This window comes from Roseixanthobacter liquoris (genome assembly GCF_043195135.2).
In the GTDB taxonomy this organism is placed as follows: Bacteria; Pseudomonadota; Alphaproteobacteria; order Rhizobiales; family Xanthobacteraceae; genus NCEH01.
Window position 1 is genome coordinate 2472684 of the sequence record NZ_CM195537.1, and the last position, 224601, is coordinate 2697284.

A 224601-nucleotide genomic window follows, 5' to 3' on the forward strand; every position below is an offset into this window, starting at 1 on the left:
CAAGCCGGAAGCGCTTCACACGATCCGAGCAACGAGAGCCGCCTAGCTTATCGCAAGGGGGCTATTTGATGATGCGTAGTCCCAGCGGCCGTGTTGGTTTATCGCGCAAGACTTCTGTAAAATCATAAAAATCCGGTAGCTCAGCTTCGGTCATCGTCAATATGCGTGCAAGATCGGCTATCGAATAGCCGAGGTTCTCGATGTGGGCTCGAAGAAGACTCTTGACGATCGTCGGCTCCTCGCGCGGGAAGTCGAGCTCCGGCGGTTCAGCCATGCGAATCTTGGCGATCGAGAACTGCTGCCAGATATAGTTTTTCTGAGCTGGCGTCAGCTTGCCGGCACGGTCAGCGGCAAAGACGAGGCTGGCCATCGACACCCGCCAAACACGCTTCAGTGCGGCGAGCCTTGGGAGGTCCACACGACCAGTACCAAAGTGAGATTTGACGTCCCGTGTTGGCACCAGGAAGCAGCTGGCAAAGTCGTTTGCTTCCTTTTCCATGGTCGGCGTCGGGAACCGGTGCATCACGATGTGCCCCAGCTCGTGGCTCAGCGTGAAGCGCATCCGATCAGCCGGCTGGTCGCCGTTGAGAACGATAAGCGGCGGCAGGCCGGGTACACGGAAGGTTACGCCGGACACAGACGATCCGCCCATGAAGGAATGCACGACGACAACGCCGGCCTCTTCCAGTAGTGCGGTGAGGTTCTTCACCGGTCCAGTAGGCATCATCCAGTGCCTGCGCAACAAACCCGCTACCGTCTCCGGGTCACCATATTCCTCGATATCCAGTTGCGGGATGGTGCGGCTAGGATTGATTTCCGCGGCCTGCAGCAATCGGCGGAGATGCATGATGCGAACGTTGAGCTCGGCAATGACAGCGTCGAGCTCGCCGGCGGAGACGTCCGCTTTCTTGCGCCACATGGGATGCACCGAAACTGGCGCACCATAGACGGTATCTGTCAGTACGAAAAAGCCTTCCGGCACCCGGAAAGCCGTTGCCGCCTTTTCGATGAAAGTCTGCGACGGCTCCTTGGCGTCGTTTTCGATGCGGGACAGATCCGACGGCGAGACGCCCAGCTGCTGGGCCGCCTCGTTCTGGCGGATACCTCTCCTCTGCCGCGCAAGACGGAGCATCGCTCCTGAAAATGGCATTCTACTCGTCGTCCTTCGTGTCTGTCTTTGGCACTGGCTTCACGGTGACCAGAGGCGCCGTCCTGGCAGGTGCGGTAGGGTCGACCGGAATATCGAACGGCAGCGTGGCGATATCAGGCTCGCTACCCATCGGGTAGCCCCAGAGCCGATGCTTTCCGTCTCGGGCGGTCACCTCGACACGATCAAGCTTGGTGCGCAGCCGGTTTTCGTACCACAGCAACTCGACCTTCATCGCCTCAGGCATGCCGAGCAGATCGACCTGGGCATCAATGAAATCATCATTGGCCTGGGTATCGATGTTGCTGCCCAGTCCCCTTGCCGAGCCGTGCTTGAATCGCAGCAACACGCGATCTTTGAAAAGATAGCGCACGCTCTTATCGTGCGCGATGCGGCTCACCCCGGGCATGTCGTCCAACTCGCCTCCGGCTTCCTGGACGATGAAGTCATGCATCATGCCCGTTCCGGTCCTGGCGAAGACCAGAGAGGGCCAATCCGGGTTCGAGACCAGCCGATCCCACGCCCTGAGGTGCACGGCCATCAACGGCTCTTCGAAGTCTTTCAACACTCGGTACACTTCGTCGGCGTCTGGATAGCTCACGGTGACGACTCGCGCTGTTGGTGATGTTCAATCGATACTCCGGAATTTTCGTAAATCAAACGAAAAAATTTCAGGAATGTTGCTGCCTCGGCCTGTCGAACGGTCGTTTTAAGGCGGTGCGAGAGCTTCGCTCCCCGATAGAGTGAGAGTTCGGTCCGGATTTCCGTGACGGGTTGAGGGCTGGGAGAGAGGCTTCCGGCGCCCGTCATGGAGACAACCCATGGCCCAGGTGGAGATTCTGGACGCGGCGCCTGCAGGTGCCGACGCCTATAAGGTGGATGTGAGCCGGGGCGAGCGGAACGGCCGCGTGTCCTCGGAGTGGTTCTCCCGGCCGGCGGACGAGCGCTATCTGTCCCTGTCGGAGTTGTACGGCGCCGTGCGCGGGCGGTCCGACCGGAGCCGGACGCGCACCGTGGAGAGTGCTGCCATCCGCGTCGAGGCGAGCCGCGAGGCGCCGGATCGGCTGACGCTCACACTGCCCGGGGCGGAGGCTCCTGTGGCGCCCACCCATTGGAGCTTCGGCCAGCTTGCGAGCCTCATCGGCGCGCCTGCCGCCTATCTGCGCCAGCTCCCGGCACCGTTGGCCGGCATCAACCTGCAGCACGGCCTGCTCACGCACCGCGCCGAGCAGGTAAAGACGATGGAGGTGGAAGGCGACCGCGTCGAGCTCCGGGCAGTGACCGGCCCTGACTACGGCCGCATCTATGACCATGAGCTGGTGGACGCCGTGCGACGCATCGCCGGAAACGGCACGGGCGACACCCGCTGGAAGGTGCCCGGTGTGCTCGACTGGTCGACCGGCATCTACAATCCCAGGATCGACATCACGAGGGACACCACCACGCTCTATGCTTCGGACCGCGACGTCTTCCTGTTCCTGGTGGACGACCTCAACCCCATCGAGGCCGGTCGGCTGCCGGATGGCTCGCCCGACCTGTTCTTTCGGGGCTTTTATTGCTGGAACTCGGAGGTGGGGGCGAAGACGCTGGGGATCGCCAGCTTCTATCTGCGGGCCGTCTGTCAGAACCGCAACCTCTGGGGCGTGGAGGATTTCGAGGAGATCACAATCCGCCACTCCAAGTATGCCGCCTCCCGCTTCGCCCATCAGGCCGCGCCGGCCCTTGAGCGCTTCGCCAATTCCTCGCCCATGCCGTTCGTCAACGGCATCAGGGCGGCACGCGAGCGCATCGTGGCGCGCACCGACGAGGACCGCACCGAGTTTCTGCGCCGCAAGGGATTTTCCAAGGCCGAGACGCAGAAGGTGATCGACACCGTGCTCGCCGAGGAGGGCCGGAAACCCGAGAGCATCTTCGACTTCGTGCAGGGCATCACCGCCGTGGCGCGGGACAAGCCGCATCAGGATGCCCGTCTCGATCTGGAGGCCCGGGCAAAGAAGCTGCTCGACCGGGCCGCCTGAGATCCACAATGCCGGAGATGCGGATTGCCGTGTTTCTGGCTCCGTGTCGTTCCAGGTTTCCGGATTGTCGGGTTTACGGCGCCGCCCTCAGAGGAAGAGGGTGGCGCCGTGCTTCGTGACGGGTTCGAGGTTGAGAGAGAGGTTCTCCGGCCGCCCGTCGCGGAGAAGCATCCCATGGCCACGGCTGTTCAGAAGATCACCCTTTCGTCCTCGCGGGACATCCCCTTCAACAAGCTGGTGCTGAGCCAGTCCAACGTCCGCCGGGTGAAGGCCGGCGTCTCCATCGAGGAGCTCGCCGAGGATATCGCCCGGCGCGGCCTGCTGCAGGGCCTCAGCGTCCGCGCCGTCGTCGATGCGGACGGCGGCGAGACCGGCATGTATGAGATTCCGGCCGGCGGGCGGCGCTACCGGGCGCTGGAGCTGCTGGTGAAGCGCAAGCGCCTCGCCAGGACGGCGCCGGTGCCCTGCATCGTGCGGGAAGGCGGCATCGCCGAGGAAGATTCTCTTGCCGAGAACGTCCAGCGTGCGCCGCTGCATCCCCTCGACCAGTTCCGTGCCTTCCTCGCTCTGCGGGAGAAGGGCCAGTCCGAGGAGGAGATAGCCGCCGTCTTCTTCGTCTCGGCCGCGGTGGTGAAGCAGCGGCTGAAGCTCGCATCGCTTTCCCCGAGGCTGCTCGACACCTATGCTGAGGATGGCCTCACCCTTGACCAGCTCATGGCCTTCACCGTCTCTGGCGACCATGAGCGGCAGGAGCAGGTCCTCGAGCGTCTCGCCCAGGCTTACGACAAGCAGCCCTATGTCATCCGGCGCATGCTGACGGAGGGCGCCGTCCGAGCCAGCGACAAGCGGGCCCGGTTCATCGGCATCGAGGCCTATGTGACGGCCGGCGGCACGGTGCTGCGCGACCTGTTTCAGGGCGACGACGGCGGCTGGCTGCAGGATGTCACCCTCGTCGATCGCATGGTGGCGGAGAAGCTCGCCGCCGAGGCCAACGGGATCCGGAGCGAAGGCTGGAAGTGGACCGAAGTGGCGCCGGACTTCGCCTATGGCCACACCTACGGCCTGCGCCAGCTGCGGGGTGAGCCGACGCCCCTGACCGAGGAGGAGGAGGCAGCTCGGGCGACGGCCCAGGCCGCATATGATCGCCTCTCCGAAGAACATGCCGATGCCGACGAGCTTCCCGAGGAGGTCGATGCGCGGCTCGGTGAGTTCGAGGCGGTGCTGGAGGCCTTTGATACGCGCCCCCTCGCGTTCGATCCGGCGGAGGTCGGCCGCGCCGGCGCCTTCGTCAGCATCGCGCAGGACGGCAAGCTCCGGGTGGAACGGGGCTATGTCCGCCCGGAGGACGAGGTGCCGGTCGAAGAGGACCAAGACCGTTCCGCCGAGGGCTATGATGGGTCCGCTATGCCCTCGGCACCGCACCAGGAGGCAGCGGCGTGCGATGCACCTGCGGAGCCCGAGGAAGAAGACGGCCTCGCGCCGATCTCCGACCGACTGCTCACGGAACTGACGACCCATCGGACCCTTGGCCTGCGCCACGCGCTCGGCGAGCAGCCCGACGTAGCCTTCCTCGCGGCGGTCCACGCTCTGACGCTGAAGGCCTTCTACGTCTATGGCTCGGACAGCTGCCTTGAGCTCGATCTGAAAAGCGTGTCTTTCAACACCCAGGCACCGGGCCTCAACGACAGCGTTTCGGCCGAGGCGATCCGTGTCCGGCACGAAAGCTGGGCCAAGGCGCTTCCGAAAGAGCCGGTCGCGCTCTGGGACACCCTGAGCGGGTGGGACCGCGACAGCCGAGCCGCCCTGTTCGCCCATGTGGTGAGCCTCTCGGTCAATGCGGTGCATGAGGCATGGAACCGCCGTCCGCGGGCCTTCGCTCATGCCGACCGGCTGGCGCAGGCGGTGACGCTCGACATGGCGGTGGCCGGGTGGAAGCCCACCGTCGACACCTTCCTCGGCCGGGTCACCAAGGCCCGTATCCTGCAGGCGGTGACCGAGGCAAAGGGCGAACGAGCGGCGGAGCGGATCGCCCATCTCAAGAAGGGCGACATGGCACGGGAGGCTGAATCCCTTCTCGCCGACAGCGGCTGGCTCCCGGAGGCACTGCGGACCCAGCCCTGCGACATCGCCGGCGACGAAACGGCGGAGATCGACGGCGCAACGGCCATGGGCGAAGAGGAGGACCTCGCCGAGACTGAGGAGCCCGAGGCGGCCTCTCCCCCGATCGCCGCCGAATAATCCTCCCGGGCAACCTGGCCCGCCGCCCGAGGCTCCGCGACCCCTGTATCGCGTGGTCCGGACGGCGGGCCTTTTTCTTGGAGCGTCCTCATGGCGGATGCTGCGCATGACCTCGCCCGGCGGCTGGGGCGGCAGGCAGAGGCGGTATGCCGCCATTATCTCTACGCCGGCCGGCGGCAGGGTCACTATTGGCAGGTGGGAGATGTGCGCAACACGCCCGGCCGATCGATGTTTGTGCGGCTGCGGGACAGTGCGAAAGGCCCCGCCGGCAAATGGACCGATGCAGCGACGGGGGAGCACGGTGATCTCCTCGACGTGATCCGGGAAAGTCAGGGCCTGTCCCACTTCACCGATGTGGCTGCAGAGGCCGAGATGTTTCTGCGCATTCCCCGATCAGTGCATGAGGCGCAGGCTCCGCTGTGCAAAACGGAAAACTCCTCACGTGATCCTGTCATCTCGGCACGACGGCTGTTTGCCGCCGCACAGCCGATTCCGGGCACAATCGTGGAGACGTATCTGCGGAGCCGCGGCATCACGGCTTTGCACGAAACCGGAAGCCTGCGCTTTCACCCGCGCTGCTTCTATCGCCCGGATGCGCACGTTCCCATCCAGCCGTTGCAGGCCATGGTCGCTGCCGTCACGGATCTCCGCGGACGGATCATGGGCGTGCAACGCACTTGGCTCACACCAGACGGTGCCGGAAAGGCAGTCATCACCACGCCCCGGCGCGCCATGGGGCACCTGCTGGGACACGCCGTCCGCTTCGGCGGGACTGACGATGTTATGGCCGCCGGCGAGGGCATCGAGACCATCCTTTCTGTGCGGACCTTACTGCCCAACCTTCCGATGGCAGCGGCGCTCTCGGCCGCACACCTTGCAGTCATCGCCTTCCCACCAGGGCTTCGCCGGCACTACATCGTTCGCGACAACGATCCGGCCGGCGATAGGGCGCGGGACAGCCTCATCGCACGAGCCGGTTCTGCCGGGATCGAGGTCATCGTGCTCTCGCCGGCGCTCGGCGACTTCAACGAGGATCTGCGCGCCTTTGGGGTCGATGCCGTTCGGGCCGGAATCCGAGCTCAGATCGCAGCAGAGGACGTTTCCCGATTCATGGTGCTGCGCCTGTAGTCCCGCTCAAGGAAGAGATGGCACGGTCTCGCCTGCGCATTGATGCTTCCCGTCATCGGAGAGGACCACATCCTGGCCTTCCAGAGGGCGATCGGCCAGCAAACGTGCCGGCCCAACAATGGCTGCGGCCAACGATTTTCCGGCGCCGCTGCGCGCCGTTCCATCGCGAAGCAAAATCGCCGGCCTTCGCCATCCTCCGCTGCGCTCCGGCCCCGCGCTGCCCGCGGGGTGCAGGTCCGTCCCGTCCGCCGGCTTTGTCGCCATGAAGGCCGCAAGGCTGCGGTCCAACCGACGGAGCCTCCCATGAGCACCGAGCACGACGAGCCCCGCCACGCCTCGTCTCCCACCGATCACCTGCTGCAGGAGCTTCAGCTCTATGGCTACCGCCCCTTCGACGATGAGCCCGATCCTCGACCGCTGCCCGAAGCCGACCGCATCACCGGCGCCATCGCCGACATCTTCGACGCGATCATCGCGACGCTGCAAGACACGCGCCTCGAGCCGGACCTCCCCGACCTCCTGTGGTCGACCGTCCATCTCTTCCACCGTGCCGCCGGCCGACTCTCGGGCACCCTTGACGATAACGAGCAGGGCCAACGCCGCAGCCAGCAGGAGCAGGATGGCAGTGAGGTGCGCTCGGTGGAACTGGAACGCCTCATCGCCGAGGGGCAGAGCCTCGTGGAGCGCCGCGACGCCTTCGAGCTGATGCGCGACGAAGCCGCCGACGCCTTCGAGCGCCACACCGGCTCAGCCTGGCGCCCCCGTACCGGATCCCTGGTGAACCATCGGCACCTCACCGCAGCCCTCATCGACAGCCGCGACTTCCTCGCCGCCCGCAGGCGCTCGGAGACCGAGGTGCTGATGCCCGCAGGTCCGAAGATCGCCTTCTCCGGTGGTGACGCGGTCGATCACAAGCTCATCTGGGCCAAGCTCGACCAGGTGCACGCCAAGCACCCCGATATGGTGCTGCTCCACGGCGGCTCGCCGAAGGGCGCCGAAAGGATTGCCACCTGCTGGGCCGATGCCCGCAAGGTGCCGCAGGTGGCCTTCAAGCCCGACTGGACGAAGCACGCCAAGGCCGCGCCCTTCAAGCGCAACGACCAGATGCTCGCGGTCATGCCCATCGGGGTCATCATCTTCCCCGGCACCGGTATCCAGGACAATCTCGCCGACAAGGCCCGCAAGCTCGGCATCCCGGTCTATCGGTTTGGGTCGGGCGGCGCGTAAGCGCTGCCCCTTCCTCGACCATCGGAATCGAATTTCACGAGCCCTGATCGTTTCTCGTGAAAGTACTGGCTCCATTATCGATTTTCACCAGACTGACGAGCAGGACCTGTACTCATCAGACGTGGAGCTGAACAAAGCCTCCAGAGCCTGCTTATGCAGGGAGACGGCCGCACCTGCCGATCTTCGAGCGACGATCCTCCCCCGCTTTTCTGCGCTGATCCTTAGGTGCCGACCGAGGGCCTGACGCCATCAACCCGCAAGGGGTCGGCTACGCATAGCGTGCCGCCGCTCCGCTTCGCCTGCGCGGTGATTGCGGCCCTCGGCCGGACCCGTCGGGCGCCTGTCAGCGGGGGATGGTCCTCCGCTTCGAGCAGGAGCCGGACCCCATGTCCTCCACCGATGCACAGGCCTTCGCCCTCAGCCTCGCCAAGACCCTGATGGTCGTCATCGTGATCTTCCGCGCCGGCGACGGCAGCCTCTCGGTCGTGCCAGCCGACGAGTTCGACGGTGACGCCTCGCAGATCGTCCGTGAAATCGATCCCTTCGCCAGATAGCGGAGGTGTACGCATGAAGTGCCGGGTATCCCCTTTACTGGGATTCCGGCATGCATCTTCTCTTGCTATGCTGGTGATCGCGCCGTGGTGGTGGTGGTGGAAGGCGCGACCGTCAGAGCTGTCCTCACGGAGACACCACCATGATTTTCCTCGGCATCCTGCTTGGTCTCGCCGCCATCGTCTTATTCTGCTGGCTGCTGTTTACGCTTGCGGTCTTCGCGCTGCCGTTCTTCGCCGCTGTCGGCGCCTGCACTTGGGCATACCAAACCGGCGCGGGCTGGCTCGGTGCGATCGTCATTGGCCTGATCGCCGGGGGCATCACGCTCGGCATCGGCCAGGTTCTGTTCGCGGTCGTTCGTCCGATGTGGGCGCGCCTCCTCATTGCGCTGGCCTTCGTCGCCCCGGCCGTCTTCGCCGGCTATCACGCCACGTATGGCATCGCGAAGCTCGCCATGCCGTCCGAGACGTGGCAGATCGTTTTCTCGATCATCGGTGCTATTGCCATCGGCATCACGACGCTGTTGCGGGTCGCGGGCATGGCGGCCACCGGCCCGTCCAGCCGGGACCTTGCGCAGGTCTGAGCACGCTCCATGTCATTCGGCAGGGCCGGAGCCGAAAGAGCTTTGCCGCTCGCGCTGTCCGAGGATGGAGATCGGTGGCGCCGCCCCGCTTGCGGCAGAGGCCCAAGCGGCGGTCGATCGCGATTTCTTGAGACGAGACGACGCCTCGCGGCCAGTCGCGGACCAGCGCATGGTGGGAGCGATCTTGGCCGGTTGTAACCTTGGCTGCGGAAGCACACGGAGCCGGCCCGGAACGGGGGACGTGAAGCCGAAGAGGATCAGGCCGGTCTTCCGTGAGGTTGCGGCGGGTCGCCATCATCCCCGTTCGGCATCCGTCCGTCGACCGCTCCAAAACAGCCTCTCCAATGGGCGGATCTGGCCGAAGGGCGGCTGCGCCTCGACCGCCTCTGCCGCAACGGCGCATCATGACTTTCTTCCCCTGCCGGCTGAAGCCGTCATTCCTCGCGAGGCAAGAAAGTCCCTCTCGCGCCGTCCTCCGCTTCGCTCCGGTCGCAATCCTCACCCCATCGCGCGAGCGATACGGAGCCCCGAGGCGATGCGGCGTCGGTCGCCTCCGGCCTTCCGATCGCCATCGAGGCCGCAATGGTGCGGGCTCGGAAACGGAAGACGGAGATTTACCATGGCCACCATCGGCACCTTCAAGAAGACCGGCACGAACGAGTTCGCCGGCGAGATCGTCACCCTCAGCGTCCAGGCCAAGGGCGTGCGCATCGTCCCCGACCTGCGGACCAACGGTGAGAACGCTCCCAGCCATCGGGTCCTGGTGGGCCGGATCGAGATCGGCGCCGCCTGGTCCAAGCGCTCCGGCGAAGGCCGCGACTATCTGGGTCTCAAGCTCGACGATCCCAGCTTCAACGCCCCGATCTACGCCAACCTCTTCGACGACGAGGACGCCGACACCTTCAGCCTCATCTGGTCCCGCCCCAGCGGGCGGCGCGGCGAGTGAGCCTCGCACAAGGCCCCGGCTGATCAAGCCGGGGCCTTGATACCCAAGCGGGCCGACCAACACTGCCGCCCAATTCCCCGGCCGGGGAAATCGCGACATATTGCAAGGATCAAGGGCTTTAGCGCCATGCAGGGCTGGCTTTTCGAGCATCCAATGTGTCGCGGGACTTAGGCCGCGGTGAAGCGAAATGATCTATAAGACCACGAGCCGCCGTTGGAATGCCTCCAGGAATGCATCACGCCGTGTCCCCCGAAGGCCACATCCTCATCGTTGACGACGATGCCGAGATCCGGCGCCTCGCCGGCAAGTTCCTGCGCGAGCACGGGCACAAGGTCACCGCCGCGCAGGACGCCCGCGAGATGCGGGAGGCGATGGCCGCCGGCACGGTGGACCTCGTCATTCTCGACGTCATGCTGCCGGGGGCGAGCGGGCTCGATCTGTGCCGGGACATCCGCCGCACCTCGGACGTGCCCATCATCATGCTGACCGCTCGCGGCAGCGACGTGGACCGGATCGTAGGCCTGGAACTGGGCGCCGACGATTATCTGGCGAAGCCCTTCAACCCGCGCGAGTTGCTCGCCCGCATCCATGCGGTGCTGCGGCGGACCCGGCTGTCCGACCCCGCCGCTGTTAATGGCGGCACCTGCCTGACATTTTCCGGCTGGACGCTCGACACGCGGCGACGGGAACTGACCAACCCGGAAGGCGCCGTCGTCGACCTATCCACCGGCGAATATGACCTGCTGCTGACCTTCCTTGAGCATCCCCAGCGCGTGCTCACGCGCGACCAGCTGATGGATGCCGCGAAGAACCGCATCGCCACCGGCTTCGACCGGGCGATCGACATCCAGGTGAGCCGGTTGCGCAGGAAGCTCGACTCCCACGGCGGGCCGGAGATGGTCAAGACGGTGCGCGGGACCGGCTATTTCTTCGTCCCGGAGGTGGCGCGCTCATGATCCGCGCCATCGACAGCCTCGCTCTGCGGACCGCAGTCGTGGCCGTGCTCGGAATCGTCGTGGTCCATGTGCTGAGCCTGTGGACCTACGAACATGCCATGGAGCGCGAACGCCACGCGGCACACGCCGTCCGCCTTGCCGACCAATTGGTCGCGCTCAGCCGGTCGCTGGCCGCGGCGCCGCCGGACCGCCGCGAGGACGTGGCCCATGCCCTGTCTGGGGGCGCCATCGATGCCCATTGGGGCCGCGAGGCCATGGCCGCGGCCGGTCCGCACGCCACCGAGGCCGATCGACGCCTCGCCGCCGAGGTGCGCACACTGGCGCCGGAGCTTGCCCCCAAGGACGTGCTGGTGGGCGCCGGGCCCGATCCGCACCTCAGCCTCGTGGCCGTGCGCCTGCCCGACGGGAGCTGGCTGAATGTGCGCCTGTTCGCCTCCGTGCCACAGACCGCCGGGGGGCATGGGTCCCTGCTCTCCACCACGCTGATGGCGGTGGGGGTGCTGCTCCTGTCCCTCGCCATCGCCGCGTGGCTCACGCGACCTTTGCGGGCCATGGCGCGCACCGTCGCGGCCCTGCCGCCGGATGCGGCGCGCATTCACTTGCCCGAGACGGGGCCGAAGGAGGTCCGCGAACTGGCCCATGCTTTCAACGGCATGCAGGCGCGGATCGCCGGGTTGGTCGAGCGGCGCACCCAGGCCCTCGCCGCGGTCTCCCACGATCTGCGCACGCCCATGACACGCCTGCGCTTCCGCCTCGAAGATGTGAGCGACCCGGCGCTGCGCGACGCCATCGCCGGGGACGTCGCGGAGATGGAGCAGATGGTCGAGGCCACGCTCTCCTACCTGCGCGGCGAGGCGAGCGAGGAGCCCGTGCGGCCGCTCGATCTCGTGGCTTTGGTGGAGACCATCGTGGACGACGCGCGGGACCGGGGCCTGCGGGCCGATCTTTCGGCCCCGCCGCGCCTCATCGTGGCGGGACGGCTCGTCAGCCTGAAGCGGATGGTGGGCAATCTGGTGGACAACGCGCTCGCCTATGGCGGCTCCGCGCATGTGTCCATTATGGACGAGGAAGCGGATGCCGTCCTGACGGTGCGGGACGAGGGACCGGGGATTCCAGAGGACCAACTCGCCGCCGTGCTTGAGCCCTTCGTGCGGCTTGAGGCCTCGCGCAGCCGCGCCACCGGCGGCGTCGGGCTCGGCCTCACCATCGCCAGCGCGGTGGCCGAGGCGCATGGAGGAACGCTGGCCCTCGCCAACGCCCCCGGCGGCGGCCTCGTCGCCACGGTGCACCTGCCCAAGGTCCAGGCTGAAACAAACTGATACAGAAGCGATACGCGGCGTGACGCGCCGCACGCTATCGCTCTCCCGTACCGGAATCACCAGCGGACGGGTTGAGGCATGGGGCGCCATTTCTTGCGGAAAGCCGTCTTCGGCCTGTGCTGGCTTCTCGCCGGCGCGGCGCTGTCCGGCCCCGCTTCGGCCCACGAAGGCCACGACCACGGTGCGCCCCCGCCGCCTGAGGTGACGACGCTCGCCCCCCGCGCCGGGGCGGCCTCGGCCGATTTCGAGCTGGTGGCGGTGCTGCGCGACGGCACCCTTACCATCCACCTCGACCGCTTCGCCGACAACGCCCCGGTGGAAGGCGCCGCCATCGAGGTGGACACGCCCGAGGGCTCGCAGGCCGCGAAGCCCGCCGGGCCGGGCACCTATGTGCTGCCGGTTCCCTTCGCCGCCAGGCCGGGCGCGCACGACCTCGCCTTCACCATTACGGCCGGCGACACGGTGGACGTTCTTGCCGCCACCTTGACCATACCTGCCGGTCCAACATCGTCCGAGAAGCAAGCGCCGGCGGTGCTCGCGCAGTTCGGCGGTCCGCGAACCGATCTCGTCGCGGGCATTCTGGCGGGCCTCCTCATCGGTTTCCCGGCCGGGGCGCTGGTCATGTCCCGGCGGCGGCCGGGCGCGCTCCTCATCCTCGGATCACTCGGCGTCGCTCTGACCGGCGCCCCGAAGGGTGCATGGGCGGCGGACACGCGGCCCCCCGCCCGCGATGCCGCCCAGCGCCTTCCCGACGGCTCGGTGATCGTGCCCAAGCCGACCCAGCGCATCCTCGGCGTGCGCACCCTTGTCACTGCCGCGGGCACCTTTGCCGGCACGGTCGAGCTGCCCGGCCGCGTGGTGCCGGACGCCAATGCGAGCGGCCTCGTCCAAACCGCGGTGGGTGGACGCCTTGCGCCGCCGGAGGGTGGCTTCAAGCCGCTCGGCACGAAGGTCGCGGCCGGCGAGATCCTCGCTTATGTGCATCCGCCCATCGGCGCCTCCGACCTCAAGGACCTGGAGCAGCAGGGCTACGAGCTGGACCAGCAGATCGCCATCGTGAAGCGCCGCTATGAGCGGCTTTCGGCCATTCCCAATGCCGTCACCCGCCGCGAGGTGGAGGAAGCGGAGATCGAGCTGAAGGGACTCCAGACCCGTCGCGCCCGGCTGGAGCGGGTGCAGCGCGAGCCGGAGGCCCTGCGCGCGCCGGTGTCCGGCGTCATCGCCGCCGCCGATGCAGTCGCGGGGCAGATGGCGGACCCGAATACTGTGGTGTTCCGCATCGTGGATCCCGGCCGGCTGTGGGTGGAGGCGCTCGGCTTCTCGCCGGATGCCGGCCGGTCCGGTGCCACAGGACGCCTGCCCGACGGGCGAACCGTGGCGCTCAACTTCTTGGGCGCGGGGATATCCGACCGGGCCCAGGCGTTTCCCGTCCTGTTTTCCGTCTCCGCGGACACCGGGGAGCTGCGCCCCGGCCAGTTCCTGACGGTCTTCGCGGAGGCCGGCGCCCCGCGCACGGGCATCGCCATCCCCCGCTCGGCGGTGGTGCGCGGGGCGAACGGCCAGCCTATCGTCTATGAGCACGTCAGCGCCGAGCGCTTCATGCCGCGCGAGGTGAAGACGGAGCCCCTCGACGCGTCCCGTGTGCTGGTGCTGGCGGGCCTCGCGCCCGGGCGCCGCATCGTGACCGATGGCGCCGAACTCATCGACCAGATCCGCTGAGGCCGGCGATGTTCACGGTCCTCGTCACCCAATCGCTGCGCAACCGCCTGCTGGTGCTGGCGCTGGCTCTCGTGCTGGTGGTCTACGGCGCCTATGCGGTCACGCGTCTGCCGGTGGACGTGCTGCCGGACCTCAACCGGCCCACCGTCACCATCATGACCGAGGCGGAAGGCCTCGCCCCGGCGGAGGTGGAGCAACTCGTCACCTTCCCGCTGGAAACGGCCATGAACGGCCTGCCGGGCCTCGCCCGCCTGCGCTCGGTGTCCGGTGTCGGCCTCTGCGTGGTCTATGTGGAATTCGACTTCGGCACCGACATCTTCCGCAACCGCCAGCAGATCGCGGAGCGCCTCGCTCTGGTGCGCGACCGGCTGCCGGCGAACGTCGCGCCGCAGATGGGTCCCATCAGCTCCATCATGGGCCAGATCCTGATGTTCGCCGTCACCAGCGACACCGTATCGCCCATGGCGGTGCGGGAGGCGGCGGACTTCGTCATCCGCCCGCGCCTCCTCGCCATCCCCGGCATTGCGCAGGTCATCCCCATGGGCGGGGAGGTGCGGCAGTTCCGCGTCGCGCCCGATGTTGCCGCCATGCGCGCCTACGGCATCACGCTCGACGCGCTGGAAAAGGCGCTCTCCCAATTCGGCACCAATTCCGGCGGCGGCTTCGCCGACCAAGGCGGCCGGGAATTCCTCATCCGCAACATCGCCCGCACCCTCAGCCTCGACGATCTGAAGACCCTCGTCCTGCCGCGCCCCGCCGGTGGCACTGTCTTCCTCCACCAGATTGCGCAGGTGGATTTCGTAGCGCGGCTAAAGCGCGGCGATGCCGGCTATATGGGGCGGCCTGCCGTGATCCTCTCCGTGGAGAAGCAGCCGGAGGCGGACACCCTTGCCCTCACCAATGCGGTGGAAGAGGCGGTGGCCGACCTCAACCGCACGCTGCCCGATGGCATCCGCATCTCCCCGCCGGTGTTCCGGCAGGCGGACTTCATCGCCGCCTCCATCGGCAATGTGGAGAAGGTGCTGCTGGAAGCCATGGCGGTGGTGGCCGTGGTGCTGTTCCTGTTCCTTCTCAACTGGCGCACCACCATCATCTCGCTCGCCGCCATCCCGGTGTCGATCCTCGCCACCGCCATCGTGTTCCACGCCTTCGGCCTCTCCATCAACACCATGACGCTGGGCGGCCTCGCCATCGCCATCGGCGAGTTGGTGGACGATGCGGTGGTGGACGTGGAGAACATCTTCCGCCGGCTGCGCGAGAATGCCGCCGCAGCCGTGCCCCGTCCCGTGTTCGACGTGGTGGTGGCGGCGAGCCGGGAGGTGCGCTCCGGCATCGTCTACGCCACCCTCATCATCGTGCTGGTGTTCGTGCCGCTGTTCGCGCTGCCCGGTATCGAGGGGCGGCTGTTCGCGCCGTTGGGGCAGGCCTATATCGTCTCGATCCTCGCGAGCCTTCTGACCTCCATCACGCTCACGCCGGTGCTCGCCTTCTACCTGCTGCCGGCCCTCAGCCGCCATGCGGAGCGAGACGGCGCGCTGGTGCGCCTGCTGAAGCGCGGCTACGCGGCGTTGCTCTCCACCGCCTTCCGCCACCCGCGTCTGGTGATGGCGGGAACCGCCCTCCTGTTCGTCGCCGCGCTCGCCGCCGCCACGGGCCTGCCGCGCGCCTTCCTGCCGCCTTTCAACGAGGGCTCGCTCACCATTTCCATGTCGTTCCGCCCCGGCCTCTCGCTGGCCGAGAGCGACCGCATGGGGCTTGTCGCCGAGACGCTCATCCTGGACGTGCCGGAGGTGAAGGCGGTGGGCCGGCGCACCGGCCGGGCCGAACTGGACGAGCATGCGGAGGGCGTGCACGCCTCCGAGATCGAGGTGGACCTTTCCCCCTCCGCCCGCAGCCGGGCCGAGATCACGGACGACATCCGCGACCGCCTCGTCGTCCTGCCGGCGTCCTTCAACCTGGGCCAGCCCATCTCCCACCGGCTGGACCACATGCTCTCCGGCGTGCGGGCCGAGATCGCCCTGAAGCTGTTCGGCGACGACCTCGACACCTTGCGCGCCACGGCGGAAAGCCTGCGCCAGCGCCTCGGCGCCATTCCCGGCCTCGTCGACCTGCAGGTGGAGCGGCAGGTGCGGGTGCCGGAGGTGACGGTGCGCGTGGATTACGGCCGCGCCGCCCTCCATGGCCTCCAGCCCGCACAGGTGACGGACGCGCTGGCGCGACTCTCCAACGGGCGCGTGGTCTCGACCCTCGTGGACGGCAACCGGCGCTTCGACCTGATCGTCCGCCTGCCCGATGCAACGCGCAGCACCGAAGGGCTGGCCCGCCTGCTCATCGAGACGCCAACCGGCTGGGTGCCCCTTTCCGAAGTGGCGGACGTGAAGGAGACGGACGGGCCGAACCAGATCCTGCGCGAGGGCGGGCGGCGGCGAATCGTCGTGCTCGCCAACACCTCCGGCGGGCGCGACACGACGGCCATCATCGACGATATGCGGCGCGCAATCGCGGCCACGGACCTGCCGCCCGGAATGTCCACGAGCCTCGAAGGCACCTTCGCGGCGCAGGAGGAGTCCATGCGCACCATCGGCGCACTCGGCGCGGTCTCGCTGCTCCTGGTCTTCGCCATCCTCTACAGCCGCTACCGCTCGGCGCTGTTCGCGCTGGTCATCATGGGCAGCGTGCCGCTGGCCCTCATCGGCGCGGTGGTGGCCCTCTGGCTGGCCGGGCAGCCCCTGTCGGTGGCGAGCATGATCGGCTTCGTGACGCTCACCGGCATCGCCGCGCGCAACGGCATCCTGAAGATCAGCCACATCATCAACCTCGCCATCGCCGAAGGCCTGCCGTTCGGCCCGGCCCTCGTGGCGCACGGGAGCCTTGAGCGGCTCACCCCCGTGCTGATGACGGCCGCCTCCGCCGGCATCGCCCTGCTGCCGCTCATGAGCGGGGCCGAGGTGCCGGGCAAGGAGATCCTGCACCCGGTGGCCGTCACCATCTTCGGCGGCCTCGTCAGCGCCACGCTGCTCGATGCCGTGCTCACCCCCGTCCTCGTCCTCGCCTACGGCCGCCGCCCGCTGGAGCGGCTGGTGGCGGCGGCGGGCGAGACCGGCCCCACACCAGCCGCCGCCAGTGCGGATGCCTTTTGATCGGAGCCCGCCATGATCTTCCGCCCCCTTGCGTCGGCCCTCATCGCTCTTCCCCTTCTCGCGACGCCACTCCTCGCGCACGAGCCCGGCACCGGCCCCAACGGCGGCGTGCGCGTGGATGCCGGGCATTATCACGCCGAACTGGTGGTCGATGGGACGACTGCCGTCTCGCTCTATCTCAGCGACGGCTCCGACAAGCCGGTTCCGGCCGACGGCTTCAAGGCCAATGCCATCCTGCTGGTGGACGGCAAGGCCCAGCGCTTCTCCCTGACGCCCGTCGGCGGCAGCCGGCTTGCCGGGACCGCCCCGGTCGCCGTGCCCAAGGGCGTTAAGGGCGCCGTCCAGCTCACCGCGCCGGACGGCTCAACGACCCAGGCGAAATACTGAACTCGATCCCTGCCTCGCCTCGTCTGCCCGGCGACGCACCCAGGAGGCCGACCATGACCCGACCTAAGCACCTGTCCTCGATGTCCCGCCGCGCCGTCCTCGCGGGTGGCGCCGCTGCCGGCGCGCTCGCCCTCTCCGGCGGGTGGAGCCGCGTCCTCGCCGCCCCGCTCATCACCGTGGAGAGCATCACCCTCGACGTGAACGGCAAGGCGGCCAAGGTCTTCGCCGTCAAGGGCCCGACCAGCGAAGGCATCTTCGCGAAGGAGGGCGATCGCCTCGCCGGCGCGGTGCTCAATGCCTCGCAGGCGCCGGCGGTAATGCACTGGCACGGCCAGATCTTCGCTCCGGCGGACCAGGACCGCGCCCGCCCCGACGGCGGCGAACTCGCGCCCGGCGGGACGGACCAGGTGGACTTCCTGCTCACGCCCGGCACCCACTGGATGCATTCCCATACGCTGAGCGAGCAGCAATTGCTCGCCGCTCCCCTCGTCACCCGAGAGGCGGATGCGGGCGATGCGCAGGACGTGGTGGTGATGCTGCACGATTTCTCCTTCCGCAGCCCGGAGGAGATCCTCGCCGGGCTCGGTGGCGCGAACGCCCATGGCGGCCACGGTGCTCACGAAGCGGGCCAGTCCATGCCGGGGCCGGGCATGGCGGGGATGGCGATGCCGGGAATGGACCATGCCGGCCGCGGCATGGGCGCGATGGGTGGCATGGGCGGCGGGACGATGGGGCCTGCTCCTGCTGGCGCCGCCGCCGGCCACGCGGGGCACGGGATGGGTGCGGGAATGGCCGGCGGGATGATGGCCCACGCCAACGACGTCGACTACGACGCCTTCCTCGCCAACCGCCGCACCCTTGCCGATCCCGAGGTGGTGAAGGTGGAGAAGGGCGGACAGGTACGGCTGCGCATCATCAACGGCGGCACCGCCACCGCCTTCTTCGTCAGCGTGCCGGGCCTGAAGCCGCGCTGCGTCGCGGTCGATGGCTCGCCCTGCATCCCCATGGAGGCGGAGGACTTTCCGTTGGCACAGGGGCAGCGCATCGACCTTCTGGTGGATATTCCGGCGAGCGGAGGAGCCTTCCCAGTGCTGGCGCGGGTAGAGGCCTCGGCCCGGCGTACCGGCCTTATCCTGGCCACGGCCGGAGCATCCGTCGCGCGCATCGCCGAGACCTCCGACCGTCTGCAGGGCCTGCTCGACCTCACGTTCGAAGGGGGCCTTTCCGCCGGGAAGCCGCTCGTACGACGCAAGGCGGACAAGGCCTTCCCCATCATGCTCGGCGAGGAGGCGGGCTATCGCTGGACCATCAACGGCCGCACCTATGGCGAGGCAAGCCCCTTCGCCGTCAGCCCTGGCGAGCGGGTGGAGATGACCTTCATGAACCCCACCACCATGAGCCATCCCATGCACCTGCACGGCCACCATTTCCAGGTTGTGGGCATCGGCGGGCGCCGGATCGCAGGCGCGGTGCGCGACACGGTGATGGTGCCGCCGCACATGCCGGTCACCATCGCCTTCGACGCCGGGCCGAAGGGCGAATGGTTCCTGCACTGCCACCACCTCTACCACATGGCCACGGGCATGATGGCGGTGGTGAAGATAGCTTGATCCCGCAGAGGAGAGACCGTCATGTACTACGATCAAATGATGGGCGGCGGCATGTGGGGGATGTGGCTCTTCGGCCTCCTCGTCCTGGCGCTGGTCGTGCTCGGCATCGTGGCGCTCATCAAGTATCTCGGGCGCTGAGGGCGGAGCGCCGCCCGAACAGGATGGGAATCGCGTGATGAAGCCCGGCATCGCCTTCGGCCTGCTCTCCGCCGGACTGTTCGGCGCGAGCACGCCGCTCGCCAAGCAACTCCTGGGCGCCGTCGATCCCTGGATGATGGCCGGGCTGCTTTATCTCGGGGCCGGCGCTGGCCTCGCCGCCGCCCATCTCTTCCGGGTGGCGCTCCGGCTTCCCGCCGTGGAGGCGCCGCTGCGACGGGCGGACATGCCATGGCTCGCGCTGGTGATCCTCGCCGGCGGCGTCCTCGGCCCGCTGCTGCTCATGTTCGGGCTTGCCCGGACCGACGCTACGAGCGCTTCCCTTCTGCTCAATCTGGAAGGTGTGGCGACCATGGCCATCGCCTGGATCGCCTTCCGGGAGAATGTAGACAGGCGTCTCCTATTCGGGGCATTTGCCATCCTGCTCGGCGCGATGGTTCTGTCCTGGCAGGGGCGGGCGACGGTCGATCTCGGCGCCGTACTGATCGCGGCCGCGTGCCTGTGCTGGGGCCTCGACAACAATCTGACCCGTAAGCTGTCGTCTGCCGATCCCGTGCAGATCGCCATGCTGAAGGGCCTGATCGCCGGAACCATCAACCTGCTCATTGCCCTTGGCCACGGCGCGGCCTTCCCGTCAGCGGGAGACATGGCCGCAGCCGCGGTGGTGGGCTTCTTCGGCTACGGCGTCAGCCTCGCCTTGTTCGTGCTCGCGCTGCGCCATCTCGGCACGGCGCGGACCGGCGCCTATTTCTCGCTGGCGCCGTTCGTGGGGGCTATTCTCGCCATCGTCTTGCTCGGCGAGGCCTTCATGCTCCAACTCTTGATCGCGGGCCTCCTTATGGGGCTTGGCCTGTGGCTGCACCTCTCCGAGCGGCACGACCACGAGCATACGCACGAAGGGTTGGAGCACGAGCACAGCCACCGTCACGACGCGCACCACCAGCACGACCATCATCCCGGCGCACCGGCCGGCGAGCCGCACGCCCACTGGCACCGGCATGCGCCCATGGTGCATCGGCACCCGCACTACCCGGACATCCACCACCGCCACGGGCACGCTCCCCACGGATGACGCGCGACGCACCTGGAAATTGTTGCGGATCGACGGTTTGTCTTGCGGGTTTCATGTGGAATACCCGCAATGGTGATGACGGTGACACTTCTCGCGAATCCGATCCCGCAGCCTGCGGTTTAGTCCTTGCCATCCGGACGCACCAACTCTTCGTGGCTGACGCCCAGCGCCTGGGCCAGCTCGTAAAGGGTGATGACCGTCGGATTGCGCCGGCCACGCTCGAGGCCGCTGATGTACTGCTGGCTGAAACCGGAGCGCGCCTCGACATCCTCCTGGGTCAGGCCTTTTTCCTGACGCAGGCGAGCGAAGTTCCGGCCGACCAGCTTGCGCATATCCATGCGCAGACGGATCGCAATTTACACACTTTGAGCTTATCAACTATAATGGCTCAGTTCTCGTTAAGTGTTGCAACGGCATTTGACACGGCGCAGACTCCCATCATGGGATGGGATGAGCACCGATGGATGCAGCAGAGTTTGCAAGATTTCTGGCCCACGTCGACCTGCTCGATGAAGCGCAGCGCACCATCCTGCGCGACGTGCTTTCTCGACCCTCGACGGCGGAGCAGCGGACCGTATCACTGCTGGATGGCGCCATGCCGCGCCAATGTCCAGCCTGCGGAGGTGAACGGATCGGCAGTTGGGGACGCGCCCATGGTCTTCCGCGGTATCGCTGCCGCGATTGCCACCGGACATTCAATGCCCTGACGGGGACTCCTTTGGCGCGGCTGAGACATCGTGAGGCCTGGATGGGGTTCGGGATTGCCTTGCAGGAAGGCCAGAGTACACGGCGCTCTGCGGCCAGCTGTGGCGTCGCGCGAAGTACTGCGTTTCGCTGGCGGCACCGCTTTCTTTCAGCCCCGCGCCAAATGCAAACCCTATCCGGCATCGTCGAGGCGGACGAGACCTTCTTCCGGCGTTCCTACAAGGGCTCACGTCTGTGGCCGCCGACTTCGCAGACCCCTCCACCCCGTCCCACGCCGCGCCGGCGCGGCCTGTCTTCCAGGACAAGCGGCGCCTCCCTGAAAGAACGGATTGCCGTCCTGATCATGCGTGATCGCTCGGGAAACACGGCCCATGAGGTCTTGCCGGGCCTGACCGCGCCGGACTTCCGCGAAGCGATCGAACCGCACGTCGCGAAAGATGCCCTGCTGTGTAGTGATGGCGCACGCACCTTCTCCTTCGCAGCCAGAAAGATCGGCATTCGCCATGAGGCCCTCAACACCGGCGCCGGCGAACGTATCCGCGACGGTGTCTTCCATATTCAGAATGTCAATGCTTACGACAGCCGCCTCAAGGATTGGATGCGCCGCTTTCACGGCGTCTCGACACGCTATCTGTCCCACTACCTTACATGGAGACATATGATCGAACGCTTCGGCGAGGCTGCCACCCCCTCTGACTTCGTGCTCGATGCTGCAGCCCGTCGCCGGATTATCAACACTTAATGAGAACTAAGCCACTATAATATGTAATCAAGCGGCCCTAGCGGGTTAAGCGGCGGCAATCCCGATGCCAAGCGATCATCGAGCGGCCCCGGGGATGCTCCCAGCTCGCGGGCTCGCTTCACCATCCGCCGTCGTCTAGAAGGGACGAAGGCTGCGCCAGGCATGGAAACGTGGGGTGACATGACCGACGCGTTTGCAGACACCGTTCCGTCCGCTCCCGAGCTCACCGACTACGACCGGGCGCACATCAAGCTCTATGCGCGCCTTCTCGATGCCACGGCGGATGGCGCCGGCTGGGAGGAGATCGCCTCGGTGCTGTTCGGCATCGACGCGGCTCGGGAGTCCGAACGTGCCCGTCATGTCCATGACAGCCATCTGGCCCGGGCCCGATGGGTGGCCTCCAGCGGCTACAAGGACCTCCTCCGCCGTCCTGTCTAACGTTGCTGCCCGTTCGCAGGGGTGATGCCGCAGCCGCATCACGCGATGCTCCGTGGCCGACTTCCCCCAATACCCTCAATCCCTGATTGTCGTCACTCGACACGCATGCTTGATGCGGAGACGAGTGATGAAGCCTGATACATCGCGCTGGCGAGAAGATGCCAGCTACGGCTATTTCGACACGCTGTCGGTGGAGGGCCTCGCCTGGGAATGCCTGCGCCGGGACGAGACCTACCAGGAGCACTACCACTCCCTCGTGAAGGCCGGCTCGGACGCCGACCCGCTCCCCCGGGAGGTGGAGCAGCGCTGGGGGCTGCGATTTCGCCGCGCGGCCATCTCTCTCCGCCGTGGAACAGAACGTCCCGTGGTCGCCGGTTGTCGATCCGGCCGTCGTGCTTCTCACCCAACAGCCCGCGTTTCTTCCGGGCGCGGCCAGCGTGTCGTTCGGCGACATGGTTGCGCCGCGCGACAGCGCCGAGGGCCGATACTGGGTCCATGGTCCGGCACCCCATGCCGCGCAGGTGCTGCTGCTGACCGGGACATGCCCCGACGCGCCGCTGGCGGCATTGATCCCGCTGGACGCGGACACCATAGGACGGATGCAGGCCTTGACCCGCTTCTGGCGCGCTGTCGAGGGCCGGCCGGCGATCCCCGACACCCGCATCACCGCGCAGCAGCGTAGCCGGCTGCGCACCATGATGCTGGCGGCCGATGGTCGGGCGAACGGCGCCAGCTATCGCGACATCGCGATGGTTCTTTACAGCCACAAGCGCGTCGCGTCCGAGCCTTGGAAAACCTCGGCGCTGCGCGACAAGGTCATCGGCCTCGTCAAAGGCGGCCTCGCCATGATCGGCGGCGGCTATCTCAAGCTCCTGCGTCATCGCAGAAGACCATAGCCGTAGCGTCGGCTTGCTGAGGGTGGGGATTTTCGCCCCCCTCAACTTCCCCATCCCCCTCGACAGCTGCCCTTCGCCACCGTGATCGCCATCCGCCGCTGATGACCAGCGGCCCGAGATCGCTCACGGAGGCCCGATCCATGCGACCTGATGCTGCCACGTTCCCGCCGCGCTACCTGCGCACCAAGGAAGCCGCTGTCTTCCTCAGCCTGTCGGCCCGCACGCTCGAGAAGCACCGCACCTACGGGACCGGACCCGCCTATCGCAAGCTCGGCGGACGGGTCGTCTATGCCATCGAGGATCTGCAGGCCTGGGTCGCCCGCGGCGCAGTCACTTCTACCTCCGATCCGCGAGGCTGCGTACTGCCGGCCAAGCGCCAGGGCCTGCCCGGCATTGCCGAGCCCCACCGCTTCGCACGCTGATCGGAGCCCTTCTCCATGGTGGCGCGGCATCGCTCCCAGCCGGAGCGCGGACAGCTCGATCTGTTCCGCGCGCTTCCCGGCGCGTTCGCGCCACGAGATGCGCAGGATCTCATGGCCTATCCCTTCTTCTCCCTCTCCAAGACCCATCGTATCGCGCCCATCGATTTTGCCGCCGGCGATGTTTCCATCCGGGTCGAGGCCGTGCCTGACCATGGCATGGCGACCATCTGGGACGCCGACATCCTGATCTGGGCGGCGAGCCAGATCGTGGAGGCCCGCGACGCTGGCCTGCGCACGTCGCGCTTCATGGTCGCCACCCCCTATGAGATCCTCAGGTTCGTGGGGCGCGGCACCTCGCTCCGGGACTACCAGCGCCTGAAGGCGGCGCTCGACCGGCTGCAGTCCACCACCGTGTCCACCTCGATCCGCCAGCCGGCCGAGGGACGGCGCCATCGCTTCTCCTGGATCAACGAATGGAAGGAGCGCACCGACCGGGATGGCAGGCCCGCGGGAATCGAGCTCATTGTCCCCGACTGGTTCTATTGCGCCATCGTGGAGGACGCCCTCGTCCTCACCATCGACCGGGCGTATTTCGACTTGACGGGAGGTCTCGATCGCTGGCTCTACCGGCTGGTGCGCAAGCACGGCGGCCGCCAGCACAACGGCTGGCGCTTCGACTTCCGCCACCTCCACCTCAAGTCCGGCAGCCTCTCGCCCTTCAAGCGCTTCGCCTTCGAGCTGCGGGACATCATCCGCCGCCAGCCGCTGCCCGGCTACACCCTGTTCCTGGAGTGTGACGCGGGTGCGCGCACGCTGCTCGCCTTCGAGCCCGCCTGTGGACAACCTGTGAATCCCTTCGTGCCATCGGGAACCCGGTGCCACGTGCCATCAGGAACCGGCCCCTCGTGCTTTCGGGAACCCAAACAGGGGTTAACCCCAAGCCCGAAAACGCAAAATCGCGCTCCTAACTTAGACTCTAACGTACTGACTCTAACTTGTTGTTGTGAGTCAGCGGACTGTGGAGACAACGCCTCTCCATTTCAGTCTGCCATCGGCGGACTGATCCGTAAAGCCGCTTTTACTTGCGAAGACACGCGCGAGCGCACTCCAGAGCGCGCGAACGCCGCCGTCTGCCGCCGCTGCGGCCGTTCCCTTCGACCCTCGTCACGCTGAGGTGCGGCTCATGTCTCTCCGAGGAGCACTCGCTAACGTCCGTGGTCGGCATGGTGTCCGCCACATTCCGGGATCTGGAGACCAGGCGGTCAGGCTAACAAGCGCCGTGCGGTTTCGCCCGAAGGCTGCCGGCAATTCAAGTTTCGATCTCGCCCGTGTCCCCGTCTCCCCGGGAGACGCCGCTCCGCCGTGGCGGAACCTGGTGACGCCGATGATGGGGGTGGCCGGTTCGCTCAGCCCCTCATCATGCGCGCGCGATCCGGCCGCCTTTCAGGCCGACGCCATATCGGAAGGTCGAACCATCGACCCAGATCTTGTGCAGGAGCACGGCCAATGCCCGCGCCACGGCGGTCGCGGCCTTCTTCAGCCCCTTCTTCTTCAAGAGCTTCAGGCCCCAGAGCCGCAGCTTGAAGTTCTTCGGGATGCGCGTGAGGATGGCGATTGCCGCCTCGTAGAGCATAGCGCGCGTCATCTCGTCCCCGCATTTGGAGATGCGGCCCGACCAATCGGTCTCGCCGGATTGGTAGCGTCGCGGCGTCAGCCCGAAGTGCGCGCCGACGGTCACGGACTTTTTGAATCGGCCGGGATCGTCGACGGTGGCGCGGAAGGTCAGCGCCACGATGGCGCCGACGCCGGGCACCGTCATCATCCGCCGCACCGCCTTGTCCTCGCGCGCCGCCGCCAGCGCCAGCCGATGCATACGGGCGAACTGCAATCGCATCGCCGCGCGCGCGGCAAGCAGCGGCTCGACGATCGGTTCGAGCTCGGCGAGGCCGGCGACCAGTTCGCGCACGCGCCCGTCGAACTTGCCAATCGATATCTGCCCGACCTTCAGGCCGAACGGCCGGATCAGGCCGCGGATCATGTTCTCCATGTCGAGCACCTTGCCGAGCAGAGCCTTGCGGCCGGCGAGCAGCATCCGCAGCGCCTGCGCCTCGCGCGACTTGACGTGGACGGGCCGGAACCAGCCGGTGCGCATCAGCTGCGCGATGCCGCGCGCGTCATTCTTGTCGGTCTTGTTCAGCATGGCGTTGAGCGCCGCCTTGGTGTGGCGGGTCTCGATGCAGAACACCGGCAGGCCCTTGTCGTCGAGGGCGGAGAACAGCCAGGCGCTGAACGAGAAAGCCTCCAGTCCGACCCGCTTGAGGTGGACGCCCCATTCGGCCAGGAACAGCTCGATGGCATCCGGATCGGAGGGCAATTTCCCCTCCCGGACCACCTTGCCCTCGCCATTCACCACGCACACGCTGGTCGATTCCAGCGACACGTCCAGTCCCGCATAAAACTCCATGGTTCGCCTCCGTCGCCGATCGCGACGGAGCACCGCGCACCGCCTTCCACGATCGCTTCATGGAGGCATCATCGCCGCAGCCAAAACGCTGGCGAGGGGGCACTGGTCAGTACCCCGGCTAACATAGAGTCTAACTTTAAAAGGCGCGCGGGCGATGTGGATAACCGCGCTCATCTGGACCAAAAGCCTGCCAACCAGTGCACTTCTAAAAGTGAAGGCTTTCCGTCTTTCCGTAAAGACGGATTTCAGGCTCCAGATCCTCTCTCCGCACCCGAGATGATGCCTGCCGACACATCGGGAGATCCCCGATGATCGTCGCGCTGCTCAACCAAAAGGGCGGAGTCGGCAAGACGACGCTTGCCCTGCACCTTGCCGGTGAATGGGCAAGGCGCGGCCAGCGCATCACCGTCATCGACGCTGACCCGCAGGGCTCGGCCCTGGACTGGTCCGAACAGCGGGCCCGTGAGGGCGGCTCCCGGCTCTTCGGCGTCGTCGGCCTCGCCCGTGACACGCTGCACCGGGAAGCCCCCGAGCTGGCGCGGGATGCCGACATGATCGTGATCGACGGACCGCCCCGTGTCGCCGCCCTCATGCGCTCGGCGCTCCTCGCCGCCGACCTGGTGCTGATCCCCGTGCAGCCCTCGCCCCTCGACGGCTGGGCCTCCGCCGAGATGCTGGCCCTCCTCAGGGAGGCCCGCATCTACCGGCCGGAGCTTGCTGCCCGCTTCGTGCTGAACCGGTGCGGCGCCCGCACCGTGCTCGCCCGCGAGACCGCCGAGACGCTGGCCGATCACGATCCGCCCGTGCTCGCGACCACCATTGGCCAGCGCGTCGCCTTCGCCATGTCGGCGCAGTCCGGGCGGCTCGTCAGCGAGCTCGACGCGGACGGGCCGGCGACGCGGGAGATTGCGGCGCTCGCCGCGGAGATCCTCGCTCTTCCCGTCGGCGGGGCCACGCCATGAACGAACGCCCGAACCGACGGGGCTTCGCCGCCCGGCCGGCCGATCCCGAACAATGGGTGAAAGCCACGGAGCCACGGCCCGCGAGCGATGGAAACGCCAGCGCCTTCACCGCGCGGCTCACCATCGATGTCACGCCCGACTTGCGAGGGCGGATCAAGATCGCCGCCTTCGGCCGTGGCCAGACCGTCGCCGACATGCTCCGCGACCTCTTCGCCCGCGAGTTTCCCCCAACCCCAGGAGATGCGTCATGACCGGCACATCAGTGCCCTCTGTTGTTATCGCCTTCGTGCCGGCCGCACCGAACATCGACACGCTGACCCACGTCGAACTGACCTGGATCGAGAAGCGGATCGAGAACTGGATCCGCTTCGGCCGCCCAGCTCATGCGCAGATCCTCGACCGCAGCCGGCGCATCGTCTCATTCGCGCCGGGCAGCATCTTTGCCTTCGTGCGCTGGGCGTCGAACGACTTCGGCACCGTGGTCTCGCGCATCGACGTCGTGCGCGCCGTCGAACCGGGTGAGACTTACCAGACACTGCCCTTCGTGCGCCCCGGCGGGGAGATACTGCTGCGCGCCGACGGCTGGCCGAAGGTCGAGAAGGTACTCCAGCACATCGATGCCGTCGAGGCCATCGGCATCAACGGCGCGGATGTCGCCCCCGACCACTGGCGGCATGTCCACAATCGCCTGATCGCCGGCCACATGCCCCGCGCCTACACGCCGGAGCGCCATCACGCGTGGCTCAAACGACGGGAGTGCGAGGAATGACCCGCTTCGGCTATGTCATGGTCACCTATTTCTCGGTGATGGGGGTGGCGACCGCCGCGCTCGTTCCGACACCGCTCAAGCTGGCGTGGAACGTCTCCGCCAGCGCGCCCGTCGGGCTCTACAACATCGAGCCCGCGCGCAGGCTCGATGTCACGGACCTCCTCGCCATCACGCCGCCGGCAGTGCTCGCCCGCTTCATGGTGGAACGCGGCTATATTGGGCTCGGCGTGCCGCTGATGAAGCGCGTGGCGGCGCTTCCCGGGCAAGAGGTTTGCCGCAAGGACCGCATCATCACCGTCGATGGCGTGGCTTACGGCGAGGCGCTGGAGCGCGACCGCATCGGCCGCCCCCTGCCGGTCTGGCGCGGGTGCCGGCGCATCGCCGAGGGCGAGCTCTTCCTCATGAACTTCGACGTGCCGGACAGCCTTGACGGACGGTATTTCGGGCCGTTGCCCGCCAGCACCGTGATCGGCCGCGCCGTGCCGCTCTACACCGACGAGGCCGGCGACGGGCACTTCGTCTGGCGTGCGCCGACGCGCTGAGCGCGACCGACCACCTTCACCTTCATCACACGTCGAGAGGCCGTCATGCTGCAGGCGGATCCGTTCCCACATGTCTTCACCCCCGTGCGCGTATCGATGCGAGCGCGCGCTCGGCGTCGTGCAATCATCTTCGTCCTCCTTTCCGGAATGCCTTTCAGCTGGTCGGCAGCAGCACTCTCGGCGGAGGGTTCGGCAACACAGAAGCTGCCATCGCCGACCGACCGCTACGCCGATTTCGTCACGGAGGCCGCGGAACGCTTCGACATTCCAGCCACCTGGATCCGCGCCGTTCTGCGTGCGGAGAGCGATGGCGACGCACGCACCACCTCGCCCAAGGGAGCCATGGGGCTGATGCAGATCATGCCCGAGACCTGGGCCGAGCTGCGGATCCACTACGGGCTCGGCGACGATCCCTCCGACCCGCACGAAAACATCATGGCCGGCGCCGCCTATCTGCGGGAGCTGTTCGACCGCTATGGCAACCCCGGTTTCCTCGCCGCCTATAACGCGGGGCCGGGCCGCTACGAAGCCTCCCGGAAGGGTCGCGCTCTGCCGCCGGAGACGCGCGCTTATGTCGACAAGCTGGCGCCCGAAATTGTGCGCGGCGATGCCGAACCGGAAGCACCTGGCCGCTCTGTCACGCTTCCGGCAGAACCGCCACTCTGGGCCGGTGCTCCGATCTTCGTTCTGCAACGGATCCGCACGTTGGCGACGGATCGAACACAGACGGGCAGCGTGCCGCCCGCTCCAGATGTGCGCAACGTCTCCGCCATCGTCCCGCAGTCCAATGGTCTGTTCGTTGCTCGCGGCGGCCCTGGAGGTGCGCCGTGAGTACTGTCGGCATCGTCCGCATCCTGTCGGGCTCTCTCGCGTTCGGGCGAAGGTACGGAAGGGAGACGCAGGTACCAACCGTCCGATGGCGAGATAAAAGGGCGCAAGGTGCGCTGCGGTCGGGCGGTTGTTTTTGCAGGGGGATTTCCAGCCAAACGCACATTGCGCTGCAGATCGGCAATGTGCATCGAGCGCTCAAGCCTTTAGTTTCATTGACGTTCTCCCACATTACGGGATTGCGTCATGGCTGATGAGCGTGAATTCCGCGTCCGGCCGGGCCGTATCCGCTCGTCCCGCGCCCAGCGGGCAAGGCCCTTCATCGCCCAGGCCCTCGCGGCGGCCCAAAAGGCCGGCGGGCACGTCTCCCGATCCGGCCGCATCTCGTCAGGCGCGCGCTCGCACTTCGGGCGCGGCCGGACCGAGAGCATCATCGCCAACCGCCTGCTCACCGGCCGCTCGCGGATCGTTGTGATCAAGACCCGCGTGGTCCGGCATACGGCGCGGGCCACGCCGCTCGTCGCGCACCTGAGTTATCTGCGGCGAGAGGGCGTGACCCGGGACGGAGAGAAGGCCCGCCTGTTCGGGCCGGGCGCCGAGGAGGGGAACGGCCGCGCTTTCGCCGAGCGGTGCGCCGACGACCGCCACCATTTCCGCTTCATCGTCTCGCCCGAGGATGCAGCCGACATGGCCGATCTCAGGTCCTTCGCCCGCGACCTGACGGGGCAGATGGAGAAGGACCTCGGCACCAAGCTGGACTGGGTCGGCGTCGATCACTGGAACACGGACAATCCCCACCTCCACATTCTCGTGCGGGGCCAGACCGATGACGGCCGGGACCTCGTCATCTCCCGCGACTATATCAAGGAGGGCCTGCGCGCCCGCGCGCAGGATCTGGTCACCCAGGAACTGGGACCGCGCACCGACCTCAACATCCGCCGCACCCTGGAGCGGCAGATGGAGGCGGAGAGGTGGACGCAGCTCGACCGCCAACTGGTCCGGGACCAGCGCGAGACCGGCGTGATCGACGTCGCGCCCCACGCCGATCGCCAGCCGGACGGGTTCCACGCCCTGAAGGTCGGACGACTGCGCAAGCTCGAAACCCTCGGCCTCGCCGATCAGGTTGGCCCCGGCCAGTGGGTGATCGACGAGACGGCCGAAGCGACGCTCCGGGCTTTGGGCGAGCGCGGCGACATCATCAAGCGGGTGCACCGGGCCCTGACCGCGCAGGGCATCGAGCGCGGTACAGCAAGCTATGTGCTTTCCGGTGAGCGCCTCGATGCACCTATCATCGGCCGCCTGGTCGACCGCGGCCTCGACGACGAACTGAAGGGCACAGCCTATGCCGTGGTCGACGGCGTCGATGGGCGCACCCACCACATCAAGTTGCCCGACCTCGATGCGGCAGGCGATGGCGCTCCCGGCTCCATCGTCGAGCTCCGGAGGTTCGAGGATGCCCGGGGCCAACAGCGGGCCGCGCTGGCGGTCCGCTCGGACCTCGACATCGAGCGACAGGTCACGGCAGCCGGCGCCACCTGGCTCGACCGGCAAGCGCTCAGTCGCACACCGGTGCCTTTGTCGGAGGGCGGCTTCGGCGCCGAGGTGAGCGACGCCATGGAGCGTCGCGCCGACCATCTGGTCCGGGAGGGTCTGGCCCAGCGCCAAGGCCGGCGCGTTACCTTCTCCCGTGACCTGATCGAGACCTTACGCCGACGGGAGGTGGATGTGCTGGGTGAGAAGCTCGCCGCCGAGACCGGGCAGCCGTTCAACCGCTCAGGAACGGGAGAATATGTCTCCGGCACCTACCGCCAGCGCTTCGCCCTGGCGTCCGGCCGCTTTGCCATGATCGACGGTGGGCTCGGCTTCCAGCTCGTGCCCTGGACGCCCTCCCTCGAAAAGCAGCTCGGCAAGCACATCTCCGGCGTCGCCCGGCCCGATGGCGGCATCGACTGGGACTTCGGCCGCAAGCGCGGCCTCGGCCTCTGACCTCAAGCGCAAAAGGACCGCCGCATGTCCGCGACCAAGATCCTCTGGGGCCAGATCCTCGCCGTCTTCGCCATCGTGCTCGCCACCACCTGGGGGGCGACGGAATATGTGGCCTGGAGGCTGGGCTTCCAGCACCAGCTCGGCTCACCCTGGTTCGTGCTGGGGCATTGGCCCGTCTATTACCCGCCGGCTTTCTTCTGGTGGTGGTATTTTTACGACGCCTATGCGCCGGAGATTTTCACCCAAGGCGCCTTCATCGCCGCCTCGGGTGGGTTCCTGTCCATCGTAGCCGCCATCGGCCTCTCGGTCTGGCGGGCGCGGGAGGCAAGGCGGGTGGAAACCTATGGCTCCGCCCGCTGGGCCGAGCCGGACGAGATCCGCTCAGCCGGTCTCCTCGGCCCGGACGGCGTGGTGCTGGGCCGCCATGGCGGGGACTATCTGCGCCACGATGGACCCGAGCACGTCCTGTGCTTCGCCCCGACCCGATCCGGCAAGGGCGTGGGCCTCGTCGTCCCATCGCTCCTCACCTGGCCGGGCTCGGCCATCGTCCACGACATCAAGGGCGAGAACTGGCAGATCACCGCCGGCTTCCGCGCGCGGCACGGGCGCGTGCTGCTGTTCGACCCCACCAATGTGAAATCGGCCGCTTACAATCCGCTATTGGAGGTCCGCCGCGGCGAATGGGAGGTGCGGGACGTCCAGAACATCGCCGACATCCTGGTGGATCCCGAGGGCTCGCTGGAAAAGCGCAACCACTGGGAGAAGACCAGCCACGCTCTGCTCGTCGGCGCCATTCTTCATGTCCTTTATGCCGAAAGGGACAAGACCCTCGCCGGCGTCGCCGTCTTCCTCTCCGACCCCAGGCGCCCCATCGAGGCGACACTCGCCGCCATGATGACGACGCCGCACCTCGGCGAGGCGAGTCCCCATCCGGTGATCGCCAGCGCGGCACGGGAGCTTCTCAACAAGTCGGAGAACGAGCGCTCCGGTGTGCTCTCCACCGCCATGTCCTTCCTCGGGCTCTATCGCGATCCCGTGGTGGCCGAGGTGACCCAGCGCTGCGACTGGCGCATCACCGACCTCGTGGCGGGCAGACGCCCAACCACACTCTATCTCGTCGTGCCGCCGTCCGACATCAACCGCACCAAGCCTCTGATCCGCCTGATCCTCAACCAGGTCGGGCGCCGCCTCACCGAGGACCTGCAGGCGAAGGCCGACCGCCATCGGCTCCTCCTGATGCTGGACGAGTTCCCCGCGCTGGGGCGGCTCGACTTCTTCGAGAGCGCCCTCGCATTCATGGCGGGCTACGAGCTGAAGAGCTTCCTGATCGCGCAAAGCCTGAACCAGATCGAGAAGGCCTATGGCCCGAACAACTCCATCCTCGACAACTGCCATGTGCGGGTGAGCTTCGCCACCAATGACGAGCGCACTGCCAAGCGCGTCTCCGACGCCCTCGGCACCGCCACCGAGATGAAGGCCATGAAGAATTATGCCGGTCACCGGCTCTCGCCCTGGCTCGGCCACCTCATGGTCTCGCGCTCGGAGACGGCCCGTCCGCTCCTCACGCCGGGCGAGGTGATGCAGCTTCCGCCCGCCGATGAGATCGTCATGATCGCCGGTACGCCGCCGATCCGGGCGAAGAAGGCGCGGTATTATGAGGATGAGCGCTTCCGAGAACGGATCTTGTCGCCACCTCTGCTTGCAGAACCGACCGAGCAGCGTGCCGACGACTGGACCGTCCTGCCGCTGCCCGCACCGTCGCAGCTGAGCCTGATGGTGCAGGGAAGGGATGATGAGGACACGACCGGGTCGGAGCGCCGACAGCAGCCGGAGCTGGCTCGGGTGGTTCCGGTCGAGGAGCCGGCATTACCGCAGAACGAGTTCGAGATCGACCTCGTGGACGAGAGTGAGGACGACCTCGCCCGAAACAGCCGCATGACGCGCGTCATGCAGGGGGTGGCGCGTCAGGTCTCGCTCGACCCCCGCGACGGCATGGAGCTGTGACGGCGATGGCCCCACGCAAGAAGAAGGCGCAGATCACTGTCTATCTCGATCCGGACACCATGGCGTTGCTCGCAGATTATGCCGCGCGCCGGGACCAACCTCAGTCGCTGATCGCGGAGGCTGCCATCGCATCGTTTCTGTCTCCCGACGCTGCCGAGCGACGCGAGGCTGCGATCGCCAAGCGCCTGGATCAGCTGGACAGACGGATGACCCGGATGGAGCGCGACGTCGGCATCTCAGTCGAGACGCTGGCCGTGTTCATCCGCTTCTGGCTTACCACGACGCCGGCACTGCCCGAGCCCGCGGCCCAGGCAGCCAGGGCCAAGGCGGGGGAACGCTATGAGGCCTTCGTCGCCGCGCTCGGTCGGCGCCTTGCGAAGGGACCGAAGCTCGTTCAGGAGGTCTCGGAGGACCAAGCCGCTCCAACTCCGTGACTATCAGCACTGTGCGCAACTGTGTTCGCTCTGCTCAGCGCATCACGGCCACAGGATGCGCGCCCTCAATCCTGATCGATCCCGCCGGTTCTCCAATTCCAGCCGGGTGCCGATACGCGCGGCCGCCATGCTCGCGATTGTGAGGCCGAGGCCGCTGCCGGACAGGTTCCGGTTTCGGCCGCGGAAGAAGCGCTCGGTGACGCGTACGAGTTCATCCTGTGGAATGCCGGACCCCTCGTCCTCAATGCAGAGCCCTTCCGGCAGCCGCCTCCAAGAGATGCCCCCGCCGCCCGGCATGTGCTCAAGGGCGTTCTCATGCAGGTTCCGCAGCACGAGATGCAGCGCTTCGCGATCAGCCTTCAGCGTCAGACCGTTAAGGGCGCGATCGAGATGGACGTCGATGCCTTCCGGGGTGGGTGCCTGATGTATGATCTCGCGTAGCACCGCGCCAATGTCCACGTCGTCCTCCGACGCCTTGCCGGCCGGTGCCGCCTCCAATTTGGCCAGAGCGAGCAACTGGCGCACCAGACGCGCGGACCGGTCCACCGAGACGAGAATCTGCCGGAGCGCCTCTTCGCGCATGGCATCGTCGGTGGCAGCAAGCGCGATCTGCGCCTGCGTCTTCAGACCGGCGAGCGGCGTACGCAGTTCGTGGGCGGCAAAGGCGGTGACGTCGCGCTCATGCCGACGCGCGGCTTCGACCTTGCCGAACAGGCTATTCAGGGCGTCGAGCAGCGGGCGCACCTCGGACGGAGCGTCCCCCGACGCAACGGAGCGCATGTCCTCGCCATCGCGCGTGGCGATCTCACCGGCGATGCGCGCAAGCGGCGCCAGTCCGCGCGCGAGGCTGGCCCAGATCAACACCGCCAGCAGCGGGGCGATGAGAAGCGCCGGCCCGAGCAATCCGGCGATCAGGTCCCGTACCAGACGGGCGCGCAAGCCCACCCGGTCCCCCACCATCACGCGCACGTTCTTCTGCGTGTCGGTGATGGTGTAGACGCGCCAGTCCTCCCCATTCACGACCCGCGAGGAAAAGCCCTGCGCCGAACCCGACAAGGCCTCTTCCGGGGCGCCGGAGGAGCGGGCGAGGAGCTTTCCGTCAAGGGACCAGATCTGGCAGGACAACTGACGCTCGTAGCCGGTTTCGCTGAAGGGCGCTGGCGGCGTCGTGGCGAGGTTGCCGCCGTCCACGAGGGAATGGACCATGCGCGCTGCCTCCTGAAGGCGCGCGTCGAGCACATGCTCAAGCTCCGACCGGCTGGACAGGTAGATCCACCCTACCGCACACAGCCAGATCAGGCCGGTCGCGGCCATCAGCACGAGGAACAAGCGCCGCCGCAGGGATGTCATTCTCCCATCCTCACGCGATAACCCAGTCCGCGCACGGTCTCGATGGCTTCGCGCCCGATTTTGCCCCGAAGATTGTGCACGTGAACCTCCACGGCGTTGCTGTCCACTTCCTCCTGCCAGCCATAGAGCCGCTCCTCGATCTCACTCTTGGAGCGGATAACACCTGGGCGCTCCATCAGAGCAGCCAGCACGGCGAACTCGCGCCGGGACAATGCAACCGGCTCGCCCTTCATAACCGCGGTCAGGCTGGCCGGGTCGAGCACCAGCCCGCCGACTTGCAGGACAGGCCCGGCGCGGCCTTGGCCACGGCGCGCTATGGCCCGCACCCGCGCCGCCAGTTCATCAAGGTCGAATGGCTTGCCGAGATAGTCATCCGCGCCGGCGTCGAGCCCGCGCACCCGATCCGGTGTCTCGTCCAGGGCGGTCAGCATCAGCACCGGGGTCGGATCGCGCCGCGCGCGCAGCCGGCCAAGGACGTCAAAGCCGGACCCGTCCGGCAGCATGACGTCCAAGACGACGGCGTCGAAGCGGCCGGACAGCAGCGCAGCATCCGCGTCCGAACAGGTGGCCACCCCGTCCACGGTCGCCCCAGCGAGATTGAGCCCCACCTTGAGGCCGTTCATCAGCACGGGATCGTCCTCGACGACGAGGATGCGCATGTTTCTCTCCTGCCTGTGATCACCTTATCCGCTCACCTTAAGGCTGGCTTAAGGTGAGCGGCCGAGGGAGCGCCTCATGGTGATGAGAACGCTCCAGATCCTTCAATCAACGCTGCGCTACGCGATCTGCGCTCTGCTGCTTCCAGCGATCGCGGGGACGGCCATGGCGGCCTCCTTGCGCGACCCGCTCGCGCCCGACGACGCCTTCCGCCTGTCCGCCAGCCGCACCGCCGACGGGACGCTGACGCTGTCCTGGCGGATCGCGGCGGGGACCTATCTCTATCGCGAGAGCTTGAAGGCAGAGCGAGAGGGCCGGTCCGTTACCCTCGCGACCCTCCCCGGCGAGAGCAAAGACGATCCCAACTTCGGCGCCGTCGAGATCTATCACGGAGAGGCGGATGCCACCGTGCCCGGGCTGCCCGCCCAGGGCCAGTTGCGCGTGGCATTCCAGGGCTGCGCCGAGGCCGGCATCTGCTATCCGGAAATCGCGCGGACCGTCGATCTGGCGACATTGCGCGTGGAGGCAAGCACAACCGGCTTGCGTCTTCCCGAAGCCGGCGCCCCAACGACAGCCGCAGCGCCGCCTCCCGCCATGGCGGCCGCGATGGACCCCGCCGCTCCGGCCCCCGCAGCAGGCGGTTTCGACGCGGACACGTCAGCCCTGTTCGACCGCAGCGCCCCAATGCTGCTCGCCACCTTCCTCGGCTTCGGCCTGCTGCTGGCCTTCACGCCCTGTGTGTTTCCGATGCTGCCGATCCTGTCCGGCATCCTGGCGGGCGGCGGCGAGAGGCCGTCCCCCGTCCGGGGTTTCGTGCTGTCCGCCAGCTACGGGCTCGCCATGGCGGTGGCCTATGGCGTGCTGGGGCTGGCCGCCGGCTGGTCCGGCGCCAACCTCCAACTGGCCCTGCAAACGCCGTGGGCCCTCGGTGCCATGGCGGCCGCCTTCCTGGCCCTCTCCCTCTCCATGTTCGGCGTTTTCGAACTGGCCCTGCCGCGGGGGCTGAAAGTGCCCTTCATGGCAGGTGAGCGGCGGGCCGGCGGCTCCGTCGCCGGTGCGGCGATGCTGGGATTTTCCTCCGCTCTGGTGGTCGGCCCCTGCGTAACCCCGCCGCTTGCCGCCGCGATCCTCTATGCGGCGCAGAGCGGTGATGCGCTGCGCGGGGGCGCCGCGCTGTTCATGCTCGGCCTTGGCATGGCGCTGCCGCTGGTGCTGGTCTGCGCCTCCGGAGCGCGCATGCTGCCCCGTTCCGGCCCTTGGATGGTGGTGGTACGCCAAGCCTGCGGCGTGCTCTTTCTCGGCATCGCCGTGCTGCTGGCGAGCCGTCTCCTGAACGCCGCCGCGGGGGTCGCTCTGTGGGGGGCGCTGGCCATCGGTCTCGGCGTCTTCCTCGGCGCTTTCAACCGGCCAGGCCGCAGGCCGCTGGCTCGGCTGGCCAAGGCTCTGGGGCTGCTCGGCGTCATCTATGGTGGAACTCTCGTGGTGGGCGCCGCGGGAGGCGCCGAAGACCCCCTTCGGCCGCTTGCCTTCCTCGGCCCGGCGGCTCGCCCCCAGGCCGCGCCGAGAGAGAATGCGCGGGTATCCTCGACCGCCGCCTTCCAGCAGGCGCTGGCCAAGGCCCGCGCGGAAGAACGGCCCGTGCTGGTGTCGTTCACTGCGGACTGGTGCACGGTGTGCAAGTCCAATGAAAAGGTGATGGACGATCCCGCCCTGCGGCAGCGGATGGCCGACCTGCCACGAATCGAGGCCGATGTGACCGCCTATGGTGCCGATACCCAAGCGCTGATGCAGCGCTTCGGGGTGGTCGGTCCCCCCACGCTTTTCCTTATCGGCGCCGACGGTCGTGAACGCGACGGCTCGCGCCTGATCGGAGCCGTCTCGCGCACCGACATCGAGCAACTGATCGCCAAGGCCGGCTCATGACCTGCCACGCCACCCTCACGGAGACGATATGAGACGCAGAACCTTCGTCCACCTCGCCGGTCTGACCCTGCTTGCGCCTGCACTGGCCGCTGGCTGGCGTGGCGAGGCTCGCGCCCAGGTGCAGACCGTGGACGTGGACGGCATCCTGAAAGATCCCGATGCCCCCACCGCCGGCAATCCGAAGGGCGACGTCACCATCGTCGCCTTCCTCGACTACAATTGCCCCTTCTGCAAGAAATCGGCCCCGGATCTGGCACGCGCGGTGAAGGAGGATGGCCGCATCCGCCTCGTCTACAAGGACTGGCCGATCCTCACCGAGGCCTCCGTCTACGGCGCGCAATTGGCGTTGGCAGCCACGTATCAGGGCAAATATGGGCAGGTGCATGACGCGCTAATGGCCATTCCCGGCCGCCAGATCCTGGAGGCCGAAATGCTGAAGGCCATCCAGGCGACCAGCGTGGACATGGATCGGCTGACGGCGGACGTGAACGGCCGTATCAACGACATCGCTGCGCTGCTGAGGCGCACCAACGCGCAGGCGAACTCCCTCGGGCTTAAAGGAACTCCGACCTATCTGGTGGGGCCGCTGCTCGCCTCCACCCTCGATTATGCGAGCTTCAGGCGCGCAATTGCCGAAGCCCGCCGCCAGCAAGCCGGCGCGAAGTGAGGCAGCCACGCACATGACGGTCGCTGTATCCGGCGATCCGCGGCGCCTGTCACGCCGCGCATTGCTCTGCGTTCTCGCAACGCCCCTCGCTCTCGCCGCGTGCGTGACGAACCCGCCGCAAGCTCCTGCCGCTCCCGCTCCGGCGATCGCACCGGCGGACGCCGCGCGCTACGGCGCGGTCGAGGACGGGGGCTTCAGCATCTCCGGCGTAGATCTGAGGGAGATAAAGCCGCGCAACGTGCGCCAACTGGTCCGCGATCCCACAGGCCAGGCCCCCGGTACGCTGGTGGTCGATCCCAAACGACGGCTTCTCTATCTCGTGCAGGAAAACGGCATGGCGCTGCGATATGGCGTCGGCGTCGGCCGCGAGGGCCTCGAATTCTCTGGTACCGCCAATGTCGGCTACAAGCGCACCTGGCCGAGTTGGCGTCCCACCGACGCGATGATCGCGCGCGAGCCGGAGAAGTACCGCCCCTGGCGAAACGGCATGGCCGGCGGCGCCGATAATCCGCTGGGCGCACGCGCCCTCTACCTCTTCAAGGATGGCAAGGACACGCTTTACCGCATCCATGGCACCACCGAACCGTGGTCCATCAGCGAGGCGGTTTCCTCAGGCTGCATCCGCATGATGAACCAGGACATCATCGACCTTTATGGCCGCGTCCCGGATGCAGCGAAGGTGGTGGTGGTGCCCGGTTGACGGTTATCCCACTCCGTCCAATCGTCCCGTGACGGAAGGGATAGGTGTACGCCCGGGCTCTCCAGCCCGGGCGTACGTTTCCTATGATGTGTCAGAGATCAGTAGCGCGCATCCGCCGGCTTCTTGTCCTTCGGCCAGTCGTTCACCTTGGCTGGGAAGTCTGGACGCGGCATGTGGGTGAAATATTCCGCCACATCCACCGCATCCTGGTCCGACAATCCGCCCTGGCCGAGCGGGAAGCGGGAGTGGAAGCCGATGGGCATGTTGCGCTTAACAAAGGCCGCAGCAGTATAGGTCCGCGCCATACCGGCGCCGATGTTGAAGGACTCATCTCCCCAGAGTGGGGGATAGACGGACAACCCCCGAGCGTCCTTGAGCCCCTCGCCCTTCGCACCGTGGCAGGCGGCGCAATGATCCGCATAGACTTGGCGCCCGTTGTCGATATCTGGCTTGATGTTCGGGTCGATCTTCCCGACGCCGCGCCCCTCAATCTTGTCGTCGGGCTTCGTTTCCCGCTTCATCCAGTCGAAATAGGCGACCATCGCCTTCATCTCATCGCTGTCCTTCCCGAGCGGCTTACCGTTCATCGAGCGGAAGAAACAGCCATTGATGCGGTCCTCAAGCGCGATGACGCGGCCCGCCCGCTGGGCGTAGCTCGGGAAGAAGGCCGAGACACCAACATAGGGCGATCCGTCCGCCACCGTGCCGGCGTTGAGATGGCAGGACGAGCAGTTCAGCACATTGCCGACGTTGTTCGGCAGCAGCGTGTGCGTCTCGGTGTTCAAGCGCATCCCCATGACCAGTTGGGGTGCGTTGGGCTCATGCAGGATGTCGGCAACGCGCGGCGTCTCGAAGGGTCGCGTGTCCACTTTGGGGTCGAGGCTTGCCCGAGCGGTCTTCACCAGTGCGTTCGTCACGGCTGGGGCATTGGCCCCCCAATTGCTACGGACGAAAGAGAGGATTTCCGCAATCTCGTCATCCCCGAGGCGCGCGAAGCCTGGCATAGTGAAAACGCGCTTGTGGGTCGTCGTCTCCGCGGTGGCCCACCCTGTTAGCGTGATGTGCACCAGCGTGGACGGATCCTTTGCCTCAATCGTAGGATTGCCGACGAGCGGCGGGAAGATGCCGGCAACGCCGCCGCCATTCAGTCGGTGGCAGTCGGCGCAGAACTGCGCATATGCAAGCCCTCCGCGCGTGGTGAACATGGCGGAAGGTACTCCCTCCAGCGGTTCCTGCGGCGGGTTGCCCTCATAGGGATGCTCGGAGGGCAGCGCCTTCAGGTAGGTCGCGATGGCGACGAGGTCGGTATGCGTGAAGTGTTGTGTCGAGTTATGGATCACTTCCGTCATCGAGCCGGACACCGTGGCGTGGTGGTTCTGACCGGTCTTCAGCAGTTCCACGGTGTCCGCGACGGTCCACAGGTTGCGCAGGTTGATGGCGTTCCACCCTTCGACCTTCGAGCCGGTCAGGAAGCGCTCCCCATCGCCATCCTTGTCGGACAAAACAACTTCCTGGAAGCCGATGCCGCGCGGCGTGTGGCAGGCGCCGCAATGTCCGAGCCCCTGCACGAGATAGGCGCCGCGGTTCCAAGTTTCATCCTTGCTCGTATCGACCAGAAAGGGCTGGTCCTTGTGGAAGACGACGTTCCAGAACGCCAACGCCCAGCGCTGATTGAAGGGAAAGCCCATGCCCGAGGGCCGATTCGGATTTGCGACCGGAGCGACGCCCTTCATCATGTAGGCGTAGAGCGCATACATATCCTCCGGCGATATCTTCGCGTAGGACGGATACGGCATCGCCGGATACATGTGCGTCCCGTCCGCCTTGACACCCTGGCGCATGGCGCGATCGAAGGCGCCGAAGCTGTAGCCTCCGATGCCAGTGGCACGGTCAGGCGTGATGTTCGTCGAGTACAGAACGCCAAACGGCGTTTCGAGCGGACGCCCTCCCGCCATGGAAACCTGTCCGCTGGAGGTGTGGCAGGCGATGCAGTCGCCGAGCTCAGCTACATACCGGCCCCGTTCGATCAGGCCAGCCTCCTCGCCCGCCATTGCGGGCTGATTCAATTCCTTCACCGGCGGCGGCGTCACGATCCACCAGAACACTCCGCCGCCCGCCGCAGCGGCAACGATTGCCGCTGCGAACAAGCCTCTCCATCTCAATGTGCGCCTAACCGGCATGCCGTCATGCATCGAACGGCCTCCTCTTCGCAGAGGAAGTTCCGGGACGCGCGCAAGCGACCGCCACTCCCCTTCAGGTCGTGACGCATCATGTGGCGACAGTCCCTCGACCCCTCCGTTACTCGTCCCGTAAGTGGGACCATAGGAAGAGATCCGTCCGCCGCGTTGATGTCCCGCAAACGGCGCGCCAGTAACGCATGGAACGTGTGGTTATGCCGCATGGCCTGCGCAGCCGTCCGGCTCCTATGGCGTCGTCCACCCCCACTTCCTGAAGATCGCCGCGCCTTCGCCGCTCTTCAGGAAGGCGACGAAGGCCGCCGCTGCCGGCTTCTGCCGAGCGCGTTCCGTCAGAACGACACCGGCATCGCGCCAGATGCGGTGTGCATCGTCGATTTCAACGATGTCCGCGAGCGCCGGATTGGACACCTGCCAGATGTTCCAGATAAGCCAAGCATCATAGCCCGCATCCTCGGTCCACGTCTTACGCGCGACGGCGCTATTCGCAGCGAAGGTGCCGATGTTGGCGCGCAGGTTCCGCACTGACGCAATGTCGCCGGTACGCCCGGCAACATCCTCCCACAGGCCGGTCTGGCCAGCACCATGAACGACGAGAACCTTCATGCCCGGCTTGGCCAAATCCCCGAGTCCCTGGATCTTTTTCGGGTTGCCGGGCCGCACGAGAATGGCGGCACGCCTCAGGTAGAGCGGTTCGACATTCTCGCTGCGGATCTGTCCATTCATGGTCGACACGAAATCCGTCATCATGGATTCCGAACCGCTGAAGATGATATCCGCATCGGTGCGCGCCCGCTCGATCCACGAGGGCGTCGGTCCCGCGGTGACAGCGAGGTCGATTCCCTTCTGTCGTCCAAACGCCTCAGCGGCTTCCTTCATCGCGGGCAGAGGCCCACCAGGGCCGTAGACATTAAGGTCGGCCGCCCACCCGGCGGCTCCATATGCAAACACGAAGGCGGCGGTAAGCACCAGTTGCCTGAACATGCGCTGTTTCTCCTGCATGGCTTTTCACGCCATGTTGAGACTCCGGAACATGGCCGTTTATTCCGCCCCCTTCCCGTCATGTGCTCACGTTCCCGAGAGGTCGGCCCGCAGCGGTCGGCATTGACTGGCTTCGAAAGATTTTACGCATGCGACGGAATAAGCCGACGCACGATGGCGTCTTCATGGTGTCCTCACCCTTTCCAGAAGGACCAGGAGCCCAGCCATGCGTTGTTTCCTTGCCGCCGCCGTCCTCGTGACATCCGCCATGCCGGTGCTCGCCGGCCCCGCCAGCGACATGGCGAAGAACCGTATCGAGGCGGTCGCCAAGGGCGATCTCGCCGCCATCACCTCCACCTATGGTGACAAGACCGAACTGCACTGGATCGGCGGTCCGCTCGACGGCACCTATGCCGGTGCCGAGCCGCTAAAGACGGTATGGAGCAAGTTCGTCACCGCGCAGGGCAACCAGACCGCCGCCATCGCGAGCCTGTCGGAAGCCGCGAACCCGAAGGGCGCGACCGTGAGCGCAGATGTGACCTTCACCGGTAAGAACACAGTCAAGGTGCGCTATATCCTCGTCTATCGCGACGGCAAGCTCACCGACGAAATCTGGCAGGTGAACCCCAACGCCACCTACTGAACCTACCAAAAGCCGCTGTCGTGGACGAAGCCGCCGCCTCCTGGAACCGCCGATACCTGCGTTAAGGCGCTATGCCTACGCGCTCACGCGGAACCACGTGGCGGCGGATGACCTCGTTCAGGGCACTGGAACGGGCGCTGTCGCGATGGATGCTGCGCCGGCGCGAAGGTGACCTGCGCGTCATCGGAACTCTCCGTTGCGGTGCGGATACCGGTCTGATTCCCTCAGCGCGCCTTCTATGCCCCTCGGCCGGAGGTTCTTCGTCCCACCGTCCTCGTGCGGTTTCGAAAATATTCGTGACCGGCCGGAATAAATCGGCCGCTGTGGAGTCCACTCTCCCAAAGGCGCCATTGCACCGGGAGGGAAAGCCGTGCGTTTCCGACATCTATCTCGCGCTGGCCTGATGGCTGCCGTCTTGTGTCTTCCCGGCCCCGTTTGGGCGCAGGAGGTCCCGCCGGCAGGTGCCGTCCCGGCAGCGGCGGCCGACGAGACACCTTTCCTCGCCGAGAACGGTGCCGCCATGAACAAGATGATGGCGGACATGGACGTGAAGCCGACCGGCGACGTCGACGTCGATTTCACCGCCATGATGATCCCCCATCACCAAGGTGCGATCGACATGGCCGTGGCCTATCTGCGCTACGGGCACGACGAGCAACTGCGACGGCTGGCGCAGGAGATCATCGTCGAGCAGCAGCAGGAGATCGCCGCGATGCGCCTCGCGCTCGGCCAGCCATTGCCCCCCTCAGCCCCGGCGCCGACACAGCCCGTCATGTCGCCGGCGACCGCGCCCACCTCTGTCCCTGCCACGCATGCCCACTCGGGCATGCAGATGCCGATGAAATAGGACGCATCTCCATGACATATCGCCTCTTTTCGATCCTGCTCGCCAGCACCGTCCTGACCTGCGCGGCGCCCGCCTTCGCCGGCCAGGCGCCGTTCGCTTCATCCGCTTCGGACATCGCGGTGAGCAGCCGGGATCGCGTCTATGCCGCCGAGCAATTCTCGAACACGATCTCCGTCACCGACCCGGGAACCAATAAGCTGGTCGGCGTGATCCGCCTGGGCGATCCGCAGCCCGGCAATTTCAGCCCGCTCTACAAGGGGCAGGTGCTGGTGCATGGCATGGGCTTCTCGCCCGACCGCAAGACCATCGCCGTGGTCTCGATCGGCTCGAACTCCGTCACCTTCATCGACACTGCCACCAATGCGGTGAAGCACACCACCTATGTCGGCCGCTCGCCCCACGAGGCCTTCTTCACGCCCGACGGCAAGGAGGTGTGGGTGACGGTGCGCGGCGAGGATTACGTCGCCGTGCTCGACGGCACGACGTTCGAGGAAAAGACCCGCATCAAGGTGCCGAACGGCCCCGGCATGCAGATCTTCTCGCCCGACGGCAAATATGGCTATGTCTGCTCGTCCTTCATGCCGGAGACCGTGGTGATCTCGGTCGCCGACCACCAGATCGTCGGGCGGGTGAAGCAGGCAAGCCCGTTCTGCCCGAACATCGCGGCCACCCCGGACGGCAAGCAGGTGTGGTTCACGCTGAAGGATATCGGCAAGACCCAGGTGTTCAACGCCCAGCCGCCGTTCGACCTCATCAAGACCATCGACACCGGCCCGATCACCAATCACGTCAATTTCGCCCACAACGCCAACGGCACCTTCGCCTATGTGACGATCGGCGGGCTGAACGAGATCAAGGTGTTCCGCACCGACGACTTCTCGCAGATCGCGACCATCCCGGTGGGCAATCTGCCGCACGGCATCTGGCCCTCGGGCGATGGCTCACGGGTGTATGTGGGCCTTGAGAATGCCGATGCGCTCGCCGCCATCGACACCCTGACAAACAAGGTGATCGCCACCATTCCGATCGGGCAGGCGCCGCAGGCGGTCAATTATGTGCCGGGCGCGGTGCCGGAAGGCGACGGCACGGCCGGTCTCCAGCCGCTCGGCGTTGCCGGGCAGGCCGTACATCTCGCCCTTGCCGGCAAAGGCAAGGCGGGCGAGAAGGAGCCGACCAGCGTCTCGCTGTTCGACCAGGGCCTCATCCAGATCCTGCAGGCCTCGGTCACCGGGCTTGAGCCGAAAAAGCCCTATGTTCTGGCGCTGGCGAGCCGGCCGGACGGTGCGGGGGCGCTGGAATCGCTCTCCGCCTTCATGACCAATCCGGCCGGTTCCGCCATCGTCAACGCCGCCGGCCCGATCCGCCAGATCGTGCAGAACGACGTCAAGGACGGCCGGCGCTATCTTGTCATTGCCGAGGGCACGGCGGCGCAGCCCGGCCCCGTCGTGCAGCGTCAGACGCGCGAGTGAGAGACGAGAATCCTTGACCAGGATGCCAGCATGACCGCTGAGATGACCCGTCTCATCGAGCCTCTCATTCCCGCACTGCGGCGCTATGCGCGCGCGCTGCTGCGGGACCGGGCGGCGGCCGACGACCTGGTCCAGGATTGCCTGGAGCGGGTCATCGGCCGCTGGCACCAGCGCCGGGCCGAGGGCGAGACGCGTGCCTGGATCTTCGCCATCCTCCACAATCTCGCCATGACGCGGCTGCGCCGCGCCGCCAGCCGGCCGCAGGCGGTGCCCCTTGAGCTGACGAGCGAGGCCGATCTCGCCGGCCGCGCCTCGCAGGAGGATGCGCTGCGCTGCCGCGACGTGTTGTCGGCGCTGTCGCGCCTGCCCGACGAACAGCGCATGGTGCTGCTGCTCGTGGCCGTCGAGGATCTCAGCTATGCGGAGACGGCGAAGGTGCTGGACCTGCCGATCGGCACGGTGATGTCCCGCCTGTCGCGGGCGCGCGAGCGGCTGCATCTTGCAATAAGCGAAGAGGTGCGGCCTGAAGGCGAGCGCCCGCATCTGCGGAGAGTGAAATGAGCACACGGCCGGTCACCGAAGACGATCTCAACGGCTATGTCGACGGGAGCCTCGGCGACGAGCGCCGCGCCGAAATCGTCCTTTATCTCGATGCGCATCCCGAAGTGGCCGCGCGGATCGGCGCCTATCGCAGGGAGCGCGACAGGCTGCGCACGGCCTTCGCGCCGATCGCCGAGGAGCCCTTGCCGCCCGAGCTGGACCTCGGGCGCATGATCGCGGCGAGGCGCCGCCCGGTCGCCCGGTCGCGCTGGGCGATGGCGGCCGCCGCGGTGCTTCTGCTGGGCGTGGGCATGGCCGGCGGCTGGTCGCTGCGCAACATGAGCATGGTCCCTGCGGGAGGTCTCCAGGCGCTCGGCCGCGAGGCTGCGATAAACTACGCTGTCTATACGCCGGATCGCGTCCGGCCGGTCGAAATCCGCGCCGATGACCGCGCGCAACTCGTTGCCTGGACATCTCATCGGCTGGGGCGCCCCGTAGCGATCCCCGACCTCGCCACGGCGGGCTACCGGCTCATGGGCGGCCGCGTCGTGGCCACCGAGCACGGGCCGGCGGCGCTGTTCATGTATGACGACGATCATGGCGGCAGGCTCGTCGTGTTCTCCCGCCCCATGACAACGGAGCAGGATGCGCCGATGACGGCCCATGCCGACCGCGGCGTCAACGGCTTCAGCTGGTCGGACGGCGGGTTGGGCTACAGCCTCGTGGGTGCCGCCGCCCCCGAGACGCTGCACCCGCTTGCCGATGAGGCGCGTCGGCAGATCCGCAGCGACGCCTGAAGCGAGGAGACCCGGCATGCTTGCCGCTTGGCGCGCGCAACTCATCCGCCCTGCCTGACCGTCAGGACAAATCAACGAATTGCCTGCAAGGCCCAACTCTATGTCATCAGAGTTGTTCAAGCAGGGGGAACCAGGTGATCAGGTACGAGTGCGCGAACCTTTCTTCTCCCCATTCGCCGGCCTCGGCGGCGGAATCTGCGGTCTCCAGGGTCGCACGTTGGCTTCCGCCCACTCCCGGATCAAGGTGCCCAGGCGGCGGAACGTATCGGCGCGGGCCGACTGCTTGCGCCAAATAAGACCGATCGTGCGTGCGTTAGCGGTGTCAAGAAGCGGGCGGACCACGACTGAGCTTCCGTTCAATATTCCGCCGTTGATCGCAAGATCGGGAAGGAGCGTGGTTCCAAGCCCCTCGGCGACCATGGCGACGAGGGTGTGGAGGCTTGTCGCGGAGAAACTGGTGATCGTCTTTTCCGGCGCGCTCTGGAAAATTGGCAGGGCATGGCTGTGAAGGCACTGCTCCCGCTCCAGAAGCATCAGCGCTTCGCCTTCGATGGTGTCCATGCTGACATGATCGGCACGGGCAAGCCGGTGGTCGCCGGCGCAGGCGAAGCGGTAGGCATCATCGAACAGCATGAAGGTCTCGCAGCCCTCGGTTTCATAGGGAAATGCCATCAGCACGAGATCGAGCCGGCCGGCGTTCAGCCAGTCGAGCAGGGAAAGGGTCTTGTCCTCACGTAGGGTCAGGCGCATCTGCGGATAATGGCTGCTGATGTAGGGCACGAGGCGCGGCAGCAGGAAGGGGCTGATGGTAGGGATCACACCCACTTCAACGAGCCCCGACATGGGGTCGGCCGCGCTCGCCGCCACGTCCATCAGTGCTTCGGCCTCTCGGAGGAGCAGTCGCGCCCGTTCGACGATGCGGTGCCCCGTGGCGGTAATGATCACCGACCGCTTGGTGCGCTCCGCGACGGGTACCCGCAGGAGGACCTCAAGTTCCCGGATGCCGGCGCTCAGCGTCGATTGCGTAACCGCGCAGGCGATCGCAGCGTGGCCGAAATGGAGATGATCGGCGAGCGCCACCAGGTATCGCAATTGGCGTAAGGGAGGAATCGGCCGCATACAAATCGCCTTTCTCGATCACAATAAGAATAAATATTCGATTTTATGAATTTATAAAAGGGCATATCGATTGACGCATGCCAGATCGCGGCTTCGCATTCCGAGGATCTCCCCATGCATCCAGTTGCTATGCCGGCCCCCGCGCCACTGCGCCCCGTGGTGACGGCCTTTGTCGACGCACCGACCCATACCATCAGCTATGTGGTGAAGGATCCGCTTTCGAGCGCGTGCGCCGTCATCGATCCCGTCTTGGACATCGATTACGCGGCCGGTCGCATCGACTACGAATCCGCCAACGAAATCATCGCTTTCGTGAGAACTCACGGACTGAAGGTCGAATGGCTGATCGAGACCCACGTACATGCCGACCACCTTTCCGCCGCGCCGTACATCCAGCAGCAACTGGGCGGACGGATCTGCATCAGCGAGCGCGTCACCTTTGTGCAGGACACGTTCGGCAAGGTCTTCAACGAGGGCACCGAATTTCGGCGCGACGGCAGCCAGTTTGACCGTCTGCTGGCCGATGGGGACACCTATTCCATCGGCGGGCTTACCGCCACAGCCAACCTCACGCCGGGGCATACGCCGGCCTGCATGACGCACGTGATCGGCGACGCAGCCTTCGTGGGCGACACCCTGTTCATGCCGGACAGCGGCACGGCCCGCGCCGACTTTCCCGGTGGGGACGCCCGCCAGCTGTATCGATCAATCAAGCGGGTGCTCAGTCTGCCGGCCGAAACGCGGCTTTTCATGTGCCATGACTATGGCCCCAACGGCCGAGACATCCGCTGGGAGACAACAGTCGCAGAGGAGCGGGTCCACAACATCCATGTACGTGATGGCATCGGTGAAGATGAGTTCGTTGCCATGCGCACCACCCGCGATGCCACGCTCAGCATGCCAAAGCTGATCATTCCGTCACTGCAGGTCAACATGAAGGCAGGACGATTGCCGGATCCGGACGAGACCGGTAGGCGCTTCCTCAAAGTGCCGCTCGACAGCCTTTGATCCCCCTCCCACCTGATACAAAAAGGAACCTGAAGCCATGAGCTGCACCGATACGCCCCGCCCCGTCCCCACCGAGGCGCCGACGGCGCTCCCCGCCATCGCCGATCACACCGCGGCCGTCATGCCGCGCATCAACGAGCGGGCTCCCGACTTCGCCGCCAAGACGACCTTCGGTGATCGTTCGCTCGGCCACTATCGCGGCCGCTGGCTCGTGCTGTTTTCCCATCCGGCGGATTTCACCCCGGTATGCACCACTGAGTTCATCGCATTCGCGAAGATGGCTGATGCCTTCAAGGCCGCCAATTGCGAGCTTCTGGGACTGTCCATCGACAGCATCTATTCCCACCTCGCATGGGTGGGGAACATCAAGGAGAAATTTGGCGTTGAGATTCCGTTTCCGATCATCGAGGACCTCTCCATGGCGGTGGCGAGAGCCTACGGGATGATCCATCCTGGAGCCTCTGACACGTCCGCGGTTCGCGCCACCTTCCTTATTGATCCGGACGGCATCCTGCGGGCCATGCTCTATTACCCCATGACCAATGGCCGCAGCGTTCCGGAAATCTTGCGCCTGGTCCAGAGCCTCCAGACCAGCCTCGGCAACGGTGTCGCCACCCCTGAGGGTTGGCAACCGGGAGAAAAAGTCATCGTCGGTGCGCCGAAGACGGTGGCCGAGGTCGATATACGCATGGCGGAGGGCCTAGAGACCACGGATTGGTATTTCTCCGTAAAGTCACTGGCGTGAAAGCGAGCATCGCGCGCGATTAGAGCCGTCGTCGGAAGCATTCGGCTTACCAGATAAGCATCTCCCATCCCACAAGTGGCGGGAGATGCTTCTCGTCTTGGCTACGCATCTCGCCCTAACAGGATCAAAACGCCCTTGCTATTTCAAGCTCTCGTTGCCGTACTCTCGGGCGTGCTCGCCGGTTTTGTTCTCGGCCTCATCGGTGGCGGGGGATCGGTGCTGGCGACGCCTTTGCTGCTCTATGTGGTCGGTGCGAGCGAACCGCATGTGGCGCTCGGCACCGGTGCGCTGGCGGTTTCCATAAATGCCTATGCAAATTTCATCGGACATGCCTTGAAGGGGAATGTTGTCTGGCGCTGCGCATTCGTCTTTTCCCTCGTGGGGACAACCGGGGCACTGCTCGGATCTACCCTTGGTAAATTGATGAACGGACAGGCGCTCCTATTCCTTTTCGGCATCGTGATGGCGCTTGTCGGAGCGCTGATGCTCCGCCCGCGCATAGTGACCCTTGCGACCGCGCCGAAGATCGACCGTAAGAGCTGCATCCGCGCCGGGCTCGCCGCGTTGGCCACCGGCATGGCCTCGGGTTTCTTCGGCATCGGCGGCGGCTTTCTCATCGTCCCGGCACTGATCTTGGCTACGGGCATGCCGACCATCCGTGCGGTCGGCACTTCGCTACTGGCGGTAGGAACGTTTGGCCTCGCCACGGCCCTTAACTATGCGGCCTCGGGCCTAGTAGACTGGCAGATTGCGGGAGAGTTCCTTGCAGGCGGCCTTGCCGGCGGGATGGCAGGAATGCAGTTGTCGACTAGGCTTGGCGCCAACAAGGACACGCTCAACCGGATCTTCGCAGTCGTGATCTTTACGGTCGCAGCCTATGTGCTTTTTCGGTCTGGAAGATCCCTTGTCGGCCATTAAGGTTAGGCGAGACACCCGCTTGCTGAGACTCCGAGACGCCTCCCATGGCGCCCGATTCTTCCTCAGCAAGAAGAGCGAATGGCAGGCCCACGGTCCATTCAGTTCCGACCCTTCGCCACGGGTAGCCCCTTAGCCTTCCACGCCGTAATACCACCCCGCAGCAGATAGATCTCCCCGACACAAAGCCGCTGCAGCCGGCGGGCATGAAGGTTGGTTCGGGCACCAGAGCGGCAAAGAAAAATCGCCGCTTTCCCTCCTGCTTCTTCAAGCGACGCTCCGGCCGTGATCCGCGACAGCGGCAGCAGGACAGCTCCCGGGATTCGCTCGACGGCGATCTCCGACGGCTCGCGTATATCCACCAGGATCGCGTGCCCTTCGTCGACCTGAGCCTTGGCCGCCAGTGCATCGATCGGGATGGGGCACGTCGCGCTGCCATCTCCCGACGCGCTGAGAAACCGGCGCACGCCAACGGCGAACCGGCGAAAAAGCGGTTCATTCATTTCGCAGTCTTCCTCTTGGGAATGGAATCACGGCAGACCGGACCCATTGGGGCCGCGCAGAAAGCCGCGTGCAGAGCCTCCACCACGACGAGAACCTCCGGCCGGCTGATGCGGTAATAGTGGGTCGTGCCTTCCCGGCGGGCCTCGACCAATTCGTCCGCCCTGAGCCGCATCAATTGCTGCGACATCGGGACCTGTTCGATCCCCAGCTCCTGACGAAGCTGGGCGACTGATTTCTCTTCCTTCCCCAAAGCGCAAAGCACCAGAAGGCGTTGCGGATGCGACAAGCTGCGCATCAGCTCGGCGGCCCTTTCCGCCGCGGGGATCATTTGCATAACATTCATGATCTTGAATTTAATATCCTTTAATGTTATCTGCAAGCGAGAATGCTGACGGGCTTCATACGGGAGGCTCCGCCGACGATACGGGACAGGCGACGCGAGTGGCGAAGATGATACAAACGCCGTTGATGCAGAAGCCGTTGGTAACCGGGTTTTTCCATAAGGAGACTTGGAGCATTGCATATTTGGTGGAGGATCCGGCGACCAAGCACGCGGCGATCATCGATCCCGTGCTCGATTATGATGAGAAAGCGGGCCGTGTCGCCACCACCTTCGCCGATGCAATGCTCGAAGAGGTCGTGCGGCGTGGCCTGACCGTGAAGTGGATTCTCGACACTCATCCTCATGCCGACCACTTCTCCGCTGCGGCTTATCTGAAGGAAAGGCTCGGCGTCCCCACGGGTATCGGTGAGAAGGTGGTCGATGTGCAACGTCTGTGGAAAGAGATTTACAATCTGCCCGACTTCCCCGCAGACGGTTCGCATTGGGACCACCTCTTCGCCGACGGTGATAGCTTCTCCATCGGCGCGCTTCCGGCACGGGCGATCTTTTCGCCAGGGCATACGCTCGCCTCGGTGACCTATGTGGTGGGCGATGTGGCTTTTGTCCACGACACCATTTTCCAACCTGACTTCGGAACCGCACGCGCCGACTTTCCGGGCGGCAGTCCCGAAAGTCTCTACCGCTCGATCCAAACGATCCTGGCGCTCCCCGACGACACCCGTCTCTTCACCGGGCACGATTACATGCCTGGTGGCCGTGAGCCCCGCTGGGAAAGCAGCGTCGGCGAGCAGAAACGGGAGAACGTGCATCTTCGCGACAATCCAAGCGAAGAGGCTTTTGTCGCGCGCAGACGCCGCCGCGATGCAGAATTGCCGATGCCGCGCCTCATTCTTCATGCGCTGCAAGTGAACATGCGCGGCGGTCGCTTGCCTGAGCCGGAAGACAATGGCCGCATCTATTTGAAGATTCCGATCGGAGCGTTGTGATTGTCATTTGGATCCATTGAGCCTGATCAAACGTTCGCGCGCGAAATTCTGAGAGAATAAAAAAATATAGTCTGGCTCCAAAATAATCGCGCAAAACAGATCTGATAAAGACTCATAAAATCGGCCGAGAAACGGCCGCATCCCCTAGGAGGAAAGTCCATGTCGCATATCGTTGTGCTCGGCGCAGGTCTCGGTGGGGTCATCATGGCCTATGAAATGAAGGATCAGGCGGGTCCGGGCGACAAGGTCACCGTCGTCAATCTTGGTACGACCTATTCATTCGTGCCATCCAATCCCTGGGTCGCGGTCGGCTGGCGCGAGCGGCGGGATATCACGGTCGATCTGACCGACATCTTTGCGGCGCGTGGCATCGGCCTCAAGCCGGAAGGCGCGAAGCGCGTGCACCCAGATCAAAATCAGGTCGAGCTCAACGACGGCACGTTCCTGGCTTATGACTACCTCATCCTGGCTACCGGCCCAGATCTCGCTTTCGATGAGATTCCCGGGCTCGGGCCGGCCGGCCACACCCATTCGGTCTGCCATGTGGACCATGCGCTCGAGGCCAAGCGCGCGTTCGATGCGCTTGTGGCCGATCCGGGTCCGGTCGTCGTCGGGGCGGTGCAGGGCGCATCCTGCTTCGGGCCGGCCTACGAATTTGCCTTCATTCTCGATGCTGCCCTGCGTCAGGCCAAGAAGCGCGACCGCGTGCCCATGACCTTCGTGACGCCGGAACCCTATATCGGCCATCTCGGGCTCGACGGAGTTGGCGACACGAAGGGGTTGCTCGAGAGCGCCATGCGCGAGCGCCACATCAAATGGATCACCAACGCCCGGGTGACGAAGGTTGAGCCGGACCGCATGTTCGTCGAGGAGGTGAACGAGGACGGTTCACTCAAGACGGCGCATGAACTGCCCTTCGCCTTTTCCATGATGCTGCCGGCCTTCCGCGGCGTGCCGGCGGTGCGCGGCATCGAAAACCTCACCAATCCGCGCGGGTTTGTCATGATCGACAAGCATCAGCGCAATCCGGCCTATCCCAATATCTTTGCCATCGGCGTCGGTGTCGCCATTCCGCCTGTCGGCAAGACGCCGCTTCCCGTGGGCGTTCCCAAAACCGGCTTCATGATCGAATCCATGGCCACGGCGACGGCCAAAAATGTCGGCGCCCTTCTCCGCGGCCAGGAACCGCGCTCCGTCGCCAGTTGGAATGCCGTGTGCCTGGCCGATTTCGGCGACGGTGGCATCGCCTTCGTCGCCCAGCCTCAGATCCCGCCGCGCAACGTCAACTGGTCGGCCCAGGGCAAGTGGGTGCACGCGGCCAAGATCGGCTTCGAGCGGTATTTTTTGCACAAGATCCGGACAGGGAAGTCGGAGACATTCTACGAGAATATGGCGCTCGACTTTCTTGGCATCAAGAAATTGAAGGAAATTCATCTTGATACGTCTGAATAAAGTCAGTGCATGAATCAAATCAAAGGAGTACATCGAAATGACAGTCGATCGCGCCGTTCTCATGTTTGCCGGGCTTATGGTCCTTGTCTCTTTAGCGCTCGGATTCTACGTGTCGCCTTACTGGTATCTTTTGACCGCCTTCGTCGGGCTGAACCTGATGCAGGCGTCGGTAACCGGGTTCTGTCCGGCCGCCCTCGTCTTCAAGAAGTTGGGCTGTAAGCCTGGCGTCGCTTTCGAATAGACGAACCAGGATTCTAACGCCGCCATCCTTCGGACGGCGGGCCGCTGCGCGCCGCCCCCGCCGAAGTTCCGGCTTGTCCCTCGTTCACCGAGCGTCCCATGTCACGATCAAAAGTCATCGTCCCCGCCTTCGTCCTGTTCTTACTTCTCGTCGACAGCGGAGTGGGCATAGGCTGGGCTTCTGCGGCAGACGCGGAGCTGACCGTCAAGGCGATTTCGGTGCTGGAGCTGAAGGCGGTGTTCGGCCAGGTGGAAAGCCGCACCGTCGTCCCGGCGCGCGCCCGCATCGGCGGCACGATCCGCCAGATCGGCGTCACCGAGGGCAGCGAGGTCAAGGAGGGGCAAGCCATCGCGCTGGTGGTGGACGACAAGCTCGCCCTCGAACTCAACGCTGCCGAAGCGAAGATCAAGGAACTCAGCTCCCAGCTTACCAATGCCCGCAGCGAACTGGACCGGAACCAGCAACTCCTGGCGCGGGGCGCCGTCAGCCAGAGCCGGCTCGACCAGATGCAAACCCAGTTCGACGTGGCCGCCAACCAGGTCGCCGCCGCCGAGGCCGACAAGGCGGTCATTGCGCAAAGGGCCACCGAGGGTGCCATCGTGGCGCCGGCGACCGGACGGGTTCTGACGGTGCCGGTGACGCTCGGGTCGGTCATCCTGGCGGGCGAGGAAGTCGCCCGTATCGCAAGCGGCCAGTATTATTTGCGTCTGTCACTGCCAGAGCGCCACGCTGCTGAAATCAAGGAGGGCGACACCGTCCTCATTGGACAGCGCGGCCTCTCCCCCGCCAAAGGTGGCGACATGGCGACCGCGCGGCCGGGCCGCATCGTTAAGATCTATCCGGAGATATCGGACGGTCGTGTCATCGCCGACGTGGAGGTGGCTGGGCTGGGCGACTATTTTGTGAATGAGCGCACCCTGGTCTGGATCCCGGTCGGCAAGCGCACGGTCATCGCGGTTCCCCCCGAGGCGGTCGCGACGCGCCACGGCATCGACTATGTCCGCGTCGCCACGCCCGATGGCCCCCTCGACGTGGCGGTGATACTCGGCGAGACGTTCCCGGACAATGGCGGGACGCGGGTGGAGATATTGACGGGGCTCAAGGACGGCGACCGCGTCGTCCTGCCGGGAAGCACGAAATGAAGCTCGGTATCGCCGGCAACCTGACGCGCGCCTTCATCGGCTCGCCGCTCACGCCCCTGTTCCTGCTTGCCGCCTTTGCGTTGGGCATCGTCGCCCTCGTCACGCTGCCGCGCGAGGAGGAGCCGCAGATCTCGGTACCCATGGTCGACATTCGCGTCGAGGCCAACGGCCTCAAGGCGGAGGATGCGGTCAAGCTGGTCACCGAGCCGCTCGAGACCATCGTCAAGAGCATCGATGGCGTCGAGCACGTCTATTCCCAGACCGAGGACGACGGCGTCGTCGTCACCGTGCGGTTCCTCGTCGGCACCAGCTCCGATGCCGCGATCCTGCGGGTGCACGACAAGGTACGGGCAAATCTGGACCGCATCCCCGTCGGCATTCCCGAGCCCCTGATCGTGGGGCGCGGCGTCGATGATGTGGCCATCGTCGTCGTCACGCTCGCCCCCGCGCCGGCGGCCGCCGCGCGCTGGACAGCCAACGGATTGACCCGCCTTTCCCGCGAGCTTCAGGTGGAAGTGGCCAAGCTGCCGGATATCGGCCTGACCTATATCGTCGGCGAGCAGCCGGAGGAAATCCGGGTCGAGCCGGACCCGGAAAAGCTCTCGCTCTACGGCATCACCCTTCAGCAGCTTACGGCCAAGATCGAGGGGGCCAACCGTTCGTTCCAGCTCGGCAAGGTGCGCGAACAGGGCGAGCAGCGCACCCTTGTCGCCGGTCAAACCCTGCAGACCGCGCCCGAAATCGGCAATCTGTTCCTCACCGCCCGCGACGGCCGGCCGGTCTATGTGCGTGATGTCGCCAACATAGTGCTCGCCACCGAGCCGAATGAGGCGCGCGTGACCGATGTGCGCAGGACCTCGGCCGGACTTGAGCGCGTGCCTGCCGTGTCCCTGGCCATCGCCAAGCGACCGGGAACCAATGCGGTCGTCATCTCGGATGCTGTCGCCCACCGCCTGGAGCAGGTGCGCGGGCAGATCGTCCCGCAGGACATCGAGATGACGGTGACACGCAATTATGGCGAGAGCGCCAACGAAAAGGCGAACGAACTCCTGTTCCATCTGGGCCTTGCCACGGTTTCGATCGTGGTGCTGGTTGCTTTTGCCATCGGTCGGCGGGAGGCGATGGTGGTGGCGGTGGTCATTCCCACCACCATTCTGCTCACGCTGTTTGCCTCGCGGCTCATGGGCTACACGCTGAACCGCGTCAGCCTGTTCGCGCTCATCTTTTCCATCGGCATCCTGGTCGACGACGCCATCGTGGTGATCGAGAACATCGCCCGCCACTGGGCCATGCGGGACGGCAGGGCGCGGGAGCAGGCGGCGATCGAGGCGGTGGCGGAGGTGGGCAATCCCACCATCGTCGCCACGCTGACCGTGGTGGCGGCGCTGCTGCCCATGCTGTTCGTCTCCGGCATGATGGGGCCCTATATGAGCCCGATCCCCGCCAATGCTTCGGCGGCAATGGTGTTCTCGTTCTTCGTCGCCGTGGTGCTGACGCCCTGGCTCATGATGAAGCTGGGCCGCAAGGGGGATGCGGCGGCCCATGGGCATGAGGCCGGCCATGGCGGCTGGCTCGGGCAAGCCTATGTTCGGGTCGCCTCACCGATCCTCAAGACCAAGGCCCGCGCCTGGACTTTTCTTCTGATCGTCGGCTGCCTCACGCTGGCCTCGCTGGGTTTGATCTATACCAAGCACGTCACGGTGAAACTGCTGCCGTTCGACAACAAGACCGAACTCCAGGTGATGGTCGACCTGCCGAAGGGGGCCTCGGTCGAGGACACCAACCGGGCCCTGCAGGCCATCGTCGACCGGCTCGCGCCGATCCCGGAAGCAATCTCCTTCCAGACCTACGCCGGTACTTCGGCGCCATTCAACTTCAATGGCCTTGTTCGGCATTATTATCTGCGCTCCCAGCCGCAGCAGGGCGACGTCACCGTCAACTTGCTGCCGAAGGGCGACCGCGACCGCCCGAGCCATGCCGTCGCCCTCGACATCCGCGAGCGCCTGAGAGGGCTCGATCTGCCGGCAGGCACGGCGGTGAAGGTGGTGGAGCCGCCGCCGGGGCCGCCGGTGCTCGGGACGCTGCTCGCAGAGATCTACGGCCCCGACCCCGCCACCCGACGCGCGGTGGCGGCCAAGGTGCGGGAGACGTTCGAGAGCGTGCCCTTCATCGTCGACGTGGACGACAGCTACGGTATTCAGCCCGAGCGCGTGCGCATCGCCATCGACCAGGACAACCTCGAATATTACAAGGTCGAGCAAGGCGATGTGTACGATGCCATCCGCGCCTTCTACTCCGGCTCGACGGTGGGCTATTCGCACCGCGGCGGCGGCCGCCAGCCGATCCCGATCCGCATCGCCTTGCCCAAGAGCGCCGAAGTCGTGAACGAGCGCACGCTCACCACCCCCGTGCCTGCCAATGCGCTGCCGGGCGCGCGCGGCGTCGTGGAGCTTGGCGACGTGGTGAGCGTGACGCGCGAGCCGGCCTCATACCCGATCTTCCGCCACAACGGCCGGGCCGCCGAAATGATCACCGGCGAACTCGCCGGCCAGTTCGAGGCCCCCGTCTACGGCATGATGGCGGTGGCCGACGCCATCGAAAAGGCGGACTGGGGCGATGTGCCGAAGCCCGTGATCGCACTCCACGGCCAGCCCGACGACGAGAGCCATCCCACCTTGCTATGGGACGGTGAATGGGAGGTGACCTGGGTCACGTTCCGCGACATGGGGGCGGCCTTCGGCGTGGCGATCCTCGGCATCTACATCCTCGTGGTGGCCCAGTTCGGCTCCTTCAAGGTGCCCCTGGTCATCCTGATGCCGATCCCGCTGACCTTCATCGGCATCATGCTCGGCCACTGGATGTTCGGGGCGCCGTTCTCGGCAACCTCCATGATCGGCTTCATCGCGCTCGCAGGCATCATCGTGCGCAATTCGATCCTGCTGGTCGACTTCATCCGCCATGCGCGCACGCCCGACCGGCCCCTGGTCGACGTGCTGCTGGAGGCCGGCGCCATCCGCTTCAAGCCGATTCTCCTCACCGCGCTCGCCGCGATGATCGGAGCGGCGGTGATCCTGACGGACCCGATATTTCAGGGGCTCGCCATCTCCCTGCTCTTCGGCCTTGCCTCGTCGACGGCGCTCACGGTGCTGGTTATTCCGGCGATCTATGTGGTGCTGCGCGGCGGTAGGCGCGCGGCGAAAGAAGCGGGGGAGCGAACGCAGATTTAAGGCGATTTGTTCGGGATGGATGGCGACGTTGGTCCAATCCGAACGCGGAATTATGCGGTATTTCTGTATAGTTGCATGTTCGAGATTTGTCGCGAGAAGCTTCAACTCTGGCGATAGCGGTGACCAGGGCAGTCTATGATTTTCCCTGGCGGAATCAACGGAGAAGATTCATGAGCTATTACTTTGAAAAGACCCTCGTGTGCGACTTTGATGAGGCAGTCGATCGCACCACCGCAGCCCTCAAGACAGCCGGATTCGGCATCATCACCGAGATCAATGTGACTGATACCTTCAAGACGAAGCTCGGCGCCAATTTCCGGAATTACCGTATCCTTGGTGCCTGCAACCCGCTCTTAGCGTATGAGGCCCTCTTAACCGAATGCAAAGCGGGCACCATGCTTCCCTGTAATGTCGTCGTGCAGGAGGCCGGTGTCGGCAAGATGGAAGTGGCAGCCATTGATCCAGTCGCCTCCATGCAGGCGATCGACAACCCAAAGCTGCTGACGCTGGCCGAGAAAGTACGGGCTGCACTGAAAAATGTTATCGTGAGCCTCTGAAAGCGCAACTGCATCAATCTGATCGATGAAGCCGACGCCAGATCTAGAAATGAGACTGCAGTGCCAATCAACTCGCGATGCCAGCTAATGGGGAAATGTACACCACAATCTGCATTAACGCGGCTTGCGCGCGACGAGGTCGATCAAGGCGGACATGCCGACGTGACGGCTTCCTTCACCCAGCACCTCATCATGCTCACAAAGATCGAGGATATCCCAATCGCCGAAGCTTCGTTCGAGCATATCGCGTGTGTAGAGATTCTCGATCTGAGCAGGACCGCCGGTCTTGTACGTGAGTTGCTCTGGTCGATAACCCTGCAGGAAGAGGAGGCCGCCCGGCTTCACCGTCTGCCGGAGACCGGCAAAGATTTGCTCGCGCAGGGACGGTCCGGCGAACTGGAAGAAGATGGCCGCTGCGACGTCGAACGCATCCTGCGACCATTCCCGCACGCTGATATCGGTACATTCGAAGTTAATGCGGACGCCGCGCGCTTGTGCAAGCCGACGTGCCTTTTCGATGGCGGTCGCGGAAAAATCGACGGAGGTGACGTTGAGACCCTGCTGCGCGAGCCACACGCCGTTTCGGCCTTCGCCGTCGGCAATTGCGAGTGCTGTTTCTCCAGGGCGCAGGCGGGCAGCCTGCGCCTTCAGAAACGCATTCGGCTCGGTGCCGAAGATATATTCATTGGTGGAATACCGGCCTTCCCATTGTTCCAACCCGGACATGTTTCTCTTCCCATTCTGGCGGACAAAAGTTGAGTACCAAGCGGGCAGGCCTGAGTCCACTCAGCCTCCGAGCCTGCCCGGTAGTAAAGCAGGACCGCGTGGCATAGTGCTGCGGGGGAGGGGCACGGAAGGTGCTCGAATCTGGGGTGCGCGAGGAGGATCGCCTTCGGTATGCTCATTTGAATGCACATTCCGAACCGATCCGCTGATGGATCTGTCTGGCGCGGCCAGACAGATTTAATTGTAGTCTACCACATGCTCTCTCAAGGACGGAGATGAACGCGATAGAATAACGGCCACACATTTATCTTAAGCCGCATGTCGTTTCGTGAGGTCACCGACTGTTTGAGTACTGCGCGCTAGGTGATGGCCAATTTATGAAATTTGCTCACTTTTTTGTTTTAGAGATGTTCCAGGAAGTGAGTATCCCATCATGGACACAAAAGATCACCCAAAGCTACCACTCGCCTGCCTAGAGGAGAGAGCCGCCGAAGCCGCCGAACTTCTAACCTCGATGGCCAATTCTAAGCGCTTGATTGTCCTCTGTCATCTGTCTGAAAGTGAACGGTCGGTGGGTGAACTTGCAGTAATTACAGGACTTAGTTCGTCGGCTGTGTCGCAGCATCTCGGGAAATTACGCCTTCAGGGCTTGGTTAAAACGAGACGAGACGCACAATCAATTTTTTATAGCATTTCAAGTAATAAAGTTCGAATGCTGCTGGAAACACTTAGCTGTCTCTATCACACGGAGCCGGGGGATCGATAGGGGGCGGTGTGTCGCGGAACCGCCAATGAAGTTCATTCGCTGAATAAGTATAGAAAAAATAGTCATAAAAAATTGGTTTGATGGAAGTAAATATAGCTAGAAATCTGTGTGCAGAATATTTTCTGTAATATAGTTTGTAGGATTCCGAAATAAACAGTAGTTGTCTACTTGAATGGTGATTCAGCGTCGGATCGCCCTGAGCCTGCGGTGGGTATGCATGCTCAGCATGGAGATCGCAGCGTGCCGTCAGGGTACTTGCCAGCTTGAATGCCTCACGTATATAAGTTTCAGAAAGTTCTGAAATAACTGTCATTACGGAAAACAGATGAAGCTGCCTTCGACAATTCAGGCGTTCGTTTTGCATTTTGGCGAGATGGGTAGCCGCTGGGGCATCAATCGCACCGTGGGTCAGATTTATGCGCTCCTGTTCGTATCCTCTACGCCGCTGTGCGCCGACCAGATCGTGGAGGCCCTGGGAATTTCCCGCTCCAACGTGTCCATGAGCCTGCGCGAGCTCCAGGCGTGGAATCTCGTGCTTCTGAAGCACCTGCCCGATGACCGGCGCGATTTCTTCACCACACCAGACGACATCTGGCTCATCCTGCGCACGCTCGCCGAGGAGCGGAAGAAGCGGGAGGTGGACCCGACGCTGTCGGTGCTGCGTGAGATCCTCATGCAGGAGCCGGCCACCGAGGAGGAGCGCCATGCGCAGGCGCGCCTCGCCGAGATGCACGGCCTAATCGAGCAGCTCACCAATTGGTATGACGACGTCAAGGAGCTCGATACGGCCCGCCTTGCAACCTTGCTATCCATGGGCGCCAAGGTGACACGCCTGCTGGAGGCCAAGGCCAAGGTCGTCTCGCTCGCCCGTCCCCGTCGCCCGCGCGGAAAAGAGTGAATTATGTCGCTCCCCGTCGCCCTCATTTCCGACCCGCCGCAGACGGCGCGCGAGTCGCTGCCGGCGGCACCGCGCGCGCCTGCCGCGTGGCGCGGCAAGGCCGCGAAAAGTTCCGTGTTCCGCCGCCTGCGTCGGAGCAAGAGCGCGCGCAAGACGCAACGAGCGGCGAAGCCGAGCCGGGGTGTCGCCCTCGGCAGCCTTATGCAGAGCGCGGCGGCGCTGATCTGGCTGCCGCAGGCGGCGCTGCTGGCCTTTGCCGTTCAGGCCATCGCCGATCACGGCGGCATGCGGCCGGTGATTTTCGCGGCGGCGCTGGTGTTCGCCCTCGGGGTGCTGCGGGCCCTGCTTGATGCTGCGGGGGCGCGGCTTGCTTTCAGGTCCGCCCGGGCCATCCTGTCGGAGCAACGCGCCCGTGCGGCGATGGCGCTGTCCGCCCGTTCGCCGCTCGATGCCGAACGTCCCGCTTCGGGATCGGCCGCGAGCGCCCTGGCCGAGCAGGCGGAAGCCATCGTGCCCTATCTTGCCCGCTACCGTCCCGCCCGCCAGCGCTCGACCCTCGTCCCCCTCGCCATCCTGTGCGCGGTGTTTCCCCTGTCGTGGGTCGCGGGCCTGGTGATGCTGGTCGCAGCGCCCCTCATTCCCCTGTTCATGGCCCTGGTCGGGTGGCGGGCCAAAGCCGCCAGCGCCGCCCAGATGGTCGAGGTCGGCGGCATGAACGCCTTCCTGCTGGATCGCCTGCGCGGCCTTGCCACCATCCGCGCGCTCGATGCCGTGGACCTGACGGCCCGCCGCCTGAGGGCGAACGCCTTTTCCCTCAAGGCGCGCACCATGGCGGTGCTGCGCATCGCCTTCCTGTCCTCGGCGGTACTGGAACTGTTCTCGGCCCTCGGGGTCGCCATGGTGGCGGTCTATATCGGCTTCCATTTTCTCGGCCCGCTCGACTTCGGCGCATGGGGCGGCAGGCTCTCGCTCGGCGAGGGCCTGTTCATTCTTCTGCTCGCGCCGGCCTTCTTCCAGCCGCTGCGAGACCTCTCGGCGGTGTGGCACGACCGGGCAGCGGGTGAGGCGGCGATGGAGATGCTGGAGGGCCTCGCGCGGCCGGGATTGGCCTTGCCGGGTGCGGGCGAGGCACCCTCGCCAGCCGTCGCGCAAGTGGCCACGGCGCCACGTCCGGCGCCGCAGGTCCGCATCACCGGGCTTGATTTCCGCCACGCGGGCAGCGCGGGGGCGGTCCTCGCCGCATTCAACCTCGATGTGGCCGGCGGTGAGCGGGTGGCACTGACCGGCGCCAGCGGCGCGGGCAAGTCCACGCTGCTCGCCCTCATCGCCGGCCTGGCTCCGGCGGATGGCGGGGAGATCGCCATCGGCGGCCGGCCGCTGACCGGGGAGACCGCCACCGCGCACCGCGCCCGCATGGCCTGGATCGGGCAGAGCCCACACTTCTTCGCCGGCTCCCTGCGGGCGAACATCGCCCTCGGGCGGGCGGATATCGGCACTGACGCGGTGGCCGCCGCCCTTCGCTTCGCCGTGCTGGATCCGATCGCTGCGGATCGCCATGGCCGCGCCATCGGCGAGGGAGGCGCCGGGCTTTCCGGCGGCGAGGCGCTGCGGCTCGCCCTGGCCCGTGCGGCGGCGAACCGGCATGCCGATCTCATTCTGGCGGACGAGCCCACCGCCCATCTCGACGCCGCCACCGCCCGCGAGGTCACCGAAGCCTTGCTGACGCTCGCCGAGGGCCGCACGCTGATCGTCGCCACCCATGATCCGGTGCTGATCGCGCGCATGGACCGGCAGGTTCTGCTGGAGCCGCGGCCATGAAACACCGCAACGATCTGTGGCCGGTCCTCGACCTGTTTGTCCAGGAGCAGCGCGGCATGCTGCTGGCGGGCCTGGTGCTCGCCGCCACCACGGTGCTGGCCGGCCTTGCCCTGCTCGGGCTCTCCGGCTGGTTCATCTCGGCAACCGCGATCGCCGGTTTGTCCGCCGCCGCCTTGACCTTCGACGTGTTCGCCCCCGCCGCCGCCATCCGCTTCCTCGCTCTGGCGCGCACCGCCTCGCGCTATGGCGAGCGGCTGACGACCCATGACGCCGCCCTCTCCATTCTCGCCGGCTTGCGCGAGCGGCTGTTTCGCGGCTGGGCCGAGCCGGGCGCGGCGCGGGCTCTGCTGGCGCGGCCGGCGCGGCTGCTGTTTCGGCTCACGGCCGACATCGATGCACTCGATTCCCTTTACCTGCGGGTGCTGGTGCCGGCAGGGGCGATGCTCGCGACCGCGCTTGCCGCCGGCGTCGCGCTCGGCCTGATGCAGCTTTGGCTCGGCGCCGCGGTCGCGGCCGCATTGATCGCGGCCGGCTTCGGCCTGCCGGTGTTCGCGGCGCGCGCCGCCCGCCGTCCCGCGCGGCGTCGCGCCCATGCGCTGGAAGCCTTGCGCGCGGACGCCATCGATCTGATCGCCGGCCAGACCGAATTGGCCATGGCCGGCCGCCTGGCCGCGCAGCGCGATGCGCTGGCATCTGCGGACGCCACCCTTTCGCAGGCCGATGATGCGCTCGACGCCATCGAGACCCGCGTGACCACGGGCTTTGCGATCACCGGTACGGCGGTGCTCGCGGGCACCTTGATCGGGGTTGGCCTGCTGGCGGACCAGGGCGTCATCGACACGCCCGTGGCGGCTCTCGGGCTGCTGGTCGCGCTCGCGGCGGCGGAGCCTTTCGCGGGCCTGCGGCGTGGCGCGCTGGAACTCGGCCGGACCGTGCTGGCGGTGCGCCGCATCGGGCCGCGCCTGCGCCCGCAGGCGCCGGCGTCCCGTCCCCTCGCGCCGCCGGCCGGGCTTGCGCTGCGGATGCGCGCCGTCACCGCCCGCCATGGCGGCGCCAGCCGGCCGGCGGTGCACGACCTCACGCTCGATATCTCCATCGGTGAGCGGGTGGCCGTGATCGGCACCAGCGGCGCCGGCAAATCGACCTTGCTGGCCCTCGCCTGCGGCGAGATGGCGCCCCAATCGGGTGTGGTGGAGGCGCTTGGCTGCACCCTTTTGACCCAGCGCACCGAATTGTTTCAGGACAGCCTGCGCGACAATCTGCGCCTCGCCGCTGCCGCTGCCGACGATGACCGGCTGTGGGACGCGCTCGCGGCGGCGGGCCTCGCGGAGGATGTCCGCGCGCTGCCGCGCGGGCTCGACACCTTGCTCGGCGAGGGCGGGCTCGGCCTGTCCGGCGGCCAGGGTCGCCGGCTGGCGCTGGCCCGGCTGCTGCTGCGCGACACGCCCCTCTGGCTGCTCGACGAGCCGACCGAGGGGCTCGATGCCGCCACCGCACGGGACGTGCTCGGCCGACTGGCCGCTCATGCGACCGGGCGCTCCGTCATCGTCGCGACCCACATCAGGCGCGAGGCGGAGATCGCCGATCACCTGGTGATGATTGACCGCGGACGCATCGTCTTCCGGGCGGAACGGGGCGAGCCGGCTTTTCATGCCGCGCTCGCCGCGCTCCGCCCGGATTGACCAGGCCCCGCACCCCGCGAACGGATGGCGCCGCGGCGCCGGGAATTACGACAGGAGGCCGGGCGCACCCCGGAGTGAGCAATGGAATTCGACATCGTAAGTCTATCGCGCCTGCAATTCGCGATGACGGCGCTCTACCACTTCCTCTTCGTGCCGCTCACGCTCGGGCTCTCCGTGCTCCTGGCGATCATGGAGACCGTCTATGTGATGACCGGGCGCCCGATCTGGCGTCAGATGACGAAATTCTGGGGCACCCTGTTCGGGATCAACTTCGTTCTCGGGGTCGCCACCGGCATCGTCATGGAGTTTCAGTTCGGCATGAACTGGAGCTATTACAGCCATTATGTCGGCGACATCTTCGGAGCGCCGCTGGCCATCGAAGGGCTCATGGCCTTCTTCCTGGAAGCCACCTTCGTCGGTCTGTTCTTCTTCGGTTGGGACAAGATGTCCAAGGTGGGACATCTGGTGACCACCTGGGCGGTGGCGATCGGCTCCAACTTCTCCGCGCTCTGGATCCTGATCGCCAATGGCTGGATGCAGAACCCGGTGGGATCGGCCTTCAACCCGCAGACCATGCGCATGGAGGTGACCGACTTCTACGCGGTGCTGTTCAACCCGGTCGCCCAGGCGAAGTTCGTGCACACGGTCTCCGCCGGTTATGTGACGGCGTCCTTCTTCGTGCTCGGCGTCTCGGCCTGGTATCTGCTGAAGGGGCGCCACATCGACCTTGCCAAGCGCTCCATGACGGTGGCCGCCTCGTTCGGGCTCGCGGCCTCCCTGTCGGTGGTCGTGCTGGGCGACGAGAGCGGCTATCTCGACACCGAGCACCAGAAGATGAAGCTCGCGGCCATCGAGGCCATGTGGGAGACCGAGCCGGCGCCCGCCTCCTTCACCTTGTTCGGCTTTCCCGACCAGGAGGCGCGCGAGACCCATTATGCGGTGCGCATTCCCTGGGTGATGGGCCTGATCGGCACCCGCTCGCTGACCACCGTGATCCCCGGCATCGAGGAACTGGTCGGCCATGCCAAGGACCGGATCCAGCAGGGCATCATCGCTTATGACGCGCTCCAGAAGATCCGCGCCAACGGCACCGCCGCGGTCGCCCCCGACGTGCAGAAGGCGTTCGAGGACAACGGTCGAAACCTCGGCTACGCGCTGCTCCTCAAGCGCTATGTGGACGACCCCCGGCAGGCGACGCCGGAGCAGATCGACAAGGCCGCCTGGGACACCGTGCCCGGTGTCGCCCCCATGTTCTGGTCGTTCCGCATCATGGTGGGCCTCGGCTTCTACTTCATCGCCTTCATGACGCTGATGTTCATCCTCTCGGCGCGGCGCATGCTGGACCGCTACCCGATCCTGCTGCGGATCGCGGTGCTGTCGATCCCGCTGCCCTGGATCGCGGCGGAATTCGGCTGGGTGGTGGCGGAATACGGCCGTCAGCCCTGGATGATCGAAGGCATGCTGCCCACCGCCGCCGGCGTGTCCAACCTCGGCGTGACCACGGTGCTGTTCACCATCGTGGGCTTCGCGCTGATCTACACCATCCTGTTCATCATCGAGATGGGCCTCATGATCCGCGCCATCGGCAAGGGTCCCAAGCCCGACATCGAACCCGAGGCGGGCCTGCTCAACCCCCGTCTGGCCCCTGCGGAGTGATGCGCCATGATCCTCAGCGAACTCATCAATTACGAAATCCTGCGGCTCATCTGGTGGGTGCTCCTGGGCGTGCTGCTCATCGGCTTCGCCATTACCGACGGGTTTGATCTCGGGGTTGCCACCCTGCTGCCGTTCGTCGGCCGCACCGACGTGGAGCGGCGGATCGCCATCAACACCATCGGCCCGGTCTGGGAAGGCAACCAGGTGTGGCTGGTGCTCGGCGGCGGCGCCATCTTCGCCGCCTGGCCGCCGCTCTATGCGGTCTCGTTCTCGGGCTTCTACCTCGCCATGTTCGCGATCCTCGCCGCTCTGATCCTGCGGCCGGTGGGCTTCACCTATCGCAGCAAGCGCGAGAGCCCGGCGTGGCGCTCGGCCTGGGACTGGGCCCTGTTCATCGGCGGCTTCGTGCCGGCGCTGATCTTCGGCGTCGCGGTGGGCAACGTGCTCCAGGGCGTGCCGTTCCGCTTCGACAGCGAACTGCACATCTTCTACGACGGCACCTTCTTCGGCCTGCTGAACCCGTTCGCTCTGCTGTGCGGCTTGCTCTCCGTCGCCATGCTGGTCACGCACGGCGCCGCCTGGCTGATGGTGAAGGCGGAAGGCCCTGTGGCGGCGCGGGCGCGGGCGATCGGCAGCATCAGCGCGCTTGCGGCGCTCGTGCTGTTCGCCCTCGGCGGCATCGCCTTGTACCTGTTCGTGCAGGGCTTCCGCATCACCAGCGTGATCGACCCGTTCGGCCCGTCCAATCCGCTGCTGAAGTCGGTGGCGGTGGAAAACGGCGTGTGGTTCGCCAATTACCGGACCTATCCGGTGCTGCTGATCGCCCCGGCGCTCGGCTTCCTGGGCGTGTTCGGCGCCTTCCTCGGCCTGCGCGCCCGCCTGGAGGTGCCGACCTTCCTGGCGTCCGCATTGGGGATCTTCGGCATCATCTCGACCGTCGGGGTGTCCATGTTCCCCTTCATCCTGCCGTCCTCGATCAACCCCCAGTCGAGCCTCACCGTGTGGGATTCCTCGTCGAGCCACCTGACCTTGTTCATCATGCTGGTGGTGACGGTGATCTTCCTGCCGATGATCCTTGCCTATACCACCTGGGTGTACCGGGTGCTCTGGGGCAAGGTGGACGAAACCATGGTCACCGAAAAGGGCGGCCACGCTTACTGAGGAGAGACAGCTATGTGGTACTTCGCCTGGATGCTGGGCCTGCCTCTCGCAGCCGCCTTCGCCGTACTCAACGCCATGTGGTTCGAATTGATGGAGGACGAGGCCCAGAAGAAGAAGGCCCTCGGCCGCTAGGGTAGGGACCTGCGACGGGGCAAGGAATGGGCGGGGGATGCGGAACGCCGCATCCCCCGTGCGCCTTCGCAGCTTCCGGCGAGCGCTCGTGTTTCTTGCTTAGTGTTTCTTGCTGCTAGTGTTTCTTGCCGTCGGCGCCGAACTGCGCCAGGAACGCGGTGAGATCCTTGATCTCCTGCTCGTTCTTGATGCCCTGGAAGGCCATCTTGGTACCCGGAATCGTCGCGCGCGGATCCTTGATGTATTCGGCGAAGACCGTCTCGTCCCAGGTGATCCCCGAATGCTTGTTGGCTTCGGAGTAATTATAGCCGGGCGCCGTGCCCGCCGGGCGCCCGAATACGCCGTTCAGCGTCGGGCCGACGGCATTCTTCGCGGTCTCTCCCACCTGATGACAGGCGCGGCATTTGTTCCAGACCCGCTCACCTGCTGAAATATCCTGCGCCACGGCGGGCGCCGCGCTGAGCGTGGCGAGGGAGAGCAGAAGAACGCAAGGGGTGAAGCGCATCTTTAAGGCCTCGATCATTGTAGTGGCCGCGTGTGACGCGGGAAGGGAAGAGCGGTTGCTTCGCCTGCAAGGCAGCAGCGGCGGCGATCATCCGAAGATGTCGGCGGTGATTGCGGCGTACCAGCCGACGTTCTCGGCCTCGGTCTGCTTGCGCAGGTCGGCGCTTTCGTCGGTCTTGGAGACGAAACCCTCGATTTCCTTGATGCGGCCGTCGGCGGGGGCATAGCGCCCACCCACCTTCACCGCATCGTCGGTGTCGATGAGGCTCCAGCACGTATTGGCGTAGCGTGCGGGAAAGGCCTTGGCGCCGGTCAATTGGGCGCGCACCGCCATGGCCGCCACCTTCGCCTGGCTGTTGGCGGCGAAGGCGGATTTCGGCATGTCGCCGGGAATGGCGGCATCCCCCACGATGAAAATGGCGGCGTCCATCGCCGAGGCCATGGTCTGCGGATCGATCGGGCAATAGCCGGTGGCATTGGCGAGCCCGGCGTCGCGGGCGATGCGTCCGGCCATCTGGGCGGGAATGACATTCACCAGGGCGGCGTTCTTATAGGTTTCGAAGCCCGTGACGACTGTGCCGGTGGCGGGGTCCACGGACTTCAGCCCGTCATTGATGGCGGGAGCGATCCATTCGACCATGCCGGGATAGTGGCTTTCCCAGCCGGCCTCGAACAGGCCCATCTTGGAGAATTTCTCCTTGGGATCGACGATGATGATCTTGGCCTTGCCGCGCCCCGTGGTCTTCAGCACATGGGCCATCATGGAGGCCCGCTCATAGGGCCCCGGCGGGCAGCGATAGGGATTGGGCGGGGCGATGATGACGATCAGGCCCCCGTCGGGCACCGCATCCAGCTTCTGCTTGAGCAATCTGGTCTGCGGCCCGGCCTTCCAGGCATGGGGCATGAGTTCGGCCGCCGCCTCGCTCCAGCCGGGCACCGATTGATAGTTCAGATCGATGCCGGGGGAGAGGATGAGGCGATCGTAGGAAAGGCTTGAACCGTCGGCGAGCCGCACCTGCTTCTTCTCGCGATCGATGCCGGTTGCGGCCTGATGGTTCAGCGCCACGCCCTGCGCCGCCAGCTTGTCGTAGCTTTGCACGAGGGAATCGAAGGTGCGGTAGCCGCCGAGATACAGGTTCGAATGGAAGCAGGTGACATACTGGCGGCTCGGCTCCACCAGGATCACCTCGATCGCTCCGGCACTGTCCTTTGCCACATAGCGCGCGGCCGTCGCCCCGCCCGCGCCGCCACCCACCACCACGAGGCGGGGCTTGGCCTGGCCGAGCACGGCGGGGGCGCCGAGCGGAACGGCGAGCGCCGCCGCACCCGAGCCGATCATGAAGTCTCTGCGATTGATGGGCATGGTTTATCCCTCCCGCGCCGGCCTGGTTTGCTCAGCCGATCTTGATATAAGCGAAGCCCTTGTTCTGGAGCGCGGCGACGGTGGCGACGCCCGAGGGCACGAAGGCGATGAAATCGGCCTTGCGGACCTTGTTGCGATCGAGCTTCAAGCGTTCGAAGGTGATCGAGCACAGATAGACCTTGAGCCCGTTCTTCGCGACGCCCTCCACCTTCTCGAAGATCTGCGGCACCATGACTTCATCGCGCCAGGTGGTGTCGTCGAGGGATTCGAGGAAGAATTTCACGCCCGGTCCGTGCGCCACCAGCGCGATCTGAATGGCGAACGGGTCCGCCCCGTACGTCGAATAATGGTTGGAGATATTGGTCAGCGTCTGCACGAAGCGGGGCGGCTCGCCGAAGTCGCAATGATACAGGCAGGCACTGTCCGCCTCCTTGGCGATGTCCTTCAATTGCAGGCTCTGCGCGGCGGAGGCCGCCACCGGCGCCGCCCCGGCAAGCGCCAGGCTTCCAAGAAAGGCGCGGCGATCGAAAATGGCCATGGGCTTCTCCCGTGATGACGGGCGCCTGTTCCGGCACCTCGTTGAATCTTGCGACGGTGTTTAGGGCCCGCCAGCGGCCTTCAAATCCCCGAAATAGGCGGCGAGCGCGGCAATCTCCTCATCCGACAAGGCCGCCGCCACGGTGCGCATCACCTCGTTGTCGCGCTCCTTGTGGCGGTACGCCATCATCACCGCGGCGAACTGATCCGGCGCCCAACCGACGATCGCCGGCACGCTGCCGGCACTCTTGCCCGTCGCCTGATGGCAGGTGACGCACTGGGACGCGAGATAGGCGCCATATTCACGATCTCCCTCGGCCCGCGCCGGCCAGCCCCCGGCGCAGAGGATCGCCACCGCCAAGCCCGCGCGCCGTGCGTGCCGGGTGCGCGCTGGGCGGGTGCGTTCTTGCTCCCTCCTGGCCTGGGCCGGGCGTCGGTTCACTCAAGATTGCCTTTCGGTTCCTCGCCTTCCTTCGGCGTCACGTTGAGAATGCGGGCGTGTCCGGTCACCTTCACCTCGCCGGAGCAGTCCTTCATGCAGGGATTGGCGTTCCAGAAGGCTTTTTCGGCCGTTTCGCGGTCGTCATCATAGAAGGCGCCCACGTTGGGCAGCGTCACCTTTGGAAAATTCTCCCGGCTCAAGACGAAATCATCTTTGACCACGTCGTTCAGGTTCAAGAGATAGGCGACGATGGCATAGACTTGGTTCGGCTCCAGGGATTGGGCATTGCCGAACGGCATGGCCCGATGGATGTAATCATAGGCGGTCGAAGCATAAGGCCAGAAGGAGCCGATGGTTTTTTCCGGCCGCTCGGATTTGAGCGAGCCCTGTCCGCCCGCCAGCACGGGCCAGCGGCCGGCGCCCTCGCCGAACTCGCCGTGGCACACGGCGCAGTTCTGCAGGAAAATTTCCTCGCCTTCCTTCACCGAGCCCTTGCCGGGTGGCAGCCCCTGTCCATCGGGGCGCACGTCGATGTCCCAGGCGGCAATCTCCTCCGGCAGCGCGGGCCGGCCGACACCGGCGGAAGCTGCTGCAGCGGGAGCCGCCAAAGCGGGTGCTGCCACTGGGGGACCCGCTAATGCGGGAAACGCGGGGGCGGCGGCGAGCGCGATGGCCAGCAGGAGCGCTTCAGCCGACTTCGACATTTTCCGTCTCCCCGGTCGGCCGCACCAGCCACGTCTGGATGCCATTGTTATGATAGATGGAATTCTCGCCGCGGATCGCCCGCAGGGCGGTCTTGGTGGGCTGCACATAGCCAGTCTCGTCCATGGCCCGCGACTGGACCATGAGTTCCTGCCCGTTCCAGTCGAAATCCAGATAGAAGCGCGCCATGGACATGGGCAAAGCGGCGCCCTCCAGGCGCGCCGTGGTCCAATTGCGCCCCCCGTCGAGCGAGACGTCCACGCGCTTGATGGTGCCGCGCCCCGACCAGGCGATGCCGGAAATCACATTGGCGCCCTTGTGGCGCAGCGGCGCCTGCGGGCTCGGGCTGGTGACGACGGATTTCGCATCCATCACGAAGGTGAAGCGGCGCGAGCGGCCGTCGGCCAGCAGGTCGGTATATTTGGAGGTTTCCTCGCGCTGCTCCCAGGGCTCGTCGCCCACCTCGATCCGGCGCAGCCATTTGATCCACATATTGCCTTCCCAGCCCGGCACCACGAGGCGCACCGGATAGCCCTGCTCGGGGCGCAGCGCCTCGCCGTTCATGGCGAAGGCCACGAGGCAATCCTTCATCGCCTTTTCCATGGGAATGGAGCGGGTCATGGCGGCGGAATCCGCGCCCTCGGCGAGCAGCCATTTGCCCTTGGGCTTCACGCCCGCCGCATCGAGGAAGGCTTTGAGCGGCACGCCGGTATAGATCACATTGTGGATCATGCCGTGGGTGAACTGGCAGCCATTGAGCTGGGCCCCGCGCCATTCCATGCCGGAATTGGCGGCGCATTCCAGAAAATAGGTGCGGTTCACCCGCCCCGGCATGCGCTTGATGTCGTCGAGCGTGAAGACCAGCGGCTTGTCCACCATGCCGTGGACCATGAAGCGGTACTTGTCCGGGTCGATCTCCGCTTCGCCGCCGTGGTGGCGCACGAAGCACAGGCCGTTGGGCGTGATGATGCCATCCAGCGCATAGAGCGGCGTGAAGCTCACCGAGCTTTCGCGGCTGGCGGTGAGCCATTCCACCTCCCGGCGCACCACGTCCTTCTCGAACGGGGAGGGCTTGCCATAGGGATTTACATTGACGCCCTGGCCGAGCGTCTTGGTCCAGTCGGGCACCGGCACGATATTGGGGTCGGGCGTGGCGGCGGCGGCCTTGGCAGCGAGGGCAGTGGCACCAAGCGCCATGGCGCCGGCGCCAAGACCCGCTGCCCCAAGGCCCGCCGCCGAAAGGAAGCGGCGCCGGTTGAGGGCGGCGGGTGGGGCTTCGGCGTTGTGATCGGACATCATGTCCTCCGATACATTCTTTAATTCGCAGATTTGAATATGATTGAGGCTTCCCGGCGCCCGACGCTGCATCCCTCTCAGGCGCCGGTGACCTTCACGGAGGTGTTGGGCGCGACCCGCACGGCCTTGGTGCGTGCCACGTAGCGTTCCACGATCTCCCACACCGGTGGGCCCTCGACCCCCTGGTTCACGCTCGCCCAGCCGGCGACGGAATAGGATTTTCCAGCCTCGATCGGCGCCCCGGTCTTCAGATGCGTGAGGCCGGAAATGCGCTGCCCCGCGCCTTTCGACACATCGATGGAATAGCCCATGCCGCCGACGCGGACCATGTCGCCGCCGCCCTGGAAATAGGGATCGGGGTGAAAGATGTTGTCCGCCACATCTTCCAGCACATCCTTGATCTGCTGTCCGCTCATGTTCATGCGGTAGCACGCGGGATAGGTGATGGCGGTGGCGTTGGCGATGGCGTCGAAGGTGATGGGATCGCCCGGCAGCAGCGTTCCGCCCCAGCGGAAGCCGGGGGAGAGGGCGATCTCCACATCGCGCTCCTGAAGCATGGCGTCGCAGATCATGTCGTCCAGCGTGCCGTTGAAATTGCCCCGGCGGTAGAGAACGCTCTCCGCCCGGCCGATCTCGCGCGACAGGTCCTTTTCGAACGGCGCGCGGATCTCGGTCACCAGCTTCGCCATCTCCGGGTCGGGCGCGATGGCGTCCGAGAACACCGGGATGAGCTGGAAGCGATAGCCCGTCACCTTCTTGTCGGTCACGTCGAGGTCGAGGCGCGAGAGGAACTTGCCGTGCGAGCCGGTGGCGATCAGCACGGTCTTGCCGACGATCACCGACGCCGGCATGGCATCATGGGTATGGGCGGTGAAGATGACGTCGATGCCGGAAACGCGGGACGCCATCTTGCGGTCCACGTCGAAGCCGTTGTGGGAGAGCAGGACCACCACGTCCGCGCCCTCGGCACGGGCGGCGTCCACCTGCTTCTGCATATCCTCCTCGCGGATGCCGAACTCCCAATCCGGAATCATCCAACGCGGGTTGGAAATGGGGGTGCGCGGAAAGGCCTGGCCGATCACCGCGATCTTCGCGCCGCCCTTCTCGAACATCTTGCGCGCCTCGAACACCGGCTCCTGCCATTCGACGCTGCGGATGTTCTGGGCGAGGAAGGCGAACGGCGCCTTCTCCTTGATCTCCAGCACCCGGTCGGTGCCGTAGGTGAATTCGAAATGGCCGACCAGGGCGTCGAGCTTGAGGGCCGAGAGGACTTTGACCATGTCCTCCCCCTTGGTCTGCAGCGAGGTCCAGCTTCCCTGCAAGGCATCGCCGCCGTCCAGCAGCAGCACCTTGTCGTCGCCCCGCGCGCCGCGGATCGCCTTGATGAGGGTCGCCATGCGGTCCATGCCGCCCATGCGCCCATAGGTCTTGGCCAGCGCGGCGAAGTCCTCGCTGGTCATCGCATAGGCGTCGGCGCTTCCAGCGGGGATATTGAAGTATTTGAGGAATGCCACCTCTGTCAGATGGGGCGGCAACCCCTTCGCCTCGCCGATTCCGAGATTGACCGAGGGCTCGCGGAAATAGATCGGCATCAATTGGGCATGCAGATCGGTCATATGGAGCAAGGTCACGGTGCCGGGGGAGCCGAACCGGAGCAGGTCGTCCTGCGTCAGCTTCTGCCCCCGCACCGCCTGCGCCAAAGCGGCGGGGCCGTGGGCCGCGAGCAGGGCCGCCGTGGCCACGCCGGCGGTGAGGAAATCGCGCCTCGAAATCATGAGCGTCAACCGTCCTGCGGAACATGGCGCGGCGTTCCGCCTCCCGGTTCAGGGATGCGGGGCCGCGTCGGACAAGGGCGGGACGCCAGCGCGTCCCGGAGCGGGAACGGGCGCCGTCAGCCCACGGTCAGCTTGGCGGTGGCCTTTTGCTCGGCTCCGCCGTCGTCCTTCCAGGTGAAGGTGAATTCCCCGCTTTCGCTCGCCTTGAAGAAGAACGATTGGTAGGGATTGGCCGAGATGGCGGGAAACCAGTCCGCCTGAAAGAATTTCTTGCCGTTGAACGCAGCCGTGAATGTATTGATGATGTCGCGCGGCACGGTCTTGCCGGCGGAATCCTTGCGCTGCCCGCTCTCCATCTCGTGGGAGATGAGGGTCTTGATTTCGATGATGTCGCCGGCTTTCGCCTGCGCCGGAACGCGCACGCGAGGTGCGGATTTGATCGCCATGATGTGTCCTTCCCGATTCGTCGCCGCCGTATTGCCTGAAGGGATCAGCCGCCGCAGCCGCCGATGGTCACCTTCACCTGCGCCTTCGCCGTGTAGAGCGTGCCGTTGGACATCTCCGCCACGGCGATGACGTTCTGGGTCTGGGCGAGGCGCATGCGGGCGGAGGCGGAGGCGCGGCCGCTGGCCGGCGTGAAGTGATAGGACACCACCTGCGGCAGCGGATTGCCGTCGGCGAACACATGGACGCTCTTGACGTAATCGGCGTCGGTCATCGGGCTGTCCACGTCGAGATTGATCGGCACGACGAGGCCGTTCTCGGCGATCTCGGGCAGGTCCAGCTTGACCTTGCCCTCGCCCATCGGCTTGCCGCCGAACAACTTCTTCAGCTCGTCGGCCACCTGTGCCTCGGTCGCGAACGACAGGCGCGGCGCGAGCACGGCGGCAAAGGCCGAAAGCGCCGCGAAGTGCAGCGCCTGGCGTCGGGTGGGGGCAAATCCCCATACGGGGGCATTTCCCTTGGGCGTCATCCGTTTCCTCCTGGAAGTCCCGCGACAAGCAGCAGGACTTTGGCGTCATTTGTTTTTTGTTTCGAGCCGGGTTTTTCCCGGCCGATCAATTTCACATATTGTGATATCGAATTTTTTGAATGTAAAGTGGCTCTAAGCTGGTGATCATCGCTGCAGTGCAGCGCTGGAGCATTGGCCGCGGCGGTTCCGGTAAAGGCCTCTCAAGACGGCCGGGGATTGCTGCGCAACAAGATCGGGGAGGACCTATGCCACCAAAAGCGACAATCCTCACAGGGCTCTGCGCGCTCGCACTGATGTGCCTCGCGAGCAGCTTCGCCGCGGCCCAGGACGATGCCAGCGAAAAGGAAATCGAGCGCTACCGCAAGATGATCGAAGATCCTATGGCCAATCCCGGCTACCTCAACGTCGACCGGGGCGAGGTGCTGTGGAGCGAGAAGCGCGGCACCAAGAACGTGTCGCTGGAGACCTGCGATCTCGGTGAGGGGCCCGGCAAGCTGGAGGGGGCCTATGCGAGCCTGCCCCGCTATTTCGCCGACGCGGACAAGGTGATGGACCTGGAGCAGCGGCTCCTGTGGTGCATGGAGAAGATCCAGGGGTTCGACACCAAGGGCATCGTCGCCAAGCCCTTCTCGGGGCCGGGACGCTCCTCCGACATGGAGGATCTCGTGGCCTTCATCGCCAATAAGTCGAACGGCATGCCGATCGCGGTGCCGCTCGCCCATGCCAAGGAAAAAGAGGCCTATGCCATCGGCGAGGCGCTGTTCTTCCGCCGCTCCTCGATCATGGATTTCTCCTGCTCCACCTGCCACGGCGAGGCCGGCAAGCGCATCCGCCTGCAGGGGCTGCCGCAGCTCGACGCACCGGGCAAGGACGCCCAGGCGACCATGGCATCCTGGCCCACCTACCGGGTCTCGCAGAGTGCCCTGCGCACCATGCAGCACCGTCTGTGGGACTGCTATCGCCAGATGCGCATGCCCGCGCCCGATTACGGTTCGGAGGCGATCACCGCTTTGACCGTCTATCTCAACACCCAGGCAAAGGGGGGCGAACTCAATGTCCCCTCCATCAAGCGTTGAGGGGGAGAGGTCCATGAAGAGATATCTGATTGCCGTCGCCGCAGCGCTGCTGCTCCCCCAGCTCGCCGCCGCCCAGCAGCCCCCTGGTGTCGACACCGCGCGCGTCGATGCGGTGGTGAAGGAGAGCTTCACCAAGCTTCCCGAAGGGTGGGCCGAGCGCCTGACCCAGGATGAAACCATGCGGATCTGCTCGCAAACCCGCAACGCGCCCTCGCCCGCCCAGGCGGAAGCGATCGTCGCGCGGGAGGCGGCGCGGGTGAAATTCCCCGCCGATGGCGTGATGGGGAATTGGAAGGAGGGCGCCAAGATCGCGCAGAACGGACGCGGCGGCCAGTTTTCCGATCCGCCGGGCACCGTGAGCGGCGGCAATTGCTATGCCTGCCACCAGATGGACCCGAAGGAAGTGAGCTATGGCACGCTCGGGCCAAGCCTCACGAACTACGGACGGGACCGCAAGTTCGAACCGGCGGACGCGAAGGCGGCCTATGCCAAGGTGTTCGATCCCCAGGCGGTCTTTGCCTGCTCCAGCATGCCGCGCTTCGGCGTGCATAATGTGCTGAGCGAGCAGCAGATGAAGGACGTGATCGCTTATCTGTTCGATCCCGAATCGCCGGTCAACAAGCCGGCGAAATGAGCCCCGAGGCCCGCGGCCGATGGCGCTCGATCATCGGCCGTTGGTCCAAGCCCGCGCGGCGCTTGAGCGAAACCCGCTCGGCTTCGGTCCGAAGGACCGGGGCCGTTGGTCCAAGCCCGCGCGGCCGTCAGCTTTTCTGCGGCTTCTGGCGCGCGAGCCAGTCCGCGAACGATCCCTCGGCATAGCCGCCGGCGGCGACATAGCGGAACATGGCGGAAAACTCTTCCGGCCCCAGCAGGCCGGGCATGCGCGCGACTTCCCGCGCCGCGCCGTTCGCGATCGCGAAGAATTGGAACGTGGGCGTCGCGCGGATGCCCTCGCGGGCGCCGAAGGCCTTCTCGGTCAGGCGGGTGCCGTCGAACGCTATGACCTCGCGGGCGCCGAACAGATCCAGATGAACGATGTCGAACTGCGCCTTGATGGGCGCCTCGATGGCCGGATCGGCGAAATAGACCGTATGCAGCCGCTTGCACAGCGGGCAGCCGCGCTGGCTCCATTGCAGGGCGAAGTGCCGGTTCTTCTGGGTGGCGGCGGCGAGATCTTCCGCAAGATCGAGGAAGCTCTCCACATACCAGTCCTCGGTATAGAGGCCATCGTCGCCGATGCGCGCCGCTGCCCTCGCGGGCCGGGGCAGGGCGGCGGGGGCGGCAAGAAGGGCGGCGAGCATGACGCGCCGGCTCATTTGAACATGTCCCATGGGCCCGTCCTCCTCGGTTTGGCGCGCCTCAGCCGATGGTGCCGAGCGCGGGAACTGCATCCAGCAGAAGTTGCGAGACTTCGGGCATCAGGCCCGCCATGAAAACCACGCCGGTGGCCACCAGCAAGGCACCGGAAACCTTCTCGATCAGGCCGAGCCGCGTCTTCACGGCCCGCGCCCAGACGAGGAACGGACCGGCGAAGGCGGCGGCTGCAAGAAAGGGAATGCCGATGCCGGCGGCATAGAAAGCCAGCAGCAGCGCACCCCGCCAGAGCGAACTCTCGGCGCCGGCGACGATCAGGATCGCGGCCAGCACCGGGCCGACGCAGGGCGACCAGCCGAAGCCGAAGGCAAGGCCCACCAGATAGGCTCCGAGCAGGCCCGCCGGTTTCTGCGACACTTCCAGCTTGGCCTGTCGGTAGAGCCAGGAGAACTTCACAAGGCCCAGCAGATGCAGGCCGAATAGGATCAGCACCGCGCCCGAGACGACGCCGAGGATATCGGCATAGCGCGTCAGCCATTGGCCGATGCCGGAGGCGGTGGCGCCGAGCAGGATGAAGATGGTGGAAAAGCCCAGCACGAACGCGCCCGCGATCACGATCACCCGCCCGCGTCCCGGGCGCGCGGACCCTGGGCGCGCGGCACCCTTGGGCGTGGACGCTGCCGTGCCGGAGGCGGCAACCGGCATCGCCTCTACCGCCGCGCCTGTGAGAAAGCCGAGATAAGCCGGCACGAGCGGCAGCACGCAGGGCGATGCAAAGGAGAGGAGGCCGGCCAGGAAGGCGCCGGGCAGGCTGATATCCAAGGACATTGATCCCTCCCGCTTCCCGCATGCCGAAGCCACGGGTTTCATTCTTGCTACATTTATATTCGAATGCGATGATATGTAACAAGGAACATTGTCACCACCAGGGTTCGGCATGGCATCATTGTCCTCACGCGCTCGCCTCGGAGGCGCTCTCGGCGCTCTCGGAGGCGCCTTTGGCGCTATCGGGGCGCTTGGCGCTCGGGGCGCCCTCGGGGCGCTGTGCGTTCTGCTGCTGGCCGGCCCGTCTGGGGCGGGCGAACTGGTCATGTTCGAACGCAATGGCTGCGCATGGTGCCAGCGCTTCGATGTCGAAGTGTCGCCGATCTACGACCGGACGGACGAAGGGCGGCAGGCGCCCCTGCGGCGGGCCAACATGAGCGCCGGCGTGCCGCCTGACCTGGCGCTGGCTGCGCCGGTGCGGTTCGCGCCGACATTCGTGTTGGTGGAGGAAGGACGCGAAGTCGGCCGCATTACCGGCTATATGTCGGATAACGCGTTCTGGGGGATGCTGGGGACCCTGGTTCAGAAGCCGGCGCAAAGCCAATAGGCCCGCCGCGCGCGGCGGGCTGACGCCGCCAGAAAGAGGATACGGGAAATATGTCGGCCATCGTCTCATCGCGGATCGAGGACGAACTGCGCGACGGCCCAGAGATCTCGGCCGAGTTGGATCAATTGATGCGCAATGCGCGCAAGGCGAGCGACTTTCTAAAGGCTCTCTCCCATGAAAACCGGCTGCTGCTGTTATGCCTGCTGGCGGAACGCGAGCGCTCGGTGACGGAGCTGGAGAACATCCTGTCCTTGCGCCAGCCCACCGTGTCCCAGCAATTGGCGCGCCTGCGCCTGGATGGCCTCGTCACCACGCGGCGCGACGGCAAGACCATCTGCTACAGCCTCGCCAGCGAGGACGTGCGCCGGGTGATTTCAGTGATTTACGACATCTTCTGCGAACCCGTGGATCCGCCGAAGACTTAAGACGCGCAGCGCCGGGCCGGCGACGGGGCATCCATAAGCCCTGCTCCGGCCGTTTCAGGGAGGATCGGCGCATGGAAATCGAAAGCCCGTGGTGGAGCGCGCTCGCAGGCCTGTTGATCGGCGCGATCGTGGGCTTTGCCGTGCGGCGCGCCCGGCTGTGCACCTTCGGCGCCCTGGAAGACGCCATGGTGGGCGGCGACATGCGCCGCCTGAAGGTGTTCGGCCTCGCGCTCGGCGTGGCGCTTGCCGGCACGCAAGTGCTGATCCTGACCGGGCTGTTGTCGCCCGAGCGGACCAATTATCTGCCAGCGGCGCTGCCATGGTTCGGCGTCGCGTTCGGCGGGCTTCTGTTCGGCATTGGAATGGCCCTGGTGGGTACGTGCGCCTTCGGCTCGCTGGTTCGTCTGGGCGCCGGCGACCTGCGCAGCCTCGTGGTCCTGCTGGTGTTCGGCGCAGTGGCCTACGCGACCTTGCGCGGCATCCTCGCCAGCGTGCGCGTGGACCTGATCGAGCGGTTGATCGTGCCGTTGCCGGGCGGCGGGCAGGGCGATCTGCCCACGCTGCTCAACCGCCTTTTGGGGTTCGACACGCGGGGAGGGCTGGCGCTGGCGGGTGCTGTCCTGCTCTCCAGCTTCGCCTTTCTCGATGCAAGGTTGCGCCGCGCGCGCCGCCTGATGACGGCCGGCGTGCTGCTCGGCCTCGGCGTGGTGGCGGGATGGCTCGCCACGACCCAATTGATGGACGAGTTCGCCCGTCCCGGCGCGCCGCAGAGCCTCACCTTCGTCTCCCCCGTCGCGCGCGCCTTGTTCGGCTTGCTGTTCGATCAAGCGAGCCTTGCGGAATTCGGCGCCGCCAGCGTCGCGGGGGTGGTGCTGGGCGCGGCGGCGGCGGCGCGGACCGGCGATGAATTCCGCTGGGAAGCGTTCGACGATCCACGGGAGATGAAGCGCCACCTCCTCGGCGCCGCGTTGATGGGGATGGGCGGGATCATCTGCGGGGGATGCACCATCGGCCAGGGCATCACCGCCGGCTCGCTCATGGCCCTGTCTTGGCCGCTGGCGGTGCTGGGCATGGCGGCGGGGGCGCGGCTCGGCATCGCCTTGCTGATGGAAGGCTCGCTCACCGAGCTTGCCCGCAGCGCCGTGAGCGCGGCCCTCGGGCACCGGGCCGACCGGCACCTCTAGAGTATCCGTTATGGGCAAGGTCAGGCGGCGCGGAATGCCTTCAGATAATGCTGCTCGAACATCCGCTTGGCCATATGCAACGGGCCGAGGCGGGGCAAAGCGAGCGTGAATCGCGCATCGCGGAACACCAGCATGCCGGCATCCAGCGTATCGACGATGCAGACCAGTTCGGGCTTGAAGGCGAAGGTGGCCGGCTGCCCCTTCAACTCGGCCGCCATGTTGCGGGCGGCGGCGACAGCCTGAAGGTCCGCCTGATGGGCTTGCTTCGGCATCCAGTCCGGCCCGGGAAAGCTGCCCGCGTCGCCCGCCACATAGACCCGCTCCAGCCCCGGAACGGCGCAGGTCGTGCTGGCGGTGATGAAGCCGCCGGGCGAACGGGGCAGGTCGCTGGTTTCGAGCCATGCGGGTCCCGTCAGTCCGGGCATGAAGAGGATGAGATCGGCGGGAATTTCCCCGCCTTCGGTCACCACCCGATCGGCCTCGAAACGCACCATCTTGTGCCCGAGATGGGTGCGGATGGCGCGCTTTTCCATCTCCTTGAGCAAGCCGCTCACGGCCCGCATGCCAAGGCGCTGGCCCGGCGACTGCGAGGGATTGAAGAAGACGAGCTCGAATGCCGCGCGCCGCCCCTGCCGGCGCAGCAGGGTATCGATCCCGAACAGGAATTCGAACATCGGGCCGCCGCGCACCGCCGAGGGCTCCTGCGGATTGGCGGCGAAGCCGACGGCAATGGTGCCGCCCTCCAGGGCCGCAAGCCGGTCGCGGATGCCTTCCGCCGCCGCCACGCCCTCGCAGGGGATGGCGGCATGATCGATGCCCGGCAGCTTGCGGATGTAACGCCCGCCGCTGGCGATCAGCAGCATGTCGTTGGCAACCGGCCCGGCGCTGGTGCGCACGGTGCGCCCGCCATCGCTCACGCCTTCCACCCGCGCCCGATGGTGAATGACGCCATGCTTGGCGAAGAAGCCGCCGAGCGGTACCCGCAGGTCTGCCCCGGCCCGCAAGCCGGCGGGAATCCAGATCAGGCTCGGCAGATAGGTGAGGGCATCGTCGGGGGATATCACCGTTATCGGCGCGGTGACGCTCTGGCGCCGCAGTTCGCGAACGGCGGTAAGGGCGGCGAAGCCGGACCCGAGGATGGTGATGCGGGGGGGCTGGACCGGCGGCATCGGGTTCATTCCGCCGGCTTGAAGCGCGAGGCCGACGCATCCGCCGCGCGCTGTGCGGGGGCGAAATCCCCGTCCACGTCGGCACCGAGATCGGCCCGCCACGGGCGCCATTTTTCCAACCCGACCAAAGCCACCACCAGGAGCGCGGCGAACCCGAGCGCCAGCATCCAATAGGGCACGTCGGTGAAGCTCATCAAGGTGAGCTTGCCGGGTCCGCCCGACAGCAGCAGCGGCGCGAGGGTCGGTTCGGCATAGCTGAAGGCCATCGCCCCGAACAGGCCGCCCACGAGGGTGAAGATCGCGTCGCGATAGCCGACGCCCACCTGGGCGAGAACCGTGCCCGGGCAGGCCCCGGCCAGGGCGATGCCGGCCCCGAGGACGATCCCGCCCAGCACGTCGGCGGCGAAGAAGGTGGCCTTCGGCGCCAGCTTGATGAGGCCGAAGCCGTGCAGCGCCGCCAGGACCACGGCGCCGGTGGCGACCGCGGTGAGGAAGACCTTCAGCATGATGAAATTACGCAATTGCATCTGGCCGACGATCATCCCCGGCTCGAACACCCGGGACTTCTCCAGCGCGACGCCGAATACGATGCCCATGGCAAGGCCGATGAGAATGGCTTGAAGGAGGGACATGGCTGATCCTATCCGTGGCGCGTCAGATGCGGCGCAGGAGGAGGAAAGCGGTGGCGATGCCGCCGACGAACATGAAGGCCACCGCGATGGTGGAGGAAACCGCAAGCTGGGCCATGCCCGAAATGCCGTGCCCCGAGGTGCAGCCATCGGCGAGGCGCGCGCCGAACAGCATGAGAAAACCCGCTCCGAAAGCGACGAGATAGCGCACCGTTGGACTGGAGGTCCCCAGGGCCCGAGCCCAGACGGGCGAGATGGCTTTGCGCCGGGCGCCGGAGAGGGACATGGAGATCAGCGCTCCAAGCGCGATGCCGATGACAAGGGCGACCTGCCACCAGTTCTTTGCGGTTGGTGTGATGTGCTTGGCGACATAAGCGATCTGCGTCACGGTCGGATCGACCAGCGCGGCAAGCGAGCCGCCCACGGTCACATAGGAGGACGAGGCCCCGAGCGCCGTGTCGATCAAGAGGAAGGCCGGAACTTGAAGAAGGCCGATCAGGATGCCCGCCACATAAGGCGACCAAGCCTTATCACGAAGTGTGCATGCTCTCATGGTTCGCTCCCACACATCAAGGCTGGCCCCACTCCAAACGTCGAGCGAGCCAACGCCCATTTTTCTTAGCACCGGATCATTATACCGGAGCTAAGACATTCAATATACTAAAATTAATATATTTGAATGTATTGGCAACGGGCATTCTGTCGCAACACATGTTCCAAGGCGTCTCGTCGGGCCTGCGCCCGACCGTCCTCCCGATGAACTGCGAGTTTGCCGATGAGCATCGCAGCATCTGGCCGGTTCGGGTGATGTGCAAGGCCTGGGGCTTTCGGCCAGTGGCTATTGTGCTTGACGCACCCGGCCGCAGAGTTGACGCACTTTGGCCAACCGTGCCCTCACCGATGGTATTCGCGTGATCCACGCCGAGAGCCGAGGGCCCTGAGGTGAGTCACGGATCCATGCGGTTTTGCGAGGGCACGGGCGCCGTGTTGGTCGTTCACGGATTGAGCCGCTGATGCGCCCCTTTTTAGGCAATTGCACGCCATAATACGTTGCCTGACTTTCCATTGTTGAACCTACCCCAATTCCCCCTTCTTTAATCATCGCCGTCCGGGAAGCCCCTGCTTCGCTCCCGGCCAGGGCGGGGATGAGATGGCGGCTTCACCTCACGGTTCGGAGAGTCTGACACGTGGTGTGCGCATGCTGCGCACGGCGCTCGGCCCGGTAATCTCCCGCCTCCTCGATGACTCGGCCATCGTCGAGGTCATGCTCAACCCCGATGGTTGCCTCTGGGTCGACCGGCTGTGCGAAGGTCTCGTCAACACGGGGGAGCGGTTGGCTCCCGGTGATGGCGAGCGCATCATCCGCCTCGTCGCGCACCATATCGGCGCCGAGGTCCACGCTGGCGCACCGCGGCTCTCCGCCGAGCTTCCCGGATCGGGAGAGCGTTTCGAGGGCCTGCTCCCGCCGGTCGTGGCTGGCCCGACTTTTGCCATCCGCAAGCCCGCCGTCGCCGTGTTCACGCTCGGCGACTACGTGGCCGGCGGCATCATGTCGGCAGCGCAGGCCGTGGCCCTGCGCCAGGGCGTCGCCTCCCGCGCCAACATCCTGGTCGCCGGCGGCACCTCCACCGGCAAGACCACCCTTACCAATGCCCTCCTCGCCGAGGTGGCCAAGACGGCCGAGCGGGTCATCCTGATCGAGGATACCCGCGAGCTCCAATGCGCCGCGCCCAATCTCGTGGCCATGCGCACCAAGGACGGCGTCGCTTCTCTGTCCGATCTGGTGCGCTCGTCCCTGCGCCTGCGCCCCGACCGTATCCCCATCGGCGAGGTGCGCGGCGCGGAGGCCCTGGACCTCCTGAAGGCGTGGGGGACTGGCCATCCCGGCGGCATCGGCACCATCCATGCCGGCAGCGCCATGGGCGCCCTGCGACGGCTGGAGCAGCTCATCCAGGAAGCTGTCGTCACGGTCCCGCGCGCCCTGATCGCCGAGACCATCGACCTCATCGCCGTGCTGTCGGGCCGGGGCTCCGCGCGCCGCCTCTCCGAGCTCGCCCGTGTCGAAGGGCTCGGCCCCGATGGCGACTACCGGATCTCTCCCGCTATCCCTCCCGCAGAAGAAGGAACCTCCCCGTGACTCCGATCCCTGTTTCCCTCCATCGCCGCCTGTTGCGAACCGCTGCTGCGGCAAGCGCCTTCTCTTGCGCGGTGTCGGCCGCCCACGCCTCCGGCTCCTCCATGCCCTGGGAGACGCCCTTGCAGTCGATCCTGGACTCCATCCAGGGTCCCGTCGCCAAGATCATCGCGGTGATCATCATCATCTCGACCGGCCTCGCGCTCGCCTTCGGCGACACATCGGGCGGGTTCCGGCGGCTGATCCAGATCGTGTTCGGTCTTTCCATCGCCTTCGCCGCTTCCAGCTTCTTCCTCTCCTTCTTCTCCTTCAGCGGCGGGGCGTTGGTCTGATGCCGGGCGATGCCGGCGAGGTGCCGGGCTTCTCCGTGCCGGTCCACCGGGCCTTGAGCGAGCCGATCCTGCTCGGCGGCGCGCCGCGGGCGCTTGCCATCTTCAACGGCACGCTCGCCGGCGCCGTCGGGCTGGGGCTCCGGCTCTGGCTCGTGGGCCTTGCGCTGTGGGCGGTCGGACACCTCGCCGCCGTCTGGGCCGCCAAGCGCGACCCGCTGTTCGTCGACGTGGTGCGCCGGCATCTGCGCATCCCCTCCCACCTGACGATTTGAGCGGGGCGTGCCATGATGAATCTCGCCGAGTATCGCCGTCACGCCAGCCGGCTCACGGACTACCTGCCCTGGGCGGCTCTCGTCGGCTCGGGCATCGTCCTCAACAAGGACGGCAGCTTCCAGCGGATGGCGCGTTTCCGTGGCCCGGACCTTGATTCTGCCGTGCCGGCCGAGCTGGTGGCCGTGGCAGGCCGCCTCAACAGCGCCTTCCGCCGCCTCGGCTCCGGCTGGGCGCTGTTCGTGGAAGCCCAGCGGCATGAGGCGGGCGCCTATCCCGAGAGCGTCTTCTGCGATCCTGCCTCGGCGCTGGTGGATGCCGAGCGCAGGGCTGGCTTTGCCGAGGTCGGTAGCCATTTCGAGTCGAGCTATTTCCTGACCTTCTCCTGGCTGCCGCCGGCGGAAGATGCCGCACGGGCGGAGAGCTGGCTCTATGAGGGCCGCGCGCGCGACGGCGTTGATCCCCATGAGGCGCTTGACGCCTTCGCCGATCGCACGGACCGCGTCCTGCGGCTGGTCGAAGCCTTCATGCCGGAGTGCCGCTGGCTCGACGATGCCGAGACCCTCACATATCTCCACGATTGCGTCTCGACCCGGCGCCAGCGGGTGCGCGTCCCCGAGACGCCCATGTACCTCGACGCGCTCCTGGCCGACCAGCCGCTCACCGGCGGGCTGGAGCCCATGCTCGGGAACCAGCACCTTCGGTTGCTCACCATCGTCGGCTTCCCCACGGCGACGACACCTGGGGTTCTCGACGACCTCAACCGGCTCGCCTTTCCCTATCGCTGGTCGACCCGCGCCATCCTCCTCGACAAGACCGACGCCACCCGGCTCCTCACGAAGATCCGCCGGCAGTGGTTCGCCAAGCGCAAGTCCATCGCCGCCATCCTCAAGGAGGTGATGACCAACGAGGCCTCGGTGCTGGTGGATTCGGATGCCGCCAACAAGGCGGAGGATGCCGACCTCGCCTTGCAGGAGCTCGGCGCCGACCATGCCGGCATCGCTTTTGTTACTGCCACGGTAACGGTCTGGCACGCCGATCCCCGCATCGCCGACGAGAAGCTGCGGCTGGTGGAGAAGGTGATCCAGGGCCGGGACTTCACGGCCATGGTCGAGACGATCAATGCCGTGGACGCCTGGCTCGGGAGCCTGCCGGGACACGTCTATGCCAATGTGCGCCAGCCGCCCGTCTCCACCCTCAACCTCGCGCACATGATCCCGCTCTCCGCGGTGTGGGCCGGAGACGAGCAGGACGCGCATTTTGCGGCGCCGCCGCTGTTCTACGGCAAGACGGAGGGCTCCACCCCGTTCCGCTTCTCGCTCCATGTGGGCGATGTCGGCCACACCCTGGTGGTGGGGCCGACCGGCGCCGGCAAGTCGGTGCTGCTGGCGCTCATGGCCCTGCAGTTCCGGCGCTATGCGGGCTCCCAGGTGTTCGCCTTCGACTTCGGCGGCAGCATCCGGGCCGCCGCCCTCGCGATGGGCGGCGACTGGAACGATCTCGGCGGCGGTCTTGCCGAGGAGAGCGTCACCCTCCAGCCGCTCGCCCGCGTGGACAAACTCCCCGAGCGCACCTGGGCGGCGGACTGGATCGTGGCGATCCTCACCCGCGAGGGCGTCCCCATCATTCCGGAGGTGAAGGAGCACATCTGGTCGGCGCTCACCTCGCTCGCCTCCGCTCCCGTCGAGGAGCGCACGCTGACTGGCCTTGCGGTCCTGCTCCAGTCCAACGCGCTGAAGCAGGCGCTGCGCCCGTATTGCATTGGCGGCGCCCAGGGCCGGCTGCTCGATGCCGAGGCCGAGCATCTGGGGCAGGCGTCCGTCCAGGCCTTCGAGACGGAGGGGCTGATCGGCACCAGCGCGGCGCCGGCGGTGCTGTCCTATCTGTTCCACCGCATCGAGGACCGGCTCGACGGATCGCCCACCCTCCTCATCATCGACGAGGGATGGCTCGCCCTCGATGACCCGGGCTTCGCCGGGCAGCTCAGGGAATGGCTGAAGACCCTGCGGAAGAAGAACGCCAGCGTGGTGTTTGCCACCCAGTCCCTCTCGGACATCGACGGCTCCGCCATCGCCCCCGTCATCATCGAGAGCTGCCAGACCCGGCTGCTGCTCCCCAATGAGCGGGCCGTCGAGCCCCAGATCACCGCCATCTACCGGCGCTTCGGCCTCAACGACCGGCAGATCGAGATCCTCGCACGGGCGACACCGAAGCGGGACTATTACTGCCAGTCCCGGCGCGGCAACCGCCTGTTCGAGCTCGGGCTGTCGCAGGTGGCGCTCGCCTTGTGCGCTTCCGCGTCCAAGACTGACCAAGCCGCGCTCTCGCAGATCCTCGCCGAGCATGGGCGCGATGGTTTCCTCGCCGCCTGGCTGCGGCACCGTGGCCTCGGCTGGGCCGCAGACCTCATCCCCACGCTTGACAATCTGGAGACACGCCCATGATCCGTCGTTCGTTGCGGGTGGCGCTTCTCGCCACGCCGCTCCTCGTCTGCCCGCTGGCGCCGGCTGCCGCGCAATATGTGGTCTACGACCCCTCCAACTATGCCCAGAACGTCCTTCAGGCGGCTCGGGCCCTGCAGCAGGTGACCAACCAGATCACCTCCCTGCAGAACGAAGCGCAGATGCTGATCAATCAGGCCCACAACCTCGCTAGCCTGTCATACTCTTCCCTCAGCGCGCTCCAGCAGTCTGCCCAGCGCACCCAGCAGTTGCTCGGGCAGGCCCAGAAGATCGCCTATGACGTCACCGCCATCGACCGGGCGTTCCAGGGTCAGTACGGCTCGGTCTCTCTGAGTGCCACGGATGCAGCCCTCGTCATCCAGGCGAAGAGCCGCTGGGAGACCACGGTCGCGGGCCTTCAGGATGCGCTGCGGGTGCAGGCGGGCGTCGTCGGTAATCTCGACACCGGGCGCTCGCAGGCCTCGACGCAGGTCGGGCAGAGCCAGGCGGCGACCGGTGCGCTGCAGGCCATGCAGGCGGGCAACCAGCTCCAGGCGCTCCAGGCCCAGCAGCTCTCCGACCTCACCGCCGTGGTGGCATCCAACGGTCGGGCGCAGACCCTGTCCGAAGCCGAACGCGCCACAGCGGTGTCTGAGGGGCAGGAGCGCTACCGGCGCTTCTCCACCCGGTCGAGCTACCAGCCCGCCGCCGTCACCATGTTCCGCGGCAACTGAGGTGCGGCCATGGATCAGGGCACCGCGCTCAGAACCCTCATTGTCATTGGCCTGGTCGGGGTGGTGATCGCAGCTCTAGGTATGACCTCAGGCCCGGACACGGATCTGCTGCCCGCGACCAGCGTGCCGGCAGGAAACGTCTCCTCGGCCGATCTCAAGAGCTGCGCCAAGCTGGAGACCGCAGATCCGATCGATCCGCACTGCGCCGCGCTCTGGGAGGTGAACCGCCGCCGCTTCTTCGGCAAGCCCGTGGACGGAGCTGCGCCATGAACGATGTGGGCGTCATCGACACCTTCCTCAACACCTTCACCAGCTACATCGATTCCGGCTTCGGCCTGATCAAGGGCGAGGTGACGGGCCTCTCCTCGATCCTCATCGCTCTCGACATCACGCTCGCCGGCCTGTTCTGGGCCTGGGGCGCCGACGAGGACGTGATGCGCCGGCTGGTGCGCAAAACCCTCGCTATCGGCTTCTTCGCCTGGATCATCGGCAACCTCAACGCGCTCGCCAGAATCGTGTTCGAGAGCTTCGCCGGGCTTGGTCTCAAAGCCGGCGGGTCAACCATCAGCACGGCGGAATTCCTGCGGCCGGGGCGACTTGCGGAAGTGGGACTCACGGCCGGCCAACCGCTGCTCGACGCTGCAAGCCACCTCACGGGGCCGGTGGCGATCTTCGTCAACGCCGTGCAGATCGCCGTGCTGCTGGTCTCCTGGCTCCTGATCCTGATCGCCTTCTTCATCCTGGCGGTGCAGTTCAAGCTGACGACGCTCGCGGGCTTCGTTCTCATCCCCTTCGCCTTCTTCGGCAAGACCGCCTTTCTCGCCGAGAAGGTGCTCGGCAACATCGTCGCCGCCGGGGTGAAGGTGATGGTGCTCGCCGTGATCGTCGGCATCGGCTCGGGGCTGTTCTCTCAATTCACCACCTCTTATGGCGATGCCCAGCCGACCATCAGCCAGGCTCTGTCGGCGGTGCTGGCGGCGCTGGCGCTCCTCGGCCTCGGCATCTTCGGGCCGGGGATCGCCACAGGCCTGATCACCGGCGCGCCTCAGCTGGGCGCGGGCGCCGCCGTGGGGACCGGGCTTGCCGCAGGCGGTGTGGCGCTCGCGGGAGCCGGTGCGGCTGGGCTTGCTGTGCGTGGGGCCGGTGGCGCGCTCTCTGGTACAGCAGCCACGGCCCGTGCGGGAGGAAGCCTCGCCGGAGGTGCTGCTTCCGCCTACAGCGCAGGAGCTGCTGGCCAGTCCGGACTTTCGGGTGTGGCTGGAGGGCTTGGCGGTGTCGCGCGCGCCGGGATAGCGGCGGCCGCTTCTCCTCTGCGGCGTTCTGCCATGGCGGCCAGCGAAACAGGGTCCGCCACGGCCAGCCCAAGTTCGGCCGCGTCGAGCGCCCCGGCCTCTCCGGGTGACATGCCGGATTGGGCGCGGCGCATGCGCCGCTCCCAGCAGGTGGTCCACGGCATCCAGACCACGACCCATGCGGTGCGGTCCGGCGACAGCCATGGCGGCGGGTCGTCCATCTCCCTCTCCGAAAGCGATCGCCCATGACCCCCTTCAAGCGACCATCGGTCCATTACGGCCGCTCGCCCGAACCCGAGACACCATACCAACGCGCGGCCCAGGTCTGGGACGACCGGATCGGCTCCGCCCGCGTCCAGGCGAAGAACTGGCGCCTCATGGCCTTCGGCTGCCTCGCCCTCTCGGCCGGCCTCTCCGGTGCTCTGGCTTGGCAGGCGCTGAGCGGCTCAGTGGTCCCGTGGGTCGTTCAGGTGGACAAGCTCGGACAGGCGCAGTCAGTAGCACCCGCCGTTTCGGACTATCACCCCTCCGATCCTCAGATCGCCTTCCACCTCGCCCGCTTCATCGAAGAGGTGCGCAGCATCTCCGCCGATCCCGTCATTGTGCGCCAGAACTGGCTGAGGGCTTACGCTTACACGACGCAGGCCGGCGCGATCGCCCTCAACGATTATGCCCGCGCCAACGACCCCTTCGCCCGTGTCGGCAAGCAGCAGTTGGCGGTGGAGGTCTCGAGCGTCATTCGCGCCTCGCCGGATTCCTTCCGCATCGCCTGGACCGAGCGCCGCTACCAGGACGGGAGTCTCGCCGAGACCTCCCGCTGGAGCGCCATCCTCACCGTCGTGGTGCAGGCGCTGCGCGATGCCGAGCGGCTCCGGGCCAATCCGCTCGGAATCTACGTCAACGCGATCAACTGGTCGAAGGAACTGGGACAATGACGTTTGCCATCCGCAATTCCGGGAGGCCGGCGCGCCGTGTCCTCTCCTTTCCGGCTTTCCGTAAGTCCGGCTTGCCGCTTCTGCTGCTTTGCACATCGGCGTTGGCAGGCTGCGCTACCTTCGAGAAGCCGCCGGAGATCGAATATGACGATGCCCCGCCCGCTGTCTTCAAGGCGGAGCCGCCGGGACCGGTGCGCATCGTCGAGCTGCCGAAGCCCCTACCGTTGCCCGGCCAGTTGAAGCCAGTGGGCAAGGACGGCAAGGCGGAACCGGAAGCTAATGACCCTGCCACCCGGGTGAACCAAGCCAATGCGGCCGCGCGTGTGCAGCCCGTCCGCAACGGCTTCATCAACTCCATGCAGGTCTATCCCTTCGTGGAGGGCGCCCTCTATCAGGTCTATGCCGCGCCGGGGCAGGTCACGGACATTGCCCTGCAGCCCGGCGAGCAATTGGTGGGCACGGGGCCGGTTGCCGCCGGCGACACGGTGCGCTGGATCATCGGCGACACCGAGAGCGGGGCGGGTGCCGCGAAGCAGGTCCACATCCTGGTGAAGCCCATGCGGCCGGACCTCACCACCAATCTCGTCATCAACACCAACCTGCGCACCTATCACATGGAGCTGCGCTCCACCGAGAAGACCTACATGGCCTCGGTCTCGTGGCAGTATCCCCAGGACCAGCTCATCGCCCTCAGGCGCCAGAATGCGGAGGCCCAAGCGGTGCAGCCTGTCGCCACAGGCATCGACCTGACCCGCGTGAACTTCCGCTATGAGGTGACGGGCGACCGGGCACCGTGGCGCCCGCTGCGCGCCTTCGATGATGGCCAGCAGGTGTTCATCGATTTCCCGCGCGGCATTGGCCAGGGGGAGATGCCGCCGCTCTTTGTGGTCGGCCCGCAGGGCGACACGTCCGAGCTCGTGAACTATCGCGTGCGCGGCACCTACATGATCGTGGATCGCCTCTTTGCCGCGGCCGAGCTGCGCTTCGGTGCCGCGAAGGATCAGAAGCGCGTCCGCATCTCCCGCACTGACGGGAGGCCGGACCTATGAGTGGCAATGAAACCGGGAGGGAGAGAGGGCCGGAACGCACCAGCACTGACGGTGCCCGGCCTCTGACAGGGGAAGCTGTGGCGGCCATGCGACTGCGGCCGGAGCCGCCGAGGGTGACCCGCCTGTCCCGAAAGGTGCTGGCCGGACTGGGGCTGGTTGCCGGGCTCGGGATCGGCGGAGCCCTGATCTACGCCCTTCAGGCGCGCAAGGACCACGGGCCAGGACAGGAGCTCTATGCCACAGACGTCAAGGCGACGCCGGAGGGACTCGCCAGCCTCCCGAAGGATTACACCGGCATCCCAAAGCTCGGACCACCGCTGCCCGGCGATCTCGGCCGCCCCATTCTCCGTGCGCAAACCGCAGTGCAGCCTACGGCGCCGGCGATGGGAGGCATGCCAAATCCGGGCCTCAGCTCCGAGGAGCAGCGACAACTGCAGGAGAGCGAAGCCGCGCGGACCGGACGGTTGTTTGCCCAGACAAATACCCGACCCGCGAGCCCGGTTGTTGCTCAACAGACGGGCGCCCCCTCGGCGACGGCCTCGACGTCTGTGTCCGACCTTGCATCCCTTGGTCTCGCCCCGCAGGCTGCGACGCCGACGGCCCAGGAGCGCCAGATCGCCTTCCTCAACCAGGCGGCCGACCGGCGCATTGTGTCACCGGATCGCGTCGCGGCTCCCGCGTCAGCCAACATCCTGCAGGCAGGTGCCGTCATCCCTGCGGCTCTGATCACCGGCATTCGCTCCGACCTGCCGGGCCAGATCACCGCCCAGGTGACCGAGAATGTCCACGACAGCCCCACGGGCCGGATCCTCCTGATCCCTCAAGGCACACGGATCATCGGCCAGTATGACAATGACGTTGGCTTCGGCCAGCGCCGGGTCCTTCTCGTCTGGAACCGCCTGATCTTCCCCAATGGCCGCTCCATCGTGCTGGAGCGGCAGCCCGGTGCCGATGCCGAAGGTTATGCCGGGCTCGAGGACAGTGTCGACTACCACTGGGGCGAGTTGTTCAACGCCGCCGTCCTATCCACCATCCTGAGCTTCGGCGCGAGCGCAGGGACATCTGGCAGCGACAACGATCTTGTCAGCGCGCTGCGCGAAGGCGCGTCAGACAGTATCAGCCAGACCGGCCGGCAGATCGTCCAGCGCCAGCTCAACATCGCGCCAACCCTGACCATCCGGCAGGGCTTCCCAGTGCGTGTCATCGTCACGCGTGATCTTGTTCTCGAACCGTACGGAGGCTGACATGACGAAGCTGAAGCTTAGCGAAATCCTCGACGACAAGCCGGTGAAGGTGACGCTGGAGCTGCCGGCCAAGCTTCATCGGGACCTTGTTGCCTACACGCGGGTGCTGAGCGGAGAGACTGTTTGGTCCCAGGATGTCATGGTTTGGCTGGCGAACGAAGAGTTCGGGCTTTTGCGTGGCCATCTGCCGGATGGCTTCGAACGGGGTTTTGAAGCGCAGCGCCTTGAGCTGCTTGGCATAGTTGTAGGCCAGCAGCCAGTCGCGGACATGGCGACTCAGGTCGATCAGGGTGGCGGCGGCGAGGGTGAGCGTCGCGAACCTTGCCGGCGTGGAACCGTGGCGCACTCTGCTGAACAAGAACGCGCCGGGTCCGCTGCCATCGGATGTGCCGGTTTTCCTGGCGCAGGGCACATCGGACCCGATTGTGCGACCCGCCGTGACGCAAGAGTTCATGACCCGGCTTTGCAAGGTCGGCGTGAAGGTTCGGATGCTTCTGATGCCCGGAATCGGCCACGCCGCGGCGGCGCACGATAGCGCCGACGTGGCCGTCGGATGGATGAGCGATCGCTTTGCCGGCCTCTCGCCGGAGAACGACTGCGGCGACTGAATAGAGGCAAAAGCACGGGACGCCGGACCGGATTTCGGCCACCCGCAAACATGAGGACGTCGCGCGGTACGGGCGGTCAGCCGTGCGACAATCCCGTTCGCGAGACGACGGGCCTTGCTACGCCGTCCGACCTAGCCGGAATCGGACCCTGCCGGTGGTGGTCGTTGAAACCAAGATCGGAAAGGCAATCCCATGTTGCTACGTACACTTCTGAGTTCTGTCTGCGTCATCGCGACGTTGAATGTCTCGCTCGCCTGCACGGCGGTGGACGTGGTCGCCGGCGACGGCACCGTGGTCGCCGGCCGGACCATGGAATGGGGCTTTGACATGAAGTGGAACCTGGTCAGCAAGCCGGCCGGAACGCCGCTTGCCTTGACTGCGCCACCGGCCCTCAAGTTGCCGACTAACACCATCAAGACAAAATATGCCGTGGTGGGCGTCGCTCCTGGCATCCTGCCCGGCGCGGCGCTGCTGGAGGGGCAGAATTCAGCCGGCCTCGGCATGAGCGCCAATTTCCTGCCCGGCTTCACGCAGTACCAGACGGTGACGCCGGCTGACCGCAACTATGTGTCCGTCCTCGATTTCGGCACATGGGCGCTCGGCACTAATGCCACCGTCGCCGAGGTGAAGACGGCGCTTCAGACGACGAAAGTGTGGTTTGATGCCGCGGCGCTCGGCACCGGCGACACGCCCATGACGCTGCATCTCGTCTTCACCGACAAGACGGGCGCCAGCGTCGTGGCCGAATATGTCGGGGGCGACCTGCGGCTCTATGACAATGTCGCGCATGTGCTCACCAATGCGCCGACCTATGATTGGCACCTGCTCAACGCCCGCAATTATCTAAACCTGTCCACCGTGGGCGTGCAAAGCGTGCAGATCGGCACGGCGAACGTAACGGCGCTGGGCCAGGGCGGTGGAACGATTGGCATTCCCGGCGATTACACGCCTCCGGCCCGCTTTATTCGCGCGGCCTTCATGCGCCACAACGAGACGCCGCCAGCCACCGGTACCGAGGCGGTTCAGGCGGTCGGGCACATCCTCAACACCGTGGACATCCCGCTGGGCGTCGCCCAGAGCCGCGAGGGCAATCAACTGGTGTCAGATTATACACAGTTCGTGGCGATCAAGGATCTAAGTCACAACCGCCTGATGATTACCGACTATAATCATCGCCTGATCTTCCTGACCTTGGATCTGAACACCATCTTCGCCCAAGATCAGCCGACCTCGATCCCGATCGCCGATCTGCCCTATCCGAAGAGTATCGACGCCACATCGAGCCTGATGAAATAGGCGCTCGCCTGCGAAGCCCGGTCTACGTGAACTGATGGGTGGATGCCCCTTCCAGTGGGCTGGTTCGGTGCCCGAGCAGCGCCATGGCGGCGCCTTTAGGGGAGGAGCACACGCCAGACGTTCATGTCCTCAAGCGCCCGAACGATTCGAACGTGTGGCCTCCACCTTCGGAGGACAACGGTCGATTCAAACCCTTAAGCTGCTGCACGGAACAACAATTTGAGACGATTGCATGCCCCCGCAACCATCTCAAATTGCGATGCCAGATCGCGCAGATCAGCCGCACCCAATGGGCGGCTTTTTTGCGTTCGCAAGTTCTGATCAGAGCAGGTCCCCGCAACCAAAATTGTCAATGAAATCAAGGGGCCGAACGGAAGTTCGGTCTCTTTTTTTGTCAAAATTTGCCAAAAATGCTCTAGCACAACTCTAGCACAGAATTTGCCGGTGATTTTAGGTTGTGCTACGTTCCGAAATAACGGAATGCGAGCATGGCTAAGCGGTGAAACCTAGCGGAGAGAAGGGTTAGGGCCTTGAATGCTCTTCTCCCCTCATCATCGGAGAACCTTCTGTTTTAGAGCTTTGTGGGGGCCACATTGAGGAATATCAATGGGTTAGACCCCTCTGGAGGACCTACTATATGAGCGCCAAGTTTATAGCTTAAGGTAGGTGCGCAAAGTGACCGGCTTCTGCTATTTCCTGAGGGGAATGGTGGTGGGAGGGGAGACCGATGGTGAAGGGTCTTATCAAGTGGCTATTCGTCGGCCCTACTTATCCGGCCTATAACGTCGTCTTCGCTGCCCTGGTTGGCGCGGGCCTCGTCTGGGCACTTGAGGGTGGTGAGCGAGTTGCCGCCGAACGCGGACGGGAAGCCCAGAAGAAGGTTGCGGCTTGCCAAGCCGTCCCGACCTGCCGGGCGCTTATGGAATGGTCCTGGAGGCTCGCCCAGCGTGAGCCTGGGAGCACAGATGAGTTCCTCGCGAAGTACGGCTCGGCCTCGCCTGAGGAGTTCAACGCAGCCCTCGCCAAGCTCGCGAGTTCGGGCGCGAAGTGACCGGCTTCCTTCCGATTGAATTTAGGGTCACTCACGCGAGAGGTGAGCACGTAGGGGCGGGCGGGCAGGTTTCCCCCATGGGGGTCCTGGCGGCCACGTTCTGGGTTCGTTCACCCTCCCTGTGGCAGGACGCCGCACCCGTGGGCATCCCCTTGACGGCGCGGGGCTCGCCATGCCTGGATGGGGCTCGGCTAAGTCCTTGTTTTCGCAGCGTGTGGTATCTCTTCGAGCACTACATACCGGAGACGCCCCGTGTCGATTACTAGCCGCAAGGGCGCGGGCCCAAGGGGCACCGGCCGGCACGACCTCACCGAATTCGACCTCTGGCTGCGCGACTCATTCGCCACCCACGGGGCCTTCACCGCCCTGGTGGTTCTGGTGAAGATCGGCGGGCTGGAGGTGGCGCCGCTCGCCTCCACCTTCTTCAACATCATCGGCGACGAGATCCGCTGGCCGCAGATCGTCGCCCTGTTCGCGGGCTCCGGCAAGCAATGGGACGGCGCGGCCTTCTTCCCCGTGCTGGATTCCGGCGGCCCGCTGCTGAACGGGGAAGCGCGCAGCCGCCTGCGTGCCCTCGAAGCCCGCGTGAAGGCCGACCGCCTGGTGCTCAACGAAGGCCATTTCTTCGATGCCTGGGGCCGGCGGCTGAAGATCGAGGAAGCCACCGCCCATTGAGCCGCGATGCCGGAGCGGCACGGCTTCAGCGGATGGGAAAATCGAAATAAGTGTCGGGAAACGGCTCGTTCGCGAGCGTGAAGTGCCACCATTCCTTCTCGAACGGCACGAAGCCGTGGCGCACCATGGCGTCCGCCAGGGTCCGCCGGTTCGCCCGCTGCTGCGGGGTCACCGACATATCGCCGGGCCAGGAGCGCGGGCTGAACAGATCGAACGGCGTGCCCATGTCCAGTTCGCGCCCGCAGGTGGCATCGATCAGCGTCAGATCGAGCGTGGAGCCGCGCGAATGGCCAGACCGGGCGGCGATATAGCCCTCGGCGAACAGATCCTTCTTGTCCACGTCGGGATAATAGCGCGCCTTGGTGTGCTGGTCGGAAAGATCCGCCGCCCAACGCGCGAAATGCGCCACCGCGCGGGTCGGGCGATAGCAATCGAAGATCAGGAGTTCGAGGCCCGCCTTGCGGACGTCCGCCTCCACCCGGGCGAGCGCCTGGGCGGCGAGCCGGGTCAGATAGCAGCGCGCCGCCTCATAGCCGTCGACGCGGGTGCCGACGAAATTGTCGCTGCCGTGATAGCGCACGTCGAAACGCGCGCCCGGCACGAGCGAGGCCACATCGACGAATGCGGGCGGCGGCGCCTCCTGCGCTTCGGCGGCGGGAGCAAGGCCCACGGCAAGGGCGAGGGCGGCAGGCTTGACGATGCGGTCGATCATGGGCGTCCGAACGGCACGGGGGCGATCGGCGGCAGGATAGCCCCGCCGCGGGGGCGGGCGGAAGCGCCGCGACCATGCCCCTTGCCGTCCGTGCGAGCGGGCGCGCGCGGCCCCCTCCGCTGGCGGCCATTGCAAGGGGGGGAGGCCTCTGGCATGTGATGACGACGTTTCGCACCAATCTGATCGGCGCCGGGCATCCATGAAGACCATCATCGTCACCGGAGCCGCAGGACTTGTCGGACAAAATCTCGTCCCTCGCCTGAAAGCGCGCGGCTATCGGGTGGTCGGCATCGACAAGCATCCCGCGAACACCGCCCGGCTGCGGCAGCTTCATCCCGCCGTGGAGGTGATCGAGGCCGATCTGAGCCGCGCCGGCCCATGGATGGACGCCTTTGCCGGCGCGGACGCCGTGGTCATCAACCAGGCACAGATCGGCGGGCTGGACCATGGCGAATTCGTCGCCAACAACGTGACCGCCACGCAGCGGATCGTCGATGCGGTGCGCCGGCACGCCGTTCCCTATTTCGTCGCCATCTCGTCGTCGGTAGTGAATTCGCAGGCCAAGGACTTCTATGTGGAGACCAAGACCACGCAGGAGCGCTTCGTCGATACGGTCGAGACGCCCCATGTGGTGCTGCGCCCCACGCTGATGTTCGGCTGGTTCGACCGCAAGCATCTCGGCTGGCTGCGCCGCTTCATGGATCGCGTGCCGGTGTTCCCGATCCCCGGCTCCGGCAAGTTCCGCCGCCAACCGCTCTATGCGGGCGATTTCTCCGCCATCATCGCCTCGGCCATCGAGCGCCGCATGACCGGCACCTACGATATCTCCGGGCGCACGGAAATCGACTATATCGACATCATCCGGCTGATCAAAAGCATCACCGGGGCCAAGGCGCGCATCGTCAGGATTCCCTATGCCGCCTTCTACGTGCTGCTGAAGACCTATGCGCTGGTGGACAAGAATCCCCCGTTCACCGTCAACCAGCTCCAGGCCCTGGTGATCCCGGAAGTGTTTCCCGTCATCGACTGGCCGAAGATCTTCGACGTGCCGGAAACGCCGCTGAAGCAGGCGTTCGAGGAAACCTTCCTCGACCCGCGCTACGGCACCATCGTCCTGGACTTCTAGGAGCCGCCCGCATGACGAAGACCGTCATCATCGGCGCGGGCGCCATGGGCCTGGCGGCGGCCCATTACGCCCTCAATCTCGGCCACGACGTGGATGTGGTGGAAGCCGACGCGGTCGCCGGCGGCATGGCGGCGCATTTCGATTTCGACGGGCTTTCCCTTGAGCGCTTCTATCATTTCGTCTGCAAGCCGGACGCGCCCACCTTCGCCCTGATGGCGGAGCTGGGGATCGCCGACAAGATGCGCTGGCGGCCGACCTCCATGGCCTATTTCAAGGATGGCCGCCTGCACAAATGGGGCGATCCCATCTCGCTGCTGGCCACCTCGCTGCTGAACCCGGTGGAGAAGCTGCGCTACGGGCTCCAGATGTTCGCGACCTCGCGGCGGCGGGCCTTCGACGATCTGGAAACGATCTCGGCCCGCGACTGGATCGAGAAGGGCGCGGGCGCGAGCGTCTATGACAAGCTCTGGCGCCGCCTCATGGAGCTGAAATTCTACCAATATGCCGACGACGTCTCGGCCGCCTGGATCGCGACCCGGGTGCGGCGCATCGGCAATTCGCGCCACTCCCTGTTCCAAGAGGAACTGGGCCATATCGAGGGCGGGTCGCAGACCCTGGTGGATGCGCTGGTGCGCTCCATCGAGGGCCGCGGCGGGCGGGTGCATCTGTCCACCCCCTGCGAGCGGGTGGAGAGCGCCGCGGGCGCCGTGACCGGCGTGCAGGCGGGCGGCCACTTCTTTCCCGCCGAGGCGGTCATCTCCACGGTGCCGACGCCCCATGTCTCGCAATTGGTGCCGGACCTGCCGCAGGCATCGAAGGCGGCTTATGACGCGATCCGCAACATCGGCGTGATCTGCGTGCTGCACAAGTTGAAGCGCTCCGTGACGCCGCATTTCTGGGTCAACATTGTCGATCCCGAGATCGAAATTCCCGGCATCATCGAGTTTTCCAACCTGCGGACCCTGCCGGAACCGGTTGTGTACGTGCCCTATTACATGCCCCACGACCACCAGAAGTGGCAATGGTCCAACGAGGAGCTGATCGCCGAGAGCTTCGGCTATCTGCGGCGCGTCAATCCGGCGCTGGCGGAAGGGGATCGCCTGGTTTCGCGCGTCGGGCGGCTGCGCTATGCGCAGCCCTTGTGCGAGCCGGGGTTCGCCGCGAAAATTCCCCCGGTCCGAACGCCCATCGCCGGTCTCCAGATCGCCGACACGTGCTTTTACTATCCCGAGGATCGCGGCATTTCCGAAGGCGCACGGCTCGCCAAGGAAATGGCTGCGGCGATCGGCACCGATCATGTTCCACGCCGCGAACCGGTCTACGGCTGAACCGCGCCGCAGCGATTGAAGAGATGAGATGCAGCGCCTGATCGCCCTTTACGTGAACGGCCAGTTCGGCAAATTCCTGCTCGCGGGCGGGTTCGCGGCGGTGATCAATTTCGCCAGCCGGTTCGGCTTCGATCTTTATTTCAGTTATTGGGTCTCGGTGAGCCTTGCCTTTCTGGTCGGCGTCCTTACCGCCTTCACGCTGAACCGAATGCTCGTATTTCCGGCCTCGGGAAAACCCCTGCACACCGAAGTGTCGTGGTTCTTCCTGTTCAACGCTTTGGCGTTTCCGGTGGTGCTCGGCGCGTCGGTGGGGCTGGATCACCTGTTCTCGCATTTCATGCCCGCCGCCTTGGCGCAAGCCGGCGCGCATGCCATCGCCATCATGCTGCCGGTGTTCGTGAATTTCGCGGCGCATAAATTCATCACGTTTCGCAGCCGGGGCTGAGCGGCGCGGCGCGCGCAAAGCTGTGGCTCGCGCCCCGGCAACGGCGGACGGAGATTGCTGCGATTGCGAAGCGCGATGATAATGGTGGATGGTTCAGCTTCGCATTCACCACCGCACCACCTATTTCTACCGCCGCCGGGTCGCCCTCGGCGCGCATCGCCTGATGCTGCGCCCGCGCGAGAGCCTGGACCTGCGGCTCATCTCCATGAAGGTCGCGACCTTCCCCGCCAGCGTGCTCAGCTGGACCCAGGACGTGTTCGGCAATGCGGTCGCCACCGCATCCTTCCACGAGAGTTCGGAAACCCTGACGGTGGAAAGCGCCGCCGAGCTGGAGCATTACGCCTCCGCATGGCCGGTGTTCGAGATCGCAGGCTCGGCGATGAATTATCCGTTCCGCCATTCCGACGATGAATGGACGGACCTCGGCGCCCTCACACGCCAGCAATATGCCGATCCCGACGGGCGTCTCCAGGCCTGGGCGCGCGGCTTCGTGCGTTCGAATCCCACCGACACGCTTTCCTTGCTGAAGGACATGAATGCGGGGATTCCCGCGCGCATTCTCTACCAGAGCCGCGATGAGGAAGGCACGCAACCGCCGCTCCACACGCTGGATCGCGGTTGGGGATCGTGCCGCGATTTCGCCGTGCTGCTGGCCGAGGCGGCGCGCAGCCTCGGCTTCGGCGCGCGGATCGTCTCGGGATATCTGCACACGCCGGGCACCCTGCTGGCCGGCAGCGCGGATGCCGGCACCACCCATGCCTGGACCGAAATCTACGTGCCCGGCGCGGGGTGGATCACCTTCGATCCGACCAATGGCGGTGTCGGGGCGTCCAATCTGGTTCCGGTCTCGGTGGCGCGCACCATCGAGCAGACGGTTCCCGTCTCGGGCACCTATGCGGGCGCGCGCGACGACTGCCTCGGCATGTCGGTGGAAGTGCGCGTCACCTCCTGAGCCGCCGCGCCCCGCCCGGCCATCGCCCCGCCTGACCCTAAAGCCGCAGCACGATCTTGGCCGCAGCGGCGCCCCCGCGTCGATGTCCTGGAAGGCGGCGACGGCGCACGGACGCGCCGTTCCAGGGGCGGTGCCCCTCGTCGGCATCGACAATCTGGAGATCGCTTCCCGCGGCCCAGCTCGGCCGCACCGTCGCCACCCACCTGCTCGCCGAGCTGAAAGGCGTGCGGCAGCATAGATGGACCGAGCTGCCGATCGAACTGGCGGTGCGCCACTCGACCGCCGCCCCGGCCGATGCCGGCTGATACGGGATTGAAATCCCGACACAATCAGATCACGCCGAGGCCGCGGATAAGGGCAAGGCTGGCGCCCAGGAGGAGCAGCAGCGACAGCGTCACCACGAGCGTCGCGCGCCCGCCGACCCGGCGCAATACCCGCAGATCCACACCGAGCCCGAGCGCCGCCATGGACAGAACGGTGAAAATCGTCGTCACCAGCGCCAGGGGCGCCAGGAGCGCTTGCGGCAGCAGGCCGAGCGAGCGCAGCAGCGCGAACACCACAAAGCCGATGATAAACCAGGGAATAAGCTTATGCATCGGCAGGCGCGGCGGCCGCGCCACCACCGAAGCACCCACCGGCACGGCCCGCGTGGCAGCAAGGGATTGGCCGTGGGCGATGGCCGCGCAGAACACCACCGGTCCCAGCAGCAGAACTCGCACCAGCTTCACCACGGTGCCGATCTGCATCGCGAGCGGCCCGACCGGAGCGGTTGCGGCCAGCACCTGCGGCACCGCATAGACGGTGAGGCCCGCCAGCACGCCATATTGGGTATCTGACAAGGCCAGAAGGGGGATGAGCAGCGGCAGGCTGAGCACCACGATGACGCCGAGGATCGCGGTGAAGGAAATGGAGGAGGCCACATCGTCGCCCTCCGCCTCGATCACCGAAGCCACGGCGGCGATGGCGGAGTTGCCGCAAATGGAGTTTCCGCAGGCGATCAGGAGCGCCATCTTGTGCGGCAGGCCCAGCAACCGACCCACCCCATAGGAGGCGAACAGAGCCACCGCGACCACCGCCGCAATGCCCACCAAGAGCGTCGGCCCGGCGGCCGCCAGCGCGGCGGCGCTGAGGGAGGCTCCGAGAAACATGACGGCGATTTCCAGCAGGATCTTGCCGGAAAATGCGATTCCCGGCCGGAAGCGGGCACCCGGCGTCCAGACCGAGCGCACGACGGTGCCGATCAGGATGGCCAGCACCAGGGCTTCCACATAAGGATGCCCGCTGATGCGTTCTTCAACGATCTGAACGGCATAGGCGATCCCCGTCACGGCCGCGCACAGGCCGATTCCGGGGGTAACATCCAGCAGCCAGCGAAGGGCTTTCGGCACAGCTCAACCCACGTTCTTTTTCTTCAAAATTATTAGTGCGCGCAGGCGACCCAGAAGCGCAAATACAGTTTGCTCACTCCATCATGAAGCGCGGTTATGGCGATAAATCTCCATTTACTTCGTCTATTTACTACAGTTGCGGAACAGCACGGATTCTCGCGCGCGGCCGAGGTGCTCAATATCAGCCAGCCCGCGGTGTCCAAGGGCGTGCGGGAACTGGAAGCGCAATTGCAGTGCGTGCTGATGGAGCGCAGCCCGGGTGGGGTGCGCCTCACCGAAGCCGGCACGGTGCTGCTCGCCCACGCCACCGCGCTGTTTGCCGCCGAGCGACGGGCGGAAGAGGAGCTTCAGGCCCTGCGCGGCCTCACCCAGGGAGAATTGCACGTCGGCGCCAGCACGACGATCGCCACCTATGTCCTGCCGCGCCTGCTCGGCGCATTCCAGGAGATCCATCCGGACCTGCATCTGCGCCTGACCAGCGCCAACACCCAGGAGATCGCCGAGCGCCTCCTGGCGCGCGATATCGACGTGGCGCTGGTGGAAGGGCCGGTGGACCATCCGAACCTCATCACCCATCCCTGGCTCACGGACGAACTGGTGGTGATCGCCGCCGCCGACCATCCCCTGGCGCGGATGGAGGGACCGGTTCTCCCGGCCGATCTTGCCCAGGCGCGCCACATCGTGCGCGAGGAGGGGTCCGGCACGCGAGAGGTGGTTGGGCTGGCGCTGGAGGGGTCCGGCGTTCGCCCCGCGATCATCATGGAGGTGGGCAGCACGGAAGCCATCAAGCAGATCGTGGCGGCGGGCCTCGGCATCGCCATGGTCTCGGCCGCCGCCGCGAAGGACCAGATCGCGCTCGGCGTGCTGAAAGTGGTGCCGGTGCAGGGCCTCTCGGTTCAACGGCCGCTCTACCGGCTGACCCTCAAGGGCCACAATCTGCGGTTCGCCGCCGAGGCGTTCGAGCATTTCATCTGCCGGACGGATCTGCGACCCGCGCCCCAGGCCACGGCGTCCCGGCCGCTGTAATTTAACTAATTTATTTTGTTATTTTTTATATTCACATTGTTTGATAGGAATAACCTCGACTGAGGTCACCTGGTTTGTGCTTTATCGATCATGACAAAAATCGCCGTGCAAAATCTCTTCGCCTCTGTGCTCGACACGTTCGGCGCCCGCGCGCCTTCCGTGGCCGCGGCGCGTCACGATCGGCAGCACGGGACTCCGGGTTCCGGTCGCAAGTCGGTGCCTGAAGATTTGGCGGCGCCGTCCACCTACAAGATCACCGCCCTGTGCGCGCCCGATATGGTGGAGATCGAGGACCCGCACGCGGTGCGCCAGCGCGTCGTGCTCAGCTATGGCGCGCGCGAAATGCTCGATCTGGCCATGAAGCGCACGCGCCGGGAGAGCCCGGTGGGCCTGCGCATCAAGCGCGAAGCCTTCGAGGTGGAAGGCCTTGCCTTCTCCCGCTGGGCGCTCGCAGACTGACATCGGCGCGCCCAAGCGGCAATTACCCATCGAAATGCGGTGAATAGCGGCGGCAAAATCCCGCTGCGTTGGTCGTCAGGCGCGTCCGGCACGCCGCAGCAGATCCGCCAACGATTTCCGGGTCCACCTGAATGCCGTCGTGTTCCGCCCGTTGGCGGGCGCTTGCCCGCACGTTCGATTCCTCGGTGATTCCGGCGATGTGCGGGGTAAGGATCAGGTTCGGCGCATCGCACAGGACACTCCCGGCCCCGAGCAGCTCGGCTTCAACCACGTCGAGCATGGCGCCGGCGATCGAGCCGCGCCGGAGCGCGGTGGCAAGCGCCGCCTCGTCGACCACTCCCCCCGCGCGGCATTTCCGCTGCGAAAGCATGCGGCGCGGCAGAAGTGGACGATCACTTGGTCTGAAACGAATAAGGCTCTGTTTGGATAAACCAAACAGAGCCTTATTCGTGTACGTATTTTGGTTGGGGGGACCTGCAACAGTCGCCCCCATTTTTCCGGTCTTGGTGATCACGGTCCGTTCTCATCTTCCTCGCAGCAATCGAGGCAGTAGATGAACCGCACCGATACGATATCTCAAATTTTCGCCCGCCGCGATCGGGGGATCGCGGCGGATTTTGGCGACCAACGATCTGGGACGATCAGAGGGGTTTCACTTAAGAAAGCGAAACCACAAGATGAGCTTCAATCGCGCCCGCGCGGCCGGGATCAACTTCCGCAGCGAGAACGCCCGCAATTCGGCCCTCTTTCACCGAGCCAGCGACGGCGTCAGCCAGTACGAACACCTTCAGTCGCCAGCCGACGAGGCCCACCGTGCCCGGTTACGGCAAGGATTGCGCCTAACGATCGTAGAGATCGGTCAAGCACGTCGCAACGCAGGCCGTTATCTGCCGACGCACAAGCGCGTCCGTGGCCAGCAGCGCCGGTGACCGCCATGAGCAGCGCAACCGCCAAACTCAACGCCGTCTCGCTCTGGACGCCCGAACGGGCGCCGGAGCCGGAGATCCAGATCATCGAGCCGGGTCCGCGCTTCAGCGGACCACGCCTAGCCGACGTCATCGACGCCTATCAGATCGACGAATTGTCGTCGTTCCACAAGCAGCGCTTCCACGTCCGGAAGAACCATCGCAACCTGCTGCGCCGAATCCGCGCCAAGCATGGTCGCGTGCCACTCGCCTCCATCACCGGCCGCACGCTGGTCGAATGGCACGCCGAATGGTTGGGCGACGGCAAGGTGGCCATCGCGCACTCTTTCATCGCGCAACTCAGGACTGATCCTCCCCCGATTTGGTGGACACCCATGTTAGCTTTTGCGAGCTTCAGAGGAGTGTTCGATGTCGATCATCACGATGTCGCCGTCATAGGCTTTCGAGACCGCTTCCAACAGCCGGTCCCAGACCCCGGCGGCCCGCCAGCGCACGAAGCGGTTGTAGAGGGTTGTGCGCGGACCATAGCGTTCCGGCACATCCCGCCACGGCGCTCCGGTGCGGAAGCGCCAGAGGATGCCGTTGATCACCCGGCGGTGTTGAGTCCCAGCATGTCATGGCTTGGTTGACGGACGAACAGTTCCGGCTTTTCGGAGCTGATTTGTTTGATGGCCTCAAGCGGGGTCTTGAAGCGGAGGGCCTTGAGCTGCTTGGCGTAGTTGTAGGCCAACAGCCAGTCCCGAACGTGGCGCCTCAGATCGTTGATCGAGGCGTAGTGGAAGGCGCGGACGGTCGCGTCCTTGATGGTGCGAACCATCCGTTCGGCCTGCCCGTTGGTCCAAGGGTGATACGGCTTGGTGAGCCTGTGCTCTATATCGTGTTCGGCACAGACGCTTCCGAAGACGTGGGCGACGGAGCCGCCCTTGGCCCTCTTGTCGTGCTGGACGAACTGAACGCCGTTGTCGGTCAGCACCGTGTGGATCTTGTAGGGGACCGCCATGAGAAGAGCCTTGAGGAAGCCCGCCGCGACCAGCTTCGTCGCCTTCCGGTAGATCCTGGCGAAGACCAGCTTGGATGTGCGGTCGACGGCCACGAACAGATAGGCCTTGCCGCCCTCGTAGCGCAGTTCGGCGATGTCGAGGTGGAAGTAGCCGATCTCGTAGGCTTTGAACCGCTTGGGTTTTTCGCGATCGGCCTTAGGCAGGCGAGAGATGCCGTGCCGTTGAAGGCAGCGGTGCAGCGATGAGCGCGTCAGGCGCGGGATGACGTCCTTCAAGGCGACGAAGACATCGTCGAGCGGCAGGCGAGCCTGCACGCGCAGAGCGACGATCGCCGCCTCCTCAATGGCTGAGAGGGTCGAACTGTGCCGCTCCTTCGGGCCCATCGGCTCGTCTGCCACTGTCCGGCGGGATCGCCACTTCCTCACCGTCTTCTCGTTGATCCCGAAGCGTCGCGCGAGTTCCGCGGATGAAGCTTGCGATCGCTGTAGCTCCGCTCGAACGGCGTGCGTGGTCTTGGCGCTCCCGTGAAGAACCTGGCCCATAGCGTGTCCCTCTCCAACGGAGATAACGATACGCCATCACACTGTGGGACTGAACACCTAGAATGGCAGGATGCCGGAACTTACACGCCGCATGACCTACCCAGGCGATAAGCATGCCACCCGGGACTGGTCGATCTTCTACGGGGATATCGGCGTCGGTCGGATCATGCGCAAGCAAGGATCTCCGCATGCCGAAACGCAGTGGCGCTGGTCGTGCGGCTTTCACCCCGGCCGGCACCCGCGAGACAACCTAAGCGGCGACGCCATGACGTTCGACGACGCGCGCGAGGCATGGCTAAAGGCTTGGGCGTCTTACCTGCCCGACTGCACGGATGAGCAGTTCCAAGAGTACCGGGCGTGGCACCAGCACCGATACTGAGCTCACGCGCACCGGCCCAAAGACCATATGCCCGCGACGCGAGGGTCAGACCCCAAGAGTGGGTCGGCTGGGGTGGGTATTTGGAATGACCACAACAAGGTAGAGGGTTGAATTTGCAGGCCGCCTCAAGGTATAATCGTGGCTCCGATGACGGAGGCTGGAATGGACATGGAAAGCGGACACGTGATTTGGGAAAGACACTCGCCAGATCGATTAGCAATCGTCTTCGCTTACATTGACTTGCCTGTCGGAATTCCTGCCCACCACAATTTTCTCGCCGGGTCTGATTGTTCGCGCCTCTATCTAAACCCTGGACGAAATGACTGGTACCAGAACGGAATTCCTACGTTCTCAGATTCTTTCGACGCAACCGTAACCGCAATCTCGACCGCTGCATCAACTTATAAAGAAATCGTCTGCGTGGGGCACTCGATGGGTGCCTACGCGGCCATCTCATTTGGGTTATCAATCAAGGCCGCTCGCGTACTTGCCTTCGGCCCCGAAATAGTGCTCCGAAAACCCGGATCGTACAGTCATCACTATCTCAAGGACGGAGACGTAAAACGGGGAGATATCAGAGATTTGCTTGCGGCGAACACAACAACGTCAATCAATGTGGTTGCCGGACGCCAAGAGGCGGTCGATATGGCAGCAGCTGCAGAGATTCTTACATTCCCCCTCACGCACGTTTACCCCGTCAACTCGTCGCACGCAACAACATTGCATCTACGCGATACGGGGCAGCTGACACCACTCCTACATTGCTTCATCCGCGGTGACGATTTGACAAGCGTATTGGATTCGTAATGCCCCTCTATCTTATTAGTCTCGGTGAAACGCACGCGATGAACGTTGTGTTGATATTCAACCTGGTGGGGCTGGATACTATTAGCATGGTTTATATCAACACGAATTCGACGAGTAAATCGGCTTCTCGTCGGCTATGTGTTGGGGCCAGTCATGGCATTTTAAGCGTTTTTCGCCGCGCTGGTTACCTTTATGCCAAAGTGAATTTATTTCGAAGCCCACCTCGTTTGGCCCGATCCACTTTCTTAGCATAAAATTTTGTACCTGATGCGCCGCCAGCTCTAAGGTACATCGAACCTTTGGGTAGCAGTAACCTTCCCTTCAGGGCTCCCGTTGCCGCTAAGAATGGTTGTCGATCCAGTGATGGTGTCTGACCTGAGCCCCATTTCTCCTCCGGTTTAGGCGAGAGTCCGAGGGTTGATTTGTGGCCTCAGGCGGCCACGGTTTCCAGTGCGATTGTTGCGGCGAACTCAGTGGGGGATCGGTGGCCGAGCGCCGAATGGGGTCGGTTCAGATTGTCGTCCTCCTTCCATGATCTGATGGTGGCGCGCGCCTGCGCCAGGTTCGAGAACAGGGTCTCGTTCAGGCATTCGTCCCGGAACCGACCGTTGAAGCTCTCGACGAAGCCGTTCTGCATGGGCTTGCCGGGAGCGATGTAGTGAATAGCCCCGAGTTTCGTAGACGCCGTCGGGCTACGTATTTTGCTGCCGTTCGAACTCCACGGGTGACAGCATCCCGTTCCTGACGTGCTTGCGCTTGGGGTTGTAGAACATCTCGATGTAGTCGAACACGTCCTGCCTTGCCTCTTCGCGCGTTCGGTAGGTCTTGCGGCGGATTCGCTCCCGCTTGAGCAGATTGAAGAAGCTCTCTGCCACCGCGTTGTCGTGGCAGTTCCCGCGCCGGCTCATCGAGTGCTCAAGATTGTGGTGCTTCAGGAAGGCAGCCCAATCCATGCTGGTGAACTGGGAGCCCTGATCCGAGTGAACCAGGACCGTGGTCTTCGGCTTCCGTCGCCATACCGCCATGAGCAACGCCTGCAGCACGACGTCGGTGACCTGCCGGCTCTGCAGTGACCAACCAATGACACGGCGGGAGAACAGGTCGATCACCACGGCCAGATATGGGGCCTCGCCGCCGCCACCCTGTCCCCACCACGGCCAACGCTCGGCCAACCGCCGATTTCGTCGGCCTCCTCGAACATCTCCTTCACCAGCTCCTCAAGCCGCTCCTCCTCCCGCTTCGCGGCCATCCCTTCGGGGTCAACCCCAAGATCAGGCGCGAAGTACGCGGCGAGCATCGCCAGGGCCTCCAGCCGGTCCTCATGCGTGAGCGCATCGCGCTCCCGCGTTAGGTGGCTGTACTGGTAGAAGAGCGAGTAGCGGTGCCGCGTCTCCTCGGCGTCCATCGCCAGGACGGACCTGTAGTCCGCCTCAATGACTTCCGAGTTGATGACGAGCCGGTGGCTCTGAACATCAGCACGGAGGCGAGGGTGTTAACGCACCACGCTCCAATGCTCTGGTTGTTATCCTCCAGCTTCTCGCCGGTCTTGTGGCCCTCCGGCGGGAACACGGAGGGGATAGTCAGGGTGGCCATGTCCCGCGCCGTGGCGAGGGGGGCGGTCCTGGTGCTGGAGAGGCGGGAGTAAACGTCCTCCGCCTTCTCCCCGCCCAGGGAATACACTGCGTCCAAAAGGGTCTCCTTGGCCTACATCCGCAGGCCGGTGCCGCCCGCTGTTGAACCGGAGGTCGCAAGCGTGCGGTCAACCCGGAAGGAGGGGCCTCCGAGTCCGAAGGTGCCTTCCTCTTCCCGCTTGCGGCGGGAGCCCACTACGGTCTCCTCCGGCAGGGGCTCGGGTGCTGCGGGGGCCGGGGCGGGGGTTGCCGCTACGGTCTGTTGAATTTTGGGGGCTCGTGCCGTGCACATGCTCACATCCGAAACTGGACGCCGCTCCCGCCAGTAACAGACGGGGCAGTGGGATTGGTGGGAGTGGGGCTGGCCTCAAAGGGGTCCTTGGGGGCCACCTCGGGCTCGGCCTTGCGGCTGGAAACCTTGACCGACTTGTAGTCCTCTTCCAGAGGGTACGCGGCCGGGTTCACCGGGGCGGTGGGCTGGCTGTAGGAGCCACCTCCTCCGACACACATGATGATCTCCTAGGGCTTGTCATCGCGGAGGGCTTCAAGCTCCTCAACGCTCATGTCTTCGATGTCCCGCTCCGGCTCTTCCCATAGAAATGCCGAACGACGAACCCCGAGGGCGTGACCCAATAGATGGGCTGGTTACCCTGGGCCGCAGCCTTGGCGCACTTCTGGAGCCATTCCATGGTGAGGACGGCGCCGGCCACCTTCTCGGTGACTGCCGCCCAGAGGTGCGTGACGGCAAATCCCAGGAGCTTCCCAGCCCACGCACGGTCCCGCTTCTGCTCCGCTTCCCACTCGGTGGGCTTGTACTCGTCAAGCCATTCGCGAAGATAATCGAAGTAGGAGTCTCGGGTCCCACCGTACGGCATGATCATCACTTGCCGCTTGGTGAATGACCGGGGTATGTCGTGGTCTAGGAGGTCCAGCCACCAAGTCGCCTTGGCGCCTTCCTCCCCTCCCGCCGCAGCGACGACTTCGAGCTTGCGTTGCAGGCCGCCAGAGACCTCCTCCGCAATCTTGTCCATTTCATTGGAGTCTTCGAGGTCCGGTGAGTGGCCCCGTGCAACCTCCTTGTATATGTCCCGAGGGGTCGGCCCCGGTACGAGGTTCACGGCGGCCCCGCCCACCTCGTCGCGGACCATTGCGGAGAGGTGCTGGAGGCCATTGCAGGTCCCGTCCACGCGGATGGGGAGGGAGGAGAGCATCCCCTCGCCCTCATCCAGAAGCCGGACCCACTCCAGGGTTGCGGCGAGGGCCTGCCAGGGGTCGCCTGCTTCAGCCCATTGCCGGTTTTTGATGGGGTTCTTGGCGATTGACCTCCATGTCCGTTCCTTACCGAAGACCCACTTGATGCGGTCGTCAAAGGACACCTTGTCGTTGCCCCAGACGTTGGCAACGTGGATGGCCAGCCACCCAACCGCCTCACCCTCAACGGGCTTCGCGGCGTCGTCAGCGAAGGTGAGGAGGCCCCGTGCAAGGTCGCGACCCTGGGGCTGGAGGTCCTGCGGTATGGGGTACATGCGGCCCCGGAAGTCCAGCATGTGGGGGAAGTAAATGGCCGGCTCGTCCCGGAGCCTCTGGGCAATCTTCAGAGTCCTGTCCGTGGAGAGGACGTGAGATATCCGCCGCGCGTTCTTTCGGTGCACCAGCGAGGCATCCCGCTTCCACCGCCGCAGGGCTTCGGCTTCCGGTGGTTCCTCGTCCTTCTTTCGGGTCTTCTTCCACGCCGCCCGGACCTCAATGTCCTTGAGGACATCCTCGGTCTGGTGGGGGAGGGGTGCCTCCTCCTTGCTGGGGAGCCCAGCGATGGCGAGGTCTTTGTCCCAGACGTGGATTGCCACATCCAGGACCGCCGTGTTGATCTTCCAGCGGGTCTCCTGGAGGGCGTGGAGGGCCTCGTAGACCTTCGGCATGTCGATAGCGTCATACTCATCCGCCGCTCGGTGCCGCTGGTGCTCCTGGTGCGCCTTGAAGCGGATCAGGGTGGGGGTCCGTGCGTTGGGCGTGTGGTAGCCCCCGGAGCGGGTCCCTTCCCAGCGCTTGGGCGGGATGACGGTGGGCAGATAGACGGGGCTCATCACCTCCGCCCGATCCATCGCCCCGGCCAACCACTTGAGGAGTTCGGGCTTTGCCTCAAGGACCAACTTCGGGCTCTTCACCTTTCCGGGTTTGAAGACATGCTCGGCGTCCGACCCCACGGTGAACTGCCCCGTGTGACGGATGAGGATATTGATGAGGTCCAGGCCGATGCGGGTTCGGACGTACTCGCTCCAGTCTTGCCATTCAAGCGGCTCGCGCAGGAGCTTGTTGAAGCGGTGGATGTTCACCCGCTTGATGTGGATGGCCGTCGCCTTGTCCTTGCGGAGGTTCCGTTGGGTCTTCTGGAAGACCATCTTGTCCTTTGCGAAGGCGTCCTTATTCTCGGCGTAGAGCTGCTTATCCCGCGCCTCCCACGCCTTCATCCGGGCCTCGTGCTCCAGCGCCAAGCCAATCTGCTTCGCGGCTGTCATGAGGCCAACCTGTCCGATGGTCATGGCGTCCAGAACGTGGCGAAGGGTGAGGTATCCGCAGAGATAGGGGTCGGCGGCGCGGATGTACGGGTAAGAGACAACCTGGAGCCCAGCACCAATGCGTCGCTGGTGGTGCCCCACATCCCGCATCCATGCGCGGATGCCATCGGCCATGTCAGGGAGCCACTTCTCAATGAGGTCCCTGTAGGGCTTCAGCCCTGTCATTCGTGGCTGGCGAACCGTCCCGTCAGCCTGCGTCCCTCCGCGAGCCTTGGCGGCGGCCTCACGAAACCGCTCGGCCCCTCCGTCCCGCATCTCAAGTTCCAGCGCGACTTGCTCCTCCCACAGCGGGTGTTCTGTAGGATCATCCCCCAATGTCCACATGATGGTCCTCTCATGGGTCTAATGGTGGGGCGGGGCGGTGTGTCCCGTCCCTCCCAGCTTCGACACGGTGGTGAGGGGTTCGCTACTTCGCGGTGGTCTTCTTGGCGCGTCCCTTGGGGGCGGCCGGCGCGGGCTCGGGGGCTTTCTCTTCCGGCGCTGCGGGCCCTTCAGGCTCCACGGCCTCGGTTTCCGGCTTATCGACCCAGACGTGTACGTCGTCGCCCACCGTACGCATGACCAGCATGAGGTCCTTGCGGCTCTCGTCCTTCTCCTGCCAGTTGCGGAAGTGGCCCCGGATGCGCTCTCGGGCTTTGACGACAGTGTAGGTCTCGGGGTCGTAGCCACGCTCGTTGACCCAGAAGTCCTTCGTGACTTCGATCATCCCGTCTCCGGCCACCTCCTTCATGTCGTCCCACGGGAACGGCAGAGCGGTGGTGCCGAAGCGTGCGGTGGCGGGGATGGCTACGCCGCGCTTAATCTCGAACTTGTACGCCATGACTTCTCTCCCAAAAAGTTGGTGAACGTGCGGGTTACTGGTGGGTTTGCTTCTTTGCGGGGACCGGGAAGCGGCCCTTAAGGACCACCCCCGTGGTTTCGCACCTGCGGACTTCCACCCGGTAGAGGTTCCCCTTGGGGTCCTCCTCCAGGTAGGACTTGAGGAGGGGGTGTCCAAGGAAGCCCTGGACGGTGTTGAGAGGCGTATCCGCCATGGTGTTGGCTCTCTGGGTTTTCATCAAGCCTCTCCCTCTGTTTCAACCTCGCGGAGCATGCTGTCCCTGTGAAAGGCCAACATCCTCTCCGCGCTCTTCTTCCAGGCACGGAGTCCTCCTCTCCCCAGGAAGTGCTCCGTGTATATGACCACCCTGTCCGTTTTTGGGGTGGGCCAGATGTCCCACACCCAGCTCGCCTCCACGGTTCCAGCTTGTCCCTGCACTAGGCGGAGACTGCCATTGGGTATGAGGGGGCTGAGGATGCCCAAGGGGATGCGTCACGCCGCTGCGGCCTCCCTCACCTGGGCAACCGCTCCGCACAGGCTGGTTGCCTCCACGTAGGCACAGAAGCCCCCGCCCCGTGTCCACACGGCATAGACCCTGGAGTGTCCCCAATAGGCGCCTCCACGGTCGTAATAGCCGTCCCCCCCCCCCCCGCAGTGGCGTGCGTGGAGCTTGCTCGCTCCGTCATACATTTCGGGGCTGTGCCCGTGCCTGCCCATGTCCGCGAGTGCCTGCCGCTCCTCCTCAGTGAGGACGGGTTGCGGTTCAACCGCCGCCATCGCCTTGCTATTGAGGCCGCTACGGTTGCGCTTGGGGTGCTTCGTGGTCGTGGCCTGAGTGCTCATTGTGTATCCGTCTTTCGTATCCATCTGGCGTATCCACATTTCGTATCCTCACCAGACTCGATGGCGAGTCGCCGCGTCAAGAGCCTTTTTCGTCTTGGCGCAATTTTTTTTGAGAAATGAGCATCCATGCGGCTTTGCGGCAGGCATGGCGAGGTGCTCACGCCCCTGGAGGGGCGGGAGGAGGAGACCACACGGGCAGGGAGGGAGGGCAGGGAACCAGGGCGCGAAGTGACCGCGTATCCTGCCACTGATGGTATCAGACCCGAGAGGGACATGGTGCGCTTGCCTAGAGCGCTAGGGCGAATTCCCTAGCTAGGCCAAGCCCCTAGTAGTCCACGCGCGGCGTCTCCGGTATGTAGTGCTCGAAGAGATACCAGAACGGGCTTTCGCGGGTCTCGGCGTACCAGTTCTCGAACGCCGCCAGGGCACCGGCGGGATCGACGCCGGCAGGATCGGCACCGGCGGGGTCGGCGCTGGCGGGGTCGCTTGCCGGATCGTCCGGCGTGCCCGCGTCCGGGGCGTGCCCCGCTTCGGCGGGATGCGCGGCGGCGAACAGGGCGAGGGCGACCGGCGCGAAGCGCGTGAGCACCGCGTCGCGGGCATCGCTTGGATCGTCCCAGCCGAGACGGGCGCGCAGGTGCGCCTGCACCGCCGCGACCGCCAGTTCCGGCGTTTCGGCCCCTTCGGCGAGGGTGGCGAGGGTCGCCATCAGATTGCTGCGGCGATAGGCGTGGGCGCGGGCATTGGCGAGCGCGACCGCGCGCGCCTCGGTTTCGCGCCGAAAATCGGCCTCGGCCTGCTCCGCCGCGGCCGCGGACCTCTCCAGGCTCGCCAGGTAGGCTGAAAGCGTGGTCATCGCCGTCCTCGCGCGGTCTTGGCGGCTTCTGATCCCTGGGCTTTCGGGGCGGCCTTCGGGCTTGCGGGTTTCGGGCTCGCGGGTGTCGGGCCGGGCGTTTTCAGCCCCTGCGCTTCCCCCTCAAGGGCGTCCGCGCCGGGGCGCCTTGGGGATGCGCCGCCCGGCGCGCTCTGCGGAAGCGGGTTTGGCGGAAGAGAGTGGGAGTCGAACCCACCAAGGACCGGCTCGCGGCCCCTCCCGGATTTGAAGTCCGGACGCCCCACCAGGGACGCTTCTCTTCCAAGGGTTTGCGGCGTTCCCGCCGGTTGCTGCGCCGGCGCATCATCGCCCATGGGGCGGAACAGGTCCAGCCGATGGGGATTGATGCGCCGCAGATCGCCCCGGCGCAAGGTCACGCCGTGACGGTCGAAGAATTCAAGGATCTGGATCGCCACCTTGCGCCCGTTATCCACCTCGTCGCGGAACTGCGCGGCGGTGAAGCTGCCATGCGCGGCGCCGAGGCGGGCGAGGATCTCCACCATTTCGGCGACCGTGGCGCGCAGGAAGAAATGATCGTGCGCGATCTCGTCCACCCGGCCCATCCGCCCGAGCAGCTTGAACATGCGCCGCACGTCTGCTTCGGGCTGGGCGCGCAGATTGGCGATGTCGCGCACGCGCGGCGGGCGGAAGCGCTCCGCGCCCTGGAGCAGGGGCAGCGCCTGCGCCCACAAGGCTTCGTCGCGCGCCGTCAGCCGCACCTCGAACTGCGCCCGCCGCACCCAGGCACCGTCGAGCGCGATTTCGCCGGCGCGTGCCATCGTCTGCAAGGCGGCGAGGAAGGCGGGGGCGGGAAGGCGAGGGGACAATTGCAGGCGCAGGCGCTCGCGCCCCATGCCCGCCAGATCGGGATTTTCCGCGTGATAGGCGTCGAGCCGCTCGAGCAAGGCGTCGTGCAGGGCCTGCCAACGCCCGGCGGAAAGCGCGAGCGACGTCTCGCCCAGGGGCAAGCGCACGAGATTCAGGGCCTCGGCGATGGCATCGGCTTGCGAGGCAGCCAGGGCGCGATCGCGCACGAAGGCGGGCAGATCCAGATAGAAGGGTGCGGTCTCGCACAAGGCAAGCACCGCATCGCGCGGGTCGCGCAGGGCGTGGGCGGCGAGCTGGGCGATGCGCTCGGGGCTGCGGCGCTTGCGGCTCGGCGCGCGCAGATCGAGAAACAGCCCGCCGCCGATGGTGCGCTGGGCCGAGGTGTCGCGCACCACATAGCGATCACCCGCCGCCGCGGCGATGGGATGCTCCAGCACCAATTGCACCAGGCCGCTCTCCCCCGGTGCGAGGCTGTCGCCGAGCAGGACGACGCGGGCGCCCACCTCCCGCGACGCGGTGTGCAGGCGCACGGGAAACCACTGGCCCACCCCCTTGGCCTCGCTCGCGAGCACGCTCAAGGTGGCGTCGATATGGTCGCAGGGCGCATGCAGGCTCGGGTCGAGCACCACGTCGCCGCGCGCGATGGCGTCCTTCGTGATGCCGTCGCCGACGAGATTGAGGCCGCAGCGGTCGCCGGCCCGGCCTTCCTCGGCCGGCTTGTCCTGGGCGCGGATGGAGCGCACGCGCGCGGCAAGGCCGGAGGGGCTGACGATCACCCGGTCGCCCACGCGGACCACGCCGGAGAGCACGGTTCCCGTCACCACCGTTCCCGCGCCCGAGAGGGTGAAGGAGCGATCCACCGCGAGACGGAACCGGCCGGAGGCGGCGCGCTGCGCCAGATGCGCGGAGGCGTCCACCAAGCGCTGGCGCACCTGCGCCACGCCCTCGCCGGTGAGCGTGGAGACGGGCAGGATGTCCGCGCCTGCGAGCGCCGTTCCCGCGAGCGTGGCCGCGATCTGCGCCGTCACTTCCGCGCGGAGCGCATCGTCCACGAGGTCGGCCTTGGTGAGGGCGACCAGCCCATGGGAGACGCCGAGCAGATCGACGATGGCGAGATGCTCGCGCGTCTGCGGCATCACCCCGTCGTCGGCGGCCACCACCAGGAGCACGAAATCGATGCCGCTCGCCCCCGCCAGCATGGTGTGGACGAAGCGCTCATGGCCGGGAACGTCGATGAAGCCCAGGGTCTCGCCGTTCTCCAGCGGCAGATAGGCGAAGCCCAGATCGATGGTGATGCCGCGCGCCTTCTCCTCCTTCAGGCGGTCGGTATCGACCCCCGTCAGCGCGCGCACCAGGGAGGTCTTGCCATGATCGATATGCCCGGCGGTGCCGATGATCATGGCAAGGGCTCCGCGGCGGGCAGGGGCGGGGCAAGGGGCAAGGTGGCGCGCCGTTCGGCTTCCGCCTCCTGTTCCGGGGAGAGGGTCGCGCGCACCGCATCCAGGAACGGCGCGGCAAGGCTGCTGCCGCCCTGATAGCCGCGCAGGAGCCATTCGTAGGCGGCAAGGGGATCGCGCGGCGCACCCGAGCCGATATGATGCGCAGCGCCGAGCATGGCCTGGCCGTCCGCATCGCCGCGCTCGGCGCCGCGCCGCCACCAGCGCACCGCCTCGGCCGGGTCGCGCTCGACGCCGAGGGCATTGTGATAGAGCATGCCGAGGCGCGTCATGGCGGACGCGATGCCCTGGTCCGCCGCCAGCTCGGCGAAGCGGCGGGCCGCGACGGCGTCGAAGGGCACGACCTCGCCTTCCAGCAGCATCCAGCTCAGCATGTCCTGCGCCGGCGCATCGCCCTGGTCGGCCGCGAGGCGATAGAGTTCGGCGGCGCGCGCATAGTCCTGCGGCGCGCCTTCGCCCTTGAAATAGAGCGCCGCCAGATTGCGCTGGCCCACGGGATCACCGTTTTCCGCCGCCAGATGCAGCCAGCGGAAGGCGAGGTCGGGATTGCGCTCCACGCCGAGGCCCTCGGCGAAGCAGGCGCCGATATTGTTCTGCGCCCGCGCAACGCCGGCGCGGGCCAGCCCTTCCCACAGAAAGAGCGCGGTCTCGTAATCGCCCGCCTGCGCCGCCGCGAGCGCCTCGGCCATGCGCGCATCGGGATCGGCGGGCGCGGCCTGCGGGTTCTGAGGGGATGCGGCCGGTGCGGACTTGCGCCCGCGCAGCAGGTCAAGCCATCCCATGGGCCGGCTCGTCTTTTGGCACGCAAAGGTGGGCGATCGCGGCGCGGAAGCCCGCTTCGTCCAGCAGGCAGCGCAGATCCAGCACCAGCGCGCCATCCGCGATGCGGCCGATGACCGGGACCGGCAAGGCGCGCAGCGCGCGGGCCAGCGCATCCAGCGCCCGGCCGCTGCCGTCGGCGGGCGTGATCGCGAGGGCGACGCTCGGCAAGGTTTCGAGCGGCAGCGCGCCGGACCCGATCTGGCTCTTGCAGGGGACAATGGAGGCCGAAAACGCATCGCCCAGCCGCTCGGCGACCATCGGCAGCAGAGCCTCAGCCAGCGCCTGCATCTCCGCGAGCGGCCGTGCGAGCAGGCGCAGCGTCGGCAGGCGGGAGGCGAGCCGGTCCGGATCGCGATAGAGCCGCAAGGTGGCTTCCAGGGCCGCGAGGCGGATCTTGTCGACCCGCAGGGCCCGCTTCATTGGGTTCTTGTTGACGGCGGCGATCAGGTCGCGCCGGCCGACGATGAAGCCGGTCTGCGGGCCGCCCAGCAGCTTGTCGCCGGAGAAGGTGACGATATCCGCGCCGTCCTCGATGCTTTCCCGCACCGTCGGCTCGTGCACCAGGCCATGGCGCGCGAGGTCCGCCAGCGTCCCGGAGCCGAGATCGTGAAACAGCGGCACCTCGCGTTCATGGGCGATGTCGGCGAGCGCGCGGGGGGCCACCTCGGCCGTGAACCCCTCGATGCGGTAGTTGGAGGTGTGCACCTTCACCACCAGGCCGGTGTCCGGGCCAATAGCGCCGACATAATCCTTGGGGTGCGTGCGATTGGTGGTGCCGACCTCCACCAGCGTGGTGCCGGCGCGGGCCATGATATCCGGCATGCGGAAGGCGCCGCCGATCTCGATCAGCTCGCCGCGCGAGACGATGGACTCCTTGCCGAGCGCGAGCGTGTTGAGCACCAGCAGCACGGCGGCGGCATTGTTGTTCACCACCGTCGCGTCCTCCGCGCCGGTCAGTTCGCACAGCAGGGCGCGCACATGATCGTCGCGCTCGCCGCGCTTGCCGCTCTCCACGTCGAATTCCAGCGCCACTGCGCTGCGCATGGCGGCGGTCGCCGCCGCGATCGCCTCTTCGGCGAGAATGGCGCGGCCGAGATTGGTATGAAGCACCGTTCCGGTGAGGTTGAACACCGGGCGCAGGCTCGGCTGCGCCCGTGCCTCCAGCGCCCGCAGGGCCGCCCCGGCGATCTCCTCCACCCCGGCGGGCGGGGTGCCGGACCGGGTCGCCGCGCGCGCGGCTTCGAGCGCGGCGCGCACCGCCTCGGTTGCCGCGGCGCGGCCGTGACGGTCCAGCGCGGCGCGGGTCGTCTCCAGCTTCAGCACCTGGTCCACCGAGGGAAGCGCGCGCAGGGCCTCGCGCAGGGCGCTGGCGGGATCGCTCATGATCGCCGCCTCAATAGCCGAGCAGGAACGGGTTGAAGGTCTCGCGCCGATAGGGGCCGTCCCGCATCAGCAGATCCAGCCCGAGCCAGGCCACGTCGTCGGCCACCGGCTCCGCCGCCGGGTCCTTGCTCAGATAGAACAGCTTCGTGTAGGCGTGGCAGGAATCGCAGGTCTCGGCCTTGGCGGCGCCGGAGGCGCCTTCGACCTCCTGCAAGCCGATGCCCTTTGTCGAGCCGCACAGCACGCACCGCACCCGCACCTGGTTCCACAAGGTGCCGCACAGCGAGCAGGCGCAATAGCGCGCGCCGGGCGCGCTCGGCCATTCGACGATCAGGCTCGCCACCGGCGGGGCGCCGCAGCAGGGACACAGGCCGTCGCCGAGCGGAACCAGCGCCTTCGCATCGAGGCGCGCGGAAAGGCGGGCGAAATGCACCTGGAGCGCGGCGGCCACATAGATATGCTCGGCCATGGCCTCCACCGGAATGGAATCCGCCAGCACGTTCAGGATCATGGCTTCCCGGGCGAGCGGGGGCGCGCGCAGGACCGCATCGAGCGCGACGGCGGCCGCATCGGGCTTTTCCACGGCGCCCATGGCGTGAAGCAGCCGGTCGAAGGTGGTGCCGAAGGCATCGTCATAGGTGAATTGCGTGCGGTCCAGCGGCGGCATTGCGAACTGCGCCGAGCGCTCGCGCGTCGCCGTGTCGGGCAGGACCGGCTCGGGCAGGCCCTTCTGGATATCGTGCTGCGCCTGCACCAGATCGGCCAGGAACAGCAGGTAGGGCCGAAGCTCGCTGTGGGGCGCCAGATCGCGGAAGCGCTGGGCGCGTGTCGCGAACAGGGCGGTGGGATCGGGAAGAACGGCCAGGGGAGGCTGGGCGATGCCGCCAATGACGCTCGGATCGGGTTCGATGGCGCCCGGACCGCTGGAAAATTCTGACATGCCACTCCTCACGAACCCCACGGGCCACGTGGCGCAAACTCTGGGATAGAAGCGAAAAGAGGGGCGGAGACGCCTCGTCGGCACTCCACCCCGATGCTTTGTCTGACCTATGTGCCGGCGCCCGGGAGTCAAGGGGCGTCGGCTCGACGCCCTTGCTCACTCCGCCGGCGTGCGGCCCGGCTTGTCCTTGGAAACCAGCTCGCGCAGCCATTTGCGATGGTGGCGCCAGGCCCATCCGCCGGTGACCTGGCCCTTCGTCATGGCGCCGATGGTGCCACGAACCCAGATCGCCGCATAGACGTGCACGATCCACACGCAGATGATCGCGATCGCCGCCAGGGCATGGACGAGGATCGCCACCCGCTTCTGCGGAATGGTGGTGAACTGGTAGAAATACTGGTCCCACACGGCAAAGCCGCTGGAGATCAGCACGATGATGAGGAAGGACATGCCCCAGAAGACGAACTTCTGGCCGGCATTGTACTTGCCCACTTCCGGCAGGCGCTCCTCATGGCCGCCCAGCACGTCGCGGATGCGGGCGAGCCAGGTGCCGTCCTCGGCCTTCCACAGGTTCGCCCGCCAGAAGCGGAGGAACAGGCCGGCGAAGGAGAAGAACAGGACCACGCCGATCCAGGGATGGATGGCGCGCGTCCACTGCCCACCGCCGAACAGGTTGGTGAGGAAGAACAGCGAGGGGCTGAACAGGGCCATGCCGGACAGCGCCAGCAGGATCAGGCTGATGGCCGTGATCCAGTGGTTGATCCGCGCCCCCACCGTATAGCGGTCCACCGTGACGGGGCGGCCCTTGTGGACCCCGTCGCCGGATTCGACGTCATACTCTGTGCTCATCGCGGGTCACTCCCGGTGAGTTTCTCGGCGTTCTCCTCGTCCTCGTTGCTGACCTTGTTGGGGCCGGCGACGAGATGGTGAAGCACGCCCGCAACGGCGGCGAGGCCGATGGCGGCGAAGCCGACGTACTTCGTCATGCCCTTCCAGATCTCGACCACCGGGCTGATGGTCGGGTTCTTGGGCAGGCCGGCGTAAATTTCCGGCTGGTCGGCGTGTTGCAGCACATACATGACGTGGGTGCCGCCGACGCCCGGCGGATCATAAAGGCCCGCATTGGCATAGCCGCGCGACTTCAGATCCTTGATGCGCCCGTCGGCCCACGTCTTCATGTCGTCCTTGGTGCCGAAGGCGATCGCCTGGGTGGGGCAGGCCTTCGCGCAGGCGGGCCATTGGCCCACCGCCACGCGGTCCGAGCACAAGGTGCATTTGTAGGCCTTGTGGTCCACTTGCGAGATGCGGGGAATGTTGAAGGGGCAGCCCTTCACGCAATAGCCGCAGCCGATGCACTTATCGTGGTCGAAATCCACGATGCCGTTGGAATATTGCACGATCGCGCCGGGTGCCGGGCAGGCCTTGAGGCAGCCCGGATCCTCGCAATGCATGCAGCCGTCCTTGCGGATCAGCCATTCCAGGTTCTGCGTTTCCGGATTGGTCCATTCCGTGAAGCGCATCAGCGTGAAGGTGTTCGGCGTCAGGTCCGGCGGGTTGGTATAGGTGCCGTTGAACGTCCCGATCTCCTCATGGAGATTGTTCCATTCCAGGCACGCCGCCTGGCAGGCCTTGCAGCCGATGCACTTCGACACGTCGATGAGCTTGGCCACTTCGGTCTGGCGCTGGGCGGGCGGCGTTATGGTGGACGCCGACCGACGGATCAGATCCTGCTGCCCGTATTTCGGGGCAACGGGGGCAACCGGGGGATTTGGGGCTGGGGGAAACATTATCTCACCTCCCTCACGCCACCGGCCCGGTCGAGGGCTCGATGTTGACGCAGAACGCCTTGAACTCGGGCGTCTCGATATTGGCGTCGCCCACGAACGGCGTCAGCACGTTGGCTGGGAAGCCCTTCTTGGCGGCGCCGACGAAGCCCCAATGGATCGGGATGCCGACGATGTGCACCGTCTTGCCGTCGCAGACCAGCGGCTGGATGCGCTTCGTCACATAGGCCTTGGCGAACACCGAGCCGCGCTTCGACCACACCCGCACCCATCCGGCGTTGGAAATGCCCTTTTCCTTGGCCAGCTGTTCCGAGATCTCCACGAAGAATTCCGGCTGAAGCACCGAATTCACATGGTTGTTCTTGGTCCAGTAGTGGAAATGCTCCGTGAGGCGATAGGAGGTCGCCGCATAGGGGAAGTCCGGCGAGCCGACTTCCGCGAACTGGGCGAAGTCGTCCTTGAACACGCGCGCCACCGGATTGCCCCGGATCTTGGGGGCGATCACATTGGCGATCGGGCTCTCGAACGGCTCGTAATGCACCGGGAACGGACCCTCGCGCATCATGCCCCGGGCGAACAGGCGGGACACGCCCTCCGGGTTCATGATGAACGGGCCGACGTCCTGCGGCTTCGCGGTGGGCGCGATGTCCGGCACGTCGTATCCGGTCCACTTGCTTCCATCCCACTCCAGCAGCTTGCGCGAGGGATCCCACGGCTTGCCATTGATGTCGGCGGAGGCGCGATTGTAGAGGATGCGCCGGTTGGCGGGCCAGGCGAACGACCATTTCAGATAGGCGCCGGTGTCGTCGGGGTCGGAATTGTCCCGCCGGGCCATCATGTTGCCGGCCTCGGTGAACGAGCCGGAATAGATCCAGCACGCGCCTGCGGTGGTGCCGTCGTCGCGGTAGGCCGCGAAGCCCGGCAGCTGCTTTCCAGCCTCCAGCAATTTCTTGGTCGGATCGTTCGGGTCCGCCACGTCGGAGACGACATAGCCGTTGAGCTCCTTGGTGAGCTCCTCGGGGGTCGGCTCGTTGGGGTCCTTGTAGTTCCAGGTCAGGTTGAGGATCGGGTCGGGGAACGCGCCCCCTTCCTTCTCGTACAGCTTCTTCATGCGCAGATAGATCTGCGACATGATCCAGGTGTCCGGCTTGGATTCGCCCGGAGGCGTGCCGGCGGCCCAGTGCCACTGGAGCCAGCGCCCGGAATTCACCAGCGAGCCCTCATCCTCCGCGAAGCAGGTGGTGGGCAGCTGGATCACTTCGGTCTGGATGTTGGCGGTGTCGGCCGGGTTGTAGACGCCGTGGTTTTCCCAGAAGCGCGCGGTCTCGGTCTGAAGGGGGTCCATGACCACCAGCAGCTTGAGCTTGGCGAGCGCTTCGGACAGCTTGGCCCGGTTCGGGAACGCCTGCATCGGGTTGAAGCCCTGGCAGATATAGGCGTTCATCTTGCCCTGCTTCATCAGCTCGAAAGCCCGCAGGATGTCGTAGGCCGGCACGTCGAGCTTGGGCAGCCAGTCGAAGGCGTAGTTGTTGTCCGCCGTCGCCGCCGGACCCCACATGGACTTCAGGAAGCTCACCATGAACTTCTTGTAGTTCTGCCAATAGCTCATCTGGTTCGGCCGCAGCGGCTTGAACCCGCGGGTCGACATATAGGTGGCGAAGTCGGGTTCCTTCTCCGTGGGCAGGGTCAGATAGCCGGGGATCATGTTCGACATGAGCCCGACATCCGTCAGACCTTGGATGTTGGAATGCCCGCGCAGCGCATTCATGCCGCCGCCGCGCACGCCGATGTTCCCCAGGATGAGCTGGAGCATCGCCATGGTGCGGATGTTCTGCGAGCCCTTGGAGTGCTGCGTCCAGCCGAGCGCGTACATGGAGGTCATGGTCTTGGTCGGCGAGGAGCATTCGCCGATCATCTGCGCCACCTTCAGGAACTTGTCCTTGGGCGTGCCGGTGATGCGCTCGACCATTTCCGGCGTGTACTGGGCGACGTGGGCCTTCAGCAGGTTCCACACGCACCGGGGATTTTCCAGCGTGTCGTCCACCACGGCATAGCCGTCGGCGCCGATCTGATAGTCCCAGGTCGCGCGGTTGTAGTCCCGCTTGGTCTCGTCATAGCCGGTGAACAGGCCGTCCTTATACTCGAAGCCGTCCTTCACGACATAGGTCGCGTTGGTGAAGGCCTTCACATATTCCCACTGCACCTTGTTGTTCTGGATGCAATAGTTGATGACGCCGAGCAGGAAGGCGATGTCGCTGCCCTGGCGGATCGGCGCGTAATAATCCGCCACCGCCGCGGACCGCGTATAGCGCGGATCGACGACGACAAGCTTCGCGCCACGGGTGGCTTTCGCCTCCGTAACCCATTTGAATCCGCACGGATGCGCCTCGGCGGCATTGCCGCCCATGATGACGACCAGGTCCGTGTTCCGAATGTCGGTCCACGAGTTGGTCATCGCGCCACGGCCAAAAGTTGGGCCCAAACTGGACACCGTGGGGCCGTGTCAAACCCGCGCTTGGTTGTCGAACACCAGCATGCCGGCGCTGCGTGCGACCTTGTACGTGCACCAGGCGGTTTCGTTCGTGGTGGCGGAGGCGGCGAGGAAGCCGGTGGTGACCCAGCGGTTCACCGTCACGCCGTCATTGTTCTTGGCGATGAAGTTCTTGTCGCGGTCGTCCTTCAGGACCCGCGCGATCTTGTCCAGCGCCACGTCCCAGCTGACCTGCTCGAACTTGTCGGAGCCGGGCTTGCGCAGCATGGGCGCGGTCAGGCGGGTCTTCGAATGCACGATGTCGAGGAGGGCCGCGCCCTTCGGGCACAGGGTGCCGCGATTGGTGGGGTGGTCGACGTCGCCCTCGATATGGGTGATTTCGGCTTTTTCGCCCTTTTTCAGATCGCCCTTGGAATAGATCAAGATGCCGCAGGCCACCGAGCAATAGGTGCAGGTGTTGCGCGTCTCAGTCGTATTGAAAAGGCGGAAGGGACGGATGGAATCCGCATAGGCCTGTTCTATGCCTCCGAAGCCGAAGGCTCCAAGAGACGTGCCCGCGATTCCCGCACCCGCCGTTTTCAAGAACTGGCGCCGCGAGAGCTCCATGTTCATCGAAGATAACCTCCGATAAGTGCCCCCAACGGGGGACAATCAAAAAGGGGAAAAATCACCCTTGTCCGGGATTCCGGCTCCTCAGAACGGTATTTTGGAATTGGAACCATGTCAAACTTCGCGAGCACAAATGCGCGTGTCGCAAGAAAATGAGACGAGGTTGTTCGCTTTTTACGCATCATGACTTGCAAGGCGACGCTGCGTCAGCGAAATGAAAACCAGATTTTTGCTGCAAATGCGAAGATAAACGCGCCGTTCGGCGGTGCCTCGTCGTTTGAACCACGAAATATTGATTGCGGGCAGATTGACCGGCCGAGGGGGCGGGCGCACCATCCCGTCGTGAACCTCACGGCGGCTCCCGCGGGTCGGGGCGATATTCTGGATGCTGCGAGTTGCCACCCGCGCGGTGGCATGGGCGATGTTGCGCGTCCGGCCCGGTTCTCCTTCTTTTCCCAAGGCATGAGCGCATTCCAAGGCATGAGCGCAGGCGGGCGCGGCGGCAGTCCGGCGCGGCGCGCGCCTTGGCGTCGGGCGCGTCTGCTCGATTTGCGGGCAATGACGGCCTGCGCGCTTTTCGCGTGCGCCCTGTTTCCGGCCGGCCCCGCGACGGCGGAGGCGCCGGGCGGGCGCCTGGAGCGTCTGGACGCTGCGTCTTCGCCCCCCTCCGCCCTCGCGATGGCGCCGCCCTTGGCGCTGGAGCGGCTGGTGCCGGTGGGCGCTCCGGTCGAGATCGTCGACCGTACGAGCTTTCGCGGACACGGAGTGCTGGTGCATTTCTTCGCCACCTGGTGCGAGCCCTGCCGGGAGGAATTGCCCGCCCTCAACCGCCTCGCGGGGCGCTTCGCCGGCCGGCCGCTGACCCTGCTCGCCGTGGACGTGGGGGAGGTGGATGCCCGCGTGCGCCGGTTCGTCGAGACCACGCCGGTCGCCTTCCCCATCCTGATGGATCGCGAGCGGCTGGCCGCGCGGGCATTCGATGTCAGCGTGCTGCCCGCCAGCATTCTGGTGGGGCCGGACGGGCGCGTGCGCGCGCAGGCGCAGGGCCCGGTGGACTGGGACTGCGCCGAGACCGACCTGACCCTCGCCGAGCTGCTCGCGCCCGCCGCCCCGCTCCTCGCCGCCCCGCCGCCCCAAGATTCCGTCAACACCCCTTCGGGAGGACCCACCCAATGATTACACGTCGCGACTTTGTGGTTTCCGGTGCGGCCTTCTCCGCCGCTGCCCTGCTGCCGCGGGGGGCCTGGGCGCAGAATGCCTTTGCGCCCCAGCCGGGGGCGTGGCGCAATTTCCAGGTGGTGACGCGCCTCGATGTGTCGAAGCCGGACGGCAAGAGCGACGGCCCGGTGCGCGCCTGGGTGCCGCTGCCGGCCTTCTCCGAGGACCAATGGTTCCGTCCCGGCGGCAGCACCTGGGCCACCAATGCCGCCAGCGCCCAGGTGGTGGGCGATCCCCAGTTCGGCGCCCAGATGCTGGCGCTGGAATGGGCGGCGAGCGAGCCGGCGCCCTCGGTCGAGATCACCAGCAAGATCGCGACCCGCGACCGCGCCGTGGACCTCTCCAAGCCCGGCAGCGCGGCACCGCTCGGGGAAAAGGAGCGCGTCACCTTCCTCGCGGCCACCGACCTCATCCCCACCGACGGCATCGTCAAGCAGACGTCCGACAAGATCACGTCCGGCGCCAAGGACGAGATCACGAAGGTGCGCGCCATCTACGAATGGATCGTGGAAAACACCTATCGCAATCCCGCGACACGCGGCTGCGGGGTCGGCGATATCGCGGCCTTGCTGAAGAGCGGCGATCTCGGCGGCAAGTGCGCCGATTTGAATGCCCTGTTCGTCGGCCTGGTGCGCGCCGCCGGCATTCCCGCCCGCGATGTCTACGGCCTGCGCGTGGCGCCCTCCAAATTCGGCTACAAGAGCCTGGGCGCGAATTCCGAAGTGGTGACCAAGGCCCAGCATTGCCGCTCGGAAGTGTTCCTCACCGGCTATGGCTGGGTGCCCATGGACCCCGCCGACGTGCGCAAGGTCGTGCTGGAAGAGCCGCCGGGAAAGCTGAGCATCGACGATTCCAAGGTCGTGGATGCCCGCAAGACCCTGTTCGGTGCCTGGGAAGGCAATTGGATGGCCTATAATATCGCCCATGACGTGGCGCTGCCCGGCTCCAAGGGGCCGAAGGTGGGCTTCCTCATGTATCCGCAGGCGGAGACCGTGGCCGGGCGGCTGGATTGCCTCGACCCGGACACCTTCCGCTATTCCATCCGCGCCACCGAGATTTCGGTGTGAGCCTTGCCGTGCCTTTCCGGCACGCGGAAAAAGCAGCCGTCGTCCCCGGGCGCGTCCCGGGGATCCACGCCCCGCAAATCGCGGCCGCCTCGCCCGGCCGTGTCGTGCGGCGTCTCCCGCGCCTTCCTGCGCCCGCGGGAGAACACCCATCTGACTGTGGAAAGAGCTTCGCATGAGTGACACCGCCTTCCGCCTCACCAGCCTTGCCCATGGCGGCGGCTGCGGCTGCAAGCTTGCCCCCTCCGTGCTCCAGGAACTGCTGGGCGGCCAGCCCATGGCGCAGCCGTTCGCGAAACTGCTGGTGGGCACGGAAACCGGGGACGATGCGGCGGTGTGGGACTTGGACGGCGAGACCTGCATCGTCGCGACCACCGACTTCTTCATGCCGGTGGTGGACAATCCCGACCATTTCGGCCGCATCGCCGCCACTAATGCGATTTCGGACGTCTATGCCATGGGCGGCACGCCCATCATGGCGCTGGCGATCCTCGGCATGCCGCTCGGCAAGGTGGAGACGCAGATCGTCCGCGACATCCTCCAGGGCGGCGCGGCGGTGTGCGCGGCGGCGGGCATTCCGGTGGCCGGCGGCCATTCCATCGACACGGTCGAGCCGATCTACGGCCTCGCCGTCATCGGCACGGTGCGCAAGAACCAGATCCGCCGCAACAGCGACGCCAAGCCCGGCGATGCGTTGATCCTCACCAAGGCGCTGGGCATCGGCATCTATTCCGCCGCCTTCAAGAAGGAGGCGCTGTCCCCCGACGCCTATGAGGAGATGATCGCTTCCACCACCTTGCTCAACAAGGTCGGCGCCACGCTGGCGCGGGACGAGGCGGTGCACGGGGTCACCGATGTCACCGGCTTCGGCCTGCTGGGCCATGGGCTGGAAATGGCGCGCGGCTCCGGCGTGCGGCTGCGCATCGAAGGGCGCGCCCTGCCGGTGCTCTCCCATGCCGAGGCTCTGGTCCGGCAAGGGTTCGTCACCGGCGCCTCCCATCGCAACTGGGCGAGCTATGGTGAGGGCATCGAACTGCCGCCCGGCATCGAGGATTGGCAGCGCCATCTGCTCACCGATCCGCAGACCTCCGGCGGCCTGCTGGTCTCGGTGGCGCAGGAGGAGGCGGACCGCGTGCTGGGTGAGATCCTCGCCGCCGGCTATCCCGCCGCTCGCCGTATCGGCCGGGTGGAGGCGGGGGAGGCGAAGGTGCGCGTGGAGGCCTGATCCTCCCGCGCCGACCGCCCCCGCGCCCGCGCCAGACGGTGGAGGACGGGCCCGGCTCCCGGAATGCCGGAGGCGACGGAAGGGAACGCGGAACCCCCATCGGGCGTTGACAGGTGTGAAAACACACAGTCCGGAGGGCGCCCCCGTGATCCGTTCCCCTGCGTTGGCGACATCGCTCGCCGCGTTCCTTGTCTCTCTCGCCCTCGGGGCCGGCATGGCCGTGCCGATGCCGGGCGCGGCCCACGCGCAGGCGGTGGTGAGCCCGCCCCCGCCGGGAAGCCCGCAGGTGCCGGCGGAAAAGGCCGGGCCGCCCCTCAATGCCGACAAAGGCTGCGACGCCACCGCTGCGGCGACGCCGCCCGCGAAGGGCGAGAATTCCGGCACCGCGCCGGGTGGCGCGGGATCGACCGGCTGGTCGGGCGGCACCGGCGGATCCTATATCGGCACCCAGCAGTCGGGCGCGACCTCCGGATCGCCGACGGATCACCCCGCCACGGTGGAAGGCGTCAATCCGTCCGTGGTCGGGCCGACCCGCAAGGATTGCTGAGCGGCTCAGATGAACCCGGCGGCCTTGAGCAGGGCGCGCGCGCCCGCCTGCGCCCCTCCGTTCGCCGCGAGCCGGCGCCAGGACATTGGGCCGAGGTCGTAGTCGGCCTGCCGGCGAACAACGTCCGCCGTGGCATCGGACGCGTCCCCCTGGCGCTGCTCGACCCGTGCGATGAGGGTGTCGATCGGCGCGTCCAGCCATAGTCCGAGAAAATGCGCGCCGCTCGCCGCCGCCACGGCCTCGATGGCATCGCGCTCCGGCGGCCGGGCATGGACGGCATCGGCGATCACCGCCTGGCCGGCCGCGAGCGCCAGCCCCGCCCGCGCGCGGATGCGCGCGTACACCGCCTGCGTGGTTTCCGGCGTATAGGCCTGGGTCGGCAGGGTCTCGGTTTCGCCCACGCCCGCCATGCTCTTGCGCTCGATGTCGCTGCGCAGGATCACGGCGCCCGGTGCCCGCCCGATGTCGGGGGCGAGCGCCGCCGCGAGCGTGCTCTTGCCCGTGCCCGACAGTCCACCGATGGCCAGCAGGGCCGGCTTCGCCGGGGCGAGGAACGCGCGCGCCTCATCGAAATAATGGGCGATTTCTGCGCGCGCCGCCGCCTGCCGGTCGTCCGGCAGATGCGCGAGGCCCGCCGCCTGCACCTTGGCGCGGATCGCGGCGCGCAGGCTGAGGAACAAAGGCAGCGCCGCAAGTCCCGCATAATGCGCCGCCGGTCCCGCCCACAGATAGCGGTTCAGCACCGCGTTCGCGGCGCCGCAAAGGCCGCGCTCCCACAGGTCCATCAGCAGGAAGGCGAGATCGTAGAGCACGTCGCACACGGCGATGTCGTCGTTGAATTCGATGGCGTCGAAAAGCACCGGCGCGCCATCCAGCAAGACGATGTTGCGCAGGTGCAGATCGCCGTGGCAGCGCCGCACATATCCCTGCGCCGCGCGCGCCCGCAGCAGCGGCGCCACTTGGTCCAGCGCATCCCGGGTGGCCTGCGTCAGCGCGCGCGCGGCGTCCAGGGCGAACAGCTCCGGGGTATCGGCGAAATCGGCGGCGTTCTGCTCGACGATGCGGGCGAGCGGCGCGGCAGCGTCCGGCCCGGTCGGCATCACGGGCGCCCGGGCATGGGCCGCATGCACCGCGCCGGCGAGCGCGGCGAGGAGGGCGGGGGTAAAGGCATCCTTCTCCAGCCGGTCGAGGGTGCGGGCCTCGTCGAACCGGCGCATCTTCACGGCATAGTCCACCGGAGCGCCCGTGCCGCCCAGGGCAAGGCCGCCGTCGGCGCGCACGATGGGCACGACGCCGAGATAGAGGTCCGGCGCATTGGCGCGGTTCACCTCCAGCTCGCGCTCGCACGCCGCGCGGCGCTTCTCCAGGGTCGAGAAATCCATATAGGGGAAGGCGACCGCGCGTTTCACCTTATAGGCGAAGGCGCCCGCAAGGAACACGGCGGCCCCATGGGTGTCGATGCGCGAGACCCGCGCGCCGCCATGGGTCGAGGGATCGGCGAGGAAGGCGAACACCGCGTTCTGGTCGGCGACCACATGGCTGTCCATGGTCCAAAGCTCCTCGCGCCGGAATCTGCCCGAATATCCTTATGCCAGCGGCGGGCCACCTTGATATGGCGCATGGAGGCCGGCTGGCGATGCGGCATGCTGTGTTGGCCCTGCCTGGTTCGGCGTGCGCAGGGACGGACCCGCCACCGCGTCTTTATGGATTCCTTATGCCGGCCGGCAAATCCCGGATCGCGGCTTTATGCGCAGCGGGTCTAGGACACCCCCACGCAAGGAGTGCTCCATGCTTGACATCATCTATCTCGTTCTCGGCTTCGCCTTCTTCGCATTGATGGCGCTCTACCTGCGCTTCGCGGCGCAGGCCTGAGGAGGAACCCATGCTCGACCTCGTTCTCGGTGCGGCGGTGAGCCTCTCGCTCGCCGCCTATCTCGTTTTCGCATTGGTGCGACCCGAGCGGTTCTGACCGCCCCCGCACCGATCCCCCCAACGCTTTTCTCAGGTGATGCAACGCCATGACCTCCAACGGCTGGCTTCAGATCGCGATCCTCTTCATAGCGGTGGTGGCAAGCGCCATTCCGCTCGGTCGCTTCATGGCCCGCGTGTTCGCGGGTGAACGCAACTTTCTGACTCCCGTGCTCGGCCCGGTCGAGCGCGGCCTCTACCGCCTCGCCGGGGTCGATCCGGAGAAGGAGCAGGGCTGGGTCGCCTATACGCTTGGCATGCTGGCGCTGAACGCCGCCGGCTTCGCCTTGCTGTACGCGATCCTGCGCTTGCAGGGCGTGCTGCCGGTGAACCCGCAGGGCTTCGGCGCCCTGACGCCGGACCTCGCCTTCAACACCGCGGTGAGCTTCATCACCAACACCAATTGGCAGGCCTATGTCGGCGAAGCCACCATGAGCAATTTCAGCCAGATGGCGGGGCTCACGGTGCAGAACTTCCTGTCCGCCGCCACCGGCATCGCGCTGGCCATCGCTTTGGTGCGGGGCTTTGCCCGCTCGGGCGCGGCGGGGGTGGGCAATTTCTTCGTCGATGCCACCCGCGCGACGCTGTACATCCTGCTGCCGCTCGCCTTCGTGACCGCCGTGATCCTGGTGGCCACCGGCATGCCGCAGACCCTGGACGGTTCGTTCGCCGCCACCACGCTCGATGGCGCGCAGCAGAACATCGCCATCGGCCCGGTGGCCTCGCAGATCGCCATCAAGCAGCTCGGCACCAATGGCGGCGGCTTCTTCAACGCCAATGCCGCCCATCCGTTCGAGAACCCGACCGCGCTCGGCAACATGCTCCAGGTGTGGCAGATGCTGGTGATCTCCACCGCCATCGTGTTCGCCTTCGGCCATCTCATCGGCGACAAGCGCCAGGCCAAGGCGCTGCTCGCCGTGGTCTTCATCCTGCTGATCGCCGGTGTCGCGGCGGCCTATTGGGCGGAGGCGGCCGGCACGCCGGTGCTGCAACAGGCGGGGCTCGACCCGGCCGGCGGCAATATGGAAGGCAAGGAAGTGCGCTTCGGCCTCGCCCTCTCGGCATTGTGGGCGGCGGTGACGACCGGGCTGTCGTGCGGCGCGGTGAACGCCATGCACGGCTCCTTCACCCCGCTCGGCGGCATGGTGCCGCTGGTGCTGATCAAGCTCGGCGAGATCCTGCCGGGCGGCGTCGGCTCGGGCCTCTACGGCCTGCTGGTGATGGCCATCCTCGCGGTGTTCGTGGCCGGGCTCATGGTGGGCCGCACGCCGGAATATCTCGGCAAGAAGATCGAGGCCAAGGAAGTGAAGATGGCGGTGCTGGCGAGCCTCGTCCTGCCCATCTTCGTGCTCGGCTTCACGGCGCTCGCCGCCAATCTTTCCGGGCCCGCGGCCGGCATCGGCAACGGCGGACCGCACGGCCTGACCGAGGTGCTCTATGCCTATGCCTCCGGCACCGGCAACAACGGCTCGGCCTTCGCCTCGCTGTCCGCGAACACCCCCTGGTGGAACACCACGCTCGGCTTCGCCATGCTGTTCGGCCGCTTCGCCTACATCGTGCCGATGATGGCGATCGCCGGCTCGCTCGCCGCCAAGCCGCGGCTGACCGCTTCCACCGGCACCTTCCCGACCCATGGGCCGCTGTTCGTGGCCCTCCTCATCGGCGTCATCTTGATCCTCGGCGGTCTGCAATTCTTCCCGGCATTCGCCCTCGGCCCCATCGCCGAGCAGGTGCAGATGCTGGCTGGCAAGACCTTCTGAGGAACGGAGCTTAAAATGTCCGCAAAATCCGTCTCCTCCATTGCCAGCCCCGACTTGATCGGCCGGGCCGCGCTCGACGCCTTCAAGAAGCTCGATCCGCGCACCCTGATGAAGAACCCGGTGATCTTCGTCACCGAAGTGGTGGCGGCGCTCGTCACCGCCATCTTCCTGCGCGACCTCCTCACGGGGGCGCCGGTTTCCTTCACCGGCCAGATCATGGGCTGGCTGTGGTTCACCGTGCTGTTCGCCAATTTCGCCGAAGCGGTGGCGGAAGGGCGGGGCCGCGCCCAGGCGGAAAGCCTGAAGCGCGCCCGCACCGACACGGTGGCGAAGAAGCTCTCCGACCCCAGGAACCGCGAGCGCTTCACCCGCGTCTCCGCGCTTGACCTGAAGGTGGGCGACATCGTCCTCGTGGAAGCCGGCGACCTCGTGCCCGGCGACGGCGAGATCATCGAGGGCATCGCCTCGGTGAACGAAGCCGCCATCACCGGCGAGAGCGCCCCAGTGATCCGCGAAAGCGGCGGCGACCGCTCGGCCGTCACCGGCGGCACCACCGTGGTGTCGGACTATGTGGTGGTGCGCATCACCGCCGCCGCCGGCTCCTCCTTCCTCGATCGCATGATCGCTTTGGTGGAAGGCGCCGAACGGCAGAAGACCCCCAACGAGATCGCCCTGACCATCCTGCTGGTGGGCATGACGCTGATCTTCCTCATCACCGTCGTGACGCTCTACGGCCTCGGCCTCTACGGCGGCACGGAACTGGCGGTGCCGGTGCTGGTGGCGCTGCTCGTGACGCTGATCCCCACCACCATCGGCGGCCTGCTCTCGGCCATCGGCATCGCCGGCATGGACCGCCTGGTGCGCCACAACGTGCTGGCCATGTCGGGCCGCGCGGTGGAGGCGGCGGGCGACGTGGACACGCTGCTGCTGGACAAGACCGGCACCATCACCTTCGGCAACCGCATGGCGACCGAGATCATCCCGGTTCCCGGCGTGAGCGCGCGGGAAGCCACGGAGGCCGCCGTGCTGGCCTCGCTCGCCGACGAGACCGCCGAGGGGCGCTCCATCCTCGCCCTGGCGCGGGAGAGCTTCGGCATCGACGTGACGGTGGTGCCCGATGGCGCGAGCTTCGTGCCGTTTTCCGCCGCCACCCGCATTTCCGGCATCGATCTCGCCGGCCGCAAGGTGCGCAAGGGCGCGGTGGACGCGGTGCGCCGCTTCGTCTCGGAAGGTCTCACCGGCAAGGTGAGCGAGCCGGCCGAGTTCAACGCGGCGGTGGATCGCATCGCCCGCTCCGGCGGCACCCCGCTGGGCCTCGCGGAAGGCGGGCGCCTGCTGGGCGTCATCCATCTGAAGGACGTGGTGAAGCCCGACATCAAGGAGCGCTTCGCCGAGCTTCGCCGCATGGGCATCCGCACGGTGATGGTGACGGGCGACAATCCCGTGACCGCCGCCGCCATCGCCTCCGAGGCCGGCGTCGACGATTTCATCGCCGAGGCCACCCCGCAGGACAAGCTGAGCTATATCCGCAACGAGCAGCGGCGTGGCCGGCTGGTGGCCATGTGCGGCGACGGCACCAATGATGCGCCCGCCCTGGCGCAGGCGGACGTGGGCGTCGCCATGCAGACCGGCACCCAGGCCGCCCGCGAGGCCGGCAACATGGTGGATCTCGACAGCGATCCCACCAAGCTCATCGAGATCGTCGGCATCGGCAAGCAGCTGCTCATGACGCGCGGCTCGCTGACCACCTTCTCCATCGCCAACGACGTGGCGAAATATTTCGCCATCATCCCGGCGCTGTTCATCGTCGCGATCCCGGAATTGAGCGTGCTCAACATCATGGGCCTGTCGACGCCGCAGAGCGCCATTCTCTCCGCGGTGATCTTCAACGCCCTGATCATCATCGCGCTGATCCCGCTGGCCTTGCGGGGCGTGCCCTACAAGCCCGCCAGCGCGGAAAGCGTGCTTGCCCGCAACCTGTTGATCTACGGCCTCGGCGGCATCCTGGTGCCCTTCATCGGCATCAAGCTGATCGATCTCGCCGTGACCGCTCTTGGTCTCGCCTGAATTTGGCCTCGCCTGAAGGAGGCGCCCATGTTGTCCCAGCTTCGTCCCGCCATCGTCCTGGTCGCCGCATTCACGGTGATCACGGGCATCGCCTATCCGCTCGCCGTCACCGGCGTCGCCCAACTGGCCTTTCCGAACGCCGCCAACGGCAGCCGGATCGAGCGCAACGGCGTCGTCGTCGGCTCCGCCCTCATCGGCCAGAAGACCGAGAGCGCGGGCTATTTCCATCCCCGGCCGTCGGCCGCCGGGGATGGCTATGATGCTTCCAACTCCTCCGGCAGCAACCTTGCGCCCACCAGCGCCAAGCTGAAGGACCGCATCGTCGCCGACGTCGCGACGCTCCGCGAGGCGGGTGTCGGCGGGGCCATTCCCGCCGATGCCGTCACCACCTCCGGCAGCGGGCTCGATCCGCATATCTCGCCCGCCTATGCGCAGGACCAGGTGAAGCGGATCGCCGCCGCCCGCAATCTTCCCGAAGACAAGGTCCGGCAGGTGGTGGCGCAGAATATCGAGCCGCGCGAACTCGGCATTTTCGGCGAGCCGCGCGTGAATGTGCTGAAGCTCAATATCGCGTTGGACGCGCAAAAATGATTGCCACGGGCGGGCCGGTTCGCGAAGGATCGGCCCGCCCCCTCCCGGTCGCACCGCTCCACGAGCACCAGCAAGGGACTTGAAAGTGCAGGACAAGCCGCGCGCGTCTCCCGATGCCCTCCTCGCCAAGGCCGCGCGCGAGGGCAAGGGAAAGCTGCGCGTGTTCCTCGGCGCGGCGCCGGGCGTGGGGAAGACCTATGCCATGTGCCAGGCGGCGCGGGCCGCCAAGGAAAGCGGCACGGACGTGGTGGCCGGCATCGTCGAGACCCACGGGCGCCGCGAGACCGAGGCGATCACCGAGGGGTTGGAGACCTTGCCCCGCAAATCCATCGCCTATCGCGGCCGCCTCGTGCCGGAATTCGATCTCGATGCCGCCCTCGCGCGCCGCCCGGCGCTGCTGCTGGTGGACGAATATGCCCACACCAATGTGCCGGGCAGCCGCCATCCCAAGCGCTGGCAGGATGTGCGCGACATCCTCGATGCCGGCATCGACGTGTGGACCACGCTCAACATCCAGCATCTGGAGAGCCTGAACGAGGTGGTGCAGCGCATCTCCGGCGTGCGGGTGCGCGAGACGGTGCCGGACACCGCGCTCCAGGACGCGGACGAAGTGGTGATGGTCGATCTGCCGCCCGACGAGCTGCTGAAGCGGCTCGCCGAGGGCAAGATCTACATCCAGGACACCGCCGCGCGGGCGATCGAGAATTTCTTCAAGCCCACCAATCTCACCGCCTTGCGCGAGCTGGCTCTGCGCCGGGTCGCCGCGCGGGTGGACAGCGATCTCGTCGAGCATATGCAGGGCGGCGCCATCGAGGGGCCGTGGGCGGCGGGGGAACGCATCCTGGTCTGCGTCGGGCCCGACGCTTCGGCCCAGCGGGTGGTGCGCGAGGCCAAGCGCCTCGCCGACCTTGCCGACGCGCCCTGGTTCGCCATCACCGTGGAGCGCCCCGGCGCCCTGCCGAGCGTTGCCGAGCGCCAGCGCATCCAGGAGGCGCTGCGCCTCGCGGAAAGCCTTGGCGCCGAGACCCGGGCCCTGGTGGGCAATGATCTGGTGGCGGAGCTTCTGCGCTTCGCCCGGTTCGAGAATGTGACGCAGATCGTGGTGGCGCAGGCGCGGCCCTCGCGCCTCAACCGCCTGTTCTGGCGCACCTTGGCCGATGCGCTGGTGCGCAAGGCGCGCGGCATCGCGGTGCATGTGGTGACGTTCGGTGAGGAAAACGAAGCGCCGCAAGTCCGCCAGCCGAGGCCCGCCGCGCCCCATGGCGATACGCTCGGCTATGTGGTGGCCGCGGGCTCCGTGGCGCTCGCGACGGTGGCGGGGGAGGGGCTCACGGAATTGGTGGCGCTGCCCAATGTCTCCATGGTCTATCTGCTGGCGGTGCTGGTCCCGGCGATCCAGTTCGGCGTGCGGGCGGCGGTGTTCGCCTCGCTCCTGTCGGCGCTGACCTATAATTTCTTCTTCATCGACCCGGTCTACACCTTCACCATCGCGCGGCCGCACGAATTGCTGGCGCTGGCCATCTTCCTCATCATCGCGGTGCTGATTTCGGCGGTGGCCGGTCGCTCGCGCGAGCGGGCCGAGGCGGCGGCGATCCGCATGCGCGCGGCCCGGCGGCTGTACGAATTCACCCGAAAACTCTCCACTTTGGTGGAATCCGGCGCGGTGGCGGAAGCGGCAGCCTCCGAGATCCAGACCATCCTCGGCCGTTCCACCGCCATTCTGGTGCCGCGCGGCACCCAGGTGGTTCTGGCGGCGGCCTGGCCGCCGGAAGACCGGCTCGACACCGCCTCCATGAGCGCGGCGCGCTGGGCGCTGGAGCGCAATGAGCCGGCCGGCGCCGGCACCGGCACCTTGCCGAGCGTACCCTGGCTGTTCCTGCCGTTGCGCGCCCGCAATGCGCAAGTGGGGGTCATCGGCATCGAATGCGCCGGGCCGTCCGGTCCGCTGGATCCGGAATCGGCGGTGCTGCTCAACACGCTGGCGGACCAGACCGCGGTCGCCCTCGATCGCTCGGCCCTCGCCGACGAGATGGCGGGCGTGAAATCGGCAGCCGAGACCGAGCGGGTGCGCAACATCCTGCTGGCCTCCATCAGCCACGATTTCCGCACGCCCCTATCGTCGATCCTGGGCGCCGCCACCTCGCTGATCGACTACGGCACCCGCATCGCGCCCGAGCAGCGGCGGGACCTGCTCTCGCAGGTGCGCGAGGAGGCCGAGCACCTGGACGGAATGGTGCGCAACCTCTTGTCCATGACGCGCCTGGAAGCAGGCGCGCTGGATCTGCGGCGCGACTGGACCGACATCAACGAAGTGATCAACCAGGCGGTCGCGCTCGCCAAGCGGCGCGGCGCCACGCAATTGTTCGCGGTGGAGAGCGAAAAGGACCTGCCGCTGGTGTTCGCGGACCAGATCCTGCTCAATCAGGCGCTTGCGAACGTGGTGGGCAATGCGGTGCGCTATGCCGGGCCCGGCGCCCATGTGGTGCTCGGCGCACGGCGGTTCGGCGGCATGCTGGAAATCTCCGTCACCGACGACGGCCCCGGGATCGCGCCCGATCTGCTGCCCCATGTATTCGAAAAATTCGTGCGCGCCGTGCGCGAGGGCGCCGATGGCGGGGAGGGCTCCGGCCTCGGCCTCGCCATCGCCAAGGGCATCATCGAGGCCCATGGCGGCAGCGTGCGCGCCGAAAGCCCGGTGGACGGCGACCGGCGCGGCGCGCGGATCATTTTTTCGCTTCCCATCGGCGGCGAGCCCGCCGCCGCGGCAGTGTGAGGACAGCGTCATGAGCCTCGGCAAGATCCTGGTGGTGGACGACGAGCCGGCGATCCATCGCTTCCTCGCTCCGGCCCTGATGGCGGCCGGCTACGAGGTGACGGCGGCGGAGGACGGCGGCCGCGCCCTGCGGGAGATCGCCACCCATCCTCCCGATGCGGTGGTGCTCGACCTCGGCCTGCCGGACATGGACGGCAAGGATGTGATCCGCCGCCTGCGCGGCTGGTCGCAGGTGCCGGTGATCGTCCTGTCCGCACGCGATCGGGAGGCGGAGAAGATCGAGGCGCTGGACCTCGGCGCCGATGATTTCGTCAACAAGCCGTTCGGCATCGGCGAACTGATGGCGCGCATTCGCGCCGCCCTGCGCCACCGGGCGGGCGACGTATCGGAAGACCCGATCCTGCGCGTCGGCCCGATCGAGATCGACCGTCCGCGCCATCGCGTCACCCGCAACGGGGAGGACGTGAAGCTGACGCCGAAGGAATTCGATCTTCTGGTGTTTCTCGCGCGCCACGAGGGCAAGGTGGTGACGCACCACCAATTGCTCACCACCGTGTGGGGCCCTGCCCACGGGCAGGATACGCAATATCTGCGGGTCTATGTGGGGCAGCTGCGGCAGAAGCTGGAGCAGGACCCGAGCGCGCCGACGCTCATCCTCACGGAACCGGGCATCGGCTATCGCGCCGGCGCCATGGGGTGAGGGCGCGGGTTCCCCGCCTCGAACCGGGCGGCTGCCCGTCGCGCTGGCGTGACGGGCAATATCGAAGAGGGGGCCGCGCGCTCAGGCGGCGTGCGAATAGGCCCCGAACCGTTGCTCCGAAAGCCCGAACACCTGGGACCAGGTTTCGAATGCGACCCAGGCGCGAGCCCGCATTTCCGGCGTGCGGGCGTGCTCCATCTGGGCCAGGAGCATCTCGGCATATTCTCCCACTTCGTCCGCCTCATGGGCATGCAGGAAGCCGATGGCATCCTCCAGGCCGCGGACATGGTGGTCTTCCCCGCCAATGAAGATACGCAGCGGACGCAACACGTTACTTGGGGATTGTGTTTGCATCTTATTCCCTCCAAGGTCGCGCTTTGCCGTTCCCCTGCCGCCAAAAGCCGTTCGCTCGCGCGCGGGCGCGAATGCGGAATCTGGCCAGCAAAGGAGTGCGTGCCCACAGGTATCGAGCCTCTGGGACAACACGGCTTAAACGCGCGTGTGGCCCTTAGGTTCCACCCGCCGCGAAGAAAATTCAAACGCATTTTCAAACAAAAGATGGTGCGCTGCGATGCCGCCGGAGCCCGGTAGAGGGGGCGGGATAGGGGGACGGGATAGGGGGCGGGATAGGAGACGGTGCTCGGGTTGTTCCCAACGCGCATCTGCGGTCGCGTCCGAGGTTGGGGATGGAGCGATTATCCTTCTCCGGCTCCGCTCTTATGGGGCCTGGAGAGTTCCAGGGCGACGTCGTCGGCCCAAGCGTTGAATTGACGATCTCCGGCATATTTCTTCAGGACATTATTCATCTTCTTGATCGTCCGGCGAACCTCCCAATTATACAGGCGGTCCGCATCCGTATCGAGGGCGTCAAGTTCAAGATAGTCCTTCAGGGCGGCATTGTACCACCAGATGAAATGGTACCCCAGCAATCGGGTTGCGGTCTTTCTGCTTACCATGTTCTGGTCGAGCAGCACGTAGGCCCGCTCATAAAAGCGGATGATCGTCCACAGAGCAGCGGCTTCGGCATCTTCGCCTTCCGTGAAATGATGATCCGAGAGCTGTTTCCCGGGATTGGATTTTCTGAACTTCCACGCCGAATTCCGAAGGTCGGCCATCTGCGCGGAGCAGAACTCCTGGTGGAGGACGACCGCTCGTTCGATGCGGCCCTGGATCACCGCAATGCCGATGGTCACCAAAGAGCCGAGCAAGGCCCCAAATCCGGCGGATATGAACTCGGTGCTGGAGATGATCGTTATCAAGGTCATCATGGCAAAGCCGCGCGCGCTGTGCAGGGGTTGGAAGACGTCGCGTTACAAACACCCGTGGGGCACTCTAACATTTCCGGTCGCGTTTTCTCGACCGGCTCGCCGGACGTCTTGCGGCCTGCACGTGCGGCGGCACCGGCGGGCGATTGAGGTCGGCATTGCTGCCAGGCTCGGCGGAGAAGAAGGACCCGATGCGACCCTGGGCGTTAGGGCGCATTGGTCTCAGGGTGTAGGTTTGCCGCGACAAGCTTCGGAGGCATCGTGCGCAACATCGATTTCAGCTCCTGGGAAAGCGTGTTTGCGACGCTGATCGGCCTCGCGCTCTTCACCCTCATCGGTGTCGGGATTCGCTTGCTGGTCATGGTCACCGTCCAGCATCGCCGGGAGCGCATGAACCGTCAGATCAATGAGCGCCTGAAAACCCTCATTGCCGCCTACAAGACGCTCGGCGGCTCCTTCACGGGCAATCTGGCTGTCGATCCGACGCATCTGCGCGATTTGCGTCTGCGCGGTGAGACGACGGCCGACACCGAGATGACCGAAGCCATGGTGCTGCCCGCTGGCTCGGAGCGGGCGCGGCGGGTGCGCGATGCCGTGGAAGCCGCCCTGTCGGACGTCATCCTGCTCGGGACGGACGATCAGGTCCGACTGGCCGCGCATGCCGTGCGCGAACTCGTGGCCGGCCGCCCCGTCCACACGCACGAACTTGTCGTCTCGCTGCGGGATTTTGTGCGCGAGGCCCTCGATCTTGATCCCATCCCCTCTGACCTCGCACTTCCCATGCAAGGCCCCACGCGCCCCGCCAGCCCGGGCACAAAGGGCAAGGCTGAGCGAGGAAGCGATGAGTCGCGCCGGGGTGCCGGAGAGAAGGGATCTGGCGCCGGCATGGCCGCCGGCGGCGGGATCGGCGCCGGCCTTGCCGTGGGCGTTCACGGCGCGGCGCCCGATGGGGAGAAAAACCGCCTTCCCCCCGATGACGACGAGAATTAGCCGGGACGGTCCAAGCTCACATGCAAGGCGCCGCGGCGGCGGGCTTGTTCCACGCGCCGGCGACCGACGCCGAACTCTGCAAGCACCATCGTCAGGGGTATTTTTGTTTCCGGTCAGAGGCAATTCAATGGGGGCACCGGAAACCGGATGCCCACGCCCCTTGACGGTGCCGCCTCACGCGCCACGATCCCGTCGCGCAGCTTCGTCGCGGCCGGTCGGGGGAATGCCATCGCGAAAACCGTGTGGCGATCCCTCGCCGCGCCGCTACGGAAGGCGGAGTCCCAGTGTTTTGGTGGTCATTTCGGTGGCTGAAGCTAAAACGAAAAACATAAGTACTTGAAAATATTGGTGGGCCCGGCAGGACTCGAACCTGCAACCAGACCGTTATGAGCGGTCAGCTCTAACCATTGAGCTACAGGCCCCCGCCAACGTCCTACCAATCCCTAGCCGTGTGAACAACCGGGACAAGCGCGGCTTCGCCCCATTGGCGCCGCCTTCCCACAGTGCTGTGGGGGTGCACACACCGAGCGGAGCGTTCCATGTCCTTTCCCCTGTCCTGGCGCCGCGTCTTTTCCGGCGGCCTTCTTGCCGCCCTGGCGGTCTGCGCCGTCCTCGAGGCGCCGGCGGCGCGCGCGGAGGACCTGTCGCGCGCGACCCTGACCGTGGTCGGGCAGGGCGAGGCGAGTGCCGCCCCGGACATGGCGAGCCTGTCCACCGGCGTCGTGACCGTGGGAAAGACCGCCGAGGAAGCTCTCGCCGGCAACAGCAAGAGCGTGGCGGATGTGATCGCCGCCATCCAGGCCGCGGGCGTCGAGCCGAAGGATCTGGTCACGTCCGGCTTCTCCATCCAGCCGCAATATGTCTACCCCCAGCAGGGCCAGCGCGAGGCGCCGCGCCTGACCGGCTATGAAGTGCGCAACACGGTGAACGTGAAGGTGCGCGATCTCACGAAGCTCGGCACCCTTCTGGACAAGCTGGTGCAGGCCGGCGCCAATCAGGCCAGCGGCCTTAATTTCGCGCTCCAGGATCCGAGCGCGATCGAGCAGCAGGCGCGCCTGGCGGCGGTGGAGGATGCCAAGACCCAGGCCCAGAGCCTCGCCGAAGCGGCGGGGCTGCGCCTGGTGCGCATTCGCCGCATCAGCCCGCAGCACGACATGGGACCGGTCGCGGCCGCGCCGATGATGATGAAGGCCGATGCGCGCGCGGTGCCGGTCCAGGCGGGCGAGACCACCGCCCGCGCCCAGGTGACCATCGTCTATGACGCAGAGCCGCGCTGAACCGGCGCCGGACGCCGCTCAGGTGATATCGTCGCGGCGGGCTTTCGCGGCCCGCTGCAGGGAATTCGGCGGCAGAAGCAAGGTCAGCGCCTCCGGCATGATGCGATAGTGCAGGGGCATGGTCTCGCGCGTGATCTCGCCGTCGGTGGCCACCCAGGCCCGCCGCCGGCGCGGGGCGTGGATGGTGAGCGCCTTGGCGCGAAACGAATGGATGCCCGGATTGTTGCGCCAGGAATCCACCAGCAGGTCGGCGCCGACGCGAATCTTGGCCAGCGCGCCGCGCTCCTCGGCGATGTGGATTTCCAATTCCCCGCCGTCGAGGCGGGAGCGGTGCCAGCCGGGCGCGTCGAAGGCATTGTTCGTCACCAGCGCCGCATAGGCATCGATGGGTTCGCGCCAGCCCTCGATCTCGATTTCCAGCGACAGGCGGCCCGAGCGCGTGAGCGCCTTGCCGAGCGCCATCAGCCAGCCGACGATGCGCCCGCGCGAATCCCGCACCGCCTCGCGGGCGAGGGCCATCTGGGAAAAGAAGCCGACGCCGGAAACGCCGTGGAACGCGCGCCCGTTCAGGGTCGCCACGTCCACCCGCATGGGCTCGGCCTCGCGCAGGCCCTGGAGCGCACCCGGCAGGTCGCGCGGCAGGCCGATGTCATGGGCCAGCAGGTTCATGGTGCCGAGCGGCAGCACGCCGAGCGCGGTGTCGGTTTCCGCGAGCACGGATGCGGCATAGCTCAGCGTGCCGTCCCCGGCGCCGACCACCAGCGCGTCATAGCCCTTGCGGCGGGCGGAGCGGATCGCCTCGATCATCTCCGGGCCTTGCAGCACCACCACGTCCACGTCCTTGCCCGGCTCGGTCAGGGCCTCGTCCACTTCCCGGCGCAGGCGCTCGGCGCCGAGATCCTGCACGGTGCCGGCTTTTGCATTGAGTACGACCAGGGTTCGCCCCATGTTCTGTCTCCGAGTGCCGCCGGCATCAAAACCGCGGGCGTAAGGCTTGGCTATGGGCGATAGGGATTGCGGGAATGGCAAACATTGAGGGGCCGCAGGCGCGGCCTTGGATTTTCCGGTTGCGCGCCGGCCTTCTGCTGCTGGTGGCGCTGGTGTTCTTCAGCATATCAGGCGGCAATTTCGTCGCGCGTCAGTTCGGGCTTACCTGGCTTTGGGCGCTCGGGCTGGCGTTCGTCTTCGCCTTGCTGCTGGGCTATGGCGTGGCGCGGCTGACCCGGGCCACGTACATATCCGGCGCCGCCGTCCTGACCCTGCTGACCACATATCTTGCCTACGACTTTCTGCGCAACGCGGTCGGCTGGTCGCAGACCACGTCGCTGGTTCTGGCCGCCGTGCCGCTTGTCCTGATGGGGGCCGCCTTCTGGGACTTCCGCCGGTTGAAGGAGGAAATCCGCAGATGGGCGGATGCGCGCTGAGCCGAGCGCTCGGGGGGAACGAAAGCATGGCCTGTGTGGTTCCACGGCGGAAAGCCTTCTGTGGAGTGCGGTCATGCTCAAATACGCCATCATATTCCTCGTGATTTCCATGATCGCGGGGGCGATGGGTTTCTTCAACGTGTCGGCGGTGGCTCGCCGCATTTCGTTCGTGCTGTTCGGCATCTTCATCGCCCTGGCGGCGCTGGTGCTGCTGGCCTTCGTGCTGCTCGACCATGCCACCGGCGCGGCGGCGCTGCTGCCTTCCGTTGTTCTTACCTAGGGTCATGTGAGGGCGGGGGCGGCGAATTCAAGGGTGTGCGACGCCAATGCGTGTGCGGTGCGGCAGCAAGCGACGTTTTGGGAGTTGAGCCGGTGGCGCGGGCGCAATAGCCTCAGCGTCATGAAGTCGAGCAACGGCTTCGCGGGGTCTTCCAGAGGAGAATAATGATGCGTCGCCTTGCCCTTGCCGCGGCGTTCGGAATGGTTGCCTTCGGCGCCATGCCCGCGCTCGCACAACAGAAGGTGGTGAACGTCTATAATTGGTCGGACTATATCGACGAGTCGGTCTTGGAGGATTTCACCAAGGAAACCGGCATCAAGGTCCGCTACGACGTGTTCGACAGCAACGAAGTGCTGGAGACCAAGCTTCTGGCCGGAAAGACCGGGTATGACGTGGTCGTGCCGAGCGGTTCGTTCCTCCAGCGCCAGATCACGGCGGGCGTGTTCCAGAAGCTGGACAAGTCCAAGCTGCCGAACCTGCAATATGCCTGGCCGGAAATCACCAAGCGCCTCGCCGTCTATGATCCCGGCAATGATTATGCCGTGAACTACATGTGGGGCACCACGGGCATCGGCTATAATGTGGACATGGTGAAGCAGCGGCTCGGCGACATTCCGCTGAACACCTGGGACATCGTCTTCAAGCCGGAGAACCTCTCCAAGCTGAAGGATTGCGGCGTCTATTTCCTCGATGGCCCGGAGGAGGTCATCCCCTCCGCTTTGCGCTATCTCGGCATGGACCCCAATTCCAAGAACCCGGACGACATCGCCAAGGCCGGCGACCTGCTGATGACGGTGCGCCCGTTCATCCGCAAGTTTGATTCCTCGGGCTATATCAATGCGCTGGCCCGCGGCGACATCTGCATCGCGGTGGGCTGGTCGGGCGACGTGTTCCAGGCCAAGACCCGCGCCGCGGAAGCCGCCAAGAAGACCAAGAAGAAGCCGGTCGAGATCGCCTATGCCATCCCCAAGCAGGGTGCGCTGATGTGGTTCGACAATTTCGCCATTCCCAAGGACGCGAAGAATGTGGATGAGGCTCACACCTTCATCAATTACATGATGCGCCCGGAAGTTGCCGCGAAGAACTCGAACTATATCTCCTATGCCAACGGCAACCTGGCGTCGCAGAAGTTCATCGACAAGGCGATCCTGGAGAATCCCGCCATCTACCCGGACCAGGCGACCTTCGACCTGCTGTTCACCGTCACCACTTATCCGATGGATATCCAGCGCGTGGTGACCAAGACCTGGACCAAGTTCAAGCGCGGCAAATGAGCCCGGAGGGCTCGCACGCCTGAAGCCAGGGACGCCCCGCGAGCCGCTCGCGGGGCGTTTTCATTTGCGCCGCCTCAGCCGCGCGCGCGCAGTTCGCGCCGCAGGATCTTGCCGGTGGCGGTCATGGGCAGGGCGTCGGTGAAGGCGACGTGCCGGGGATATTCATGCGCGGAAAGCCGTTCGCGCACATGGCGCTGGATATCGGCCACCAGGGCGTCGCTGCCGGCATGGCCGTCCTTCAACACCACCCAGGCCTTCACCGCCTCGGTGCGCACCGGGTCCGGCACTCCCACCACCGCGACGAAGGCGACGGCGGGATGGCGCAGGATGCAATCCTCGATCTCGCCCGGCCCGATGCGATAGCCGGCCGAGGTGATGACATCGTCCGAGCGGCCCACATACCAGAGATAGCCGTCCTCATCCTGCCGGCCCATGTCGCCGGTGAGCAGGAAGTCGCCGGCGTATTTCTCCGCCGTGGCTTTCGGATTGTTGAAATATTCCAGCATCATCACCGGATCGCCCCGGCGCACCGCCACATGGCCTTCCGCGCCCGCGGGCAGCACAGTGCCGGCATCGTCCACGATCTGGACATCGTGGCCGGGAATGGGCTTGCCCATGGCGCCGGGGCGGATGGGGAAGAAATGGGAATTGGACCCCACCACCAGATTGCATTCGGTCTGGCCGTAGATCTCCCGCGCCTCCACGCCCAGGCGCTCCTGCACGAAGTCGCCGAGCTCCGCGCCCAGCGTTTCCCCGCCCGTGAGCAATGAGCGCAGGTTCAGCCCGGCCGGGCGGCGCACGTCCGCCTGCCGCAGCAGCTTCAGCGCGGTCGGCGGCAGGAAGACGTTGCGCACCTTGTGGTCCGCCATCAGCGCCATGGCCGCATCCGGATCGAACTTCTTCGCCCGATGGGCCAGCACCGGCACGCCGAGATAAAGGCTCGGGAACAGCACGTCGAACAGGCCGCCGATCCAGGCCCAGTCGGCCGGCGTCCAATGCAGATCGCCGGGCTGGGGCATGTATTGGTGGACGAATTCGATGCAGGGCAGATGCCCCAGCAGCACGCGATGCCCGTGCAGCGCGCCCTTGGGATTTCCCGTCGTGCCCGAGGTGAAGATGATGATGCCGGGATCGTCCGGCCCCGTATCCACCGGCGTGAAGCGGTCGCTCGCGCGGGCGAGCGCGGCGTCGAAGGAGAGGGTGGCGGCATCGCCCGTGTCGGGGCCGATGACGAAGACATGGGTGAGGGCGGGCAGCCGGTCGCGGATGCGCTGGAGCTTGGCGAGGCCCGCGAGATCCGTAACCAGCACCTTGGCGCCGGACGCGTTCAGGCGGAATTCCAGCGCCTCGTCGCCGAACAGGGTGAACAGCGGCACCGAGATCATGCCCGCCTTGAACGCGCCGATATGGGCGATGGCGGTTTCCGGCGCCTGGGGCAGGAACACCGCGACCCGGTCGGTGCGCGCCAGCCCGCAGGCGGTGAGCACATTGGCGAAGCGATTGGTGAGGGCGGCGAGATCCTCGAACGAATAGCGCGTCACCGCGCCATTCTCCTCCACGAAGATCAGCGCCGGGCGATTTTCGCCCGTGGCATGGGCATCGGAGCAGGCGACGCCCATGTTGAAGCGTGCCGGAATCTCCCAGCGGAACTGGCGCACGAGGGCGTCATAGGTCGGGGCCGGGCGCAGCATGATGTTTCCTCCCGCCGGCTTCTGCGTCCCGCGCGACGGGATGCGATCCGGGCTTTATAGGAAACGATCGAACGTTTTTTTAAGGCCGGCGTCAAGATGAATGCGCCCGTCGTCCCTCGTCCGCGCCTCTCCCCTTGTCTGCACCTCTCCCCACCGGGGAGAGGTCGGCCGCGTAGCGGCCGGGTGAGGGCCGGCGGCTTGGACGTGCAGAGCGACACCCCCTCACCCCAGCCCTCTCCCCCGTGGGGGAGAGGGGGATTCGCTGGCGCGGGATGGAAATTATTCCCCGCGGACGGGGGAGCTTTCCCCGTTTGCCCACCTCTCCCCACTGGGGAGAGGTCGGCCGCATAGGGGCCGGGTGAGGGTGAGGAGTTTGGCCAGGCGGGGCGAGCCCCTCACCCCAGCCCTCTCCCCGGCGGGGAGAGGGGGCGTTGCGGCGCCTATGGTTTCAAGCCACCAGCCCGAGCGCTTGCGCGGCTTGGTCGCGGATGGCGGCGATATTGGCGCGATAGCCTTCGATGCCACCCTTGAACACGGCGGAACCGGCCACCAGCACGTCCGCCCCGGCCTTCACGCACAGGGCGCCGGTCTGCGGGTTCACGCCGCCGTCTATCTCCAGGCGGATGTCGCGGCCGCGGATCATGTCGCGGATGCGCTCGATCTTGGGCAGCACGTCGGGGATGAAGGCCTGCCCGCCGAAGCCGGGATTGACGGTCATCACGCAGATGAGGTCGGTCTTGTCGAGCACATAGTCCAGCACCCGCTCGGAGGTGGCCGGGTTCAGCGCGATGCCGGCCTTCTTGCCGAGGCCGCGAATGACCTGGAGGCAGCGGTCCAGATGGTCTGTGGCTTCCGCCTGCACGGTGATGATGTCCGCCCCGGCCTTGGCGAAGGCCTCCAGATAGGGCTCCACCGGGGAGATCATCAGGTGCACGTCGAACACCTTGTCCGTGTGCGGCCGCAGCGCCTTGATGACATCGGGCCCGAAGGTGATGTTGGGCACAAAATGCCCATCCATCACGTCGAGATGGATGTAATCGGCTCCGGCCGCCGCCACGTCGCGCACTTCTTCCCCGAGCCTGGAGAAGTCGCTGGCGAGGATCGAGGGCGCGATCAGCGGGAATGTCATGGCTTCAACTCCTCGGCGGCGGCCGCGCAGGCCGTGCCCGTCATATGGGGCGGCGGCGGCCGTGCCGCCACGCGCTCAATAATAGCTGGCGATTTTTTCCACTTCCTCGCGCGAGCCGAACACCAGCGGAATGCGCTGGTGCAGCTTCTGCGGGACGATGTCCAGGATGCGGGTCTTGCCGTCGGTGGCCGCGCCCTGCGCCTGCTCCACCAGGAAGGCCACCGGATTGGCCTCGTAGATCAGGCGCAGGCGGCCTTCGCCATAGCCCTTGCGGCTGTCGCCGGGATAGAGATAGACGCCGCCGCGGGTGAAGATGCGGAAGGCATCGGCCACCATGGAGCCGACCCAGCGCATGTTGAAATCCTTCCCGCGCGGGCCGTCCTTGCCGGCGAGGCAATCCTCGATATAGGCCCGCATGGGCGCCGCCCAATGGCGGACGTTGGACTGGTTGACGCCATATTCCTTGGTCGCGGCGGGCACCTCGACGGCGGCGCGGGCGAGGATGAAGTCGCCGCTGGCGCGGTCCAGCACGAACACCTGCGTGCCAGCGCCCACGGTGGAGACCAGCAGCGTGGAGGGGCCATAGACCAGGAAGCCGGACGCGAGCTGGGCCGTGCCCTTCTGCTTCAGCGCCTCCACCGGATCGGGGAAGGCTTCGGCGCTATAGGGCAGCACCGAATAGATGGTGCCGATGGAGACGTTGGTGTCGATATTGGAGGAGCCGTCCAGCGGGTCCACCGCCACCACCAGCGTGCCGGCGTCGTTGAGCGGGATCGGGGTCTCGCTTTCCTCGGAGCCGAGGAACGCCACGGGCGCGGCCTTCAGGGCGGAGACGATCGCCTCCTCGGCGATCACGTCCAATTCCTTTTGGGCATCGCCGCCGGCATTGGCCTCGTCGCCGCGGATCTTGGCGAAATGCTCGGCGAGCGGGCCGCGCGCCACCATGTCGGCGATGGCCACGCCGGCCTGCGCGATGCGCTCCACGGCTGCGGCAACGGCCTTGCGGGTATCATCCTCGGCCGCCCAGGTGCCGAGATAGCCTTGCAGGGTCACGACGTCGCTCACCTTGTGTCTCCTACGGTCGCGTGCGGGACATATCCCGCCGGTTCGGCGCTCTTATGGCGCACGGCGCGGGAGCCGTCGAGCTTTGCCATAGGCCGTTCACCGGCCGCGGTGGATTTCCACGCCCACGTCGCCGAACACGCCGCTGATCGGCGCCCCCGGCTTGTGCACCACCACGCGGACCTGCTCGATCTGCGCGAAATGGTCCAGCAGGCGCGCGGCGATGCGCTCGGCGAGGGTTTCCACCAGATGGACGATGTCGTCCTCCACCACGGCGCGCACGTGCTCGTACACCGTCTGGTAGGAGACGGTGAGGGCGGGATCGTCGGCCCAGGCGGCGGGGCGGGTGTCGAGCCACCAGTCCACGTCCACCACGAAGCGCTGGCCGAGCTGCTGCTCGGCATCGAACACGCCGTGGCGGGCGAAGAAGGGCAGCGCGCGCAGGAACAGCCGGTCGCGACGCGGCGCCGGCGCGGCCGGCACGGTCTCGGCGGCTTCGAGGGCTTCCGGGTCGCTGGGATCGATCATGGCACTCACGCGAGGCTGGGGGTGGAGAAGGAGGGCCGCGGGCGCGAACGCTCGCCAGCGAAGGCGAGGCGGCCCACCGCGACGGCGGGCGCGCAATCGGCCGCGCGCGCCGCAAGGGAAGGATCATGGGCGAAGACCGCCCCGACATCCAGATAGGGGCGGCCGACCCGCGCCGCGAGCCGCGCAGCCAGGAAGCGCCCGATGCCGGCGCCGACGATCGGCGCATCGGCGGGGAGCGTCGCACCCGAGAGCACGCAGGCGAGCGCCCCATGCAGCATGTGGAGTTGCACCGCCGCCGCATAGGCCGCGAGGGCGCGCGCCTGCTCCAGCGTCGCCGGGCCGAGGTCGCGCCCCACCATGCGCAGCAGGCGGCGGGCGCTCGCCTCCACGGTTTTCGGGCCGCCGTCGGCCGAGGGATGCAGGTCCCCATGCTCCGGCAGGTCGCCGGTGAGGCGATAGATGTCGGCGGCGGTGGCGAAATGCTCGGCCATCAGGGGCACGAAGCGGCCGGCGAACGGCAGCGTGGGCGCAAGCGCCATCACCGGCGTGCGGGCGACGCCGCCATAGACCAGCTCGCTGCTGGCGAGGCGGTCGGCATCGCTGAAGCCGCGCGCCGTGACCACGCCGTCGGCGAAGGGGATGAGATCGGTGGTGGTGGAGCCGATATCCACCAGCACGCCGCACGGCAGCTCGGTGGCGAGCGCGGCGGCGGTGGCATGCCAGTTGGCGGAGGCGATTCCGTTCACATGCTCGGTCGCCGCAGAGGCGGGCACGAGGCCGTCCGGCCCGGCATAGATCAGGCATCCGGGGCCGAGCCGCGCACCGAGCGCCGCCGCGAGCGCCGTGACGCCGGTGGCGCGGTCGGGCCACAGATCCACCAGTTCGCCCGTCATGGTCACGGCGGAAGGCAGATGCGCCGGCGCGCCCAGGGTGCTGAGCGCGGCGTCCAGCTGGTCCATGCCGCGCCACAGCGCGCACGGGGCCATGTCGACGGCGCGCAGAACGCCCGCGTCGTCGAAGGCGGCGCGCTTGAGGTGCGCACCCCCCACGTCCCAGCCCAGGAAGGCGAAAGCGCTCATCGCACCTTCACCTCCACCGGCACGGCCATGGGCAGGCGCGGCAAAGCGGGCGGGCGGCCGTCGCGGATCAGCTCCGGCAGGAAGGCGGCGGGATTGATGCCGAGGCTGGCGTGGAGGCCGGCGTAGGAGGTGGTGATGCGGGGATTGACCTCCACCACCACCGGCCCCTCCTCGGTCAGGATCACATCGATGCCGATGATGCCGCTGAGGCCGGGAATGGCCGCGACCACCGCCCGCGCGAGCGCCGCGAGCGTGCCGTCCGCGTCCGGCAGGCAGCCCACGGTGAGTCCGGTCAGGGAGAGGTGGCCCGCGTCCTCGGCGATCTCCTGGAGATTGGCGGTGAGCAGGGTGGTTCCGTCCGGCCGGCACAGAATGCTGAGGCTGGCGGCGACGCCCGCCACATAGGGCTGAACGATGAGGCCTTCGGACGGCAGCTGCGCCGCGCGCAGGTCTTCGAGGCTGCGCCAGATGTGGGTGTGCGTCGCGCCCGCGCCGTCGTCCGGCTTGGTGACGAGCGGCACGGCAAGATTCTCCGGCATCGCCGCGAACGGAAAGGTCGGGATATGGGGAATGCCCGCCGCCGCGAGGCGTTGGGCGGTGAGGCTCTTGCGGCTGGCGATTCGCAGCGCGGGCGCATCGCTCGCGATCACCCGCGCCGCGCCGGTGCGGGTGAGGGCCACGAGGCGCTCCAGCAGGCCGTCGGTTTCCGGCGCCACCGGCCAGACCACATGGGCATCGCCCGCGAGGCGCGCCCAGACCGCCCAGGGATCATCGGTCTCGCCCACCGGGACGCTGTCCGCGCGGGGCGGCGCGAGGCGGTCGTCATGGCACAAGAGCACCTGGACGCCGGGAATATTCTCCAGGTCGCCGATCATGGCGTCGCGCATCAGCGTGCCTTCCGGCAGCAAAGCGTCCGGAAGCGTCTTGTGGCGCAGGCCGCCGGATGTCACGAACTCGCAGACAAAGACGCGCATGCGCTTTCCTTCCCGGACCAGGCTCGGACACGAAGATGCAGGTTATCCCGGTGATCGATCTTAAGGGAGGGCTTGTGGTGCACGCCCGCCAGGGCGCGCGCCATCTTTATGCGCCCATCGTCTCGCCGCTCGCCGCCGGCAGCGCGCCGCGCGATATCGTGGCGGCGCTGCTGGCGCTGGCGCCGTTCAAGACCCTGTATATCGCCGATCTCGATGCCATCGCGGGCGAGGGCGAGAATGCGCCCGCCATCCGCGATCTGCGCGCCGCCTTTCCCGAACTCGCCTTGTGGGTGGACGCGGGCGAGAACAGCGCGCCCGCGCTCGCCGCGCGCCATGCCGCCGATGCCGGCATTCCGGTGGTCGGCAGCGAGACGCTGACCAATGCCCTCGCCTTGGCCGATATGGCGGGGCTGGATTTCGTGCTCTCGCTCGATCATGACGCGCAGGGGCCGCGCGGGCCGCAGGCGGTGCATGCGACGCCCGCGCTTTGGCCGCGCCGCGTGATCGCCATGACGCTCGCGAAAGTCGGCTCGGGCGCCGGGCCGGACCTGGAGCGGCTGGCGGATATCCGAGCACGCGGCGGCGATCTGGCCCTGTTCGCCGCCGGGGGCGTGCGCCATGCGCAGGACCTCGACACCTTGGCCGCCATGGGCATCAGCGGCGTCCTCGTTGCCACCGCGCTGCACGACGGGCGCCTGTCGCGGGAGGATCTCGCGCGCTTTTCCTGACGCGGGTTCAGCCATGGCCGTCGCGCTCCAGTCCCTCACGCTCCAGTCCCTCACGCTCCAGGCCCTCACGTGCCAGGGCGTGCGCGAGCACGCTCGCCACCGTGAGGTCGGCGCTGGTTCCGGGGTTGAGGCCGCGCTTTTTTAAGGACGTATCATAGGCCAGCAGGGAGATGTGCCGCGCCTCCCCCTTGAGCGGGGCCATGAGGCGGAGCGTCTCGCGGGTTTCCTCCATCACCGCCTGCGCCGCGTCCAAGCCGAACTTGCGGGCGATATGGCTGTCGGGAAAGGCGGTGAGGAAATCCAGATAGACCGCCTGCACCGCCTCTGGGGCAAACGGGTCCCCGCAGCCGTGAAGCCGCGCGCCGCCGATCTCGAAGACGTCCGCGAAGCCGTGAACATATTGAAACGCGATGCGGTCGCGGGGCGCAGCTTCGGCCATGGCCGCCTTCAAGGTGACGGCGGCGGGGGCGCGCACATCGGCGCGCGCCGCGCCGAGCCCGCCGGGATTGGCGGCGGCGATGGCGCGGAAGGCGCAGGCCGCGTCTTCCACCGTGAGCGCCTCCAGCGCCGCCTCAAGCCGCGCGCGCAGATCGCCGGGGCCGGGCGAAAGGGCGGCATGGATCAGCGGCGCGCACAGCAGCACGATGCCGAGATTGGCGTTGCAGCCCGCCGCCGCAAGCGAGGCCGACACCGCCCCTTCGATGCGCGCGCCGATGCCGAGCCCAAGCCCAAACCCAAGTCCAAGCCCTGAATTGCTGGGCGCCGTGAGCGCGGGCGCGGCCGCCGCCGCCGCGCGCTCGAACGTGCCGACCTCCATGCCGTGCCCGGCCGCATGCACATGCACGTTTCCCGGCTTCAGCGCCTGCAATTCGGCCCGGCAGGCGCGTTCGAACAGGCGGGCGGCGCGCTCCGGCGTCACGCCATCGCCCTTTCGCCGGCGAGCAAAGCGGCCAGCGGCGCCGCCATGTCCAGGCCGGTGGCCGCGTGAAGGCCGCTCCAGGCGGGCATGGAATTGACTTCCAGCACCAGCAGGCGGCCGGACGCATCGGCGATCAGGTCCACGCCGGCGAAATGCGCCCCCACGGCCCCCGCCGCCGCAACCGCGATTTCGGCGAGCGCCCCGGTGGCCGGCACCGCTTCTCCGGTCGCGCCCTGGTGGATATTGGTGATCCAATGGCTGCCGACCCGCCGCATGGCGCCCTCCGCCCGGCCGCCCACCACGAACACGCGATAATCCGCATGGCGCGCGTCCGCGGGCGGCACGAAATCCTGGAGATAATAGACCCCGTCCATCTCCTCCGCCCCCGGCAGCGCTTCCTTCGGCGCGAGGCGGCGCAGGCCGCGCCCCTGCGCGCCGAACAAGGGTTTGAGCACCGTGTCGCCCGGCGCCGCGTCGATCAGCATTTGCGCCGCCTGCGGGTCTTCGAGCACCAGGGTGCGCGGCGTCGGCAGGCCGGCGCGGGCCAGCAGGAAGGTGGTCATGCTCTTGTCGATGCAGCGCTCGATGGCGCGGGCATCGTTCATCACCCTGACGCCGGATTCGCGCAGGGCGTGCAGCACGCCGAGCCGCAGGGTGATCTGCTCCGTCGTGCCGCCGGGCATGATGCGCACGAAGGCGCTCAGCGGCAGCGCCTCCTCGAACCCCGGCAGCAGCAGGCCGTGGGGCGTTGCGCCCACGGCGAAGCCGCAGGATTTCAGCGAGAGCAGGCGCGTTGCGCGGCCGCGCTTCTTCAGCGCCGCGATGAGCCGGCGGGTGTGCCAGTCCGCCCGCTCGGCGAAGATCGCGATTCGGGGATCGAATGCCGCGGCCATGGGTCGTCAGCCGGCAAACGAGCGCGCGATCAAGGCCGGATCGACCGCCCCGGCGGTGAAGCTCACGCCATGCTCCACGGCGGTCACGAGCACCTGCGCCGGCGAGAACAGCAGCGGGTCGATGCGGTAGAAATCGCACGCATAGGCGGCGAACACCTCGGCGAACGGGCGCCCGTGGTCGCGCGAGGTGCGGCTGGGCAGAGCGTTTGCGAGATCGCGCGCATCGTCGAGCGGGCCGCTCACATGAAGCTGCACCTCGCCGCCATAAAGCGTCGCGTCATTGGTGCGGCCCATGGCGGCGATGAAATCCGGCGCCGACGGCGGCACCGGCGCGCTGCCGCGCCCATCCAGGATGCGATCCAGCGGAAAATGCAGGGCATGGGCCTTGTGAAGCGCCACCTCCAGCACCCGCGCCGCAATCTGCACGCCGCCCGCAAGGCTGCTGGTGGGCGTGAGAATGAGCGTGATTTTCTCGCCAGCGACCCCGGTGGCGGCGCTTATCTGCGCGATCACCTCCGCCGGCGGCATCTGGCCGGTTTCCAGCACCAGGGCGATATCCGCGCCCTGTTCGCGAAATCCGAGCTCGGCAAACAGCGGCTCCTTCGCCGCCGTGGCGCGGCCGGGGCCGGAGCCGAGGGCGAAGAAATCGCCCGCCGCCAGCTGCCAGCCGGCATATTGGCTGCCGAGGCAGGCGAGCACCGGATCGCAGGTGCCCACCGTGACGAGGGTGGTCCAGGGGGCGAAGCGGTCCGATGTCTGGAAGGCCACCTGACCCAGCCCGCCGAGGCAGATTTCGGCGATCCGCCGTCCCGCCTCCAGCCCGCCGCGCGCGGCGATGCCGGCATCGACGATGCGCGCGCCGTGCGGCCCGGTGGAGACCGCAAGGCGCAGCGCATCGGCATCATGGATCAGCGCATTCACCAGGGCGGCGGCGCGTCGCGAAAGATCGGGCCGGCTCATGCCTCGCTGCTCGCCGCGGGCTGGCTCTGCGGCAGGCCGAGGTGATGGCGCATTTCCGCCAGCCCGTCGCGCACCTGGGCGACGGCGGCGGACATGTCCGCGGCGGTGCGCTTCACCGTGCAGATGGGCGCTCCGGCGGGAATGATGGTGCCGGCGGCGGTGCGGTCGCACACATGGTTCGGCCAGGCGCCGGCGGGAATCATCACGTCGCGCTCGGCATAGAGAATGCCGGCGGCGGTCGCGCCCTTGGGCTGCGGCAGGGCCTTCGGCAGCTTGCCGCCGCAGGCCGCCAGATGCAGCGCCAGCAAAGGCGGCATCGGGTCCACGTCGAAAATGTCGATGCTCGCGCCGATCCGGGGATTGATCTCCACCAGCCACCAGCGGTCGGCTTCCACCAGCACATCCACCGAGATCAGGCCCACGAGCCCGCACACGGTAGCGATCCGCAGCGCGCCGGCGAGGATCGCCGCCGCGTGCTTGGCCGGCAGGGGCACCGGCCCGACCGCACCGCCATAACGGAACGGATGGGTGGTGTCGGAATGGGACCATTGCCAGCTCGCGCCGACGGGAAGGGCTTCTTTTCCATTGGAAAGGATCAGCAGGGAATAAGCGGTGCCGCTGACTTCGCGCTGCAGATAATGGCCGGGGGCGGGCGGGCCGGTTTCCTCCGGCGCGCGGCGGCGGATATGGCTGCCGCCGGCGCCGCCGATCTTCTTTTCCAGCAGGGGCGCGCCGGCGAGATCGCCCGTGGGCGCCTCCAGCGTCACGGGCGGAAAGGCGATGCCGAGATGGCCGCACAGGGCGGCGAGCGCCAGCGGGTCCTTCAGCACGCGCACCGTCTCGGCCATGTTGCCGAGGATGGGATTGCGCTCGGCGATGCGGGTCATCAGCGCCGTATCATCCTCGAACCCGCCGCCGAGCACCACCGGCAGGCCGGGGGGCGAGAGATTGGCGAGCGCCTGGATGAGATCGTCGCCGTCGAAGGAGAAGCCGTTCTTCTTGTGCACGCGCACGCAGCGCGCGGCATTGGCGCAGGTGTCGAGATCGGCGAACAGGTCGAGGGAAAGTGCCGCGAAACCGGCGCGCGCGGCGCTCGCCGCCAGGGGCCGCGCGGACAGGGCGATGACGGCGAGATCCATAAGCTCAACCCGCAGTTTGCAACGCCGCGGCCATCTCTCTGGCCAGCGCGAAGGCCTCGTCGAGGCCGATGAAGAGGGCCGTGTCGGTTTGGTGCAGGCGCCGGAGCAACGCATGCTGGACCCGGTATTTCAGATTGCCGATGGCGAGGGCTCCGATGCCGACACCATGAGGCAATGCGATGCCCTTGTCATGGGGGCCGAGCCCGGCGATGCCGGCGGGCGGCACCGCATTCACGTCGGCGGCGACCTTCAGCTCCCGCGCGGAGGCGAGGTGCGCGGCCGAGAGGATTTCCACGCCGGCCCGGCCCGCGGCGAGAATCACGTCCGCCTCGCCCACCAGGGCGTGCTTTTCCCCGTCGGTGCGGGCCGCCACGGCGGAGAGGGCGACGCCGAACCGCTCGTGGAAATCGTCCGCCTTGGTGGCGACGCTGGCGATGTCGCGATGGCCGACCAGAATCACCTGCGCGCCCGCCTTCGCCGCCATCACCGCGGCGATGCCGCCGACGACGCCCGTGGCGCCATAGACCTGCACCCGCGCGCCCGTAAGGCCCGGCGCGCCGCGCCGCGCGGCTTCCTGCTCCACCAAGGCCACCATGGCGGCGGCGGTGGTGAATGAGCCGGCGGGATCGGGAAAGATCGAAATCTCGAACGGGGGAAACAGCGCCGCCCGCGCCGCGTCTGCCATGTCGAGCGCGAGGCCCGCATCCTTGCCGCCGATGAACAGGCCGGTGCGCGGCGCAGCATCCGGCGCGCGGGAGAACATCATGTCCTGCGTCAGGTCGCGGACCTGCTCCAGCGCCACGTTGGAATAGGGCATGAGGTGGGCATAGCCGGCGTCCACCGCCATGTTCACATCGAACGGGCTGACGTGGGGCAGGGGGGAAATCAGGTGCAGAATGGGGGCGGCGGTGGCCATGGCCGTCTTGCTCCGTCCGGGGAAACAGGAAAGCGGGTGGCCGCGCCGTAAGGGTCGAACCGCCTAGGGCAGATCGACGATCGTGGCGCCGCGGTTGTTTCCCCGCACGCATGCGAACGAGAGGTTCGCGCGGTTAGCATAGCGGGTGCGCAACGCCTGCAAAAGCGCTTCGCCGCGCGCGGCGCTCTCCAGGATCGCGAATCCGGTCGGCCCCCAGGACGTCTGGCCGACCCCGGAAATCCCGTTTTCCTCAACAAAGGCAAGGGCGTGGGCGACATCCGCGCTGGTGTGGCGGCCGCCCCCCTGGGCCGCGGCATAATGGTCGCCCAGATGTTTCTGCACGGCGCCGACCGCCTCGCCGAACCCCGCCGCGTCGCCTTCCGCAAGGGCGGGCAGCGCCTGCATCAGCACCAGATGGCACAGATGGGCCGCGAGCGATTGGGCGAACGGCGGGAGCGTCTCCATGGCGCGGGTCTCGGCCTCGCCGGAAAGGCCGGATTTCGCGGCATCGAACACCAGCAGGATGCGCCAGGCCTCCGGCACCGGCAGGCGGGCGAGAATGGGCGGCGCGGCGCCCACGTCCGGCGCGGTTGCATGCAGGGGCTTGCCGCCATCGAGAATCACGCCGCCGGTCTCGAAGGCGCCGATGCCGATGGCCGAGCGCCGCCCGCGCCCCAGCAGGCGGGCGGCGTCGCGCACCTCCAGCGGACGCCCGGCAAGGCGTGCCACGCCCATCGCCACCGAAAGCGCCAGCTGGGTGCCGGAGCCGAGGCCGCCATGGGCCGGAAGCGCATGCTCGACCACGAGATCCAGCGGCAGGTCGATGCCAAGCGCCGCGCGCACCAGGTCCCGCGCCCGCGCCGCGCGATCGGCGTCGGCACCCGCGACGCCATCGCGCTCCGCCACCGCGATGCGCAGGCATGTTTCCGGCGCCTCCAGGGTCAGGCCGAGGCTGCCGAAACGCCGGCCCAGCGCGCCGCCGAGGTCGAGAAAGCCGAGATGCAGCCGCGCCGGCGCATGGATGCGCACGCCGGCGCCGGGGGCGGCGCGGCGCGCGCTCACCGGGCGAGTTCTGCCTTGAGCTTCGCCGCCTGGTCCGCCAGCACCGCATTGTCTTCCCGGAAGGAGACCGGCGGCTTCAGCGCGACGCCCGCGTGGCGCGGGATGACGTGCACATGCAGGTGGAACACCTCCTGCCCGCCGGCGGCCTCGTTGAACTGCTGCACCGTGATGCCGTCCGCCGCGAACACCGTCATCGCGGCCTTGGCGACCTTCTGGGCGATCCGGGCCACATAAGTGAGGTCGTCGGGCGCGATGTCCAGGATGTTGCGGGCGGGGGCCTTGGGAATCACCAGCGCATGGCCGGGGGCGCGCGGCATGATGTCGAGGAAGACCAGGGCGCGGTCGTCTTCATAGACCTTGTGCGCCGGCAGCTCGCCGCGCAGGATCTTGGCGAAGATATTGGCGGGATCGTAGGCGGGCGTCTCGCTCATGAATGCCTCCCGGTGCCGGATATGGTGCGCCCGCATCGCAAGGGATGCGTCCGGGGTCAAGCCCAAAGGGGCGGGCGCGGGGGTGCCGGGACCCGCCAGCCCGCGATCCGCGCGGCGCCGCCGGTTCGGTGCCGTGTCCGGATCATTCCCCGTTCACCCCCCGTTCATTCCTGGGTCTGGCTCTGGCTCTGGCCGTGGCGCGCGGCATAGGTGACGGCATTGGCCGTGGCTTCCGTGCTGGCGTTGATGCCGGTGCCGCGCACCGGAGCGACGCCGAGGGAATCCAGCGCCACCGCCACCCGCACATGCTCTTCCGTGGCGCAGACCTTGCGCCCGCAGTCGAACGCCACCCAGCCGAGCTTGGGCACATGCACTTCCGCCCATTCGCGGGCGGTGCCGGGCTCGTCGTCCTGCGTCGCATAGCCGGAGATGTGCCGCGCCGGGATGCGCAGGTGGCGCGCGGCGGCGGTGAAGACATGGGCGATTTCCCCCGACGTGCCTTCGCCGCCCGCGAGCACGGCGGCGGCCGCGCGCGCCAAGGCCGCGCTTTCGACGGGAATTTCCTCGATGGCGTCATGCACCAGCGCCATCAGGGCATGGGCCTGGGCGAGCGGGCCGTCGGCATCGGCCGCCTGCGCCGCCAGGGCCTCGATCTTCGCGTCCGGAACGGTGAAATCGGTCTGCCGCAGGAACAGGGACGGCGGGAAGCGCTCCACCGTGCCGCGGACCACGCCGGTCATGTCGCGGGTCTCCACGTCGCCCTCGGCGAGCAAGGTGATCTGCTCCAGCGGCCCCTCGACGGAGAAGGTGTGGCACAGGTTGCCGAACGCATCCTCGTGGGAATAGAGGCGGCAGTCGGGGTGCACGTCCAGCGGCCAGCGCACGATGTGCTGGCCTTCGTGATTGCGGGGTGTGAGCTTGATGGTGGCCGTGGCGATCCGCAGCCCCGGTTCCAGCTTGTGGATGATCTGATGGTAAATGCGAACCCGCATTGTTCTGCCCTCGCCTCATCCAATCCTGATCGGCAAAGGGAGCCGTCAGACGAGATATTGTTCCGTGATCTCGGCGGCCAGCTTGTTGTTGTCGGTGATGAACTCACTGATGAACTCGTGCAGGCCGCTCTGGAAGATATCCTCGATGGTCCGGTTTGACAGCCGCGCCTGGGTGGTTCGCGCGAGCCGCTGGGCGGGACCCTGCCGGCCATAGGCGCCGGCGATGTCGTCCAGGCAGCGCGAGAGATTGTCGTAGCAGCTCGCGAGCGAGCGCGGCATGGCGCGGTTGAGGATCAAAAGATCGGCCACGAGCCAGGGCTTCACGCTGTCGCGATACACCCAGTGGAACGCCGTGAGCGCGGAGACCGAGCGCAGGATCGAGGCCCATTGGAAATAGTCCAGCGGCCCGCCCACATGCTCCTGCTCGGGCAGCAGCACATGGTATTTCACATCCAGGATGCGCGCGGTGTTGTCGGCACGTTCCACATGGGCGCCGGCGCGGGTGAACCAATAGGCGTCGTTGCGCAGCATGGTGCGGAAGGTGGCGCCGTCGAAGCGCAGCGAGGTTTCCTTCACGAACGCCAGGAACCGCGCCAGCTCCTCCCGGCTCAGCGCCTTGTCGGGGAACGAGCGCAGCTCGATCCAGGAGGAATTGATGACGTCCCACATCTCCGAGGTGAGCGCGGTGCGCACGGACCGCGCATTGGTGCGCGCGACCTCGAAGCAGTTGCGGATGGAGCTGGGATTGTCGAGGTCGAAGGCGAGGAAGGAGACCACATGGTCCTCGTTGGCCTCCTCCAGCGGCCCGTGGCGGGCGATGAATTCCTCGGCGCAGCCGGCGGTGAGCACGGCCGAGCCCCATTCGTTGGTCGGCCCCTCGGCGGGCACCGGGGTGTAGGACAGGCGCTGGGCGACATCGAGGATACGCGCGAGACAATCGGCGCGCTCCACATAGCGCGACAGCCAATAGAGGTTTTCGGCGGTGCGGGAGAGCATGGTCAGCCCATCTGGCAGAAGGATGAGAAGGGTGCCGCGGGTGCGGCACCGCGAGACATGTCGAAGCCGCGGTTCAGGCGTCGAGAACCCAGGTGTCCTTGGTGCCGCCGCCCTGGCTGGAATTGACCACCAGCGATCCCTCCTTCATGGCGACGCGGGTCAGCCCGCCCGGCACGATGCGCACCTTGTCGCTGCCGGTCAGGATGAACGGCCGCAGGTCCACGTGGCGCGGCGCGATGCCTTTTTCCACCAGCGTCGGGCAGGTGGAAAGGGCAAGCGTCGGCTGGGCGATGAAATTGGCCGGGTCGTGCTTCAGCTTGGCGCGGAAGATCTCGATCTGCGCCTTGTCGGCCATGGGCCCCACAAGCATGCCGTAGCCGCCCGAGCCGTGCACTTCCTTCACCACCAGCTCGCTCAGATGATCGAGCACATAGGCGAGATGCTCCGGCTCGCGGCAGCGCCAGGTCGGCACGTTCGGCAGCAGGGGTTCCTCGCCGAGATAGAAGCGGATGATGTCCGGCATGTAGCTGTAGACGGCCTTGTCGTCCGCAACCCCGGTGCCCACCGCATTGGTCAGCGTGACATTGCCGGAGAGATAGGCGCTCATCAGCCCCGGCACGCCGAGCACGCTGTCGGGCCGGAAGGCGAGGGGATCGATGAAATCGTCGTCGAGGCGGCGATAGATCACGTCCACGCGTTTCGGACCCTCGGTGGTGCGCATGAACACCACATTGTCCTTCACGAACAGGTCGCGGCCCTCGACCAGATCGACGCCCAGCTTGTCGGCCAGGAAGGAGTGTTCGTAATAAGCCGAATTATAGATGCCGGGGGTCAGGATCGCGACGTTGGGCTCGTTGCCGCCGCGCGGGGCGAGCGAGCGCAGGGTGGCCAGCAGGTCGTCGGCATATTTCTCCACCGGCGCCACGCGATGCTGCGCGAACAGCTCGGGGAACAGGCGCAGCATGATTTCCCGGTTCTCCAGCATGTAGGAGACGCCGGACGGCGTGCGGGCATTGTCCTCCAGCACGTAGAAGGTGTCGGGGTCGGTGCGCACGATGTCGATGCCGGCGATGTGCACATAGACGTTGTGCGGCACGCGCTGGCCGTTCATCTCCGGCCGGAAGGCGGGATTTTGATAGACCAGATCCTCCGGCACCACGCCGGCCTTGAGCACTTCACGCTTGCCGTAGACGTCGCTGATATACATGTTCAGCGCCTTGACGCGCTGCTCCAGCCCCTTCGCGAGGCGGCCCCATTCCTCGTTGGTGATGATGCGGGGAACGATGTCGAACGGGATCAGCCGCTCTTGCGCATTCTGCTCGCCATAGACGGCGAACGTGATTCCGATGCGCCGGAAAATGAACTCCGCCTCCTTCCGGCGCTGGTCGAGAACCTCGTGCGGAACCTTGCTCAACCACCGATTGAGCGAATCATAAGCCTGACGGACCGTGCCGTCTTCACAGGACATCTCGTCGAACGCGCGCCGCATTGGGACTGCCACTCCGCTTGATCGAATCCTATGTACAAACATCGTGCCAAGGAAGAGATAATGGCAGCAAGTCCACCCTTCGCCTCTGCGGCGGAATGGCAATGGCTAAGTTTTAGGCAAAAATCCGCCGATTGTCATCGGGCGGTGCAAGGGAAGGCGACATGAGCGAAGCACTCGGCGCGCAAATTGTCAGCGCGGCTCTCCTGGTGATCGGCGATGAAATCCTCTCCGGCCGGACCAAGGACAAGAATATCGGCCATATCGCCGAGCGACTCACCGAAGCGGGCGTCGATCTGCGGGAGGTGCGGGTGGTCTCGGACGTGGAGGACGACATCGTTGCGGCGCTGAACGCCTTGCGCGCGCGCTACACCTACGTCTTCACCACCGGCGGCATCGGCCCCACCCACGACGACATCACGGCGGACGCGGTGGCCAAGGCGTTCGGCGTCAGCATCGACGTGGATCCGCGCGCCCGCGCCATGCTGCTGGAATATATCGCCGAGAAGGACCTCAACGAAGCGCGCCTGCGCATGGCGCGCATTCCCGCCGGCGCCGCGCTGGTGGTCAATTCGGTGTCCAAGGCGCCCGGCTTCAACATCGGCAATGTGTATGTGATGGCCGGCGTGCCGCGCATCATGCAGGCGATGCTGGAGGAGATCATCCCCACCCTGCGCTCCAACGCGCCCATGCTGTCGCAGACCGTGCGCGCCGATGCGCGCGAGGGCGATATCGCTGCGCCCCTGAAAGCCATCGCCGCGCAATATCCCGAGGCGACCATCGGCTCCTATCCGTTCTTCGACGAGAGCGGGCCCAACACCAATATCGTCGTGCGCTCGCGCGATCCGCAGGTGGTGGAGGCGGCGCGCGCGGCGGTGGCACAGATGGTGGCGGATCTGGCGCGCGCCCGCGCCTGAGGGTTATGGTGCGCCGCACAGCCCACGCCGCTCGCGCTTGCGCCCGGGCGGCGGGGTGACCATTTGCTCGAAGAGCGTCCCGCCCCGTTCGTGTCCCGCCGCCCCGCTTGTCCCTTCGCCGGCGCCGCCGCCGGCCGGTCGTGCGCGGCGGCGCTGTCGCGAGCGGGCGCTGGCCGCGCACCTTTTCGCCTTCGCCGCCCGGCGCGCATGGAGCGATGTTGCATGACTGCCCTCAAGTTCGGCCACGGCCAGCCCTTCACCCGCCTGGAAGATCCCGCTTTGCTCACCGGCGCCGGCCGCTATGTCGGGGACATCGCGGCGCGGGCGGGGGCGTTGCAGGGCTATGTGCTGCGCTCGCCTTATGCCCATGCGCGCTTCGCCTTCGGCGATCTCGATGCGGTCAAGGCCATGCCGGGCGTTCACCTGGTGCTGACCGCCGATGATTTCGCGGGCTGCGGCGGCCTGCCGGTGGCGGCGAGCGTCGCGGTGGTGGGCGAGGCCCATATGTGGAAGCCCCATCACCCGGTGCTGGCGGAAGGCGTGGTGCGCCATGTGGGCGAGCCGGTGGCCTTCATCGTCGCCGACACGCTGGACGCCGCGCGCGACGCCGCCGAAGCCGTCGAGATCGACTGGGAGCCGCGCGACGCCGTCGCCGACATGGAAGCCGCGATCGCCGACGGCGCGCCGCTTCTGTTCGAGGAGCGGGCGCACAACATCGCCTTCACCAGCGAATTGGGCGACCAGGCGGGGGTGACTGCCGCCTTCGCCTCGGCGCACCGGGTGGTGAAGGTGCGGCTCGTCAACAATCGCTTGGTCACCAATTACATGGAGACGCGCGGCGTGCTCGCCGAGGTGGAGGAGGGCGGCCGCGTGCGCCTCACCCTCGGCAGCCAGGGCAGCCATTTGCTGCGCGACGCCATCGCCGACAAGATCCTCAATTGGCCGCGCGAGGAGCTGCGCGTGGTGACGCCGGACGTGGGCGGCGGCTTCGGCACCAAGATGTTCCCGTTCGGCGAATATCCCATGGCCGCGCTGGCGGCGCGCCGGCTGAACCGGGCGGTGGCCTGGATCGGCGACCGCGGCGAGCATTTCGCGGGCGACAGCCACGGCCGCGACAACATCACCACCGCCGAGCTGGCCATGGACAAGGACGGCCGGTTCCTGGCCCTGCGCGTGGATACGCTGGCCAATCTCGGCGCCTATATGGCCTATTACGGCGCCTATATTCCGGTGGGCGGGGCGAGCATGCTGCCCGGCCTCTACACCATTCCCGTGTTTCACGTGCGGGTGCGGGCCGTCTACACCCACACCGTGCCGGTGGATGCTTATCGCGGCGCCGGCCGGCCCGAGGCCGCCTATGTGATCGAGCGGCTGGTGGACGCCGCCGCGCGCGAGGCCGGGATCGCGCCGGAGGACCTGCGGCGCCTCAATTTCATCCCGCCCTCCGCCATGCCGTACCAGACCTGTTCCGGCCGCAGGTACGACAGCGGCGAGTTCGACGGCCACATGACGCGGGCGCTGGAGGTGGCGGACAAGGCGGGGTTCGCGGAACGCGCCGCCGCGTCCGAGGCGCGCGGGCGCCTGCGGGGCTTCGGCTTCGCCTCTTATATCGAGGCCTGCGGCGGCGGTTCCCCGGAGCCGGCCTATCTGCGGCTGGAGGGCGACGGCACCGTTTCCCTGCGCATCGGCACGCAATCCACCGGGCAGGGGCACAAGACCGCCTATGCCCATCTCGCCGCCGCCCATCTGAAAGTGCCCCTGGAGCAGATCGTGGTGCACCAGGGCGATACGGACGCCACCAAGACCGGCGGCGGCACCGGCGGTTCGCGCTCCATTCCGGTGGGTGGGGCGGCGGTGGCCGGGGCGGCGCGCCGGCTTGCGCAGAACCTGCGGGAGCTGGGCGCCGAGGCGCTGGAAGCCGATGTGGGGGATATCGAGCTCGAAGCGGGCGGCGTGGAAGTCGCCGGCACGGACCGTCGCCTGTCGCTGGCCGAACTGGCGGTGCATCCGGCCGCCACGCCCGAGCTGCTGAACGCCCAGGACGCCTTCGCCCCGCCGGAGGCCACCTATCCCAACGGCACCCACGCCTGCGAGGTGGAGATCGATCCCGATACGGGCGCGGTGGAGCTTGTCTCCTACGTGATCGTGGACGATTTCGGCGCCGTCATCACGCCGGCTTTGCTGGAAGGGCAGGTGCATGGCGGGGTGGCGCAGGGCGTCGGCCAGGCGCTGCTGGAGCGTACGGTCTATGATGCCGAAGGCCAGCTTTTGACCGCGAGCTTCATGGATTATGCCCTGCCGCGGGCGGAAGACCTGCCGCCGATCCATTTCGAAACCCGCAACGTGCCCTGCGCCACCAATCCGCTGGGGGTGAAGGGCGCGGGCGAGGCGGGGGCCATCGGCTCCTGCCCGGCGGTGATGAATGCGGTGGTGGATGCCTTGTGGCGCCGCTACGGCATCGGCCAGATGGACATGCCCGCCACCCCCGCCGCCGTCTTCGCCGCCATCGCCGCCGCCCGCTGAGCCGCGCGCCCGGTCTGCGCACGGGGACCCGTGCGGCCCGGCCTGCGCGCATGCGGGCAAGCCGGTGCCGGCGGTTCGGCGTGGATGCACGGGACGCGCCCGTTGCATGGCGGCGCCTGCAAAGGGCGCCGAGCCACCACGGCCGATCCGCTCCGGCCACGGTTCCGCTTGCCCGGCGCTGGGGGAAATGCTCGCGCCGCCGGCATGTGGATCGGGCATGACTCTTTTACCAATCTCCACGCTATATGGCGGTTCTCGCCATGGCGGTGCGCCCGGCGGGCGCAGCGCGCCACACAAGACTCATAATGAACGCCATCGCCGGTATCCTCTTTCAATTGGGCGCCACGCTCGCCTTCGCGATCATGTCCGCGCTCGTGCGCGCCGTGGCCGACGACGTGCCGAGCGGCGAGATCGTGTTCGCCCGCAGCTTCGTCGGCCTGGTGCCGGTGGTGGTGTGGCTGGCGTGGCGCGGGGAATTGCGCTCGGCGCTCGCGACGCGTGCGCCCTTCGGCCATGTGGTGCGGGGAACGGTGGGCGTCGCCGCCATGTGGGCCGGCTTCGCCGCGCTCGCCTTCATTCCCCTCGCCGAGGCGGTGGCGATCACTTACGTCACGCCGCTGGTGGCGGTGGTGCTGGCCGCGCTGCTGCTGCGCGAGAGCGTTCCGAGCTATCGCTGGTGCGCCGTGGCGCTGGGGTTCCTCGGCATTCTGATCATGCTCTGGCCGGCGTTTTCGCCCAGCGACCTGCGCACCGAGGGGGTGGTGATCGGCGTCGGCTTCGCGCTGGCCGGCGCGGTGGGGGCCGGTTTCGCCGTGACGCAGGTGCGTCGCCTGACGCAGACCGAGACCACCGGCGCCATCGTGTTCTATTTCTCCTCGGTCGCGAGCCTCGCGGGCCTTGCCACGGCGCCCTTCGGCTGGACCCTGCCGAGCTGGCGCGAAGGGCTGGCGCTGGCCGGCATCGGCATCGCCGGCGGCATGGGACAGATTTTCCTGACCGCCGCGAACCGCCAGGCGCCGGCCTCCGTGGTGGCGCCGTTCAATTATGCGACGCTGCTGTGGGCGGTCATGTTCGGCGCCATCTTCTTCCACGAATGGCCCCATCCGCTCATGTTCTGCGGTGCCGCGCTGGTGGTGGCCGCGGGCGCAGGCCTCGCGTGGCGGGAACATCGCCGCGCGCCGCGCACCGTGCCCTGAACATTGCAAGCGAAGGCCGCGCCGGAAGAAGCGCGGCGTGCGCGGCAGGAGACGACTGGCCCATGAAGGCAAGACCATGAGCCCCGCCCGCCGGGAATCCACCTCCGACGACCTGCGCTCCGAGGCGGGCGAGGCCCCGCCGCCGCGTGTGCCGGAGCTGTTCTTCGGCTTCCTGCGCATCGCCCTTTCCGGCTTCGGCGGCGCCCTGCCGTTCGCGCGGCGCGAGCTTGTGGAGCAGCGCCGCTGGCTGGGTGCGCGCGAGTTCAACGAGCTGCTGTCCATCTGCCAGCTCATGCCGGGGCCGAACATCGTCAACATGTCGTTCTGCGTCGGCGCGCGATTCGGCGGCATCGCGGGCGCGGCGGCGGCCTTCGGCGGGCTCATCATCGCGCCCTGCATCATCGGCCTGACTTTGGCGACGCTCTATGTGCATTACGGCCAGTTGCCCGCCGTCTCCGGCATGCTGCGGGGCATTTCGGCGGCGGCGGTCGGGCTGTTCGTGGCGCTGGGGCTGAAGATGGGCTTCGTCGAGCGGCGCAATCCCATCGCCCTGGTGTTCGCCGCGCTCGCCTTCACCGGCGCCGGGCTGATGGGCTTTCCGCTGCTGCTGGTGATCCTGGTGCTGGCGCCGTTCTCCATCATCGCCGCGTGGCGGTGGTCGCGATGAGCGGGCGCGATCCCCTGGGCGACCTCGTCGCCCATATGTTCGTCATCTCCTTCCTCGCCATCGGCGGGGCGAACGCGGTCATCCCCGAGCTGCACCGCATGGCGGTGGAGGCCAATGGCTGGATGAGCGGCGACACGTTCGCCGACCTGTTCGCCATCGCCCAGGTCACGCCCGGCCCAAACGTGCTGCTGGTGACGCTGATCGGCTGGTATGTGGCGGGCATTCCCGGCGCGATCGCCTGCACCTTCGTCATGTGCGTGCCGGCGGGGGCCGCGGCCTATGGCATGTCGCGCCTGTCCCACCGCTTCCGCGACGCGCCGCTGCGCATCGCCATCCAGCGCGGGCTGGCGGCCTTGACCATCGGCATCGTGCTGGCGAGCGCCTATATCCTCATGCGCCTCGCCGACACCCATTGGCTGGCCTATGGGGTCACCGCCTTCGCCGCGGTCGGCGCGCTGACGACGCGGCTCAATCCGATCTGGCTGATCGCGGTGGGCGGCGCGCTCGGCCTTGCGGGGCTGGTGTAGGATCCGGGGCGCCATTCGGCGGACGCGGGGCATGCGGGCCGGCGGGCGCCGGCGTCGGCGCCTTGCCGAAATTCATCGGCGCAGCTTCGGCGGAAATCGCGGTTTCAACCGCCGTGGAGCCGCGGAGAAGCGCCACGAAACCACTGTTCGTCTGCGGCAAGTCCTTGTTTCACGTGAAACATTTTCCGGGGCGGCGAGGGGCGGAGCCTCAGAACGCCTTGAAGGTGATGATGGTGCGCGTGTCCTGGATGCCCTCCAGCTTCTGCACCTTCTCGTTCACGAAATGGCCGATATCGGTATCCTTGGGCACATAGAATTTCACCAGCAGGTCGAAATCGCCGGCGGTGGAATAAATCTCCGAAGCGATCTCCGCATCCGCCAAAGCGTTGGCCACCTCGTAGGATTTCCCAAGCTGGCATTTGATCTGGACGAAGAAGGCGATCACGGAAACTCTCCTTGGCGCGGCCCCTGGCGGGCGGCGCCAAGGTGGCGAAAAGGCCGCCGCCTTGCAAGGGCACAGGCCGCATGGGTTGGCCCGCCGCCACCGGCCGGGCTTGATGGGCGGGCAGGGGTTCTCTACATCTAAGCCATCTCGTCGGGGTGTCCCGCATCATGCGGGGCTGAGAGGCTTGTCCAACCCGCGAACCTGATCCGGATCATGCCGGCGAAGGAAACCGAGATCGCGCGAGGGCGGCCGTTCCGGCAGGCCCGTCCGCGCCGCATCCTTCGGCTTCCCGCGCCCTCCTCCATGCCCGTCGGAGCTGCCGCGTGTCACAGAGCCTCATCCCCATCGCCGTAACCATTGCCGGCTCGGATTCAAGCGGCGGCGCCGGCATCCAGGCGGACCTGAAGACTTTTTCCGCCCTCGGCGTCTATGGCGCCAGCGTGCTGACCGCGCTGACCGCCCAGAACACGATGGGCGTCACCGCCATCCACGACGTGCCGCCGGACTTCATCGGTGCGCAGATCGACGCCGTGTTCAGCGACCTGAAGGTGGCGGCGGTGAAGATCGGCATGCTCTCGCGCCCGGCGGGGATCGAGGCGGTGGCGTCCGGGCTGGCGCGGCACCAGGCCCGCACGGTGGTGCTGGACCCGGTGATGGTCGCCGCCTCCGGCGCGCGTCTGCTGGAGGATGCCGCCATCGCGACCCTGAAGGACGTCCTGCTGCCCCGGGCCGCCCTCATCACGCCCAATTTGCCCGAGGCCGGGGCCCTGCTGGATCTCGCCCCGGCCCGCGACGAAGAGGAGATGCTTGCGCAGGGCGAGGCGCTGCTGGCGCTCGGCTGCGGGGCGGTGCTCATGAAGGGCGGCCATGGCTCGGGGCCGGAGAGCATCGATCTGCTGGTGAGCCCGAACGGGGTGCTGCGCCTGTCCGCGCCGCGCCATGCCACCCGCAATACCCACGGCACCGGCTGCACGCTGTCCTCCGCCATTGCCGCAGGCCTTGCCAAGGGCTCGGATCTGGACGGCGCCGTGCGGGCCGCAAAGGCTTATATCACCGGGGCCATCGCCGCCGCCGATCGCCTGGATGTGGGGCGCGGACACGGCCCCGTGCACCATTTCCATGCCCTATGGGACAATTGAGCGGATCGGCCCTGAAACCGCCTTGCATGAACGGTTTTTCGCAGTATCGTCCGGTGCGGCGAACGATCGTTCGGCAAAAGGGATAAGGCATGGCGCAGCAGCGGGAGAAGGGCACCGAGCGGGGTCCGGAGGACGGTGCCCAGGCGATGACCGGCCAATTGGGCAAGACCATCCAGCGGCTGCGCAAGGCCTATAATCTCTCGCTGTCCGAACTTTCCGAGCAGTCCGGCGTGGCGAAATCCATCATCAGCCAGATCGAGCGCAACGAGACCAATCCCACCCTCGCGACCGTCTGGCGGCTCTCCCATGCGCTGGACATGACGGTGGAACGCGTGCTCGCCTCCTCCGACGAGGCGCCGTTCATCGAGAAGCTGACCCGCGCCGAAACGCCCATGCTGGTCTCGCAGGACGGCCTGTGCCGGCTCTCCATCATCGGCTGGATCAAGACGGTGGAGTGGCTGCAATATTATGAATTCTTCGCCGAGCCGGGCGGCGAGCTGGACTCCGACGGCCACCAGATCGGCTCCATCGAATGCCTGACGGTGACGGCGGGCACGCTCACCATCGAGGTGGGTGGCGTGACCGAAACCGCGAAGGCGGGCGAGACGGTGCGCTATCGCTGCGACCGCCGCCATGTCATCCGCAACCTCGGCACGGAGCCGGCCGCCGCCTTCATGGTGTGCCTGCTGAAGGCGGCCGTGCTCGACTGAGGGCCGGGCGTCCCTGCCCTCAATAGACGTCGCGGCAATAGCGGCGCTGGGCGGCAAGCTGTTCCACCGCTTCGGCGCCGATCAGCTCGGTGAGCACATGGTCCACCGCCGGGGCCATGCCCTGGAGGCTGCCGCACACATAGATGGAGGCGCCGGCCTCGATCCAGCGCGCCACCTCCGCACCGGCCTCCTTCAGGCGATGCTGAACATAGACGTGCTCCGCCTGATCGCGGGAGAAGGCAAGGTCCAGCCGTGCCAGCGCGCCGGCGCTCTGCCATGCGGTGATCTCGTCGCGGAAATAGAAGTCGTGCGTCTGGCTGCGCTCGCCGAAGATCAGCCAATTGGCGTCGTGCCCCGCCCGTACCCGGCGCTTGAGATGGGCGCGCAAGCCGGCAAGGCCGGTGCCGTTGCCGATCAGGATCAGGGGCCGGGCGTCATCCGGGCCGTGGAAAGCGGGATTGGAGCGGATGCGCAGGGCGATCCGCCCACCGTCCGCCGCATGGCGGGTCAGCCAGCCGGAGCCGAGGCCATAGCCGCCCTCGGGCGTGCGGGTCTGGCGCACCAGCAGTTCCAGGCGCCCGTCCTCGGGGATGGAGGCGATTGAATATTCGCGGTGGGGCAGGGGCTTCACGCCGTCGGCGACCGCCTGCGCCGCGGCGCCGGGCCAATCCTGCGCGTCCGGTTGAAGGCTGCGCGCCAGTAGGTCCCGCAGGGCCAGGGTCTGCCCGCCGTGGGTCACCGTGGCATCGCCGTCGAGCTTCAAGGCATCGAGGGTGCGCCGGACCGTTTCAGGATCGAGGCGCGGGCCGATTTCGGCGATGTCGCCGGCCGCCCAACTGGCGGGCGCGCCTTCCCGCTCGAGGGCGACGTGGAAGGTCGGCAATCCCACGCTGCCGGCATTGAGCCGGCGGCGGCCGACGAGGCGCCAGTCCTCGTAATCGGGCTGGCTCCAGTCCGGCAGGGTGGTGAGGCCGGATAATGTGCCGAGGTGCTGCTGCCAATGGCGCAGCGCGCCGGCATCCTCCATGTTCACATCGACCCGGTCGAACAGCGGGGTCGCGCCATGGATGCGCAGCCAGGCGTCGAGGTCCGCGCCGAAGCCGCAGAAATGCGGGAACGACCGGTCGCCCAGCGCCAGCACGCCGTAATCGAGATTCGCCAGTCCCTCCGGCGACTTGCGCGCGCCCATGCGCCGGGCGAAGGCGCGGGCGGCGTCGGGCGGCTCCCCCGCGCCGAAGGTGGAGACCACGAACAGCGCGCGCTTCGTGTTCGCCAGCGCCTCGGGCGCAAGGCCGGCGAGCGAGGTCACCGTCACCGGCAGCCCGGCGGCCTGAAGGGCGCTCGCGCTCTGCCAGGCGAGGCGCTCGGCGGTGCCGGTCTGGCTGGCATAGGCCACAAGCACCGGCGCGGCCTCGGGCGCCGGCAACGCCGCAACCGGGGCTGCGGCGGCGCGCGCCGCGCGCTTCTTCTTCCGCCGGTCGAGATAGAGCATCCAGCCGGTGACGGCGAACAGCGGCATCAACAGGCTCGCCAGCATCATCAGCAAGGTGCCGGTAAATCCGAAATAGCCGCCGGAATGCAAAGGGAAGATGCTGGCCATCAGCTTCTGCCCGCCGGGCAGGTCGTCATAGCGGCGATGCTCGCGCACCTGTCCCGCGGCATCCAGGACCAGGGTGTTGTTCGCCCGCTCGTGGGCCGGATTCACGGGCTGGTAGGTGATGGTGAGGGTCTGCGCATTGCCTTGGGGCAGGCGCAGGGTTGCGGTGCTGTAGCCGCCGGATTCGCGCACGAATGCCGGCCAGAGCGCGGCGAGATTCAGCGGCGCCCCGTTGCGCGCGTCACGTCCCTCGCGGGGCGCACGCTCGCCGGGCGGGGACGCGTTCGCCGGAGCCGCTGCCGGCGCGCCGGGCGGCGGACCGGCGGGGCGCGCAGCTTGCTGCGCCGCCGGGCGGGGCGTGCCGGTGAGATCGAACAGCGCGCCGCGGTACCAGTCATAGGACCAATAAAGGCCCGTCAGGGAGGCGAGCAGATAGAACGGCAGCACCCAGGTGCCGATGACGGAATGCAATTCCCACAGGAAGCTGCGGCCCCGCCGCCCGAAATCCAGCCGCAGCCAGTTGCGCCAGTCGAGCGCGCGGCGCGGCCAGCGCAGATAGAGGCCCGAGAGCGACAGCACGATCAGGCCGATGGTGGATGCACCGACGATCTGCTTGCCCACATCGCCCGCCGCAAGCCAGCGATGCACCTGCATGACGAAGCGGAAAAAGGCCTGGCCCTGCACCTCGCCCAGCAGTGCCCCGTCATAGGGGTTCACATGGCGGTTTTCGCCACGCGGCCCGCCGGGACCGGCGGCGGGCGCGCCGGCCGGCGGGGGCGGGGGCGCGAAGGTGACGCGCGCGGCGCGGGTCGCGTCGAAGGAAACCATCAGGGCGGTGGGCGTCTTGCCCGGCGCATTGGCGCGGATGCGCTCCAGCAATTGGTCGGGCGCTAGCGGGCCGGCGGGCGCCGGCTGCACCGTGATGATTCCGGGATTGAGCGCGGCGAGGATTTCGTCCTCGAACGAGAGCATGGCCCCGGTGACGCCCACCACCGCCAGAACGATGCCGGCGGTGACGCCGAGGAACCAATGAATCTGAAACCAGATGGCCTTCAACATGCTCAATATCCTGGAGCCGCCCGGGCATTAGCGGCAGTAAAAATCCAGGCTATGGCATATCAACCGCACTTGTGTTCCTCAATACGGGCGCAGATTAATGGAATGATTATAAATCCAGAGTGGAAAGCCGGATCGTCTCGTTTCTTCGGTGCGGATTTATTACAATTCGGCAATGAAACCTCCGCGCCTCGGGAAATAGGCTGCCGCAGGCATCCGGGCCCAGGGATCGGGCGGAGGATCAGAAGCTGATGGCGAGGCGCCCGTTGAGCGCATTGTCCATGCCCTGGTCGGAGAATTGCCCGCCATAGCTGATGCCGAGCACCATATTGGCGGTGGCGCGGAAATCGAGCCCCGCATTCACCAGCGCCGCATTGCGCCCGATGGGCGCGCCGCTCACCGTGAAGGGGGCGCCGCCGCCGGCGAAGGCGAGGCCGATGTCCGGATTGAGGTCGCCGAAGGCGTATTGCCAGGCAAGCCCGCCGCGCGCCGTGAGCGTGCCGGCGCCGAGCGCCATGCTCTGGCTTAAGCGCAGGCCGAGCGTGGTGAAGCTGTTGTCCTGCGTCATGCCGCCGGTGGTCAGCGCCGCCGCGCCGGCGGATTCGGTGAAGCCGTCCATATCGAGGTGCACATAGGCCAGGCCGGCGAAGGGTTCAAACTGGGTGGCGCCGGCGGTGAAGCCCCGCGCGACCTCGCCGAACAGCTGCGTGGTGCCGGCCTTGCCGTTCGAGGAGAGGCCGTTCAGGAAACCCGGAAACAGGACGGTGCGGCTGGTGGAAAGATCGTGCCAGGCATAGGCGGCGCCGAGCCGCAGGTCGACATCGCCGAAGCGGGTGCTGGCATAGGCCGCGAGGTCGTAATTGTCGCTGGTGCCGGAGGATGCGAGGGCATCCACATCATAGGTGGACTGGCTGTAGCCGCCGGCGAGGCCGAGGCGCCAGGCTTCGCCCACGGGCGTGTCGATGCCGGCGATGACGCCGCCGATGGAGCGCGAGAGCGCGGCGGTATTGGCGCTGGCGTCGCTATTCCCCCAGGCGCCATAGCCCTGGAGCCATGCCGTGGCCGCAAGGCCGGGCGCGAGCTGAGTGGTCTGCGGCCCCGCCTGGAGCGCGCCGCCAGCCGCCTGACGCTGGCGGGCGCCGATCGCCTCGCGCAGATAGTGGGATTGCTGCTGCAATACCGTCGCTGCGGAGGCATAGATCTGGCCCGAGAGGGCGTCGAACGCGGCCGGGGCGGTGGCGCCGTTCAGCCCTACGACGGCTTGCAGCACGCTGTTGGACGCGGGCAGGGCGCCGAGCGCGACACCCACTGCGCGCTCGTTGGGCGTGCGGCCGGCGGCGGCGAGGGCAGCCGTATCGGGCACCACGTTCAGGCCGAGGGTGTTGCCCGTGATCGTCGTGGTCAGGTCCAGGAACGGATAGGCCGCGCCGAACGGATCGTTGACGCTGGCGAAGGCGCCGGTGATGCCCGAGGCCGATGTGAGCAGGGTGTAGGCGCCGAGCTGCGGCGTCGCGCCGACGCCGGCGATGATGTTCAGCGCGGCCCCGGAAATGGTGATCGGCCCCGTGGCGGCGATCAGGTCGCTCTGTCCCGGCGCGCCGATCTCCGCCTGATAGGTGGAGCCGGCGGAGAAGCTGACGGGGCCGTTGACGGTCAGGGTGCCGATGGAATTGCCCGGCGCCACGATGCCGGCATTGGCAAGGGCGCCGTTGAGCACTCCCGTGCCCTTGAAGGTGCCGGTGTTGGTGACGTCGCCCTTGATGGTGCCGTTGTTGGTGAGGACCCCGCTGTTGGCGATGGCACCGGTGACCAGGCCGCCGGCGAGATTGGCCATGGTGCCGGCATTGACCACGGCGCTATCCAGGACGCCGCCGTTGATCAAGGTGCCGCTGCTGGAAAGCGGCGCGTTCACCGAAACGAAGGTCCCGGAATTGAGCATTTGCGCGTTCGCCGCCACGCTGTATCCGCCCGCGCTCACGAAATTCGCGCCCGCCAGGATCGTGAGGTCGCCGATGATGGAGCCGGTGAGCGCGAGCGTTCCCCCGCCCACCACGGTGCCGCCGGTATAGGTGTCGGTGCCCGCGAGCACGAGCGTGCCGGTGCCGAGCTTGGTGAGCCCGCCAGGGCCGGAGATATCGTTGCTCCACACGTCGATGGCGTTATAGCCGCCGGCTGCGGCATCCATCGTGACGCTGACATTCCGGGTGAAGGCGCCATAGCCGCCGGCTGCGGAATAGAGGTCGAGCCGCGCCCAGCCGGTCTGGTGGTCGTCCAGCGGCGCGCCTGAGCGCAGTTCCGTGCTCGCCAGAACGTCGCGCAGCTGGTCTTGCGACAGATACGGAAAGCGCGTGGAGATCAGCAGTTCCGCGTTCACGGGAACGATCGGCGCCTCGGTGGTCGGCCCCACCGAGGGCAGGTCATAGGTGATCGATGAAATATATTGCTGGCGCGCCTGGCTGAACGCGGCGGCGCTGGGGAACACGCCGGCCGCGATGCAGCCCGCCACGTTGCCGGCGCAGGCCGCATAGGGCACCGCAAGCGCGCTGCCGAGCTGGACATGCAGCTCGGCCGAGGCGGCGGTCGCGACCTCAAGGAAGTTGCTGGAATAGCTCGGATTATTGGCGAGAAGCTGGACCAGATTATACATCGCCGCGATCCGCCCGCCGATCACGTCGGTGGGATAATGCACGCCGAGGATATTGCGGCTGAGGCCGAATTCCTGCCCGGCCACGAGCAGGGCCTGATATTGCTCCGGCATCATCCAGGCATAGGTCAGCGCCGTGCTGTTGCCGGCGGAGGAATGGCCGCTGGGAAAGGCGGGGGAGGGGGTATTGTCGATCCATTGCTGGGCCTGCGAGGCAGGGCCCGTGAGCGAATAGGCGTCCGCCTGGCCGGCGGTCCAGGGATTGGCGGCGATGCTCGGCGAAGTCAGGAACGGGCGTGGATTGCCGACGTTCTCAGGCCCGGAATATTGATAGGCGGTGCCGTAGATATTCGTTGCGGCATAGGCATTCTTCATCGCCGTGACCTGGAGCGTGTCGTTCAGCACCACGTTCAGCAGGTTGACGACGTTCGCGGGCAACAGGTTGTTGTTCGCATTCTGCACCATGGTGGGTGCCAGCGGCGTATTCACCATGTTCCAGACATTCGCGGAGACGCCGTTGGGGACGAAGGCGTCGATGGCATTCAGCACCGCGAGATTCTTCTGGTCATACGTCGAGCTGAAATAGATCTCGTTTTCCTTCGCCATCACCGCTTGCAGGAACGCTTGCCCCTGGGCCGTGCCAAGGAGGGTGGAGAAGGCCGAGAGCGCGCCCACCTGGCCGGCGCTCTGCGTGGCGATGCAGGCCGGGGTGAGGCAGGCATTCTGGGCGCTCGCGGGCGCGGCGACGGCAAGGGAGAGTCCGGTCGCGGCAGCGCCGGCCATAAGAGCCCGGTACAGAGCCGGGAGACGCATCCTGCGGCGGCCCGCGCCGGGCTCTGCTGCCGAACCCGCCTCGGGGCGTCCGCGATCGCCCGCCGCACGCTTGAAATTGAGCATCGCCACCCCCTCCCAACTCACGGGGAAGATGCAGCTTTCCGGATTCGCGCACAAGCAGACGGTATCATGTAGCTGACTACATGCTGCGGATTCGTCGCCTCTGTGGCCTCAGGGCCGCAGTCTCGGCGCCTGGCCGGGTCCCGCCTCAGCGCTCGACGAACGCCTTCTCGATGACGTAATGCCCAGGCTGCGACTGGCTGCCCTCCTGGAAGCCGCGCGACTCCAGCAATTGCACCAGGTCCTTCAGCATCGCCGGGCTGCCGCAGAGCATCAGGCGGTCGTGCTCCGGGTCAATCGGCGGCAAGCCGATGTCCGCGAACAGCTGCCCGCCCTCGATCAGGGAGGTGATGCGGCCCTGGTGGCGGAACGGCTCGCGGGTGACGGTCGGGTAATAGATCAGCTTGGCCTTCACCTCGTCGCCGATGAATTCGTTCTCCGGCAATTCCTTGGTGAGATACTCGTCATAGGCCAGCTCGGCCACGGTGCGGCACCCGTGGATGAGGACGATCTTCTCGAACCGCTCATAGGCGTCCGGGTCCTTCACCACCGAAAGGAAGGGCGCAAGGCCGGTGCCGGTGGAGAGCAGATACAGATTCTTGCCCGGAAGCAGATTGTCCTGGATCAGCGTGCCGGTGGCCTTGCGGCCGACCAGGATCTTGTCGCCCACCTTGAGATGCTGGAGGCGCGAGGTGAGCGGGCCGTTCTGCACCTTGATGGAGAAGAACTGGAGGTCTTCCTCGTAATTCGCGCTGGCCATGGAATAGGCGCGCAGCAGCGGCTTGCCCTCCACCATCAGGCCGATCATGGCGAACTGGCCGTTCAGGAAGCGGAAACCGGGATCGCGCGTGGTGGTGAAAGTGAACAGATTGTCGGTCCAGTGGTGGACGCTCTTCACCGTTTCTTCGTTGAAATTGCTCATGGCCGGCCAGTCAGGAGGAAGGCGGAATGAAACGGGAAATCCACGCTGACTGCGTGTTTAACCCGTTCTCGCTGTGGGATGTCGCGTTCCACTTTAGATCATGTGATGTCGGCGCGCTACTGCTGCGCCGCATCATCGATGACATGTGACAGCGCCGAAGGCGAGGGGCCATGCGCCAGATCAAACGAAAAAGGCAGGCGCCCCGCCGACGGGCGCGGCTCAGATGCCTTCGTCGGCGAGGCGCAGCAGATAGGCGCCATAGGCCGATTTCGCGCGAATCTTGCCCTGGGCCCGCAACGCATCGGCATCGATGAAGCCGGCGCGGTACGCGACTTCCTCGGGCGCGCAAATCTTCAGGCCCTGGCGCTTTTCCAGGATCTGGACGAATTGCGCGGCTTCCACGAGGGAATCCGGCGTGCCGGTGTCGAGCCAGGCGAAGCCGCGGCCCATCAGGCTCACATGCAGCGCCCCAAGGTCCATATAGGCGCGGTTGACATCGGTGATCTCGATTTCGCCGCGCGGCGAGGGCTTGAGATTGGCGGCGATGTCCACCACCCGATTGTCGTAGAAATACAGGCCCGTCACAGCGAGATTGGAGCGCGGCACCGCCGGCTTCTCCTCCAGCGATATCACGCGACCCGTTTCGTCGATCTCGGCGACGCCGTAGCGCTCGGGATCGTTCACCGGATAGCCGAACACGGTCGCGCCCTCGGTGCGGGCAACCGCTTCCTGGAGCAGCTCGGGCAGGCCGTGGCCGAAGAACAGATTGTCGCCGAGCACCAGGGCTACGCGCTCGTCGCCGACGAAGTCGCGGCCGACGATGAAGGCATCGGCGAGGCCCCGCGGCTGGTCCTGCACCGCATAGGTGATATTGATGCCGAACTGGCTGCCGTCCTTGAGCAGGGCCTGGAACAGCGCGCTGTCATGGGGCGTGGTGATAATCAGGATGTCCCGGATGCCCGCCGACATGAGCGTGCACAGGGGATAATAAATCATCGGCTTGTCGTAGACCGGCAGCAGCTGCTTGGAGACCACGAGGGTGATGGGATGCAGGCGGGTGCCGGATCCCCCGGCGAGGATGATGCCTTTCACGTGGGCTCCTTGAGGGTCGAGGCGAGCAGCCCGTCCACCACTTCGGCCACGCGCGAGCGCCAGGGCGGCGCGCGATAGCCGAAGGTGCGCTCGAACAGGCTGGAATCCAGTTCCGAATTGGCGGGCCGCTGGGCGGGCGTGGGATAGTCGGCGGTGGTGATGGGCGCGACTTCGGGCGTGCGCCCGGTATGGCGGGCCGCCCGGGCGACGATTTCACTGGCGAAGCCGTGCCAAGTGGTGGCGCCGTTGCCGGCGAGATTATAGGTGCCCCAGCGCGCCGTCCCGTCCGCGACGGCCTGCGCCGCGGCGAGGATACCTTCCGCGATGTCCAGCGTGGCGGTGGGGCAGCCGTGCTGGTCCGCGACGATGGTGAGGCGGTCGCGCTCGCCGGCTAGGCGCAGCATGGTCTTGAGGAAATTGGCGCCATACACCCCGTACACCCAGGAGGTGCGCAGGATCAGATGGCGCTCGTTCTGCGCCCGCACCGCGGCTTCGCCTGCCGCCTTCGTGCGTCCATAGCTGCCGAGCGGGGCGATGGGATCGCTCTCCAGATAGGCGCCCTTTTTCGTGCCGTCGAATACATAGTCGGTGGAGATGTGAAGCAACGGGGTGCCATAGCGGGCGCAGCGTTCGGCCAGCAGGCCGGGGGCCTGCGCATTGGCGCGGGTGGCGAGTTCCGGCTCCTTCTCCGCCTTGTCCACGGCGGTGTAGGCGGCGGCGTTCACCACCAGGTCCGGTCGCTTCGCCTCGAGGGCGCGGGCGACGGCCGCTGGATCGCAGATGTCGACCTGTGCGCGCTCGAAGGCGACAAGATCGACCCCGCGCGCCGCGGCGAGGGCGGTGAGTTCCTGGCCGACCTGGCCCTTGGCGCCGAACAGGACGATGCGCATCAGGAGGCGAGCCCCAGCCTTTGGCCGGCATAGCGGGTGCGCAGCGGCTCCCACCAGCCGGGATTTGCGAGATACCATTCGATGGTCTTGCGCAGCCCGGTTTCGAAGGTTTCGCGCGGGCTCCAGCCGAGCTCAGCGTTCAGCTTGGAAAAGTCGATGGCATAGCGCGCGTCGTGGCCGGGCCGGTCGGTGACGAAGCGGATCAGGTCCTCGCGCTTGCCGATGCGGGCGTCCGGGCGGATGTCGTCGAGAATGGCGCAGATGGTCCGCACGACATCGATATTCCGCCGCTCGTTGGCGCCGCCGACATTGTAGCTCTCGCCCACACGGCCCTTGGAGCCGATCAGGTGCAGCGCCTCGGCGTGGTCTTCCACGAACAGCCAGTCGCGTACATTCTCGCCCGCGCCATAGACCGGCAGGGGCAGGCCCTCAAGCGCATTGAGGATGATGAGCGGGATCAGCTTTTCCGGGAAATGATACGGGCCGTAATTGTTCGAGCAGTTCGACATCACCACCGGCAGGCCATAGGTGTGATGCCACGCCCGCACGAGATGGTCCGACGAAGCCTTGGAGGCGGAATAGGGCGAGTTGGGCTGGTAGGGCGTCTCCTCGCGGAAGAACCCCTCGGCCCCGAGGCTGCCGAACACCTCGTCGGTGGAAATGTGCTGGAAGCGGAACGCATCGCGCGCCGCGCCCTCCAGCCCGCGCCAATAGCGCAGAGCCTCTTGCAGCAGCGTATAGGTCCCGATGACATTGGTGGTAATGAAGGCCGAGGGCCCGTCGATGGACCGGTCCACATGGCTTTCCGCCGCAAGATGCATGATGCGGTCGGGGCGGAAGGTTTCGAGCGCCTTCTGGAACGCGGCGGCGTCGCAAATGTCCGCCTGCACGAAGCTGTGGCGCGGATTGTCCATCACCGGCGCCAGGGAGGTCAGCGTGCCCGCATAGGTCAGGCTGTCATAGGTGAGGACATCTGCGGACGTGGATGCGATGAGATAGCGCACCAGAGCGGAGCCGATGAAGCCCGCCCCGCCCGTAACAAGAATGCGTTGTGCCATTTTCGCCCCGTCGTGCCGTCACGCGTAGATGAACGGGCTGTCATAATCTTTCAGGCGCGGCCATTCGCGATCCTTGTCGGAAAGCAAGGCGTCCTTGACCGGCCACTCGATCGCGAGATCAGGATCGTCCCACGCGATGCCGCCTTCGCTCTCGCGCGAATACACGCCGTCAACCTTATAGGCCACCTTGGTATTCGGTTCGATTGTACAAAAGGCGTGCGCAAAGCCGCGCGGGACGAACAATTGCTCGCGGTTTGCCTCGGTCAGCGTGGCGCCCACCCAGCGGCCATAGGTCGGCGAGCCCTTGCGGATGTCCACGGCCACGTCGAACACCGCACCGGCCAGAACCCGCACGAGCTTCGCCTGGGCGAACGGCTCGACTTGGAAGTGCAGTCCACGGATTGTCCCGACGGGAACCGAGACGGACTCGTTGTCCTGGACGAACCGGGCGGAGATACCGTTCGCGTTATACCGGGCCTCCACATAGGTTTCGCTGAAATGGCCGCGCGGATCGTTGAACCGGGGCGGAATAATCAGCATTACCTCGGGGATCGCCAGCGGTGTGAAAGATGTCATTTGACCCGCGTTGCCCCGTTGCAAAAGTGTGACGGGAGGCTAGCCGCGGCCCCCCGCAAGGTCAATGAGCAGTTGCAGCATTTTCAACGCGTGCCTGCCTCTCGGCCAAGGATAGTCAGGCGCCGACGTACGCCGCATCGCATTATGAGCGGTGATAAATATCCTCGATGCGGACGATATCGTCTTCGCCGAGATAGGAGCCGGTCTGTACTTCGATCACCTCGAGATCTATCCGGCCGGGATTGGCCAAGCGGTGAACGCCGCCCAACGGAATATAAGTGGATTCATTCTCCCGAACCGTAAAGGTCCGGTCGTCCACCGTGACTTCCGCCGTGCCGCGCACGACGACCCAATGCTCCGCGCGATGATGGTGCTTCTGCAAGGAAAGCTTGGCACCCGGCTCGACCACGATCTTCTTCACATGGAAGCGCTCGCCGCGACAGATCGTCTGGTAGGTACCCCAGGGCCGGTGCACCTTCAAATGCTCATCGGCGGCATTGATCTTGGCGGCTTTGAGCGAGGCGACCAGCGCCTTCACGTCCTGGCTGCGGTCGGACGGCATGACCAGAACCGCATCCTCGGTGGCGATCACCGACATGCCTTCGAGACCGATGCCGGTGACCAGCGGACCATCGGAACGGACATAGGAATTATGACTGTCGAGCAGGGCGACCGATCCCTGGACCACATTGCCCTCCGGGTCCGGCGTGCCGACCTCGCGCACCGCATCCCAGGAGCCGATGTCCGACCAGCCGAAGTCCCCGCCCACAACCGCCGCATTGGTGGTGTGTTCGAGCACGGCAAAATCGATCGACTTGGCGGGCGCCGCCTCGAACGCCTCGCGGCCGAGACGGATGAATCCCAGATCGTCGGTGGCGGTTGCGACCGCGTTCAGGGCGGCTTGGGTCAGCTTCGGCTCGAAATGCTCCGCCTCGGCGATCATCAGCGCCGCGGGAAAGAGAAAATTGCCCGAATTCCAGAGAAATCCCTCGGCCAGATAGCGAGATGCGGTTTCTCGGTCGGGCTTCTCCACGAACGCCGAGACCGCATGGCCGCCGGCCGGGAGCGGCGCGCCGGGCCGGATATAGCCATAGCTGGTGCGCGGCGAGTCCGGCACAATGCCGAACGTCACGATCTTGCCCGTAGCCGCGACCTCTGCCGCCTGCCGAACCGCCTCAAGAAATGCCTCGGGTTTGAGAACCACATGGTCGGCCGCGAGGGCGAGGACCAGGACATCCGGTCCATGGAGCTTCTGGGCGACCGCCGCCGCGGCGATGAGCGCAGGGGCGCTGTCGCGCCGTGCGGGCTCGAGGATCACCGTGGCCTCGACCCCAATCTCGCTGGCCTGCCGGCGCGCGAAAAAACGGAAATCGTCGTTCGTGACGACAATGGGGGGATGAAAGTCTGACTTATCGGATACCCGTGCGAGCGTATTCTGGTAGAGGGTGAGCCCTTCAGTCAAAGTGAGGAACTGTTTTGGCAGCGTGTTTCGCGAGAGCGGCCAAAGACGCGTCCCCGTTCCGCCTGCCAGAATAGCCGGGACGATTCGCCTGAACGTCGCCATACTGTCAATCCTTATCGATTTATAACAGGTAGTCAGAGCTTGAATATTTTTTCCGATAGATTGGAGCTAAGAGACTAAACGATGCTCCCAAAACGCCGTCGATAATTTTCACCGCACCTTTTACAGGATTCAAGTCGAGCTAAGGGGCGAGGTGGATGTCACATTCGATTGGGAATTCCGGAGCTATCGAGATACGATTTGAATCGATCGTAATTCGCTGCAAAGTTTTTGATAAAGTCACCAAACTGAGAAGGATCAAATACACGGTCAAGAGGCGACTCAAGAATAGCTACATCGGATGCGTTTGGAATAGAGAATGTTTCCGCCAATTCTCCTGATCTCGTATCGTAATCAACCAAGGACGCTGGAATCCCATTCGCTAGCGCGGGCAGAACTCCATGCACCCGATACCCGATTGCAAAATCATGTTGGGAAATCATATTATCATAATCTTCCACGCGGTCATTGAGAAACAAATTGTATTTATAAATATCTAACATGCGATCTTCATGTTGGGGGTCGAACCAGCCTGATTTTCGAAATTCTTCGGTTGCAACGGCTATCCCTTCTTGATGTCCAACGAAAAAAGCCTTTTCTTCAGGTTCTCCGTGAATGGTAACTGTCGTAGCATAATTCCCTGTAATTTTAAGTAGAAGTTCTTTCTGCCGTGACACGAATGTACTCATATCTGCGGCGTAATAATGACTCGTCTCTCACCTTAGGCTAAAGGCTACGCGTTCAACCTTGTTTGCTGGCTTCAACTTGAGCAACATATTCCGGTCGCGCTTGCGAAATAAGGATGGGCAGCCGATCACCTCTACATTATTGATGCCGTTCGCCAGGAGAATGTCCGCAGAATACGCCCCGCGAACGCCAATGGATTTGCACCGATCTGCCATAAGCTGCCAGATCCGTACGCTTTCAGGCGGAAGTTCGATGTTGCGCTTGGTCTCAGCCTGTGCCCCAAGCCCTATCGCATACACCGGAATGGTGAGTCGCTCCAAAACCCATGCGGCTCGTTCCCATTTCATGTGTTCATGAATGAAATTCGATCCCCAAAGTAAGACGTAGTCAAAGCAAGAATTGTAACGTTCAATATCCGCTTCTGTTTGGTCGGATATTTTTAATACGTCTATATCGGTGAAATCTAAAAGCTTAAGAATAGAGTCGTACACCATCATGTTGTCGATATTAAAATACGATTTTATTTAATTGTCTCTGACTTGATCGTAGATCATGATCCTGCACGTTGGTGGCGCTTTCCAGCAGGAATCATAATGAGGATCTTAGGTTTGTGACGTTGCATAGGCCGCTCCAGACGAAACGTAACGGCTTGACTGCAAGTGCACGTTGCAACGGAATTTAAATCGTAATAATAATTCTACCATACATCAAATCTACTTGAAAATCGCATCAAATCTAATTGAAAATCCTTAAATGTTACCGGTCGCCGAATCAGCGATTCTGATTGATTCCTACGAAGAGCGCAGATTCGCGTATTTAGTAACCCTTAATAATGAAACTTAAATCCACTATGAAGCCATTTCATGTCTGGGCATCTCCCGAAAATCGTACCATAGCCACTTTCGGCGTTTGGGCTGCCCTGACGTTGCCCCCAAGTTTTATCCAGCGTTGAGTTCGTTCTGGCGGGTGGATTTGGTCTTGCTTGCCGGGTGAGTGGCGGGATCTGGCGCGGAGCTTTTGACCTGGCGCAGCGGCAGATCCCGTCGCGGATGGAAGGTGGCGGCGAAGGCGGATGGGGTCTGCCAGCCGAGGGCGGAGTAGGCGTGATCCATTGTAGTCGGAACGCCAACCGCCCAGGGTCGCTCTGGCCTGGCTCAGCGCCGAGAACAGCGTCTCGTTGAGAAGCTCGTCGCGCAGGCGACCGTTGAAGCACTCGATGAAGGCATTCTGCATCGGCTTGCCCGGCGCAATGTAATGCCACTCGACCTGTGCCGCGTCCGCCCAGGCGAGGATGGTGTTGGAGGTGAACTCGCTGCCATTGTCGCTGACGATCATCTTCGGCCGGCCGCGCTCGGCCACGAGGCGATCCAGCTCCCGGGCCACCCGCACGCCGGACAGCGATGTGTCCGCCACCAGGGTGAGGCCTTCCCGGGTGCAGTCGTCGACGACGGTGAGGATCTGGAAGCGACGGCCACAGGTGAGCCGGTCCGACACGAAGTCGAGCGACCAGCGCTCGTTCGGCCGCATCGGGATGGTCATGGGGGCCCGCGTCCCGATGTCCCGCTTGCGGCCACCACGGCGCCGCACCTTGAGGCGCTCCTCGCGATAGAGCCGGAACAGGCGCTTGTGGTTGACCGTGAAACCCTCCCGCCGCAGCAGCACGTGCAGACGTCGATAGCCGAAGCGACGCCGCGCGTGAGCGATGGCCTTCATGCGCTCGCGCAGGACGCCGTCGTCGGCCCGCTTCGGTCGGTATCGCACGGTCATGCGGCAGAAGCCGGTGGCTTTACATGTCCGCCGTTCGCTCATCCCATGGCGCCCCATGAGATGGGCGACAGCTTTGCGGTCTCCAGCGGGCGTCACCACTTCTTTCCCAGGACATCCTTCAGCGCGACATTATCCAGCATCGCGTCGGCCAGCGCCCGCAGCCGCTTGGCTTCCGACACCCCCAAGCCGCCGAACCGGACCTTCCACTTGTAGATGCTGGCGTCGCTGCCCCCGTGCTTGCGGCAAAGATGGGAGACAGGCACTCCGGCCTCGTGCTCCTTCAGGATCGAAATGATCCGCTCTTCCGTAAAACGGCTGCGCCTTATGCTCTGGTCCTCGCAATCGGCCAGAACGAACTTCAGGCTGGATTAACAACGAGGGGCAACGTCAGGATCGGCCGATAATCGAGCTCTTGTCGGAACGCCAGATGAGTGATCACAAGGGCGCCCGTCTGATCCTCGACGCCTTGGCGCCGGCCAGAAACCTGATTGTCGACCGGGGCTATGACAGCACTTGGTTTCGAGACGCGCTTGGCGCCAAGGGTACTACGCCTTGCAATTCCCTCATCGCGAAGCCGCAAGCGGTCCTTACATGATAAAACCTCGAACGCCAAAGGCACAAGATCAAGCCCCTGTTTGCCAAGCTCAATGACCGGCGCCGCCTCGCCACCCGGCACGACAGCTGCGCCCACACATTCTTCTCAGCAATATGCATCGCAGCCACCGTCATCTTCTGGCACCGATTAGTGAGTCCTGAGCCCAGGTCCTGGTTCTATCGTCAAAAAACTCTCGTGGAGCGTTTCTTTAACAGGATTCAGCATATGCGGGTGCGCGCCAGCCGCAATGATCGATGAACCAAAAAACTTACTACACGCTAGATAAAAAAGCAATGTACTTACTATTTACGCATCGCAAGCTTCATGTATTCGTAAGCGCACTGATCATAATTTATCGGCGCCTTAATATTCTTCACCATTTTTACCCAAACGTTAAAATCGCGAGAGGCCTCGGTCAAAACTTCTGCAAGGTGCATCGGATTTTTTACCTCAAAGTGAAATCCATCAACTCTGTCACGTACCTTTTCAGCCATGCCGCCAATACCGGAGCAAATGACCGGCCGTTGATTGACAAAGGACTCCTGTATAACCATCGGGGAATTTTCCCACCAGATGGAGGGAACTATTACCCAACCAATCCTTTTCATTCTTCCGGGCAACTCGGATCTCTCATAGGGACCCACCCACCGCAACACTCCCTCTTCAATAAGAGGCTTGCGCAAGGTCCCAATTAACTCCTGTAGCCAAGCTTCCTGTGACTCTAGATTCGCCCCATGCACCTCGAAGCGGCATTTGGCTCTTATGTCTTTGGGAAGCAGATGTATCGCCTGCAAAAATACATCAACCCCCTTAAATGCAGTAATTTGGCCGAAGAATCCGAAGGTACTAAATAAGTTTGCTTGATAGCTTTGATTAACAATCTGATCTGCCTGACCATTCTCAATCACAAAAATGTGTTCTTCGGGAATCCCCCATTCAATAAATCTATTTCTAAGGAACATTGACGGAGATACAAACGTGTTTACCGCCTCAAAATGCCTCTGAATATAATGTTTGCGCAACCAGAAATCAGTGCCAGAAAAATCCGGGAAGCAGGCGCTGCAATCGTCGAAAGATTCACGATAGCAGAGCTTCTTATTCTGCTTTTTTACCATCTGCCCGCTCTGGTGACAAATTGCTGTATACTCATGCAAAGTTAGAACGAGGCGGCAATTTGGTAGCGTTTTCTTGATTTCCATAAGGGCTTCGATGCCCATATGGACAAAATGATGCATGAAAATAATATCCGGCTTTACAAAAAGTAAAAACTCTCTAAAGGAGCTCACGATCGATGTGAAGTTCGCGGTTCTAAGTCTGAACCACTCGCCCATATCCTGGCGCCATAAATATTCTCCTGCGCGTCTCAGCATAATTGAGCCGTGCCTCATGTGCTTGTTGTCTGTGCGCCCAAGGAAGGTGGCAGATGTGACTTCTTTCCTTCTTCTTATTGCACAAAATAGATCATAGGCCGCCAACTCGCCCCCGCCCACATTGAAGTCCGGGTGGCCGTGCGCAATAACGAGCGCCTTCACTTTACAATATCCTTCTCGCTGTTACGTTCAGCAATTAAATTGTCGATCACCGTGCCCCACCGCAATTGGTGCTGCCAAGCATTGTACATCACGACCTTATCTCTAAAGCTTTCAAGCCCTACGCGCGATAATGACTGCCTCTCCAGGTGCACGAGCAAGACGGATTTAAGGCAGCCGATTTGAAAACCGCGTTCTCGTACTTTGAGGCAGAGATCGGAATCTTCGAAATCGCCGATCATATACTTCTCGTCCAAGCCGCCCACCGACCAATAAAGATCTTTGCTGATCAGGAAGCACGCCCCGGTCACTGCGACGCAGATGGACAATTCCTCCTCAACGACCGAGGCCTGAAGGCCAATTCCTGGATGGCGATTTAGGTAAACGCCCCAGCCGATGTCCCATTCGAACTCCATTCCGTCATGTTGAATTGCGCCGTTGGGATATAGAAGGCGAGCACCGATGGCGCCGGCATTTGGGATCTGGCTGAAGGCGGCTACCATCTTATCCAGCCACCCCGGTGATAGGGGCACAACGTCCGAGTTCAAGAGCAATATAAGCGGCGCGCGAGCGACTGACGCCCCTAGGTTTGTCGCGCCCGCGAAACCTCTGTTGTCACCGCTCCAAATAATCTTAAACGGCACGCCGAAGGCAGCGTAAAAATTTGGACATTCTCTAACAATTTGGTCAAGTATTCGTGGATCATCTATAACGTATATAATTTCCGCAGTTTGGCTGAGACGTTCGTCGAGCGAAAACTCCAACATCTGATTTAGGATAAAATCATAGCGTCCATAAATAGGAATAACGATCGTAACAATAGGGTCCTGAATTTCTTTTCCGTAAGATTTACTTTTGATCGAGGTTTCGAGCCTCTGTTCTAACTTTTTGCTAATTAAATGTCGGATTATAAATCCGTCTTGGTCTGTAATACGGGAGAAAAATTTGTCCGGAGGAATTGGAAATTCAAAAGCCCATTTCGCGTAACTGACAGGATCGACGGGCGCGGGCGACCAGTCAAGACTTGCGACCTCAAACATTTCTTCATTAGTTGCTGCTATAAGTCGGATTTTACTGCCGATGCTGAGGGGAAAATTCCACGCTTGCATAAAGGCAGCATTATTACCGTAGCCACCTAGATCTGCACCGACGGCGTCGGCGACATCCTGCCGGTGCCACCGAATTGCGTCCTGTAAGTTCTTGACTCGGCCCTCATCGGTCACCAGGAAAAATCGCACCGCGGGCTCGCTTGCGGCCCAGCCAATTAAAAGCCCGCCTACACCAACGATGCCGCGAGCAAAATCCAAATGGCCTCGCGCCAGAACGTTGCTCGACATTCGGGACGTATTTTTTATCAGGCACGACACGACATCTATATTGTCAGTCAGATTTCGTAATAAGAAACCACGACGACCAAAATTATCTCGTATCAAATCATCGAGTACATTTTTATTTGAATTTTCTGTCGAAGTAAAATAATATGGACCAAGTACTGTTGAATCGATATCAACTAGTATTTTAAATTCATTCACTAATGGATTCTTTATTACAGAGAGAAATCCTCTGACGATATCTTTCGAAACTTTATAACCTGACGCAACGTCTGGTCGATCAAAATAAGTAATAGGGCTTTCTGGTGGGGTCGCGATTCCGTCTGAATAAACGCGACACGCGCTGCATCCCATTATCCATCCTGCGATGATTATAAAATCATCCCCGTTTACAACTCTATCGATGCTAAACCCAACAAATTCTGAATCATCCTGAAGTCCGAAATTGGGTGCGCCAATTCGAAGGGCTACTTTGTTCTTATTTTGATTGAAATCATTCATGATTTTAATCGAGTATATCCAGGGAAGGGCTGACCGTGCGCCATGAGTGGCGATTTGGACCGCCAGCGCGAGCGCGGTTGGACGAGTATTTAGTTATTGCAACATATATTGCCTCTTACTGTGTTTTTGATCTGTCTCCAATAGAGATGAAATGTTTTCGGGATAATAAAGAACGCGGAACAGTGTGCGTTGTGTCATTAATTTTTATTTGTATAACTTGGTGTTTTGATTGGTTCTCGATAATCGCACATTGATTTTGTACCTTAACCATGAAGCAGCGAGTTGCAAGGCAAGCTTTAGTTCAAATTTAAGCCTATTCAACCAAATGCTGTACGCACCGAAAAGGCAGCCAGTGCTGGTTATTCCGTTCGCTCAGCCGTTGAAGAATCGATTTTTTTTTGCGTTGCGTCAAGCCTTCAAGCCTGGCAAATACTGGCTGTTTCCTAACCAAACCACCAGTTGCGGTGCGGCTATTGGTTGCGTGGCGGTGCCCGGGTAGGGTGCGTCATGGGCGCTTGCTTACCGGGGGATTGATGGTCGATGCTTGGCTAAGCGGTCTGCATCTCTCTACCTGACGGCGTGCGGCTCGCTCGATTTGGCGCAGCGCAATAGGATCGCTGACTTCGTCCGGCTGAAGCTGGCCCAGCGATGCGGAGTGCTATGCGTTGAAGCAATCCTCCGAAAATGGATTGCTTAATATTTGTGCCCCTCACCCCACCCCCGCCCTCAGGAGATCGTGCATGTGCAGGAGGCCGACCGGCTTTGTGCCCTCGCGCACGACGAGAACGGTGATGCGCCGTTCGTTCATCAGGGCGACGCATTCGCTGGCGAGCGTGGAGGGGGGGACGCTCACCGGGGATTTTGTCATGAACGTGGTGACGATGCCGGCAAGATCGCCTTCCGTCACCGCGCGGCGGATATCACCGTCGGTCACGATGCCGCGCAGGCTGCCGTCCTCCGCCTTCACCAGGACACAGCCGAGCCGGCCCGCGCTCATGGCGAGCAGAACTTCGGGAACCGGTGTATCGGGCGTCACCACGGGCAGGTCGGGGCCGGAATGCATCAGGTCGGCGGCGCGGATCAGGATGGTTCCGAGCTTCCCGCCAGGGTGAAACACCTTGAACTGCTCCGGCGAGAAGCCGCGCCGCTCCAGCAGGGTCACGGCGAGCGCATCCCCCATGACGAGCTGAAGCGTGGTGGAGGTGGTCGGGGCCAGCTTGTTCGGGCAGGCCTCCTCGGCGGAGGGAAGAATGAGCGCGACGTAGCTGGCGCGCGCGATCGTGCTGTCCTGCTTCGAGGTCAGGGCGATCATCGGAATGGAGAAGCGCTTGCCATATTCGATGATGGGCCGGAATTCCCCGGTTTCGCCCGACCAGGAGACGAGGATCAGTACGTCATCCTTGGTCACCATGCCGAGGTCGCCGTGGCTCGCCTCCGCCGGGTGCATGAAAAAGGCCGGGGTGCCCGTGGAGGCCATGGTCGCGGCGATCTTGTGGCCGATATGGCCGCTCTTGCCCATGCCGCTGACGACCACGCGGCCGCGCGAGGTCAAAATCAGGTCGACAGCCTTCTCGAACGCGGCGCCGAGCGGACCCAGCAGCATCGCACGCAATTGGGTGAGGCCGCGCGCTTCCAGTTCGACGGCCCGCACCCCGGCCGCCAGGGTGGCGCTGATACCTTCCGGCGCTGTCGTGGCAGATAAACGCAATTTGCTCGTCTCTTTCGTCATGGCCCGCGCCCGATCAAGGCGCCCCGGTTGTGCAGCCGCCCGTCACCTGGCGGAGGGCGGGCACAACGGTAGATAAGCGCCAATGCCGCATCGCCCAGGGCCATTTCCCACGGCCCGGTGCGGTCCGGCCTCATCCCCTTGGTGCGAGCGGGGCTCACTTCGCAAATAGCCATGGCCTGTGGCCGTGGAACGCAGATCTTGACCCGACCCGCACGCGGCCCGGCCGAAAACGTTCCGGGCCGCGTGCAGAGTCAGAACGCGTTTTATGGCAGCAGTTCGCACGGCGATCAAGGCGCGGCGCCTGCGGCGGCACCCCGCTCCGGCCGAACATGACATCACCATGACTGACCTGCCGCAATCACATCGCAGGCGCCCCATGCTTTGGTCCGGTGCGACGCACGAGGATCGCAGTCATGAAAACCGAAATCATCGAGCGCCTGGGGCAGGGCGATATCCTTCTCCCCGCGCTGATCGCCGAGGGCCTGCACGCCAATGACCAGGTGAAGGCGCGCCTCAGCGTGCTCCAGGGAGCCGGGCGCCACGCCCGCGATCCGCGGGGCGCGCCGTTTGACCTGGCGGAGGAATGCCGGGCCGCCGGGCTCGACGTGGCGGCCATGGAAGCCCTGGTCGGCGAGGCCACGTTGCTTCCCGAAGGGCGGGTTCATGCGCCGGGCGCAGGCGATCTTGGCCTTGCGATCTGGAACGACGTGGAAACCATGGCGCGCTGCGTCGCCGCCGGCGACAAGGCGGAGGGCGATGCCGGCCTGGCACGTCTCGCGGGGCTGAAGGCGGCGCTGCCGCTGGGCGTCGGCGATACGCTGGACCTCGCGCTCATCGCCCAGCTTACCAGCCTGTCCGAGCACGGGGCCGAAAGCCTGCACCGCCTCGTGATGGACCTGCACAAGGCGCTCAATCGCCTGTCCGCCCAGCATGCGGAAGAAGTGATTGCCGGCGCCCATGCCTTCGGATTGCTGCCGGGGGATCGGCCGGCGATCGAAGCCTTCATGCGCGGGCTGAACGCGACGCGGGCGCTCAAGTTCGATCATCCCGGGCTGTCCACCACCGCGGCGCGCTCGGGCACGCGGCTCACCCTCCAGAACGATATCGGGGAGACGGACGCCCACGTGGTCGTCATCTCGGTGGAGGGCGGCGCCGTCACGGTCACTTATACCGACGTGCATCTGGCGCGCGCCAAGTTCTTCACCGGCCTGCTGCGGGATTTTCCTGCCCAGTGGAGCGGGCTGGAACGCAAGAGCGGGGAAGCGCTCGGCGATGACGGCGTGTTCTATCTCGTCACCGGCCGCTATCCCTATGGCGAACCGGCGGCGCGCGACGCCTTTCTGGAGGAAGTCGGCGCCTCGCTGGTATTCCTGATCGACTGGAACAAGGCCCGCAAGGTGCTGCGCAACTGGGTGCCGAAGGCCGATGCGGTGCGGGTGCTCGATTGGGCGGCGCGCAACCGGGTGGGGCAGCGCGGCTTCCTGGAACTCGGCGGCAGCGAGCTGGTGGCGGCAGCGGTCCACCATGCCGCTCCGACCCGCATCGGCTTCGGTGAGCGCCTCGACGCCGCTCTCGGCCGCGATGCCGCCGTGGATTTTCTCAAGACGGTACTGAAGGTTTCCGCGCAGGCCTTGCTGAACGGCAGCTCCGTGCGGCTCGCGCGCGACCAGATCGAAGCCGATCTGGTGCGGCACATGCAGCGGGTGGAAGCCACCTTGATGGCGATCGTGGTGCGCCAGGCGGGGTTGGCGCGGGAGATTGCGGTCGCCATCGCCCATGGCATCGCGGAACAGCAGGCCCAGCGCCCGTTTGATCGCGAGGGTCTGGCGAGCCAGGCCCGGCGGATCGAGGAGAAGGCCGATCGGATCGCCCTGGAGGCGCGCAATACGGCCGCCCGGTTCGACGCCGATCCGGCCATCGTGCGGCTGGTGAACAGCATGGAAGAGGCGATCGACGAACTGGAGCAGGCCGCCTTCGTCGCCTCCCTGGTGCCGGACGGGCTTCCGCCCGCCGTGCTGACGCCGCTGGCGGCCGTGAGCGCGGCGGCGGTGGCGGGCGCGGGCGCCGCAGCCAGCGGCATCATTGCCGCCGCCGACGTGCCGGAAGGGCAGCGCATCGATTCGGAAGACGCATTGGCTGCCGTTGGCCGGCTGATGGAGGAAGAGCACGCGGGCGATGCCGCCGAGCGGGCGGTGACCGCGCTGGTGCTCACCGAGACTTACGATTTGAAGACCGCGCTCGGCGCGCTCGATCTGGCGCGGACCTTGGAACGCGCCACCGACCGGCTGGCCGCCTTCGGCCATGTGTTGCGCGAGCATGTGCTCGCCGATCTTTCAAAGTGACCAGGAGGGGATGATGCACATCGCTCGCATCGGTGGCGGGTCCACCGCGACACCTTCCGCCGATATCATCGGCGCCAAGGCCGCCAATCTGGCGCGCATGGCGGCCTTGGGCCTGCCGGTTCCGCCCGCCTTCGTGCTGCCGGTGGACCTGTGCGCCGCCATCGTGCGGGGGGAAGACAGCGCCTTGCGCAAGCTGAAGGACGGGCTGCGCGAAGGGCTCGCCTTCCTGGAGCAGGCCACGGGGAAAGTGTTCGGCGACCGGCGACAGCCGCTTCTGGTCTCGGTCCGGTCCGGAGCCGCACGGTCCATGCCGGGCATGCTGGATACGGTGCTGAACGTCGGATGCACCGCCGAGGCGGTCCAGGGGCTGATCCGCACCAGCGGCAATCCGCGCTTCGCCTGGGATTGCCGGCGCCGGTTCCTGGAGAGCTTCGCCGACGTCGTGCTGGGGGCCGATGGCGCGGCATTCGCCCACGCCCGCGAGACCATCGCACGCACCGAAGGGGTGGCGAGCGAGGCCGATCTGGACGGCGAGGCGCTGGAACGGCTCGCGGCCGCATATGAACATCTGATCGACGCAGCGGATCTCGATCTGCCGGCCGATCCGGAAGCGCAGGTCGAGGCGGCGGCCCGCGCAGTCTATCGCTCCTGGACCAGCGATCGCGCCACCACCTATCGCCGGCTCCAGCAACTGGAGGATCTCCAGGGCACGGCGGTCACCGTCCAGGCGATGGTCTACGGCAATCGCGGCCTGTCGTCCGGCGCGGGTGTCGCCTTTTCCCGCGATCCCTCGAGCGGCGCGTCGGAACCGGTGATCGACGTGCTGTTCGGCGCCCAGGGCGAGGATGTCGTCTCCGGCAGCCGGACCCCGGATACCGAGGCCGCGATCCTGCGCGCGGCACCCGAGGCGGCGCGCGATCTGCGCGCCCGGCTGACGCAGCTGGAACAGGCCTTTCGCGATATCCAGGACGTGGAATTCACCATCGACGAAGGCGTGCTCTGGATTCTCCAGACCCGTTCTGCCAAACGGACGCCGCGCGCGGCCCTGCGGTTTGCCATCGATCTCGTGGCCGAAGGGGTGATCACCCCCGCGGAGGGACTCTCCCGGCTCGCCGATGTGGATCTCGCGAGCCTGGTCACGAAGCGCCTGGTGAACGTGGGCGATCCCGTGGCGCGCGGAATCAGCGCTTCCGCCGGTGTCGCCGTGGGCCGGATCGCCTTCGATTCGCAAAGCGCCGAGCGTCTTGCGGCAACGGGCACGCCGGTGGTGCTGGTGCGCCCCGATACCAGCACGAGCGATGTCGCCGGCTTCGCGGCGGCCGACGGCATCGTCACGGCGGTGGGTGGGCGCACGGCCCATGCCGCCCTGGTGGCGCGGCAATTGGGCAAGCCCTGCGTCGTCGGCTGCGCGGGGCTGAAGATCGACACCGCCGCCCAGACGGCCCTCGTGGGAGCCACGCTGCTGCGCCAGGGCGACTGGCTGACGCTCGATGCCGATGCGGGCGCCTTGTATCTCGGGCAGGGGCGGGTGGAGCAGGAGCGGCCCGAGGCCGACCTCGCCGAAATCGAGCGCTGGCGGAGCGACGTCCAGCCGGTCGCCTGAGCGACCGGATCCGGCCTTTTCATGTGATGGATTCGCTGCCTAAAAATGCGGCGAATCCTCACTTTTCGCGGAATCGGGAGGTGTTCAGCTGCGGTGGCAAGCTTCGAGACAGGCCCGTGGGTTTAGGTGCCGGTGGATCATTCCAAACGGGTGATTCAGATCATTATGGAGACAACAATGACCACCGTGACTTCCGCCCCCAGCGCCGCCGCCGCCAAGATCGCCGCCCTGAAGCAGACCGCTGCTGCCGCCGTTGCGACCAAGGCTGCCGCGACCCCCACCCCGAAGGCGACCGTCGCCGCCGTGCCCGCCAAGGTCACCGCCCCCGACCTGAGCGCGATCAACAGCGCCGCCTCGACCCTCCAGTCGAACCTGGCGACGCTCGCCTCGACCCCCCTGCCGACCGCTCCGACCCTGCCCGGCAAGGCCTGAGCGACGCTCGGGTCCAGCCCGCGACTCCAGGTTTCCGCGTCGGGTCCGGGCGATCTCGATGAACGAGGGCGGCATGCACGGCCTCGTTCATCGACCTGCACGCCAAGCCGTGCGCTCCGGGATCGTCGTGCGGATCGACCCCGTCCCGCGGCTTCAGCAGCCGTAATATTCCTTGTACCAGGCGACGAACGCCGCAACGCCCGCCGCCACCTCGGTATCCGGCCGATAGCCCGTCAGCCGCTCCAGCAGGTCCACATTGGCATAGGTGTGCGGCACGTCGCCCGGCTGCATGGGCATGTAATTGCGAATGGCCGGGCGGCCGACGCACCGTTCGATTTCCTCGATGAAGTCCAGCAGGCGCACCGGGCTGCCCTTGCCGATATTGACCACGCGGAAGGGCGCGGCGGGGCTCGTGCCCAGCGAATCGTCGCTCGCGTCCGCGCTGTTGCGGGTGGGCGCCACGTCGAGCAGCAGCGCCACGGCCTTCACCAGATCGTCCACATAGGTGAAGTCGCGGTACATGTCGCCGTTGTTATAGACGTCGATGGGTTCACCGCGCAGCATGCAGCTTGTGAACTTGAACAGGGCCATGTCCGGCCTGCCCCAGGGGCCGTAAACCGTGAAGAAGCGGAAGGCCGTGGTGGGGATGCCCCACAGGTGGGCATAGGAATGGCTCATCACCTCGGTCGCCTTCTTGGTGGCGGCATAGAGGGTGAGGGGGAAATCGGTGCGTTCGTTCTCCACGAACGGCATCAGCGTGTTGGCGCCATAGACCGAGCTGGTGGAGGCGAGCATGAAATGCTTCACCCCGTGCACCCGCGCCAGCTCCATCACGTTGAAGGTGCCGACCAGATTGGCATCCACGTAGGAGCGCGGATTTTCCAGGCTGTAGCGCACGCCCGCCTGCGCCGCGAGATGGATGATCGCCTCCGGCTGGAAGGCGTCGGCGACGGCGGCGAGGGCGCTCGCGTCCTCCAGCATCAGTTCGTGGGTCCGAAAGCCGGGATTCTGGAGCAGCAGGGCCTCGCGCCGGCGCTTGAGCGTGACATCGTAATAAGGTGTGAGCCCGTCGACGCCGGCGATCTCGTGCCCCGACCGCAGCAGCAGGCGCGCCAGGTGGAAGCCGATGAAGCCGGCGGTGCCGGTGACCAAGATCCGCATGACTGATGTCTCGTCGGGCTGCCGAACGCTGAGCGCACGCCCACGGCAAAGCCATCCGAGCGCGCGCGTGTCTTCACCACATTCGGCGCTTCGATTCCAGTGCAGGGGGGTCACGCGGAGGGAAATGCGAATCTCGAGCGTGGCCGGCGGGCGATTCCGGCGCGATTCGACCTCCCCGGGGCGCCTCGGGCCGGGCTTTGCCCTTCCGCTGGGGCGCTGCCCGATTTTGCGGCGGCGGCGGAAATTTCGTCAGCCGGCGACGCAGAGCTTCAACGCTGGCCACGATTTGTCGACATATGTACGGTATCATGGTAGTCAAATTAAGGCGTGTTAATCCTGCAACACTGCCCGGAAATCCAGTGTCCAAGACCCTTTCCGGGCGATACAGGCGTTGATCCCGGATGGGCCTTTTGTATGGTTGCTTTGCGACGAAGGGGGGCAGTCCCCGGTCGCCCTTCCTGTGTTTGTGGCTTCGGCCCGGGCGTGGTGGGGAATCGGGGCAAGAACCCTCTCGGGGTGCAGTGGCACCGACGAAGCGGCGCTAGCTCCCTCGGAACGAAACTTGGAGGTCACACGATGAAGATGGTGAAGAGCCTTCTCCTCGGCAGCGCGGCGGGTCTCGTCGCGGTCGCTGGAGCGAACGCCGCCGATCTGCCTGTTAAGGCGAAGGCCGTTGAGTATGTGAAGGTCTGCTCCGCTTACGGCGCCGGCTACTATTATGTTCCGGGCACCGACACCTGCCTGAAGGTCGGCGGCTATGCTCGCGCCGACTATTATGTGAACGGCGTTGGCACGTTCAACCCGGCGATCTCCAGTGTTTCCGGCGCTGCCTTCAGCAACCCCGGCACCGGCACTGCTGCGTTCCCCTTCAAGACCGATCGTAGCTCCGACTACACGACCCGCGTTCGCGGCGTGTTCGACTTCGACGCCCGCACCGCGACCGACTACGGCGTTCTGCGTTCGTATGTCCGCGGCGGCATCGAGTGGAACTCCTGGGGCGCTTCGGGCTCCTCGGCCGCTCCGTCCAACGGCGGCGCCAACCTCTACGTCGAGCGCGTGTTCATCCAGTTCGCTGGCTTCACGTTCGGTTATACCCAGTCGTTCTTCGACACGGGCATCGACTACATGCTGACGACCCCGTATGCGGGTTCGAACCAGTGGAACACCGTGATCGGTTATACCGCTCAGTTCGGCAACGGCTTCTCCGCCAGCTTGGCGTTGGAAGATGCGGCCAACCGCGTGACCGGCGTGCAGGGCACCGCTGCTGGCCTCCTGGCCACCACGCCTGCCACGATCGGCGCGCTCGGCACCTACACCAACTACCAGGGTGGTACGCAGGCTCCTGACATCGTCGCCAACCTGCGCGTCGACCAGGCCTGGGGCTCGGCTCAGCTGTCTGGCGCTCTGCACCAGGTCGTTGCCCTCACCCCGCTCACCGCCGCGGCTTACCCGACCGGCGTTGCTTACCTCGGCCAGTCCACGGACACGACCTGGGGTTGGGCGATCGGTGGTTCGGTGGAGATCAAGCTCCCCGTCATCTCCCCCGGCGACAGCCTGTACATCCAGGCCAACTATGCTGACGGCGCTCTGAGCTACCTCGGCCTCTCGGGCACCACCCAGGGTCGCGCCACCGGCCTCGGCTCCACCGACATCAACACCTTCGGCACGTTCACGTCCTATAGCGGCGCGTTCTACCCGCTGGCCGATGCCGTGTGGAACGGCTCCAACCTCAGCTACGACACCGAGTCCGGCTGGGCCCTCCAGGGTCAGTATCGCCACTACTGGCTGCCGAACCTGCGTTCGGCCGTGTATGCCGGTTACGTGGACGTCTCCGTGCCGCAGAACACCGTTGGCGCTGCCGACGTGAAGATGTGGCAGGTCGGCCTCAACACCATCTGGTCGCCGGTCAAGAACCTCGACCTCGGTGTGGAAGTCCTCTACTCGAAGGTTGAAGGCGGCAACAACACGCTCGCCAACAACGTGTCGTACTTCCCGACTGCCGTTGGCACGCTGTCCTCGGTCACCTCCGGCGTTGGTGGCTCCACCGACGTGTGGTCGGGTGGCCTGCGCGCCCAGCGCAACTTCTGATCGACGCTTCGTCGGTTTGAGATGGGCCCCGGTGGTTTCCACCGGGGCCTTTTCATTTTTAAGCGCATTAAATTTCAGGGCAGCGAATGCGCCCTGCGTCGCGAGAGACGGGGTTTCCCGTCGTGACGCGCCGCCGCCGCCTTCCTCCTGCCGCGGGCGCTGCCCGGCCGGCTGAGGCGCGGGCGCGCAGGTGTCGGATTGGCTTTACCGATCCGCCGATCCATGGGATCACACAGCGTCGGCGTCCCGTGCCGGATCCCTGGAGGAATGAGACGCAGCATGGAAGCTGGAGCGGGTGAAGATCTGCCGCGCCTGCGCTCCGGGATCTGGCTCGGGTGGCGCGCATTCGGGCTCATCGCGCTCGCGCTGGCCGGCCTCGTCCTGCTCTGGTGGCTTGCCCTCCTGCAACGTCCGGCGATCGAGGCCGATCTCGAAGAACGTGCCGTTGAAGCTTTGCGGAATACCGGCGAATCCTGGGTTCAAGTGCGGTTTAATGGCCGCGACGCGGTGATCACGGGCGAAGCTCTCGCCGAACAGCCTCGCATCAAGGTCCTGGCCGCGCTGGAGAATCTGTTCGGCGTGCGGCAGGTGAGCGATTCCATCGTCATGCTCCCCGAACGGCACCCCTTTACCTTCACAGCGGTACGGGACGGGCGGACTTTACTGGTCTCGGGCTATGTTCCGTCCGCCTATGCCCTGGCGCGGATTGGCGAGGCCGCGCGCGCGCTTCCCGGAGGCGTTTCAGTCCAAGGACTTGACCGGCTGGTGCGCGCCCGTGGCGCCCCGGCGGGCGATTTCTCCGCCGTGGTCGCCTTTGCGCTCCAGCAATTGATCCGTCTGCCCGCCGGCCGCGTGACCCTTTCCGATGACGTCATGACCATCGAGGGCCGCAGCCCGGATCTTGCCACCTATGATGCGCTCGCGGCCACTTTCCGCGAGCCGCTGCCCCAAGGCTTTCGCGTCGGCACCTTCGCGGTGCGGCCTCCGGTGGTGTCACCCTACATGTGGTCAGCGGTGCGCGACGCAGATAAGATCAATCTGCTCGGGCATGTGCCGTCCCAGGAGGCGCGCGAGCAGGTGCTTGCGGCCGTGCGTGGGGCCGTCGACGATGCTCGGGTGACCGATGAAATGCAGCTCGCGGATGGCGCGCCCAGCGCGGACCGCTGGGTGAAGGCGGTCGGCTATGCGCTTCGCCAATTGGCGCTTTTGCCAAAGGGCCGGGTCGTGATCATCGATACCTCGATCACCCTGGAGGGGGCCAGTCCGGATTATGGTTCGTTCGACGCGCTCCTGGCCGCGCGCCGCGCGCCGCCCGAAGGGTTCTCCGTTGCGCGCTTCCTCGTTGAGCCACCCCGTGTCGCGCCTTTCCTCTGGGCGGCGACGCTGAGCGGTGACACGCTGAAGCTCACCGGTGTGGCGCCGAGCGAGGAAGCGGGCCGCGGCATCGTGGAAGCCGCGCGCAGCGTGCTGCCGGGGATCATGGTTGCGGATGAGACGAAGCTGGCCTCTGGCGGCCCGCCCGCCGATGTCTGGGTGAATGCGGCGAACTTCGCGCTGGCGCAATTGGCGAAACTTCGCGACGGCCGGGCGGAGCTTTCGGGCACCCGCATTACCTTGTCGGGGGAGGCTTCCGATTCCAGCGGCTATGTCACTGTCCGCGCCGCCGCCCAAGCGCCGCCGCCGGGCGTTCAACTGGATGTCTCCGCCCTGCGTCCGCCGCTGATTTCTCCTTATGTCTTTGCGGTCCGGCGGGATGGCGAAGGGGTGACGGTGTCAGGCTTTTTCCCGGATCTCGCGACCCAGGCGGCGGTGCGCGCGCTCCTCCACAATCTCTATCCCGAGGCGCGGATCAATGATGTGAGCGCGGTCGGCGCCGGCGCGCCCACCGGGCTTTCGGAAGTCCTTCCAAAGCTCATCGCCCAAATGGCGCGGCTTGAAACCGCCGAGTTGAGGATTGTCGACGGGCAGGTTCAATTGTCTGGCGCGGCGCTGCATCCGGCGGCAGCGGGGCAGGTTGCGGACAATGTGCGCAAGGCCTTGCCGCGCAGCTTCACCAGCGAAATCTCCATTGAGCGGGCGCCTCCCGGCACTCCCGAATCCGATCAGGAATGCGCCCGCGAGGTGGAGCAGATCCTTGCCCACATGCCGCTCCTGTTCGAAGGCCATGGCGTTCGCCTCAGCGCGCAGAGCGCTCCGACCCTGGATCGCATCGTCTATGCGGTGCAGCGCTGCCCGGCGACACGGGTCGATATTCTCGGCGTGCCGGAAGGCAATGGCGGGGGCGATTTTGCCTTGTCGCGGGCCCGCGCCGACACCATTTTCGCCTATCTTCAGCAGGCCGGCGTGCCGGCTGGCCGGATGTTCGTGGGCACCGGAGCAGGGGGGCCGGCGCCCGGTTTCGACCCCGCGTCCGGCCTCGTGCGCGGCAGCGTTCAGGTGAACGTGAAGGCGGCCGGCGATCCGGTGCCCGAGCCGGTTTTGCGATGACGTCGCACCCACCGGCCGGCGCTACAGCCTCGGGAGGACGGAAAAGATGGCCTACCTCGCGTTGAGCCTCTGGCCCTACGTGCTGGGCGCATTCATGCTGGGTCTCGCCGTCGGGTATGCCCTGCCGCCGGCCAAGCGGAGGCCGCAGCCATGATGTCCTTCGAGATTGAAACCGCCCTGCTGCTTGTGCTGGCCTGTGCGCTCGGCGTCGCGGTCGGTTTGTGGTTGCGCCGCCGGGCCGAGCATCGCCGGCGCATCTCGCTGTTCGCGCAAACGACCTTTCTTCCCCTGGATGAATCCGGGCCGGGGATCGATGCTGCGGTTCTGAGGGGCGAGGCCGCGGAGGCATCGCCGGCACGGGCGGATAAGGCCGCCCCGCCCGGTGCGGCGACGGACGCGGCGGCGTCCTCGTCCAGCGATCCGGAGGGCACCCCCTCTCACCCAGCGACTCCGGCGAATCCGGCGGCGGGCCCTGCGTCAAATCCCACCGCGAGCAAGGCCCGACGGAGAGGATCGGCCTCGCAGCTCACGCTCGGCATTCCCGATGTCGGCTCATCCGAGGGGGGGCACCCGGGGGAGCCGCCCGACCCTGCCGCAGCTCCGCCAGGGGGCGGGGCAGGAGACGCACTGCCGGGGCACCGGCCGCCGGGGCTGGCTCAACCGGACGGGGCAGGGGCGGACGATCTCAAGCAGCTCAAGGGCATAGGCCCGCTGAACGAACGCAAGCTGAACGCCCTCGGCATCTACCATTTCCACCAGATCGCCGGCTGGTCGGAGGAGGAAGCGCGGTGGATCGGGGCCTTCCTCGGATTCCGCGGCCGGGTGGAGCGGGAGGACTGGATCGGCCAGGCCCGTGCGCTCATCCCCTCCGGCCCGCCCGATGAGACGGCCTGAGCGTTAAGGCGCGGGGGCCCCCTGGGAGGATTCGCGAAAACTTCCGCCCGGCACGACCGCAAAGATCCGCGCATGGAAGAAAAGATGGTCGGAGCAGCAGGATTCGAACCTGCGACCCTCTGCTCCCAAAGCAGATGCGCTACCGGGCTGCGCTATGCTCCGACGGGCGAAGCGCCTTCGCTTTCCTTAGTTTTATAAACGAGGCCCCGCAAGGGGCAGGCGGGAATAACGCGCAACAAGCTGGCAAATTCAAGAGGAACCGGCAGGGCGACGCGCGTTCCGCTCTGCTTCCCGCGGCGCCTATTTGGCGCTGAACAAGCTGGTCGAGAGCCGGTCGCCCGGCGCAATGCCCAGCCGCTTCGCCGCGCCGCCGGAGATTTCCACCACAACCTTCACCGGCTCGCCGGAAGAGATGGTGCGCGTGGAAAACGGCGTTGTCATTTCCTCGATGCGGGCAATGGTGCCGTCTTCGCGGACGAACAGCATGTCGAGCGGAATGAAGGTGTTCTTCATCCACATATAGACCGGCTCGCTCTTGCCGAAATCGAACAGCATGCCCTGTCGTTCCGGCAATTCCTTGCGATACATGAGGCCGGTCTCGCGTTGTTGCTCGGTGCGGGCAACTTCGACTTCCAGCACCACGACACCCTTGCGGGTGGCGATTTCCAACGCCTCAAGGGGCGCGTCCGCAGCCTGGGCAAAGGAAAGCCCGGCGATCAGCGCCAGCAGCAGCGCCGCGCAGGCGGAAAGGACGCGCGCGGGCAGCAGGGGGCCCGCCCAAGTCAAACGCAGCATGAATAATCCTCAATGCTTTTCCGGCAGGCCGTCCTCGACCTTCACGTCGGTCGCCATCAGGCCCTTCGGCCCGTCACCATAGCGAACCTGCACGTCCTGCCCCGGTCGCAATTCCGTGAGGCCGCGCCGGCGCAGGGTCTCCATATGGACGAAGATGTCCGGCTTGTCCTCGCCTTGGGTGAGGAAGCCGAAGCCCCGCAGGCGATTGAACCATTTCACCGTGGCGGCCTCGAAGCCGCCGCTGGGCTCGATCGTGGCGCGCGCGCGCGTCGCGGGCAGGGACGGGGGCGTGGCCGTGGACAGATCCAGCGATACGACACGGAACGCCTGCATCCCCTTGCTGCGCTCGATCGCCTCGCAGACGATCCGCGCGCCTTCCATGGCGGTCTGGAAGCCGCCGCGGCGCAGGCAGGTGACATGGATGAGAATGTCCGGGCCACCGCTGTCGGGAACGATGAAGCCGTACCCCTTGGTGACGTCGAACCATTTGATTGCACCGGCCACCTCGATGAGGCGCACCGGGGTTTCCGCCAGATCCTCTGACGGGGCGATGGGATGCGGCCCAAGCCCTTGTCCGTAGGAGCCCATGTCTACCCCGACCGTTACGCTTACGGGCCATCGATTCAAGCGCCAAGGATAGCAAGACATGTGCGCCGCGCACACCCTTTCCGGTGCGTCGGCCGGCAGATTCGCTGCCGCGAGAAGAGGCACGGCCGAAATCAGGCAAAGGGCGCAAGCACGTCGCCGATCTCGGCGCGCACCACAAGGTCGGCGATCTCGTCGAGCTCTGTCGGCTCGCGATTGAGGATGACGAGGCGCGCGCCGTTCTGCTTGGCCCGAATCGGAAACGTCGCGGCCGGATAGACCACGAGCGAGGAGCCGATCACGATGAACAGGTCGCTGCTGCGCGTCATGGCACCGGCGCGGAGCATCTCGCCCTGGGGCATGGATTGGCCGAAGGAAATGGTTGCGCTCTTCACCGGGCCGCCGCAAGCGGGACAATCGGGCGCAAGCTCGCCGTGGGCGTGGAACTGGGTGCGCACCCAGTCCAGTTCATAGCGCGCCTCGCAGTCGAGGCAGGTGGCATAGGTGCCGTTGCCGTGCAGCTCCACCAGCGCGTCTCCCGGCACGCCGGAGGCCTGGTGAAGCCCGTCGATATTCTGGGTGATGATGCCGGCGAGCTGCCCGCCTTGCAGCAGCCGCGCCAGGGCGAGATGGCCGCGGCCGGGCTTCGCGTTTGAAAAGGCTGCGTCCATCGCGAACTTGCGCCGCCAGGCTTCGGTGCGGGCGGCGCGATGAGCGAGGAAGATTTCGAACGGGATCGGCTTGTTCTGCGTCCATAGCCCGCCGGGGGAACGGAAATCGGGGATGCCGCATTCGGTGGAGAGGCCGGCGCCGGTGAAGGCGACCGCGTGATGGGCTTGCGCGAGATATTCCGCCAGCCTGGCCTGGGCGGACTTGAGATCGGCTTCCAAAGTCATACGTTGCGCGTGCCGCTTGCCGGCACTCCTGTGTTCAGACAAGGATCAGTCATGCGCTTCCTCCACACGATGGTCCGTGTGACCGACATCGACCAATCCCTGGATTTCTATTGCAATAAGTTGGGCTTGCGCGAGGTGCGCCGCAAGGAGGTGCCGCAGGGCCGCTACACGCTGGTCTTCCTCGCGCCTCCGGGCCAGGAGAATATCGCCGAGATCGAGCTGACCTACAATTGGGACAAGGAGCCCTATGGCGAGGGGCGCAATTTCGGCCATCTCGCCTTCGAAGTCGATGATATCTATGGGCTTTGCGAGCGGCTCCAGGCCGGCGGGGTGACCATCAACCGGCCGCCGCGCGACGGTTACATGGCGTTCGTGCGCTCGCCCGACAATGTCTCGGTGGAGTTGCTGCAAAAAGGCGGCCCCAAGCCTCCGCAGGAGCCCTGGGCCTCGATGCCCAATACCGGAAAATGGTGAGATCGAAGCTCCGAGGCCGCCGGCACTTCCGTGGCGTCGATCCTGTAAGCATCTGTCGACAAATACATATTTTGTGACTTCCGCCGGTTGTCGGCGGAGATCATCCACAGGCTGAGGTGTTTCGGCGGGTAAGGTCTTGCCCGCCGGAACACCTGCCCCTATAAGGGCCACGCGCTTTGCGCCCTTCGTCTATCGGTTAGGACGCCACCCTTTCACGGTGGAGAGAGGGGTTCGACTCCCCTAGGGCGCGCCATGCCGTTCGCCGACGAATCGGGCGGAGAAGGCGATCACCGCGCGATAAACCCCCGCATTCGCCGCTGTTCCGTGAAAAGAAGCGCGGATTTCGTCGGCGCGGATGTGATTTCACGCTCGCCCGGGCGCGGCGCTGCCTTCGGGTGGAATTATCCGGATAAAATGTCCCCGGCCGCTCGCGCGCGGGCAGGAGGTTTTTTGCCCCGGTGACGGTTCCCGTCACCGCCCCCGGCCGTCGCGCACGCGGGCGGGAGGTCGCACCCGCCGTCCGGCGACGGTGCAGCCTGCGATCCCTGGCGCGCCCCCGCGCCATCCCCCTATTCACCCCTATTCCCCGCGCCCTGACCCTCCCCCGCATGCGGGAGAGGGGCCCGGTGCGCGGGGAGGGTGGGGCGGCGCCTGCGCGTACCCCCCCCGGGGCGCGCGCCGCTATTCGGCCGCCTGGGCTTCGCCGAGCCGGGGATAGTCGGTGTAGCCGACCTCCTCGCCGCCATAGAAGGTGGCGCGATTGTAGGGGGTGAGGGGCGCACCGAGGCGGATCCGCTCGGGCAGGTCGGGATTGGAGATGAACAGGCGGCCGAAGGCGATGGCGTCGGCGGTGCCGGCGGCCACCATGGCCTGCGCCCCATCCGGCTTGAAATTGCCGGCGGCGATCAGCACGCGCGGCCATACGGACCGGAACAGCTCGGCGGCCGAGGGCACGTCCTTGTGGTCCACCTCGGCCTGGCCGGCGCCGCTGGCGCGCGGCTCGATGAGGTGGAGATAGGCGAGGCCCACCTTCGCCAGTTCGCTGATCAGATGGGTATAGAGCGGCAGCGGCTCCGGCTCGCCGCTGTCATTGGCGATGCCATAAGGCGACAGGCGGATGCCGGTGCGCTCGGCGCCGACCGCCTCCGCCACCGCCTGCGCCACCTCCACCACCAGGCGCGCCCGGTTCTCGATGGAGCCGCCATAGGCATCGGTGCGGTGGTTGGTGCGGGCGTGCAGGAATTCTTCCAGCAGATAGCCGTTGGCGCCGTGGATCTCGACACCGTCGAAGCCGGCGGCAAGCGCGTTGCGCGCGGCCTGGGCATAGCTTTCGATCAGCGCGGGAAGCTCGTCGGTCTCAAGCGCGCGCGGGGTCTGGAACGGCACCCGCTCGAAGGTGGAGGTGAAGGCGTTGCCCGCGGCGGCAATGGCCGAGGGCGCCACCGGCAGGGCGCCGCCGGGCAGGTGGGAGGAATGGGAGATGCGGCCCACATGCCACAATTGCAGGAACATCAGCCCGCCCTTGGCATGCACCGCGTCGGTCACCTGCTTCCAGCCGGCGATCTGCTCGGGGGAGTGGATGCCCGGGGTTCCCGGCATGCCCTGGCCCATGGGGGAGATCTGCGCCCCCTCGCCGATGATCAGGCCGCCCTTGGTGGCGCGCTGGGCATAATATTCCACATTGAGGGCGCGCGGCACGCCGCCCGGCCCGGCGCGCATGCGGGTCAGCGGCGGCATCACCACGCGATGCGCAAGCTCATAAGGGCCGAGGGCGAGGGGCGTGAACAGCGTGGTGGTCATGGAGACTCCTCGATCAGGCGTCGCCGCGCGCGGATGGCGCCGCGGCGGTCCGGGGGAAGGGGCAGGGGTAGGGGCAGGCGAAGGGGAACGCGGAACCGAAAGACGCGGTACTCGGAACGCAGGGGCTGGCGCGGACTGCGCGGGAGCGGCGGGCGGACATGGCGGGCCTAGCTTCGGATGGCCGTATAGCCGCCGTCCACAAGCAGCGTGTGACCCGTGACCATGCGCGCCGCCCCGCTGGCGAGAAAGATGACGGCGGAGGCGATCTCGTCGGGCTCCGCCGGGCGGCCGAGCGGAACCCGCGCGACCATGGCCCGGAAGTCGGCATTCTCCATGGCTTTTTCAAGCATGTCCGAGCGCGTGAAGGTGGGCGAGACGCCGTTGACGGTGATGCCATGGGGCGCCCATTCGCCGGCGAGCGTGGTGGTGAGCTGGTTGAGCGCGCCCTTGCTGCCGGCATAGACGGCGCGGAACGGGGCGCCCACATGGCCCGCCTGGGAGCTGATGTTGATCACCGCGCCCTGCACCTTCCGCGCGATCATGGCGCGCGCCACCGCCGTCGCGACGAAGAACGCGCCCTTGAAATTGATGTCGTTGATGCGGTCGAACTCCTCCGCGGTGAAATCGACGGCGGGCTTCACGATGGTGAAGCCGGCATTGTTCACCAGCACGTCGATTTGCCCTCTCGCCTGGAGCGCGGCGGCGAGAAAGGCGTCGATGGAGGCGCTGTCGGTAACGTCGAGCGTCGCGGCGAACGCTTGCCGCCCCAGCGCGCGGCACGCCTCGGCCACGGCCTCGGTCTGCACGAGGTCGCGCGCGCCGAGCACGAGATCGGCCCCGCAGGCCGCGCAGGCGAGCGCGATGGCCCGTCCGAGCCCCTTGCTCGCGCCGGTGATCATCACGACCTTGCCCGCGAGGCTGAAGCGTTCAATTCCGGACATGGCCGGCACCTCCCAATATCAGAACAAACCGCCGGCGCACCCGCGCCGACGGCTCAAGGGGATTGGGGCGGTGTCCCGTTTTATGGGACTTGGAAAACCGCCCGAGGACTGATCGACCTTCCTGGCCTAACGCGCTTGCGGCAGAGCGGCGCGCTTTCAGCAGAACGGCGTCATGCGCGCGCTTGTCCTGCATCCACGTGGCACCGTTGGTGCCGGCTTTTCAAGGCCCGCACGAGCGGCTCGGCGTGGGTGGCCGGGACACGCCCGGCCATGACAGCTGGTGAAAGGCAATGGCGCGCACCATCCCGCATGCACCAAGCCGCCGAACATCTATCCGCCCTAGATCTCGCGCGGCGTGGCGACGAGCAGGCCGGGGTCCAGGGAGGCGCCGACGGCGCGGGCCTGGGTGTCGCGCAGATAGAGCTTGCGCGGCAGGCACCACATGATCAGCACCGCCGAGGCGCCGCAGACGGCCGCGATCACATACAGCGCCATGGACGCGCTGCCGGTGGCATCCTTCACCACGCCCACCATATAGGGCCCGATGATGCCGCCGATCTGGCCGACCGAATTGATCAGCGCAATGCCGGAAGCGGCGGCAAGGCCGGACAGCACCCGCTGCGGCAGCAGCCAGAACAGGCCGAACGAGCCGATGATGCCGGTCGCCGCGATGGTGAGGCCGAGCAGCAGCGCGATCAGGCTGTTGCCGAACGCGCCGCAGATCACATAGCCCACCGCGCCGGCCACCGCGCAGGCGCCGAGATGCCAGCGCCGCTCGCCGGAGCGGTCGGAGCTGCGGGCGATCAGCGGGATCAAGACGAGCGCGATCAGATAGGGCAGGGAGGTGAGGATGCCGATGACGAAGGTGTCGGTGGTGCCGGCGGTCTTCACCAATTGGGGCATCCAGAAGATGATGCCGTAGATGCCCATGGCGAGGCCGAGATAGATCAGCGAGAACACATAAGTCACCGGCTCGCGCAGGGCGGCGCCGAAGGAATGGGCGTTCCCGACCTTGGGATCCTGGGCGAGGCGGGCCTTCAGCAGGGCCTTTTCCTCGGATGTGAGCCATTTGGCGTCGTCCACCTGGTCGTCCAGCACCATCAGCACCACGAAGCCGAGCACCACGGAGGGGATGCCTTCCAGCAGGAACAGCCATTGCCAGCCGCCGAGGCCCGCGACGCCGTCCATGAACTTCATGATGGCGCCCGAGATCGGCCCGCCGATCAGCCCGCAGATGCCGATGGACATGAAGAACAGCGAGTTGATGCGGCCGCGCTGGGAGGCGGGGAACCAGTGGGTGAAGCAATACACGGCGCCCGGAACGAACCCCGCCTCCAGCACGCCGAGCAGGAAGCGCAGCGCATAAAACGCATACTCAGAGGTCACGAACATCATCACCGCCGAGGCGATGCCCCAGCTGATCATGATCCGCGCGATCCAGCGCCGCGCGCCGACCTTGGCCAGGATCATGTTGGAGGGAATCTCGAACAGCAGGTAGCCGATGAAGAAGATGCTGGCGCCGAGGCCGTAGGCCGCTTCGGAAAAGCCCAGCTCGCTCTGCATCTGCAGCTTGGCGAAGCTCACGTTCACGCGGTCCAGATAGGCGACCACGAAGCACGCCATGAACAGCGGCACAATGCGCCATCCCGCCTTGCGGATCACCGCATCGGTTGCCTGCGCCACCGAGGCGGCGGTTTGGCCGACGGACGTCTTGATATTCATCTGAGGTTCCCTCCCACGATTTTTGGTCCTTGACGCGCTGAGCGCGAACCAAGATTTGTTTTTAAATCAATTAGATCGTTGCGCAGGCGGCGCCCTGGCGTATGCGCCGCCGCCCTTCGAAGACCGGGGACGCTGGCCTTAGAGGGATTGTGCGAGCATCCGCGCGTAATCGTCCGGGGTCGCCTCGCGCGGATTGGTCTTGTGGCAATGGTCGGCCACCGCACCCTTGATGATGCCGGCGAACAGATCCTCGCCGACGCCCACCGCGCCGAGGCTGGCGGGCAGGCCGAGATGCTCGGTGGCAGCGCGGAGGGTGGGGCCCACCTCATCGGCGTCGCCAAGGCCCATCACCTGGGCGAGGCGCTCCAATTTGTGCTCGTGCCGGGCCGAGTCGCTGTCCTTGTTGAAGTCCAGCACCGCCGGCAGGAGGATGGCGTTCAACGTGCCGTGGTGCAGGCGCGGATTGATACCGCCCAGCGAATGGCTGAGGCTGTGCACGCAGCCGAGCCCCTTCTGGAACGCCATGGCGCCCTGCATGGAGGCGCTCATCATGTTCAGCCGCGCCTCGCGGTCGCTCGGGTCGTGGGTGGCGCGGCCGATATGGGTCCAGGCGCGGCGCAACCCTTCGAGCGCGATGCCGTCGGCGGGCGGATTGAAGGCGGCGGAGAGATAGGTCTCGATGCAATGGGACAGGGCGTCCATGCCGGTCGCCGCCGTGAGCAAGGGCGGCAGGCTCAGGGTCAGATCGGGATCGCAGATCGCCACCTTGGGAATGAGATAGGGCGAGAGCACGCCCACCTTGCGCCCGTCGTCGAGGATCAGGATCGCCCCGCGCCCGACCTCGCTGCCGGTGCCGGCGGTGGTGGGAATGGCGATCACCGGCGCGGTGGCGGCGGTGATGCGCTCCACCCCGCCCTCGATCACGGCGAAGCTCTTCAGCGGCCCGTCATGGGCCGCGCACACCGCGACCCCCTTGGCGAGGTCGATGGAGGAGCCGCCGCCGACGGCGATGATGCCGTCGCATTCCCCCTCGCGATAGGCCGCGAGGGCGGCGCGCACGGCGGCTTCGTTGGGATTGGGCGGCGTCGCGTCGAAGATCGTCGCGACGGTTTTCGCAGAAAGCTGTTCCAGGATCGTGTCGAGAATGCCAGCCTTGCGCACGCCCGCGTCGGTGACGATCAAGGGGCGGCGGATCGGGATCAGTTCGCACTCGTCTTGCAGCAGCGAGACGGAGCCGAATCCGAACTGGATGCGCGTGAGGTAGTTGATCAGAGCCATTTCAAGTATTTCCCCCACGACATCGCCCGTTTGACGCGCGACTCGCATCTTTTTATATTGCAGTGCAGCGTAAGTTGGCGCCGGTTTACGACACCGTGCTGATGCAAAGGGATATGTGAGGGCGTTTTCATTGAAAACTGAGAAGAGTTGATACAGCTATATCCTGGAGTAATACAAAGACATGCTGCCTTCCCTCGGTTCCATGGTCTCGCGCCTGCATCTGCGGCATCTGCGGCTGCTGATCGCGCTGGATGATCTCGGCTCGCTCTTGAAGGCGGCGGAGCAGGTGGGATTGAGCCAGCCGGGCGCCAGCAAGGCGTTGCAGGAGATTGAGGAAACCCTCGGCGCCACGTTGTTCACCCGCACCAATCGCGGGCTGGTGGCCAATGATGCCGGCCTGTGCGTGATCCGCTATGCGCGGTTGATCCACACCAATCTCGGCCAGATGCGCGAGGAGATGGAAGGCCTGCTCCAGGGCCACGGCGGCAAGCTGGCGCTCGGCGTCATCATGGGCGCGGTGCCGCTACTGACCGAAATGATGCTGCGCCTCATCAAGGCGCATCCCGCCATCTCGATCGAGCTGGTGGAGGACACCAGCGCCGAATTGCTGCGCCTGCTGGACCAGGGGCGGCTCGACATCGCCATCTGCCGCACCACCATCAGCGAGCGGCCGGACCTCTACGACAGCGTGATCGTGCGCGAGGAAACCCTCGCCGTGGTGGCGAACACCCATCACCCGGCGGCCACCCGCAAGCGCATCGAGCTTGCCGACCTCGCCGAGGCGCGCTGGGTGGTCTATTCCGCCAACATGCCCATGCGGGTGCTGCTGGAGCGCGAGTTCCAGCAGGCCGGGCTGCGCTTTCCGCTTTATCTGGTGGAAACCACCTCGGCGTTTGCGACCCTGTCGCTGCTCCAGCGCGAGCCTTCGTTCGTGGCGCTGCTCTCAAGCGAGGTGGCGCAATTCTGCACCAGCTTCGGCATGACCTCGATCCTGCCGCTGCAATTGCGCTCGCGCAGCGAACCCTATGAGCTGGTGACCCGTCGCGGCGCGCCGCTCTCGCCGGTGGCGCGCTATTTCATCGAGGGGTTCAACCTGCGCTGAGCGGGGGCGCGGCGACGTCCTTGCGCCGCCGCCGACGGTTCAGGCGCGCGCTTCAGGCCCATTCGCCCTTGCGGAACACCGGCACGCGGGCTCCATCCGCCGTGATGCCGTCGATGTCGATGCGATCCGAGCCGATCATCCAGTCGATATGGATCAGGCTCTTGTTGCCGCCCTGCGCCGCGATCTGCTCGGGCGAGAGGTTCGCGCCGTCGAGGAAGCATTTGGAATAGCACTGGCCCAGCGCGATGTGGCAGGCGGCGTTCTCGTCGAACAGGGTGTTGAAGAACAGCAGGCCGCTCTTCGAGATCGGCGAGGAATGGGTGACAAGCGCGACTTCGCCCAGCCGGCGGGCGCCTTCGTCCGTATCCAGCACCTTGTTCAGCACCTCTTCGCCGCGCGCCGCCTGGGCCTCGACGATGCGGCCGCCTTCGAAGCGCACCTGGATTTCGTCGATCAGCGTGCCCTGATAGGACAGCGGCTTGGTGGAGGAGACGTGTCCCTCCACGCGCCGGGCGTGGGGCGTGGTGAAGACTTCCTCGGTGGGGATATTGGCGTTGCAGGTGATGCCGTTCTTCGCCGTGGAGGCCCCGCCCTGCCATTCGTGCCCGTCGGCGAGGCCGATCACGAGATCGGTCCCCGGGCCGGAATAATGCAGGGCCGCGAAGCGCTGGCCGTTCAGCCATTCGGTGCGGGTGCGCAGCGCGGCATTGTGCGCGCTCCAGGCCGCCACCGGATCGTCGCCATCCACCCGCGACGCCGCGAAGATTGCCTGCGCCAGCTTGGCGACGGCCACGGGCTCCTCATCGCCGGGGAACACCAGCTTGGCCCAGGAGGCGGTGGGATAGGCGATGATGTTCCAATTGATGTCGAAGCCGGCGATCTTCTCCAGCGCCGGCTGATACGCGAGCGAATTCGCCTTATTGGCCCGCGCCACCTTGGCCGGGTCCTGGCCGGAGAGCAGCATCGGATTGTCGCCGACGATGGCGAGGCGCGCGGTATTGGCGCTGAACGCCTTGGCGATGCCGTCGTAGAGCCAGCCCGGCGCCCGGTCGAAGCTCGCATCGGCGCCGAAGCGATAGCGCGCAAGCGTCATCTCCTCGTCCGAGAACAGCGGGGTCACGAGGCCGGCGCCGGCCTTGTAGGCGTGCTCGGCGATCCGCCGCACCAGCGGCAGCGCGGCCATGGGGGCGGTGAGGAACAGGTCCTGCCCGGGCTGAAGGTCCAGTCCCACCTTCACCGCCACTTCGGCCAGCCGGTCGAGCTGGACGGGATCGATCGGTGCGGAAAGGTCGCGCGCATGTGCCGTCATGAGGGGATGCCCAGAAAATAGTTGTGCGGGCCGGACCTTATCCGAACCGGGCGCGGTTGCGAATACGGCCCGTGCGTCGCGCCGGTGCCCCGGGTCGCGGGCGACGGCCCCGTGCGGGACCTGCGAACTTTACGAACGCGGGGGGCGTCAGTATGCCGGAGGCGCGCGAACAGAGGTCGAGACCGTGCCGGAAACCGAAAATCTGCTCACCTGGCTGTTTCAGGAGGCCCTGCCGTTCTGGTCCACGCGCGGCGTCGATCGTGGGCAGGGCGGCTTCTACGAGCGGCTCGATCCCACCGGCGCGATCCTTCCCGAGCCGCGCCGCGCCCGCCTCGTCGCCCGCCAGATCTATGCTTTTTCGGCGGCGGAGCGGCTCGGCTGGGACGGCCCGGCGCGGCCGATCCTGCGCCATGGCCTCGCTGCGCTCGATGGTTTCTTCGCCGCCGACGGCACGCTGATCGCCACCCGCACGCCCGAGGGCGCGACCCTCAGCGGCGCCTTCGATTCGTATGACCATGCCTTCGTTCTCTTCGCCCTGGCGGCGGCCCATGCCAGCGGCGAGCAGGCCGAGGAGGCGCGTGCGCGCGCCCATCGCCTGCTGGAGACCATGCGCGCGCACTATGCCCATCCGCGCGCCGGGTTCGAGGAAGGACGCCCGCCCACGCTTCCGCTGAAGGCCAACCCCCACATGCATCTGCTGGAAGCGTGCCTGGCCTGGGCGCAGACCGCGCCGGATCCGGCGTGGGACCGGCTTGCCGACGAGATCGCCGAGCTTTGTCTCGCCGCCTTCATCGATCCGGCCACGGGCGCGCTCTACGAATATTTCGACCACGACTGGCACCCGATGGGCGGCGAGGCGAAGATCGTCGAGCCCGGGCATCAGTTTGAATGGGCGTGGCTGCTGATCCGCTGGGGCACCCTCCGCGCGAGGCCGGACGCCATCGCCGCCGCGCGCCGGCTGGTCGCCCTGGCCGAAGCCCATGGGGTCGATCCCTCCCTGGGCCTCGCCCTGAACACGCTCGACGCCGAGCTGGCGATCCGCGACGACCGCGCCCGGCTGTGGCCCCAGACCGAGCGGCTGAAGGCCCATGTGGCGCTTCGGGCGATCGCGCGTGACGCCGGCGAACGCGCCGAGGCGTCGGGCAAGATCGCCGAGGCGGCGCGCGGGATGATGCGGTTCTTCGCCCATCCCGTGGCGGGCGCCTGGTGGGAACATATCGACCGCCGGGGCGAGCCGATCATCGAGCCGACGCGCGCCAGCAGCCTGTATCACATCGTGCTGGCGATCGAGGTCCTGCGCGAGGCGCAGGGCGCCTGAGCCGCATGGCAGCCCGCGCCCGGCTATTTCGGCTGCACCTGCGGATTGCCGCCCGGGCTGCCCGGCGGGGGAATGACCGGCGTCGTGCCCACGTCGGGCGCGGGACGGGTCAGCTCGGGATCGAGATTGCGGGCGGGGGGAATGACCCCGTCGGTGCGATCCAGACGGTCGCTGAGGTTCTCGTCGGGCCGGGGGGCGGGCAGGGTGGGCCCCGGCGCGTCGGGCGGGCGCGGATCACTGCCCACCTGCGCCGCAACGCCGGTTACGCCCATCGCCTGGCTCAGGACGAGACCGAGGCCGAGCACCAGCGCGGCGCGCAGGGCGGTGCGAGGCTGCGAGCGGCGTAGGCGGGGCGCGTGGCTGTCTGGATGATGGGGCGGGCGATGGGACATGCGGCCTCCTGTCCGGGCTGTTCCCCCAGCGGATCCCCATGAGGCCAACACCCGCACCCGCGGCCCTGTTCCCGCGCCCGGCGAAGCGCTTTTTTACACGCGACCGCGGACTTTCCGTTAGGGAGGATGGACGGGCCTTGCCCTACCAGCCCAAGGCCTTCAGCACGGCGGCGCCCGGCGCCAGCATCACGAAGGCCCAGACCAGGGCGCTCAGCACATTCGCCACCTGAAACGGAATCTGCGGCATGGCGAGGATGCCGGCGATGAGCGGAACCACCGCGCGGGCGGGGCCGAAGAACCGCCCCACCGCAACGCCCCAGATGCCGAACCGCGCGAAAAAGGCCTCCCCCTGCCGCACCAGGTCCGGGCGCCGGGAGAGGGGCCAGAAGGTCTTGGCGCGTTGCTTGAAATGCAGGCCGAACCAATAGGAGAGGGCGTCTCCCAGCACGGCGCCGCACACGGCGGCGAACCAGATCGACCAGAAATCGAGCCCGCCCGCCTGGATCAGCGCGCCGATGCCGAGCAGCAGCATGGTCGCCGGAATGAGCAGCGAGAGGAAGGCGATGGACTCACCGAACGCCAGGGCGAACACGATGGCCGGGGCGAAGGATTGGCGGGCGCGAATGAAATCCAGCACCGGCGCGGCATAGGCGTCGAAGTCGATCATGGGTCCTCCCGGCGGGCTATTTCGGCGATGCGCCGGCATGCCGCAAGGGGGGGCTTGCGCACAAAATGCGGCGGCAGATGGCCTTTGCCTTGAAATCATCACGGATCTGGGCCATATGGCGGGCTGTAGCGGTCGGCGGCGCAGATGATGCCGGACAGGTCGCTCTCGGGCCGCGTAGCGGAACGCTCCGGGAATGCTCCATTCCCGTCGGCTTAAGCCCGATACTCATTTTGCAGAATTCGACAGCCCAGGCCACGCGGGGTGTCACACACCCCCCGCGAATGCGCGTGGCGCGTGGACCTTGTCCTGCGCCCCGGGTGGCGTTCGCCGCATGAAAGACAGAGCTTGACCTCTTTTTCCGAACTCGGCCTTGCCGAACCCATCGTCCAGGCCCTCACCGAAGAGCGCCATGTTACGCCGACGCCGATCCAGGCGCAGGCCATCCCCCAGATCCTCGCCGGCCATGACCTGATCGGCATCGCCCAGACCGGCACCGGCAAGACCGCGGCGTTCGCGCTGCCCATCCTCGACCATATGGTGCGCCATCCCCGCCGGCCCGAGCCCAAGCACGTGCGCGTGCTGGTGCTGTCGCCGACCCGCGAATTGTCCGGCCAGATCGTCGAGAATTTCGAGAAGTTCGGCCGCCACACCGGCCGCACCGTGGAACTCGCCATCGGCGGCGTTCCCATGGGCCGGCAGATCCGCGCCCTGCATCGCGGCGTGGACGTGCTGGTGGCGACCCCCGGCCGCCTGCTGGATCTCGCCGAGAACCATGCCGTGAAGCTCGACGCGGTGGAAGTGTTCGTGCTCGACGAGGCCGACCAGATGCTGGACATGGGCTTCGTCCATGCCATCCGCGCCATCATCCGCCGCCTGCCGGCGAAGCGCCACAACCTGTTCTTCTCCGCCACCATGCCCTCCGCCATCGCGGATCTCGCCGGCTCCATGCTGCGCAATCCGGTGACGGTCTCCGTCACTCCGGCGGCCAAGACCGCCGATCGGGTCGAGCAGCACGTGATGCTGGTGGAAAAGCAGGGCAAGCCGGCCCTGCTGGCCGAATTGCTCGGCGCCGAGGGGGTCGAGCGCTCGCTCGTCTTCACCCGCACCAAGCACGGCGCCGACAAGGTGGTGAGCGCGCTTGCCAAATACGGCCGCGCCGCCGAGGCGATCCACGGCAACAAATCGCAGAACCAGCGCGACCGCGTGCTCGCCGCGTTCCGCGAAGGCACCGTGCGCACCCTGGTGGCCACCGATATCGCCGCGCGCGGCATCGATGTCACGGGCGTCAGCCACGTGTTCAATTTCGACCTGCCGAACGTGCCGGAATCCTATGTCCACCGCATCGGCCGCACCGCGCGCGCCGGCCGCGAGGGCATCGCGATCTCGTTCTGCGACGGCGAGGAGCGCGCGTACCTGCGGTCCATCGAAAAGCTGATCCGCATGCAATTGCCGCTCACCGACCGGCGCTCGACGCCCGGCACGGCGCCGATCGTGGACCCCACCGCCGGCGCTCCGGCCCGCAACAAGCCGGCCGGTGGCCGCAGCGGCGCGCCGAGCCAGGGTCGCGGTCCGCGCCCGGAAGGCCGCAGCCAGGATCATCGCGGCGATCATCGCGGTCATGACGGCCGCGGCGGTCAGGATGGGCGCTCCCACGACGGGCGCTCCCACGAGGGACGGTCCAACGAATCTCGCACTGCGGGCGCGCCCTCGGGCCGCCCTGCTGAATCGCCGCGCACGGGCGCGCGGCAGGATCAACGGGCGGCTCGCGCCCCGGGCGGCCAACGTGGCGCATCGGAAATCGGTGCGGTCGGCTTCATGCGCGCTGGGTCCGGGCCGGCCAACGGCGGCAAGCCGGGCACGGCGTTCAAGCGCCCGCGTTGAAATCTGGGGTAGCTGGAGAAGACTATATGGCGAAGGAAGAATTGCTGGAGTTCGAAGGAACGGTCACGGAAGTATTGCCCGATGGCAACTTCCGTGTGCGGCTCGACAATGATCATCAGATCCTGGCCTATGCGGCCGGAAAGATGAAGAAGAACCGCATCCGCACCATTGAAGGGGACCGGGTGGTGGTCGAGATGTCGCCGTACGACCTCGATCGCGGTCGCATCAATTTCCGCCACAAGGCGGAAGGCAATGCCCCCCCGCCCGGCGCCCGCCGCCAGCAGAATTTCCGCCGCCGCTGATGCGTCTGCGGGCCTCGGCCCGCATCGTTTCGCGGAGCGCTTTGGCGTTGCGGCCGTCGTGAACCGGCGGGCGCAGCCATTGGCGCGTGCTGCCGACGCCCCAAGCGCCTGAACCGCGCCGCCATCCCCAGGGTTGGCGGCGTTTTCGTTGGGGCACGCCCTCCCCATCGGGAAAAAATCGCCTTACCCTCCCGCCCCAAGCAAGGCCGGATCACCGGCGCGCGGGAGGATCAATGGCAGGGTCGATGTCGCACAGCGGCACCTCGGCGGGTGATGCGCCACCGTGCGCGGTGCAGCTCGCGGGCGTGCGGATCGTGTTTCCCGCCCGCGCCAAGGGCGAGGCCGCCTTCATCGCCGTCGAGGGGGCGGACCTGGAGGTGGCGGACGGGGAGTTCGTCGCCATCGTCGGTCCGACGGGCTGCGGCAAGTCCACCTTGCTCAACGCCACGGCGGGGCTCCTCATTCCCGGCGCCGGGACCGTCTCCATCTTCGGCGCGCCGCTCGCCGGGCTGAATCGGCAGGCGGGATATCTGTTTCAGGCCGAGGCCCTGTTTCCCTGGAAGACCGCGCTTGAGAATGTCGCCATCGGCCTCGACGTGGCGGGCGTGTCCGCCGCCGAGGCGCGCGCGCGGGCGCTGGCATGGCTGAAGCGCGTGGGGCTCGCCGCCTTCGCGAACCGCTATCCCCACATGCTCTCGGGCGGACAGAGGAAGCGCGTGGGGCTCGCCCAGGTGCTGATCCGCGATCCGAAAATCCTGCTGATGGACGAGCCGTTCGGACCGCTCGATGCACAGACCCGGCAGATCATGGGCAATCTGTTGCTGGACCTGTGGAGCGCCGATCGCAAGGCGGTGCTGTTCGTGACCCACGACCTGGAAGAGGCCATCGCGCTTGCCGACCGGGTGGTGATCATGGGGGCGGGGCCGGCCTCGCGCATCATCGGCCAATGGCGCATCGAGCTGCCGCGCCCGCGCGATATCGCCGAGGTGCGGCTCGATCCGGTGTTCCATGCGCTTCACAAGGAGATCTGGTCGGCGCTGAAGGAGGAAGTGGTGAAGGGCTATCTCCAGGCCGAGGGCGTGAGCGCATGAACCGCCTCGTGCTGCACCTGCTGCAAGTGCTGGTGGCGGTCATCCTCATCGCCATCTGGCATTTCGCCTCGACGATCAAGATCCCGGCCGGGCTGGTGTCCGCCAAGGCCTTCTATCTGCTGGACCCGTTCTTCTTCTCGACGCCGCTCGCGGTGTTCGGGCGCACGTGGCGCGATTTCGCCACCGGGGTGATCTGGTATCACCTCGGCATCACCTTGCTGGAGACCGTGCTGGCCTTCCTGATCGGCGCCGGCGGCGGCGTGCTGGTGGGCTTCTGGTTCGCGCGCCAGCAGAGGGTCGCGGCGGTGTTCGACCCCTATGTGAAGATGGCCAATGCCTTGCCGCGCGTGGTGCTGGCGCCGATCTTCGCGCTGTGGCTCGGGCTCGGCATCTGGTCGAAGGTGGCGCTCGGCGTCACGCTGGTGTTCTTCATCGTCTTCTTCAACGTCTACCAGGGCGTGAAGGAGGTGAGCCCCACCGTGCTCGCCAATGCGCGCATGCTCGGCATGAGCGAGCGGCAATTGCTGCGCCACGTCTATTGGCCGTCTGCGCTCTCCTGGATGTTCTCGTCCCTGCACACGGCGGTCGGGTTCGCGCTGGTGGGGGCGGTGGTGGGCGAATATCTCGGCTCGGCGGCGGGGCTCGGCTATCGCATCCACCAGGCCGAAGGCGTGTTCGACGTCACCGGGGTGTTTTCCGGCATGCTGGTGCTGGCCGTGTTCGTGATCCTCATCGACACGTTCGTGAGCGCGATCGAGGATCGCCTCATGGTGTGGCGCCCCACCGCCGCGTCGAACCAAAGATAACAGGACGGAGGAATTCCCATGAGACGTGCATTTTTGCGACGTGCATTTCAGCTCGCCCGGCTGGCGCTCGGCGGCCTTCTGGCGCTCGGCGCAGCAGCCCCCGCGCTGGCGCAGAAGGCGGAAAAGCCGAGCCTGACGCTCGGCGTCGGCGGCAAGCCGCTGCTCTATTATCTCCCCCTCACGATTGCGGAACGGAAGGGCTTCTTCAAGGACGAGGGGCTGGACGTCACCATCAATGATTTCGGCGGCGGGGCGAAATCGCTCCAGGCGCTGATCGGCGGTTCCATCGACGTCGTGACCGGCGCCTATGAGCACACCATCCGCATGCAGGCCAAGGGGCAGGACATCACCTCGGTGATCGAACTCGGCCGCTATCCCGGCATCGTGCTGGTGGTGCGCAAGGACAAGGCCGACACCTACAAGAGCGTGAAGGATCTCAAGGGCGCGAAGATCGGCGTCACGGCGCCCGGCTCCTCCACGAACTTCTTCGTCAATTTCCTGCTGGCGAAGGAAGGGCTGAAGCCGGACGACGTCTCCTTCGTCGGCGTGGGCGGCGGCGCCTCGGCGGTGGCGCAGATGAAGCGCGGGGAGATCGACGCCATGTCGAACCTCGATCCGGTCATCACCAAGCTGGAAAGCGACGGCGACGTGGTGGTCCTGGCGGACAGCCGCACCGAGGAGGGCAACCAGAAGATCTTCGGCGGCACCAATCCGGCCGCCGTGCTCTATATGAAGACCGATTTCATCGCGGAAAACCCGGTCACCACGCAGAAGCTCGTGAATGCCTTCTACAAGGCCCTCATGTGGCTGAAGACGGCGACGCCGGAGGATGTGGCGAAGGTGGTGCCGGAAGAGTATCTGCTCGGCGACCCGGCGCTTTATATCGCCGCGGTCAAGGCGTCCAAGCCGATCTATTCGCAGACCGGGATCATTCCCGAGAGCGGCATGAAAAACGCCCTGAATATGCTGGTGGAGTTCGATCCCGAGCTGAAGGCCGCGAAGATCGATTTGCCGAAGACATTCGACGGCCGTTTCGTCGCCAAGGCGGCCGAAACTCTCAAATAGCCGGACCCGGGCGGGACGCACAGAAGAAATATGGCCCGCGTTCCGCCCGGTCCCGTTCCGGCAAGTCCTTGATTTCGATCGGCAAAGCGAGCGCCTGCGGCCGGCGGGGCGCAAGGCGCGCGCCCGGCGCCGCCGGAAACGGCGCCGATGCCCTTGTTGCGACGCAGTTTGTGCTTATGTTGCACCCATCCCAGACAGACGTCCGGCGCGCGAGCGCGGAACGGGGACGCGGACGGATGTACTCCGGTCCCCTGCTCTGGCTGGGTGCTTTTTCGTGGCCGGCGGTCAACACCGCGGCGCGAAAGGGGTTGGGACAGTTCGTGCGGCCTGCCTTGTTTCGTTCCCTTCGGGCCGCGATCTCAAGCCTATTCCCTTCGGACTGCCCGGCTCCCGCGTGTCAAGCGCGGAGCAAATGCAACGTCTGAACGGAGGCCGATATGGCCACAGGTACTGTCAAGTTTTTCAACACCCAGAAGGGCTTCGGCTTCATCCAGCAGGATGGCGGCGGCGCCGACGTGTTCGTCCACATCAGCGACGTTGAGCGCTCGGGACTGAACACCCTCAACGAGGGCCAGAAGGTGTCGTTCGACGTGGTCGACGACAACCGCGGCAAGTCCAAGGCTTCGAACCTCGCCGCCCTCTGAGGCTGCCCGCCGATCCGGCGCCAGCCGGATCGGTCTTTTCCTGTCCGGCGCCAGCCGGATCGGTCTTTTCCTGTCCGGCGCCAACCGGATCGGTCTTTCCCTTTTCCGGCTAAAGCCGGATCGGTTTCTTCCTGTCCGGCGCGAGCGGGACGGGACCTTCGGCCGCCGGCTTTTGCCGCAGCGGCCTTTTTTGTGTCCTCGTGCCCTCGGTCCTTGAACCCGACGCGGGCGGCGGGTCGTTTTCGTCAGCGCATCACATAGACCGTGGCGCCGACCTTCACACGATTGTACAGGTCGGTCACATCGTCATTGGTCATGCGGATGCAGCCGGACGAGACCGCTTGCCCGATGGTGTCCGGCTCGTTTGAGCCGTGGATGCGATACAGGCTCGACCCCAGATACATGGCGCGCGCGCCGAGCGGATTGTCGATGCCTCCGGGCATGTAGCGCGGCAGGTCCGGACGGCGCTTCAGCATCTGCGACGGGGGAGTCCAGGAGGGCCATTCCTTCTTGGCGCTCACGGTCTTCACGCCGGACCACTGGAAGCCCTCGCGGCCGACGCCGACGCCATACTGGATCGCCTGGCCCGGCGCGGTGACGTAATACAGGCGGCGCTCGCTGGTGCGGATGACGATCGTGCCCGGCTTGTATTTGCCGTCGATCGCCACCACCTGGCGCGGGATCGGCGAGGTGCCGGCGGTCACCCCCATGGTGGAGGTGCCGAACAATTTGTTGAAGCCGAAAATGTCGGAGGTGTCGTTGGCTTTTGCGGGCATCGCGCCGATGACGAGGGCGGCGAAACTGGCGACGGCGAAGGTCTTGAAGGCCATGGGGACCCACCTCGGTCAATGATGTCGCCGGGAACGCAGCGTCCACCAGCGTCATAACGGTTGTCGCCTCAAATGCGGCGACCATGCAACCAATTTGTGGCGGCCCGGTTCCCTCCGGAACGCATCTGTGATCGAAGGTCGCAACCCCGGCGCCTGCTTACTTAAGGGAAGATCCGGCCCGTTCGATGAAGCCCGCCAGCAGGGTGTTGAAGGCCTCCGGCGCTTCCAGGAATGGCGCGTGGCCGCAGGTTTCGAACACCACATGCTCGGCGCGCGGCGCATGCGCGGCGATGCGCTCCGACATGGCGGGAAGAATTACCTGATCCTTGCGTCCGTGCACCGCCAGCACCGGCCGGGTGAGGGCGGCCAGTTCCGCCGCATAGTCCGCCGGCCGGCCGCCCATGCTGGCGCGCACCCGGGGCGGCGTCATCATGTTCGCCGCAAGGGCTATCTCGAAGCTGTCGGGATCGAGCGGGATCTCGAAGCACTTGCGCAGGAACGCGCGGGTGGCGGCGATATTGGTCGCGAGGTCCTCGCTGCCCATCAGGCGCATCAGATTGTTGCAGTTGCCGAACAGCGCCCGCTCGGTGGCCACCACCGCGTCCACCAACACCAAGCCGGCCAGGGCCGCATCGCCGTAGCGGCGCAGATAATCGCAGATCACCCGCCCGCCATAGGACCATCCCACCACCACCGGCCGCTCCAGCTCGAGCTGGTCGATGAGCGCGGCGATGTCCTCCGCCCAACGGCTTTCCTGCTGGTAATGCGCCGGTTCGAGCGGCTTTTCGGAGGCGCCGTGGCCGCGCAGGTCGAACGTCACCAGCCGCAGATGCGCCAGCGCGTCGCTCTCCACCTGCCGCCGCCAGCACAGGCCGCTCTGGCTGTAGCCGTGGACGAACAGAACCGGCTGCCCGAGCGCCGTGCCCCATTCCTGAACCGCCAGCGCAACGCCGTCCGGCGCGGTGACGTGGGTCGAGCGATGGGGCAGCAGGGTGACGGGATCGCGCATGGAGCCTCAGGACAGAAGATGGCCCATGGCGATGCCGGCCAGGGCCGCGCAGGTGGCGACGGACAGGGTTTCGAACGCGGTGCGCGCCACCGGCCGCTTGGCCACCAGGCCGCGCCCGATGCCGAGCGCCAGAAGCAGCAGGGCGGTGACCGTCAGCGAGACGATCCGCGCCTGCTCCATGGGCAGCAGGGCGAAGGGAATGACCGGGGTGAAGCCCGCGAACAGGTCCGACACGAACATCCAGAAGGCATGGGCGGCGGGGGAGGCGGCATCCTCGTCGCCATCCGGGGTGAGGGCGGCGCGCAGCGCCGGCACGGCCTGCGGGCTGCGGCCGATGGCGGCGCTGATCTGGTCCACGTCGGTGGGCGCGACCCCGGCCGCGCGCAGGCCGTTGCGGATGGCGGTGAGGTTCTCGGCCAGTTCCGCCCGCCGCTCGGCCGGCGCCGCCTCGGCGCGGGCGCGGCGGGCGTCGCGCACCGATTCGGCATCGAGATAGGATCCCGCCATCATGGAGACCGCCGCCGCCGCGGCGCCGGTGGCGCCGGCGATCAGCACCGTCTTCGCATCATTGGTGGTGAGGGCGACGCCGAACACCAGGCCGAAGATGGAGACCGTGCCGTCCTCCATGCCGAACACGATTTCGCCGATGGAGGCCTTGAAAGAGCGGGTGATTCCTTCAAAAACGCCCATCTGCGCCAAGCTCCAAGCGCGGGTCGGCGCAGGCGCCCCCTGCGCCCGGCCCCCCGATCACGACGCTCTTACCACGTCCGGCGGGAACTGTGAGGCTTGCGCCGCCTTGTTTAGAAGCGCGGCGCATCCGGTTCCGCCGCCTCGTTTGAATCACGGCCAGGGAGGGCCGGGCCATGATGCGGATTCTTCTTGGTTTTCTGCTGGTGCTCGCGGCCGTGCCCCCGGCATCCGCGCGGCCGGCCAGCTATAAAATGTCGTGCGCCGCCACGGCGGGACTGGTGCAGAACCGGGGCGCCGCCTTGCTCGACACCTCGCCCACCACCTTCGATCGCTATGTGCGGGACATCACTTTCTGCATGCCGGGGGAAGCGCTGCGGCCGGAATGGGTGCGCACCCGCGACAACCCGCAATGCTTCGTGGGCTACACCTGCTTCGAGCCGGAACGCGGTCGCCGGTGGTGGTGAAACGGGCGTTCGTGGCCCCCGAGCCCTAAAAATGTTTCACGTGAAACAATGGCTTAGCGCGGACGAACATCGGTTTCGTGGCTGTTCTCCGCGCCTCTGCGGCGGAAGAAACCATCATTTCGGGCGAACCTTCCGCGCATGAATCCGCACGGCGATTTCCCCGGCGCTCGGGCCTTGTCCGGTCGCGCGTCATCGGCGCGCGGGCAAGGGCCTCAGCGGCGCACTATGGCACCAGGGGATGGATGGAGAAGAATGGTGGTCGATGTAGGGATTGAACCTACGACCCCTCCCGTGTGAAGGGAGTGCTCTCCCGCTGAGCTAATCGACCGGCCATTTCGTTTGCCGTCTGGCAGGAGGCAGCGATTTAGTGCCCCCACGCGGGGGTGTCAAGGGCGGGGGGAGCTATCCACAGGCCGCCGCCCCCGCGCGCACGCCGTTCAGCGGGCCGGCTGGCGCAGCAGATCGCGCACCGCGCCTTGCAACTGGTCGAAATGATCGATCAGCACATCGGCCCCGAGATGGGCGGGCGCGACCTCCGTATAGCCGAACGAAACGGCGATCACCGGGACACCGGCGGCCTTGGCGGTTGCCACATCGGTGGCGCTGTCGCCGACCAACAGCCCGAATCCGCCCGCGGCTCCGGCCGCCGCGAAGGTGGAGAGCAGGGGCAGGGGATCGGGCTTCGACTTGGCATAGGTGTCCGCCCCGGTGATGGCGACGAAGCGCCGCGTCAGGTCGAGCCGGTCCAGCAGCAGCCGGGCGAGGCGCTCCAGCTTGTTGGTGCACACCGCGAGCAGGGCGCCTTCCCCTTCAAGGGCGTCCAGGGCCTCCAGGAGGCCGGGGAAGGGCCGGGAATGGTCGGCGATATGGTCGGCATAATGGGCGATGAAGCGGCCGGTCAGCGCATCCAGATCGGCCTTTGAGGCGACGATGCCGTTATGCTCCAGCGCCCGCACGATCAGCGCCCGCGCGCCGCCGCCGATCATGTTGCGCGTGGCGTCGCGGTCCACCGGGGCGATGGCATAGTCGGCCAGCACCGCGTCCAGGGTCGCCAGCAGGTCGGGGGCGGTATCGACCAGCGTGCCGTCCAGGTCGAAGGCGATCACGGGGCGCGGGTGCGGCATGGGAATGATCCTTGAAGGGGCGGGCGTGGCTTTTCTTGGCCGTCTGCCCCCCTGCCTACAATCCTGCCGCTTTTCATGTCCAGCGTCCCGGCGACGGCGGCGGCGCGGGGCGCGGCGCGAAGGAGATGGCACATGGCGGAACGGTCCGGACGTGGCAGGGGCAGGGTGGGACGCGGGATTTTGGTGGCGGCCGGCCTTGCGGCCGGCGTGCTTTGCGGCCCGGCGGCCCAGGCGCAGACC

General features: G+C 66.2%; 211 protein-coding genes, 5 tRNA genes and 10 pseudogenes (2 of these 226 running past the window's edge). 127 read left to right on the top strand and 99 right to left on the bottom strand.

The genetic code is table 11. From position 1 onward, the window contains the following. Positions 1-46 (top strand): annotated as a pseudogene (locus V5F84_RS10940) (tyrosine-type recombinase/integrase) (its annotated part extends 164 nt beyond the left edge of the window); the annotation flags it as partial. Between the two features lie 15 nt (positions 47-61). On the opposite strand, the gene V5F84_RS10945 reads toward V5F84_RS10940, so the two are convergent. Together V5F84_RS10945 and V5F84_RS10950 are read right to left on the bottom strand one after the other, a co-directional pair. Continuing rightward, a complete protein-coding gene (locus tag V5F84_RS10945) occupies positions 62-1150 on the bottom strand; it encodes a helix-turn-helix domain-containing protein (protein ID WP_394036802.1) in 1089 nt (362 codons plus the stop codon). 1 nt (position 1151) lies between these two features. Further along, a complete protein-coding gene (locus V5F84_RS10950; RefSeq protein ID WP_394042556.1) occupies positions 1152-1748 on the bottom strand; it encodes a hypothetical protein in 597 nt (198 codons plus the stop codon). A gap of 220 nt (positions 1749-1968) precedes the next feature. Here V5F84_RS10950 and V5F84_RS10955 point away from each other — a divergent pair, with 220 nt between their 5' ends. The 14 genes from V5F84_RS10955 to V5F84_RS11020 all read left to right on the top strand — a co-directional run bounded on the left by V5F84_RS10955 (position 1969) and on the right by V5F84_RS11020 (position 20198). Next, positions 1969-3165 carry a DUF932 domain-containing protein gene (locus V5F84_RS10955; RefSeq protein ID WP_394042555.1) on the top strand — a complete coding sequence of 399 codons (1197 nt, stop codon included), beginning with the start codon at positions 1969-1971 and terminating at the stop codon, positions 3163-3165. A gap of 174 nt (positions 3166-3339) precedes the next feature. Continuing rightward, positions 3340-5403: a ParB/RepB/Spo0J family partition protein gene (locus V5F84_RS10960; protein WP_394042554.1), complete on the top strand. Its 2064-nt coding sequence runs from the start codon at positions 3340-3342 to the stop codon at positions 5401-5403. A gap of 90 nt (positions 5404-5493) precedes the next feature. After that, positions 5494-6531 carry a DUF7146 domain-containing protein gene (locus V5F84_RS10965; protein WP_394042553.1) on the top strand — a complete coding sequence of 346 codons (1038 nt, stop codon included), beginning with the start codon at positions 5494-5496 and terminating at the stop codon, positions 6529-6531. Positions 6532-6834: 303 nt separating this feature from the next. Continuing rightward, entirely contained in the window at positions 6835-7758 is a 924-nt protein-coding gene (locus V5F84_RS10970; RefSeq protein WP_394042551.1) for a DUF2493 domain-containing protein, read from the top strand. A gap of 386 nt (positions 7759-8144) precedes the next feature. Further along, positions 8145-8312, top strand: a complete 168-nt coding sequence (locus tag V5F84_RS10975) for a hypothetical protein (protein WP_229644176.1) — start codon at positions 8145-8147, stop codon at positions 8310-8312. Positions 8313-8452: 140 nt separating this feature from the next. Continuing rightward, entirely contained in the window at positions 8453-8893 is a 441-nt protein-coding gene (locus tag V5F84_RS10980; RefSeq protein ID WP_394042550.1) for a hypothetical protein, read from the top strand. Positions 8894-9512: 619 nt separating this feature from the next. After that, positions 9513-9839, top strand: coding sequence for a DUF736 domain-containing protein (locus V5F84_RS10985; protein WP_394042549.1), 327 nt, complete (start codon positions 9513-9515; stop codon positions 9837-9839). Between the two features lie 242 nt (positions 9840-10081). Then, complete coding sequence (locus tag V5F84_RS10990) at positions 10082-10795, top strand: response regulator (protein ID WP_394042548.1); 714 nt, start codon at positions 10082-10084, stop codon at positions 10793-10795. After that, positions 10792-12114: an ATP-binding protein gene (locus tag V5F84_RS10995; protein ID WP_394042547.1), complete on the top strand. Its 1323-nt coding sequence runs from the start codon at positions 10792-10794 to the stop codon at positions 12112-12114. Before V5F84_RS10990 ends, V5F84_RS10995 begins: the two co-directional genes overlap by 4 nt. Positions 12115-12207: 93 nt before the next feature. After that, complete coding sequence (locus V5F84_RS11000) at positions 12208-13833, top strand: permuted SH3 domain-containing protein (RefSeq protein WP_509277055.1); 1626 nt, start codon at positions 12208-12210, stop codon at positions 13831-13833. Between the two features lie 8 nt (positions 13834-13841). Further along, the gene (locus V5F84_RS11005) at positions 13842-16973 is read left to right on the top strand and encodes an efflux RND transporter permease subunit (RefSeq protein WP_394042545.1); all 3132 of its coding nucleotides are present in this window, start codon (positions 13842-13844) and stop codon (positions 16971-16973) included. A gap of 12 nt (positions 16974-16985) precedes the next feature. Continuing rightward, a complete protein-coding gene (locus tag V5F84_RS11010) occupies positions 16986-17360 on the top strand; it encodes a hypothetical protein (protein WP_394042544.1) in 375 nt (124 codons plus the stop codon). 53 nt (positions 17361-17413) lie between these two features. Continuing rightward, positions 17414-18970 carry a multicopper oxidase family protein gene (locus tag V5F84_RS11015; RefSeq protein WP_394042543.1) on the top strand — a complete coding sequence of 519 codons (1557 nt, stop codon included), beginning with the start codon at positions 17414-17416 and terminating at the stop codon, positions 18968-18970. Between the two features lie 175 nt (positions 18971-19145). Then, positions 19146-20198, top strand: coding sequence for a DMT family transporter (locus V5F84_RS11020; RefSeq protein ID WP_394042788.1), 1053 nt, complete (start codon positions 19146-19148; stop codon positions 20196-20198). A 119-nt stretch (positions 20199-20317) separates the two neighbouring features. On the opposite strand, the gene V5F84_RS11025 is transcribed toward V5F84_RS11020, so the two are convergent. Then, the gene (locus tag V5F84_RS11025) at positions 20318-20536 is read right to left on the bottom strand and encodes a helix-turn-helix domain-containing protein (protein ID WP_168459816.1); all 219 of its coding nucleotides are present in this window, start codon (positions 20534-20536) and stop codon (positions 20318-20320) included. 122 nt (positions 20537-20658) lie between these two features. On the opposite strand from V5F84_RS11025, the gene V5F84_RS11030 reads away from it, so the two are divergent. The 6 genes and pseudogenes from V5F84_RS11030 (at position 20659) to V5F84_RS11055 (ending at position 24574) form a co-directional block, all read left to right on the top strand. Then, positions 20659-21645 (top strand): IS1595 family transposase, encoded by a 987-nt coding sequence (locus V5F84_RS11030; RefSeq protein ID WP_394042542.1) that lies wholly within the window; start codon positions 20659-20661, stop codon positions 21643-21645. A 180-nt stretch (positions 21646-21825) separates the two neighbouring features. After that, positions 21826-22083 (top strand): DNA -binding domain-containing protein, encoded by a 258-nt coding sequence (locus V5F84_RS11035; RefSeq protein WP_394042541.1) that lies wholly within the window; start codon positions 21826-21828, stop codon positions 22081-22083. A 127-nt stretch (positions 22084-22210) separates the two neighbouring features. Continuing rightward, positions 22211-22348 (top strand): annotated as a pseudogene (locus V5F84_RS11040) (transcriptional regulator domain-containing protein); the annotation flags it as partial. 82 nt (positions 22349-22430) lie between these two features. Further along, positions 22431-22979, top strand: a complete 549-nt coding sequence (locus V5F84_RS11045) for a DUF2285 domain-containing protein (RefSeq protein WP_394042540.1) — start codon at positions 22431-22433, stop codon at positions 22977-22979. A 140-nt stretch (positions 22980-23119) separates the two neighbouring features. Next, entirely contained in the window at positions 23120-23401 is a 282-nt protein-coding gene (locus V5F84_RS11050; RefSeq protein ID WP_394042539.1) for a helix-turn-helix transcriptional regulator, read from the top strand. A gap of 15 nt (positions 23402-23416) precedes the next feature. Continuing rightward, complete coding sequence (locus V5F84_RS11055) at positions 23417-24574, top strand: replication initiator protein A (RefSeq protein WP_394042538.1); 1158 nt, start codon at positions 23417-23419, stop codon at positions 24572-24574. Between the two features lie 244 nt (positions 24575-24818). Here the strand turns inward: V5F84_RS11055 and V5F84_RS11060 are convergent, their stop codons facing one another. Then, positions 24819-25865 (bottom strand): IS110 family RNA-guided transposase, encoded by a 1047-nt coding sequence (locus V5F84_RS11060; protein ID WP_394042537.1) that lies wholly within the window; start codon positions 25863-25865, stop codon positions 24819-24821. Between the two features lie 308 nt (positions 25866-26173). Here V5F84_RS11060 and parA point away from each other — a divergent pair, with 308 nt between their 5' ends. The 8 genes from parA to V5F84_RS11100 all read left to right on the top strand — a co-directional run bounded on the left by parA (position 26174) and on the right by V5F84_RS11100 (position 33390). After that, positions 26174-26827 carry a ParA family partition ATPase gene (gene parA, locus V5F84_RS11065; RefSeq protein WP_394042536.1) on the top strand — a complete coding sequence of 218 codons (654 nt, stop codon included), beginning with the start codon at positions 26174-26176 and terminating at the stop codon, positions 26825-26827. Next, a complete protein-coding gene (locus V5F84_RS11070; protein WP_394042535.1) occupies positions 26824-27078 on the top strand; it encodes a ribbon-helix-helix protein in 255 nt (84 codons plus the stop codon). Before parA ends, V5F84_RS11070 begins: the two co-directional genes overlap by 4 nt. Beyond that, positions 27075-27596, top strand: coding sequence for a DUF2840 domain-containing protein (locus V5F84_RS11075; RefSeq protein WP_394042534.1), 522 nt, complete (start codon positions 27075-27077; stop codon positions 27594-27596). The genes V5F84_RS11070 and V5F84_RS11075 overlap by 4 nt, the downstream gene beginning before the upstream one ends. After that, positions 27593-28138, top strand: a complete 546-nt coding sequence (locus tag V5F84_RS11080; RefSeq protein ID WP_394042533.1) for a S26 family signal peptidase — start codon at positions 27593-27595, stop codon at positions 28136-28138. Before V5F84_RS11075 ends, V5F84_RS11080 begins: the two co-directional genes overlap by 4 nt. A gap of 45 nt (positions 28139-28183) precedes the next feature. Next, a complete protein-coding gene (locus tag V5F84_RS11085; protein WP_394042532.1) occupies positions 28184-28969 on the top strand; it encodes a lytic transglycosylase domain-containing protein in 786 nt (261 codons plus the stop codon). A gap of 243 nt (positions 28970-29212) precedes the next feature. Beyond that, entirely contained in the window at positions 29213-30952 is a 1740-nt protein-coding gene (locus tag V5F84_RS11090; RefSeq protein ID WP_394042531.1) for a relaxase/mobilization nuclease domain-containing protein, read from the top strand. Positions 30953-30976: 24 nt separating this feature from the next. Then, positions 30977-32956, top strand: a complete 1980-nt coding sequence (locus tag V5F84_RS11095) for a conjugal transfer protein TraG (protein WP_394042530.1) — start codon at positions 30977-30979, stop codon at positions 32954-32956. 5 nt (positions 32957-32961) lie between these two features. Then, positions 32962-33390 carry a CopG family transcriptional regulator gene (locus V5F84_RS11100; RefSeq protein WP_394042529.1) on the top strand — a complete coding sequence of 143 codons (429 nt, stop codon included), beginning with the start codon at positions 32962-32964 and terminating at the stop codon, positions 33388-33390. A 42-nt stretch (positions 33391-33432) separates the two neighbouring features. Here V5F84_RS11100 and V5F84_RS11105 read toward each other — a convergent pair whose 3' ends face one another. After that, a complete protein-coding gene (locus tag V5F84_RS11105) occupies positions 33433-34740 on the bottom strand; it encodes an ATP-binding protein (RefSeq protein WP_394042528.1) in 1308 nt (435 codons plus the stop codon). Continuing rightward, entirely contained in the window at positions 34737-35399 is a 663-nt protein-coding gene (locus tag V5F84_RS11110; protein ID WP_394042527.1) for a response regulator, read from the bottom strand. Before V5F84_RS11110 ends, V5F84_RS11105 begins: the two co-directional genes overlap by 4 nt. 76 nt (positions 35400-35475) lie before the next feature. Between V5F84_RS11110 and dsbD the strand changes: the two genes are divergently transcribed. Genes dsbD through V5F84_RS11125 form a run of 3 tightly spaced genes read left to right on the top strand, consistent with a single transcriptional unit; the run spans position 35476 to position 38687 of the window. Continuing rightward, positions 35476-37320 carry a protein-disulfide reductase DsbD gene (gene dsbD, locus V5F84_RS11115; protein ID WP_394042526.1) on the top strand — a complete coding sequence of 615 codons (1845 nt, stop codon included), beginning with the start codon at positions 35476-35478 and terminating at the stop codon, positions 37318-37320. 28 nt (positions 37321-37348) lie between these two features. Further along, positions 37349-37987 (top strand): DsbA family protein, encoded by a 639-nt coding sequence (locus tag V5F84_RS11120; protein ID WP_394042525.1) that lies wholly within the window; start codon positions 37349-37351, stop codon positions 37985-37987. A 13-nt stretch (positions 37988-38000) separates the two neighbouring features. Then, entirely contained in the window at positions 38001-38687 is a 687-nt protein-coding gene (locus V5F84_RS11125; protein WP_394042524.1) for a L,D-transpeptidase, read from the top strand. Positions 38688-38785: 98 nt separating this feature from the next. Here the strand turns inward: V5F84_RS11125 and V5F84_RS11130 are convergent, their stop codons facing one another. Together V5F84_RS11130 and V5F84_RS11135 are read right to left on the bottom strand one after the other, a co-directional pair. Then, entirely contained in the window at positions 38786-40834 is a 2049-nt protein-coding gene (locus V5F84_RS11130; protein WP_394042523.1) for a c-type cytochrome, read from the bottom strand. 276 nt (positions 40835-41110) lie between these two features. After that, entirely contained in the window at positions 41111-41866 is a 756-nt protein-coding gene (locus V5F84_RS11135) for a substrate-binding domain-containing protein (RefSeq protein WP_394042521.1), read from the bottom strand. A 223-nt stretch (positions 41867-42089) separates the two neighbouring features. Between V5F84_RS11135 and V5F84_RS11140 the strand changes: the two genes are divergently transcribed. The 6 genes from V5F84_RS11140 to V5F84_RS11165 all read left to right on the top strand — a co-directional run bounded on the left by V5F84_RS11140 (position 42090) and on the right by V5F84_RS11165 (position 46159). Beyond that, positions 42090-42506, top strand: a complete 417-nt coding sequence (locus V5F84_RS11140; protein ID WP_394042520.1) for a nuclear transport factor 2 family protein — start codon at positions 42090-42092, stop codon at positions 42504-42506. Positions 42507-42558: 52 nt separating this feature from the next. Further along, positions 42559-42678 carry a hypothetical protein gene (locus V5F84_RS11145; protein ID WP_509277207.1) on the top strand — a complete coding sequence of 40 codons (120 nt, stop codon included), beginning with the start codon at positions 42559-42561 and terminating at the stop codon, positions 42676-42678. Between the two features lie 231 nt (positions 42679-42909). Next, complete coding sequence (locus V5F84_RS11150; RefSeq protein ID WP_394042518.1) at positions 42910-43353, top strand: DUF305 domain-containing protein; 444 nt, start codon at positions 42910-42912, stop codon at positions 43351-43353. A gap of 11 nt (positions 43354-43364) precedes the next feature. Next, on the top strand, positions 43365-44822 hold the full coding sequence (locus V5F84_RS11155; protein ID WP_394042517.1) for a YVTN family beta-propeller repeat protein: 1458 nt from the start codon (positions 43365-43367) through the stop codon (positions 44820-44822). A 30-nt stretch (positions 44823-44852) separates the two neighbouring features. Further along, entirely contained in the window at positions 44853-45383 is a 531-nt protein-coding gene (locus tag V5F84_RS11160) for a sigma-70 family RNA polymerase sigma factor (protein WP_394042516.1), read from the top strand. Continuing rightward, positions 45380-46159 (top strand): anti-sigma factor family protein, encoded by a 780-nt coding sequence (locus V5F84_RS11165; protein ID WP_394042515.1) that lies wholly within the window; start codon positions 45380-45382, stop codon positions 46157-46159. Before V5F84_RS11160 ends, V5F84_RS11165 begins: the two co-directional genes overlap by 4 nt. Before the next feature lie 138 nt (positions 46160-46297). On the opposite strand, the gene V5F84_RS11170 is transcribed toward V5F84_RS11165, so the two are convergent. Continuing rightward, the gene (locus V5F84_RS11170; RefSeq protein WP_394042513.1) at positions 46298-47278 is read right to left on the bottom strand and encodes a hydrogen peroxide-inducible genes activator; all 981 of its coding nucleotides are present in this window, start codon (positions 47276-47278) and stop codon (positions 46298-46300) included. A gap of 114 nt (positions 47279-47392) precedes the next feature. Between V5F84_RS11170 and V5F84_RS11175 the strand changes: the two genes are divergently transcribed. The 3 genes from V5F84_RS11175 (at position 47393) to V5F84_RS11185 (ending at position 49949) form a co-directional block, all read left to right on the top strand. After that, on the top strand, positions 47393-48286 hold the full coding sequence (locus V5F84_RS11175) for an MBL fold metallo-hydrolase (protein WP_394042512.1): 894 nt from the start codon (positions 47393-47395) through the stop codon (positions 48284-48286). 37 nt (positions 48287-48323) lie between these two features. After that, the gene (locus V5F84_RS11180) at positions 48324-49031 is read left to right on the top strand and encodes a peroxiredoxin (RefSeq protein WP_394042511.1); all 708 of its coding nucleotides are present in this window, start codon (positions 48324-48326) and stop codon (positions 49029-49031) included. A gap of 135 nt (positions 49032-49166) precedes the next feature. Next, positions 49167-49949 (top strand): sulfite exporter TauE/SafE family protein, encoded by a 783-nt coding sequence (locus tag V5F84_RS11185; RefSeq protein WP_394042510.1) that lies wholly within the window; start codon positions 49167-49169, stop codon positions 49947-49949. Positions 49950-50047: 98 nt separating this feature from the next. On the opposite strand, the gene V5F84_RS11190 is transcribed toward V5F84_RS11185, so the two are convergent. Continuing rightward, positions 50048-50449: a rhodanese-like domain-containing protein gene (locus V5F84_RS11190; protein WP_394042509.1), complete on the bottom strand. Its 402-nt coding sequence runs from the start codon at positions 50447-50449 to the stop codon at positions 50048-50050. Then, positions 50446-50793, bottom strand: coding sequence for an ArsR/SmtB family transcription factor (locus V5F84_RS11195; protein WP_394042508.1), 348 nt, complete (start codon positions 50791-50793; stop codon positions 50446-50448). Before V5F84_RS11195 ends, V5F84_RS11190 begins: the two co-directional genes overlap by 4 nt. A 107-nt stretch (positions 50794-50900) precedes the next feature. Here V5F84_RS11195 and V5F84_RS11200 point away from each other — a divergent pair, with 107 nt between their 5' ends. The 6 genes from V5F84_RS11200 (at position 50901) to V5F84_RS11225 (ending at position 58398) form a co-directional block, all read left to right on the top strand. Continuing rightward, on the top strand, positions 50901-51779 hold the full coding sequence (locus V5F84_RS11200; protein WP_394042786.1) for an MBL fold metallo-hydrolase: 879 nt from the start codon (positions 50901-50903) through the stop codon (positions 51777-51779). A gap of 159 nt (positions 51780-51938) precedes the next feature. After that, positions 51939-53231: an NAD(P)/FAD-dependent oxidoreductase gene (locus tag V5F84_RS11205; RefSeq protein WP_394042507.1), complete on the top strand. Its 1293-nt coding sequence runs from the start codon at positions 51939-51941 to the stop codon at positions 53229-53231. A gap of 37 nt (positions 53232-53268) precedes the next feature. Beyond that, positions 53269-53472, top strand: a complete 204-nt coding sequence (locus V5F84_RS11210; RefSeq protein ID WP_394042506.1) for a YgaP family membrane protein — start codon at positions 53269-53271, stop codon at positions 53470-53472. Between the two features lie 98 nt (positions 53473-53570). Beyond that, the gene (locus V5F84_RS11215; protein ID WP_394042505.1) at positions 53571-54614 is read left to right on the top strand and encodes an efflux RND transporter periplasmic adaptor subunit; all 1044 of its coding nucleotides are present in this window, start codon (positions 53571-53573) and stop codon (positions 54612-54614) included. Then, positions 54611-57841, top strand: a complete 3231-nt coding sequence (locus V5F84_RS11220; protein ID WP_394042504.1) for an efflux RND transporter permease subunit — start codon at positions 54611-54613, stop codon at positions 57839-57841. The genes V5F84_RS11215 and V5F84_RS11220 overlap by 4 nt, the downstream gene beginning before the upstream one ends. A 170-nt stretch (positions 57842-58011) precedes the next feature. Then, a complete protein-coding gene (locus V5F84_RS11225; protein ID WP_394042503.1) occupies positions 58012-58398 on the top strand; it encodes a DUF302 domain-containing protein in 387 nt (128 codons plus the stop codon). 114 nt (positions 58399-58512) lie between these two features. Here V5F84_RS11225 and V5F84_RS11230 read toward each other — a convergent pair whose 3' ends face one another. After that, on the bottom strand, positions 58513-59124 hold the full coding sequence (locus V5F84_RS11230) for an SAM-dependent methyltransferase (RefSeq protein WP_394042502.1): 612 nt from the start codon (positions 59122-59124) through the stop codon (positions 58513-58515). A gap of 514 nt (positions 59125-59638) precedes the next feature. On the opposite strand from V5F84_RS11230, the gene V5F84_RS11235 reads away from it, so the two are divergent. The 7 genes from V5F84_RS11235 (at position 59639) to cydX (ending at position 67237) form a co-directional block, all read left to right on the top strand. After that, positions 59639-59890, top strand: coding sequence for a metalloregulator ArsR/SmtB family transcription factor (locus V5F84_RS11235; protein WP_509277209.1), 252 nt, complete (start codon positions 59639-59641; stop codon positions 59888-59890). Between the two features lie 325 nt (positions 59891-60215). Beyond that, a complete protein-coding gene (locus V5F84_RS11240; RefSeq protein WP_394042500.1) occupies positions 60216-60788 on the top strand; it encodes a GbsR/MarR family transcriptional regulator in 573 nt (190 codons plus the stop codon). Between the two features lie 3 nt (positions 60789-60791). Next, positions 60792-62606, top strand: coding sequence for a thiol reductant ABC exporter subunit CydD (gene cydD, locus V5F84_RS11245; RefSeq protein ID WP_394042499.1), 1815 nt, complete (start codon positions 60792-60794; stop codon positions 62604-62606). Then, a complete protein-coding gene (cydC, locus tag V5F84_RS11250; protein ID WP_394042498.1) occupies positions 62603-64288 on the top strand; it encodes a thiol reductant ABC exporter subunit CydC in 1686 nt (561 codons plus the stop codon). Before cydD ends, cydC begins: the two co-directional genes overlap by 4 nt. Positions 64289-64369: 81 nt before the next feature. Next, complete coding sequence (locus V5F84_RS11255) at positions 64370-65944, top strand: cytochrome ubiquinol oxidase subunit I (RefSeq protein WP_394042497.1); 1575 nt, start codon at positions 64370-64372, stop codon at positions 65942-65944. 6 nt (positions 65945-65950) lie between these two features. Beyond that, positions 65951-67105, top strand: coding sequence for a cytochrome d ubiquinol oxidase subunit II (gene cydB, locus V5F84_RS11260; protein WP_394042496.1), 1155 nt, complete (start codon positions 65951-65953; stop codon positions 67103-67105). 12 nt (positions 67106-67117) lie between these two features. Beyond that, positions 67118-67237: a cytochrome bd-I oxidase subunit CydX gene (gene cydX, locus V5F84_RS11265; protein ID WP_394042495.1), complete on the top strand. Its 120-nt coding sequence runs from the start codon at positions 67118-67120 to the stop codon at positions 67235-67237. Positions 67238-67352: 115 nt separating this feature from the next. On the opposite strand, the gene V5F84_RS11270 is transcribed toward cydX, so the two are convergent. The 9 genes from V5F84_RS11270 to soxY all read right to left on the bottom strand — a co-directional run bounded on the left by V5F84_RS11270 (position 67353) and on the right by soxY (position 74829). Beyond that, positions 67353-67742, bottom strand: coding sequence for a c-type cytochrome (locus tag V5F84_RS11270; RefSeq protein ID WP_394042785.1), 390 nt, complete (start codon positions 67740-67742; stop codon positions 67353-67355). 87 nt (positions 67743-67829) lie between these two features. Next, positions 67830-69104, bottom strand: a complete 1275-nt coding sequence (locus V5F84_RS11275; protein WP_394042494.1) for an FCSD flavin-binding domain-containing protein — start codon at positions 69102-69104, stop codon at positions 67830-67832. A 31-nt stretch (positions 69105-69135) separates the two neighbouring features. Further along, positions 69136-69642 (bottom strand): DsrE family protein, encoded by a 507-nt coding sequence (locus tag V5F84_RS11280; protein WP_394042493.1) that lies wholly within the window; start codon positions 69640-69642, stop codon positions 69136-69138. Between the two features lie 60 nt (positions 69643-69702). Beyond that, entirely contained in the window at positions 69703-69996 is a 294-nt protein-coding gene (locus V5F84_RS11285; protein ID WP_394042784.1) for a c-type cytochrome, read from the bottom strand. Between the two features lie 83 nt (positions 69997-70079). Further along, a complete protein-coding gene (locus tag V5F84_RS11290; protein WP_394042492.1) occupies positions 70080-70787 on the bottom strand; it encodes a c-type cytochrome in 708 nt (235 codons plus the stop codon). Further along, positions 70771-72081, bottom strand: coding sequence for a sulfite dehydrogenase (gene soxC, locus V5F84_RS11295; protein ID WP_394042491.1), 1311 nt, complete (start codon positions 72079-72081; stop codon positions 70771-70773). The genes V5F84_RS11290 and soxC overlap by 17 nt, the downstream gene beginning before the upstream one ends. 77 nt (positions 72082-72158) lie before the next feature. Then, positions 72159-73856, bottom strand: a complete 1698-nt coding sequence (gene soxB / locus V5F84_RS11300; RefSeq protein ID WP_394042489.1) for a thiosulfohydrolase SoxB — start codon at positions 73854-73856, stop codon at positions 72159-72161. A 116-nt stretch (positions 73857-73972) separates the two neighbouring features. Then, the gene (gene soxZ / locus V5F84_RS11305; RefSeq protein ID WP_394042488.1) at positions 73973-74302 is read right to left on the bottom strand and encodes a thiosulfate oxidation carrier complex protein SoxZ; all 330 of its coding nucleotides are present in this window, start codon (positions 74300-74302) and stop codon (positions 73973-73975) included. A gap of 44 nt (positions 74303-74346) precedes the next feature. Further along, positions 74347-74829, bottom strand: a complete 483-nt coding sequence (gene soxY / locus V5F84_RS11310) for a thiosulfate oxidation carrier protein SoxY (RefSeq protein ID WP_394042487.1) — start codon at positions 74827-74829, stop codon at positions 74347-74349. Positions 74830-75122: 293 nt separating this feature from the next. Here soxY and soxA point away from each other — a divergent pair, with 293 nt between their 5' ends. Both soxA and soxX read left to right on the top strand, forming a co-directional pair. Beyond that, positions 75123-75905: a sulfur oxidation c-type cytochrome SoxA gene (gene soxA / locus V5F84_RS11315; RefSeq protein ID WP_394042783.1), complete on the top strand. Its 783-nt coding sequence runs from the start codon at positions 75123-75125 to the stop codon at positions 75903-75905. Positions 75906-75918: 13 nt separating this feature from the next. Beyond that, positions 75919-76539 (top strand): sulfur oxidation c-type cytochrome SoxX, encoded by a 621-nt coding sequence (soxX, locus tag V5F84_RS11320; RefSeq protein ID WP_394042485.1) that lies wholly within the window; start codon positions 75919-75921, stop codon positions 76537-76539. A 127-nt stretch (positions 76540-76666) separates the two neighbouring features. On the opposite strand, the gene V5F84_RS11325 is transcribed toward soxX, so the two are convergent. Beyond that, on the bottom strand, positions 76667-77236 hold the full coding sequence (locus V5F84_RS11325) for a thioredoxin family protein (RefSeq protein WP_394042484.1): 570 nt from the start codon (positions 77234-77236) through the stop codon (positions 76667-76669). 28 nt (positions 77237-77264) lie between these two features. Further along, positions 77265-78047 carry a cytochrome c biogenesis CcdA family protein gene (locus V5F84_RS11330; RefSeq protein WP_394042483.1) on the bottom strand — a complete coding sequence of 261 codons (783 nt, stop codon included), beginning with the start codon at positions 78045-78047 and terminating at the stop codon, positions 77265-77267. 262 nt (positions 78048-78309) lie between these two features. On the opposite strand from V5F84_RS11330, the gene V5F84_RS11335 reads away from it, so the two are divergent. From V5F84_RS11335 to V5F84_RS11345, 3 genes are all read left to right on the top strand, one after another. Next, a complete protein-coding gene (locus tag V5F84_RS11335; RefSeq protein WP_509277063.1) occupies positions 78310-78591 on the top strand; it encodes a thioredoxin fold domain-containing protein in 282 nt (93 codons plus the stop codon). A 50-nt stretch (positions 78592-78641) separates the two neighbouring features. Beyond that, the gene (locus V5F84_RS11340; protein WP_394042481.1) at positions 78642-79016 is read left to right on the top strand and encodes an ArsR/SmtB family transcription factor; all 375 of its coding nucleotides are present in this window, start codon (positions 78642-78644) and stop codon (positions 79014-79016) included. 71 nt (positions 79017-79087) lie between these two features. Further along, positions 79088-80200, top strand: a complete 1113-nt coding sequence (locus V5F84_RS11345) for a YeeE/YedE family protein (RefSeq protein ID WP_394042479.1) — start codon at positions 79088-79090, stop codon at positions 80198-80200. 20 nt (positions 80201-80220) lie between these two features. On the opposite strand, the gene V5F84_RS11350 is transcribed toward V5F84_RS11345, so the two are convergent. The 3 genes from V5F84_RS11350 to V5F84_RS11360 are packed head-to-tail and all read right to left on the bottom strand — an operon-like array spanning position 80221 to position 82551. Next, the gene (locus V5F84_RS11350; RefSeq protein ID WP_509277064.1) at positions 80221-81369 is read right to left on the bottom strand and encodes an FAD-dependent oxidoreductase; all 1149 of its coding nucleotides are present in this window, start codon (positions 81367-81369) and stop codon (positions 80221-80223) included. Between the two features lie 5 nt (positions 81370-81374). Next, on the bottom strand, positions 81375-82001 hold the full coding sequence (locus V5F84_RS11355) for a YeeE/YedE thiosulfate transporter family protein (protein WP_394042477.1): 627 nt from the start codon (positions 81999-82001) through the stop codon (positions 81375-81377). 22 nt (positions 82002-82023) lie between these two features. Continuing rightward, complete coding sequence (locus V5F84_RS11360; protein WP_394042476.1) at positions 82024-82551, bottom strand: YeeE/YedE thiosulfate transporter family protein; 528 nt, start codon at positions 82549-82551, stop codon at positions 82024-82026. 197 nt (positions 82552-82748) lie between these two features. Here V5F84_RS11360 and V5F84_RS11365 point away from each other — a divergent pair. The 16 genes and pseudogenes from V5F84_RS11365 to V5F84_RS11440 all read left to right on the top strand — a co-directional run. Next, positions 82749-83017, top strand: a pseudogene (locus tag V5F84_RS11365) (IS3 family transposase); the annotation flags it as partial. A 131-nt stretch (positions 83018-83148) separates the two neighbouring features. Beyond that, entirely contained in the window at positions 83149-84135 is a 987-nt protein-coding gene (gene trbB, locus V5F84_RS11370) for a P-type conjugative transfer ATPase TrbB (protein WP_394042475.1), read from the top strand. A 29-nt stretch (positions 84136-84164) separates the two neighbouring features. Continuing rightward, complete coding sequence (locus tag V5F84_RS11375) at positions 84165-84464, top strand: TrbC/VirB2 family type IV secretion system protein (protein WP_394042782.1); 300 nt, start codon at positions 84165-84167, stop codon at positions 84462-84464. After that, positions 84464-84736 carry a VirB3 family type IV secretion system protein gene (locus tag V5F84_RS11380; protein ID WP_394042474.1) on the top strand — a complete coding sequence of 91 codons (273 nt, stop codon included), beginning with the start codon at positions 84464-84466 and terminating at the stop codon, positions 84734-84736. Before V5F84_RS11375 ends, V5F84_RS11380 begins: the two co-directional genes overlap by 1 nt. Before the next feature lie 12 nt (positions 84737-84748). Continuing rightward, positions 84749-87178 carry a conjugal transfer protein TrbE gene (gene trbE / locus V5F84_RS11385; RefSeq protein ID WP_394042473.1) on the top strand — a complete coding sequence of 810 codons (2430 nt, stop codon included), beginning with the start codon at positions 84749-84751 and terminating at the stop codon, positions 87176-87178. Beyond that, positions 87175-87909 carry a P-type conjugative transfer protein TrbJ gene (gene trbJ / locus V5F84_RS11390; RefSeq protein ID WP_394042472.1) on the top strand — a complete coding sequence of 245 codons (735 nt, stop codon included), beginning with the start codon at positions 87175-87177 and terminating at the stop codon, positions 87907-87909. Before trbE ends, trbJ begins: the two co-directional genes overlap by 4 nt. A 9-nt stretch (positions 87910-87918) precedes the next feature. Next, positions 87919-88179: a putative entry exclusion protein TrbK-alt gene (trbK-alt, locus tag V5F84_RS11395; RefSeq protein ID WP_394042471.1), complete on the top strand. Its 261-nt coding sequence runs from the start codon at positions 87919-87921 to the stop codon at positions 88177-88179. Next, positions 88176-89450, top strand: coding sequence for a P-type conjugative transfer protein TrbL (gene trbL, locus V5F84_RS11400; protein WP_394042470.1), 1275 nt, complete (start codon positions 88176-88178; stop codon positions 89448-89450). Before trbK-alt ends, trbL begins: the two co-directional genes overlap by 4 nt. After that, positions 89447-90136, top strand: coding sequence for a conjugal transfer protein TrbF (gene trbF, locus V5F84_RS11405; protein WP_394042469.1), 690 nt, complete (start codon positions 89447-89449; stop codon positions 90134-90136). The genes trbL and trbF overlap by 4 nt, the downstream gene beginning before the upstream one ends. Then, entirely contained in the window at positions 90133-91185 is a 1053-nt protein-coding gene (gene trbG / locus V5F84_RS11410) for a P-type conjugative transfer protein TrbG (protein WP_394042468.1), read from the top strand. Before trbF ends, trbG begins: the two co-directional genes overlap by 4 nt. Next, positions 91182-92429: a TraB/TrbI/VirB10 family type IV secretion system protein gene (locus tag V5F84_RS11415; protein WP_394042467.1), complete on the top strand. Its 1248-nt coding sequence runs from the start codon at positions 91182-91184 to the stop codon at positions 92427-92429. Before trbG ends, V5F84_RS11415 begins: the two co-directional genes overlap by 4 nt. 1 nt (position 92430) lies before the next feature. After that, a pseudogene (locus V5F84_RS11420) lies at positions 92431-92550 on the top strand (DUF2274 domain-containing protein); the annotation flags it as partial. A 208-nt stretch (positions 92551-92758) separates the two neighbouring features. Beyond that, entirely contained in the window at positions 92759-93037 is a 279-nt protein-coding gene (locus V5F84_RS11425; RefSeq protein WP_394042466.1) for a lipase family protein, read from the top strand. A gap of 192 nt (positions 93038-93229) precedes the next feature. Continuing rightward, positions 93230-94333, top strand: a complete 1104-nt coding sequence (locus V5F84_RS11430; protein WP_394042465.1) for a choloylglycine hydrolase family protein — start codon at positions 93230-93232, stop codon at positions 94331-94333. Between the two features lie 727 nt (positions 94334-95060). After that, entirely contained in the window at positions 95061-95384 is a 324-nt protein-coding gene (locus tag V5F84_RS11435) for a hypothetical protein (protein WP_394042464.1), read from the top strand. 252 nt (positions 95385-95636) lie between these two features. Further along, on the top strand, positions 95637-96059 hold the full coding sequence (locus tag V5F84_RS11440) for a hypothetical protein (RefSeq protein ID WP_394042463.1): 423 nt from the start codon (positions 95637-95639) through the stop codon (positions 96057-96059). Between the two features lie 25 nt (positions 96060-96084). On the opposite strand, the gene V5F84_RS11445 is transcribed toward V5F84_RS11440, so the two are convergent. Continuing rightward, positions 96085-96771 carry a M15 family metallopeptidase gene (locus tag V5F84_RS11445; RefSeq protein ID WP_394042462.1) on the bottom strand — a complete coding sequence of 229 codons (687 nt, stop codon included), beginning with the start codon at positions 96769-96771 and terminating at the stop codon, positions 96085-96087. 199 nt (positions 96772-96970) lie between these two features. Here V5F84_RS11445 and V5F84_RS11450 point away from each other — a divergent pair, with 199 nt between their 5' ends. The 4 genes from V5F84_RS11450 to V5F84_RS11465 all read left to right on the top strand — a co-directional run bounded on the left by V5F84_RS11450 (position 96971) and on the right by V5F84_RS11465 (position 100622). Next, positions 96971-97897: an NAD-dependent epimerase/dehydratase family protein gene (locus tag V5F84_RS11450; protein WP_394042461.1), complete on the top strand. Its 927-nt coding sequence runs from the start codon at positions 96971-96973 to the stop codon at positions 97895-97897. An 11-nt stretch (positions 97898-97908) separates the two neighbouring features. Then, complete coding sequence (locus tag V5F84_RS11455; protein WP_394042460.1) at positions 97909-99225, top strand: NAD(P)/FAD-dependent oxidoreductase; 1317 nt, start codon at positions 97909-97911, stop codon at positions 99223-99225. Positions 99226-99253: 28 nt separating this feature from the next. Further along, complete coding sequence (locus tag V5F84_RS11460; protein WP_394042459.1) at positions 99254-99670, top strand: GtrA family protein; 417 nt, start codon at positions 99254-99256, stop codon at positions 99668-99670. Between the two features lie 88 nt (positions 99671-99758). Beyond that, positions 99759-100622 carry a transglutaminase family protein gene (locus V5F84_RS11465; protein ID WP_394042458.1) on the top strand — a complete coding sequence of 288 codons (864 nt, stop codon included), beginning with the start codon at positions 99759-99761 and terminating at the stop codon, positions 100620-100622. A gap of 329 nt (positions 100623-100951) precedes the next feature. On the opposite strand, the gene V5F84_RS11470 is transcribed toward V5F84_RS11465, so the two are convergent. Then, entirely contained in the window at positions 100952-102010 is a 1059-nt protein-coding gene (locus V5F84_RS11470; RefSeq protein ID WP_394042457.1) for a YeiH family protein, read from the bottom strand. Positions 102011-102106: 96 nt separating this feature from the next. Between V5F84_RS11470 and V5F84_RS11475 the strand changes: the two genes are divergently transcribed. Both V5F84_RS11475 and V5F84_RS11480 read left to right on the top strand, forming a co-directional pair. Further along, a complete protein-coding gene (locus tag V5F84_RS11475) occupies positions 102107-103036 on the top strand; it encodes a LysR family transcriptional regulator (protein ID WP_394042456.1) in 930 nt (309 codons plus the stop codon). A gap of 216 nt (positions 103037-103252) precedes the next feature. Then, the gene (locus tag V5F84_RS11480; protein ID WP_394042455.1) at positions 103253-103495 is read left to right on the top strand and encodes a hypothetical protein; all 243 of its coding nucleotides are present in this window, start codon (positions 103253-103255) and stop codon (positions 103493-103495) included. Positions 103496-103652: 157 nt separating this feature from the next. Here the strand turns inward: V5F84_RS11480 and V5F84_RS11485 are convergent. After that, positions 103653-103838 (bottom strand): annotated as a pseudogene (locus tag V5F84_RS11485) (NAD(P)-dependent oxidoreductase); the annotation flags it as partial. A gap of 334 nt (positions 103839-104172) precedes the next feature. Between V5F84_RS11485 and V5F84_RS11490 the strand changes: the two are divergent. After that, positions 104173-104424 carry a hypothetical protein gene (locus tag V5F84_RS11490; protein ID WP_394042454.1) on the top strand — a complete coding sequence of 84 codons (252 nt, stop codon included), beginning with the start codon at positions 104173-104175 and terminating at the stop codon, positions 104422-104424. A 407-nt stretch (positions 104425-104831) separates the two neighbouring features. On the opposite strand, the pseudogene V5F84_RS11495 reads toward V5F84_RS11490, so the two are convergent. Both V5F84_RS11495 and V5F84_RS11500 read right to left on the bottom strand, forming a co-directional pair. Continuing rightward, positions 104832-105017 (bottom strand): annotated as a pseudogene (locus tag V5F84_RS11495) (transposase); the annotation flags it as partial. Continuing rightward, complete coding sequence (locus tag V5F84_RS11500; RefSeq protein WP_509277075.1) at positions 105008-105964, bottom strand: IS481 family transposase; 957 nt, start codon at positions 105962-105964, stop codon at positions 105008-105010. The gene V5F84_RS11500 and the pseudogene V5F84_RS11495, both read right to left, overlap by 10 nt. Before the next feature lie 91 nt (positions 105965-106055). Between V5F84_RS11500 and V5F84_RS11505 the strand changes: the two genes are divergently transcribed. Then, complete coding sequence (locus tag V5F84_RS11505; protein ID WP_509277077.1) at positions 106056-106343, top strand: hypothetical protein; 288 nt, start codon at positions 106056-106058, stop codon at positions 106341-106343. A gap of 162 nt (positions 106344-106505) precedes the next feature. After that, complete coding sequence (locus tag V5F84_RS11510; protein ID WP_394046896.1) at positions 106506-107150, top strand: alpha/beta fold hydrolase; 645 nt, start codon at positions 106506-106508, stop codon at positions 107148-107150. Between the two features lie 430 nt (positions 107151-107580). Here V5F84_RS11510 and V5F84_RS11515 read toward each other — a convergent pair. From V5F84_RS11515 to fdnG, 14 genes and pseudogenes are all read right to left on the bottom strand, one after another. Then, positions 107581-107811, bottom strand: a pseudogene (locus V5F84_RS11515) (integrase core domain-containing protein); the annotation flags it as partial. A gap of 31 nt (positions 107812-107842) precedes the next feature. Continuing rightward, positions 107843-108271 (bottom strand): annotated as a pseudogene (locus V5F84_RS11520) (IS3 family transposase); the annotation flags it as partial. After that, positions 108256-108555, bottom strand: a complete 300-nt coding sequence (locus V5F84_RS11525) for a hypothetical protein (RefSeq protein WP_394045643.1) — start codon at positions 108553-108555, stop codon at positions 108256-108258. The pseudogene V5F84_RS11520 and the gene V5F84_RS11525, both read right to left, overlap by 16 nt. A gap of 786 nt (positions 108556-109341) precedes the next feature. Continuing rightward, a complete protein-coding gene (locus tag V5F84_RS11530; protein ID WP_394045641.1) occupies positions 109342-111681 on the bottom strand; it encodes a DNA-directed RNA polymerase in 2340 nt (779 codons plus the stop codon). Between the two features lie 82 nt (positions 111682-111763). Continuing rightward, the gene (locus tag V5F84_RS11535) at positions 111764-112177 is read right to left on the bottom strand and encodes a hypothetical protein (RefSeq protein WP_394045639.1); all 414 of its coding nucleotides are present in this window, start codon (positions 112175-112177) and stop codon (positions 111764-111766) included. 1168 nt (positions 112178-113345) lie between these two features. Continuing rightward, the gene (locus V5F84_RS11540; RefSeq protein ID WP_394045637.1) at positions 113346-113876 is read right to left on the bottom strand and encodes a hypothetical protein; all 531 of its coding nucleotides are present in this window, start codon (positions 113874-113876) and stop codon (positions 113346-113348) included. 185 nt (positions 113877-114061) lie between these two features. Continuing rightward, a tRNA-Sec gene (locus tag V5F84_RS11545) sits at positions 114062-114157 on the bottom strand. Positions 114158-114301: 144 nt separating this feature from the next. Next, positions 114302-116122 (bottom strand): annotated as a pseudogene (gene selB / locus V5F84_RS11550) (selenocysteine-specific translation elongation factor); the annotation flags it as partial. Beyond that, entirely contained in the window at positions 116119-116961 is an 843-nt protein-coding gene (locus V5F84_RS11555; protein ID WP_394045635.1) for a tetratricopeptide repeat protein, read from the bottom strand. The pseudogene selB and the gene V5F84_RS11555, both read right to left, overlap by 4 nt. Further along, positions 116948-118384, bottom strand: coding sequence for an L-seryl-tRNA(Sec) selenium transferase (gene selA, locus V5F84_RS11560; RefSeq protein WP_394045633.1), 1437 nt, complete (start codon positions 118382-118384; stop codon positions 116948-116950). The genes V5F84_RS11555 and selA overlap by 14 nt, the downstream gene beginning before the upstream one ends. 10 nt (positions 118385-118394) lie before the next feature. Continuing rightward, positions 118395-119324 carry a formate dehydrogenase accessory protein FdhE gene (fdhE, locus tag V5F84_RS11565; protein ID WP_394045631.1) on the bottom strand — a complete coding sequence of 310 codons (930 nt, stop codon included), beginning with the start codon at positions 119322-119324 and terminating at the stop codon, positions 118395-118397. Between the two features lie 156 nt (positions 119325-119480). Next, positions 119481-120173: a formate dehydrogenase subunit gamma gene (locus V5F84_RS11570; RefSeq protein WP_394045629.1), complete on the bottom strand. Its 693-nt coding sequence runs from the start codon at positions 120171-120173 to the stop codon at positions 119481-119483. After that, positions 120170-121111: a formate dehydrogenase subunit beta gene (gene fdxH / locus V5F84_RS11575; RefSeq protein WP_394045627.1), complete on the bottom strand. Its 942-nt coding sequence runs from the start codon at positions 121109-121111 to the stop codon at positions 120170-120172. Before fdxH ends, V5F84_RS11570 begins: the two co-directional genes overlap by 4 nt. Before the next feature lie 13 nt (positions 121112-121124). Further along, positions 121125-124211, bottom strand: coding sequence for a formate dehydrogenase-N subunit alpha (gene fdnG, locus V5F84_RS11580; protein WP_394045625.1), 3087 nt, complete (start codon positions 124209-124211; stop codon positions 121125-121127). Between the two features lie 555 nt (positions 124212-124766). Between fdnG and V5F84_RS11585 the strand changes: the two genes are divergently transcribed. The 4 genes from V5F84_RS11585 to V5F84_RS11600 all read left to right on the top strand — a co-directional run bounded on the left by V5F84_RS11585 (position 124767) and on the right by V5F84_RS11600 (position 128262). Beyond that, positions 124767-125384 carry a TlpA disulfide reductase family protein gene (locus tag V5F84_RS11585; protein ID WP_394045623.1) on the top strand — a complete coding sequence of 206 codons (618 nt, stop codon included), beginning with the start codon at positions 124767-124769 and terminating at the stop codon, positions 125382-125384. Beyond that, the gene (locus V5F84_RS11590; RefSeq protein ID WP_394045621.1) at positions 125381-126493 is read left to right on the top strand and encodes a transglutaminase-like domain-containing protein; all 1113 of its coding nucleotides are present in this window, start codon (positions 125381-125383) and stop codon (positions 126491-126493) included. Before V5F84_RS11585 ends, V5F84_RS11590 begins: the two co-directional genes overlap by 4 nt. A gap of 172 nt (positions 126494-126665) precedes the next feature. After that, a complete protein-coding gene (selD, locus tag V5F84_RS11595) occupies positions 126666-127715 on the top strand; it encodes a selenide, water dikinase SelD (RefSeq protein ID WP_394045619.1) in 1050 nt (349 codons plus the stop codon). Positions 127716-127860: 145 nt separating this feature from the next. Further along, positions 127861-128262, top strand: a complete 402-nt coding sequence (locus tag V5F84_RS11600; RefSeq protein ID WP_394045617.1) for a hypothetical protein — start codon at positions 127861-127863, stop codon at positions 128260-128262. A 5-nt stretch (positions 128263-128267) separates the two neighbouring features. Here V5F84_RS11600 and V5F84_RS11605 read toward each other — a convergent pair whose 3' ends face one another. Next, positions 128268-129809: a bifunctional aminoglycoside phosphotransferase/ATP-binding protein gene (locus V5F84_RS11605; protein ID WP_394045615.1), complete on the bottom strand. Its 1542-nt coding sequence runs from the start codon at positions 129807-129809 to the stop codon at positions 128268-128270. Between the two features lie 199 nt (positions 129810-130008). Between V5F84_RS11605 and V5F84_RS11610 the strand changes: the two genes are divergently transcribed. The 7 genes from V5F84_RS11610 to V5F84_RS11640 all read left to right on the top strand — a co-directional run bounded on the left by V5F84_RS11610 (position 130009) and on the right by V5F84_RS11640 (position 138121). Beyond that, a complete protein-coding gene (locus tag V5F84_RS11610) occupies positions 130009-130134 on the top strand; it encodes a hypothetical protein (RefSeq protein WP_394045613.1) in 126 nt (41 codons plus the stop codon). Between the two features lie 10 nt (positions 130135-130144). After that, positions 130145-130231 carry a K(+)-transporting ATPase subunit F gene (kdpF, locus tag V5F84_RS11615; RefSeq protein WP_348846543.1) on the top strand — a complete coding sequence of 29 codons (87 nt, stop codon included), beginning with the start codon at positions 130145-130147 and terminating at the stop codon, positions 130229-130231. Between the two features lie 49 nt (positions 130232-130280). Next, the gene (gene kdpA, locus V5F84_RS11620; protein WP_394045611.1) at positions 130281-131990 is read left to right on the top strand and encodes a potassium-transporting ATPase subunit KdpA; all 1710 of its coding nucleotides are present in this window, start codon (positions 130281-130283) and stop codon (positions 131988-131990) included. 15 nt (positions 131991-132005) lie between these two features. Continuing rightward, positions 132006-134057, top strand: a complete 2052-nt coding sequence (kdpB, locus tag V5F84_RS11625; RefSeq protein WP_394045609.1) for a potassium-transporting ATPase subunit KdpB — start codon at positions 132006-132008, stop codon at positions 134055-134057. A gap of 27 nt (positions 134058-134084) precedes the next feature. Beyond that, the gene (kdpC, locus tag V5F84_RS11630; RefSeq protein WP_394045607.1) at positions 134085-134648 is read left to right on the top strand and encodes a potassium-transporting ATPase subunit KdpC; all 564 of its coding nucleotides are present in this window, start codon (positions 134085-134087) and stop codon (positions 134646-134648) included. A gap of 79 nt (positions 134649-134727) precedes the next feature. After that, complete coding sequence (locus tag V5F84_RS11635) at positions 134728-137421, top strand: DUF4118 domain-containing protein (protein WP_394045605.1); 2694 nt, start codon at positions 134728-134730, stop codon at positions 137419-137421. 10 nt (positions 137422-137431) lie between these two features. After that, entirely contained in the window at positions 137432-138121 is a 690-nt protein-coding gene (locus V5F84_RS11640; RefSeq protein ID WP_394045603.1) for a response regulator, read from the top strand. Positions 138122-138202: 81 nt separating this feature from the next. On the opposite strand, the gene V5F84_RS11645 is transcribed toward V5F84_RS11640, so the two are convergent. Continuing rightward, positions 138203-138475, bottom strand: coding sequence for a hypothetical protein (locus V5F84_RS11645; RefSeq protein WP_394045601.1), 273 nt, complete (start codon positions 138473-138475; stop codon positions 138203-138205). 341 nt (positions 138476-138816) lie between these two features. Then, positions 138817-139389, bottom strand: a complete 573-nt coding sequence (locus V5F84_RS11650; protein ID WP_394045599.1) for a hypothetical protein — start codon at positions 139387-139389, stop codon at positions 138817-138819. Positions 139390-139647: 258 nt separating this feature from the next. Between V5F84_RS11650 and V5F84_RS11655 the strand changes: the two genes are divergently transcribed. Then, positions 139648-140376 (top strand): hypothetical protein, encoded by a 729-nt coding sequence (locus V5F84_RS11655; protein ID WP_394045597.1) that lies wholly within the window; start codon positions 139648-139650, stop codon positions 140374-140376. 346 nt (positions 140377-140722) lie between these two features. On the opposite strand, the gene V5F84_RS11660 is transcribed toward V5F84_RS11655, so the two are convergent. Next, a tRNA-Ile gene (locus tag V5F84_RS11660) sits at positions 140723-140798 on the bottom strand. 117 nt (positions 140799-140915) lie between these two features. Here V5F84_RS11660 and V5F84_RS11665 point away from each other — a divergent pair. Next, a complete protein-coding gene (locus V5F84_RS11665) occupies positions 140916-141653 on the top strand; it encodes an SIMPL domain-containing protein (RefSeq protein ID WP_394045595.1) in 738 nt (245 codons plus the stop codon). A gap of 18 nt (positions 141654-141671) precedes the next feature. Here V5F84_RS11665 and V5F84_RS11670 read toward each other — a convergent pair whose 3' ends face one another. After that, positions 141672-142601, bottom strand: a complete 930-nt coding sequence (locus tag V5F84_RS11670) for a diacylglycerol/lipid kinase family protein (RefSeq protein ID WP_394045593.1) — start codon at positions 142599-142601, stop codon at positions 141672-141674. Positions 142602-142675: 74 nt separating this feature from the next. On the opposite strand from V5F84_RS11670, the gene V5F84_RS11675 reads away from it, so the two are divergent. From V5F84_RS11675 to V5F84_RS11685, 3 genes are all read left to right on the top strand, one after another. Further along, positions 142676-143077 carry a hypothetical protein gene (locus tag V5F84_RS11675; RefSeq protein WP_394045591.1) on the top strand — a complete coding sequence of 134 codons (402 nt, stop codon included), beginning with the start codon at positions 142676-142678 and terminating at the stop codon, positions 143075-143077. 73 nt (positions 143078-143150) lie between these two features. Next, a complete protein-coding gene (locus V5F84_RS11680) occupies positions 143151-143357 on the top strand; it encodes a DUF1328 domain-containing protein (RefSeq protein ID WP_394045589.1) in 207 nt (68 codons plus the stop codon). Between the two features lie 164 nt (positions 143358-143521). Then, positions 143522-144631: a polyamine ABC transporter substrate-binding protein gene (locus V5F84_RS11685; protein ID WP_394045587.1), complete on the top strand. Its 1110-nt coding sequence runs from the start codon at positions 143522-143524 to the stop codon at positions 144629-144631. Between the two features lie 74 nt (positions 144632-144705). On the opposite strand, the gene V5F84_RS11690 is transcribed toward V5F84_RS11685, so the two are convergent. From V5F84_RS11690 to V5F84_RS11715, 6 genes are all read right to left on the bottom strand, one after another. Beyond that, positions 144706-146322, bottom strand: a complete 1617-nt coding sequence (locus tag V5F84_RS11690) for an acyl-CoA synthetase (RefSeq protein ID WP_394045585.1) — start codon at positions 146320-146322, stop codon at positions 144706-144708. A 448-nt stretch (positions 146323-146770) separates the two neighbouring features. Next, positions 146771-147451 carry a ribulose-phosphate 3-epimerase gene (rpe, locus tag V5F84_RS11695; protein ID WP_394045583.1) on the bottom strand — a complete coding sequence of 227 codons (681 nt, stop codon included), beginning with the start codon at positions 147449-147451 and terminating at the stop codon, positions 146771-146773. Between the two features lie 75 nt (positions 147452-147526). Continuing rightward, entirely contained in the window at positions 147527-148516 is a 990-nt protein-coding gene (locus V5F84_RS11700; protein WP_394045581.1) for a class 1 fructose-bisphosphatase, read from the bottom strand. Positions 148517-148612: 96 nt separating this feature from the next. Further along, positions 148613-149041: a dihydroneopterin aldolase gene (gene folB, locus V5F84_RS11705; protein WP_394045579.1), complete on the bottom strand. Its 429-nt coding sequence runs from the start codon at positions 149039-149041 to the stop codon at positions 148613-148615. 5 nt (positions 149042-149046) lie between these two features. Beyond that, positions 149047-150120 carry a hydantoinase/oxoprolinase family protein gene (locus V5F84_RS11710; protein WP_394045577.1) on the bottom strand — a complete coding sequence of 358 codons (1074 nt, stop codon included), beginning with the start codon at positions 150118-150120 and terminating at the stop codon, positions 149047-149049. Next, positions 150117-151094, bottom strand: a complete 978-nt coding sequence (locus tag V5F84_RS11715; protein ID WP_394045575.1) for an ATP-grasp domain-containing protein — start codon at positions 151092-151094, stop codon at positions 150117-150119. Before V5F84_RS11715 ends, V5F84_RS11710 begins: the two co-directional genes overlap by 4 nt. A 35-nt stretch (positions 151095-151129) precedes the next feature. Between V5F84_RS11715 and V5F84_RS11720 the strand changes: the two genes are divergently transcribed. Further along, complete coding sequence (locus tag V5F84_RS11720) at positions 151130-151822, top strand: HisA/HisF-related TIM barrel protein (RefSeq protein WP_394045573.1); 693 nt, start codon at positions 151130-151132, stop codon at positions 151820-151822. A 7-nt stretch (positions 151823-151829) separates the two neighbouring features. Here V5F84_RS11720 and V5F84_RS11725 read toward each other — a convergent pair whose 3' ends face one another. The 10 genes from V5F84_RS11725 to V5F84_RS11770 form a co-directional block, all read right to left on the bottom strand. Next, the gene (locus tag V5F84_RS11725; RefSeq protein WP_394045571.1) at positions 151830-152741 is read right to left on the bottom strand and encodes a triphosphoribosyl-dephospho-CoA synthase; all 912 of its coding nucleotides are present in this window, start codon (positions 152739-152741) and stop codon (positions 151830-151832) included. After that, positions 152738-153634: an ATP-grasp domain-containing protein gene (locus tag V5F84_RS11730; RefSeq protein WP_394045569.1), complete on the bottom strand. Its 897-nt coding sequence runs from the start codon at positions 153632-153634 to the stop codon at positions 152738-152740. Before V5F84_RS11730 ends, V5F84_RS11725 begins: the two co-directional genes overlap by 4 nt. 6 nt (positions 153635-153640) lie before the next feature. Next, the gene (gene mch, locus V5F84_RS11735; RefSeq protein WP_394045567.1) at positions 153641-154594 is read right to left on the bottom strand and encodes a methenyltetrahydromethanopterin cyclohydrolase; all 954 of its coding nucleotides are present in this window, start codon (positions 154592-154594) and stop codon (positions 153641-153643) included. Further along, a complete protein-coding gene (locus V5F84_RS11740; protein ID WP_394045565.1) occupies positions 154591-155733 on the bottom strand; it encodes an ATP-grasp domain-containing protein in 1143 nt (380 codons plus the stop codon). The genes mch and V5F84_RS11740 overlap by 4 nt, the downstream gene beginning before the upstream one ends. 4 nt (positions 155734-155737) lie before the next feature. Next, positions 155738-156649, bottom strand: coding sequence for an NAD(P)-dependent methylenetetrahydromethanopterin dehydrogenase (locus V5F84_RS11745; RefSeq protein WP_394045563.1), 912 nt, complete (start codon positions 156647-156649; stop codon positions 155738-155740). A gap of 63 nt (positions 156650-156712) precedes the next feature. After that, complete coding sequence (locus tag V5F84_RS11750; protein WP_394045561.1) at positions 156713-157711, bottom strand: beta-ribofuranosylaminobenzene 5'-phosphate synthase family protein; 999 nt, start codon at positions 157709-157711, stop codon at positions 156713-156715. Further along, a complete protein-coding gene (locus V5F84_RS11755) occupies positions 157708-158142 on the bottom strand; it encodes an HIT family protein (protein ID WP_394045559.1) in 435 nt (144 codons plus the stop codon). Before V5F84_RS11755 ends, V5F84_RS11750 begins: the two co-directional genes overlap by 4 nt. A gap of 164 nt (positions 158143-158306) precedes the next feature. After that, positions 158307-159134, bottom strand: a complete 828-nt coding sequence (locus V5F84_RS11760) for a transglutaminase family protein (protein ID WP_394045557.1) — start codon at positions 159132-159134, stop codon at positions 158307-158309. A gap of 45 nt (positions 159135-159179) precedes the next feature. Then, positions 159180-160130, bottom strand: a complete 951-nt coding sequence (locus V5F84_RS11765; RefSeq protein ID WP_394045555.1) for an alpha-E domain-containing protein — start codon at positions 160128-160130, stop codon at positions 159180-159182. 73 nt (positions 160131-160203) lie between these two features. Further along, positions 160204-161619: a circularly permuted type 2 ATP-grasp protein gene (locus V5F84_RS11770; RefSeq protein WP_394045553.1), complete on the bottom strand. Its 1416-nt coding sequence runs from the start codon at positions 161617-161619 to the stop codon at positions 160204-160206. Positions 161620-161780: 161 nt separating this feature from the next. Between V5F84_RS11770 and V5F84_RS11775 the strand changes: the two genes are divergently transcribed. The 5 genes from V5F84_RS11775 to V5F84_RS11795 all read left to right on the top strand — a co-directional run bounded on the left by V5F84_RS11775 (position 161781) and on the right by V5F84_RS11795 (position 167446). Then, positions 161781-162533, top strand: coding sequence for a competence/damage-inducible protein A (locus V5F84_RS11775; protein ID WP_394045551.1), 753 nt, complete (start codon positions 161781-161783; stop codon positions 162531-162533). A 222-nt stretch (positions 162534-162755) separates the two neighbouring features. Beyond that, positions 162756-165056, top strand: coding sequence for a xanthine dehydrogenase family protein molybdopterin-binding subunit (locus V5F84_RS11780; protein ID WP_394045549.1), 2301 nt, complete (start codon positions 162756-162758; stop codon positions 165054-165056). 305 nt (positions 165057-165361) lie between these two features. After that, positions 165362-166252, top strand: coding sequence for a DMT family transporter (locus V5F84_RS11785; protein WP_394045547.1), 891 nt, complete (start codon positions 165362-165364; stop codon positions 166250-166252). A 76-nt stretch (positions 166253-166328) separates the two neighbouring features. Next, a complete protein-coding gene (locus tag V5F84_RS11790) occupies positions 166329-166919 on the top strand; it encodes a chromate transporter (protein WP_394045545.1) in 591 nt (196 codons plus the stop codon). Continuing rightward, complete coding sequence (locus V5F84_RS11795; RefSeq protein ID WP_394045543.1) at positions 166916-167446, top strand: chromate transporter; 531 nt, start codon at positions 166916-166918, stop codon at positions 167444-167446. Before V5F84_RS11790 ends, V5F84_RS11795 begins: the two co-directional genes overlap by 4 nt. A gap of 208 nt (positions 167447-167654) precedes the next feature. On the opposite strand, the gene V5F84_RS11800 is transcribed toward V5F84_RS11795, so the two are convergent. Then, the gene (locus V5F84_RS11800) at positions 167655-167891 is read right to left on the bottom strand and encodes an Lrp/AsnC ligand binding domain-containing protein (protein ID WP_394045541.1); all 237 of its coding nucleotides are present in this window, start codon (positions 167889-167891) and stop codon (positions 167655-167657) included. A 323-nt stretch (positions 167892-168214) separates the two neighbouring features. Between V5F84_RS11800 and thiD the strand changes: the two genes are divergently transcribed. Continuing rightward, positions 168215-169030 (top strand): bifunctional hydroxymethylpyrimidine kinase/phosphomethylpyrimidine kinase, encoded by an 816-nt coding sequence (gene thiD / locus V5F84_RS11805; RefSeq protein ID WP_394045539.1) that lies wholly within the window; start codon positions 168215-168217, stop codon positions 169028-169030. Between the two features lie 89 nt (positions 169031-169119). Continuing rightward, complete coding sequence (locus V5F84_RS11810) at positions 169120-169740, top strand: helix-turn-helix domain-containing protein (RefSeq protein WP_394045537.1); 621 nt, start codon at positions 169120-169122, stop codon at positions 169738-169740. 19 nt (positions 169741-169759) lie between these two features. On the opposite strand, the gene V5F84_RS11815 is transcribed toward V5F84_RS11810, so the two are convergent. The 3 genes from V5F84_RS11815 to V5F84_RS11825 form a co-directional block, all read right to left on the bottom strand. Beyond that, positions 169760-172396, bottom strand: a complete 2637-nt coding sequence (locus tag V5F84_RS11815) for a PepSY domain-containing protein (RefSeq protein ID WP_394045535.1) — start codon at positions 172394-172396, stop codon at positions 169760-169762. Positions 172397-172634: 238 nt separating this feature from the next. Further along, positions 172635-175820 (bottom strand): autotransporter domain-containing protein, encoded by a 3186-nt coding sequence (locus V5F84_RS11820; protein WP_394045533.1) that lies wholly within the window; start codon positions 175818-175820, stop codon positions 172635-172637. A 259-nt stretch (positions 175821-176079) separates the two neighbouring features. Further along, a complete protein-coding gene (locus V5F84_RS11825; RefSeq protein ID WP_394045531.1) occupies positions 176080-176853 on the bottom strand; it encodes a ferredoxin--NADP reductase in 774 nt (257 codons plus the stop codon). A gap of 26 nt (positions 176854-176879) precedes the next feature. Here V5F84_RS11825 and V5F84_RS11830 point away from each other — a divergent pair, with 26 nt between their 5' ends. Further along, complete coding sequence (locus V5F84_RS11830) at positions 176880-177002, top strand: hypothetical protein (RefSeq protein WP_394045529.1); 123 nt, start codon at positions 176880-176882, stop codon at positions 177000-177002. A gap of 70 nt (positions 177003-177072) precedes the next feature. Here the strand turns inward: V5F84_RS11830 and rfbA are convergent, their stop codons facing one another. The 12 genes and pseudogenes from rfbA to V5F84_RS11890 form a co-directional block, all read right to left on the bottom strand. Then, positions 177073-177945 (bottom strand): glucose-1-phosphate thymidylyltransferase RfbA, encoded by an 873-nt coding sequence (gene rfbA / locus V5F84_RS11835; protein WP_394045527.1) that lies wholly within the window; start codon positions 177943-177945, stop codon positions 177073-177075. Continuing rightward, a complete protein-coding gene (gene rfbD, locus V5F84_RS11840; RefSeq protein ID WP_394045525.1) occupies positions 177942-178835 on the bottom strand; it encodes a dTDP-4-dehydrorhamnose reductase in 894 nt (297 codons plus the stop codon). The genes rfbA and rfbD overlap by 4 nt, the downstream gene beginning before the upstream one ends. Beyond that, positions 178835-179893: a dTDP-glucose 4,6-dehydratase gene (gene rfbB / locus V5F84_RS11845; protein ID WP_394045523.1), complete on the bottom strand. Its 1059-nt coding sequence runs from the start codon at positions 179891-179893 to the stop codon at positions 178835-178837. The genes rfbD and rfbB overlap by 1 nt, the downstream gene beginning before the upstream one ends. Before the next feature lie 18 nt (positions 179894-179911). After that, positions 179912-180469, bottom strand: coding sequence for a dTDP-4-dehydrorhamnose 3,5-epimerase (gene rfbC / locus V5F84_RS11850; protein WP_394045521.1), 558 nt, complete (start codon positions 180467-180469; stop codon positions 179912-179914). 142 nt (positions 180470-180611) lie between these two features. Then, positions 180612-182033, bottom strand: a complete 1422-nt coding sequence (locus tag V5F84_RS11855; protein ID WP_394045519.1) for a mannose-1-phosphate guanylyltransferase/mannose-6-phosphate isomerase — start codon at positions 182031-182033, stop codon at positions 180612-180614. A gap of 158 nt (positions 182034-182191) precedes the next feature. Then, a complete protein-coding gene (locus tag V5F84_RS11860; RefSeq protein WP_394045517.1) occupies positions 182192-182707 on the bottom strand; it encodes a polysaccharide pyruvyl transferase family protein in 516 nt (171 codons plus the stop codon). Between the two features lie 39 nt (positions 182708-182746). After that, the gene (locus V5F84_RS11865; RefSeq protein WP_394045515.1) at positions 182747-183214 is read right to left on the bottom strand and encodes a polysaccharide pyruvyl transferase family protein; all 468 of its coding nucleotides are present in this window, start codon (positions 183212-183214) and stop codon (positions 182747-182749) included. Between the two features lie 441 nt (positions 183215-183655). After that, a pseudogene (locus V5F84_RS11870) lies at positions 183656-184810 on the bottom strand (IS3 family transposase). Between the two features lie 32 nt (positions 184811-184842). Beyond that, a complete protein-coding gene (locus tag V5F84_RS11875) occupies positions 184843-185175 on the bottom strand; it encodes a hypothetical protein (protein ID WP_394045513.1) in 333 nt (110 codons plus the stop codon). A gap of 206 nt (positions 185176-185381) precedes the next feature. Then, positions 185382-186611 (bottom strand): glycosyltransferase, encoded by a 1230-nt coding sequence (locus V5F84_RS11880; RefSeq protein WP_394045511.1) that lies wholly within the window; start codon positions 186609-186611, stop codon positions 185382-185384. Further along, the gene (locus tag V5F84_RS11885; protein WP_394045509.1) at positions 186608-188440 is read right to left on the bottom strand and encodes a glycosyltransferase family 2 protein; all 1833 of its coding nucleotides are present in this window, start codon (positions 188438-188440) and stop codon (positions 186608-186610) included. The genes V5F84_RS11880 and V5F84_RS11885 overlap by 4 nt, the downstream gene beginning before the upstream one ends. Before the next feature lie 709 nt (positions 188441-189149). Further along, positions 189150-190169 (bottom strand): KpsF/GutQ family sugar-phosphate isomerase, encoded by a 1020-nt coding sequence (locus tag V5F84_RS11890; RefSeq protein WP_394045507.1) that lies wholly within the window; start codon positions 190167-190169, stop codon positions 189150-189152. Between the two features lie 413 nt (positions 190170-190582). Here V5F84_RS11890 and V5F84_RS11895 point away from each other — a divergent pair, with 413 nt between their 5' ends. The 3 genes from V5F84_RS11895 (at position 190583) to V5F84_RS11905 (ending at position 194546) form a co-directional block, all read left to right on the top strand. Continuing rightward, the gene (locus tag V5F84_RS11895; protein WP_394045505.1) at positions 190583-192511 is read left to right on the top strand and encodes a hypothetical protein; all 1929 of its coding nucleotides are present in this window, start codon (positions 190583-190585) and stop codon (positions 192509-192511) included. Between the two features lie 13 nt (positions 192512-192524). Continuing rightward, positions 192525-194114, top strand: a complete 1590-nt coding sequence (locus V5F84_RS11900; RefSeq protein WP_394045503.1) for a PEP/pyruvate-binding domain-containing protein — start codon at positions 192525-192527, stop codon at positions 194112-194114. 177 nt (positions 194115-194291) lie between these two features. Next, positions 194292-194546: a hypothetical protein gene (locus V5F84_RS11905; RefSeq protein WP_394045501.1), complete on the top strand. Its 255-nt coding sequence runs from the start codon at positions 194292-194294 to the stop codon at positions 194544-194546. Positions 194547-194699: 153 nt separating this feature from the next. Here V5F84_RS11905 and V5F84_RS11910 read toward each other — a convergent pair whose 3' ends face one another. Beyond that, positions 194700-195707 (bottom strand): NAD-dependent epimerase/dehydratase family protein, encoded by a 1008-nt coding sequence (locus V5F84_RS11910; RefSeq protein ID WP_394045499.1) that lies wholly within the window; start codon positions 195705-195707, stop codon positions 194700-194702. 576 nt (positions 195708-196283) lie between these two features. On the opposite strand from V5F84_RS11910, the gene V5F84_RS11915 reads away from it, so the two are divergent. The 3 genes from V5F84_RS11915 (at position 196284) to V5F84_RS11925 (ending at position 201176) form a co-directional block, all read left to right on the top strand. Then, the gene (locus V5F84_RS11915) at positions 196284-197795 is read left to right on the top strand and encodes a porin (protein ID WP_394045497.1); all 1512 of its coding nucleotides are present in this window, start codon (positions 196284-196286) and stop codon (positions 197793-197795) included. A 279-nt stretch (positions 197796-198074) separates the two neighbouring features. Continuing rightward, positions 198075-200282 (top strand): BON domain-containing protein, encoded by a 2208-nt coding sequence (locus tag V5F84_RS11920; protein ID WP_394045495.1) that lies wholly within the window; start codon positions 198075-198077, stop codon positions 200280-200282. Between the two features lie 150 nt (positions 200283-200432). Next, on the top strand, positions 200433-201176 hold the full coding sequence (locus tag V5F84_RS11925; protein ID WP_394045493.1) for a helix-hairpin-helix domain-containing protein: 744 nt from the start codon (positions 200433-200435) through the stop codon (positions 201174-201176). An 85-nt stretch (positions 201177-201261) separates the two neighbouring features. Here V5F84_RS11925 and V5F84_RS11930 read toward each other — a convergent pair. The 4 genes from V5F84_RS11930 to V5F84_RS11945 all read right to left on the bottom strand — a co-directional run bounded on the left by V5F84_RS11930 (position 201262) and on the right by V5F84_RS11945 (position 203452). Next, positions 201262-201338 (bottom strand) — tRNA-Pro (locus tag V5F84_RS11930). 138 nt (positions 201339-201476) lie between these two features. Continuing rightward, on the bottom strand, positions 201477-201971 hold the full coding sequence (locus tag V5F84_RS11935; RefSeq protein WP_394045491.1) for a DUF192 domain-containing protein: 495 nt from the start codon (positions 201969-201971) through the stop codon (positions 201477-201479). A 9-nt stretch (positions 201972-201980) separates the two neighbouring features. Beyond that, complete coding sequence (locus tag V5F84_RS11940) at positions 201981-202559, bottom strand: cold-shock protein (RefSeq protein WP_394045489.1); 579 nt, start codon at positions 202557-202559, stop codon at positions 201981-201983. A gap of 131 nt (positions 202560-202690) precedes the next feature. After that, positions 202691-203452, bottom strand: a complete 762-nt coding sequence (locus tag V5F84_RS11945; RefSeq protein ID WP_394045487.1) for an SIR2 family NAD-dependent protein deacylase — start codon at positions 203450-203452, stop codon at positions 202691-202693. 51 nt (positions 203453-203503) lie between these two features. Between V5F84_RS11945 and V5F84_RS11950 the strand changes: the two genes are divergently transcribed. Together V5F84_RS11950 and V5F84_RS11955 are read left to right on the top strand one after the other, a co-directional pair. After that, the gene (locus V5F84_RS11950; protein WP_394045485.1) at positions 203504-203926 is read left to right on the top strand and encodes a VOC family protein; all 423 of its coding nucleotides are present in this window, start codon (positions 203504-203506) and stop codon (positions 203924-203926) included. Between the two features lie 178 nt (positions 203927-204104). Next, positions 204105-204179, top strand: a tRNA-Glu gene (locus V5F84_RS11955). A gap of 428 nt (positions 204180-204607) precedes the next feature. Here the strand turns inward: V5F84_RS11955 and V5F84_RS11960 are convergent. From V5F84_RS11960 to gbd, 4 genes are all read right to left on the bottom strand, one after another. Beyond that, on the bottom strand, positions 204608-205726 hold the full coding sequence (locus V5F84_RS11960) for an alkene reductase (RefSeq protein ID WP_394045483.1): 1119 nt from the start codon (positions 205724-205726) through the stop codon (positions 204608-204610). Between the two features lie 167 nt (positions 205727-205893). Beyond that, positions 205894-206667, bottom strand: a complete 774-nt coding sequence (locus V5F84_RS11965) for an SDR family NAD(P)-dependent oxidoreductase (protein WP_394045481.1) — start codon at positions 206665-206667, stop codon at positions 205894-205896. A gap of 339 nt (positions 206668-207006) precedes the next feature. After that, positions 207007-208389, bottom strand: a complete 1383-nt coding sequence (locus V5F84_RS11970; RefSeq protein ID WP_394045479.1) for an MFS transporter — start codon at positions 208387-208389, stop codon at positions 207007-207009. Positions 208390-208527: 138 nt separating this feature from the next. Continuing rightward, positions 208528-209667 (bottom strand): 4-hydroxybutyrate dehydrogenase, encoded by a 1140-nt coding sequence (gene gbd, locus V5F84_RS11975; protein ID WP_394045477.1) that lies wholly within the window; start codon positions 209665-209667, stop codon positions 208528-208530. Between the two features lie 181 nt (positions 209668-209848). Here gbd and V5F84_RS11980 point away from each other — a divergent pair, with 181 nt between their 5' ends. Continuing rightward, a complete protein-coding gene (locus V5F84_RS11980; RefSeq protein WP_394045475.1) occupies positions 209849-210769 on the top strand; it encodes a LysR family transcriptional regulator in 921 nt (306 codons plus the stop codon). 52 nt (positions 210770-210821) lie between these two features. On the opposite strand, the gene V5F84_RS11985 is transcribed toward V5F84_RS11980, so the two are convergent. Next, positions 210822-212078 (bottom strand): aminopeptidase, encoded by a 1257-nt coding sequence (locus tag V5F84_RS11985; RefSeq protein ID WP_394045473.1) that lies wholly within the window; start codon positions 212076-212078, stop codon positions 210822-210824. 184 nt (positions 212079-212262) lie between these two features. Between V5F84_RS11985 and V5F84_RS11990 the strand changes: the two genes are divergently transcribed. Beyond that, a complete protein-coding gene (locus tag V5F84_RS11990) occupies positions 212263-213396 on the top strand; it encodes an AGE family epimerase/isomerase (RefSeq protein WP_394045471.1) in 1134 nt (377 codons plus the stop codon). A 23-nt stretch (positions 213397-213419) separates the two neighbouring features. On the opposite strand, the gene V5F84_RS11995 is transcribed toward V5F84_RS11990, so the two are convergent. Continuing rightward, positions 213420-213788 (bottom strand): hypothetical protein, encoded by a 369-nt coding sequence (locus V5F84_RS11995; protein WP_394045469.1) that lies wholly within the window; start codon positions 213786-213788, stop codon positions 213420-213422. A 142-nt stretch (positions 213789-213930) separates the two neighbouring features. Beyond that, positions 213931-214455 carry a DedA family protein gene (locus V5F84_RS12000; RefSeq protein WP_394045467.1) on the bottom strand — a complete coding sequence of 175 codons (525 nt, stop codon included), beginning with the start codon at positions 214453-214455 and terminating at the stop codon, positions 213931-213933. Positions 214456-214800: 345 nt separating this feature from the next. On the opposite strand from V5F84_RS12000, the gene V5F84_RS12005 reads away from it, so the two are divergent. The 6 genes from V5F84_RS12005 to V5F84_RS12030 all read left to right on the top strand — a co-directional run bounded on the left by V5F84_RS12005 (position 214801) and on the right by V5F84_RS12030 (position 220244). After that, positions 214801-216336 (top strand): DEAD/DEAH box helicase, encoded by a 1536-nt coding sequence (locus V5F84_RS12005; RefSeq protein ID WP_394045465.1) that lies wholly within the window; start codon positions 214801-214803, stop codon positions 216334-216336. 26 nt (positions 216337-216362) lie between these two features. Next, positions 216363-216638 (top strand): translation initiation factor IF-1, encoded by a 276-nt coding sequence (gene infA / locus V5F84_RS12010; protein WP_012115181.1) that lies wholly within the window; start codon positions 216363-216365, stop codon positions 216636-216638. A 233-nt stretch (positions 216639-216871) separates the two neighbouring features. Beyond that, complete coding sequence (locus V5F84_RS12015; protein ID WP_394045463.1) at positions 216872-217729, top strand: ABC transporter ATP-binding protein; 858 nt, start codon at positions 216872-216874, stop codon at positions 217727-217729. Next, on the top strand, positions 217726-218535 hold the full coding sequence (locus V5F84_RS12020) for an ABC transporter permease (protein ID WP_394045461.1): 810 nt from the start codon (positions 217726-217728) through the stop codon (positions 218533-218535). The genes V5F84_RS12015 and V5F84_RS12020 overlap by 4 nt, the downstream gene beginning before the upstream one ends. 18 nt (positions 218536-218553) lie before the next feature. Continuing rightward, entirely contained in the window at positions 218554-219600 is a 1047-nt protein-coding gene (locus V5F84_RS12025; RefSeq protein ID WP_394045459.1) for an ABC transporter substrate-binding protein, read from the top strand. Between the two features lie 437 nt (positions 219601-220037). Beyond that, entirely contained in the window at positions 220038-220244 is a 207-nt protein-coding gene (locus V5F84_RS12030; protein WP_394045457.1) for a cold-shock protein, read from the top strand. 245 nt (positions 220245-220489) lie between these two features. Here the strand turns inward: V5F84_RS12030 and V5F84_RS12035 are convergent, their stop codons facing one another. The 3 genes from V5F84_RS12035 to V5F84_RS12045 form a co-directional block, all read right to left on the bottom strand. Next, positions 220490-221074: a L,D-transpeptidase gene (locus V5F84_RS12035; protein ID WP_394045455.1), complete on the bottom strand. Its 585-nt coding sequence runs from the start codon at positions 221072-221074 to the stop codon at positions 220490-220492. 157 nt (positions 221075-221231) lie between these two features. Continuing rightward, complete coding sequence (locus tag V5F84_RS12040; RefSeq protein WP_394045453.1) at positions 221232-222083, bottom strand: alpha/beta fold hydrolase; 852 nt, start codon at positions 222081-222083, stop codon at positions 221232-221234. Between the two features lie 6 nt (positions 222084-222089). Continuing rightward, positions 222090-222773: a VIT1/CCC1 transporter family protein gene (locus tag V5F84_RS12045; RefSeq protein ID WP_394045451.1), complete on the bottom strand. Its 684-nt coding sequence runs from the start codon at positions 222771-222773 to the stop codon at positions 222090-222092. 173 nt (positions 222774-222946) lie between these two features. Here V5F84_RS12045 and V5F84_RS12050 point away from each other — a divergent pair, with 173 nt between their 5' ends. Then, entirely contained in the window at positions 222947-223237 is a 291-nt protein-coding gene (locus tag V5F84_RS12050; RefSeq protein WP_394045449.1) for a hypothetical protein, read from the top strand. A gap of 253 nt (positions 223238-223490) precedes the next feature. Here the strand turns inward: V5F84_RS12050 and V5F84_RS12055 are convergent. Both V5F84_RS12055 and gph read right to left on the bottom strand, forming a co-directional pair. After that, a tRNA-Val gene (locus tag V5F84_RS12055) sits at positions 223491-223565 on the bottom strand. A 109-nt stretch (positions 223566-223674) separates the two neighbouring features. After that, positions 223675-224361 (bottom strand): phosphoglycolate phosphatase, encoded by a 687-nt coding sequence (gene gph, locus V5F84_RS12060; RefSeq protein ID WP_394045447.1) that lies wholly within the window; start codon positions 224359-224361, stop codon positions 223675-223677. A 132-nt stretch (positions 224362-224493) separates the two neighbouring features. On the opposite strand from gph, the gene V5F84_RS12065 reads away from it, so the two are divergent. Then, a protein-coding gene (locus tag V5F84_RS12065) for a lactonase family protein (RefSeq protein ID WP_394045445.1) crosses the window boundary here: on the top strand, positions 224494-224601 show its start. It continues 342 nt past the right edge of the window; only the first 108 of its 450 coding nucleotides appear in the window; the start codon lies at positions 224494-224496; the stop codon falls past the right edge of the window.

What these genes read in the sequence shown, in the direction of transcription:
- V5F84_RS11585 (WP_394045623.1), top strand. Translation starts at nt 124,767, where the DNA reads ATGACGGCCTGCGCGCTTTTCGCGTGCGCCCTGTTTCCGGCCGGCCCC.
- V5F84_RS11350 (WP_509277064.1), bottom strand. Translation starts at nt 81,369, where the DNA reads ATGCCGCCGGTCCAGCCCCCCCGCATCACCATCCTCGGGTCCGGCTTC.
- soxY (WP_394042487.1), bottom strand. Translation starts at nt 74,829, where the DNA reads ATGACGCCCAAGGGAAATGCCCCCGTATGGGGATTTGCCCCCACCCGA.
- V5F84_RS11640 (WP_394045603.1), top strand. Translation starts at nt 137,432, where the DNA reads ATGAGCCTCGGCAAGATCCTGGTGGTGGACGACGAGCCGGCGATCCAT.
- kdpA (WP_394045611.1), top strand. Translation starts at nt 130,281, where the DNA reads ATGACCTCCAACGGCTGGCTTCAGATCGCGATCCTCTTCATAGCGGTG.
- V5F84_RS11220 (WP_394042504.1), top strand. Translation starts at nt 54,611, where the DNA reads ATGAAGCTCGGTATCGCCGGCAACCTGACGCGCGCCTTCATCGGCTCG.
- V5F84_RS11920 (WP_394045495.1), top strand. Translation starts at nt 198,075, where the DNA reads ATGGAAGCTGGAGCGGGTGAAGATCTGCCGCGCCTGCGCTCCGGGATC.
- V5F84_RS11765 (WP_394045555.1), bottom strand. Translation starts at nt 160,130, where the DNA reads ATGCTCTCCCGCACCGCCGAAAACCTCTATTGGCTGTCGCGCTATGTG.
- trbL (WP_394042470.1), top strand. Translation starts at nt 88,176, where the DNA reads ATGAACGATGTGGGCGTCATCGACACCTTCCTCAACACCTTCACCAGC.
- infA (WP_012115181.1), top strand. Translation starts at nt 216,363, where the DNA reads ATGGCGAAGGAAGAATTGCTGGAGTTCGAAGGAACGGTCACGGAAGTA.
- fdxH (WP_394045627.1), bottom strand. Translation starts at nt 121,111, where the DNA reads ATGTTTCCCCCAGCCCCAAATCCCCCGGTTGCCCCCGTTGCCCCGAAA.
- V5F84_RS11290 (WP_394042492.1), bottom strand. Translation starts at nt 70,787, where the DNA reads ATGTCGAAGTCGGCTGAAGCGCTCCTGCTGGCCATCGCGCTCGCCGCC.
- V5F84_RS11995 (WP_394045469.1), bottom strand. Translation starts at nt 213,788, where the DNA reads ATGTCCCATCGCCCGCCCCATCATCCAGACAGCCACGCGCCCCGCCTA.
- V5F84_RS11340 (WP_394042481.1), top strand. Translation starts at nt 78,642, where the DNA reads ATGTCGGCCATCGTCTCATCGCGGATCGAGGACGAACTGCGCGACGGC.
- V5F84_RS11325 (WP_394042484.1), bottom strand. Translation starts at nt 77,236, where the DNA reads ATGGGACATGTTCAAATGAGCCGGCGCGTCATGCTCGCCGCCCTTCTT.
- V5F84_RS11760 (WP_394045557.1), bottom strand. Translation starts at nt 159,134, where the DNA reads ATGCGGGTTCGCATTTACCATCAGATCATCCACAAGCTGGAACCGGGG.
- V5F84_RS12045 (WP_394045451.1), bottom strand. Translation starts at nt 222,773, where the DNA reads ATGGGCGTTTTTGAAGGAATCACCCGCTCTTTCAAGGCCTCCATCGGC.
- V5F84_RS11060 (WP_394042537.1), bottom strand. Translation starts at nt 25,865, where the DNA reads ATGGAGTTTTATGCGGGACTGGACGTGTCGCTGGAATCGACCAGCGTG.
- V5F84_RS11900 (WP_394045503.1), top strand. Translation starts at nt 192,525, where the DNA reads ATGCACATCGCTCGCATCGGTGGCGGGTCCACCGCGACACCTTCCGCC.
- dsbD (WP_394042526.1), top strand. Translation starts at nt 35,476, where the DNA reads ATGGTGATGAGAACGCTCCAGATCCTTCAATCAACGCTGCGCTACGCG.
- V5F84_RS12020 (WP_394045461.1), top strand. Translation starts at nt 217,726, where the DNA reads ATGAACCGCCTCGTGCTGCACCTGCTGCAAGTGCTGGTGGCGGTCATC.
- V5F84_RS11755 (WP_394045559.1), bottom strand. Translation starts at nt 158,142, where the DNA reads ATGAGCGAGACGCCCGCCTACGATCCCGCCAATATCTTCGCCAAGATC.
- V5F84_RS10975 (WP_229644176.1), top strand. Translation starts at nt 8,145, where the DNA reads ATGTCCTCCACCGATGCACAGGCCTTCGCCCTCAGCCTCGCCAAGACC.
- V5F84_RS11380 (WP_394042474.1), top strand. Translation starts at nt 84,464, where the DNA reads ATGCCGGGCGATGCCGGCGAGGTGCCGGGCTTCTCCGTGCCGGTCCAC.
- V5F84_RS11190 (WP_394042509.1), bottom strand. Translation starts at nt 50,449, where the DNA reads ATGAATGAACCGCTTTTTCGCCGGTTCGCCGTTGGCGTGCGCCGGTTT.
- V5F84_RS11500 (WP_509277075.1), bottom strand. Translation starts at nt 105,964, where the DNA reads ATGGGCCAGGTTCTTCACGGGAGCGCCAAGACCACGCACGCCGTTCGA.
- rfbC (WP_394045521.1), bottom strand. Translation starts at nt 180,469, where the DNA reads ATGACATCTTTCACACCGCTGGCGATCCCCGAGGTAATGCTGATTATT.
- soxX (WP_394042485.1), top strand. Translation starts at nt 75,919, where the DNA reads ATGAAGAGATATCTGATTGCCGTCGCCGCAGCGCTGCTGCTCCCCCAG.
- V5F84_RS11810 (WP_394045537.1), top strand. Translation starts at nt 169,120, where the DNA reads ATGGCGCAGCAGCGGGAGAAGGGCACCGAGCGGGGTCCGGAGGACGGT.
- V5F84_RS11490 (WP_394042454.1), top strand. Translation starts at nt 104,173, where the DNA reads ATGAGCTTCAATCGCGCCCGCGCGGCCGGGATCAACTTCCGCAGCGAG.
- V5F84_RS11530 (WP_394045641.1), bottom strand. Translation starts at nt 111,681, where the DNA reads ATGTGGACATTGGGGGATGATCCTACAGAACACCCGCTGTGGGAGGAG.
- trbG (WP_394042468.1), top strand. Translation starts at nt 90,133, where the DNA reads ATGACGTTTGCCATCCGCAATTCCGGGAGGCCGGCGCGCCGTGTCCTC.
- gbd (WP_394045477.1), bottom strand. Translation starts at nt 209,667, where the DNA reads ATGGCTCTGATCAACTACCTCACGCGCATCCAGTTCGGATTCGGCTCC.
- V5F84_RS11570 (WP_394045629.1), bottom strand. Translation starts at nt 120,173, where the DNA reads ATGAGCACAGAGTATGACGTCGAATCCGGCGACGGGGTCCACAAGGGC.
- V5F84_RS10970 (WP_394042551.1), top strand. Translation starts at nt 6,835, where the DNA reads ATGAGCACCGAGCACGACGAGCCCCGCCACGCCTCGTCTCCCACCGAT.
- soxZ (WP_394042488.1), bottom strand. Translation starts at nt 74,302, where the DNA reads ATGGCGATCAAATCCGCACCTCGCGTGCGCGTTCCGGCGCAGGCGAAA.
- V5F84_RS11095 (WP_394042530.1), top strand. Translation starts at nt 30,977, where the DNA reads ATGTCCGCGACCAAGATCCTCTGGGGCCAGATCCTCGCCGTCTTCGCC.
- V5F84_RS11435 (WP_394042464.1), top strand. Translation starts at nt 95,061, where the DNA reads ATGGTGAAGGGTCTTATCAAGTGGCTATTCGTCGGCCCTACTTATCCG.
- V5F84_RS11770 (WP_394045553.1), bottom strand. Translation starts at nt 161,619, where the DNA reads ATGCGGCGCGCGTTCGACGAGATGTCCTGTGAAGACGGCACGGTCCGT.
- V5F84_RS11345 (WP_394042479.1), top strand. Translation starts at nt 79,088, where the DNA reads ATGGAAATCGAAAGCCCGTGGTGGAGCGCGCTCGCAGGCCTGTTGATC.
- V5F84_RS11605 (WP_394045615.1), bottom strand. Translation starts at nt 129,809, where the DNA reads ATGGACAGCCATGTGGTCGCCGACCAGAACGCGGTGTTCGCCTTCCTC.
- V5F84_RS11790 (WP_394045545.1), top strand. Translation starts at nt 166,329, where the DNA reads ATGAGCCCCGCCCGCCGGGAATCCACCTCCGACGACCTGCGCTCCGAG.
- V5F84_RS11795 (WP_394045543.1), top strand. Translation starts at nt 166,916, where the DNA reads ATGAGCGGGCGCGATCCCCTGGGCGACCTCGTCGCCCATATGTTCGTC.
- V5F84_RS11825 (WP_394045531.1), bottom strand. Translation starts at nt 176,853, where the DNA reads ATGAGCAATTTCAACGAAGAAACGGTGAAGAGCGTCCACCACTGGACC.
- trbB (WP_394042475.1), top strand. Translation starts at nt 83,149, where the DNA reads ATGGCGGCTTCACCTCACGGTTCGGAGAGTCTGACACGTGGTGTGCGC.
- V5F84_RS11820 (WP_394045533.1), bottom strand. Translation starts at nt 175,820, where the DNA reads ATGGCCGGCGCTGCCGCGACCGGACTCTCCCTTGCCGTCGCCGCGCCC.
- V5F84_RS11150 (WP_394042518.1), top strand. Translation starts at nt 42,910, where the DNA reads ATGGCTGCCGTCTTGTGTCTTCCCGGCCCCGTTTGGGCGCAGGAGGTC.
- rfbD (WP_394045525.1), bottom strand. Translation starts at nt 178,835, where the DNA reads ATGCGCATCGTCCTGTTCGGCGCCAAGGGCCAGGTCGGCCAGGAACTC.
- V5F84_RS11360 (WP_394042476.1), bottom strand. Translation starts at nt 82,551, where the DNA reads ATGAGAGCATGCACACTTCGTGATAAGGCTTGGTCGCCTTATGTGGCG.
- V5F84_RS12025 (WP_394045459.1), top strand. Translation starts at nt 218,554, where the DNA reads ATGAGACGTGCATTTTTGCGACGTGCATTTCAGCTCGCCCGGCTGGCG.
- V5F84_RS12050 (WP_394045449.1), top strand. Translation starts at nt 222,947, where the DNA reads ATGATGCGGATTCTTCTTGGTTTTCTGCTGGTGCTCGCGGCCGTGCCC.
- V5F84_RS11940 (WP_394045489.1), bottom strand. Translation starts at nt 202,559, where the DNA reads ATGGGCTCCTACGGACAAGGGCTTGGGCCGCATCCCATCGCCCCGTCA.
- V5F84_RS11120 (WP_394042525.1), top strand. Translation starts at nt 37,349, where the DNA reads ATGAGACGCAGAACCTTCGTCCACCTCGCCGGTCTGACCCTGCTTGCG.
- V5F84_RS11775 (WP_394045551.1), top strand. Translation starts at nt 161,781, where the DNA reads ATGAGCGAAGCACTCGGCGCGCAAATTGTCAGCGCGGCTCTCCTGGTG.
- kdpC (WP_394045607.1), top strand. Translation starts at nt 134,085, where the DNA reads ATGTTGTCCCAGCTTCGTCCCGCCATCGTCCTGGTCGCCGCATTCACG.
- V5F84_RS11280 (WP_394042493.1), bottom strand. Translation starts at nt 69,642, where the DNA reads ATGGCCATTTTCGATCGCCGCGCCTTTCTTGGAAGCCTGGCGCTTGCC.
- V5F84_RS11460 (WP_394042459.1), top strand. Translation starts at nt 99,254, where the DNA reads ATGCAGCGCCTGATCGCCCTTTACGTGAACGGCCAGTTCGGCAAATTC.
- V5F84_RS11985 (WP_394045473.1), bottom strand. Translation starts at nt 212,078, where the DNA reads ATGACGGCACATGCGCGCGACCTTTCCGCACCGATCGATCCCGTCCAG.
- V5F84_RS11035 (WP_394042541.1), top strand. Translation starts at nt 21,826, where the DNA reads ATGACCGACGCGTTTGCAGACACCGTTCCGTCCGCTCCCGAGCTCACC.
- mch (WP_394045567.1), bottom strand. Translation starts at nt 154,594, where the DNA reads ATGAGCCGGCCCGATCTTTCGCGACGCGCCGCCGCCCTGGTGAATGCG.
- V5F84_RS11935 (WP_394045491.1), bottom strand. Translation starts at nt 201,971, where the DNA reads ATGCTGCGTTTGACTTGGGCGGGCCCCCTGCTGCCCGCGCGCGTCCTT.
- V5F84_RS11135 (WP_394042521.1), bottom strand. Translation starts at nt 41,866, where the DNA reads ATGTTCAGGCAACTGGTGCTTACCGCCGCCTTCGTGTTTGCATATGGA.
- kdpB (WP_394045609.1), top strand. Translation starts at nt 132,006, where the DNA reads ATGTCCGCAAAATCCGTCTCCTCCATTGCCAGCCCCGACTTGATCGGC.
- V5F84_RS11080 (WP_394042533.1), top strand. Translation starts at nt 27,593, where the DNA reads ATGACCCGCTTCGGCTATGTCATGGTCACCTATTTCTCGGTGATGGGG.
- V5F84_RS11355 (WP_394042477.1), bottom strand. Translation starts at nt 82,001, where the DNA reads ATGTCCCTCCTTCAAGCCATTCTCATCGGCCTTGCCATGGGCATCGTA.
- V5F84_RS10965 (WP_394042553.1), top strand. Translation starts at nt 5,494, where the DNA reads ATGGCGGATGCTGCGCATGACCTCGCCCGGCGGCTGGGGCGGCAGGCA.
- V5F84_RS11950 (WP_394045485.1), top strand. Translation starts at nt 203,504, where the DNA reads ATGCGCTTCCTCCACACGATGGTCCGTGTGACCGACATCGACCAATCC.
- trbK-alt (WP_394042471.1), top strand. Translation starts at nt 87,919, where the DNA reads ATGGATCAGGGCACCGCGCTCAGAACCCTCATTGTCATTGGCCTGGTC.
- V5F84_RS11650 (WP_394045599.1), bottom strand. Translation starts at nt 139,389, where the DNA reads ATGATGACCTTGATAACGATCATCTCCAGCACCGAGTTCATATCCGCC.
- V5F84_RS11230 (WP_394042502.1), bottom strand. Translation starts at nt 59,124, where the DNA reads ATGTCCGGGTTGGAACAATGGGAAGGCCGGTATTCCACCAATGAATAT.
- V5F84_RS11525 (WP_394045643.1), bottom strand. Translation starts at nt 108,555, where the DNA reads ATGGACGCCGAGGAGACGCGGCACCGCTACTCGCTCTTCTACCAGTAC.
- V5F84_RS11915 (WP_394045497.1), top strand. Translation starts at nt 196,284, where the DNA reads ATGAAGATGGTGAAGAGCCTTCTCCTCGGCAGCGCGGCGGGTCTCGTC.
- V5F84_RS11015 (WP_394042543.1), top strand. Translation starts at nt 17,414, where the DNA reads ATGACCCGACCTAAGCACCTGTCCTCGATGTCCCGCCGCGCCGTCCTC.
- V5F84_RS11180 (WP_394042511.1), top strand. Translation starts at nt 48,324, where the DNA reads ATGAGCTGCACCGATACGCCCCGCCCCGTCCCCACCGAGGCGCCGACG.
- V5F84_RS11780 (WP_394045549.1), top strand. Translation starts at nt 162,756, where the DNA reads ATGACTGCCCTCAAGTTCGGCCACGGCCAGCCCTTCACCCGCCTGGAA.
- V5F84_RS11105 (WP_394042528.1), bottom strand. Translation starts at nt 34,740, where the DNA reads ATGACATCCCTGCGGCGGCGCTTGTTCCTCGTGCTGATGGCCGCGACC.
- V5F84_RS11890 (WP_394045507.1), bottom strand. Translation starts at nt 190,169, where the DNA reads ATGACGAAAGAGACGAGCAAATTGCGTTTATCTGCCACGACAGCGCCG.
- cydC (WP_394042498.1), top strand. Translation starts at nt 62,603, where the DNA reads ATGAAACACCGCAACGATCTGTGGCCGGTCCTCGACCTGTTTGTCCAG.
- V5F84_RS11335 (WP_509277063.1), top strand. Translation starts at nt 78,310, where the DNA reads ATGTTCGAACGCAATGGCTGCGCATGGTGCCAGCGCTTCGATGTCGAA.
- V5F84_RS11430 (WP_394042465.1), top strand. Translation starts at nt 93,230, where the DNA reads ATGTTGCTACGTACACTTCTGAGTTCTGTCTGCGTCATCGCGACGTTG.
- V5F84_RS11455 (WP_394042460.1), top strand. Translation starts at nt 97,909, where the DNA reads ATGACGAAGACCGTCATCATCGGCGCGGGCGCCATGGGCCTGGCGGCG.
- V5F84_RS11690 (WP_394045585.1), bottom strand. Translation starts at nt 146,322, where the DNA reads ATGCTGCGCCCGGCCCCGACCTATGACGCCCTCGTGCGCCAGTTCCGC.
- V5F84_RS11740 (WP_394045565.1), bottom strand. Translation starts at nt 155,733, where the DNA reads ATGGATCTCGCCGTCATCGCCCTGTCCGCGCGGCCCCTGGCGGCGAGC.
- trbJ (WP_394042472.1), top strand. Translation starts at nt 87,175, where the DNA reads ATGATCCGTCGTTCGTTGCGGGTGGCGCTTCTCGCCACGCCGCTCCTC.
- V5F84_RS11235 (WP_509277209.1), top strand. Translation starts at nt 59,639, where the DNA reads ATGGCCAATTCTAAGCGCTTGATTGTCCTCTGTCATCTGTCTGAAAGT.
- V5F84_RS11535 (WP_394045639.1), bottom strand. Translation starts at nt 112,177, where the DNA reads ATGGCGTACAAGTTCGAGATTAAGCGCGGCGTAGCCATCCCCGCCACC.
- V5F84_RS10960 (WP_394042554.1), top strand. Translation starts at nt 3,340, where the DNA reads ATGGCCACGGCTGTTCAGAAGATCACCCTTTCGTCCTCGCGGGACATC.
- parA (WP_394042536.1), top strand. Translation starts at nt 26,174, where the DNA reads ATGATCGTCGCGCTGCTCAACCAAAAGGGCGGAGTCGGCAAGACGACG.
- V5F84_RS11895 (WP_394045505.1), top strand. Translation starts at nt 190,583, where the DNA reads ATGAAAACCGAAATCATCGAGCGCCTGGGGCAGGGCGATATCCTTCTC.
- V5F84_RS11555 (WP_394045635.1), bottom strand. Translation starts at nt 116,961, where the DNA reads ATGGGATGGCTTGACCTGCTGCGCGGGCGCAAGTCCGCACCGGCCGCA.
- V5F84_RS11475 (WP_394042456.1), top strand. Translation starts at nt 102,107, where the DNA reads ATGGCGATAAATCTCCATTTACTTCGTCTATTTACTACAGTTGCGGAA.
- V5F84_RS11175 (WP_394042512.1), top strand. Translation starts at nt 47,393, where the DNA reads ATGCATCCAGTTGCTATGCCGGCCCCCGCGCCACTGCGCCCCGTGGTG.
- V5F84_RS11010 (WP_394042544.1), top strand. Translation starts at nt 16,986, where the DNA reads ATGATCTTCCGCCCCCTTGCGTCGGCCCTCATCGCTCTTCCCCTTCTC.
- V5F84_RS11905 (WP_394045501.1), top strand. Translation starts at nt 194,292, where the DNA reads ATGACCACCGTGACTTCCGCCCCCAGCGCCGCCGCCGCCAAGATCGCC.
- V5F84_RS11745 (WP_394045563.1), bottom strand. Translation starts at nt 156,649, where the DNA reads ATGGCCACCGCCGCCCCCATTCTGCACCTGATTTCCCCCCTGCCCCAC.
- V5F84_RS11965 (WP_394045481.1), bottom strand. Translation starts at nt 206,667, where the DNA reads ATGTCCGGAATTGAACGCTTCAGCCTCGCGGGCAAGGTCGTGATGATC.
- V5F84_RS11685 (WP_394045587.1), top strand. Translation starts at nt 143,522, where the DNA reads ATGATGCGTCGCCTTGCCCTTGCCGCGGCGTTCGGAATGGTTGCCTTC.
- V5F84_RS11665 (WP_394045595.1), top strand. Translation starts at nt 140,916, where the DNA reads ATGTCCTTTCCCCTGTCCTGGCGCCGCGTCTTTTCCGGCGGCCTTCTT.
- V5F84_RS11055 (WP_394042538.1), top strand. Translation starts at nt 23,417, where the DNA reads ATGGTGGCGCGGCATCGCTCCCAGCCGGAGCGCGGACAGCTCGATCTG.
- V5F84_RS11275 (WP_394042494.1), bottom strand. Translation starts at nt 69,104, where the DNA reads ATGCCCATCAATCGCAGAGACTTCATGATCGGCTCGGGTGCGGCGGCG.
- V5F84_RS11680 (WP_394045589.1), top strand. Translation starts at nt 143,151, where the DNA reads ATGCTCAAATACGCCATCATATTCCTCGTGATTTCCATGATCGCGGGG.
- V5F84_RS11140 (WP_394042520.1), top strand. Translation starts at nt 42,090, where the DNA reads ATGCGTTGTTTCCTTGCCGCCGCCGTCCTCGTGACATCCGCCATGCCG.
- V5F84_RS11330 (WP_394042483.1), bottom strand. Translation starts at nt 78,047, where the DNA reads ATGTCCTTGGATATCAGCCTGCCCGGCGCCTTCCTGGCCGGCCTCCTC.
- trbF (WP_394042469.1), top strand. Translation starts at nt 89,447, where the DNA reads ATGACCCCCTTCAAGCGACCATCGGTCCATTACGGCCGCTCGCCCGAA.
- rpe (WP_394045583.1), bottom strand. Translation starts at nt 147,451, where the DNA reads ATGACATTCCCGCTGATCGCGCCCTCGATCCTCGCCAGCGACTTCTCC.
- V5F84_RS11505 (WP_509277077.1), top strand. Translation starts at nt 106,056, where the DNA reads ATGACCTACCCAGGCGATAAGCATGCCACCCGGGACTGGTCGATCTTC.
- V5F84_RS11155 (WP_394042517.1), top strand. Translation starts at nt 43,365, where the DNA reads ATGACATATCGCCTCTTTTCGATCCTGCTCGCCAGCACCGTCCTGACC.
- V5F84_RS11710 (WP_394045577.1), bottom strand. Translation starts at nt 150,120, where the DNA reads ATGAGCGCTTTCGCCTTCCTGGGCTGGGACGTGGGGGGTGCGCACCTC.
- V5F84_RS11240 (WP_394042500.1), top strand. Translation starts at nt 60,216, where the DNA reads ATGAAGCTGCCTTCGACAATTCAGGCGTTCGTTTTGCATTTTGGCGAG.
- V5F84_RS11715 (WP_394045575.1), bottom strand. Translation starts at nt 151,094, where the DNA reads ATGCGCGTCTTTGTCTGCGAGTTCGTGACATCCGGCGGCCTGCGCCAC.
- V5F84_RS11675 (WP_394045591.1), top strand. Translation starts at nt 142,676, where the DNA reads ATGGCAAACATTGAGGGGCCGCAGGCGCGGCCTTGGATTTTCCGGTTG.
- V5F84_RS11020 (WP_394042788.1), top strand. Translation starts at nt 19,146, where the DNA reads ATGAAGCCCGGCATCGCCTTCGGCCTGCTCTCCGCCGGACTGTTCGGC.
- V5F84_RS11110 (WP_394042527.1), bottom strand. Translation starts at nt 35,399, where the DNA reads ATGCGCATCCTCGTCGTCGAGGACGATCCCGTGCTGATGAACGGCCTC.
- V5F84_RS11225 (WP_394042503.1), top strand. Translation starts at nt 58,012, where the DNA reads ATGAGCTATTACTTTGAAAAGACCCTCGTGTGCGACTTTGATGAGGCA.
- V5F84_RS11720 (WP_394045573.1), top strand. Translation starts at nt 151,130, where the DNA reads ATGCAGGTTATCCCGGTGATCGATCTTAAGGGAGGGCTTGTGGTGCAC.
- V5F84_RS11465 (WP_394042458.1), top strand. Translation starts at nt 99,759, where the DNA reads ATGGTTCAGCTTCGCATTCACCACCGCACCACCTATTTCTACCGCCGC.
- V5F84_RS11925 (WP_394045493.1), top strand. Translation starts at nt 200,433, where the DNA reads ATGATGTCCTTCGAGATTGAAACCGCCCTGCTGCTTGTGCTGGCCTGT.
- V5F84_RS11670 (WP_394045593.1), bottom strand. Translation starts at nt 142,601, where the DNA reads ATGGGGCGAACCCTGGTCGTACTCAATGCAAAAGCCGGCACCGTGCAG.
- V5F84_RS11200 (WP_394042786.1), top strand. Translation starts at nt 50,901, where the DNA reads ATGATACAAACGCCGTTGATGCAGAAGCCGTTGGTAACCGGGTTTTTC.
- V5F84_RS10995 (WP_394042547.1), top strand. Translation starts at nt 10,792, where the DNA reads ATGATCCGCGCCATCGACAGCCTCGCTCTGCGGACCGCAGTCGTGGCC.
- gph (WP_394045447.1), bottom strand. Translation starts at nt 224,361, where the DNA reads ATGCCGCACCCGCGCCCCGTGATCGCCTTCGACCTGGACGGCACGCTG.
- V5F84_RS12040 (WP_394045453.1), bottom strand. Translation starts at nt 222,083, where the DNA reads ATGCGCGATCCCGTCACCCTGCTGCCCCATCGCTCGACCCACGTCACC.
- V5F84_RS11210 (WP_394042506.1), top strand. Translation starts at nt 53,269, where the DNA reads ATGACAGTCGATCGCGCCGTTCTCATGTTTGCCGGGCTTATGGTCCTT.
- V5F84_RS11645 (WP_394045601.1), bottom strand. Translation starts at nt 138,475, where the DNA reads ATGCAAACACAATCCCCAAGTAACGTGTTGCGTCCGCTGCGTATCTTC.
- V5F84_RS11255 (WP_394042497.1), top strand. Translation starts at nt 64,370, where the DNA reads ATGGAATTCGACATCGTAAGTCTATCGCGCCTGCAATTCGCGATGACG.
- V5F84_RS12030 (WP_394045457.1), top strand. Translation starts at nt 220,038, where the DNA reads ATGGCCACAGGTACTGTCAAGTTTTTCAACACCCAGAAGGGCTTCGGC.
- V5F84_RS12000 (WP_394045467.1), bottom strand. Translation starts at nt 214,455, where the DNA reads ATGATCGACTTCGACGCCTATGCCGCGCCGGTGCTGGATTTCATTCGC.
- fdhE (WP_394045631.1), bottom strand. Translation starts at nt 119,324, where the DNA reads ATGTCAGAATTTTCCAGCGGTCCGGGCGCCATCGAACCCGATCCGAGC.
- V5F84_RS11100 (WP_394042529.1), top strand. Translation starts at nt 32,962, where the DNA reads ATGGCCCCACGCAAGAAGAAGGCGCAGATCACTGTCTATCTCGATCCG.
- V5F84_RS11590 (WP_394045621.1), top strand. Translation starts at nt 125,381, where the DNA reads ATGATTACACGTCGCGACTTTGTGGTTTCCGGTGCGGCCTTCTCCGCC.
- V5F84_RS10980 (WP_394042550.1), top strand. Translation starts at nt 8,453, where the DNA reads ATGATTTTCCTCGGCATCCTGCTTGGTCTCGCCGCCATCGTCTTATTC.
- V5F84_RS11610 (WP_394045613.1), top strand. Translation starts at nt 130,009, where the DNA reads ATGCGCAGCGGGTCTAGGACACCCCCACGCAAGGAGTGCTCCATGCTT.
- V5F84_RS11730 (WP_394045569.1), bottom strand. Translation starts at nt 153,634, where the DNA reads ATGGCCGCGGCATTCGATCCCCGAATCGCGATCTTCGCCGAGCGGGCG.
- V5F84_RS11815 (WP_394045535.1), bottom strand. Translation starts at nt 172,396, where the DNA reads ATGTTGAAGGCCATCTGGTTTCAGATTCATTGGTTCCTCGGCGTCACC.
- V5F84_RS11085 (WP_394042532.1), top strand. Translation starts at nt 28,184, where the DNA reads ATGCTGCAGGCGGATCCGTTCCCACATGTCTTCACCCCCGTGCGCGTA.
- V5F84_RS11160 (WP_394042516.1), top strand. Translation starts at nt 44,853, where the DNA reads ATGACCGCTGAGATGACCCGTCTCATCGAGCCTCTCATTCCCGCACTG.
- V5F84_RS10955 (WP_394042555.1), top strand. Translation starts at nt 1,969, where the DNA reads ATGGCCCAGGTGGAGATTCTGGACGCGGCGCCTGCAGGTGCCGACGCC.
- V5F84_RS11075 (WP_394042534.1), top strand. Translation starts at nt 27,075, where the DNA reads ATGACCGGCACATCAGTGCCCTCTGTTGTTATCGCCTTCGTGCCGGCC.
- V5F84_RS11030 (WP_394042542.1), top strand. Translation starts at nt 20,659, where the DNA reads ATGGATGCAGCAGAGTTTGCAAGATTTCTGGCCCACGTCGACCTGCTC.
- V5F84_RS10945 (WP_394036802.1), bottom strand. Translation starts at nt 1,150, where the DNA reads ATGCCATTTTCAGGAGCGATGCTCCGTCTTGCGCGGCAGAGGAGAGGT.
- V5F84_RS11980 (WP_394045475.1), top strand. Translation starts at nt 209,849, where the DNA reads ATGCTGCCTTCCCTCGGTTCCATGGTCTCGCGCCTGCATCTGCGGCAT.
- cydD (WP_394042499.1), top strand. Translation starts at nt 60,792, where the DNA reads ATGTCGCTCCCCGTCGCCCTCATTTCCGACCCGCCGCAGACGGCGCGC.
- selD (WP_394045619.1), top strand. Translation starts at nt 126,666, where the DNA reads ATGAGTGACACCGCCTTCCGCCTCACCAGCCTTGCCCATGGCGGCGGC.
- kdpF (WP_348846543.1), top strand. Translation starts at nt 130,145, where the DNA reads ATGCTCGACCTCGTTCTCGGTGCGGCGGTGAGCCTCTCGCTCGCCGCC.
- soxB (WP_394042489.1), bottom strand. Translation starts at nt 73,856, where the DNA reads ATGATTTCGAGGCGCGATTTCCTCACCGCCGGCGTGGCCACGGCGGCC.
- soxA (WP_394042783.1), top strand. Translation starts at nt 75,123, where the DNA reads ATGTGCCTCGCGAGCAGCTTCGCCGCGGCCCAGGACGATGCCAGCGAA.
- V5F84_RS11195 (WP_394042508.1), bottom strand. Translation starts at nt 50,793, where the DNA reads ATGAATGTTATGCAAATGATCCCCGCGGCGGAAAGGGCCGCCGAGCTG.
- V5F84_RS11450 (WP_394042461.1), top strand. Translation starts at nt 96,971, where the DNA reads ATGAAGACCATCATCGTCACCGGAGCCGCAGGACTTGTCGGACAAAAT.
- V5F84_RS11165 (WP_394042515.1), top strand. Translation starts at nt 45,380, where the DNA reads ATGAGCACACGGCCGGTCACCGAAGACGATCTCAACGGCTATGTCGAC.
- V5F84_RS11050 (WP_394042539.1), top strand. Translation starts at nt 23,120, where the DNA reads ATGCGACCTGATGCTGCCACGTTCCCGCCGCGCTACCTGCGCACCAAG.
- V5F84_RS11855 (WP_394045519.1), bottom strand. Translation starts at nt 182,033, where the DNA reads ATGGCGACGTTCAGGCGAATCGTCCCGGCTATTCTGGCAGGCGGAACG.
- trbE (WP_394042473.1), top strand. Translation starts at nt 84,749, where the DNA reads ATGATGAATCTCGCCGAGTATCGCCGTCACGCCAGCCGGCTCACGGAC.
- rfbB (WP_394045523.1), bottom strand. Translation starts at nt 179,893, where the DNA reads ATGGCACAACGCATTCTTGTTACGGGCGGGGCGGGCTTCATCGGCTCC.
- V5F84_RS11785 (WP_394045547.1), top strand. Translation starts at nt 165,362, where the DNA reads ATGAACGCCATCGCCGGTATCCTCTTTCAATTGGGCGCCACGCTCGCC.
- V5F84_RS11960 (WP_394045483.1), bottom strand. Translation starts at nt 205,726, where the DNA reads ATGACCACCACGCTGTTCACGCCCCTCGCCCTCGGCCCTTATGAGCTT.
- V5F84_RS11970 (WP_394045479.1), bottom strand. Translation starts at nt 208,389, where the DNA reads ATGAATATCAAGACGTCCGTCGGCCAAACCGCCGCCTCGGTGGCGCAG.
- V5F84_RS11005 (WP_394042545.1), top strand. Translation starts at nt 13,842, where the DNA reads ATGTTCACGGTCCTCGTCACCCAATCGCTGCGCAACCGCCTGCTGGTG.
- V5F84_RS12015 (WP_394045463.1), top strand. Translation starts at nt 216,872, where the DNA reads ATGGCAGGGTCGATGTCGCACAGCGGCACCTCGGCGGGTGATGCGCCA.
- V5F84_RS11125 (WP_394042524.1), top strand. Translation starts at nt 38,001, where the DNA reads ATGACGGTCGCTGTATCCGGCGATCCGCGGCGCCTGTCACGCCGCGCA.
- V5F84_RS11865 (WP_394045515.1), bottom strand. Translation starts at nt 183,214, where the DNA reads ATGATGGTGTACGACTCTATTCTTAAGCTTTTAGATTTCACCGATATA.
- V5F84_RS11540 (WP_394045637.1), bottom strand. Translation starts at nt 113,876, where the DNA reads ATGACCACGCTTTCAGCCTACCTGGCGAGCCTGGAGAGGTCCGCGGCC.
- V5F84_RS11830 (WP_394045529.1), top strand. Translation starts at nt 176,880, where the DNA reads ATGAAACGGGAAATCCACGCTGACTGCGTGTTTAACCCGTTCTCGCTG.
- V5F84_RS11205 (WP_394042507.1), top strand. Translation starts at nt 51,939, where the DNA reads ATGTCGCATATCGTTGTGCTCGGCGCAGGTCTCGGTGGGGTCATCATG.
- V5F84_RS11910 (WP_394045499.1), bottom strand. Translation starts at nt 195,707, where the DNA reads ATGCGGATCTTGGTCACCGGCACCGCCGGCTTCATCGGCTTCCACCTG.
- V5F84_RS11885 (WP_394045509.1), bottom strand. Translation starts at nt 188,440, where the DNA reads ATGAATGATTTCAATCAAAATAAGAACAAAGTAGCCCTTCGAATTGGC.
- V5F84_RS12035 (WP_394045455.1), bottom strand. Translation starts at nt 221,074, where the DNA reads ATGGCCTTCAAGACCTTCGCCGTCGCCAGTTTCGCCGCCCTCGTCATC.
- V5F84_RS11270 (WP_394042785.1), bottom strand. Translation starts at nt 67,742, where the DNA reads ATGCGCTTCACCCCTTGCGTTCTTCTGCTCTCCCTCGCCACGCTCAGC.
- V5F84_RS11215 (WP_394042505.1), top strand. Translation starts at nt 53,571, where the DNA reads ATGTCACGATCAAAAGTCATCGTCCCCGCCTTCGTCCTGTTCTTACTT.
- V5F84_RS11025 (WP_168459816.1), bottom strand. Translation starts at nt 20,536, where the DNA reads ATGGATATGCGCAAGCTGGTCGGCCGGAACTTCGCTCGCCTGCGTCAG.
- cydB (WP_394042496.1), top strand. Translation starts at nt 65,951, where the DNA reads ATGATCCTCAGCGAACTCATCAATTACGAAATCCTGCGGCTCATCTGG.
- V5F84_RS11415 (WP_394042467.1), top strand. Translation starts at nt 91,182, where the DNA reads ATGAGTGGCAATGAAACCGGGAGGGAGAGAGGGCCGGAACGCACCAGC.
- V5F84_RS11170 (WP_394042513.1), bottom strand. Translation starts at nt 47,278, where the DNA reads ATGCGGCCGATTCCTCCCTTACGCCAATTGCGATACCTGGTGGCGCTC.
- V5F84_RS11445 (WP_394042462.1), bottom strand. Translation starts at nt 96,771, where the DNA reads ATGATCGACCGCATCGTCAAGCCTGCCGCCCTCGCCCTTGCCGTGGGC.
- V5F84_RS10985 (WP_394042549.1), top strand. Translation starts at nt 9,513, where the DNA reads ATGGCCACCATCGGCACCTTCAAGAAGACCGGCACGAACGAGTTCGCC.
- V5F84_RS11945 (WP_394045487.1), bottom strand. Translation starts at nt 203,452, where the DNA reads ATGACTTTGGAAGCCGATCTCAAGTCCGCCCAGGCCAGGCTGGCGGAA.
- soxC (WP_394042491.1), bottom strand. Translation starts at nt 72,081, where the DNA reads ATGTCCGATCACAACGCCGAAGCCCCACCCGCCGCCCTCAACCGGCGC.
- V5F84_RS11090 (WP_394042531.1), top strand. Translation starts at nt 29,213, where the DNA reads ATGGCTGATGAGCGTGAATTCCGCGTCCGGCCGGGCCGTATCCGCTCG.
- V5F84_RS11510 (WP_394046896.1), top strand. Translation starts at nt 106,506, where the DNA reads ATGGACATGGAAAGCGGACACGTGATTTGGGAAAGACACTCGCCAGAT.
- folB (WP_394045579.1), bottom strand. Translation starts at nt 149,041, where the DNA reads ATGATCGATCCCAGCGACCCGGAAGCCCTCGAAGCCGCCGAGACCGTG.
- selA (WP_394045633.1), bottom strand. Translation starts at nt 118,384, where the DNA reads ATGAGCGATCCCGCCAGCGCCCTGCGCGAGGCCCTGCGCGCGCTTCCC.
- cydX (WP_394042495.1), top strand. Translation starts at nt 67,118, where the DNA reads ATGTGGTACTTCGCCTGGATGCTGGGCCTGCCTCTCGCAGCCGCCTTC.
- V5F84_RS11070 (WP_394042535.1), top strand. Translation starts at nt 26,824, where the DNA reads ATGAACGAACGCCCGAACCGACGGGGCTTCGCCGCCCGGCCGGCCGAT.